Genomic DNA, 230,686 nt, shown 5'->3' with positions numbered 1-230,686 from the left:
TTCCGAACGTGCGGACGTAGCTTTTACAGCTTCCCGGCTCGGCTTGGGTTGGGAGGAGACCGGACGGAAGCTGCGCTATGCTTTTTTTGAAAAAATTCGTATGGAAACAGGGTTGCCGTTTGTGGCAACGGCGCATCACCTCAATGATTTGGCGGAAGACGTGCTGCTACGGTTGTGCCGTGGAACAGGCTGGCCCGGCCTGGGCGGCATGACGGCCCATGACGCGCAACGCCGATTGGTTCGGCCGCTATTGTCGATCCCTAGATCCGATCTAATCCATTTTCTTCAGACACTTCACATTCCCTGGCGGGAAGATGATTCCAACACGGACGTACGGTTTGCAAGAAATCGCATACGCCACTCCTTGTTGCCCTTGATCTTGGAAGAAAATCCAAATTTTCTGAAAGGAATCAACCGCATTTGGCGGCAAGCCGGGGTGGACCGTGCCTATTGGGAGCAGCGTCTTGGAAATTTCCCTGGTAGTAAGGATGAGCCATTCTTTTTGTCCCGGGACCGATTGGCGAACCTACACCAAGCCGAACGACTCCGACTCTATAAATCAGCCTTGGATAAGCTCGGTCCCGGACAGGTGTTGACGGACACTTTACTTCGGTTGGACGCGGCGTTTCTCTCCGGCAAACCTGCCACATTGCAATTTCCCGGACGGAAAGTCGGTCGGAGCGATTCCAAAGGAATTCATTTTGGACCGGATCCCCGGTGGAATCCATCATAGGGAATCCAAATCGGGCAGATTCTGCTTCGGGGTTTACCTTGCCTTTTCATCTTTCTGGTCAGGAAAAAGTTCATACCACCGCTTACGTCCGGCGAGAAACGCTGGCAAAAACATGACCAACAGGACAGCCATGCTCCAGAGGAAAGAACTGCCCTGCCCCTCATGCAGATCATAGCGGTAAGTGAAAAATGTGGCCGCAATGACCACACTTCCCAAGCAGATACTCAGCGGTTTCCAGAGCGGTGTGTTTTTGTTTCGCCATGGAGCGAGATACCAGGCCAGACCAACTCCAGCACCAAACCAAGCCGTGGCAACGATTCCACCTGTAACGTCTCCGGCCTCCAGCAGCGCCCAGGCCACGATGGGCAACCAGATGGCAACTCCCACAAGTCCTAGTAACCAGGCAGCGCGGCCACATCGTTCCAAATTCATTCCACTCATTAACGCACCTCTGCAAAACTACGTATCAGAGATATGGATAAATGAAAACACGCAACCCCGCGACAGGGCGGGCATTGACAGCCTTTCTATCAAGGGATATGGATGCTTGTTACGTTTTGCACAATCGATTTTTCTAGGAGGAAGAGCGTGAACATTCTGATTTTCGGCCCCAACGGTAGCGGTAAAGGTACGCAGGGTTCCCTGGTCAAAGAAAAATACGACCTGGATCACATTGAATCCGGTGCCATTTTCCGCAAGCACATTGGCGGCGGCACGGAACTGGGCCTCAAGGCCAAGGAATACATCGATAAGGGTGAGTTGGTCCCGGATGACATCACCATCCCCATGGTGCTGGACGTGCTCAAAAACGCAAGCCCTAATGGGTGGCTGTTGGACGGGTTCCCCCGCTCCATCGCGCAGGCGGAGAAGCTCTGGGATGCTTTGCAGAAGGATGGCGTCAAGCTCGACTACGTGATCGAGATCCTGTTGCCGCGCCAGGTGGCTGCCGCCCGCATCATGGGCCGCCGCCTCTGCGCCAACGATCCCAACCATCCCAATAACGTCGGTATCCCGGCCATCGCTCCTAAGGACGGAAAGTGCCGTGTTTGCGGTGGCGAGCTTTCTGAGCGCGCCGATGACGTGGACGAAGAGGCCATTAACAAGCGCCACGACATCTACTACAACGATGAAACCGGCACCCTGGCCGCTGCCTACTTCTACAAGAACAAGGCCGCCGATGCCGGCTTCACGTACATTGAACTGGACGGCGAAGGAACGATTGACGAAATCAAGCAGACCCTGTTGGGCCAGCTCTCTTAGTCTCCGGCTTCGTTTCAAAAAAAGACAGCCCGTGGGAGTTCGCTCTCACGGGCTGTTTGCATCATGGGTTCCATTTTGACACGGTTTCCATAAGCAGGCTATACAATGCCAGCATGGAATAAAGTGAGGCTGCAGCATGTCACAAATCGAGGCACAAGGCATACCCAAAGCCCAGACCGGGCTATCGCGCCGAATCAACTACATTCGCGGTCTCGCAGTGTTTGCCGTGGCGATTGGGCATTTTTCTTCGCGCTTTATGGAACATTCGATCCCGACGCATCCGGGCTATTTGATCGCTTTCTTTTTTATTGTCTCCGGTTACGGAATTTACCATTCCCTTAACAACCGTCTTGCAAACAATGGCATCGGCCACGGACTGATCAGCTTCTTTGGCAAACGAGCACTTCGGCTTTTTCCATTATATTGGCTTTGGCTCATATTGAATCTTTTGTTTGATCCAGGGGTAACCTTGCAGAATTTGCAGCTATCGCAAATTCTTTTGCTGCAATTTCATGACCCAGCTTACCACTGGTTTTTACCTGCGATTGTCATGTGTTATATTGCGGCACCAATCTTATTTTGGCTTTTGCAATTATTAGAGAAACATTTCCTATTCTTTTCAATTGGAAGTGTTATGGCTCTCAATATTGCATTTTCTTTCCTGGATGTTCCTAAGATTCGCTGTTGGATGTATCTTTTTGTCTATTGTGGGCATATCTTTCTTTTTGCTTTTGGCATGTACTACGCTAAAGTGTTGTACTATCGACAATGGCGCCGATCCACTCCGCTTTTTGTGATTTCCTGCTTCTGCTTTGCAGCACTTTGCATCATTGCCCGACTGACACAAGCGGCAGCTACAACTGTACCAAAACTGCAAACGTTGCCCCCGATTTGGGAAATCGCGATCCCGATAGGATTGTATGCCATGCTTTTCCTTGTTGCGGTGCTTTTCTTCCAGCATGATTGGAAACTTCCGCTTGCATCGATCTTCTGCTTTATGGGTAAAATCTCCTTGGCCATCTACATTTATGAAGGGATGTATACCACGGCGTTGAGTCGGGTTTCATTATTTTCAGGAACATCTGACATCAATATCCTTCCCTATCTTCTGCTTTTCCCGATTTTTGTCGTAGGATGCTTTGTGTTAGAACGCGCCGCAGCCCCTCGTGTCTTCTCTTCATTTTGGAACCGCTTGGTCCATCACTGATATATTATCTTTTTCCCAATACGATATAAAAAAGCCGCTCCACACCCGAAGGTGCAGAGCGGCTCTATTGTTACTCAGTAAACGGTTACGCGGCTGCTTCCTTTGGGGCATCCGCTGGCATAGTCGGTCCGAAGCCAAGCAGAACCGGGCTGGCCACGAAGACCGAGGAATAGGTTCCCACAAAAATGCCGACAAGCAGTGCCAGCGCAAAATCGTGGATAGCGCCTCCACCGAAAATGAACAACGCGGCCACAACCAACAACGTGGTACCAGATGTCAGAATGGTTCGTGACAAGGTCTGGTTCACGCTGATGTTGATGATGTCCTTGAGGTGTTCGTCGCTCTGGCCTTTGATGTTTTCACGGATACGGTCAAAGACGATGATGGTGTCGTTGAGAGAGTATCCAATAATGGTCAACAAAGCCGCGATGATGGTCAAATCGAACTCTTTGTCGAGCAAGGAGAAAACACCCACGGTGATCATGACGTCATGTAGAAGCGCGGCAACGGCTCCCAATGCGTAATTGAGCTTCAAGTACCAACAAAGACCAAGAGTAATGGCCAGGGCGCCGAAGATCAGGAAGGTGATGGACAGACCGAGGAACTGAAGCGCTGTAATACCGGCGAAGAGTCCCCCAGCCATGATCGCGGCGGCCATCCATCGTTGTTCAAAGCGTCCGGAAATATAGATCGCAATGAGCAAAACCGCATAAAACAGAGCTTCCAGAGCTTTTGTGCGCAGGTCGTCGGATACTTTCGGTCCCACCATCTCCGTGCGGCGAACTTCCACTTCGGCACCATTGAAGGCTGATGAGACATTCTCCATAACTTGGTTGCGCACCACTTCCGTATCCACATCGGATGCCGACGTGCGAATCAGGAATTCGTTTTTTTCATTCAGGATTTCCTGGACCACAAGGCCAGGCAATTCCACGGCCTTCATGGCGTCCTGCACGTCTCGCACATCCAGGTGCTCCTCGGCGTGTACTTTGGCCTGAATGATGATGCCCCCGGCAAAGTCGATGCCGTAGCGAGGGCCGCCCTTTCCAACCAGGGAGACGATGCCCACGGCGATAACCAGAGCGGAAATCAGGAACGCTATGCGGCGAAACCCGATAAAGTCGATCCTGGTGTTCGGTTTGATGATTTGCAGTCCCATATTGTGCCTCCCTTAAATGCTGATCTTGGCCTGGGAACCCTTGTTCCGCGTGTAGATGTCGAAAAAGACGCGGGAAACGAAGATGGCCGTGAACATGGAGGTGATGATACCGAGCGTCAGAGTCACGGCAAAACCGCGAATGGGACCGGTACCGAATTGATATAAGATGATGGCAGCGATAACCGTGGTCACGTTGGCGTCCAAAATGGTCAACGTAGCTCGCCCAAATCCTTCCTGAACAGCGGCCTTAGGTGTAAGTCCGCGACGCAACTCTTCACGTATGCGCTCGAAGATGATCACGTTGGCGTCCACAGCCATACCGATGGTCAGGATAATACCGGCAATGCCCGGCAAGGTCAGGGTGGCCCCGAAAGCGGCGAGTCCCGCCATGATCAAAACCAGGTTGAGCAACAACACCGTGTCCGCAAACACACCGGCCATTCCATAGTAGATGACCATGAATATGATCACCAGGGAGAGACCGATCACGGCAGCGTTGATGCCCTTATCAATGGACTCCTGTCCGAGAGACGGACCGATGGTGGACTCGGCAACCTTTTCAACGGGCGCGGGCAACGCGTCTTTAAGCACCGTGACCAAATCCTTGGCCTTTTGCACGGTAAAGTTGCCGCTGATGCTGGCCCTGCCGCCGCCGATGCGTTCATTGATTACCGGAGCTGAATAGACTTTTCCATCCAAGATAATGGCGAGACGCTTGTTCACGTTTGCCGCGGTAACTTGTTCAAAGATGGTGGCGCCGCGTCCGTCAAGCTCCAGCAAGACGTAGGGACGGTTGTTGCGATCAAAGTTCGGTGCGGCGTCAGCGATGTACTCGCCGGTAAGCACCGGGTTTTTCCGCAGTACGATGGGAGCGCCGGGATCGTCTTGAACAAAGGCGACTTCGTATTCGAGTGGGTTGTTTCGGGCCTGCTCCACGCTCACGCCTGAGGCCTCGATCTTAAACTCAAGCTGTCCCATCTGCGTGATGACGCTGATAGCCTGCTCCGCGTCTTCCATACCGGGCAACTGAATCTGAATCCGGTTGCCTTCCTGCTGGCGAATGTCCGGTTCAACAACTCCCCGACGGTCGATTCGGTTCCGAACGATGTCCACGGTTTGCCGCATGGTTTCCTGCTTGAAACGATCCAGGTAGTTTTGGGAAACACGCAGGGAGTAGCTCACCCCGCCTGAGGACAGGGGAGTGATGGTGGGGGTGAATACGGAGAAATTTTCCTCCAACAAGGCGTCGAAGGTGTCCTGATGTGAGGTGTCGTGCAGATTGACTTCGACGGAACGATCCTCAAGCACCTTGGGATTCAGGAATCCCACACCACGTTCTTCGGCGTAATCCTTAAGCTCTTGAGCCAATCTGCCCAGTTTGGTTTCTACGGCCTTATCCATATCTACTTCAAGGGTCAGAAAGATGCCGCCCTTGAGATCCAGGCCCAGGTTAATGGCGTCGTTGGGCAAAAATTTATCCATTGCGGAGCCTTTGACGCCGGGAAGCGAAGGCAAAGCAAGGTAGACGCCCAGAACAACGACCGCCACAGTCAGGACGATTTTCCAGCGCAGAATCGAATTCATTGAGAGTTTCCTTGGCGAGGGTTCTCACATGCGTAAAGACGCATAAAAGGCAAGTGCGACCGGAGGACGGTAAGCCCGACGCAGCCGCATGCTTGCCCTTTCGTCAATCGTGAAGGCCGCAGACGTATTACTTGGTGTCGGACGGTCCGGCGATGTATCCCCGATTGAGTTTGACTTCAACATTTTCGGAGAGTTCCACGGTCAGGACATCTTGATCGATGGCCTTGATGCGACCGTAAAAGCCGCCGCCGGTCATGACTTTGTCGCCAACTTTCAAAGCCGCGAGCATTTCTTTATGCTGCTTGGCTTTTTTCTGCTGCGGACGGATGAGCAGAAAATAGAAAATGGCGAACATGAGAATGAGCATAGGCAAAGGCCCGGCGAGCAGGCCCGCGATTCCGTCCGGGGCAGCGGCCTGGCCGCCCGGCTGGGCGCCCATGGCGTGAGCGATGGAAGTGAACATGATTCCTCCTGAAATCGGTGCGTCTTAGGTCGGCACATACATATTGCCGTAGGGACGATGCGAAAACGGACGGATCTTTGTAAAGGACTCGTCGAGAATGGCCTCGGGGTCCAAGTCCAGTTCCGTCGCATAGTCCCGCACAAGTTCCCGAATGGTTTCCAGGTCTTCGGCATTGACCGGCTGCGCACGCAATCCCGGCCCAAGCTGATGCTCCGGCACGGTGCCGCGTACGAAAATAACGCCGCCATGCATACCGGTTCCAAGACCTCGTCCCGTAATCGGCGCATCTGGCTTATCAGAAAACATCCCGAGAAGCAAAATAATTCCACCGGCCATATATTCCCCGAGGAAATCCCCGGCCTTGCCGCCAACAACAATAACGGGCCGTCTGTCGAGGTAGGACTTCATGTGAATTCCCACGCGGTAGCCAACATCGGTACGGATATAAATCTTACCGCCTCGCATGGCGTAGCCCACAACGTCGCCACCCATGCCGTCCACCACAATTTTACCGTCATCCATGGTGTTGCCGACACCATCCTGAACGTTGCCGTTCACCCTGATGACGGACCCACGGGTGAAAGCGGCTAGATCCTGCCCCGGGAGGCCGTTGATGACAAAATGGAACTCCCCTTCAAGCCCAGTGGCGATGTAGCGATGCCCATTGACGTTGTCGAGCTGGAACCTGGTGACGCCCTGGCGGATCAGTTCCCGAATCTGCTCGTTGAACTCCCGATAGTAGATGTCCGCGGCATCCAATACCGCGACGTCGTCCTTGATTACATTCATTTAGGCCTCCAAATCGACGATCACCGGCTCCCCGGCCTTGGGCATCCAGACTCTGTCCAGTTCAGGACTCACCTTTCGCACAGCAGACTCTTCGCTGGACATGAACACCTGGTCGCCTTTTTCCGCAACCAGCAGCGGACGCAATTTAATTCGGTCGTTGAGCCCCCATAACCCTTTACTGTTGCCAACCAGGATGGCGAATGGTCCGTTCAACATTCCGGATCCATAGGTCATGCGCAGTGCGGAATACACATCCTGCTCGGACTTGGGCATGCGTTCAATTTCATCCCAAAAGGGCGGAGCAAAAACCTTGCTTGCCATGCGTCGGGACAACCCGTGTTTGCGCACCAACAGATCCAGTTCATAGGCAACGACCTCGGTGTCGGTCATCATGGTGCAAAGATAGTCGTTTTCGCATAACCAACGCCGGTTGATGCCGTAGGAACTGATTTCCCCGTTGTGCACGATGGACCAGTCCAAAAGCGTGAAGGGATGCGCTCCGCCCCACCAGCCCGGCGTGTTCGTCGGGAATCGGTTGTGGGCGGTCCACAGGTAGGCGGAATATTCGTCTACACGGAAGAATTCCGCAATGTCTTCAGGGTAGCCAACGCCTTTGAAGGCTCCCATGTTTTTTCCGCTGGAAAAAATATAGGCACCTGCGACCGTGGTATTAATTTTCATCACCAGGGCAACCACGTAGTCCTCCTCGGGAAGCCCCCGGCAATCCTGGGGACAGTCGGCCCGTGGAGTGGCAAAAAATCGCCATACAGTGGGTGGATCAGTAATCACCGGTGTTTGGCGGGTCGGGATTGGTTCATCATGTTCGACGTCGAAATAGGCAAAAATTATTTCTCTCGCCTTATCAAGCGCTTGTTTGTGGTCGCACATGAGATGCAACGCGTATTCTTCCGCATGCTCCGGGTAAATGCCGTAAGCGGCGAACCCACCACCAAGACCGTTTCCCCGGTCATGCATGCAGGCCATGCCGTCGATGGGTACCTGTCCGGGGATCAAGCCACGCTTGGTGTCGATGACCCCGAAGACCCCGCAACCGGAAATATCCTTTTGAAAATCGTAATAGCGTTCTGGCGCTTTCATTGTTCCTCCTGATAAGCGGGGCTAATCCTTGTCGACCCAGTTGGGATTCCAGGTATCGTCAAAGAAACGGTCAGGCCACATGAGCACGTCGGGTTGCCCCTGTGCCAGCCCCTGCCGCATCTCCGGAGTAATGTTGATCTGGAATTTGATGAAGGACGTGTATAGCCCGGCCTGGTCGATATCCCCCACCAGCACGTACCCCACAAGTCGATTCTCATGGAACACAAGCTTACGGTAGGCTTGCTTGCGTTCGTCGAGCATGGCCTCGACTTCGTACCCTGTGTCATCGTCGGGGGGATTCACTGTGCCAACGGAAATCGTGGGCAACCCGTAAAAACTGATGGAGTTCATGGCCAATCCGCCGATATAGGGCGTTTCTTTCTCGGCCATATTTTTTCCCGCACAGTAGCCTTGATTGTAGGCATTGGTCCAAATCGGCACAACGCGGTTTTCGTCGTGAAGCAGATCCCGGGCCTGGGCCACGTCTCCGGCGGAAAAAACGTCCGCATCACTGGTCCGCATCAGATCGTCCACCACGATACCGCGATCCACGTTGAGTCCTGCAGCTTCAGCAAGCTCCGTATTAGGAACAACACCGATGGCAATCACCACAATTTCCGTAGGAATATACGTACCGTCGGTACATCTTACGCCGCAAACGCGCCCCGATGCATCACGATCGATCTGTTTTGCCGTGACTCCGCAATGGACGGACAAGCCGACTTCATCCAGGCGCCGCGCCGCAAGCCGGGCGGCATTGGCATCGAACGCCAACGAAAGAATACGTGGCGACAACTCCAGAATGGAAACCTCGACCCCTCTGTCAAACAAGGATTCCGCGGCCTTGAGTCCGATAAGTCCACCGCCGACAACGACGGCTTTTTGCACGTCCTTGGCCATGCCGATCAATGTCTGCGCATGGTCCAGATTGGTGAAGTTATAGACATCCGGTCCGTCACCACCGGGGATAGGCGGAGTGAACGGCTTGCCGCCCGTTGCAACGAGCAGACGATCATATTCAATGTTTTCCCCGGCATCGGTGCTAATCCGTTTTTTCTTTGCGTCAATGCCCGTTACAGTGGTGCCCAAGCGCAGTTGCACTTTATTTTTGCGGTAGAATTCTTCCGGTCGCAACGCCAGCTGTTCCCGATTAATTTTTCCGGCTAAGAGATAGGAGATCAGCGGCCGGCCGTAGGGGGCGGACTGTTCGCTCCCGACAGCAACAATCTCGGATTCTCGATCATGCTTACGGATTCCCTCGATGGCCCCAATGGTGGCCACGCCATTTCCAATGAGTACATATTTCATGTTGCCCTCTTGCGTGCGTTCGATGGATTCGGCGAATTAGTCGTCGCGGTCTTCGTATTTCAAAGCCTGGTTCGGACAGGCCTGCACACACGCCGGTCCCTCTTCCCTGCCGTGACACAAATCGCATTTCACGATTTTATTTTCCGCGGGGTGACGGCGAATAGCCCCATACGGGCAAGCCATAAGGCAAGACCAGCAACCCACGCATTTTTCACGGTCGTAAACGGTTTCGCCGGTTTCCGGATCCTTGTGCAACGCCCCGGAAATGCAAGCGGCAACGCAGGAGGGATCGTCGCAATGCCGGCAGCTGATCGCCACACACTCCGATCCCTTCTGGAATATTTTTTTGCACGGGGAAAGCCCGTCATCCGGACGTTCCTCAGTATACGCAATGATGAGATCGCCGGATTTGGAATGGGCCGTGATGCAGGCCAGCTCACACAGATGGCAGCCGATACAATATTCCCTGTTCGGGTAAACGCGCTTCATACTCGTGCCTACCTTCCGGCGTGCTTGACGCCGAGGATGTCCAGTTCCGTTTCACTCAGGCCGACCCCGCGAAGCTTGTCACGGTTTCCACGCAGGCTTTCGATGGAATTGAGTCCCATGCCGCCCAGCATCTCCTGAATTTCATGACTCCAGGCCTGTACCAGATTTACCAGCTTGCCGGAGGCTACATCGGGATTCTGGCGTTTGGAAAGTCGCGGGTCGTTGGTTGCGATGCCCCAAGGACACTTCCCTGTGTAACAACGACCGCATAATGTACACCCCACAGAAAGCAGGGTGGCTGTTCCGATGTATACAGCGTCGGCTCCAAGAGCGATGGCCTTGACCACGTCCGCAGAGCAACGGATACCACCAGCCGCCACCACGGAGGCTTTGTGTCGGATACCTTCGTCCCGTAGGCGTTGATCCACCGAGGCCAGTGCCAATTCAATGGGGATGCCTACATTATCTCGAATCATGGCGGGAGCGGCACCGGTGCCGCCTCGCATGCCATCCACGGTGATGATGTCGGCTCCGGCGCGGACAACTCCCGACGCAATGGCCGCGACATTGTGCACGGCTGCAATCTTCACGGAAACCGGAACCTTGTATTCGCTGGCCTCCTTGAGCGCAAAAATAAGCTGGAGCAAATCCTCAATGGAATAAATGTCGTGGTGTGGTGCCGGGCTGATCGCATCCGATCCAATGGGAATCATGCGCGTTTCAGAGACCTTATCGTTGATCTTTTCGCCCGGCAGATGGCCACCGATACCCGGTTTGGCTCCCTGGCCGATCTTGATTTCAATGCCGCATCCGGCGTTGAGATAATCCCGGTGAACACCAAAACGTCCCGAAGCAACCTGCACGATGGTGTGCTGACCATACTTGAAAAGAGAACGATGCAGTCCGCCTTCTCCGGTATTGTAGGCAGTCTTTAATTCCGTGGCGGCCCGAGCCATGGCCCGATGCAAATTGAAATTGATGGCGCCGAAGCTCATGGCCGCAAACATGATGGGGGTGTCCAGCTTGATCTGGGGAGCCAGCTTGGTTTTCAAAACCGGCTTGCCTTCGGCATCGTTGCCCAGTTCCACTTTGTCAGGCTTGGCACCAAGAAACGTACGCAGCTCCATTGGCTCGCGCAGCGGGTCGATGGAAGGGTTGGTCACCTGGCTGGCATCCAACAACAGCCGATCCCAGTAGACAGGGATATCCACGGGACTTCCCATGCCTGCCAGAAGCACGCCACCGGTGTCGGCCTGTTTGTAAATGTTTTGCAAAAACACTGGTCGCCAGTTGGCGTTGGGGCGAAATTCAGAACGGTTCCGGCGGATGGTCAAGGCCGCAGTGGGACAAAGCGCTTCGCAGCGATGGCAACCGATGCATTTGCTGTTGTCGTGCATGACCTTTTGCCGGTTTTCATCCCAATAATGCGCCTCGTAGGAACATTGCCGGACACAGACCTTGCAATTGATGCAACGATCCTTGTCCCTGTCGATGACGAATTCATGATAATTTTTGTTGATCGGCTGAAACAGCACTTTGAACACCTCGTTGGGGATGTTTGGAGGTTGCTGTGGGTGACGAATCACCTGCTGTATACCCCATTTTGATCAGGACGGCAAAAAAACCACAATTCTCCCCCCACGTCAACACTGTTTTTTTGACAAAAATGTGATCAAGACTGTTTGGAAGCTTTTTTTTTGACCTCATTTCTTTGGAATTGTAAAATGCCATTATCAATCAGGTGAGATCCCCTTGTGGAATCCCACCTGCCCCCCCAAAAAAAATGAGAGGTAATCGACTGAGATGAAGAAAGAAACAGCAAAGCTGGCATCAAAGGATGCCAAAGGCACGCACAGCGTTTGACGAGAATGACGTGCTCACGCCCACCGAATTAAGCCAAGGCTATGCGGATCAGGCAAAAGTGGATGGCTGGGCATTATTCTGACCGTAAAACCGAATCGCCCCGGATCCCTGGGTTGAATTTCACAACGATACAACCGCCAGCCGTCATCCATGCCCTGATTTTCGTACATTTCCGTGGTCTTTCGAAACGAAAACTCGCCGTCCTTGTCCAACAATCCATGATATGCCTCCACCCGCACATCCGCCGGGGAGACACCATTGAGTTGCACTTCGGCCCAAACCGTAATCGGCTCTCCAACATAAACGCGTTCCGTGGCCTCGGCCCGCACATTGCGTATGGCCAGACCGCCCCACTGCGTCATCAGATTCATGCGCCAGGAGGCCAACTCTTTTGCTGGTCCAAACGCGTCCCGCGCAAGGGCAACCCCGCTGTTATACGCAGGAGAATAGGCATGTTCGGCATAATCCTCGACCATTCGGTGCGCATTGAAAAACGGTCCCAGTTCCCCGATGCCTTTTTTCATTTTATGGATCCAGCTTCGCGGCAGATTCCCATGACCACGATCATAGAAATCCGGAACCACATCACTCTCCAACACCGTGTACAGTGTCTGGCTTTCAACGAAATCCTGATATGCGTGGTCCTCGTATTCCTCTCCCATGCCGATGGAGAAGCCCACCGAATTGTCGGGCTGAAAAGCCTCATCCCACCAGCCGTCCAATGTGGAAAGCTGGAGCACGCCATTGGCCATGGCCTTCATCCCGCTCGTGCCGCAGGCCTCCAAAGGGCGGCGCGGCGTGTTCAGCCAAACATCGCACCCCTGGACCATGTGCATGGCGATTTTCATGTCGTAATCTTCTAAAAACACCAGGGAGTATCTGGTTTCTTTCCGACGGCATAATTCAATGAGCTTTTGAATGAGTCGTTTTCCGTCGTTGTCGGCTGGGTGGGCCTTGCCCGCAAAAATAAACTGTACGGGACGTTGACGGTTTGACAGAAGCCGCAACAACCGCTCCTCGTCCAAAAGCAAAATGTTGGCTCTTTTATATGTAGCAAAACGCCGGGCAAACCCGATGGTCAGAGCACGAGGATCCAACACCTCATCAGCGGCCTGCAATTCCCTGGCTCTGGCTCCTTTTTCCAGAAGCTGCCGACGCAGACGTTTGCGAACGAAGTCCACCAAGCGCTCCCGCATTCGCTCGTGCGTGCGCCACAACTCAGCATCAGGAATGGTATCCGCATTGTTCCATACGCGTGTACAGTCCGGATCTTCTCGCCAATTGGAACCAAGATATCGGTCATAAACGAGGGCCATATCTGGGGCCACCCAGGTCGGCATATGCACACCGTTCGTTATGGCCCCGATGGGAACATCCTCCACTGGAAATTGAGGCCAGACTCGTTTCCACATCTTGCGGGAGACCTTGCCGTGCAGCCGGCTGACTCCGTTGTTGAACCGTGAAAGCCGCAACGCCAGCACCGTCATACAAAACGCTTCCTGGTCGTTGCGGGGATCCTCTCTCCCAAGTGCCAAAAACACTTTGAATGACAGTCCCATGTCCCGGGCGTACGGCTCAAAATAGCGGGCCATAAGCTCCGGTGGGAAGCGGTCGTTCCCTGCCGGAACCGGAGTATGTGTGGTGAATACGCTTGTGGAAGCGGCCATTTCCTGCGCGGCTTCAAAGCTGAGACCATGTTCCCGCATAAAAATACGAATCCGTTCGAGAGCTGCGAACGCGGAGTGTCCTTCGTTCATATGGACGACGGTCGGCGGCAGGCCAAGCCGATGCATAAGACGAACTCCGCCAACACCAAGCAACATCTCCTGACACAGGCGCATTTCAAGATCTCCGCCGTAGAGTCTGGAGGTTATGGCCCGAAGCTCCGGCGGATTCTCAGGGATATTGGCATCCAGCAGGTAAAGGGAGATACGCCCGACCCGACAAAGCCATGCCTGGGCGAGCAGACGTTGACCAGCCAGATCCACATCCACGGTGATTCGATTCCCTTTCTCGTCCTTTACCGGCTGAAGCGGCAACTCCTCAAAATCATAATCTGGATATCGCTCCTGTTGCCAGCCGTCCGGCGTCATATACTGCCGGAAATATCCTTCCCTATAGCAGAGACCCACCCCGTTCAGGGGCAGGTTCAGATCCGATGCGGACTTCAGATGGTCGCCCGCTAAAATGCCCAACCCGCCGGAATAGATGGGCAGGCATGTGGCAATACCATATTCCAGACTAAAATACGTCACGGCCGGACGCGCATCGTCCATGTCGGGCAAACTGGTGCTGTTGCCCGCCTTGCTGACGTAGTGGCGGAGAGAGGCCAACGCCTCCTGGAGACGCTGAAGAAAAAAGTCATCTTCGCTCAATTCCACCAATATCTTCTGGGGCAGACGGTGGAGGAAAATGACGGGATTTTCACGGCATTCTTCCCACAGGGAAGGATGCATGGTGGCGAAAAGAGATGATATTTCACTATTCCAGGCAAACCAGCAATTATACGCCAACTCCCAAAGGCCGAAAAGGGAGTCGGGAAGTCGGGGTACGGCACTAAATGTTTTCAACGGACGCATGGGACACTCCTTGCGTGATGGATTTTTCTTTTCTTATTCGTCTATCGACAGCGGAACGAAAGCGCAATACGCTTCGACAGGCAATCACGGTTTGACACCAGGACGCTTTCGGTTCATTTACAACCGTCAGTATCATGAAGGAGCATAAATGACCCAGGATTTCACGACCCCAATAGACGTCAAAATTCATTTTACCCACCCTGTCTGGCAGAAACAAGAACTCGCTTACGGAACAATCCATTCCGCCGGACTTGATCTGCGAGCCTGTTTCGACGAGTCCGAAAAACACCTTGCCCCGGGGGAACGCCTGGCCATCAGCACGGGAATCCGCATGGAAATTTCAGAACCGGGTTGGGCCGGATTTATTTTTTCCAGAAGCGGACTCGGCACTAAGCAGGGACTCACCGTAAGCCAGGGAGTCGGTGTTATTGATCCCGATTACCGTGGCGAAATCATCGTCTCCCTCCTGAACACCTCCGGGGAGCGACGAGTTGTGGCGCGCGGACAACGCATCGCTCAACTGGTGCTGCTGCCCGTGCGCCAAGCCCGCATCCTGCCCGTGGACGAACTTTCGGACACGGACCGTGGTGCGGGTGGATTCGGTCATACCGGTACCTTCTGAACAACACTTCGCACGGAGGATCATTCTATCATGTCGTCGACCTATCAGGAATGGGTGCAACGGGAACAAAACAGCATCATGCACACCTATGGCCGGTATCCCTTGGCCGTTGCCAAAAGCGCGGGATGCCGACTCTACGACCCCGAGGGGCGTGAATATATCGACCTGCTCGCTGGCATCGCTGTAAATGGACTGGGCCACTGCAATGCCCGTCTGCAGGAAGCCATGCTGAAACAGGCCGCCACACTGGGGCATATTTCGAACCTTTTTTATCAAGAGCCACAAATCCTGCTGGCTGAAGCACTGCTGGAAACCTGTCATGCGGACAAGGTCTTTTTTTGCAATTCCGGTGCAGAAGCCAATGAAGGCGCCATCAAGTTGGCGCGACGGTATATGCACCATATTCGCCATGCCGACGCCCATGAAATCATCACCCTGGAAGGCTCCTTTCATGGCCGTACCCTTGCGACCCTAACGGCCACGGGGCAGGAAGGAAAAATTAAGGACGGTTTCGGCCCACTGCCGGAAGGATTCCGGACCATTCCCTTCAACGACGCTCAGGCGCTTCGCGATGCCATCTCCCCGGCTACCGCCGCCGTCATGGTCGAAGTCGTTCAGGGAGAAGGCGGTGTCCGTCCTCTGGCTCCGGAATTTTTGGAAACACTCAAGACCCTGCGAGAACATCAGAACTTCCTGCTTATCGTGGATGAAGTGCAGACGGGATTGTGCCGTACGGGACGGTTTTGGGCGCATCAAAAATTCAATTTGCGGCCCGATATCTTCACAACGGCCAAAGCGTTGGCAAACGGCCTGCCCATGGGAGCGGTCCTGGCTTCCGACGAGGTCGCTCGTGGGTTCGAACCCGGCAGCCATGCCACCACGTTCGGTGGGGGACCGGTGGTTGCCGCCGTTGCAAATGAAGTCGTAAAAATTATGCGGGAAGAACGTCTGGACGAACGGGCCAGGGAAGTGGGAGAATTGGCAGTGCATCATCTCAGCGATGTGGCTGACCGACATCCCGATTCTATTGTATCCATTCGTGGACAGGGACTGATGATCGGTGTGGAGTTGGCCTTTCCCGGTCAGGAAGTATGGAAGGCTCTGCTCGACAGGGGATTCATTCTGAACCTGACACAGGGCAATGTCTTGCGCCTGCTTCCGCCCTTGATCATCGAAGAACAGGACTTGGCGCTTTTTGCCTCAGCGCTTGATGATGTTCTGAACGCTTTGTAGCCCACTATCTTCGGGACGGCACCGCAATACCACTTCCGGTGCCGTCCCGGACTGGGCTTTATCAGCCTGCATTGACCAAAAGCCACGGACCCGGCTATGGTGCGGACCAGTTAGAGAGAAGTCCGTGCCGAGCATTAAGTCCACACGAAACAACGAACCGTTTCCCTTGGACCGCCTCGCCTGTCAGGATGGCGTGGAACCCGTTTTTCCCCTATATGCATCAAACGGATCCTCATGCCTCGTATTCTGAAAGAAACACGCCTGGGTAGCGACCCTTCCTCAGGCTGCATACACAGGAAAACGCTCCACCATCTACACCAAGACCTGATCTGCTGTTCAGGTCGCAACTCCAATTGAAGATGACCATCATGCTCTACCAAGTACAATTTACGGTTCCCTCCCGCGAAGAGATTGATACCACCGAAGATGTGGCTGCTTTTCTGTCCGAACGGACCGGAGCAGGCTGGGAGGAGGAGGAGACCCCCGAAGGGGTCCGCTGTCGGGTATTTTTTGAAACGCCTGCCAAGGCCGATGCTGTAGCCGCACAAGCCCGGCAACGCTGGCCGGAATCCGAACCTACAGTAGAAGAACGCGTTCCAGAAAACTGGGCCATGGGGTGGATGGATTTTTTTGTTCCCGTTGCCTGCGGTGAACGCTTTGAAGTGTTGCCCCCCTGGCTTAAGGACAAGGCCTCGCCCGACATGACGCCCATCATCATTGAACCCAAAATGGCGTTCGGCACCGGGCATCATGCGACCACGTCCTTGTGCCTGGCTGCATTGTCGGATCTCTTTGGGTCCGATGCCCCCCAGCCCGGCAATTTTTTGGATTTGGGTACAGGGTCCGGCATTCTCTCCATTGGCCTGGCCATGCTGGGACGGAACGGGAAAGGACTGGACATAGATCCCGACGCGGTCGCCTGCGCCAGAGAAAACGTGGAAACCAACGGTATGGCCGAACATATCGAACTGGCCACCGGGAGTCTGGAGTTGTTGGAGGATGACGAACAATTCGAAGTTGTTGTCGCCAACATCCTTTCCGGCCCACTCATTGAGATGGCTCCACGGTTGCGCCGTACCGTGGCCCCCGGCGGAAGCCTAATTCTTTCCGGAATTCTGGAAGAACAGGGGCAGGCCGTTGTGGACGCTTATATGGCCTGCGGTCTCGGTGAACCGGAACGTCGGGTTCAGGGGGAATGGGTGGCTCTGATCTGGACGGAGGCTTAATCCGTGCGCCCGGGGCGGACCCTTGCAGACATGTATCAAACCATGCTGGACCGGCTCGGCCCCAGTGGCTGGTGGCCCGCACGAACACCTTTTGAAGTTGCCGTGGGGACCATCCTGGCACAAAATACCAACTGGTCCAACGCAGCAAAAGCCATTGGCAACCTTCGATCCGCCGACCTGCTGTCCCCGACCGAACTTTGCAAACTTTCCAAAGATCAACTGGAGATATTGATACGCCCTTCAGGGTACTATCGTATGAAAGCCGCCCGACTCATGGCTCTACTCGACTTTCTGGATACGCATTCTCAAGGGGAACCCGACGAACAACTGAGTGCTTTGCGAAAATACTCCTGGATGGATCTCCGCCCGTTGCTCCTCTCCATTAAAGGAGTGGGACCGGAAACCGCGGACTCGATTTTGTGTTACGCGCTGGAACACCCCGTGTTCGTCGTCGATGCCTACACGGCTCGCATCGCGCAACGGCATGGATTGATTCATGAGGAGGCCGACTATCATGAACTCCAGGCTCTTTTCATGGATTCCCTTCACCTAGACTTCAAGCTATGCAATGAATTTCATGCCCTTTTGGTCAGGGTAGGCAATGGCTGGTGCGCAAAAAAGGCACCTCACTGTTCAGGCTGCCCCCTGGAATCATTTTTGGAGTGAATAATGCGTTGCTGCCTGTTCCTTGTACCCTTTTGCCTTTTGCTGTGCATAGCCGTCCCGGTTTCGGCCCAGGATCTCCAAGAGGCTTTGGAACAGAACCGGGAACAGGCCGGAGAACGCCAGGAATCGCTCCAGGAACTGAAAAGCCAGGAGCATGCTCTAGGGCAGGATCTTCAACAGACAGAGCAGGAAATCAAAATGTTGGCTCAAGAGGTTGCCCAACGACAAGACGCTCTTGATTCCCTGCGGACCCGCGAAGAGGAACTGCGCGCGGAATATTTTCGTCTGCAGGCCCGGCGCAAGGCCATCGGGAAGGATTTAGTACGATTGGTACGCGGTATTTGGCCTGTCCATATGCGCAATCTGCGGAATCGTTTTTCCGGAATTACCTCCTGGGAAGAAGCGGATCGCCGTTTCCAATGGCTGGCTGCGGTCTATCGCCGTGTTTTGTCCGTATTTGCCCAAGCGGTTCAAGCAACCCGCGAGCGGGCTGAAAACCTTGCCCGGCAGCAGACGTTGAGCATCAAGGCCGAAGCTCGGCTGGCTGAAGTGAACCAAAGCAAGGACCAATTGCTCCGTAAACGACTGCAGCTCCGTTCCATTCTACAACGTGTACGCGGCAAACGGCACAACCTGGAAGAAGAGTTACGCTCCATCCTGGCCACCATCAAGGAACTGAACTATCGCCTCAAAAGCCAAAAAACCAAACGGTTTGCCGAGAATAAAGGTTTTCTGCCCTGGCCTGTGCATGGCGCCGTAACGGTTTCCTTCGAACCCGGCGCATCCCCGCCCCACCGAGGAATCGGCATACGCACCGACCCGGGAGAGGAAATCCGTTCCGTATTTTGGGGGAAAGTGGTACACAATGACGTATTGCGCGGCTTTGGCCGCGTAGTCATCGTATACCACGGCCACGACTATTACAGTCTCTATGCCTTTTTAGGCACGAGTATGGTTCAAGTGGGACAGGAAGTAGAAAAGGATGAGCCTTTGGGAACGGCAGGCGTTTATCCGGCCGTGCAAGGCTCCGGACTTTATTTCGAATTGCGTTTTGGTCAGAAACCCATTAACCCCGTTGTGTGGCTTTTTCCGGAGTAATCGAGTTTGGGTGTCCACCCCATACTCTCAAGCACCCCTTTCTTGGAGGATATTATGCGACTTGCCCTTTGGGTGTGTACCTTTCTGCTGATGTTCGGTCTGACCATTTCAAGCGGCCCTGCTGCCTCCAGCGCTGCGGAAACAAACCATCTGGACGCGCTCAAGCGTTTTAGTCAGGTATTGGACATCGTGGAAAGCTCCTATGTTGAAGACATCTCCCGCACACAGCTCATTGAAGACTCCATAAAAGGCATGCTTGAGCAGCTTGATCCGCACTCCGCATATCTGACTTCGGAAGAATTCAAGGAAATGCAAGAGAGCACCAGTGGACGTTTTTCTGGAATCGGCATTGAAATCAGCATGGACAATGGCCAACTCATCGTGGTTTCCCCCATTGAGGATACTCCCGCATACAAGGCGGGTCTGCTTGCCGGCGATTTTATTCTTGAAATCAATGGAGAATCCACGAAAGGCATGTCGCTCATGGATGCGGTGGACAGAATCCGAGGGAAAGAAGGAACCGACGTCAGCCTCACAGTGCTGCATCCCGAGGAAAACCGACCTGTGGAAGTGAATATCACGCGAGGCACCATCCCACTGATCAGCGTCAAAACCGAGGAACTTGACAGCGGCTATCTGTACATTCGTCTGACACGCTTTAATGAAACCACGACCGAAGACCTGCATTCCAAGATTGATGAATACCGGGCCGATCATGAAATCAAGGGCGTTGTTCTGGATCTGCGAAACAACCCCGGTGGATTGCTTGATCAAGCCATTCAGGTTTCCGACACTTTTCTGGACAAGGGCTTGCTGGTCTACATTCAGGGCCGTGAAGGCCGAGGCCGCCGGGACTACATGGCCAAAGCCCAGTCCTCCGACATCACGGCTCCCATGGTTGTGTTGATCAACGCCGGTTCCGCATCCGCTTCAGAAATTGTGGCTGGAGCGCTCCAGGATCACAACCGCGCGCTTCTGCTGGGCGATCGCAGTTTCGGCAAAGGCTCGGTGCAGCAGATTGTGCCGTTGCCCGACGGATCCGGTATTAAATTAACCATGGCACTCTATTATACGCCCAGCGGTCGTTCTATCCAGGCGGAGGGCATTATGCCGGACCTTCGCATTCCATTCGTGGTTCCCCCCAAGGAAGATAAGGACACGGAAATGTTCCGCCGCATGACTCTGCGGGAGAAAGATTTGTCCGGCCACCTGGAAAATGCCAACGGTTCCAGCGAGTCCAGTGACAAGGACTCCAAGGAAAGCAAGGGGGCTGAAATGTTGCGTAAGGACAACCAGCTCCGTTTGGCCTTGGAAATCGTGCGCAGCCTGCCCAGGATTTCTGAGATCAACTAATCGACCGCTGACAACCGCAACGGCTCGACGCATCGCTTCATGTCACACGATCCCGACAAGAAAATCCCCCTCCGTGGGGAGGATTCCAACCAGGACTCCTCCCCGCGGAGAATGCGGTGGAAGTCTCTGGCAACAGGACTATTGCGGCCTGCCCCACTTATTACCCTTGGGCTGGCTCTCATCTTTCTTTTGCTGCTGCAAAGTGTTTGGAACGAGTCGCCAGACGCCGCCGTTCATTCCGCAAGACAAGGAATCGTGCGTACTCCGGTGATCTCTCAGGGTACGGAGATTTACCAGCCAGGCAGCATGGAGCACTATGTTCAAATTGCAGATTCCGCGTTGCTGGAAGTTTTGCGGGTGGCTGGCGCGCCCACGTCGGATATAGAATTTGAGGATGTCCAGTTTTTGTGCTGCAATGGCGATCCCTATACCCGTCAGGTTTTGCACCTGCCAGAGGCCGTTTCCGCGACACAGCTCAAAACATCGCTTGAAGCTGTTTTGCCGAACGACACGTTTTCCGTTTCGCTCGAAAGCCACGGTGCGGTGGTGATACGTATAGCAGGCGTGGAGACACACCGTTTCGTCGGCGCCCCTCCACCGTATCAACCCACGGTGCGCGGACCAAAGGTTGTGATCGTCATTGATGATATGGGAGAAAACATGCGGATTGCACGTGCGCTTGCCGCATTACCAGCCCCTGTGACCTTTGCGGTCTGGCCCGCTTCGTCGCACGCTGCCGAGGTGCGTGCGTTGGCCCGGCAGCACGACCTCGACATCCTGGTGCATCTGCCTATGGAACCCATTGGATACCCCGGAGACAATCCTGGTAAAAACGCATTGTTCACTTCCATGACTCGAGAATCCCTCGACAAAACCATCCGTTGGAATCTGGATCAGGTTCCCGAGGCCGTTGGTGTCAATAATCATATGGGATCGCGTTTTACCTCAGACCTCTCCGGAATGCGCTGCCTCATGGAGCAACTTAAGTCCAGACGACTTTTTTTCCTCGACAGCCGCACCACTTCCCGGTCTGCAGGCTATCGCGCCGCTCAGGAAAAGAACCTGCCTTTTTATGGTCGGGACGTGTTTCTTGACAACTCACTTGCTATTCAGGACATTTTGCTTCAACTCAAAAAAACGGAACGTCTTGCCCAACGCCAAGGCGTTGCCATCGCTATCGGGCACCCCCATGACCAGACGGTTCGGGCGTTGCAAGATTGGTTGCAGCATCGGGATCCCGGCGTATCCGTCGTTCGGCTGACATCGTTGTCCCCACAATAACCCGTCGTCTTTTTGACTCAAAAATTTTCATACCGCTTTTGTGCCCATTGCCATTCTTGCGCGGCATGGTGTAGGCTGAATAGACCCACGCATGATCCGTCCAAAATCGGCGCGTTTTTTGCTTGTTTTATAGGCAATGCCCCAAAACACGCCCAGGCCAACCCGGGATATTGTCCAAACGCATTGAGGATTACGGGCTATGAGCAAAATTCTTGAACAAGATGAAGTTGATGCGCTGCTGCGCGGACTTTCCGGGGGGGACGTAGAGACCGAGACCGACCTGCCGGAAGATGATTCCGGCGTTGTGTCTTTTGACCTTGCCAACCAGGACCGCATCATTCGGGGCCGTATGCCGGTCCTGGAAATCGTCAACGACCGCTTTGCCCGTCTTGCCACCAATGCCCTGGCCAACACGATGCGCAAACGGGTTGACATCAACCCTATCTCCATCGATATGTCCAAATTCGGCGACTTCATGCGTTCGTTGCCGGTTCCCACTTCGATCTCTATTTTTAAAATGGATCCATTGCGCGGCAATGCCATTCTTGTGGTGGATTCTAGACTGGTCTTTGCGCTTGTGGAAAGTTTTTTTGGCGGCGCAGGCAGTCAGCCGAAGGTGGAAGGGCGCGATTTCACACCTATTGAGCAGGCCATTGTGGACCGCGTGGTAAAAATCGCGTTGACGAATATGGAAGACTCCTGGAAGCCGGTGCACGAAGTCCACGTGGAAATGGTCCGCACCGAGGTTAACCCACAATTTGCCGCCATTGTCCCCCCTTCGGATGTGGTCATTGTCGTGACGTTCGAAGTGGAACTGGAAAACGCCATCGGCTCCCTTATCGTCTGCCTTCCCTATGCCACGATGGAGCCAATCCGCTCTAAACTGCACGCCTCTTTTCAGTCGGAACGTTTGGAAGTGGACCACGTCTGGATCAACCGCTTTAAGGAACGTCTCATGGAGACGCCGGTAGAACTGGTTGTCCGACTTGGCCATACCACCATCACCGGCCGACAACTGCTGGACCTTACGCCTGGTGACATTCTCCTGTTGGACACGGACGAAGACAACCTGCTTGAAGCAGAGGTGGAAGGCGTCCGAAAATTCATGGGCTTACCCGGCAGGGTCAAGGGAAACAAAGCCTTTCAAGTGATGAAGGAAGAAGAAATCCGCTTCTGACCTTTCCTGTTCAACGAGCATTTCATACAGCAGGCCGGTTGAACACCGGCCTGTTTTGCATTATGTTTTTTGATCCACATCAAGCTAATTTCAACCAAAGGTATCCTCTATGAAACGTATTTTCCTGATTTCAGCGCTGCTTTGCCTTGCGCTTTGTGCAGGGTGCGGCAGCGATCAGCCCGCTGCGGACAAAGCTTCCGATACTGTCCCCCAACCCTCGGAGCAACAAACCGCTTCCTACAACATTTCCATTTCCCAAATCGTCGAGCATCCTTCGTTGGATGCCATGCGTCAGGGATTTAAAGACCGCTTCGCGGAAAAAGGCGTTCAGGCCACGTTCAGTGACCACATCGCTCAGGGCGACATGGCCATCAACGCCCAGATCGGCAAGCAAATCAAAGGCGAAGAGCCGGACTTGGTGCTGGCCATCACCACTCCTTCGGCTCAGGCTGTGGTACAGGCCGTGGACGATCGTCCGGTCGTCTTTACCGGCGTAACCGATCCTGTGAGCGCCCGAATCGTCAAAAGCCTGGAAGAACCCGGCGCAAATGTCACGGGCATGACCGACATGAGTCCCATGGACCAACACGTGGCCCTGATTCGGGAATTCCTTCCTGATCTTCATGAACTCGGCGTGATCTACAATGCCGGGGAAACCAACTCCGTGGTGCTGGTGGACGCGCTCAAACGAGAATGCGCTCCCTTCGGCATCACCGTTGTAGAGGCCACCATCGACAATTCCAGCGGCGTATATCAGGCAGCGAAGAGTTTGGTGGGGCGTTGTGAAGCCGTCTACATCCCTTTGGATAATACGGTGGTGTCCGCTCTGGAGTCGGCCATCAAAGTCTGTGAGGAAAACGATCTGCCGTTGTTCTCTGGGGATACCGACTCCGTGGCTCGCGGCACCGTCGCGGCTCTGGCCGTTGATTACTACAAAATGGGAATCCAAACGGCGGATATCGCCCTGCGTATCCTTGAAGAAGGGGCTGACCCTGCCACAACGCCGGTTGAAAGCATTCGCGACCTGCTTCTGCATGTGAATCCCGCTGCTGCCGAGGCTATGGGGATACGCATTCCCGCCGACCTGTTGGAACGAGCCGCCAAGGTCATTGAATAGGTTCACATTGCGATTCCTTTGGATTCGATGTATGGGCGCGGTGACTGCCGCGCCCATTTTCGTTCGTCGCGGCATCGCCCCCAAACAAACGGGAAAACTCACATGACATTATATGCTTTTACCGGAGCCGTGGAACAGGGCTTTGTCTACGGGATCATGGTGCTTGGAGTCTATCTGACCTTCCGGGTGCTGGATTTTCCGGACTTGACCGTAGACGGCAGTCTGCCGTTGGGCGCTTCTATTTCCGCAGTGGTGATTTCTTCCGGACATTCTCCTTGGCTTGCCTGTGTCCTGGCCGCAGGAGCCGGATTTCTGGCCGGAATGGTCACTGGAATTTTGAACACGAAGCTCAAAATCCTTCACCTGCTTGCCTCCATTCTTACCATGATAGCGCTCTACTCCATCAATATCCGCATCATGGGACGCCCAAACACGGCATTGCTCGGCCAGGAGACCGCAGTTGATCAGTTCGCCCGGTGGACCGGCATGGCATCCAACCTGTCCTCCCCGTTGCTGTTCGGTCTGATCGGCTGCATTATGGTGCTGCTTCTGATCTGGTTTCTTCGGACGGAAATCGGCATGGCCGTCCTTGCCACGGGCGACAACCCCCGTATGATCACGGCGCAAGGTGTGAATACGCACAACGTGATCATTTTCGGCGTAGGTCTATCCAACGCCCTGGTAGCCTTTTCCGGTGCCCTTGTAGCGCAAAGCCAGGGAGCGGCAGACGTCAACATGGGCGTAGGCACCATCGTGGCGGGACTTGCCTCGGTCATCATCGGGGAAACCGTGTTTGGTGACCGCACGATTGGCCGAGCGCTGTTCGCGGCATTGCTCGGCTCGGTACTGTATCGGGTTGCCATTGCCCTGGCCTTATCCATGGATCTGGGCATCTTTTCCGTCACCCCAAGCGACCTAAAACTCATCACCGCTCTGCTTGTTGTCCTGGCGCTGACGGCTCCCCGCATAAAACGCCGTCTCCTGCTGAAGGGGGCACGCTCATGATTCACGTCAAAGGCCTGAGTAAATTCTTCAACCGTGGAGAAATAAACGAAGTTCTTGCATTGCGAGAAGTCAGTCTGGACGTGCGGGAAGGAGATTTCATCACGGTAATCGGCTCCAACGGTGCGGGCAAGTCCACTTTTCTCAACGCATTGGCCGGTGTTTTTCCTGTGGAAGAAGGCAACATCGCCGTAGCCGATCAGAATGTGACGAACTGGCCGGAACACCGACGGGCCGCTTTTTTGGGCAGGGTTTTTCAGGATCCTCTGCTCGGCACCTGCCCACATGCCACGATTGAACAAAATCTGGCCCTTGCTGCCAAACGCGGCAAGTCCAGAGGCCTTCGCAAAGGCGTCCGTCGTGCGGACCGCGCTTTGTTCCGTGAAAAACTGGCCATGCTCGGATTAGGGTTGGAAGATCGGCTTACGGATGCCACTGGTCTTCTCTCTGGTGGACAACGGCAAGCACTGACCATGCTCATGGCCACTCTGGTACGCCCCAAAGTACTGCTTCTGGATGAGCATACCGCAGCGCTTGATCCCAAAACCGCTGTACAGATTATGGAATTGACCGATGAACTGATTCGCTCCGAGCGCCTCACGACCCTGATGGTCACTCACAACATGGCCCAAGCCATCGCCTACGGCAACCGGCTGGTCATGTTTCATCAAGGCCGCATCATCCTGGACATTGAAGGGGAAGAAAAGGCTGCGCTGCGCGTACCTGACCTTTTGGAACGATTTCATGAACTGGGCGCTGAGGGCTGCGTGACGGATCGCGCACTGCTCGGCTGACCCGGTTGCTTTTGAGGGGATACGTCAACTACACATTGAGGAGGAACTTATGAAGGAACTGACCTTTTCCATCGTCAAACCTGACGCCGTTGCTGCCGGGAACACCGGCAACATTTTGCAGATGATCCTGGATGCCGGGCTGAAGATCAAGGCCATGAAGATGATTCACATGACCAAGAAGCAGGCTGAAGGCTTTTATGCCGTCCACAAGGAACGTCCGTTCTTTGGTGAGTTGGTTGAGTTCATGACCTCTGGTCCCTGCGTGGTCAGCGTACTGGAGGGTGACGACGCCATCAGGCAGTATCGTGATCTCATGGGACCGACCAATTCGTCCGAAGCCCCCAAGGGAACCATTCGCGGCGAATACGGCACGGATATCCAAAACAATGCCTGCCACGGTTCCGACGGACCGGATACAGCGAAAACCGAGGTGGCCTACTTCTTCAACCGTTTGGAAATGGTGGGATAAATGACCACGAGCATCGGTTTCATCGGACTGGGAAACATGGGGGCCGCCATTGCGCGTGGACTACAAAATGTGGAAATCCATGGCACGGATCTCAATGCCGCCCATGTGGAAAATTTGGCCAATGAGTGCGGCCTGATTCCAGCGGAAAACGCCGAGGAGCTGGCCTCCCGCTGCGACTTCCTCGTTCTCGCCGTGAAGCCGCAGCATGCTCAATCCGTTTGTACGGCTCTTGCCCCGCTGTTGCGCAAGGAGCAATGCCTGGTTTCCATCTGTGCCGGATTGCCCATGCACAAATTGGCGGAGTGGACCGGCCACGCCTGCCCTGTGGTTCGCGTCATGCCCAATACTCCCGCCCTGGTGGGTGACGGTGTTTTTGCGGTTTGCCTTGAGGATGACAAACTCAAAACATCGCAAAAGGATGTCGTCCGCTCCCTCTTCGACAGTCTGGGTCAGGTGCACATTCTGCCGGAACAGAACTTCGATGCATTCACCGCTGTTATCGGTTCCGGCCCAGCCTATGTCTTCTACCTGATGGAAGCTTGTATTGAAGCGGCCGTGGAACTTGGATTAGCTCGCCCCATGGCCACACAAATGGTTGAGGGGCTGTTCACTGGATCGGCGCAACTGGCGGCCACCTCTGACCAGCACGTTTCCGTATTGCGTGAAATGGTGACCTCACCTGCTGGAACGACGGTGGAAGCTCTTATTCACATGGATCGCACTGCAATGCGGGCCAACATGATCGACGCAATACGCGCCTGCTACGAACGAAGCATCGAACTGGGGCAATAACCAGTTACAATGCTCCATGTCATTCAACGCCCCGTGACTTTTTTGGTCGCGGGGCGTTTTGCATCGCTTGTGAGCGCCCTTTCGTGCCATATTTCTCATTGAGATCATCCTTTTCCCGTTCATTATCATCTACTTTTTTTGAATAATACGATGCATAATTCCCCCCCGTATTCGACCACACCCGCCACTTGACTTTGATTTTCATTTTCAATAAACAGTCTCCAAAAACAAGGAGACTTCATGACCCCAAGCCATATCGTGTCGGCACTTCAAAAGCTTATCTCCATCAGCCAACCTACCTTTCTGTGGGGTGCTCCAGGTGTCGGGAAAAGCCAGATCGTCCAGCAAGTCGCCCAAAAACTGCACCTGGAATTGATCGACGTACGCGCTGTTTTACTCGATCCTGTGGACCTACGGGGACTGCCGCATATTGGGCAAGACGGGGATACGGTTTGGTGCCCCCCTTCCTTCCTCCCCCGTTCCGGCAAAGGAATTCTTTTTCTTGATGAGTTGAACGCAGCGCCACCACTTGTTCAAGCGGCCTGCTATCAACTCATTCTGGATCGAAAACTCGGAGAGTACGCCTTGCCTGACGGCTGGACCATTGTTGCCGCCGGCAATCGCGACTCTGACCGCTCTTCAACGCACAGAATGCCCTCAGCTCTGGCCAACAGATTGGTTCATCTTGATTTTGAGCCAAATCTTGAAGATTGGACAACCTGGGCCAGATCCAACGGGCTGGACTCCAGAATCATCTCTTTTTTGCAGCTCCGGCCAAAGCTGCTCCACGATTTCGACCCGCAAAAGAAAGAACGGGCCTTTCCTTCCCCCCGATCCTGGGAATTTTCCGCTCGCATCTTATCTGCAACGCCCGACCGCTCTGAAGCCGTGCAGATCATTGCCGGGACCGTAGGGAAAGGCGCAGCAACAGAACTTTCCGGGTATTTGCGGATTTGGGAAGAGCTTCCGAACGTTGATGAGATGCTGGCCAATCCAGAGCAGGCATCGATTCCGACGGATCCTGCCGTTGTTTGCGCGTTGTGCGAGTCACTGGCACGCAGGGCTTCTCGCGAAACCATGCCGGAATTGGCAACATTGGCCAAACGCATGCCCACGGAATTCGGTGTACTGCTTATGCGTGACGCCGCATTCACCGATCCTTCCATTGTTCAGACCGAAGCGTTTGAAGGGTGGGCTGTTTCCAACCACCAGGTGCTCATGTGACTCGGGACAACGTTGCCCGGGAAAAAATGGTCCGAGCAAGAAGCGGACTTGTTCTGGAAATGCCCTTTTTCGCGCATTTAGCCATGCGACTGGAGCTTTATCCAGACGCATCGTGCGCCTCGGCCTGGACCAACGGCTCCGTTTTGGCTTTTAATCCCAGCTACGTCGAGGCCATGCCCCTGGAAAAACTCAAGGGCTTGCTTTGCCACGAAGTACTGCATCTGGCCTGTCTCCACCATCTGCGGCGGGACAAACGCGACAAGGCGACGTGGAATCGGGCTTGTGATTATGCGATCAATCCAATCCTATTGGAATCCGGGGTAGAACTGCCAACGGGCTTTCTTGATGATCCATTGCATTACGGCAAAAGCGCGGAGGAAATATATTCGGCCATCCGTGAGATCGACCGGGAGCGCAACGACTATCAAAGCGCCAATCCGGCAACAGGCCATGGGGAGGAAGAGAGCGAAGACAACGGTTCCTCCACGCTCTCCGAACAAGGTGAGGACGATGCGCAGACCTCCTCCAACGAAATAGCCTCGGAATCTCCAGATCGACAGGGAAACAGCCCAGGAAATGAAGGCGAGGGGCAACAAGAGCCGAGCGATGTGTCAGGGAATTCCGACCCCGGTATGACCGGTGAGGTACGGGACGCTGAACAAAATCCTGAAGGATCCCTGGCGGACCCGGAAGCTCTGTATTCGGAGCAGGAGGAACAGTGGGCGGAAGCCCTCAGTCAAGCAGTTCGAAAGCAACGCGAGGCCGGAGAATTACCCGGCAGCCTGGAACGATTGCTTCAGGACCGGTTCGTGCCGACATTGTCCTGGAGAGAAATACTGCAACGCTTCCTGTCGCGGGCTGCACGCAATGATTTTTCCTGGATGCGCCCCAATCGACGCTACCTGCATACCGGTTTGATTCTCCCGGGCCTTCAAAGTGAGGAACTGGACGAAGTGGTTGTGGTGCTGGATGTCTCTGGAAGTGTGGACGAAGAATCGTTGCAACGCTTTTGGGCCGAAATTACGACTCTGCTGGATGATTACGATATGTCCGTAACCCTGCTGACGTCTGATGCCGCAGTACACCAAGTACTCGAAGTGAAACGGGAAGATCTGCCCTTGCAGATCGCCTCCGCAGGAGGTGGCGGCACGGATTATCGTCCTGCCTTCAACCACGTGGAGGAACGCGGACAGCTCCCGACCTGCTTAATCTATCTTACGGATCTCAACTGCAACAGATTTCCCGTGGAACCTGAATATCCGGTTCTTTGGGTAACCCCGAACCTGACTACAGACCAGCCGCCTTTCGGCGAGTTGATCCCCATGGAGAGCCGGTAATGCGGATTGAATGGAACATTCAAAAAAAACGAGGCAATGTACGTCCTGTCCTTACGTATTCCATCACGTTGGACAACTATGAAATTGACCTGTGCCTGCCCATGGTTCGGGTGGAATCAAGAATTCCGGTTCCGCCGGAATCCTTTATGTCCCATTGCTGGCCTGAAGCAAACGAACGAAACGATTGGGTTCCGAAATCATTTTATCTTTTGCAGACACCATCCCATAAGACAGGTTTTCTCAATGAACGCTTGGTGCTCCCCTGGCGCCGGGACAATGCCTATCCTGAAGTTGATGCCGGATTCCGCCTGCTACGACAGGCTTTTGAAGAAATGCTCCGACAATCCTCAGATAGTGCGCCCATGGATGAAAAAAAAGTGCTGGAAACCACAACGGTGGCGAAGCAACGAATCGCCGGTGCATTTATGGCGGAACGCATTCTTCAGGCCGTCAAAGCCTGATGCGCACCTCCCGACTGTTACAACATCAGACATAGGGATTGGCCCAAAACCGTTACCAGCAGGGCGGCACCCATGACGAGCCGATGCAGCGAAGCCAAAGCCGGAGCAGTCCAGGCACGGTCCGGTGGGCCAAGCAATGGTTTTTGCTTCATCACTCCAAAATACTGTGTCGCCCCTCCCATACTCCCTGCGCATAACCAGGCGGCTGCCGCCATGGGCCACCCCGCATTCGGACTTTCCATGCGAAGGGCTTCCACGGGCGCATTCTTCCACGCCTCCCGCCAGTTCAGACCAAGCACCGTCCCACATACCAACATGGCTCCGGCGGACACCCGAGCGGGTACCCAGGCCAAGACATCATCGGCTTTAGCCGCGAACCATCCCAATTTCTCATATCGCGGCGTCCGGTAGCCCCACATGGAGTCCAAGGTACTGATCGTTTTGTATAGCCAAAGCCCGGCAGGGCCAAAAATGCAAAGCCAAAAGAAAGGAGCCACAAATCCATCATTAAAGTTTTCACTCAGGGTTTCTGCCAAAGTACGACGGCATCCCTGTTCGCTCATGTCCGTAGTGTCCCTGCTGACCAACATGGCAAGAGCCGAACGGGCCGTGGTAAGATCGCCCCGATCAAGCAGACCGGCAACCCGCTTGGTTTCGTTAAGCAGGCACCCTAAAGCTAATCCGGCATAGGCCAGATAGACCGCTGCGAGAGTCCCCAAAACCGGCAACAGGGCAACAACACCGTAACCGGCGGAGACCAATAGCAACAAGGCAATGGCTGCCCCGGTGCCGAACCGGCGTCCGGGATTTCCGGCGCACAACAGCCGACCAAGGGCTTCCAGGCGTTCCGCCCCCCATCCAATCCAACGCACCGGATGCGGCCAATCTGGTGGATCGCCCAACAATATATCCAGCACAACGGCCGTTAGCGGCAGCCAATCATATAATTCCATGCGTTCTTCCTGCGTCGTTGTTACCCCAAAGGAAATGAAAACGGGGAGAAAGGCGGGCCGCCCTTCTCCCCGTAGAGTCTTCTATTGGGAACCGATCAATTGTCAAAATAGGATCGCAGCAAAGCCGACCGGACGGGATGCCGGAGTTTACGAAGCGCCTTGGCCTCGATCTGACGAATACGCTCCCTGGTCACATTGAAAAGCTTTCCCACTTCTTCAAGAGTGTGGTCACTCTTTTCTCCGATGCCAAAACGTTTGCGCAGCACCTGCTCCTCACGCGGCGTAAGGTCTGCAAGCACAGCGGCAATCTGCTCACTGAGCTTGGTGGAAACCACTTCCTCGGCAGGGGCCGTGGCCTTTTTGTCTTCAATGAAATCACCCAGGCTGGAGTCTTCCTCATCACCAATAGGTGTTTCCAAGGAAATGGGTTCCTTGGCGATCTTGAGCACTTTTTTGACTTTTTCCAGCGGATAATCCATGCGCTCCGCGATTTCTTCAGGAGAGGGATCACGTCCCAATTCCTGCACAAGATACCGGGACGTACGAATGAGCTTATTGATCGTTTCGATCATGTGAACCGGGATACGGATTGTACGGGCCTGATCCGCAATGGCGCGGGTGATGGCCTGGCGAATCCACCATGTGGCGTAGGTGGAAAACTTGTATCCACGCTGATACTCGAACTTATCTACGGCCTTCATCAACCCGATGTTGCCTTCCTGAATCAAATCAAGGAATTGTAGTCCACGGTTTGTATATTTCTTGGCAATGGAAACCACAAGGCGGAGGTTGGCGCGAATCAATTCCTGCTTGGCGCGACTCGCCGCCAGATTGCCCCGCTTGATACGCCAGAGCACCTCTTCCAGATCGTGGACGTTGTGACGGCATTTCTCCTGAAGCCGGATCAAAATTTCCAGCTTGCCTGCCAGCATTTCCTTGAAGGAAAAAAATTCTTCCACGGTCATGCCCAGGCTGTCAGCAGCGGCGACAGGATTCATTTCCCGATTGTCCACATCGCGGAAAATGGTTTCGATCTCATCCCGGGTCTTGCCCACGGAAAGCACATAGGCGGAAAGATCGCGCTGACAGTTATGCATCTGCCGTACATAGTCGCCCACGGTCTCGATGATCCTGTCGATGAGGGTTTTTTCAAGCTTGATATCCCGCAACCGACGAACAACTTCATCCTTGAAGTTGAGGATTTCCATCTGCACGCCGTACACGCGCCGTTCCAACTGAGCGCAGCTGTCCAGTTTTTCGTAAATCTTTCTCTTTTTTTTGTAGAGCTGCTGCACCTCGTCCAGCAGATAGATGACCCGCTGACGCTGATTCATTTCGTCTTCGGACGGATCATCCTCTTCAATGGTTTTGACCACATCCTTCAACTTAATGCGTTGCTCTTTAAGATCCTCGCCCACCTGGATAAGTTCCTCAACGGCAACAGGAACCTCTACAAGCGCATAAAGCACATCCAGCTCGCCATTTTCAATTTTTTTGGCGATGACCACCTCACCTTCGCGGTCGAGAAGATGCACGGCCCCCATCTCGCGAAGATACATGCGCACGGGATCCGTGCTGCGGGAGGAATAGTCGATGACATCTTCATCACCCTTGACCAGCTGGATGCCATCCTCTCCATCGTCGGAATCTTCGACCAGCTTTTTTGCTGCGGCCTCGTTTTCCACGATGACGATGTCCATATCATCGAAGATATTGATGACTTCTTCGATCTGTTCCGGGCTGTTCATGTCCGAGGGAAGAGCCTTGCCCACTTCCTCGAACGTCAAATACCCGTTCTTTTTACCCTTGGCGATGAGGGTTTTAATCTGCTGAATTTCTTTGATATTACTCATCATTCCTCCCCAGGGATGCGTTCAGAGCCTTGGTGCATTCGGCCACCGCCTGCTCATCGCCCTGTTCTTGCGCCAGCTTAAGGGCTTGGATCAATTCCCGCCGCTGACACTTGTCGCGCACGGTTTCAATGCGCCCACAAATATGTTTCCACTCCCCGGCCAGTTCCTCACCCGATAGGGCGCAGGACTGTTCCAGCTTCAACCGGCACTCGGCCCAAAACCGTTTTTCCTGGTCGTCCAGGTGGGGGAGGACATCCTGCCCATGGTGCTGCACCAACTTCGCCCAGAGCCCTTGGCCCCAGGAGGTCTTAAGGATGGTTCCAAAACCCTTTTGCGTTAGGTTTGGCACGTAGTCCGGATATTGAATGGGAAAACTCAGAAAATACCGATCGTCCTTGTCCTCCCGGCCCATGCTCGTCGTGGCCCGGGGTCTTGGTGTACGTCCGCGACGCGGAGAAAATCCGGCGCTGGAACGCAATTCAGCCTCGGCAAGTCCCAACCCCTGCGCTATGCGCGGGAGGTAGTAGGCCTTGAGCGAGGCGTCCTGGAGCTTTTGTAAAAAATCCTGTGCCCAGGTCATAATTTCCTTGGGCGAATGTTCGGTACGCAGTGTGTGCATGGCAAACCCGAGGCCGTCCTGGGCATCTGTCTGGCAAGCGTCAAATCCATCGGTGCCGTGTTGCTGCAACAAACTGTCCACATCCTCTCCCTCAGGAAGGAGCACCACCTTGACCTTGAGTCCCTGCAGCAAAATCATTTCCGCACTGCGAAGCGCGGCTTTTCTCCCCGGGGCGTCACCGTCAAAGACCAAATCCACCCTGTTGCAAAATCCAGCCAATCGGCGAACCTGCTCCGAAGTGAGCGCGGTTCCAAGCACGCCGCAAGAGTCCTTGTAACCGAACTGCTGCAGCGAAAGCACGTCCACATACCCTTCGGTGAGCAACGCCCGCCGGGAACGGGTCATATGTCTGCGAGCCTGATACAACCCGTAGAGATGTTCCCCTTTCTTATAGATCGGCGAATCACTGCTGTTGAGGTACTTTGGTTCTCCATCAGTAATTATTCTTCCGCCAAAAGCAATAACCTGACCGGATAAATTTTGGATGGGAAAAATCAGACGACCGCGGAAACGATCATATATAGACCCTTTCGCATTGGTTGACAAGAGACCGGATTCAACCCCCTGTTGTTGGGTAAACCCCTTGGACTGCAAAAATTGATCAAGATCATGCCAACCGTCAAGGCTGTATCCCAGGCCGAAATCCCGGGCCACCGCTCCGACCATGCCTCTCTTTTTCAAATAATCCCGCGCAACGCGACCGGCGGCCCGACCAAGGTTGTCCTGGTAATGTTTTGCGGCCCAGGTGTGCATATCGAGAAAAAGACGCTTGGCTTTACGGCGCTCATCCGCGTGGGGATCCGGCTTGGTATTCTGCAAATCAACCCCGGCCTCGGCAGCCAGTTGCTCCAAGGCCTCCCGAAATTCCAAGCCATTGATGCGCTGAAAAAAATCAATAACGTCCCCGGACGCCTGACATCCAAAGCAATAGAAAAAACCTTCCTGCTCATTGACGGACATGGAGGGCTTGGTTTCCTGGTGGAAAGGACATACCCCCATCCACCGACCTGAAACGGGTTTCAGGTCAACATAGCGCCGTACCACATCAGCGATGTTCAGCCGACTTTTGACAAGTTGTATGGCGTCCGACTGCATTCCCCTCTCCTCCGGGCTGTCTGCCCTATTTGAGGGTCACTTCGGTCATACCATCCCCGCCCCGATCCTCCGGAGCCAGGGAGAACTGTTCAACAGCAGGAAATTGTTTCAAAAACTGGTGCACCTCACGACGTAAAGCGCCTGTGCCGCGTCCATGAACGATTTCCAACGTTGTGGCGCCGCGCAACAAGGCTGCATCCAAAAAACGCTCCAATTCACTGATGGCTACATCCGCACGCATCCCCCGGAGATCAAGGGTCAATGTGGGACCGGCGGCGGGAGCGCTCGGCGTCACCACACGTGTTTTCTGCTCGCGGGTGGAGGCTGGTCCCAGATCGGAGCCGTTGACCCACATGGCCACCCCGTCCAAATCAACCTTGACACGTCGTTTTTTTTCATCTTTTTCCACGACGCGGCCACGCTTATCCCACGGGAGATAAAGCACTTGACCATCAACGTGAACATCATCCCAACCAAAGGGTACGGTTTGAGCTGGCGCATTCTTGGGTTCGTCGGGGGTAACACGTTCGCGTACTTCGGCCAACTTTTTCAAGGCTTGTTTCCGTCCTGCACGCCCCTCCTTCCACTCCCGAAGGACCGTTTGGGAAACGCAACGCACTTCTTCAAGCAACTGATTTTTTTTCTTATCGAAATCTTCTTCCAATCGATGACGACGGGACGCAACCCGTTGTTTTTGTTCCGCCAGTTCATCCAGTTCCTGTTGCCGTTTGACGGCCAAGGAATTGAGACGTCCCAATACGCTGCCGGTTTCCGATCCCTCCAGCAGCAGGTATTGCTCTGCTTTTTGTAAAATTTCCGCGGGGAAACCGTGCTCACGCGCCACGTCAAGAGCAATACTCGCCCCCACTTGATCGTACGCAAGCCGATACAACGGCTTTTTTGTTTTTGGATCAAAGAGGACGCTGGCGGCACGCACGCCTTCCGTGGCCAAGGCGTACGCTTTGAGAGCCGGAAAGTGGGTGGCGGCAAGGCTTACGCCGCCCCGTTCTGTCAGCTTGTCGATGACGGCCTGGGCCAGTGCAGCGCCTTGCGTGGGATCGGTACCAGCTCCAAATTCATCGAGAAGAAACAATGATTTTTGATCAACCTGTTCCCAGGCCCGGCTGAAATATTGAATCTGCGCGGTAAAAGTGCTCACATGCCCTTCAAGGCTCTGTTCATCCCCCATTATGACAAACACTCGCGGCAAATAGGCCAGTGTTCCTCCCGCAGCCACGGGAACAGGTAAACCGGCGTAGGCCATAAGCGCACAAAGCCCCACGGCCTTGAGCGTCACGGTTTTGCCGCCCGCATTGCCGCCGCTGATGACCAGCGTCCGGTCTCCAGGTCGCAAAGACACGTCTACCGCCTGCACGGAATGTCCAGCCAGCACCAGCAAAGGATGCCGGGCTTCGGGCAGATGCAGATTCGCGGATTCATCCACCTCCAATGGGCGAGCATCCAGCCGATGGCCCAAAGCCACCTTGGCAAGTATTACATCCAACTGCACAAGAAAAGTGTAACAATTCTCGACGCTTTGTCGTTCCTGACGGAACAACCCGGTAAGGTATTCCAGAACGCGCTGTTCCTCGACAGCCTCTTCCTTTTTGTATTCCTGGAGCTGATTGTTCAGCTCCACAAGAAACATGGGTTCAAAATAACATGTTTCACCCGTTTGGGAGTAATCATGTATGATGCCCTGAAACCGTCCCTTAAAATTCGCCTTCAGCGGCAGCACGTACCGATCTGAAGCCAATGTCATGAACTCGTCTTGCAAAAAATGCGAAAGATCGCGTCCTAATATAAAATCTTTGACTTTTTTGGTGCATCGCTGATGGATGCTACGAATTTCCGAACGAACAACCGACAGCTCGGGAGAGGCTTCGTCGCGGATCCGCCCTTCGGCATCAATGCAGCGCGTCACAGCGGAGACAAGCTTTACAGGCCAGGAGCCACTGCCAAGCGCCTCACGAAGTCTCAGATAACGCTCGTCGCCTTCGGAAAAGGCTCGCCACGCCTCGCGTGCCGTGCGCAGAACCTGACCCAACGCAGTAAAATCATCAATATCCAGACTTCGTTGTTTGCGTGCTTCAGCAAAGGCAAAAAGCCCATCCAGAGCAGGAAACCACGTCAAGCGGAACCCAGTTACCCCGACCCATTCACGGGCCAATGCAACAAGGTCGTTTTGATTACGAATTTCGGACAAAGAGTCATAGGGCGTAAGTTCCCGGCAAGCCTCGGCACCAGGCTCGGAAACGGCAAATCCGGCCAAGGCGTCGAGAATTTTGGGAAACTCCAGCAACTGTGCGGTTCTGGAATCCATAGGGTGCAGAAATTATTGTGCGAGGCGGGTACGAACCAAAGTGCTGGCGGCTTTTCCGTCAACCTGGCCCTTATGCCGGCCGAGCAAGGCCTGCATGACCCGACCCATGTCGGCCATGCCGGAAGCCCCTAACTCAGCGATCACCGTGTCAACGGCGCGTTCCAGCTCTGCCTCGTCGAGCTGGGACGGCATATACTCCTGAAGAATATCCATTTCCCGGCGCTCTTGATCGGCCAGGTCGGGGCGGTTCCCCTTGGTGTATTGTTCGATGGAGTCCTGTCGCTGCTTTACCTGCTTGGACAGGATGTCGAACACCTCGTCGTCGGTCGGCTCACGACGCAATTCAACAGCAGCATTCTTGATGGCCGCCTTGAGCATTCTCAAGACGGCCACCCGAACGTCATCCCTGGCCTTGAAGGCCGTGAGATAATCATTTTCTATTGTAGACAATAGTGTCATTTAGTTCGACTTCATTTTCCGCATCTTTTTAGCAAGACGCTTTTTGGCGGCAGCCTTCTTCTTCTTTCGCTGGACAGACGGCTTTTCGTAATGCTGCCGTTTCTTCAGCTCAGACAGAATGCCAGCCTTCTCCACCTGCTTTTTAAACCGGCGAAGCGCGACATCGTAGCTGTCGTTATCGTCAAGATACACTCCGGGCAAAGGAAATCACCTCCTCACGAGGGGGAATTAATTCAACAGACCGAAGTCTGTAGAACAAAATTTGATACCCCCACAAAACACAAAAAGCAAGAAAAATTTTACCAAACAGAAAGGACGGTCAGCCAAGCGGCCAACCGTCCCTTCAAATTTCTGGAGTGGGCTTAGTGGGATTCGCTGTTGCGGGCTTCCCACCAGGACTTGACGACAACATAGCCCATACCGATGCCGAGAATGGCGATGACGATGTACAAAACGCCAAAAAAGATGGCATGATCGGGCATCCACCAGGGGATATCCTGGGGAAGCGGACTGTGGACGGTTTCGCCGTGAAGCATATGCATCTCCCCCTGCTATTTGACCGCTTCCTTGAGCAGTTTGCCGGGACGGAACTTGACGACCTTGGTGGCGGGAATTTTGATTTCGTCACCGGTGCGAGGATTGCGACCGATACGCTCTTTGCGTTCCTCGACCATGAAGGTGCCGAAGCCGGTCAGCGTCAGCTTGCCTTCACTCACCAGAGTACCTTCAACGGTCTCCAAAAAAGCATTCAGCGCTCGTTCAGCGTTGGCTTTCGTAAGATTGGCCTTCTCTGCGATCTTGACTACCAACTCAGCCTTCGTCATCTGTCCTTCCTCCTCATAGATGGTTAATCGACCAACGATGGACATTATTCGACCGCCGTCGGCGGGATCGTCCTGCGGCAATGCCCGGACACTCCAAAATTCACTTAATGCAAACTCATTATTCTGTCCAGGGCACAACAGGCAAATTGCTCTACAAACATGGCGCCCTGGGCGTTTTCCTAGAAACGATTGAGAATCTAAAACAGATTTTTCAGGTTCAAGTCAATAGGAAAAGCCCTACGACTCCGCATTATTCATAACAATTCTGGCTGCCAAGCCCTGAAACTGGCGCGGAGTGAGTGCTTCCGGCCGAAGAGTAGGAGAAAGCCCCTCCTCTGCAAACCATTGTGAAAGCTCATCGTTCCAGCGTGTTCTTAAAATATTGCCCAACTGTTTGCGGCGTTTTTGAAAGCAAAGCCGCAGAACCTCGGAGAGCGCCACTGGATCGGCAGGCCGGCACTCCACTCCAAGGGGAGTAAAGCGTACCACGCCGGACATGACTTTGGGTTGCGGCCGGAACACAGTAGGGGGAACCCGGAACAGCAATTGCGTCTCCGCAAAACTTTGGACCCACGCCCCCAGCGCCCCATAAGCCTTTTCGCCAGCTTTGGCCGTAAGCCGTTGCGCCACTTCCAGTTGAACCATAAATATAGCCCGATCATAACTTTGCACTCGGCTGACGATGTCCCAGATCAAACGAGATCCTATATTATAGGGAAGATTGCCAACGATCTGCACACGACCGGTTAAATCTTCCCAGGGGAACTGCAAGGCGTCCATGCAACGGACACGGGCTTGGGGATAGCGATCCGAAAGAGCCTCCGCCAACGCCGCATCCTTTTCCAGCGCGATATATTTCCGAGGGGACGCCTGCAACAAAAAACGTGAAAGCGCCCCCTTCCCCGGCCCAATCTCCACAATGAGACTGTCGTCACCCACATCTAGGGCATCGACGATTCTCCGACAAATATTGTCGTCTATCAAAAAATTCTGTCCCAGACTTCGCTTGGCGCGATGTTCCATGCCGTTCCTCGCTCTCTCGGGCCAGCCGCCCTCGGCAGGGTGTACAGGACCGACCAGCTCTGCGCAAGGCCAAAGCCGCGTTGACACAACAAAGGGCAACCTTTACATATTCCGTCTGTGACGAGATTCAAGAAGGAGTACCCAATGGACCTGCGCGCCTGTATTCGCGACATTCCCGACTATCCCAAGGAAGGCATTGTCTTTTTTGACATTACCCCCCTCCTGCAAAAGCCGGAAGCCTTTCAATATACCGTTGACGCATTGGCGGAACGATTTGCTGACTGCGGTGCAAGCAAAATCGCTGCTGCCGAAGCTCGCGGTTTCTTGTTCGGCGCTCCCCTGGCCTATAAAATGGGCCTCGGCTTTGTCCCCGTCCGCAAGCCAGGAAAATTGCCCTACAAAACACGGCAGGTGAGTTATGACCTGGAATACGGGCAAGACACCCTTTGCATGCATGAAGATGCTGTAAACGACGGAGACAAGGTGCTTGTAATCGACGACTTGCTGGCCACGGGCGGTACGGTCGGCGGCATGCTCAATTTGATCACCCAAGGAGGCGGCGAGGTGGTGGGCATCGGTTTTGTCGTGGAACTCGGTTTCCTCGACGGACCGTCCAAGCTCAATGGTCTGCCCCATGAATATTTACTCAAGTTGTAGGAGTTGGCCATGCGGACCATTGGCATCATTGGTGGAAGCGGACTTGATGATCCGGATATTCTGGAAAACGCTCAGGACATGGTGGTGCAGACGCCTTTTGGCCCCCCTGCCTCGCCACTCAAAACGGGAACCATCGCCGGACGAAAGGTGGCTCTCGTGGCCCGGCATGGCCGCCAACACACGGACTCTCCGACAAAAGTCAACAACCGTGCTAACCTGTGGGCGTTGCGCGATTTCGGGTGTGATGCAATTTTAGCCACAACGGCCGTTGGTTCGCTGCGTGAAGATATCGAACGTGGTGATTTGGTCGTGCTGGATCAATTCATTGACTTTACTCGGTTGCGCGCGTTGACGTTCTTTGAAGAATTTGAACCGCATGCTCCATCCCACACCCCCATGGCCGAACCGTTTGACGCAGCCTTGCGGGAAACGCTTTGCTTCGCATGCAGCGCCGCAAACATCCAGCACCACACCACGGGAACCGTAGTCACCATCGAAGGACCACGCTTTTCCACAAGAGCGGAATCCAACATGTTCCGAGCCTGGGGGGCGGACGTAATCAACATGAGCACGGCCCCTGAATGTATCCTTGCCAACGAGTTGGGCATTCCTTATGCGGCTGTAGCCATGAGCACAGATTACGACTGCTGGAAAACCGATGAGGCCGCCGTAACCTGGGAAGAAGTGCTGCGAACGTTTCAGGAGAACGTGACCAAGGTTACCAAAGTACTGCTGGAATCGGTTCGCGCTTTGTAGCGGACAAAGACGATCCGGCATCGAAAAAACGGTCTCCGCCTCTTGACAAAGCGGGGCTGGGGCGCATATTAATGCCGCCTCTTTATTTTTTGATTCAACGTCGACCAGCGGTCGACACCAAAGACCGATACTACGATTTTAAGGAGCGCTACCGTGGCGAGCAACGCAAAGTCCAACGGCAAGAAGAACAAGAAAATTCAGAAGGGTTCCCTGGCCGAAGCTGTTATGACCGATGCCGGTCTCCAGTACAAAGGCATGATTATGGAGCCTGTTGTGGAGAAATGTGAAGGCTGCGAACGTATCGTCGAGGCTGAAGGCGGCAAGTACTGCCCCTCTTATGCCCAGCCTTCCAAAAAATGGGCCGCCGGTGTCTGCAACTTTGCCACCCATGTCCGCGCTTCCGTGGATAATGAAGGCAAGGTCAAGATTAACCCGCTGAAGGCTTCCAAGCGTGCCGCCCGCGGTCGCTAGGAGCAGTGCCGAGTCGTTTTGCGGGAGCCTCAGGCTCCCGCTTTTTTTTTGCCCTTGCACTGTCTTTTCTCTACAATGCCATCGGTAAAAGAGCGGGACAGCCGCTAGTTTAACGATGGCAAACGCAACCAAATACATTTTTCCAATGGAGACGAAACCTCATGCTTAATCGGATCCTTGAATACATTGATACGCTGACGCCCGAACTTTTGGAGCTGCAACGAAATCTCGTTGCCATACCAGCCATGAGTCCCAAGAATGGTGGCGACGGCGAAAAAGACAAGGCCGATTGGCTCAAGCAACGGTTAGCCGCCATGGGCATCACAGATGTCCGCGACCTCAACGCTCCGGCAGATGACGTCTCCTGCGGCTACCGCCCGAACGTTGCCGCCATCCTCCCGGGGAAAGACACTTCCCGCACTTTCTGGATTATTTCCCATATCGACATCGTACCTCCTGGGGATCCCAGCCTGTGGGAGTCTGACCCGTATACGCTGGTTCAGGATGGGGATCTCATTATGGGCCGAGGCGTGGAGGACAATCAACAGGGCATGGTCAGTTCTTTACTGCTTGCCAAATCGTTTAAAGATCTGGACGTGATCCCGCCCATCAATCTCGGATTGCTTTTAGTCGCAGACGAAGAAACAGGCAGCGCTTTTGGTTTGGACTATGTTTTGCGCGAACATGGCGACATTTTCGGTCCCAATGATCTTATCCTGGTTCCGGACTCCGGTTCCTCGGATGGAGCGGCCGTAGAAGTGGCGGAAAAGGGACAATTTTGGATCAAGGCGGAAGTGCTGGGCAAGCAATGCCATGCTTCCAGCCCGGACCAGGGCATCAACTCGTTGGTAGGTGCCGCGGACTTGATTCTACGCTCCCGCTCACTTTACGACCGCTTCAATGCCACCGACAAGCTCTTTGAACCTTCGCATTCCACGTTCGAAGCGACCAAAAAAGACGCTAACGTGGAAAACATCAACACCTTGCCCGGCCGTGATGTTTTCTATTTCGATTGCCGGGTATTGCCTCAATACGACATTCAGGAAGTATTCGACGCCCTGCGTGAACTGGCCGACGAGGTGGAAAAGGCTCAAGGCGTCACGATCCATCTTACCGAGATACAAAAAGAGCAGGCAGCAACACCGACTCCCGTGGACAGCCCCATTGTACGGAGAATAATGGCCGGAGTGAAAAGCATCTACCAGGTTTCTCCCTACCCTGTGGGGATCGGTGGTGGAACCGTTGCTGCTTTTTTACGGCGTGCCGGTCATTCGGCAGTGGTTTGGTCCCGATTGGAGCACAACGCCCACCAGCCCAACGAGACCAGTTCCATTTCCAGCACTCTGGGCGACGCCAAAGTTATGGCGGTTGCCCTGTTGAGCGATGAAGCGTCATGACCATCAAACCGGGATTTCCTGACGTCTTCGACCTGATCGTGGTCGGGGCCGGACACGCTGGATGCGAAGCGGCCATGGCCGCTTCGCGTCTGGGGTTCACCACGCTGCTGCTGACCATCAATGTGGACCATATCGGCCAACTGTCCTGTAATCCCGCCATCGGTGGTTTGGCCAAAGGTCATATGGTTCGTGAAATCGATGCCTTGGGTGGTGTAATGGGACGCTGGGCAGATCAGGCCGGCATCCAATTTCGCACGCTGAACACTCGCAAAGGACCGGCGGTGCAGGCCACTCGCGCCCAGATCGACCGCACCGCCTACATGCGTGTTGTGCAGCGAGATGTCTTTCGTCAGCGCAATCTCTGGATACGCCAGGACACGGTCCATTCGCTTTTGGTGGAAAATGGATGTGTTGCGGGCGTCCGATCTTCTCTTGGAGAACATCTCCGCGCGCAAAAAGTTCTTCTGACAACCGGCACATTCCTGCAGGGCAAAATCCACATCGGTTTGGAAAATTTCTCAGGGGGACGGCTCGGGGAGGCCGCGTCCAACACGTTGAGCGATTCGCTTCGCTCTGTCGGGTTGGAATTGGGACGCTTGAAGACGGGAACCACGCCCCGCCTGCTGAAAGACAGTGTAGACTTTTCCCGCATGGAAGTTCAGCCCGGGGACATGCCGCCCCCCCTGTTCAGTTTTCAATCCACAGCGGCTCGCCTTCCCCAGGTTCCCTGCCACCTGACATGGACCAACGAGGCCACTCACGAGGCGATTCGCTCCGGGTTCGACCGTTCCCCCATGTTTACGGGAGTCATTACCGGTACGGGAGCACGATACTGTCCCTCCATTGAAGACAAGGTCGCCCGTTTTCCAGAAAAAAGAAGACATCAAATATTTGTAGAGCCGGAGGGGCTTGACAGTCCGGAAGTCTACCCCAACGGCATCCCGACCAGCCTGCCTTTGGATGTACAGTTGCGCATGATTCATTCGGTCGAAGGCTTGGAGAATGCGCAGATCGTCCGCCCAGGATATGCTATTGAATACGATTACGTCCCACCGACACAGTTGCACCCTACGTTGGAAACAAAGACACTTCCGGGCTTGTATTTGGCAGGTCAAATCAACGGCACCTCGGGATATGAGGAAGCTGCGGCACAAGGACTCTGGGCCGCTCTCAACGCCTGTTGTTCCCTGTCCGGTCGCCCCTCGTTCCTTCTACGACGGGATCAGGCCTACATGGCCGTGCTGGTTGACGACCTTGTGACCAAAGGAACCCAAGAACCATACCGAATGTTCACGTCCCGGGCCGAACACCGGCTGTTGCTCAGGGAAGGCAACGCTGATCTTCGACTCACCGGGGTAGGCCATGATCTGGGATTGGTGACCGAGAATCGCTGGAACGCATTCCAGCAAAAACACCAACAACTGGAAACCTTGCTGACAGCTTTGCGGGAAACACGTGTGCGCCCCAATGCGGAAACCAGAGAACATATCGTTTCGCTGGGAGGCACAGCCCCAGGGAAGGCAGTTCCCCTGGCGGCCCTGCTTCGGCAGCCTGAACTTCGCATCCATGATCTGGGATACTTTTTGGCTGACCTGGGGCAGTACCCGGACGACGTCCTGGCTGAAGCGGAAATCCAAACCAGGTACGAAGGATATATCGCCCGACAGGAAGAACTGGTTCTTCACTCTCGGGAGCTGGAATCCGTTGAACTTCCGTTGGATATGGACTATTTAACAATTTCTGGACTCACGCGGGAGGCGGTTGAAAAATTATCTGCGATCCAGCCGCGTACGCTTGGTCAGGCGGGTCGTATTTCCGGCATTACCCCTGCGGCCTTATCCTGCATAGAAATTCATCTGAAAAAGCTGAATCTGTTGTAAAAAAATTGCAACCAGCAGTATTGACGGTTGACAGCAATCTTTTGCCACCTTACTGATTTGTCATATACTCAGACCCTGTGTGCATCCACTCCCAGGGATTCATAAGGAGGACTCCGCTTGGACGAAGGATCGGACAGTCGATTCTGGTCGAAAATGCGTAGTTTATTCAGAAGCAACGGCCACGACTTGGAAGAACAAATTCTCGACGCGCAGGATGGCGGCTCGCTGAAACGCGAAGACGCTTCCATGCTTCTGAATGTCTTGGACCTCAACGATACCACGGCTTCCGACATCATGGTGCCGCGAACCGATATCATCTGTGCGGATGCGGACTGTTCTCTTCGGCACATTGCGAAGTCTATCGTGGATAGCGGACATTCCCGCATTCCCATCTATGAGGAAACCCGGGACAGGATGCTTGGTGTGATTCATGCCAAGGATCTGCTCAGCTCCCTACTTCAGCACGACAAAGAGGACACGCCGGTTCGCAACTTGCTTCGCGACCTGTTGTTCGTGCCGGAAATGACCAACGTAAAATACCTCCTTGCCACCATGCGTTCCCGGCGGACGCACATGGCCATCGTAGTGGATGAATATGGCGGCACGGCCGGTCTTGTTACCCTGGAAGATGTTCTTGAAGAAATCGTCGGCGACATTGAAGACGAGTATGATGTGTTGCGCCCGGACGATATTCAGGTAATGGAAAACGACATTCTGCTGGTATCCGGTCGAAGCACGCTGGAGGAACTTAATGAACGATTCCAGCTTGACGTCACCTCCGAACAGGTTGACACTTTGGGTGGTTATCTCAGTGAAATTGCAGGTCGAATCCCTACACCAGGCGATTTTTTCACACTTGGTGAGCGTCGCTACACGGTAAAAGACGCCGACGCCAAACAGATCAAGACCATTCTTGTCGAGCCGTTGGCCCCGCAGGAAGAAGAACAACAAGGATAATCGTGCCGCTTCTTTGTCTTCTCGCCGTTGTGGGCGCTCTGCTGGGATACCCCAATCCCTGGTTCCACTTTCCTCCGGCAATTTTGTTATTTCCACTTTCCCTCGGGCTGATCGCCTTTCGGGCAGGAAGTCCGATTCGGGCTTTTGGTTGGACATATCTGACAGGCGTGCTGGCACATTGCGCTTGTCTTTACTGGGTAGCCGGTCCCGTGGCCGAATACGGCGGACTCCCTTGGTGGCTGGCCCTGCCCTGCCCCATCGGCGTTTCCCTGGTTATGGGATTATATAACGGTGTGTTCGGCTGGGCCATGCATCGCGGAGCCAGACGGCTTTCGCCGATATTTCTTTGTTTGTTCGGGGGGAGCCTCTGGGCCGCCCTGGAACAAACCGGAGCCTGGTTCCTCAGCGGGTTTCCGTGGGTCACGCTTTCCACGGCTTTTGCGGACTGGCCCCTGCTGATTCAACCGGCCGCCCTGATCGGTGCATATGGACTTTCCGGCCTGTTTGCCGCCACTGGGCTGGCTCTGGCTCTTTGGAATACAGCTCGCTCCCCCAGGATTCTGTTGCTTTTTGTTGCAATCTTTGTCGTGGGGTTCGGAGCGTACCGTATGGCCGGATTCACCCAATCCGGCACAGGCAAAACCATCGCCTTGATCCAGGGCAACATTGATCAAGGCCATAAGTGGCAAGCTCCCTACCAGATAAGCACCGTTAAAAAATATCTCGACCTGAGCCAAAAGGCGTTGCTCGAAAGCTCCTCCTCTGAGGGGACCACAAAATCCGCGGATCTGGTGGTCTGGCCGGAAACCGCCATGCCGTTCTACTTTCAAGATGCAGGGGTATACGGGTCACAAGTTGTCGAATTTGTGAATCATAAAAACGTTCCATTGCTTCTTGGCAGCCCGGCCTACCGATCCAATACCGATGGATCCTATACTTTTTTCAACCGGGCTTTTCTACTGACGCCCAACGCTTCCACCATGCAATGGTACGATAAAGTCCATTTGGTCCCCTTTGGAGAATATGTCCCTCTTAAGGACTGGCTCCCATTCGACAAGCTGACCCAAGAAGCCGGAGACTATCAACCGGGTACACGGCTGGCCCCCCTGAAGACTGACGGAATGCATCTGGGCGTTTTGATCTGTTATGAAGCCATCTTCCCCGGCCTAGCGCAAGACCGCGTTTCCCATGGCGCTGACATACTGATAAACATCAGTAACGACGCATGGTTTGGAAGATCTTCCGCCCCTTGGCAGCATCTTGCCCAGACTCAAATGCGCGCCGTGGAACAGGGCCGTTGGATCGCACGTGGGACAAACACCGGCATCACAGCCTTTATTGATCCTCTGGGACGAATTCCTGCTCGTACTTCACTCTTTTCGGATCAAATCTTGACCTGGACGGTCAAACCTGTTCAGGTGACAACAATGTACCATAAGATCTATGCTTGGCTGTATTGGGGCATCTATGCGTTTTCCGGACTCCTGTTGGTCTGGATCGCCCTCAGCCCGGCCATCCGCCGTTCTTAACCTTCAACCCAATGAAACCAATCCATCATGCACCAATTTTCCGAACTCAAAAGCAAGGCTCTTGACCTCCTGAAGCAATTTAATTCCCTTTGGGGGCGTCTTTGACTATTCTGACCTTAGGGACCGCCTGGCGGCCATAGAACAACAGCTTTCCGCACCGGATGCCTGGGACCAACCCGAGAAACTCACCCCGGTGCTTCGTGAAAAAAGCCAGCTTGAACATCGCATCGCCATCTATGACAAGCTTTTTGCCGATAAAGAAGACGTGGAAGTTTGGTTGGAACTCGCCGGCGAAGACGAAGACTCCCTGGACGATTTGTTCCGTAGCCTGACAACCTTCGAAAAAAATCTGGAGTCCACGGAAATGGCTACGTTGCTATCCGGGGAGCAGGACGGCAGCAACGCCATTCTGGAGATTCATCCAGGTGCCGGGGGAGTCGAATCTCAGGATTGGGCAGAGATGTTGGTCCGCATGTACTCCCGATGGGCTGAGGATCGCGGTTTTTCACTCAAGCTGCTGGATATGCAGCATGCGGATGAAGCTGGCATTAAAAGCGCGACACTTCAGATCGAGGGACCGTATGCCTACGGGTATCTTCACGGCGAAGCGGGCATCCACCGCCTGATCCGCATTTCGCCCTTTGACGCCTCCGGCAGACGACACACGTCCTTTGCGTCCGTGGATGTTTATCCCGACGTAGACGAGGATATCGAGATTGAAGTTCGCGAGGAAGATCTCCGGGTGGACGTCTATCGCGCCAGCGGTCCCGGGGGCCAGCATGTGAACAAGACCAACTCGGCGGTACGCATCACGCACCTGCCCACAAATATCGTGGTGCAATGTCAGAATGAAAAATCTCAACTGCGCAACCGGCAGACAGCCATGAAGCTGCTCAAGGCCCGGCTGTACGAACGGGAAATGAAAATCCGGGAAGAATCGCAACGCGTGGACTATGCAAGCAAGGAGGCCATCAACTTCGGGAGCCAAATCCGTACCTATACCTTGCAGCCCTATCGATTGGTCAAAGACCACCGCAGCAACACCGAAGACGGCAACGTCGATGCCGTGCTGGATGGTGCCCTGGATCGTCTCATGCGGAGCTATCTGCTGTATGCCCATGCCGGAAAACAAAAAGCATCCTGAACCATTGTCTTCAGAGCGTCCGAATGTGACCGAAACAGCCCTGGAACAAGAGCTGATCAGCGAACTTTCGCGCTTACGGGACGAGATTTGTGCCCTCTCACATGTACCGTGTGAACGCATGGACCCAAGAACCAACCTCGGAGTCTTCCGTCTGTTCAACGGCATCAGTCTCCAGCAATGGCGATCCGTTGCTCAACGACTGGAAGCCCGAGGATGGCTTTCCCTGCCCATGGATCGTGACGTTTATCCTCACTTGACCATTCTTCAGGAAAGTCTGGAGGAACTTACATACCAGACCGAACACGATCCTCTCACCGGGATTGCCAACCGACGTGCTTTTGACCGTGTACTCGATCTGGAATTGGAACGGGCGCAACGGGCAGAATCGACCATCAGCCTGGCGGTGCTTGATCTTGATGATTTCAAACAGATCAACGACAGACACGGTCATGCCGCCGGGGATGCCGTGCTTGTTCATTTGGCACGCATTCTGGCCAACAACAAACGCCGCTATGACCTAGCGGCACGCATCGGCGGGGAAGAGTTCGCCCTTCTTCTTCCCGGGATTGGGCAGGTCAAAAGCGCCCGTGTCGTGGACCGCATTCGGGAGAACCTGGCAGCCCACCCATTCCAATCCAAAGATGGGGACTCCTTCCGTGTAACCTGTTCGGCCGGTGTCGCCAGTTTTCGTGGAACAACCGAAATCAGCCCCACGGATTTTTATTCTCTGGCAGACAAGGCACTGTATCAGGCAAAATCCCTTGGAAAAAATCGAACCGATCTGGCTCCCATGCCCGATGTCGAGCGGGCCGCTCGGCCGTCGCTAGTTCGCGCTAGCGAAAAACGTTTTCTCTTCACCGGCAAACCATAGGACAATGGCGTATGATCAATCCAAACAAAACATTGAGCCTAGCCATCATGAGCGGCAAAGGCGGAGTCGGCAAGACCAGTATTTCGCTGAATCTCGGATACGCATTATACCAAGCGGGCCTGAAAACGTTGCTCATGGACTGCGATCTGGGCTTGGCCAACCTTGACGTACTGCTGGGCTTGGCGCCTGAAAAAAATCTTCAGGATCTACTCAAGCAGGACACAAAGACCGCCGATGTCGCTGTTGCCGTGGAACAAAACGGTCTGGACGTTCTCCCCGCAGCCAGCGGTGTACCGGAATTGGTGGACATGGACGAGGACATGCAAAACGTGCTGCTGGAAAAAATTGTGCAGCTTGCCGGGAAATACCATGCTTTGATTCTCGACCTGGGTGCGGGCATCAGCCGCACAGTAATGACATTTGCGGCCATGTCCCAGTTGCGGGTCATCGTTGTGACTCCGGAGCCTACCTCGCTTACAGACGGTTACGCCGTCATCAAGGTGCTGGCCACGGAACACAAGGTTAAAGACTTCCTGGTGCTCGTGAACAGAGTGGAATCCAAAAGCGAAGGTGACAAAACCTTCAACCGCCTGGCAGAGGCCTGCCGGGCATTCTTGAATATTGAAATTCAAAAATTAGGCCACATTCGGGAAGATCGCCAGGTCGGCGAAGCCGTTCGACGGCAAAAGGCACTGTTGGCCTTGTCTCCTTCTTCCCCTTCAGCACAGGACATTGTCACGCTCAGCAACCGTCTGAAACGATATCGATCCGATAATGCAGACGCCATTTCGCGCCGCCCCGTATTAAGACAATTTTCCACGCTGAACTCCGACTTTTGACTTGACGAAAGTGCCTGTTTTTAGACATACATAACAAAGTAGGTTTTTTTGTGCATCGGGCAGCCATGTCTTGCCCGTAACCGGCAAACCATTTGGAGCGCCCCCCATGAACAAAAGCGAACTTATTAAGGCCCTGGCCGAGCAAAAAAAGCTCCACGTGGACGAATCCACCAAAATCGTCAGCGCATTCGTTGATTCCATCAAGGAAGCCCTGGTGCGAGGCGATCGGGTGGAAATCCGCGGATTCGGCAGCTTCAAAATCAAGGACTATGAAGGGTACGTGGGCCGCAATCCCAAGACCGGCGATGTCGTCCACGTTCAGCCCAAAAAGTTGCCCTTTTTCAGGCCGGGTAAGGAACTCAAGGAATTTATCAACAGCTAATTATGCGCGTACGATTCTTCTGGTTGCTGGTTGCGTTGCTGTTCGCAGCCAGCAATTCTTCTTTCGCCGCTGACAACAGCCGACTCACGCTGCTCTACACCGCGAACACCTACGGGGCGGTTCGTCCCTGTCCTACGTGAGGAGGACGCACTGTTGGTGGTGTGGCCCGGCGGGCCACCTTTTTTTCCCGTGTGCGAGAGTCCCTGCCCTCGAAACAACCGTTCCTTGTTCTTGGCGGCGGCTATGAATTCGGTCGCCAGGCTCTCGGCAGCAAGGATTATGAAACGCTTAAAAACTTGCAGGAATCCTATGCCCTTCTCGGTTACGATCTGGGGTTGCTTACAGGATTTGAACTCAAGGAATTTGGCGACAACGGTCTTGAACCTCCCACAGCCTGGCGGCACCCCGGAAGCGTAAGTGTTGTGCCGCTTACCGCCAATGGCGTCAACGTGGCGGTGTTGCTGCTGCCCGAGCTTCCTTCGGGAACACAGACCCCACCAGAACGGCTTGTACGGCAAATCGAGACCGTTCTCTCCAAAGAGCGTGAACAAGCTGACATAATAGTGGCTCTCTCTCCATGGGGGCTTTGGGTGGAACGTGCGTACCTGGAATCCGGCGCAGACACCCCGGACCTGTTGCTCGGGAGCGGACCTGGCGTGGAAGTACCTGGAGTAATTGTTGCTCAGGGGAAAACCTTCTGGCTTCGTCCATATGCAAAAGGAAAAACCGTAGCCCGAATTGATATCCTGCAACTCCCTTCGGGAGAAGAGGATTTCACGTGGACGGAAAACGGTAATATTCGCTTTGAAACGCCCGCATTGACTGACAGTTATATTGAGGATACCAATATTCTTTCCGTGCTCATGGGAGCCGGAGCCGAATAATCGGCTGTGCGAACGGCGGATCGATGAAGCGCTGCAATACATTAAAATTATTGACGCTTCCAAGAGGGACGAGCACCTTGTAACCTGTTCGTTCCCGACCAATCAAAATCTTTTCCGACTGCCACGCACCCCGAAGACTCAAAGGAGGACTTCATGAATTTCAACGGCGCGTTCACCGCTTTGGTTACGCCTTTCAGAGACGGAGCCATTGACGAAGACGCCTACCGGAACCTCATCGAATGGCAAATCGAACAAGGCATTGACGGCGTTGTCCCTTGCGGAACAACCGGAGAAGCCGCAACCATGACTCACGAAGAACAGGGCCGGGTCATCCGCATTTGTGTGGAACAGGTCAAAGGCCGTATTCCCGTGATTGCCGGTGCCGGTTCCAACAACACCAAAGAAGCCATCCAGCTGACCCAGCTCGCCAAAGATGCAGGTGCGGACGCAACGCTGCAGATTACGCCCTATTACAATAAACCGACCCCCGGCGGTATCGTTGCTCATTTCAAAGCCATTGCTGCGGAATGCTCCATTCCCATGGTGCTTTATAATGTGCCAGGGCGCACGGGCCTGAACTGCCTGCCTGCCACGGTTGCAGCAGTCGCCAAGGAAGTACCTGAGGTGAAGGCCGTCAAAGAAGCCACAGGCAATCTCCGCCAGGGAGCGGAAGTCCGGGAACTGTGCGGTCCTGATTTCGCCTTGCTTTCCGGCGACGACTTTACGGTACTCCCTTTGCTTTCCGTGGGGGGCAATGGTGTCATCTCGGTCGTTTCCAATATTGCGCCAAAGCTTATGAGCGATATGTGCCGGGCATACCGTGAACAGGATACGGCCAAGGCTCTTGAGCTGAGCCTCAAACTGGCCCCCTTGAACCGAGCCATGTTCCTGGAAACCAACCCGATCCCGGTCAAAACGTCGCTCACCTACATGGGAGTTACGGAACGGACGGAATTTCGGTTACCCCTGGTTCCCCTGTTGGCGGAAAACCGTGAACCCTTGCAACGCGTCTTGAAGGATGCCGGTTTGATGTCCTAAGCGGCCACAGGGGTCTTTACCAGACATCACAAAAAAACCGCCTTAACCGGCGTTTTTTTTGTGCGCTTGCACAAATGGTAAGAATATTCGGATAGTTACTGAAATGCCCCAAAAAAAATTACGCGATTTCTTCAGATTCGCACCCGTCAAACGAGTCACGCAGTTGTTGCAGCACAACCCACAGCTCATCCTCTTGGCGTAAAAAGGCGTCAACCACATCTGGGTCAAAATGGCGACCACGCTCGCTAACGATGATGTCGTGGCATTTTTCTCGAGAAAAAGACGGCTTATAGCAACGTTCACTGCCCAGCGCATCGAATACATCAGCCAGGCTTACAATCCGTGCGGAAAGAGGAATCTCCTCCCCTTTCAGCTGATGCGGATAGCCGGTTCCATCCCATTTTTCATGATGGTGCATCACGATGTCTTTGGCCACACGCAATTGCTCTGAACCTGTCTCCTGGTAAATGTCCTCCAGAAGCTGGCCCCCGACCTCCGTGTGCTTTTTCATGATTCTGAATTCGAGCTTCGTGTACTTGCCCGGCTTATTCAGCACACTGTCAGGAATGGCAACTTTGCCAATATCATGCAGAACAGACATGGATTCGATAGTTCCGATCCTGGCGGAGGTGAGAACATCGAAACCATTGTGCGCCAGATCCTCACACAAGAGACGCGTACAAATTTTGACGCGACGCAGGTGGTTCCCGGTTTCCTCACTTCGGCAGTCCGCAAGCTGCGCCAAAGCAAAAATCAATTTATCCTGGCTTTGTAAACGAAAGATTCGTTCTGCCGCCCCAAGCCGTACCTTTAATTCCTCAAGGTTGACAGGCTTGATGATAAAGTCATCCGCGCCGACCTCCAAGGCCTTCACGAGATTTTCCTTGTCGGCAAGGGCAGTCAAAACAATTATGTAGGTATAATTCAGCTCATATTTCCGAATGGACCGGATCACGTCAAAGCCATCCATCACCGGCATTTCCAGATCGGTAATAACCAGTTTAGGCGAATGACGCTCAAACTGCTCCAATCCTTCTTTACCGTTGGAAGCTTCAAGGATGTCGAAATCCCACCCCTTGAGTTGGCGAACCAAGGTCTTTCGCTGAAAGCGCGAATCCTCAACAACGAGGACCGTATTGGCTTTTTCCAGATCCCAGTTAACCAATTGCCACCTGCTGACCTTCTCAAGTTTTGATTAGTCCGACCCGATTGACAACACGGCGTATTTTGAAGCCTTTACTACAATCTGTCAAAACAAAATCTTGGGTTTTGTTTGGTGTCTTATCGCTACTCGTCCGCTGAAACAACAAAAAGGCGTCCCGACCGCAAAAAGCGATCGGGACGCCGACAGTGCAGGATTCGTCGGGAATTAACCTTCGAACGCCTTAATAAAGTTCGGGGCGACCTGCTTTTTACGGCTCATCACGCCTTCCAGCCACACGGAGGAACCATCGGGCTTCACGCCGAAGGCCTTTTCGACCACGGAGATGTCATCGGAAGCGATGAGCATCTCGGAGCCTTCCTTCATGATATCCGTAAGCAGCAGGAACACGGAATGACGACCGTCAGCCTTGACCTTTTCGATCTCGGCCTGCAAGCCTTCCTTGTGCGCGTCGAGCATGGAAAGATCCACGACTTCCAGCTGGCCGATGCCGACCTTGTTGCCGGACATGTCGAAATCCTTGTAGTCACGGAAAACCAGCTCGTTGGCGGAAGCGCCGTCAACAGCGGACTTGACCTTGAACATCTCCATACCCAGAGCCTGAACATCGTCCACACCGGCAATCTTGGCCAGGGCTTCCACGGCCTTCTTGTCCTGTTCCGTGCAGGTCACGGACTTGAACATAACCGTGTCAGACAAAATGGCACACAGCAGGATACCGGCGATATTGGAGGGAATCTCAATGCCGTAGAAATCGTACATGGACTTCAGCACGGTGCCGGTGCAACCCACAGGCCAGACCCACATCTCAAGAGGATTGGGAGTGGTCACATCGCCGAGCTTGTGGTGGTCAACAACGGCCAGCAGTTCGCCCTTGTCCAGGTTGTCCATGGTCTGAGAAATGTCGGTGTGGTCAACCAGGATCACTTTCTGATCGGTGGCATCGCTCACAATCTCCGGAGCCTTGAAGCCAAACTTTTCCAGAACAAAGACGCTCTCAGGAGCGATCTCGCCCTGCGTCACGGCCTTGGCTTCCATGCCACGCTTGGAATACAAGTCAGCAGCGGCAATAGCGGAAGCAACGGTATCGGTGTCCGGGTTTTTGTGCCCACAAACGAGAATAGCCATAATAATAATCCTCCTATGAGTGGTTCAATTCCATCCAAAAACTTAGGTTGTCCCAAATATCACAAAGTCACCCGTCTGCCAAGTCACAGAGATTGAGAGAATATTGCAAGAGCAACGACGGCAGTGCCGGTAAAGAACAAGGCATAAGCCCGCTGCACCCGCAACGCAAGCAGTCCCCCAAGACTCGCTGCGAGCCAGAGTTGTGGCCAGCTGAGGTGGATTCCAGGAGGAATTGACCTCGCAACATGCAGACATTGTTCAAAAACAGGGTTTACCAACAAGAGAGTTCCAAGAAAAAAGATCCATGACACCAGAAAGGAGCGCAGCATGGTGTGATAGATGAGTCGTTCCGGAAAAGGTGTGTTCGAAGGGCCACCAGCCCAGGCCTGGGCTTTTTCATGGCATCGACCTTGTGCCGAGCGTAACAAGGTCTCGACTTTTTTTCCCAGCCAGGCCATGGGAATGCCTGCCGCCAAAGCCAACACCACCTGTTCCGGCTGGTTCAACCCATGCCATGTGCTGAGTGATAATGCCGTAAACACGGCAGCCCCCACGTGTGGCGGAAGGTATGTTCCGGCAGGGATCATATCCAACCAAGCCAGCTCAAAAAAGATGGCAACGGAAAGGCTGACCGCGTATTCCCCGCTACAGACCGCCCAGAACAAGCCAATGCAAAGAGGACGCTCAAGCAGGCCTATACTGAAGGAAAAACGAAAGAGAGAAAAGAGCGCAAAAAAAAACCGATGAACGCAAACCAGACAGGCGCCGACAGTGTCATGATCAGAACCTCACCTGTACGGGATCATTGGGGACACAACGAAAATCAAGTTTGACTTCTCTGTCAGCAAAAAAGCGCAGACATTCCTCCTCACTGTCGTTCACAGCGACACTGGGAGAAAGTTGCCGTTTTCCAGGAGCATAGTGAATATTGCCGATATTGATGGATTGAAATCTGAATCCGATTTCATAGGCACGGCGTGCGTCCTCACAATTGGAAAAAAGCACAAGGGCCGCGCCCTGGGCAGATGACCATAGCGCAATTTCCTGCAAATGCAGCAGGTCATTAATCGACACAAAAGAGGTCGACATGGACTGGGGAATGGCAAGAGACATAATTTCCTGTGTCAAAGGGTCGTCCGAAACGTCATCGTTTGCGACAATAATCCCCTTTGCCCCGACATAAGGAAGCCACGTTTCCACGACTTGGCCGTGAACCAGTCGGTTATCCACTCGAACCCAGTTCACGCTCCGCCTCCCTGGCGGGAACCAGAACGTCGTGAAAGCATTTCACCCGCAACCACGATGCCCTGCCGTCCAGCGCTTTTCACCTGCCCGGCCATCTCCTTCAGCGGCAAATTGCGGACCTGAAACGCCTTGACCACCATCGGCAGGTTCACCCCCGTTATCACCTCAAGCTGATATGATTTCAATAGTGAAAGACTCAGCGTTGTCGGGGTGCCGCCAAATAAATCCGTGAGCACGAGCACACCGTCACGCGTCGCGCCACATTGTTCAACGGCTTCACGAATAGCATCGACCACAGAATCCACCGCCGATCCAGGAGGTACGCCAATGGCCCGCACATTATCCTGGGATCCGGAAACGATTTCGGCGGCCTCCAGCAGTCCGGTTCCAAAAGTGCCGTGCGTGACCAAGACCACGCCCACCTGACGAGACATCTTCGAATCTGACATGATTACCCTAACTCACAATGCCGATGTTCCATCGTTACTGCGTAGCCACTGTCCTTCAGCACTTTGTAGAGCAGCTCTCCTGTGGCCACGGAACGGTGGCGACCGCCCGTGCAACCGAGCGCTACAGTAACCCTATAGCGCCCTTCAGTGGCATAGAGCGGCAAAAGATAACAAAAAAAATCTACAAACCGCTTTTGAAATGCTCTTCCAACCTCACTCTCTAAAACGTAGTGCGAAACCTGTGTATCCTTACCTGAAAGGTTCCGCAACGCAGGATCAAAATAAGGATTCGGCAAAAAGCGAAGGTCAAAGACTAAATCCGCATCAATGGGAACCCCATATTTGAATCCAAAAGTCAACAGATGGACCCGCATACAGGAACTGGGAGCCTCAAGATCGGTCCACTTTTCCTGTATGATCCTCCGCAAGTCATGAATGGAGTACCCCGTGGTATCCACAACCAGATCAGCACTCTCGCGAATCGGAGCCATGAGCTGGCGTTCCGTATCTAAAGCCTGCTCCAGCCCAAGGGCATTGGTTTCCAAAGGATGCAGTCTTCTGGTGGTGGCGTAGCGGGTCAACAGCGTATCTTGTCGTGTTTCCAAAAACACCACCTGGGGTTTCATACCCATGTCCGCAAGCTGCGCGGTTGCGCTGTCCCACTCTTCGACAAAGTCCAGCTGCCGAAGATCCATGCCCAAGGCAAGACCTCGATGAGCCTTGTCCATTCCCTGAAACAGTTCCACCATACGCGGCAGCATGGAAGCGGGAAGACCGTCCACACAAAAAAAGTGTAAATCCTCAAAAACGTTGAGAGCCGTACTCTTTCCTGCACCGGAAAGCCCCGTAACAACGATCAGAGGGAAAGATCCACTTTTTTTCACGCCAACCCCTTGCTCAAGTGGCCTGAAGCAGTTGCCAAAGGCCATCCTTGCCGTCCGCAGCCATAAGGTTGGCTCGGAAAGTCTGGTCCTTGAGCAGCCGTGATATGTGGGCGAGGATACGAAGATGCAATCCGGCCACCTGTTCCGGGGCCATTACAAGAAAAACGATATGGCAGGGGGCGTGGTCCAGGGATTCAAATTCGACCCCCTGGGGACTCCTGGCCACGGCCACCACTATTCGATCCAGGGCTTCAAGCTTGCCGTGAGGTATAGCGATACCATCCCCAATGCCTGTGGAACCGAGGCTCTCCCGGTCCATAAGAACCTGGACGGCTTGTTCAGTATCCAACTCCGGCATGGTGCTGGAGATGCACTCTACAATTTCACGGAGCACCTCCGCCTTTGAGGCGGAGGTCAGCTCCGGTATAATCAGTTGTTTGTTAAGATATTCGCCGAGTCTCATTGTTAGTTACCAGGATCAATCAATCCGTAATCGCCGCCTTTGCGACGGTAAATGACGTTAATTCCCTCGGTTTCAGCATTGCGAAACACGAGGAACTCGAACTTGAGCGAATCGAGCTGCATCGCCGCTTCCTCAACGGACATGGGCTTTGGCTCATAATTATCCGTACCGGTGATGGTCGGAGCGGCGCCGCCATCGGCCAAAGTAAAGTACTCGGTTCGCACATCCCGCGCTGCCTTGCGGCGCTTATCCTTCATCTTCTCGCGCACTTTACGCAGCTGGGCCTCCAGCTTGTCAACCACGCAATCAATGGTGGCATACATATCCGGAGACTGCTCAAAAGCCGAGATATGGATGCTGTCCGCGTTCAAGACCACATCAGCCTGCTGGCGGGTTTTTTCCACGGCCAAGTTGACCTGAAGATCGGACTCGTCCGAATCTTGAATGAACTTGGAAACCTTGTCGAACCGCTTGGCAGCATACTCCTTGAGGTGGGGAGAGGGGTCGAAATTCTTAAAGTTGAAACTGATGTTCATGCACAATCCTCCTTGGAGTAGAGGTTGAGTGGGCAATGTTATAAAATCTGCTTGCGCTTCGAAGACGAGGGGATATCCATAGCCGAACGGTATTTCGCAACGGTACGCCGCGCAATATTTACGTCCAGTTCAGCTTTGAGCATCTCGCCGATCGTTTCGTCGCTCAGCGGTTTCTTCGGATTTTCACCACTGATGAGTTGCTTAATCAGCGCCTTGACCGATTCCGAACCAACCTGAGTGCCGTCTCCCAGATCCAGAGCGCTGTTAAAGAAAAACTTCAGTTCAAATATCCCATGCGGTGTGGAGACATACTTGCTCGTCGTAATCCGGCTGACCGTGGATTCATGCATATTAATGTCTTCCGCCACGTCTTTAAGGATCAGCGGTTTGAGCTTGGCCACGCCCTGTTCGAAAAAATCACGCTGAAAACGGACAATACTCTCCATCACCTTATACAATGTTCGCTGCCGTTGATATAAACTTTTGAGCAGCCAGGCCGCGGATCGCATTTTGTCCTGAAAATATTCCTTATCCTTGCCGGTACAATTCCCAATATCGTCCATGTAGAACGAGTTGAGCGTCAAGCGGGGCAGTCCATCCTCATTCAGCACGATAACAAAATCATCACCATATTTATACACGAAGACATCCGGGCTGACATAATGCGGCTCCGTGCTGGAAAAACTCGCCCCGGGCATTGGATCTAGTTTTTGAATAACTTCAATATATTTCTTCAGTTTATCAAGACTGATCTTAAACTTTCTGGCTAACGGCTTATAGCGACGCTTCTCCAAATCTTCCAAATGCTGATCAACCAAGTCCAACAGGATGGGATCCGTATAATCAAAAAACTCAAGCTGGACCTTCAGGCACTCACGCGGTGATCTGGCCGCCACGCCCACCGGGTCCAGCCGCTGAATCCGCTGGATAACGCTTTCCACGGTTTCGGGATCAGACTCCACAAGCGCTAGCAAGTCCTGAACATCTGCCTGCAAATATCCCCGATCATCCAGATTCCCCAGAACGACATCACCAACGGCCAACTCTTCGTCGGTAAAGTTGGAAAGCCGCATCTGCCAATTTAGATGACCATGCAGGGAGGGTTTTGAGGCAAGCCGTGCTTCAAACGACAACCCCTCTTCGGGGATCTCTGCTTCACGGACCTGGGACTGCTTGGATGAGCTGGAGAACTCACCAATGTAATTTTCCCAATCAGCGTCACGCATCAACTCCGCCTGGGCATCCCCCTCCTCGCTCTCCTTGGATTGCGTATCTTCTGGTTGCGGGTCGTCGGCTTCCTTTTCATCAAGAAACGGATTTTCCAACAATTCCTGCTGTACGGATTCAAGCAATTCCAGGCGGGAAAGTTGCAGCAACTTGATGGCCTGCTGCAGTTGCGGCGTCATGACAAGTTGCTGACTGAGCTTGAGTTGTTGTCGTAATTCCAGTCCCATACTACCCATCGCCACGGCGCGCCGCATGAAACTCAAAAGAATCAACACGGGGCCGTCGGTTAGAAATGATATCCTTGCCTCTACTATCTCACAGATTAGCTACTCGCGCAAGGAATACATCTTAACATACTGAAAAAATAGAAATACGTCGCTTTGAGAGAGCGACATGAAAGAACTGTACCAACCTTCATGCAGGCTGTAAATCCACAACGACCAAAAAGCCGGACGAAAAAAGGAGGTAATGCGGAGATCAGGGAGGTAAAAGTATCAAAGGCAAAAATTTTCGCCGAGGTACACCTTTCGGGCCTTGGAGTCCTGAACAATCTCGTCAGGGGTGCCTTCCAGAATAATCGTCCCCTCGTACACCAAATATGCCCTATCGCAAATATTCAAAGTTTCTCGCACATTATGATCTGAAATTAAAATCCCGATCCCCATCTTCTTTAAAATCGAAATGATCTCCTGAATATCAATGACCGCAATGGGGTCAATCCCAGCAAACGGCTCATCGAGAAGAATAAACTTCGGATTCATAATCAGAGCACGAGCGATTTCCAGGCGGCGACGCTCCCCACCGGACAGAAACATGGCTTTTTGATGCGCCAGCTTGGTTATGTTGAACATGCGAAGCAGTTCGGCGGCCCGCTTGCGGCGCTGGGCCCGCTTCAGGGAGGTCTGCTCCAAAATGATCATAAGGTTTTCCAACACAGTGAGCTTACGAAAAACCGAACTCTCCTGCGGAAGATAGGACAGCCCCATGCGAGCTCGTTCATGCAAAGGAAGTCTGGTGATTGCACGAGAACCGAGGGAAACGGACCCGGAGTTGGGTTTGATGATGCCGGCAAGCATATAAAAAGTGGTTGTTTTACCCGCTCCGTTGGGACCAAGCAAGCCCACGACTTCTTTACGGGTCAAAGCCACATCCACCCCGTGAACCACTTCACGCTTGCCGTACCGTTTGGAAAGCCCGGTGGCCGAAAGCTGGTCGGGCATCTCTACGGTGCCTCCATGCCTTCCGGGGCAAACAAAATCGCCTCCACACGCTTGCCGCTGCCGCCCACGACTTCACTCCGCTTCTCGCGGACGTAGAATTTGATCACCTTTCCCGTAACCTTGTTCTTCCCTTCAGTAATCACCGGATTTCCCTGCATCAGCAACAAAGCTTCCTTGACGTGGTACGTCACGGTATCACTCTTCCCTTCAATCTCATCCTTGCGCATCGTTACGCCGCCAGATGCCACAATTCGATCGATCTCTTCACCTGGTTCGCCCTGCTTGCTGAAATGGGCGGTCAATCGTTCCGACCAAAGTTTCATCCCCTCGTGAACAGCCTCCACATTTCCGGAAAACGTTACCGTGCGCTCCGCATCATTGTATGTCAGCCTATCCGCCGTAATTCGAACCGGCTCCTTTCCTGCCGGACCAGCGTCCGGAACATCCTCAGGCCGTTCCTGGACCTCGGCCACCACTTTGGGACTTCGGAAGGGCTCATCCGCCACCTGGGCAGAGCCAGCATCTACGGCAGTAACGGCAGTCGATGGAGCAGTGTCGCCATGTTCAGATTCCATCAATGGAGCGGGTTCCGCTGCGACACGGTGCAAATATTTGGCTTTGGCAAAACCGAGGGCCAGAGAAAGATCGCGATGGACCGCCTCCTCAGGGAACACTGCATACCACCCGTTTTCCAGAAAATCGACTTTCACGCGCTCTCCTTTTTTCAAGGTCAGCACATGCTCAGATCGATGATCCCTCTTCTGGCGGACATTAAGATTTTGCGAAGCCGAACGGATTTCCCCCCATGATGAATCCGAAGTGGTCTGCGCCAGAGCATCAGTCCCAGCCAAGCAACACATCAGCCCCAGCAAGACGAAACACAATGCATGGCGACAAAACCCTTTTCGCATTACAACTCCACCATTTTTGACAACAAAAGTTCACAACCTTGCCCCAAACCGTCTTCCCCGCCGCTATGGTGCGCCTTTCTCCAAATCACGAAGCGTAAACACGGCCTCAACACCACCAGCGGCGACAAGGAGTCTGGTCTTGGTGTCGATCTCAATGGCCGAGGCACTTATGGTCACGTCACCGTGACGGATGACGACCCGCCCTTTGAGGTAAACCTTGTCCATGGCACCAATATAGTCGAATTCATCAGCCTTGATAGCAAAAAGACCGTAACGGCCCGAAACATTATCCCAAAGCCTGAAATTGTCCGCACGCTGGTCAACCTGCCCCATATCTGCACGAACATAGACCTCGTCTCGTTCCTCGCCAACATAGGCCGAAAGTTGCGGTGCGAGAATACGAACCGTGTTGTCTCCCTGGTCATACTCGGCACCCTTGGCCTTGAGCTTCCAGTCGATACGACCATCCACTCCCTGAACCAGCTCGATATCCTCGGCAAAAATATCGGCACCCAGGGCGTCCAGATCAGCGCTCTCCACCCGCTCCGGTGTCACTTCCTCATCCAGCGGCGCTTCCTTGATCTGCTGCAACGGCTCTTCCCCACCGGGGAAAAACGTGGTCCCGATTAGTATACCAAGCCCAAGGACCAACATCCACGCCAGCAGGATCCGAAACTTCATTCACCGCTCCATTTCTGCCATAGCGAATCCAATTCACCCCGGCAATCCAGCAAAAATTCGATCGCCTCGCGAACGGCGCCATGCCCCCCAGAGCTGGACGCTATCCAGGCGGCCAACTCACGGACCACATTTCTGGCATTGGGTACGGCCATGGGAATTCCGACACGGCGCAAGACGCCTGCATCGACCCAATCGTCGCCTAAATAAGCAGCTTGATTCCAATCAAGACCAAGGCGATCCAAAATTCCCTGCATCAGAGGAATCTTATCCAGATGGCCCGCGTGATATTCAACGATGCCGAGTTCCCGAATCCGAGACTCAACCGCGCCATGATTCAACCCTGTAATCACGGCCACGTCCAAACCGACTTGTTGGGCCAACTTGATGCCCAGACCATCCTGAACATCAAAACGCTTGGTTACCCGCCCTTGGGCGTCGTAATACAGCCCGCCATCCGTAAGCACCCCGTCCACATCAAGGACCAGAAGACGGACAGCGGCAGCACGAGCGCGAAGATCAGTCATGCGTCAGACTCCAGAGAGAACGAAGCGTTGCGAGCAATTCACGGGTTTGTCCCAAAGGCCAACTGTTTGGACCATCGCACAGAGCCGAATCCGGATCCGGATGCACCTCCAGGAACACACCATCGGCACCAGCCGCTACAGCGGCACGGGCCAGAACAGGAACATATTGACGTTGTCCTCCGGAACAACCGCCCTGGCCGCCGGGCAATTGAACGGAGTGCGTAGCGTCCATCACAACGGGAACGCCAAGGTTCTGCATCTCCGGAATGGAACGCATGTCCACCACGAGATTATTATAGCCAAAACTGGCACCACGTTCCGTGAGCCAGACATCGGTATTGCCGGAGTCCCGAAGCTTGTCCAGAGCGTGCCGCATATCCCACGGAGCCAAGAACTGGCCCTTCTTCACATTGATAATCCGGTTTGTTTTGGCCGCGGCCACCAGCAAATCCGTCTGACGGCATAAAAAAGCCGGAATTTGCAGCACGTCCGCCACTTCAGCCACACGTTCCGCCTGTTCTGGAAGGTGGATGTCCGTGACAACAGGCAGTCCAGTGGCGTCCTTGATTTCCGCCAGCCAATCCAAGCCGCGCCGCAGCCCTGGCCCGCGGAAGCTGGTCAGGGACGTGCGGTTGGCTTTGTCAAAGGAGCTTTTGAATATCAGTGGGATATCCAGCTCTTCGGCGATTCTGGCGAGTTCGCGAGCCGTTGCCAGGGCCAATTCACGGCTTTCCAGGGCGCATGGCCCCGTCATGACGAAAAACTGGCCCCGGCAACGTTCAAACAAGGCATTCGCCATGTATCAGCCCTTATTGTTTTTAGCCGCTGCAATGAATCCTTGGAACAGGGGATGCGGACTCATGGGCCGTGAATTGAACTCCGGATGGAACTGACACCCCAGGAACCACGGATGATCGGGTAATTCCACCATCTCCACCAGGGAATCGTCCGGAGCCATCCCCGAAAACACCATACCTTTTTCGCGCATCAATTCCAAATACTTGTTGTTGAACTCGAAACGGTGGCGGTGCCGTTCCTCGACGCGGGCCTGTCCGTACGCGTTGTACGCCGTGGTATCCTTCGCCACCTTGCAGGGGTAGGCTCCCAAACGCATAGTTCCGCCCTTGTCGGACTCCACGCAGCGCGTTTCTTTTTTCTTGGTGCGGAAGTCGAACCACTCGGTCATGAGATAGATGATGAGATCTTCGGCCTTGCTGTCGAACTCTTCGGAAGTCGCCTCTTCCAATCCGCAGACATTGCGTGCGAATTCAATCACGGCACACTGCATTCCCAGACAGATACCAAAGAAGGGTACTTTGTTCTCCCTTGCATAGCGGATGGCCGCGATTTTGCCAGGCACACCGCGGGATCCGAAGCCTCCGGGAACCAGGATACCGTCGAGATTTTTCAGTTTGCGTTCAACATTTTTCGGGGAAATTTCCTCGGAATTGACATACACGAGATCCACGGCCACGTCATTGGCCACACCGCCATGCACCAACGCCTCATGAAGGCTTTTATACGCCTCCTTCAATTCCACATACTTGCCGACGATGCCGATCGTCACACGGCTTTTCGGGTGCTCCATCTTGTAGTTCAATTCACGCCAAGCCTGCAGATCGGCATTTTTGGCGGGCAAACGAAGCAAAATAGCGATTTTCTGGTCAACACCCTGTTCATAAAATTTGAGGGGGACTTCGTAGATATTTTTGACATCCACGGCAGTGAACACTGCGTCGCAATCCACATCGCAGAACAAGGCGATCTTCTTTTTCAAATGTTCGTCAAGTTCCACCTCGGACCGACAAAGGATAATGTCGGGCTGAATGCCAATTCCCCGAAGCTCCTTGACGCTGTGCTGGGTAGGTTTGGTCTTCAACTCGCCTGCGGCGCGCATATACGGGACCAGGGTCAAATGAATGTAGAGGACGTTTTCCTTGCCCAAGTCATTTTTGAGTTGCCGGATAGCCTCCAGAAACGGCTGCCCCTCAATATCGCCCACGGTTCCGCCGATTTCAATCAGAGCCACATCCTCGCCGGACGGAAAACCCAGGACCGCTTCCTTAATAGCGTCGGTAACATGGGGAATAACCTGGACAGTCCCTCCAAGGTAATCGCCTCGGCGTTCCTTGTTGATGACCTCATTATAAATGGAGCCGGAGGTGTAGTTGTTGCGCTGGCTCAGGGGACGCCCCAAGTACCGCTCGTAGTGGCCCAAGTCCAAGTCGGTTTCAGCTCCATCATTGGTGACGTATACTTCGCCGTGCTGAAAAGGATTCATCGTGCCGGGGTCGACGTTGATGTATGGGTCAAGCTTTTGGATAGTGGCCTTGAGTCCCCGGGCCTGCAGCAAGGCGCCGATCGAAGCCGCCGCAAGGCCTTTGCCAAGCGAGGAGAGAACGCCACCGGTAATAAAAATAAATTTCGTTTTCATGGATAAAATCGCCCCTTTCAAGATGATTGCTTTTTGGTCACCGCTCAACAGCGGCTGTTGACGGGGTGCCGGACCACACGTATGTTCCCCCCGAAACAACACTGATCGAATTGCCCTTTTCGGGCACGTCAATACGGTTACGGGAGGAGAAAGGGCATGGCCCCTGTCAACGCACTGGTTCTTACAGGATACGGCACCAATTGTGAACAGGAATCCGCCCACGCCGTGAGGCTGGCTGGCGCGGATTCCGCCGATATCGTTTATTTTTCAGACCTTGCCAGCGGAAAAGTCCAAATGCAGGATTATAACTTCCTGCTGTGTCCCGGCGGTTTTCTCGACGGTGACGACCTGGGGGCGGCACAAGCCGCAGCCCTTCGCTGGCGGCATGCCACCACACCGGACGGACGCCCCCTTTTGGACCAATTCAAGGAATTCTTCAAGTCCGGAGCTGTGATTCTCGGAATTTGCAACGGTTTCCAGCTGTTGGTTAAATTGGGACTGCTCCCGGCCCTGGGCGGCCAGTATTTTGATCGGCAGGTATCTCTTTCTCATAACGATTCCGCACGGTATGAAGACCGGTGGGTTCACCTGCGGGTCAACCCCAAAAGTCCCTGTGTTTTCACGCAGGGATTGGACAAACTGTTCGTCCCGGTCAGACATGGTGAGGGGAAAATCATCCCCAGGGATGAACACCTGCTGCGTGATCTTGCGGAGCACCAGCTCATCGCGTTGCAATATGCTGACCCGCAAACCGGGGAGCCTACTCAGGAATACCCGCACAATCCCAACGGCTCTCCCCTCGGTATTGCCGGCTTGACCGACCCGTCGGGCCGAGTGCTCGGCCTCATGCCGCACCCGGAAGCCTATAACCATCCCACCAACCACCCGACCTGGACCCGCGGACATGACGAGGAGCTAGGATTGAGGCTTTTGGAACGGGGAGTTCTTTACTTACGGGAGCGCTAATCCATGGCGCGACCGGATCCTTGTGTGCCGGACCAGTCCTCGCTGCCCTTGACGTGGGTCGAAATGATGGACTTGGCTCTTCACCAGGCTTTTCTTGCCGGGGCTTCCGGAGAAGCCCCGGTAGGTGCGGTTTTATTGGATCCGTCCACCGGAACCATGCTGGCCCAGGCCCACAACGCCCCCATTGCCCGCAATGATCCCACGGCCCATGCGGAAATCCTCTGCCTTCGCAATGCAGCAAAACGCATGGGCAACTACCGTGTTCCAGGAACAATTATGGCTGTTACCTTGGAACCATGTACCATGTGCGTTGGCGCGTTGGTGCATGCACGGGTTGCCGGAGTGGTAGTAGGCACTCCCGATCCACGAACCGGTGCCTTGTTCACCAACCTTGACGGCGCACGCCTCCCCTGGGGAAATCATAAAATGTGGGTCGTGCGCGACATCCTTTCTTCCCATTGTTCCAATATACTACGCGAGTTCTTCCGTTCGCGCCGCTGAGACACACGCCCTCCCCCATTGCCTCTCCTTCTTATTTTTCCTTGACAACGGGATATCAATCGCGCATCAGACCTGTTCCTACCATTGTGGACCAAAAGAGGAGGACAACGAATGAAACTTGCCGTACCGACCCGAGAAGGCGTCGTGGATGAACATTTTGGACATTGTGATCACTACACGATCTACGAAATCGAAGGTGATTCCCTGGGCCAAGCGAGCCGTTTGGATTCTCCCCAAGGATGCGGCTGTAAGTCCAACATAGCCAGCGTACTTGCCGACATGGGTGTAACCGTAATGCTGGCCGGCAATATCGGCCAAGGTGCGGTAAACGTGCTTTCGCAAAACGGCATCCAGGTTATCCGCGGCTGCCGTGGCCCCGTTTTTGAACTTGCATCGGCATACCTTGCCGGAAAGGTTGAGGATCAGCCGATCTTGTGCGATCATCACAATTGCGGCAACCACTGAGCTGACATTTCACCGAGTCCCCCCTCTTCCTTGTTCCTCATCAATCTCGGAATCACCGCGAAAAATGGTTGCACCTTACGAAATGAATGATTATACATCCTGTTTCGTTGGTGACATAATCACCAACTCAATGCGGAGAGGTAGCGAAGTCCGGCCGTAACGCGCTCGACTCGAAATCGAGTTACGGGTTAATAGCCCGTACGTGGGTTCGAATCCCACCCTCTCCGCCAAGCATTTAAAAACATTGGACATTCTTCCAAAAAGCGCTCGTCAGAGCCGTGGGTACACAAAACGGGTACACACAAGGAGGATTGTCCAATGTCTTTTTCTGCCCCATCCTACCTCACCAGCCATCGAAATGGCCTCTATTTTCGACTTCGAATTCCAAGCGATTTGCGCCCGGTCATGGGCATGCAAGAATTCAAGAAGTCGCTCAAAACCAGATACTTGAGAGAAGCGCGGCCTAAGGTTATAAGACTGGTCACTACCTCGCATGCGATATTTGATGAATTTCGTAAAAGGAGGGATGATGTCATGTCTGGTAGATTGAGTCGTGAAACCATACGCCGCATCGCTCAGCAATGGCTCGATGAGGCGCTCGAAGAAGAACGTGAATACCGCCTCTCCCGTTCATGGGAGTTAGACGAGCTGGACAAGCGCAATGAACAGCTCACAATCCTTGCCACAGACGCCCAAGAAGCTCTTGAATGTAGCAACCTCAAGAAGGTTGAAGGTAGAGCCTCAGCGCTACTGGATCGTGAAGAAATAGATATTGAAAAGGACTCCAAAGAATACCGTGAATTCTGCGCTGCCCTGCTTGAAGTCGAAGCAAGATTTCTGAATGCAGCTCGTAAAACAGGCTTTGTAGGAATCCTCCAAGGGCAAGAGCAGTCTCAAATCATGCAACCGACTGCTCCAACGCCTCCACCATCCCCAACAATCCTCGAAGCAATCGACAAGTACATCGAATTCAAGACGGAAGGTCCCAATCCGTGGGGTGCTGCAAGTCGCAAGGATATACCGCCACAATTGAAGCAATTCGCTGAGCTGGTCAAAATGGGTAATGCCCAATTGACCATGAGTGAATTGTCACGCGACCACATGAAAGGCTACTGGAAAAAGATCCAGAAACTGCCTGGAGCAAGGATTAAACGGTACAAGGATAAAACTCTGCATGAATTGCTACGGATGAGTATCCCAGAAAAGGATCTTTACAAGCCGAAGTCTCTCGAAACACGCTTCACTGCCATACGCTCATTCCTTAACTGGTGTGAGCTTGAAGGATTCATCGACAAGGCCAAACCTCTGAACAAGGTTCTCGAAGTCCCTGGAGGCAAGGCTGCAGCAAAATCCCAACGCAGGGCTTTCAACGAAGATGAGCTGAAACGACTTTTCAGCCCCGACACATACAAACGCCGTAATCTCCGAAAGGACTGGCAGTACTGGCTTCCTCTTCTCGGCCTTTTTACTGGCGCTCGTTTAGAAGAGCTCTGCCAGCTCTCAATGGCTGATATTCGTGAGGAGTCCGGTGTCTGGATCTTGGACATAAACGATCAAGGCAGGGATAAGCACGTAAAGACGGAAGCAGGTAAACGCCTGGTTCCGATCCATCCATATCTTGCCCATGATCTTGGATTCTTGGCTTTTGTCGACTCGAAACGAAGAAGAACAACCAAACGTCTTTTCAACGATCTACCGCCAGACGTGAAAGGCAAGTATTCCCATGCGGCGTCAAAATGGTTCACTCGATTCAGGCGCAAGCAGAATGTTGGAGCTCAGGAAGGCGTAAGCGATGTCACCTTCCACTCTTTCCGGCATACCTTCATTACCAGGGCAAAGCTACTTGATCTGGCAAGGTACAAAGTCAAAGAGGTCGTCGGGCATGAGCAAGGCGAGTTTGACGATGTAACGGCAGGATATGAAGGGAACTACCCCGTTGATACGCTACTGAATGAAGTCGTCGCCAAGATCGATTTCCATGAAATGCTCGATCTAGAGCATCTGCATAATCCATGTTGGATAGATTAACGCATCCATTCTTGGCATCAATTTCGTTTATTGCTTAAAGATTTTGCAACTGTAACTCGTTCAAAATACAACCACGAATGGATATGATAACATGCTTTAAAAAAAGAATATTTTTGTGATACTATACTCCAAATCAGGAGAGTATCATGACAAAAAAACTTCCACTAGGAATCAGAAAATGGGGCAAAGGCTACCAATATAGAATAATGGTCAATGGGAAGCGGGTTAATTGCACATGTGCGACCTTGGAAGATGCGATTTCTTCAAGGGAATTCACACGCGAAATACTCCAAAAAAATGAAGTTGATGATCGAAAAGAATGTTCTAAAAATCAACACGCTAAAATCCTAATGGATCCCCAATTTATAAGACTGGTCGAGCGTGAACAAAAAAATCTAACACGACTTGATGAGGGGGCACTCCCCAAAGGCATACGAATAAAAAACGGAAAATTCCAAGCAAACATTAATATCGATCAACATCGCCACTGGGCGACGTTTGCTGACCTAATAGATGCAATCAAATGGCGCTTTAAGGTCATCTGCGATTCATTCGGCCAGCCAGAGTTAGATTTGAACCTTTCGCATATTAAAAATAAGAAACACACCAGAATATCGGGTAAGATTAAGAAAACAACAAAATGGACGCTTCAAGAAGCCTACGAGTATACACTCAAATATCATTGGTCGGGCAATCGAAGTCTCGGCCATGTTATTCGCAATTCGCAATACGCATTGGATTTCTTTGGTAGAGAAACAGAGCTCTCAGACATTACAGAGCCTCATATTGAAGAGTTCAAGTTTCACCTCAAGGAGCGTTTCAACAATGCTCCTTCGACAGTCAATCGCAAGCTGGCTACACTTTCAAAAATATTGAACACCTCATTATCTATCGGGAAAATCCAAAGAAAACCTGCAATTAGAAAATTCAGGGAGCGACCCAATAGAGTTCGATTTCTATCTCCAGAAGAGGAGCAGTCCTTCATCCAGGCTTTTGAGATAATGAAACGCTCAGACCATAAAGACGCTTTTTGCATCCTGCTAGACACAGGGATGCGCCCTTCTGAATTATGGAATCTTGAAGTCAGAGATGTTGATTTATCCAATAAAATTGTAACGATTTGGTTGAACAAGACAGATCACCCAAGATCGATACCCATGACCATGAGAGTCAAGTCCATCTTTCACAAACGGATAAAGGAGATAACAGGACTTTCAGGCTACCAACCAGCTTGTAGGGAGCTACTTTTCCCCTACACCGACAACACTTGGTTCCACCAAACTTGGAATAAAGCGAAAAAGCTTATTGGCCTTGAAAACGAAAAAGAACTTATTCCATACACGCTTCGTCACACATGTTGTTCTCGATTAATACAAAGCAAAACATCTTTGGTTCACGTAAAAGAATGGATGGGGCACAAATGTATCGCAACAACTCTCAGGTATGCTCACCTTGGTCCGGACGACTTGCATGAACTTGCAAGAACCTTAGAATCTTATCACAACTACAGCCAAACTGTGGTGGTGACGACAAAAGCCAATAGCCCCATAGACACACCTAACAATATAACTAAAATTTATTGATCTTGACGACACTATAAATTTTAAGCAATCGATATAGGGGACAATTACCACTTTCGTACCTATTCCAAAAAACAGGTTATCTTATTGACCTTAATCTCTAATATTTATAAGTTCCTTGTGTTTTAATACACTGAAGACAACCCTTTTTTCTGCCATCTGAACACAAGGGAACAATAAATATGTCCAATCCGTTTTTTGAGCACCCTATTCTCAACTCTCCCTACGACTATCCGAACAAACACTGGGAGCTGGACGAGAGCGGTCAGCCCACGCAGCAGGTCAAGCCTTGCAGGCGACCGGCTGAATTCGTTACCCCTATCCCCAAGCCCAAAAAACGGAAGAAATCCAAGCAACAACAGGCAGAACTTCTCCTTGATGAAGGCAAGGGGCTGTCTACCACTGACCAGAAGTACGACATCACCTCGGTCATCAACGAGGTCCGACGGCACGTAGACTCCTGGAGGGCATTGCCAAGCGTCAACCAATGGCAGGTCACTCCGGAGACGGCTCGACTCCTCCAGCACTGGCGACATCACAACTTCAGCGGCATCCGCCCCTTCTTCTGCCAAGTAGAGGCCGTGGAGACCGCCATATGGCTCACCGAGGTGGCACCGCACACCCCCGATGGGAAAAAGATACTCAAGCATCTCACCAACGCCAATAAGGACGCCAACCCGGAACTCATGCGGCTCGCCTTGAAGTTGGCGACCGGAGCAGGAAAGACGACGGTCATGGCCATGATCATCGCGTGGCAGACTATCAACGCCGTCCGCCACCCTGGCAGCAAGAAATTCACGAGGGGCTTTCTCATCGTGGCCCCCGGTATCACCATCAAGGACCGACTCCGCGTCCTCCAGCCCAGCGATCCTGACAGCTACTACCAGAGCAGGGAGTTGATCCCCTCTGATATGATGGGAGAGTTGGAACGGGCCAAGATCGTCATCACCAACTACCATGCCTTCAAGCTTCGTGAGAGGCTCGATATCTCCAAGGGCGGACGATCTCTTCTGCAGGGTCGTGGAGACCCTCTGAATACCCTCGAGACTGAAGGCCAAATGATCCAGCGGGTTATGCCCAGCCTCATGGGGCTCAAGAACATCATGGCCATCAACGATGAGGCGCATCACTGCTACCGCGAAAAGCCCGAGGAGGAGTCCGAGGAGGACATCACCAAGGAAGACAAGCAGGAAGCAGCACAGAACAAGGAGGCGGCCCGCCTGTGGATTTCCGGTCTCGAGGCGGTGAAGCGCAAACTCGGAATCACCAGGGTCATCGACCTTTCTGCAACACCTTTTTTCCTCAAGGGTTCTGGGTATGCCGAAGGCACCCTCTTCCCCTGGACCATGAGCGACTTTTCTCTCATGGATGCCATCGAGTGTGGCATCGTGAAGCTTCCGCGAGTCCCGGTGTCCGACGACATTCCTGGAAACGAAATGCCGATGTTCCGGAACCTATGGGAACACATCCGAAAGGACATGCCCAAAAAGGGCAGAGGCAAGGCAAAAGGTCTTGACCCACTCAGCATCCCGACCAAGCTGAAAACCGCACTCGAGTCCCTCTATGGCCACTACGAGAAGACCTACAACCTCTGGCAGGAAGAAGGGATCGATGTTCCTCCCTGCTTCATAGTGGTCTGCAACAACACAGCGACTTCGAAGCTCGTCTACGACTATATCTCGGGCTTTTTCAGAGAAAACGATGACGGCTCCACGGAACTTGAAAATGGTCGCCTCGCACTGTTCCGTAACTTCGATGAACACGGCAACCCTATCGCAAGACCTCGTACCCTGCTGATCGACAGCGAGCAGCTTGAGTCTGGCGATGCCCTTGATAACAACTTTAGAAAGATGGCGGCTGACGAGATCGAGCGTTATCGCCGAGAAATCATCGAGCGGACAGGAGATCGCCAGCAGGCCGAAAATCTCACCGACGCCGATCTCCTCCGTGAGGTCATGAACACGGTCGGCAAGGCCGGTCGGCTTGGTGAGTCCATTCGTTGCGTGGTCTCAGTGTCCATGCTGACCGAGGGATGGGATGCGAACACAGTCACTCACGTCTTGGGTGTCCGAGCCTTCGGCACCCAGCTCCTCTGCGAACAGGTCATCGGTCGAGCCCTTCGCCGTCAGTCCTACGATGTCAACGAGGAAGGTCTCTTCAACGTCGAGTACGCCGATGTTCTGGGCATTCCCTTCGACTTCACAGCCAAGCCAGTTCCCACGAGCCCGATCAAGCCTCGCATCACCGTCCACGTCAAGGCCATGCGGCCCGAGCGGGATCATCTCGAGATCGAGTTCCCCCGTGTGGCCGGTTACCGAGTGGAACTGCCGGACGAACGTCTGACCGCCGAGTTCAACGATGACTCAGTGCTTGAGCTGACACCCGAGACTGTCGGGCCAACTAGCACTCAAAATCAAGGCATTATCGGCGAAGGCGTGGACCTAAATCTCGTCCACACCGGAGACCTCAGGCGCTCCACGCTCCTGTTCCACCTGACGCAGCGGTTGCTCTACACCAAGTGGCGTGACCCGAATGAGGAGCCGAAGCTGCACCTCTTTGGGCAGCTCAAACGCATCACCAAACAGTGGCTGGATAGCTGCCTAAACTGCAGGAGCGGCACCTACCCAGCACAGCTCATGTATCAGGAACTGGCTGATCTAGCTTGCGAACGGATCACGGCGGGCATCACTCGTGCCCACCAGGACAAACGGGACATCAAGGCCGTTCTCGACCCCTACAACCCTACGGGTTCGACACGCCATGTGAGCTTCAACACTTCGAAAATGCTCCGATGGGAGACCTCTTCCGAGCTTTGCCATGTGAACTGGGCGATCCTCGACAGCGACTGGGAAGGCGAGTTTTGCCGTGTGCTGGAGGGGCACCCCAAGGTCAAGGCATACGTCAAGAACCATAACCTCGGTTTCGAAGTCCCCTACCGCTATGGCTCCGAGACCAAGCGCTATATCCCAGACTTCATCGTCAAGGTCGATGACGGACACCAAGACCTGCTCAACCTCGTGGTGGAGATCAAAGGCTACCGGCCTGAGAACGCCAAGGACAAGAAAGCTACCATGGAAACCCTCTGGGTGCCGGGCGTGAACAACCTGGGCAGCTATGGCCGCTGGGACTTCGCCGAACTGCGAGAGGTCTACAAGCTCGAGTCCGACTTCGATGAGAAGATCAAATCCGAATTCAACACCATGATTGAACAAGCCCTTCAGAGCGACGAAGGAGAAGCATAAATGGCCAAGAAGAAAGCCCCCAAATCTGTTGAGACCATCACGCACGGCGAGGCCAGCCGCAAGAATATCCCCACGGCAGAATACCAGTCCATCATGACGGACACGGACAAGGCTCCGGTTCGGGTTGAGTATGAACGCCGGAACCGAGACCTTGATCCTCAGCTCGTCTGGCGAGGCAAGGACGAGCAGGACTGGTCCGACCTCGTGGTCAACGCTCCTCCGCTCTACATCCAGGAGAAGGTCCACCCCAAGGTGCTGATCGACGACCTTCGTCGACAGTCTGAGGAGTCAACCACGGATCAGTATGAAAACAGCATGTTCGAGTTCCTCGAACGATTCAACGGCCTGCCCAGCGAAGAAGCCAAGACCGAGTTCTACCAGCATGATGCCAACTGGTCGAACCGAATGATCTTGGGGGACTCGCTGCAGGTTATGGCGAGTCTTGCCGAACGAGAGGGTCTTAGGGGGAAAGTCCAGTGTATCTACTTTGATCCACCGTATGGCATTAAATTTAATAGTAATTTCCAGTGGTCAACTACTAGTAGAGATGTAAAAGATGGAAAATTTGACCACATCACTCGTGAACCTGAGCAAGTGAAAGCCTTCCGTGATACTTGGAGAGACGGAATACATAGTTATCTCACATATCTTCGTGACAGACTAACTGTTGCAAGAGAACTCCTATCTGTGTCTGGATCAGTGTTTATTCAAATCGGAGATGAAAACGTTCATCGAGTACGGGCGTTAGCTGAAGAAGTATTCGGTGATGACAACTTTGTATCACAAATAAATGTTGTCAAAACATCTGGGCTTTCTGCTGCTGACAGGATGAATTCATCCGTTGACTATATTCTTTGGTTTGCAAAAGACAAAAGCAGGATCAAATACAGACAACTACTGATTGAAAAAGACATAAGCTCAAAATCCGGGGCAATGTATCGATATATCAGGGACGAGTTTGGGATGCCTAAAAGAATCTCTGGTTCTGAACAACCTGACCCGCAACTTGCCTATCGCCTCGACAATATTACAAAACCAGGTCCGGGCAGTAAGTACACAATCCTTTTTCAAGGAAATAAGTACACCCCTGGTGCTCGATGGTGGGGGACTACTGAACTCGGGATGAGTCGTGTCATAAAAGCCAACCGTCTAGCATCTAGTGGGAAGACTGTTTCTTTCTTCAGGTCTTGGCAGGATTATGTTGTTCAACCCTTAAACAATCTATGGGCGGACACAGCAACCGGCGGCTTTTTGGAACAAAAAATATATGTGGTCCAAACAACAGAAAAAATAGTCCAACGCTGCATCCTCAGTGCCTCTGATCCTGGTGACCTCGTCCTTGATCCAACCTGTGGTTCAGGAACATCGGCCTATGTCGCTGAACAGTGGGGCCGTCGCTGGATCACCATCGACACCTCTCGTGTTGCCCTTGCCCTTGCCCGTTCCCGGATCATGGGTGCTCGCTACCCCTACTACCTCCTCTCGGACAGCAAGGAAGGCCAGATCAAAGAGTCAGAGTTAAGCAGGACTCCTCCCTCTTCAACCCCAACCTATGAGGACATCCGGCACGGGTTTGTCTACGAACGGGTGCCTCACATCACTCTGAAGGCCATCGCCAATAACGTCGAGATCGACGTCATCTGGGATGAATTCCAGAAGCGCCTCGAACCTCTCCGCGAAGAACTGAACAAAGCCCTTGGTGAATCTTGGGAAGAATGGGAGATTCCGCGAGAGCCCGATGACTCCTGGTCACAATATTCAAAAGAAACTCACCGAAAATGGTGGGGACTTCGCATAGCCAGACAGAAGGAAATCGACGCCTCCATCGCTGCCAAGGCCGATTTCGAGTATCTCTACGACAAGCCCTACGAGGACAACAAGAAAGTCCGCGTGGCTGGCCCCTTCACCGTAGAAAGCCTCTCCCCGCACCGGGTTCTGGGCGTGGACGAGAATGACGAGCTGATCAAACCCAAGATCAATCCTGTCGTTGACGGACTTGGAGAACAGGACTTCAACCAGATGATCCTGGAGACCTTGAAGACCTCCGGCGTCCAGCAGGCGCACAAGGAGGACAAGATCAACTTCACCTCCCTGGTGCCCTGGCCTGGAGCACTGGTCAGCGCCGAAGGGAAGTTCTTTGAGGGCGGAGACGACAAGGGTACTGAGCGTAGAGCAGCTATCTTCATCGGTCCTGAATTCGGCACGGTATCCCGTCCAGACCTCGTCGAGGCCGCTCGTGAGGCCGCGGACGCCGGGTTCGATGTCCTCATCGCCTGCGCCTTCAACTTCGACGCCCACTCGACCGAATTCAACAAGCTTGGACGCATCCCAGTGCTCAAAGCCCGCATGAACGCGGACCTGCACATGGCGGACGACCTAAAAAACACCGGCAAGGGCAACCTCTTCGTTATTTTCGGCGAACCCGACATCGACATTCTGGATGCCGACGACGACCAGATCATGGTCAAGGTCAAAGGCGTGGACGTGTTCCACCCCAACACCGGAGAAGTCCGAAGCGATGGCCCTGACGGCATCGCCTGCTGGTTCATCGACACAGACTACAACGAGGAGAGCTTCTTCGTTCGCCATGCCTACTTCCTGGGTGCGAACGATCCCTACAAGGCCCTCAAAACGACCCTCAAGGCCGAGATCGACGAGGAGGCCTGGGAGACCCTGAACAGCGACACCTCCCGCCCCTTCGACAAGCCCCAAAATGGTCGCATCGCGGTCAAGGTCATCAACCACCTCGGCGACGAGGTCATGAAAGTGTTTCGGGTGTAGCCGATGGAATTAACCAAGATTGAAGTAAATGATTTCAAGTGCGTAAGCCATGTTGAGCTTGACCTTGCTCCCGTCAACATTCTCGTCGGGACCAATGCTTGCGGCAAGTCCTCGATAGTTCAGGCTGTCCATCTTGCGACTTGTGCGATGCGCCAAGCACAACGTGTTGACGAGAATAACACTTCAACTGTCGGCATCGAGGAATTGGATTACCTGCCTACAGATAATTACAAGACCCTTGGGCACAATTCCCTTTGGGGAAACAAGGCAGGAACACCTTCCTCCAGAGTTTCTTTTTCTTTTAAAGATGACGCTGGCGATACACATCAAGCACGTTGCACAATACGGTCAGCACGTAACGCGGGCTTGTCGGTAAAAGGCTCCGTTCCCATGGAGCTGACGCTTAAACTTAGAAAGAAAAAAAGCTTCTTTTCCGCATACATACCCGGCATATCTGGCATTCCAAACAAAGAGGAGAAACGCTCTAAAAAAGTGGTCTTGAAAGCTTGCTCCTTCGGCGATGCTAACGTCATACTCCGAAACGTCCTCCTCCTGCTTAAAGAGAAATCACAAGACAATATTCGACAGATAGAAACCTGGATAGAAAACATTATCGGCCCTGTCTCAATTGATGTTCGCCATGATGAGGAAAAAGACCTTTTCATTTCATGCGATGTAATAGTCAACGGCGACACTCGGCCAATAGAACTGCTTGGAACTGGGTATATTCAACTTATACAAATTTTCTCGTACGTCCTTCTTTTTTCTCCAGGTGTTCTTCTTGTGGACGAACCTGATATTCATCTCCATCCAACCATTCAAGAGCGAACGGTTCAGGTTCTTGGTGAAGTTGCAGAGCAGCAGAATATCAAGATCATCTTGACAACACATTCTCCATTTATCGTTCGAGGAGCCCCACTTAACGCGAAAGTTATTTGGATCAACGGAGGAAGAGTCGAGTCTGAAAACCGCTCTGCGGTTGAACTGGCACTTGGTTGGGGAGCGTTTGGGAAAAAGATTATCATCGCTTCAGAGGACAAGGAACTGAAATGGCTTCGAAAAGTCATAGCCCAGTGGCCTGAGATTGAGAGGGCGGTTACTCTACTACCTGGGCGAGGTTATCAAAACGTTCCAAATCCAGATGAAGCCGCAGAACTGTCGGCTTCGCTTGGAAACAAATTCAAAATACTCATCCACAGAGACAGGGACTCCTTAACGGATGACGAGGTAGCATCGATTCAACGAAGTTACCATGACAAAGGTGCTACCTGTTGGTTCACCGATCTTTCCGATTTGGAAGCCTACTTTTGTTCTCCTGAAATAATCCAAGAAATCGTTGGATGTTCCCTCCCAGAAGCCGAGCAGCACATTGATACAATCCTGGTGAGACAAGCTCAACCAATTCAAGAACAATTTCAGAGTCAAAGACGGGCTCACAATAAGGAACTTTACGCGGAGGGAGGGAGTCCGGAGAATGCAGCAGTTTGGGCTGGGTTCCAAGGTAGAGCACTTAATGGAGCCAAAGGAAAATTCGTTTTTAAGCAACTAGTCAACTCGGTCGGAAATGGTTTTTCAGAAGCAAGGGTCATCCCGACAGGTTTCCGTACGACAGTTGCTCAAAGCCTGAAAGATACTCTTGAAGAACTACTGAGGGCGTAGATGGAATTCAGAATCTCAGACACCTTCACGGACAGCCTCTCGCGACTGACCGGCGACGAGCAAAAGGCCGTGAAGACCACGGCGTTCGACCTCCAGCTCGACCCGGCCTCACCCGGCATGAGCTTTCACAAGCTTACCCGCGCTAAGGACAAGAACTTCTGGTCCATACGGGTAAGCAGCGACATCAGGCTCATCGTCCACAAAACCAAGTCCAGCCTGCTTCTCTGCTACGTGGATCACCATGATGCCGCCTACCGCTGGGCCGAAACGAGGAAACTCGAACGACATCCGAAGACCGGCGCGGCTCAGTTCGTCGAGATCAGGGAAACAGTGGTCGAAGTCCCGACCATGGTGCATGTGGTCGAGGAAATCTCCCTGGCAGAAAAACCTCCCTTTTTCGCTTCGATCTCAGAAGAAGACCTTCTCGGCTACGGTGTGCCGGAAGAATGGCTTGAAGACGTCCTCAAAGCCACTGAGGACACGATTCTGGACCTTGCAGAGCATCTCCCAGGGGAAGCTGCAGAAGCACTCCTCGTACTGGCCACAGGAGGCACTCCGAAGGTCGCTCCTGTAATCACCGAGGACGAAGACCCCTTCGAGCATCCCGACGCACTGCGCCGTTTCCGTGTCATGTCCAACGTCGAGGAACTCAAACGTGCTCTGGACTACCCTTGGGAAAAATGGACCGTCTTCCTGCACCCCTCACAGCGTGAGGTCGTCGAGAGGGATTACAACGGCCCTGCCAGGGTCTCAGGCTCGGCAGGCACCGGCAAAACCATCGTTGCTCTTCACCGTGCCGTCCATCTGGCCAGGAAAGACCCAGATTCCCGAGTGCTTCTCACCACCTTCTCGGATGTGCTGGCCAAGGCCTTGCAGATCAAACTGAAGAGGCTTGTCAGTAACGAGCCAAAGATCGGTGAACGGCTTGAGGTACACTCGATCAATACCCTGGGACTCAGGCTTCACGAGCGCCTGCTCTCTCCTCCGAAAATCGCACCTGACGAGATCATTTCACAGTTCATCCGCGAAGCCTCTGCAGACTTGGACGGACCCCGTTTTCACCAACGTTTTCTGATGTCGGAGTGGACCGATGTGGTGGATGCATGGCAGCTCCGGACATGGGAGGATTACCGGGATGTCCTTCGTCTGGGACGAAAGACCCGCCTCCCTGAGAAGCAACGCAGCCAACTCTGGGAGGTTTTCAGCCAGGTCCGGGAAAGGCTTTCTCAGGAAGGTCTGATGACCCTTGCGGACCTGTTCTCTGCGCTGGCGGAAAAGGTTTCGACCCTTGCCCATCCTATTTACGACTACGCCATCGTTGACGAGGCGCAGGATGTCAGCATTCCTCAACTTCGCTTCCTGGCAGCCCTCGCGGCCAACAGGCAAAACGGGTTGTTCTTTGCCGGTGACCTTGGGCAGCGGATATTCCAGACGCCCTTCTCGTGGACTTCGCTCGGAGTTGAAATCCGTGGGCGCTGTCAGACTCTTCGCGTCAACTACAGGACTTCGCATCAGATTCGCACCCAGGCAGATCGCCTTCTGGGACCGACCGTTGCTGATGTTGATGGCAACGTGGATGACCGGCGTGGTACGACTTCGGTGTTCAATGGCCCGGCCCCTGTCATCAAGTCCTTCGACAGCGAAGCGGATGAGGTCGAGGCCGTCTCAGCTTGGCTCCAAGAGCGATATGACGAGGGTATCGTGCCGAACGAGATCGGTGTCTTCGTCCGCTCCGACGAACAGCTCTCACGTGCCGAGGCGGCCATCAGCCAGACGGGAATACCCTACCGAGTGCTTGACGAGCGGCTTGACGTGTCTCCTGAGCATGCTTCTCTCTGCACCATGCATCTGGCCAAGGGGCTGGAGTTCAGGGTTGTCGTTGTCATGGCCTGCGATGATGAGGTCATTCCCCTGCAAGAGCGGATCGAGTCCATATCCGACAACGCCGATCTTGAAGAGGTGTACAACACGGAAAGACACCTGCTGTACGTTGCTTGCACAAGGGCTCGAGACCACTTACTCGTCACGAGCACTGATCCATGCTCGGAGTTTCTGGATGATCTGCTGGATGCTCTGCCAGTAAGGTAGGAAAACATGACATCGATTCCAAAATCAGAAATAGAACGTATTAAAATAATTGGAGCAAATGAGTCTTGCTCCAACGAAGAGCTTTCTCATTTCTTGCCTAACTATCCACTTCTTAAGGGAAACGAGACTCTTTTTAGGATTAGTCTGGCTAACGCCAAAAAATACATAGACCGTGACGTAGCCTTGCTTGTCAAAGGTCTACATTTCATCGAAGAAGAATACAAAAAGGCAAGCTCTAACGATTTTGGCTTTGGTTCACCAAGTCCTACCTACAAAATCATCAAGGCACTGCAGTCAAAAGACCCTGAGCTTGCCCATGAACTAGAAGGATGGGTCGCCAGTGCTGGTGGCAACTATTACATTTCATGATCAAACTGACTAAATTTCCGGACAAAGCCGCGTGCGCGTGTGCGCCCGTGTAGAACCCTAAAAAATGTAGAAAATGGTGTGACGAGTAGTCGAAAAACCCAACACCATAAACAAGATGATCCGACAAGGATCAACCCGCTTTTCATGACTTGATATACATGTCGATTTCGTCATCCTCATCATTCTCAGCTTCCCAAAGCTCGACCTGGTAATCTAGTGGAGATTTGAAATCGATTTCTTCAACCTCATATTTTTCTTAAGGTTTTAGCTCTGGGATCAACTGTCTAAGACCGTACTCTTTAGCCCATGAAAGAGTATCCTCCCATCTTGACTTCTTCTCAATATCAGAAGACCCCGCCCAGCCACCAAATATCAAAGCCTTCGGAGGCGGAGGTACATCTAGTTACTATCTTTTGATCTCTCTTTGGATTCATTTGCTGATTTCGGTCCAAACCATCGGGTTCGGGCTCACCAATTCTCTCTTGATACTTGACCATTTCGAACACAATAAAATTACATATTATTGATTCCGAGCTCAATCGCACGCAGATAAACCATGCGCATGGAATGACTTGAAACATGCTGAGGTTCATAAAAAAGCTCGCCCAATTGCCGTGGTAATACATGCCCTAGGCTCGTTTTGTTATGTGTGGAAGCGCTTCACTGTGTACGAAGAAATCGCAAGTGTTTTGGTTAGAAGCCAGAGAGAGAAGCATAATACCAGCTTGTTCGATTTTGGTATTCTCATAAAGATATTATCTTCACGAATTCCACGGTGATCCTGTGGCGTGACCTGGAGGCACAACCATACGTGCTTCCGAAGTATCCTGCCCTGAATCCCTACGAGGTTGACGTGTGGCAAGCCGCCCACGTTCACGACGAGTTTCAGATGATCTCTCGGGAGCATCTGGCTCACGAGGTTGGCGACATCGCAGTTAATGCGATCCGTCAGGCTGGCGAGTCGTTCAACTTTCGGTGTCCTCTGGACGGCGAGTACAAGATCGGAGCGAACTGGGCAGAAACCCACTGATAACAGCGAGTTGCAATTAAGTTGCACTACGTAAGCATACGAGAGGGACAGGTCATTAGGTTGGCCTGTCCTTTTCTCGTTTCTGAAAACATTTGAAACTCAAAGGAGAAAAGAAATGAGTAACAACAAATTTGACAAAATGACCCCGGCACAGTTCACCAATGAACTCTTTGGAATCATCCGTGTTCTTAAAGGTGACGATGGTGAAATCTGGTTCATCGCCAAGGACGTTGCAACAGCGTTGGGTTATAGCAATCCGCCCAAGGCCGTCGGCGATCACTGCCGACGGGCAGAGAAGATGACTATAACGAAACGTGATGGTCAAAGAGGTGGGGCGCAGTTCCTCACCATTATTCCCGAAGCAGACGTTTACCGTCTCATCATTCGCTCTAAGCTGCCGACTGCCGAGCAGTTCGAGGAGTGGGTGTTCGAGGAAGTCCTCCCTTCGATCCGCAAGCATGGAGCCTACATGACTCCCGAGGTCATCGAACAGGTTCTCTTGAATCCTGACACGGTGATCCATCTGGCGAAGAACCTCAAGCTGGAGCAGGAACGAAACCGCGCTCTGGAGTCCGAGAACAAATACCTTACTCCCAAGGCCATCTTCAACGATCTCCAGACTGACAACGGGAAGCGTTACCTCTTCAACGACGCCTACAAGGGCTTCGAGGTTTCCTCCACTGATCTGCGTATGACGCTGCTCAAACGTGGTGTCTTCCGCAAGGACATCTTCCCGAACCCTTCCATGAAGGACGGCGTACAGACTCGCTATGTCCCTCGTGAGCAGTTCATAGAAGAAGGTTACTTCATGTGGCGTACATTCAAGAAAGGTGGCGTGAACCGTGCGGCATACTACATCACTCCGAAGGGTATGTGGCTGATCTGCCAGCTGCTTCTCTCCGAAGGATTGATCGAAGAAGAACCTGCATGGCTCGTCGAGGAGGCAGCGTAATGCTGGACCGAGTAGTCATCATCGACGGTGACATCCTCGCCTACCAGATCGCTGCCCGAGAAGAGAAAGCAACCCACTGGGGCGACGGCTTCTGGACCCTTCACGTCGAGCAAGGGCCAGCCGAAGTCGCCCTGGAGGAGCGCGTCCTCAATCTCCAGGATGCTGTCGAAGCAGACAAGGTAATCATCGCCCTGTCCGACGACGACCATAACTTCCGCAAGGACATCTACCCGAACTACAAGTCCAACCGCAAAGGTAAGCGGAAGCCCATGATCCTGCCTGTCTTGAAGGAGTTCCTGGTGGAAACCTTCGATACCTTCCGGCGTCCGACGCTGGAGGGTGACGACGTGCAGGGAATCCTGGCGACATCCAAGGTGATCGTGAAGGCGAAGGAGCGGATCATCGCTTCGCTGGATAAGGATATGAAGAATTAATTAATAAGCAAAAAAACAGCAGGATGAGATTAAGGCCCACTTAATAAGCAGTAGGACATCATATCGTTTATGTGGTCACTTCTTTGAAGCAAGACTCTAGTCAGACCGCTTTTTCAATTTTTAAATATTTCATCCTTTTAAAATTACCCCCCACTTAGAAGATAAGATAGGCTCCAGATTTAAGTTGCACTACGTAGCCAATGACGAGGGGTTAGGAAAATAACCATGTCAGGTCATTCGTTAGATTTCATTTTATTCACAAAAGAAGATTCAATAAAATTCATTTAAATCAGCATGTTCAGATTGGGGCCCACTACGAAGTAGAGAACGCATTTCATCCTGATGCCCTGCAAAGACAACCTCTGTTGGCTGCGAATCAATCTACACTTTTTCCGAAAAAGAAATAATTTCAGATCATTGGAATTAACCCTCACCTAAAAGAGAAGAACACTTCCGGTGACACCTGAGCTCGACTGTCTGCACACCAGTCAGATCCATGCTCAGTTCACATACATTCCTTTTGGTCAGGCGGGATAGCCATAGCGCGTCCCGCCTTTTCCTATGCACGGCCAAATTCGGCCACAAACAAACGGAGGACTCACATGCGAGTTCATACAAAAACCTCTTTCAGGTTCGGCAAGTGGCTGAAAGCCTGCTCAAACGGGCTTTCCATGAAGAAACGATCCAAGACACTACAAAGATGGCTTCAGCAGTTTAGGACCCTTTGTAGCGACTTTCATGAAGAAACCAAGATAACACTCCACGACTGGAAGCAGGATCTTGGACAGAAAGGCAGGAAAGCGCTTCGGGTCTCCTGGGCATTCCTCATCCCCAAACGTACAGCTTGGAGGGCAGCATGAATAGCAAGCTGAGAGCCCCTTCACTGGACACGTTGTTGAAGACAGAGTTCCCGCCACGAGAGCACTTGCTCAAACCGTGGCTTCGAGACGGAGAAAGCGCCATGATCTACGCCCCTCCTGGTGTCGGCAAGTCCATGCTGACACTGACGTTGGCTTTGGTCATCGCTGGAGGTGGTGAGTTCATGGGCTGGAAAGCCATCAAGCCACGCCGGGTATTATTCGTAGACGGAGAAATGCACATTCAGGACATCATCGAGCGAGCCAAGATCCTTCTGCCAGGATTAAATCTCGATGAGGAACTGACTGGCCAAAACATCACCGTTCTTGCCCGGCAGTATCAAAGACCAGACGCTGACTTCCCAGACCTTGCGTTGGAGGAAGGACGTGAGTTGATGCTTGATCTTGCAACGATGGATGAAAAGACAAACCCATATCACATTGGGAACTATGACCTTGTGATCCTCGACAACCTATCGACCTTGGCATCAATCAAGGATGAGAACGACGCAGGAGACTTCAACGAGGTTCTTCAGTTCCTGATGAAGCTCAAGCAGGCAAAGGTGGCTTGTATACTCGTCCATCATTCGAACAAGAACGCAAACAACTACCGTGGATCTTCGAAGCTTGCCACGACCTTCGAGGTTATCCTCGGGCTCAAGGCGGTTGAGTCGATCCAATCGAATGGGACGTCTTTCAGACTGTGCTGGGACAAATTCCGGTGTCCGAGAGACGAAACAATTCAAGAACGGGAAGTGTGGCTGGAACCCAACGAAGACTTGGGCGCTCTTTGGAACTCACGACAGTCAAAGGACGACCAGATCCAGACCATCATCAATATGCTCAAGACATTAGAGTATCCGACTCAGGATGCACTCTGTGAAGCATTACCGTTCGAATGCAGCAAGTCGAAGATGTCCAAGCTGAAGAGCCAAGCCATTGCCAATGGCTTCATCAGCAAGAAAGAATGGAGTGAATTGCTGTCTATGGCTGCAGAGAGTCAGAAGCAGGTAGACGAGGAGGAAGACTATTAGTTGCGACTCAGCGAGTAAGAGTAACTCGCTGACCGCACCTATCTTCCCCACCTTCATTCAGTTTCCAGTTTCTTTACCCTTATAGACCGGAAACTGGAAACTACTCATTCCTTGTCCCTTACCCATCCCATCAACGCCTGGTTGGCTAGGCACAAACTACAAGGAGGTCGCATGTCGACACCCTCATGGCTGCGTCTTGCTCAATGCAAATCTGCAAGGCGCACTTGCGACGTCCCCGGCTGTTTCAGAACTGTACAGAAGTGGGGACGCTATTGTGATGCACACGATGACCGTTGTCAGCGTACGGGCGATCCCAGAGGCCACACAGTGACCAAAGGTGAACTCGCTCCATATCTGTCCTCGGTTTACCGTTTCCTTGATGAGAACGGAGACCACCCGGCAATTATGGGAGCGTATGACGTACTGGATCGTCTGCTCCAATCTGCTAAGCCTCGACGTGTCTGGTCTGGCAGCAAGTCACCCTGGGAACGCACGAACAACTGGCTAGTTCACCTTCGGGAAAGCCATGTCGAGCCGAAGGACATGATGGCAACCCTTGTCGCCATGTTCCTTTACCAGGAGCTGTCTCCAGAGGCATTCAGGAGCGACAAGCACTTCAGGCATCAAATGGTGGTCAGGCTGTTACGTCTAGCACCAATACGACGAGATCCATTCACACACCGCAGAAAGGATCGCATCACGGTAGGCGTTCGGGATTTTCTTTCCGAGCGCCTCTGTCATTCTAAGCTCGGCGCACTGGCGCTGAGGATCGCTAAACATATCGCGCAGGATGAAAACCAGAAGAACGACTTTCTGCGCTGCGATATCGACGGATACCACGTCCCGTTTAACCACAACTAAAAACACAAGGAGATATTCCATGATTAAGCTGTTCGAATCCACCTCTGAAAATCACGAAGTAAACACCTACGAAGAGTTGATTGCTGCATTCGACGCTACCACGGCAAGCATTGAAGAAGATTATGAGTCCTTCCCCAAAAGGGCTAAAACAATCACAGGGATCGACTCTAATCGAGCAGATGATCACCTGAAAGCACCTGGTAATGCAGGAGTATATGCAAGGGAATTCATAGCAGCCTATCTGAGAGGAGTCGCTAAAAAGATCATTGTCAGAGACTGTATCCAATACACTCTGGACAATGTTTTTGATGGCATCAGTAAACCAATTGAATTTGAGACTCATGTTGAAGCTGCGAGAGTTCTTGTCGCCTTGTCGTTTATCAACGACTACGGTTCGATGTTGTATGAAGCAGCATTTCTTGGATTCATTGAGCATGCACCTAGAGACGTCATGGAGAATGTGTCGAAGGGATTCATAAGGTTCTCTGAAGCCTGCAAAGCTCAGGCGTCACAAGACGAAATAGAGTATCCGCTTGATGATGCTCTTATGGAAATGGGTATGGACCCAGCCAGTCTAGTCGAAATGCTTCTCAAGATCCAAGTCGAAACGGAGTTGAAAGCTGCTGTCTAACATTTAATAACATCAGAGGGGCGAGGGCCGTTGCGTCCTCCCCCCTCGTTTTCTATCCCCAGCATATTTTGCCACAAAAATCTGAGCGCCTTTACGATATATCAATATACGCGTTTCCCCCCATACCCCGCCTTCGCTTCTATACGTTCCCGAGACATCTCAACCAGCTGCTTTTCCCGATGATCCCTCTTATCAATCTTTACTTCTAGCCACTTGACAAGCTGCATTATTTTTCGTTTATCAAATTGCCAAACGAACGTTATGCAGATTGAAAAGGAGTAAGTCGTGGAAGGCAAGTTCGTATCGTACCTGCGTGTCAGCACAGAAAGACAAGGGAGAAGTGGTCTTGGCATTGAAGCCCAGCGTAAGGCTGTTGAAGACTATTTGAATGGTGGTCAATGGGAACTTCTTGAAGAGTACGTCGAAGTTGAAAGCGGAAAGAATGATGACCGTCCTGAACTGAAGCAAGCCCTTGAGCATTGTGATTTGACTGGAGCTACACTCCTCATCGCAAAGCTCGACCGCCTGTCTCGTGACGCATACTTTTTGCTCGGTCTTCAACGTTCTGGCGTCCGCTTTGTATGTGCCGATATGCCTGAAGCCAACGAGCTTACAGTAGGTATTATGGCTTTAATGGCACAGGAAGAGCGCAAGCGGATCTCTGAGCGAACAAAGGCTGCTCTGGCTGCTGCAAAAGCCCGAGGTGTTAAGCTAGGTAATCCGAAGGGAGCTGAACACCTCCGAGGTATTGGAAATGATCCTGCTGTCAAAAAGATCAAGGCCAATGCTAATCATCGTGCGGAACGGCTTCGTGGTCAGATTACCAAGCTTCTCAAACAAGGAATCACCAGTGCCAATGGGATTGCGACTGAGCTGAATCGAAACAGCATCAGAACACCTCGTGGAGGCCAATGGTATGCGGCTAGTGTGCAACGATTGATGAAGCGTTTGGAGTTAACTTAAACAGCATTTCCGCTTTTTTTCACGCGTCTATCCAAGGACGACCCGTGCTTGACTGAAGCATTCCTGTAGAGATATCAGGCGATTAATATTAAACACCACTAAAAATGGGCGCAGAAAAAACTGTAAAAGGAATATTATGTACGGATTTAAGGAGTTGCTAGAGGCAAAAGCTACAAAAGCTGGATTTATTTTTTGTACTTTAGTTGTCGTGGCCAGCTGTATAATATTGTTTACCGCTCTTGGCCAAGGCAGAGAAATAAACATCGGCCCAGTAACTTTTGGTAAAATCGTTGCAACTAAAAAGGAAATGACCGCAGAAGATGAGTTGATCCAAGAAGTCAAGAGCACAAGACTCTACTTCGAGAAACAAAGAGATATTCTTCAAAATGAGCTCATTCAGTCCAGAAAGGATAAAGTGCATGGTCCACAAGGTTTTTCAGAACAAGTAGAATTAAGTGTCAACATTACTAACTACAAAAATGAAATCGAAAAAATTGAGACCGAATATTTTGAAAAATTATCAAAATTCATTGAACAGCTAAAAAGAATGAGTAGCCCCCAATAACACCATTCTGCAAATTGGATAAATTTCTCATAACATTGTCTACTTGACCAAGTCATCACAGACCGGGTACACAAACTGAGAGTATATGCTCACGAATTAAACGAAGAATGTCATATATAATCAGGCGTTTAAGCGAGTAGTAAAAACATACTCCCACCCTCTCCGCCATATTTCAAAGGGTTACGACACATGACGTAACCCTTTTTTGATGTCCTCGAACAAGCACAATATGCAATTTCATATGCGATCCTTTCGAAAAAGGAGTCCTATTCGGCGTAACTTTCCGGCAACGCCACAACCCGCTGCCCCACTCCTCGGACTTGATGGTGCATACCGCTCCACGGTAGCTTGATAGACAGAGCGGGCGACTGTTAATCACTAGGTTCGCGGTTCAAGTCCGTGCTGGGGAGCCAATGAAATCAAAGGCTGACAGGGTTATCTAACCATATCAGCCTTTTTTCTGGATATATCTTCGATACTGTGCAACCATCGTTGTACACAGAAAAAAAATATTCGGAGATAGTGAGTGCCATCGAAACGTTGCAACATTCGATTTACTGTTCTGGCTTTAGGGTGCTATTTCGCTGTAGTACTCCTCCTTTTTCTTACGGAGTCATCTTCTGATTCGGCAAATATCAATTCTTTTTCAGATGCCCTCTGGTATTCTGTCGTTACTCTCACAACCGTGGGGTATGGTGACTATTACCCGGTAACGCCCTTGGGACGCATTGCCGGGTTATTTCTTATCCTTGGCAGCCTTGGAGTGCTGAGCTTATTGATCGGCACATTGACAGAAAACATTATCACTCTGCGGGAGAGTCGACGTATGGGGTATGGCGGTACGAAATTTTCCCAACATGTCATCATTGTAGGATGGGACCGATTTGCCGAAAAAGTTACGGCCCAACTCGTCACCGCACACAACAAAGTGTGCATCATCACTGAGCACAAAGAAAACGTCGAGCTGATTTATGAACAGTTCCCCAAAGAGTGGGTCTTTGTTCTCTTTGCCGATCTACACAATCAAGAGGTTCTGGACAAAGTAAATATTGCCGGGGCAAAAGTCTTATTCCCAAATCTCAAGGATGATGCACGCAACCTGGTCTACGTAATCAACCTGCGAAAAAAACATCCAACACTCCAAATCGTTATGACGTTGGACAATTACGACCTGCAGCAAACTTTTGAAAATGCTGGCGTCAATTATACCATTTCCAAAAGCGACGTTTCGTCCAAAATGTTGGCGAGCTATATCTTTGAACCTGATGTTGCCAGATTCAATGAGGATCTACTTGCGTCCGCTTCTGGACAGGATGATTTCGACGTCCAGCAATATCGCATTTTGCCGAAATGTTGTTTTGCCGGTAAATCGTTTGGGGATGTTTTCCAGTCGCTTCGCGACGAATGCAACGCCATAGCGATCGGACTCAGCAAGAAACAGGAAGGTGGGCGGGTTCTTCACAAATTGCCAAGTAACGGTATGCTTGTAGAGCCGGATGACTTTGTCGTACTCATCACCTCAGGTAAGGTGGTAACAGATCTGGAGCGGCTTTTCGGCACTTCGGAAGGAGTTTTCTGAACTCGTCGTTTTTGGGAACGCCGGAACGACCACGGCATATGAAGAAAGGGACCGCCTGCTACGACGGTCCCTTTCTTCGTGTCGTATCGAATCAGAATTTATTTCTTCATATTCACATATTGCAGAGGAAGCTCAAAATCTGCATCCTGCAAGACACGAATAACCGCTTGTAGGTCATCGATTTTCTTTCCTGCGACACGAACCTGGTCGTCCTGGATGGACGCTTGGACCTTCAACTTCTTGTCCTTGATGATCTTGACGATTCTTTTCGCGGTATCTTTATCAATCCCTTCCATCAAACGGACCGACTCTTTGAGTTGGCCTTTGGAAGTGGCTTCCGGCTCCTGAAAAATCAAAGCCCGATGATCCACCTTGCGCCGGGTAAAATGGGCAATCAGTAAATCATGCAACGCTTTGACCTTCATCTCATCGCCGGTGACAAGCTCAATACGCTTATCCTTTTTGTTTAGGGACAATTCCGTGGGAACATTACGGAAATCAAACCGCGTGCGCAGTTCTTTTTTCACGTTGTTCACGGCGTTGTCCACTTCCTGCAGATCAATCTGACTAACAATATCAAATGAGGGCATTATCTCGTCCTCTCAGCCCCGACGTATAGGGGCTACAGTTCAATGGCAGGGCCGTGGAATTCAATGGACAACACTTCATAATGAATCTTACCCCGCGGAGCATCCACCACGGCCTCGTCACCGATTTCCTTGCCCAGCAGCGCACGGCCCACTGGCGACAGGATGGAAATACTGCCTTTGCAGTAGGCGGTTTCATCGGGACCAAGCAGCAGGTAACGCTTCACATCGCCGGTATCCACATCTTCGATCTCCACAGTGGCACCGAAGGACACGCGCTCTCCACCCAGTGTATTCATATCAATGATATTGAACCGGGGGATTCTCGACTCAATGTACGTAATCTTTGCTTCGAGCATCCCCTGGCGTTCTCGGGCCGCATCATATCCCGCATTCTCGCTCAAATCACCCTCTTCACGGGCCTCTTTGATCGCCTGAATAACTGCCGGGCGTTCTTTTTTGAGATTCGCCAACTCGCGCTTGACCATTTCATAGCCTTCAACAGAAATAGGAATGCTTTCCATTGTCTTGTCGTTCCTCGATTTTATCGTGATTTCGCCCTGGTCCGCGAAGGAGTCTTCGCTTTCTGACACTGGACCCAGAGCCGCATCGGATGAACATTCTGCGTAGAACATAGTCCGATTGTGGTCAAGACTCTGCCACAGGCGTTTCCCCCTGGAATGCCGGGGGAATATCCAATGCATCTAGAAAAAAGTCTTGATCAATGGTGAGTTACAGCTTCTCGGCACTGTTGTATATAGGGCTGGGCCTGTGGGAAGGCGCGCAGCTTTTCTAAATGCGACAACGCCGCCTTAAACCGTCCGACATTCATGAGCGCAATTCCAAGACAAAGGCGCAAATTCGGCTCATTGGGAAACTGTCTTAGCCCCTCCTCTAACTCGGAGACGGCTTCGGAGTGATGTCCATGACGGTGAAGCAACATCCCTAGTCCAAGACTGGCCTTGGGATCAGCCCCATACTGCAATGCCCGACGAAACAGGCGTTCCGCGAGGTGGTCCCTGGTACCCTGCGGGTAGTTCTCCGCGTAGTCACCTTGATCAAACGTCATCCCAAGCCTGGAAAAAAAATCGGCAAATGCAGGATATAGACGAGGTTCCTCAGCCACTTCCAACTGTTCAACATACTCCGGCAAGGCTTCATGCTGCGCACGCTTCAGACGAGTACCCCAGTCATGAACCTGTTTGAATTCCAGGGCAGGATCCAGATCAAACCAGAGCAAATCCTCTTCGTCCATGTTCCACACGTCATCCGTAACGCCAAATTCCCGGCAGGCACGATCATACAATTCCGTTCCCGGTAAGACAGTGAGCACATGGAATAACGCCACCAGTGGCCGAATGGAATGCAAAAACCTCCGACTCTGCTCAATCGTTGCTTCACACTCTCCTGGATTGCCATAAATGATATAGGCTCGGGCCACCATTCCGTAGCGAGTGGTGAGATCAAACGCCCGCCGGATCTGCTTATCCGTGGTGTTTTTCCGCAACGTCTTTCGAATTTCCGGCGACCCGCTCTCCACCCCGTAACTGATCTGAACGCACCCAGCCGCACGCATGGCTGCCAGCGTTTCTTCATCCACTCTATCAACCCTGGATATTGCCTGCCATTGTACTTTCAAACCCCGTTCCTGTAATAAACGGCAAAATTCCAGCACCATTTCCCGGCGGAGCGTAAATGTATCATCGGAGACGTAAAAAAATCGTATCCCCCTTGACGATAAGCGCTCTATCTGGCGCACCAGATAGGCAGGGGAATGAAAGCGGACCCTTCCCTCCCAAAAACGAGGCGACCCGCAAAAAATACACTTTCCCGGACAGCCTCGCGAGAGAATCACATGCTTAAAAGTAAAATATTTTGCCGGATCCGGCAGGGAGTCTAAATCACTCACAAAAGGTGCACAGGGATTATCGCAAACCTGTTTGCCGTCCCGCCAAGACAAATTCGGGACGTGAGCCAACGAGGTTCCGTCTTTGATCGCCTGTAACAATGCAGGAAATGCAAGTTCTCCTTCGCCACGCAACACACAGTCCACAACCTGAAACCGGTCCAGGAAAAAATGCGCCAAAAATGTTGCGCCTATTCCGCCAAACACCACGGTAGTTTTCGGATTGACCTTTTTGGCCATCCGGGCCGCCTGCACCGCCCCCCAACGATTGGCCGTAAACACGGTTACCCCCAGGATGTCGGGGGCAATTTCACGTAGTTCTTTTTCCATTACCTCGGGTTTGTCGCGCAGGCCGTGCCAGTTGGCCACGGTCACGTCATGGCCCGCTTCCACCAGGGTTGCTGCCACATAGTACACCCCGATGGGGATTGCCACGACATTTTCATCCTCAGCGCGGTCCTGCTGAAAATAGGGATAGGCAAGAAGGATCTTCATGACCAGGGAGCATGGCACAAATCTCCAACTAGGCCAAGCAGCTACGATGGGGGAAAAATGGCACAGCGCATGGACTGCCGCAGAGTGAGAAAGGCACCAGGTCCAAAATCAACACGGCAGGATAAGTATAAACCACCACAAGAAAGGAGTTACCGAATAGTTACAGTCGGGAAAGCAACATTCTGACAAACCGTTCGGGATCTATCTGCCCTCGGGCAGCATCTTCCACCAGCGGACAGGGAACCACATCAAGCCCCATACGGCGCATCGATCCGGCACCAACACCATTGGGATAGTTTTTTTCTGAAGAATCGATCAATACCGTGTCCACAAGTTGCGTTACCCGCACCTGTCGACCGGCGTCCCTCCGCAAAATCGCTACCAACCGTTCCACCTGCTGAACAACATCAAGCCCCAGGCTTTCGGAATCCGGCAAGGTATTCGGAACGAATACTTTGGGACAGGGGTTCCGGGCCAAAGCCTTGCCTACGCCGGAAACCAACAAATTGGCGGCGAGGCTGGAGTGAAAACTCCCGAAAGAATAGCAAACCAAATCGGCCTGTTCGATACAACGAAGAGCTTCGTCGCATGCCGAGGCTTCGGACACCGGGCCGAGAGTGGGACCATTCACCAACCAAAGGTCCGTGATCGGCTGTTTCAAGGGAGGGGTTTCTTTTCCCGTAATGCGGTGTTGTCCAACCACACAGGTTCCATCCGCAAGACGGACCGCAAGATGACGGCATTGTTCCGTCACAGGAAGAACTATACCGCGCACACGGAGCCAGTGGGAGTATGTCGCAAGGACACGATTCAGCCGTCGACCATTTGATAAATAAGCACCGGCCAAGGCCAGATTCCCTATGCTGGCTCCACGCAGGTCAAACCACTGCGGCATGCGATCGGCAACAACGGTCAGATGCGAGCGCACATTTTGCCGAATTGCTTCCGGCACCGGCTGCAACAAGGGGTGCCGGCCCTGAAGCATTGACTGAAAAACCTCGCGCAGCAGTTCCAACGGGACATCCCGCTCCAATCGATATTCAAGCAGCGGTAGTAACGCGGAAACCGCCGGACATGTCGTATCAGCCAGGGCCAACAGCCGATTTCGCAGATCTCCCACTGCGGGCATGGCAAACGCCTTACGTAACTCCGCGGAACTTCCGCCGGAATCGAAAGGAGTGATCACATGCATGGAGCGATGCGTATGGCGCGTCAGTTCGGAACAAGCATCGTGTAACGCACTGCCTCCACTAAAAAAAAGCACTTTTGCCCCCCCGGCGGGAGCGTTCGGATAATGTCCAGATGCCTCATTATACCACGCCATTCGCTCTACATCACTCCACTTTTTCCGTTGCCCCAGGAACCCCTTCATGCACGGGGAAGGCCTGGGAAGAGGCAACACCATGATTCGCCCTCTCCCCTTATCCGTGTCAGCTCCAAGGAGCAAGCCGTGATTGGAGCAAGGAACCCCGATTGCAAAGAGGACTAGCCTTACAACATACAATAACAGGGAATAGTGCTGGTCAGGACGTATATTGCACCGGTTTCACCCCGTCACGCAAAACACGCCAGGCTCCTTCTGCCATGACGCGCATTTCGTCCGTTTCCAATGCTGAGACGGGAGCAAGGAACTCCAGTCGGTCGCGCAACGATGCCACAAGCCGGGAAGATCGCGAAAGACCACCCGTAAGCACCACCCCGTCCAACCGCGAGTCAGGTCCAGCAAGCAAGGCCGGGGCAAGGGACGAAACATGTTTGGCAATATTGTAGGAGAGCGCATCAAAAACCAAGGCAGCTTTTTCGTCACCGGTATCACATGCTTCAAGCACTTCGCGCAAATCATTGGTCCCCATATGCGCCCAGAGCCCGCCCTTGGTCAGAGCCAATTCCTGCAATTCACGAACACTGTGCTTCTGCTGCAATACAAGTCCAAGAGCCGTTATCAACGGCAAGCTGCCCACCCTTTCCGGGCTGAACGGTCCCTCGCCGTCCAAGGCGTTGATTACATCCACAACCCGGCCCCGATCATGCGCGCCAATGGAGATTCCTCCGCCCATATGCGCCACGATGAAACGGCTTCGCTCATATTCCAAGCCCATTTCACGCGCCACGGCACGGGCCGCCCCCCTTTGGCTCAATGCGTGAAAAACGCTTCGCCGCTGCACCCAGGGTAGTCCCGTCACCCGGGCAACGGAACGCATCTCATCCGTTACAACAGGATCGACCACCAAGGCTGGCACGTTGTCCCGCAGGGAATACTCCCTGGCGAGAAGTGCGCCTAAATTGCTGGCATGCTCCCCAAAACGGGCCGAACGCAAATCCGCAATCATGGCATCGTTAACGGAGTAAATGCCGCCCGACATGGGGCGCAACAATCCGCCACGTCCCACAACAGCACTCAGTCGAGGCACCCGGCCACCATGTGCCGCCTTATGCAAGGCAGTACGAACGGTATCACGCCGCAACGGCAATTGATCCAAAACGTGCTCATACTTTGCCAGAGTCTCTTTATCGTGCCGAACCTCCAAAGACAAAACAGATTCTTCCTCTTCAAACAGGGAGACCTTCGTCGAAGTGGATCCAGGGTTTACGGTCAGGACACGAAGCGTCATACGTCTTCCCCCTGCGCATGCAAAGAATAACGAGCCAAAAGCGCAGCCAAGGCAATGGAATAAAACTTGGAAACCCCCGAGTCACTTCGTGACGGAACGACCACGGGGACGGCGCTGCCCACGACCACACTGGCCAGCGGCGTACGCAGAAGCGACCCCAAGGCCTTATACAAAATGTTTCCGCTCTCGATATCCGGCGCGCAAAGGATATCGGCCCGGCCTGCCACTGGATGATCAATGCCCTTGGTCATTGCGGATTGCCGGGAAATAGCCAAATCCAATGCCAATGGTCCATAAACCAAACAATCGCCGAATTGCCCCTGCACAGCCATTTTACTGATTACATCCGCGTCCAACGTCGCTGGCATTGCCGGGTAGTTCACCTTTTCCGTTGCTGCAAGCATGGCTGCCTTTGGTTTCTCAATCCCCAGCACCCGTGCCACCCCCAACGCATTGCGCAAAATGTCCGCCTTGCGTTGCAAATTAGGCCGGATATTCACTCCTGCATCCGTGAGCAACATAAGTCGGCGTTCTTCAGGGGCGGCAAACACCGTAACATGGCTCAAGATGCCCTGCTTCGGCGGCACACCGGTTTCCTTGTTCAAAATAGCTTTGAGCACCACTGCCGTACCCACCAGCCCCTTCATGAGGATGGCCACTTCCCCCTCGCGATACAACGTCACGGCCCGCTGAACAGCAGCTTCAGGGTTCGGTTCGTGCTCGGCCCAAAGTGGTCCTATGTCCACCCCCAGCTCACTGGCCAGACCGGTGGTTCGCTGCATATCGCCGATGAGTACCGGCTCGGCCACGCCCTTGGCATAGGCATTCAACGCTCCCTCAAGCACGAAGGCATCGGCGCAAGGCGCCACAGCCACCCGCGGCATCCCACCCCGGTTCAATTCGCCCTTTACCAACTCGTCCAAGGAACGAATGGTCATACTTATTCGTCCCCGCGCTTCAAGGCGATGGTGCCGGTACGGCACATGCTCAAAATCCCATAGGGTTTCAACATCTTGATCAGCCCATCCACCCGCGCTTCATCCCCGGTCAATTCTACGGTAACGCTTCGCTGCCCCATGCCCACCACGTCTGCCCGAAACACCTCAAAAATTTGCATAATTTGAGCCGTGTCCTCTGGTGTCAATGCCACCTTGATAAGGGCCAGCTCGCGATCCACAAATTCTTTCCTGGACAGATCATCCACCTGAATGACGACATCCAATGCTTGCATTCGTTCTGTAATCCGGCTGATTCGTTCCGGGTTTGCCTCAATACGAATAACCATCCGCGAAATATCAGGATTTTCTGTTTCCCCGCAGGCAATGGAGTTGATATTTAACTTTGCTTCACCAAAATGGCGTGCCATATGGGCGAGGACGCCAGGCTCGTTGCGCACAAGGGCGGAAAGGGTATGCTTCATAATTCCCTCCAATTCTTTACATTTTCAAACTAATTTACCCGAGGGTCGAAAAAGGCACAAGAGGTTCCAATGCCATCTGAAACCGGAAAAATGCATTTCGTTTCAGACAATCGGCAAAGTCTCTTTGCAGGAATTGACCGAAAGCGAGCAACCCGGCTATTATCAAACGAGGAGGGATAACGATGCTCGGAAAACTATGGAAAAAACTATCCACTCCGCCATCAAGCCAAGTGGGTAAACGCAATCTTGAACGCGCATGGCGGGCCCAGATTCGCGGAGACATGGACAAGGCAAGAGAATATAACAACGCGGCAGCGCAAGCGTTTCTCTCCATGCTGGATCACGACAAAACAAACGGCAAACGAACCTTCCCTGCGCGTCTTGCCGCTGCGGGAATTACGCTGCTGAGAACGGGCAATGCCCAAGATGCGGCGCCACTGCTTCGCGAAGCAATTCAACGGCAAAATGTTCTTTTTGCGGCGTACCCTTGGGCGGGCTTAGCCTTTGCGCACCAGGGGGAACAAAAAACGGCACTGGAATATTGGAACAATTTCTCAGCAATTCAGGCCAAACAGCCTGTGTTAGGAAAAATTGTTCAAGCACAATGTATTGAATTGCAGTCAGACGAAATCTCGTTGGCGGAGGCCGCCACCGCCATCGAACAGGGAATCCTGCAGCAGGATCTTGCAGACCATCGTGAAGGAAAACAATTTTGGCTGCTTGATAAATTATAATCCCGGGAGCAGGACACCCCCGGGATTTTTAAATCAGTCGAACAGTTTGTCCACTTCGTCGTAGACGTATTTCATATACATCATTTTGGGCGAACCGCCCATGGCCACTGAGAGCAGGGCCGCATCAATGATCTCATCGCGCGTGGCTCCATGCGAAGCCGCATTCTGCACGTGCAGTGAAATACACATATCGCACTGCGACAGAATAGAGCAGGCAATGAGAATCAGGCTCTGCGTTTTGCTGTCAATGGTGCTGTCCTTTTTAATTGTAGCGGTAAAATCGCGGTATCCTTTAAAGACATCGCGACGATGCCGATTCATCAGTCGAAACAGCTCGGTGGCCTTTTCAGCAGGTTCCTGCATTATCCCATCCCTCATTCGTTAGGTGTGCCGAAATCCCTTTGGACGACCGGAATTTCGCTCCAAATGTCAGCGCTGAAAGCGAGTTCCATACAAAACGGCCTCGCGAGTCCAGAACTGACGTATTCCTTTTCCATCAAAAAGCGCCTCACCGTATGACAAATCCTTAAGATCCATTCCGGGAAGATACACATCCACACGCATCAAGGTTCCCTGTCGCCATTGCTCCTTCCAAAGTGTTCGACAAAAGTCGCTCAGGGATTCACTGCCGGGAACCACGGTCACATCGAGGAAAACTTTCAACACATCGAGGGGATATCTCCCCTGACGGCTCTCCATCCGCTCCATGACCTTAAAATGAAATCCATGTCGCGTTTCATCGGCCACCGGCATCGGGCCTTTGTGCGGCTCCGATGTTTCAGGCGGTTCCACGACCATACTTTGCGATTCCGGCGCCTGTGGAGGTTGCTGGGCCTCGGGGGTGGAGCTGGACTCACGCAATTCTGCAGGTGGTTCACTGCTCACAGTTCCCCGCACCTGGTTCATGGGCGCGGCTTCCATGTCATTATGCTGCGGCGCAGGGACAGATTCACGTTCCCGGTCCAACTCCGGCAGGGCATCCAGATCGTTTTCCAGCAATGGCGAATAAATAAACCCCAGTGCGTGGGCTTCATCCCGTTGCGATTCTCCTAAGGCAAAAGCGGCGTACCACCCTTTGCGAAGCAGATCCACCCGCACGGCCTGTCCCGGTTCCAGCGTATCCACCAGCTCGGACGCCGCGGTCCGCTTTTTTCGCACATTCACTCTTCTGGAAACCTTCACAAGCCGTCCCCAATGTGCGGGGGATGCCGAGGAAGGATCCGTCACGGCCTGTTCGGACGGTGCGGACGGTTCATGCCCCTCCTGGTCAGCTTCCGCTGAAACGGAAGAGGATTGGACTGCCACCTCCGAAGCGCCTTTCCCGGCATCGGGCTTGCCTGCGGAAAGTGCCCGTTCAATTTGTTCCGGATCCGCAGGAAAAAGGAATTTGCTCTTGGAGTAGCCGATGGCCCGGTCCAACGACCGCACTTTTTCTTCGGCCTCAAACACGGCCACCCAGCCATTTTTTTCAAAATCCACCTTAACCAGATCGCCTGGTTGAAGCGTCCGCACATGCGCGGTCCGAGGACCACGCCCTTTTCGAATGTTAAGCATTCCCCGTGGGGTGCGATATTCACCCCAGTCACCCACGGGGACCAAATAACTCGCCTTGACGTAGCCTATGGCCTTGGAGATGTCTCGCTCCTTCACGTCCGGCTCAAATACGGCCACCCAACCGTTTTTTTCAAAATCGACCCGGATTCGACGGCCCGGCATGAACGTAGTGATTCGCTTGCTGGATGGTCCCCGTCCCGCTCGCAGGTTAAGGGGACTTTTGGGTGTCATGAGGCGCCCCCAGCCCTCGGCTGCGGCCGATGCGGGGACGCCTCCCAGCCAGACCATCGTGACGAGTAAAAAAATAATAATCCGTTGCAGCATGGTAAGCATCAATACCGTTGGTTGAGGTCTTGAATGACAAGATCAGTGAGGTCAGCGGAATCTTCAATATAACCCACAATATCCGGATCGGTCAGAACCAGGGAAAACCCTTGCTGTTGCGCAATGTGCCGCAAGCTTGCATCGGCGCGCTTCATGATGAATTGAATCAAGCGGGCCTCCTCATACTGAATGTCTTCATTGCTCTTTTGGATCAACCGATCATGCTGTTCATACAATATCTGAAGTTTGCTCTCCAAAGTGCGTTGCTCCGAGTCAGAAAGCGTCGCATCCGCAAGCCGGGCTTTGAGTTCATTGATATTCTTGGCACTGTCACGAATCTGGCGATCCTTCTCCTGCCCCAGCTTGGCAAGATCCTGTTGCGCGGTCCTACCGATGTCGGACTCGTCGATCAACCGCTGAGGATTGACAAAGCCCACCTTTTGTTGCGCCAGAACATCTCCGGGCCAAGCAACCCCTGAAAGCAACAAAGCCAGCACAAGGACACTGCCCCCAAAAGGCAACCATCGCTTCAAGCCTCGGCCTACCCTCATCATAACGAATCGTACTCCTGCGCTCATAGGGTCGGGATCAAAATATCTGTCGTAACGGTCACAAATACTAGCTGTCTTTACCGCGACTGTCGAGGCACACGCCCCGAACAAAAAATCACAGCATATTGACGGGATCTAAATCCAGACGCATCCGAATATTGGCAGGATCCGGATTCCAGGAGGAAAAGGCCGCAAACACACTTCGAATGTCGGGCCACTGTCCGGCCTTGAGGAGGCAATTGTATCGACGGCGTCCACGCAGCATGGCCAAGGGTGCCGGGGCCGGTCCCAATGCTTTGACTCCGCATCGACGGGCTGCGCCCTGCAACGCATCGCCAGCCTTCATGAGCAGTTTCGGATCTTCGGGCAGTTCTTCGCCTTCGGCATCGCAAGCCGGTATACTCATCCGAATCAATCCCAAACGAACAAAAGGTGGGTAGCTGAAACGTTCCCGTTGTTCGATTTCCCGTTGGTAAAACGTGGAATAATCCGCGCCAAGAACATGCTGCCAAAACGGGTGTCCCGGATTGCGCGTCTGCACCAAGACGCGACCCGGCAAGGTGCTTCGCCCGGCACGTCCCGCCACTTGCAATAACAATTGATACGTTCGTTCGGCAGAACGATAATCCGGTAAATTCAGGCCCAAATCACCATCAACTACCACGACCAGCGTGACGTTGGGAAAATGGTGTCCCTTGGACAACATCTGCGTCCCTACGAGCACCTGGGCCTCTTCCCGCGAAAAAGCGCTCAAAATTTCTTCCATGCGCTCTTGTCGACGTGTGGTATCCCGGTCCATGCGCAAAATCCCCACCCCCTCAGGCAAGGCTTTGGCAAGGCTTTCTTCTAAGCGCTCGGTCCCTTCGCCCATGGGCAGGAACTTCCCGCCCCCACATTTCATGCAAAGCATGGGATAGGGGTACGCCGTGCCGCAATAATGACAAACCAGCCGTTCTCGGCTTTTGTGGAACGTCATGGCTACCTGGCAATGCGGACACCGAATAACTTCTTCACAATCCAAACAATACATCAAGGGCGCATAGCCACGCCGGTTGAGCATGACGATGGCCTGTCCGCCGTTTGAAACTGTTTCCCGCAAAGCTTCAACGGTCTCCGGTGCCAACGGATTATCCGCATTCTTCATCCCCGCGATGCTGACCAGGCGAATATCCGGCGGCGTACCGCCGCCAACGCGGTGTGTCATGGGAATTAAGGGCAGATGTCCCTGACTGGCTGCATAATATGACTTTACATCGGGAGTAGCCGAGCCAAGAACCAATAAACCATGGGCCTGCTTGGCCCGAAACCAGGCGATTTCCTTGGCTTGGTACGCGAGGCGCTCTTCCTGCTTGAAACTTTCGTCATGTTCTTCATCAACGACGATCAAACCTGGCTCACGAATTGGCAAAAACAAAGCGGAACGGGTTCCAACCACCAGGGTTGGTTCTCCCGATGCCACGGATAAAAATGCATCACGCCGGGATCCCGGGGACTGATAGCCATGGTAAAGTAAGCAACGTTTTCCTGGAAAACGCTGCTGCACTGCCCGAAACAGACCGCACGCGAGAGCCACTTCCGGAGCGAGTAAAAGAACGGAACGTCCCGAGGCTAAGCATTGTTCCGCCAGTGAGAGGTACACATGGGTCTTGCCGCTGCCGGTTACGCCATGGAGCAAAGCGGTTTCCGCACAATCGGAGCGCAATGCCTTGGAAAGCCGCTCCAAGGCTTGGTTTTGTTCCGGAGAGTTCACCGGGGCATCTGCAGCCGGTACACAGGCCTGATCAACGAGATCATCACCGACCTCCTGTCGCCCAGTACAAACAAGTCCCAACGTTGTAAGTCGGCGCAAGGCCGGACCGACTTTCGATCCAAGTTCTTTGTTTAAACGTTGACGAGTGGTCTGTCCATTTTCCAGCAAGTACTCCAACAAAGCGAGCTGTTGCACCGCATTCGGACGAACTGGCCATGGCGGATCCGCCATCAACCGTACGACCGTTTCTTCAGCCTCTCGAGCGGGATTCAGATGCAACCGCATGGAACCATTTTCCCACAGCGCCAGCAACCGACGCACTTCCGAATCGGTCATACGTGCGACAGCCTGCGGGCGAAGACGCGAGGGAAACTCGGCTCCATCAATGGCGAAAACAAAATCCGACGAGCGCAATCCTGCTGGAAGCAGTTGGTGCAAAATGGCTCCGGCATCGCTCATCTGGCGGCAAGCCAATTCGCGAACCAGTTCCAAATATGGGGCATCCAGAATCGGAGCCTTATCCAGCACCCAAAGGATCGGCTTTGTGGTAAACCCAGGTTGCTCCTCTTCTTTTCCCACGGCCACGCCCACACGCAGGGAGCGGCGGACCGAAACCAGTACGCGGCACCCGGGTTGCAACGCAGGAAACCACTCCGGCAACTCATATGTGAGTTCCGAATACGGTGGGGTAGGGAGCAATATCCGCCAGTATTGTCGCATAGAATTGCGGTGCCCCTTTTCAGAGGCACCGCCGGTTTTTGCTATCTTTATTTGGTAGGAGGCAGCAATTCCCGCAGGCGGGCAGAGATATCTTCATGCAGGGCTTCATCCTGCAATGCGAAATAGATATTCGCCGTCAGGTATTCAACCCAATCCCCGGCATCAAATCGCCGTCCCTTGAGTTTCACAGCAATGAGCTTGCCGTTGTCGGCCAACCCCTGCAAGGCATCGGTCAGTTGAATTTCACCACCGACGCCGGCGGATTGATGCTCAAGAATATCAAAGATTTCCGGCAACAGGACATATCGGCCAATGATCGCAAGCCGGGACGGAGCTTCTTCAAGGCTCGGCTTTTCCACAAGGTTTGAAACCCGGAACATGCCAGGAGCGAACTCTTCCCCCTGAATGATTCCATACTTGTGAACCCGATCGTCAGGGACTTCGATCACGCCGACCACAGCGGCTTTTTCCGTCTCAGCCGCTTCGATGAGTTGACGGATGCCCGCTCCCTTGCCAAAAACCATGTCATCGCCCAACATGACGGCAAAAGGCTCATTGCGGCAAACCTCACGCGCACAAAGCACGGCGTGTCCAAGACCCAATTGCTCCTTCTGGCGCACGGCAATAACGTTGACCATGTCCGCCACGGCGCGAACCTCTTCAAGCAACTGCGTCTTGCCGCTCCGTTCAAGCAAGTTCTCCAGCAAAAAGCTGCGATCAAAATGATCTTCGATAATCTTTTTATTCTGATTGGTAACAAACACAACGTCTTCGAGTCCGGCTTCCATGCCTTCCTCGACAATGTACTGTACCACGGGTTTACGGTAGACAGGCAGCATCTCTTTGGGGATGCTCTTCGTGGCCGGCAGAGAGCGTGTTCCCCACCCCGCGACCGGTATAACGACCTTTTTGATCTGCATCGCTTCTCCTCTTCCTGGACTTCGCACGATGGTCAATTAGCATTGCTCAAAAAAAGAAGGAAAGACAAAAAATCATAAAATTGCAAGAACATTAGCGCAAATGCTCCTGCAGCACACAGCAAAGACGCTCGGTCAAGGCTTCCACCTTGCTCTCTTCATCCCCTTCGACCATGACACGAGCCAGTGATTCGGTGCCGGAGTAACGAAGCAACACACGCCCCCGGCCGCACAATTCCCCTTCCGCCTCCCGGACAGCCTTGTCCACTGCCGGAACGGAATCAAATGGAATTTTGCGCTCCACACAAACATTTTTCAACATCTGGGGCAACGGTTGCAACAAATTCGCCAGCTCGGACAAAGGGCGGTCCTTTTCCTGCATGATGCGAAGCAGCTGCAAACCCGCCAGGAGGCCATCGCCAGTTGTGCTGTGGTTCAGAAAAATCAAATGTCCGGACTGCTCTCCCCCCAGCACTGCGCCTTCCCGCCGCATAGCCTCCACCACGTGCCGATCGCCCACGGGCGTACGGAGCAACCGTCCGCCGCGTTCCTGCATAAAAATTTCCAGTGCCATATTGCTCATGACCGTGGCAACGAGCGTATTTCCCGGCAATGCGTCCCGGTCCAACAAATTTTGTGCGCAAAGGGCCATGATCTGATCTCCATCAAGAACACTCCCCTTTTCATCCACAACAATAAGACGGTCCGCGTCGCCATCCAATGCCAGACCGATATCAGCACCTTGCTCAACCACGGTTTGAGCGATCAGCTCCGGATGCAACGAACCGCAGCATTCATTGATATTCAGTCCATTCGGTTTGCAGGCAAGGGGGACAACCTCGGCGCCAAGCTCGCGCAAAACCATAGGAGCCACCCCGTAGGCCGCTCCATTGGCGCAGTCCAGCACGATTTTCATGCCATCCAAAGTCCGATCCTGAGGAAACGTATTCTTTAAGAACACGACATAACGACCATTAGCGTCAACAATGCGCTTCGCCCGACCAATATCTTCCCCGGCCGGAAAATCCCAATTGGAATCGCCGGAAAGCACCATATCCGTGATTTCCTGTTCAGCTTGGTCCGGTAACTTGAATCCGTCCCGGTTGAAAAATTTGATCCCGTTGTCGCTGAAAGGATTGTGGGAAGCGGAGATAACAACGCCTAAATCTGCACGCATATTCCGCGTCAAAAAGGAAATCGCAGGAGTCGGAAGCGGCCCGACAAGAAGAACATCCATCCCCGTGGCACAAAAACCAGACGTCAAGGCGGTTTCAAAAACATATCCGGAAAGCCGCGTATCCTTGCCGATAAGCACTTTATGCCGTTTGCTGCCGTTACGGAAATATTGGCCTGCCGCCAAACCAAGGCGTAAAGCGACTTCCGGAGTCATGGGGAATATATTGACCCGACCTCGAAGGCCGTCTGTTCCAAAAAGCTTTTGATTCATCGAGGATGCAACTCCAAAACAATGTTATTCGACACGGCGGACAACAGCGGAAAGTGTTTCCGGTTTCTTGCCTACCAACCGACATCCCTGGGGAAGACTGACCCAATATTCCAATTCGTGGTTCCCGGGCTTCATGCCCGGCTCAATTTTGGGGTATGCGGCGATCTCACGACGGAACTGATCGTTGCGGAAAAGGGCCACCGGACCTTCGATTTCCAGAGTCACAAGATTATCCGCCACCTCAACGGTCAACCCCCTGGGAGGCTCCGCCTCAATACTTCGAATCTTGACGACAATCCGCTGGGTTTTCGGCCCAAGCTCCAGACTCACACGCACCAGCCCCGGCTGCGCCTTGACGGAGTCCGGCAGAAGAATCGGCAAGTCCTCGGTCCAGGTTCGAGCGGTATCGTCCTCGAAAACCGTATCCATGCGCACTTCAGCCACGTCCAACTTGCGAAGCTCGCTGGCCGGGCCATGTAACTGCACAAATTCCGGATCAGAGCGAAGGTCGTCCACCTGCATGTCCCGGTGCAGCTTGGGGGCGCCGGTCCACTCAATATGGACAGGAACGGTTTTGACGGCCTCACGGTCCACTGTCAAGATCAGCCTGTCCGGTTTGATCTGGACCACCTCATACGCCCGGGAAAGCGGAACCTTGCGGGCATCCAAATCAATCAAATTCTCTCCGACCTTCAAGCTGCTCACATCCAAAGGATAGGCAAGTTTCTTGAAATCCAGCGTGCTGATCATCCCCTTGGGACCGCGGACCCGAACCTCAATGCGTTTAACCATGCCTTTTTGAATGACCAGTCCTTCAGGACTGTTGGTCATTTCTACGGGCAAAGGCAGCCAGGTTTCCACTTTTTCACGCCCGGTCACCAAGTACCAGGTGGCAACGGCAAGCAAAAAAGCCACAAGCATGGTTTGCCAACGAATTGCCATGATCAACGCTCCAAAACATTCTTGAGTACGCGGCGCAGACGCAGTTCATCCAGGCTGGTGGTCAGACGGCCGTTCATGGCGATGGACACATCTCCGGTCTCCTCAGAAACAACCACGGAAACGGCATCGCCTTCCTCGCTGATTCCCAACGCAGCCCGGTGGCGCGTGCCAAAAACCGTCTGCCCACGAAACTTGGAAGACAGCGGTAAAATACACGCAGCTGCCGCCACTCGACCGTTCCGGATGACCACGGCGCCGTCATGCAGGGGAGTATCGGTTTTAAAGATACTCATGAGCAATTCTTTGGAAATGCGGGCATCCACTTCAATGCCGCGCTCCATAATATCCCCGAGGGGAACGCCGCGCTCCATGACGATAAGGGCACCACAACGCCGACGGGCCATAGCCATGACAGCAAGCACGATTTCATTAAGGCTTTGCTCTTCCACCGGGGTTCTTCGCCAAAACCGGCCAACCCCGATCTGCGCCAAGGCCTTCCGAATATCGTTCCTAAACAAAATAATGATGACCAGAAAAAAAGAACCAAGAAAATTCGTCAGCAGCCAGTTCAGAGTAAAAAGCCCCAACTCGTCCGAGACCCAGTACACCACCAGCAGCAACATAAGCCCATAGATCACTGCCACGGCACGAGTGCCGCGGACAAGAAGAATGAGCTGATAATAGACAATCGTAATAATGGCGATGTCTATTATGTCACGCCAAGCGATTTGTAGTCCAAGCAGTTCAACCATTCACATTACATCATGGCCGTAGCCAGGGTTAGGGCGTTTCGTGCCAATGCCACTTCATGTACGCGATGCACCGCTACTCCCCGAGTGGCAAGAAGTGCCGTAGCCACACGAGTGGCCTCTCCCCTTTCCCGCACGGAGAGACCCAGCAGATCCCCGAACATGGATTTGTTGGACAGTCCGACATAGACGGGGAATCCCAGTTCGCAAAACCGTTGCATCTGACGAAGCAACGTCAAATTATGTTCCAATGTTTTGCCGAATCCGATCCCCGGGTCAAGAACAATGCGTGATTCATCAAGTCCAGCCTGTTGAAGCGCCTTGAGGCGTCCCTCAAAAAAGGACAAAAGTTCAGAGACGATATCCTGATATTGCGGCCTTTTCTGCATATCTCTCGGCAACCCTGACGAATGCATGAGCACATACCCGGGTTGATACTCCGCCAAGACATCGACTAACGCAGGATCAAATCGACAAGCTGACACATCATTGATGATATCGGCTCCCGCCTTCAAAACCTGCCGGGCCACTTCCGCCTTGTTGGTATCCACGGAGATGACAGGGCCGGACGAATCGGAATCAGCGCCACTTTTCAAGGCGCGCACCACAGGGAGCACGCGTTGCAATTCGGCTTCGGCCTCCACCAATTCAGCGCCGGGCCGAGTGCTCTCCCCGCCGATATCCAAAATATCGGCCCCTTGGGCAGCGAGTGACTGCGCATGACGAACAGCCACGGCGGGATCATCCCACTCCCCTCCGTCATAGAAAGAATCCGGCGTCACATTGACAATCCCGGCAACAAAAAAAGGGGCGGGTCCGAGAACCCTGCCCCTTGCGATTGTCCATTGATGCTGCATATAAACACAGGCTCCCGGATTATTGAATCTTTGGGCCGTCGTCTGAGCCACCACGACCACCCTCATCATCCTCTTCAAGGAGGAATTCTCCTTCATCGGAATCCGGGGAGTCCTCTGTTTCCCCAGGTGAGGCCGATGCATCGGCTTCTTCCACAGGCGTATACCCGGGACCACTACCAGAAGATTCCGAGGAACCGTGTCCGGAGCCGCCATTTTCGCTAACCGGCGGCTGCGGGGGAAGCTCTTCGCCCTTCATCAACAGATCGATGTCAGAACCACTGATGGTCTCGCGGTCGAGCAAAGCCATGGCAATTTTTTCCAACGACTCGGAATTCTCCTTGATCAAAGAACGCGCCTGTTCATGAGCTTCGTCGATGATACGGCGAACTTCTTCATCGATAGTGCGGGCGGTCTCCTCACCGTAATTCCGATTATGCACCAACTCTTTGCCAAGGAACACGGATTCCTGGTTATCACCAAAGGACAACGGTCCGAGCTTTTCGCTCATGCCCCACTGGCAAACCATACTGTGCGCCATTTTCGTGGCACGTTCAATATCGTTGGAAGCGCCGGTGGTTTTCTGATCCAGAGCCACTTCCTCGGCCACACGGCCACCAAGCAGCATGGCCAGTTGGTTGCGCAAATAATCCAGAGAATAATTATGCCGATCATCCACGGGTAATTGCTGGGTAACGCCCAAGGCCATACCACGAGGAATGATGGAAACTTTGTGAACGGGATCGGTTCCCGGCAACAATTTCGCGACCAAAGCGTGTCCCGCCTCATGATAGGCAGTGGTTTTCTTCTCATTCTCGCTGAGAATCACGCTACGACGCTCCTTGCCCATCAACACCTTGTCCTTGGCTTCTTCGAAGTCCCGATTCAGCACGTGTTCTTGGTTCATTTTAGCGGCATACAACGCCGCCTCATTGACCAGGTTCTCAAGATCCGCGCCGGAAAATCCCGGAGTACCTCTGGCAATGGAGGCCAAGTCAACATCCGGAGACAGCGGGGTGCGGCGGGTGTGCACTCGCAAAATACGTTCACGGCCGCGAACATCAGGAGTCGGGACAACCACTTGCCGGTCGAACCGACCGGGACGCAACAACGCAGGATCCAGGACATCGGGCCGGTTGGTGGCAGCCACCAGGATAACGCCCTCGTTGGACTCGAAACCATCCATCTCCACCAGGAGCTGGTTCAGAGTTTGTTCCCGTTCATCATGTCCACCGCCGAGACCAGCTCCACGTTGCCGACCCACTGCATCAATCTCATCAATAAAGATAAGACAAGGAGCATTCTTTTTGCCCTGGCTAAAAAGGTCACGCACCCGGGAGGCACCAACACCGACGAACATCTCAACGAAGTCAGATCCTGAAATGGAGAAGAACGGGACACCGGCTTCTCCGGCTACAGCACGGGCCATCAAAGTCTTACCCGTGCCGGGAGGGCCGACCAAAAGCACGCCTTTGGGGATGCGTCCGCCGAGTCGGGTGAACTTCCGCGGTTCACGCAGAAAATCGACAACTTCGGACAATTCCTCTTTGGCTTCATCCACGCCGGCCACATCCTCAAACGTGACCTTCGTCATTTCTTCATTGATGAGGCGGGCCTTGGAACGCCCAAAAGACATGGCCCCACGACCACCTGAGCCGCCGCCCTGCATCTGGCGCATGAAGAAAATCCACACACCGATAAGCAGCAACATGGGGAACCAGGAAACCAAGACGGTCATATACCATGGAGCTTCTTCAGGAGGCTCTGCCATGATCCTAACCCCGCTGTCCACAAGAGTTGGGACGAGGTCCGGGTCGTCAGGCGAATAGGTGCTGAACTTCTCCCCCTGGCCGGACACACCGCTGATCTGCTGTCCCTGGATCAGGACGGAGTCAACGCTTCCAGACTCAACACGAGCGAGAAATTCACTGTAGGGGATACGAGTCTCCTGGACCTGTGACTGGTTCAGGAGATTGAAAAGAACAACCATCATTATTGAGATGGTCGCCCAAATAAGCAGATTCTTGCCGAAATTATTCAAGCTTGTTCCTCCGGATCGGTACTGTGGCGTTCGACGATTTTCAATCCGTCGACTGGATTCGGTTGGTCCAATCCAATGTAACCCTCTTGCTGAAAAAGACAAGAGGGGAAGACAAACTTCGTCTTCTTGCCCCTGGGGACGAAAGCTGCTATTTATCCTTTGCGGTTGGGAAGCGTTTCGTCACCGGTGTGGCGCTTGGTCTTCAAAACCAATGTTGGGCAGTGATGTCCAGGGCAGGTTCGACTCCTGTACGCTTCCGCCAAGTTCCTCAGGCTTCCAGCCCATATTGCAACAGCAGACGTTGCGCCTTATCCGAAAGCACATACCCGTCTCCGTGCCGGACATTCTTCCCTTTGAGCTTGATATGGTACACATACCCCATATCATAAAGCATATACAAAACAGTGTTATTGTAGTCCCGCAGCATGTCTTTGGGAGCTACGCCACAAAACCGCGTGACTTTGGACAAATGGTAGATATCACGGAGCAGATCAATGTGCTCCTTATCCAGCTGGTCCAAAGTGACTTCATCGTCGTTACGGACTTTTTCCCAGGCACGGTCGGCGAAATCAATGCCGAGTGAATTCAATTCCTTGCGTGCATTCTTTGCCAATCGATACCCGCGAGGATTAGATCCGCAGGAAGTCAGGATCGTTCCCTCTTCCAAAAGGCCGCACTCTTTCAGATGGTCCAACATCTTTGAGTCATAGGCCAGAGCCTCACGTTCGGGCAGCATGCCGTGATACCGCTTCACATTGGAATACGCCTGGACATGCTTCAGGAGTTGAATATGTTCTCTGGTAAGAATCATAGTTACCCAAGGTGCTGCGCAAGCCAATCGTCAAAAACCCGCAACTGCTCCCGAACCGAATCGGGTCCGGTGCCTCCAGGCGATACACGGCGCTGCACCGAGGCTCGGTAAGAAAGTACTGCATAGACATCTTCATCGACGCCCGCCCCAGCTTCTCGCATCTGCTCCACGCTAAGCTCCGCAAGACCACAACCAAGGGACTCGGCCAAAGCGACACAAGCACCGGAAGCATGGTGCGCCTGCCGAAAAGGCATTCCGCGCCCCACGAGATAATCAGCTAATTCCGTAGCGTTAAGGAATCCGGCTTCCAATGCCCGCTCCATAGCCTGAGGCACAAATTCGACCTGATCGAGCATATCGGCCATGATTCCGACGGATGCACCAACCGTGCGATCCACATCAAAAAACGGTTCTTTGTCTTCCTGAAGATCCCGATTGTAGGTCATGGGCAGCCCCTTGAGCAGCGTCAGCATCCCCATGAGGGAACCGTAAACGCGCCCAGTCTTGCCCCGCATGAGCTCACAAATGTCGGGATTTTTCTTCTGAGGCATAATAGACGATCCAGTGGAATAGGCATCGGGAAGACGAATATACCCGAACTGCGGATTGGCCCAAAGAATCAGCTCTTCGCAAAGTCTGCTCAAATGGGCCATGATCAGGCTACCCGCTCCGATCGCCTCCACGGCAAAATCACGATCCGAAACCGCATCCATACTGTTCTCAAAGGCGCGGTCAAAACCAAGGTCCATGGCGGCAGACGCCGGATCAAGGGGATACGTGGTACCCGACAGGGCCGCGGCCCCCAAGGGAGATACGCGAACCCGTTTGAGGCAATCCGCCACGCGTTCGTGGTCACGCCGAAACATGCAGGCGTAGGCCAGCAGATGCTGGGCCAGGCTCACCGCCTGAGCGGGCTGCAAATGTGTGCATCCCGGCAACAGTGTGTCTTGATGTTCCTTTGCCCGGTGCACCAGCACGTTCACCAGCCCGGCCAGCAGCTCGCTCCACTCTTTCAGGCTTCGATTCACATGCAGCCGGAAATCCACGCCGATCTGGTCGTTCCGGCTCCGCCCCGTGTGCAGCTTGCCGCCCACAGGCCCGACGATCTCCGTCAGACGAGCCTCAATGTTCATATGAACATCTTCAAGCTCGACCTTCCATTGAAAATCTCCGGCATCGATTTCGGCACGCACCTGTTCCAGTCCACGGCATAAGGTCTCGGCCTCATCTCCTGAGATCACCCCCTGGCGGGCGAGCATACGCGCATGGGCTTGAGAACCGGCAATATCTTCTCGGTAGAGGCGCCAATCATACGACACAGATTCCGTATAGGCTTCCACAGAAGCACTGGTACCTTCCTTGAATCGGCCGCCCCAAAGTTTTTTATCCGCCATAATGGTTCCCGCTTAGTCGTCGGAATCCCGACCGCCCCATTTGTTCTGACGCATGCGTCCCTTGAGCCGCAGCCCCACCAGTTTGATGAAGCCGTCGGCGTCGGCCTGATCGTAGACCGCGTCTTCCTCAAACGTGGCCAATTCTGGATTATACATGGAATACGGCGACTTGCGTCCAAGAGGAATAACATTACCCTTGAACAGCTTCAATCGCACGGTTCCGGTAACGCGCTCCTGCGTCTTATCGATCATGGCCTGCAACGATTCCCGCTCGGGCGAGAACCAGTAGCCGTAATAAATCATCTCCGCATATTTCGGAATGAGGCCGTCACGCAGATGCATAACCTCACGGTCCATGGTCAGCCCTTCCAGGTCACGATGTGCCGCGTGTAGAATGGTTCCACCCGGGGTCTCATAGACACCGCGGGACTTCATCCCCACAAAACGGTTTTCCACCATGTCCACACGCCCGATGCCGTGCTTACCGCCCAATTCGTTGAGCTTTTGCAGCAAAGCCGCCGGTGAATGTTTAACCGAGTTGATGGCGACCGGATCACCGGATTCGAAATCAATGGTAATAACCTCAGGCTCATCCGGAGTTTTTTCCACGGGCTGGACCAAACGGTAGCAATCCGGACCTGGCTCATTCCACGGATCCTCCAATTCGCCACCCTCAAAACTGACGTGCAGAAGGTTCGCATCAATGGACCAGGGCTTTTTTCTGCTGACCGGGATGGGGATACCATTCTCCTCGGCAAAAGCCATTAAATCCGAGCGCGATTTAAGATCCCACTCGCGCCAAGGGGCAATCGTCTTGAGACGGGGATCCAGTCCCATAGCCGCCAACTCGAAACGAACCTGGTCGTTCCCTTTGCCGGTGGCGCCGTGCGCCAGTGCCTGGGCATCCTCCATGTTGGCGATTTCAACCATGCGCTTGGCGATAAGCGGCCGGGCAATGGAGGTACCCAACAGATACCGTCCTTCATAGATGGCATTGGCGCGGAATGCGGGGAAAATATAGTCCCGAACAAACTCTTCGCGAAGATCTTCCACGAACGCTTTGGTGGCCCCGGTTTCCAGAGCCTTTCCTTCAATGCCGTCCAGTTCTTCTCCCTGACCCAGGTCAGCCGTGAGAGTCACCACTTCGCAATCGTAGTGCTTCTTGATCCATTTCAAAATAACCGACGTATCCAGACCGCCGGAATAGGCCAAAACGACCTTCTTGATGCTGCTCATTGTTGGTACCTTAAAAATTATTGTTTTGTGGATGCAACAAACTGCTGTGCGGGTTGGTGCTCTGCCCCGTGCTGGGAGTAACGAAAGCGCTCGTCAAGGCTATCCACGGCCACAATCGTTGGCCCGCTGCACGCTGACCGTCACCATGCCACATCGTCTGCTTTTCCTTTTTCAGCCGGGTGCCTATTCGGCAAACACCCATTCCATAATGGCCTTTTGCATATGCAAACGATTCTCAGCCTGGTCAAAGACCACGGAGGCCGCCCCTTCAAAAACCTCCTCACTCACCTCTTCACCGCGATGTGCAGGCAGGCAATGCAGGAACTTGCAATCAGGCTGGGCCAGGGCCATCAATTTCGCGTCAACAAGATACCCGGCAAACGCAGCTTCGCGCTGCTTCTGCTCCGCTTCCTGCCCCATGGACGCCCAGACATCCGTATTGATGTAATGCGCTCCTGTGGCGGCTTGTTGCGGATCATCCGTCAACTCGATCTTCGCGCCCTCGGATCTGGCCTTTTCCAAAATTTCCGGATCAGGCCGATATCCTGCCGGACACGCCAGGATCAAGGAAAACGGAAAACGTGCGGCCGCATTGATAAAGGAATGCGCCATGTTGTTCCCATCGCCGATCCAGGCCACACGAACGTCCTCAAGCTTCGGGGTTCGTTCGTACATGGTGAGCATGTCGCTCATGACCTGACAGGGATGGTATTTATCCGTCAGCGCGTTAATCACAGGAATGGTTCCGTACTCCACCAGTGTTTCGAGCACGTCCTGCCCGAAGGTACGCACCACAAGACCATCCGCATACCGGGACAGCACCCGCGCCGTATCCTTGAGCGGCTCACTGCGACCCAACTGGGATTCGGCAGGAGTCATCAGAAGACTCTGTCCACCCAACTGGCGGATGCCCACCTCAAAAGAAACACGGGTTCGCGTGGAAGCTTTTTCAAAAATCAGGACCACGTTTTTCCCGTTCAGCACGCTTCCTCGGTGCCGCTCCGCCTTCATGCGGTCGGCGCGTAGGAGAATCCGGGCGGCATCTTCTTTGGAAAAATCCAGGATGGACAAAACGTGTTTCATGTAATGACTCCAATTCCTCTGTGTGGATCATAGAAAAGGGATGAATGATGCATGACACGGACACGAAAGTAAAGCGCGAATGAAGCGCGGAAAGCACGTTTCATCCGGGTTTCGCGAGGGGTATTTCACTCTGCAAATTCGTAAATCGGAACGCGCCGCAGGAAAACATGAACCACTGGCTGCTCAGGCCAACGAATCCAAGGTCGATTCCGTCAAAAAATCCATTTCCGGACCATGATCAAAACCCGCCAAATGCAATACGGAGTGGGTCAGCAAACGGATTAAATGTTCTTTTGGCTCCTGCCCATAAAGGCGCACCTCACGCACCAATGTGTCAACCGAAAGGACCATCTCTCCCAAATACGAATCGTCCTCTTCCGCCGCAACGGGCAGTATGGTCTCGCCATCGTCTTCATCAGCCATGGCGGGAAAACTCAATATATTGGTCGGCCCAAAACAGCCAAGAAAGGCTTGGTTCAATCGCCCGATCTCCGCATCGCCAACAACCCGCAACGTCAGATCCGCACCATCCAGCGACAACTCCGACAATATGGCCTGAAGAAGCGGCAACAGTTCACTCCGGCTCATGGGGAACCGTGGGTCCGGCCGAGCCTCCATTACGATGCGCATCAGTTCCCGGCTCCGGCGTCATGAGAAACGCTTCCGTCATGATTGCGTCCACCATTGCCATTCTGGGTCTCGTGGCGGTCATAGGCTTGTACGATACGTCCCACCAGCGGATGCCGAATCACGTCCGCCTCTTGAAAACGAACCGTGGCAATTCCCGGCACCGTATCAAGAACCCGCACGGCCTGAACCAGTCCGGAAATTTGTCGACTGGGCAGGTCGATCTGGGTCACGTCCCCGGTGACCACGGCCCGGGAACCGAATCCCAACCGGGTCAAAAACATTTTCATTTGTTCAGGCGTGGTGTTCTGGGCCTCATCAAGGATCACAAAGGCATCGTTGAGGGTCCGCCCGCGCATGAAAGCCAAGGGAGCCACCTCGATGATTCCGGTCCCCATAAGCTCCTGCACCCGCTCAAACTCCATCATATCATGCAAGGCATCATACAGTGGACGAAGATAGGGATTGACCTTTTCCACCAAATCACCGGGCAAAAAACCCAGCTTCTCCCCGGCTTCAACGGCGGGCCGCGTCAAAATGATCCGCTTGACCGTGCGTTTGGTCAGGGCCGCAGCAGCCATGGCAACCGCCATGTACGTTTTGCCCGTTCCGGCCGGGCCGATGCCGAAGACAAGGTCATTGGACCGAATAGCCTGCAAATATTCCCGCTGGGTCAATGTCTTGGGGGCTATGGTCTTACGTGGGGAAACCGCATAGACCGTGTCCTCAAAGACTTCTCGCACTTGGGCCGAAGGATCCTTGAGCAAAATCCGACAGGCACAGTCCACATCCTGAGGATGGATCCGTTGCCCGGCCTGCAGCATGCCATACAACTGGCGCAGCACGTTGGCCGCGAGATCCACATCCGAAGGATTGTCTCCTCGCAACACCACATGGCTGCCGCGTGTATCGATCTGCACACCCGCCTTTTCCGCCAGCAGGTCCAGATGCGCGTTCCGGGGTCCGAAAAGCCGCGCCGCCAATTCGCTATCGTCAAATTCCAATGTTTGCGTGGCCATCATGCCGTCCCATTGCCGCGTTGCACGAGCTTCCAACGACACACACGCCGTTCCAGAAGATTCGCAAGTTCATATAATGCCGCGCCCAAAGCGCTCATGCCGATTATCCCGGTAAACATCTCCGGATAATTCATACGCCCCCAAGCGTCCATGATCAGATAGCCGAGACCGGACGACGTGGCAAAGGACTCTACAAAAAACAGAACGGCCACGCTCGTTCCCGTGCCAAGCCGCAACGCCGTAAATCCATGGGGTAATCCCGCGGGAATCAATACGTCCAGAGCCACATGACGACGAGTTCCTCCCAAAAGCCGGACGCTGTCAAGGTATTTGCGATTGACCAGACGCACCCCGTCACGGGTCGTCACCAGAATCTGGTACCAGAGGATCAGACTGATCATGGCGATCTTGGCGATGTCGCCCAGGCCGAGCAAAAGCAAAAACACCGGGAGCAGTACGATCTTGGGGATGGGATATGTCAAAAAAACGAACGGAGCCAGCACACCGTCTACTTTGGAAGATCCCCCCATGAGCACCCCAAGGGGAAACCCGAAGGCAAAGGCCAAGGCCATGGCGGCCACGGCACGATACGCCGAAGATTGAAAATGACCCCAAAACGCCGTTGTTCCCAGGGCGGCCACAAATGCAGTCAGTGCCTCCTCCGGATGGGGCAGCAGGGCATTTCCAAGCCCCAAGGCAGCAAGCTTCCACACAAGGGCCAACACCGCCACCACCAGCACATAGGCAGCCCAGGAACGAAAATATTGCAACATCACCAAAGCCGCTCCACGCAACGCCGCAATTCACGCAACAGCACAAAATACCCGTCGCTGTCGCGATGACCCGGCGTGCCGAAACCAGGGTTGTCAAAGCAAGCGGCTATCCGCGCCGGGCATCCGGCCAACACGACGATGCGTCCCCCTAAAAAAATCGCCTCCTCAAGACTATGCGTCACGAGGAGATAAGGAGTCCGATTCCGATTCCACGTCTCCAAAAGCGTAGCCTGAAGCCGCTCCCGAGTGAGTGCATCCAGGGAAGAAAACGGTTCATCCATCAAAAGGACAGAGGGGGAAGAAACAAAAGCTCGGGCGATGGCCACCCGCTGCTGTTCCCCACCGCTGAGGGCACCGGGAAAATCATTATCCCTTCCGACAATCCCGACTTGGCGGAGTTGCGCCCGCGCCATATCGCAACGGACGGCGCGGGATGTGCCGCGAATCTTCAACCCCAATGTCACATTTTGCAGTACGGTACGCCAGGGGAGCAAACCATAATCCTGAAGAATGATGGAGATTTCCTGGGTAGGACGAACTACGGGTTCTCCGCGCAGCAGCACGGACCCCCGGGCAGGATGCAGAAGTCCGCTCAGCGCATACAGCAACGTTGATTTACCGCAACCGGACGGTCCGACCACTGCCAGGGTACGGCCGGAGGACAGGGCCAAATCCACATCCGCCAACACGGGATGCCCGGGCCGGTGTTCCAGGGACAACGCCCGTGCTTCAAGTACCGGACGATCCTCTCGGGGGAGCGCGTTTCCCACTACGGCATCGTCCGCCGACAGACAGCAATCATTGCCCATTGCCGCGATTACCCGTTATCCTGTTCAACGGAAGCTACCACTTCAGTATATGGAATAGGGGCCGAAAGCATGTCTTTCCCACGCATCCAGGTCTGGACGTCCATGACTTCATCCGCAGACGGCAATGCCGGTTCCGGGTAGGTATAAATGGGAAAATCCGAAACAAGCGGTTTGGGTATCCGGCACGTTTCCGCCATGAGCGAACGGTACTTCTCAGGCTGTTCCCGCAAATGCCGCAAAGCCGCCTCGTAGGCGGTCATGAATGAACGCAACACCCGGGCATTCCCGGCAGCAAAGCGTTGATGCAGGCACAGCACGGTCAGCGGCAAATCCAACTGCTCCGTGGTCATGGCCGTGGAGCCGCCTTTGAGCCGTGCCAATGAAAGCAGCGGCTCAGGGAGCAACGCGGCGTCGAGCTGACCGGACAGCAACATTTGGAAGCGGATGGGGATTTTTTTCACCTCCACCCTATCCCAATGGTCCGGAGCCAACCCCCGGTCTTCAGCGATCTTGTCCAGTAAATATTCCATAATCGTGGAACGAGAATACCCCACTTTGGCACCCGGCAAATCATGCTCCGCCGTCTCCAGGCCTGGAGCCGTAGCCAGACCAAACATGGGCTGCCCGGGAGTGGTCCGGTAGGAAACCGTAACCACGGGAAAAGGACGCCCTTGGTCCAGAAGCAGCAATGCCGCAATCAAGTCGCCGAAATACCCGTCCAAACGACCAGCCTGCACCGCCACATCCCGCTCCATGGCACTGGCAAAGGGAACCAGCTCCACATCCAACCCCTGTTCATCAAACAGCCCTTCCTGCTCCGCCACCTGCAACGGCAGCGTATCCAGGACATTGAGGACGCCGAACCGAATCGTCTCTCCGGCCCATACGGCACCATTCCACCAGAGACACATCAGAAAGGCGAGCGTCAGCCAGACGACGTTTCGCTTCATTTCCTTTTTCCCCTCGAACAAAAGTATTTCCGTGTCTTAAATGGATATGGCGCAAGCATCAACCCCGGCGAACCAGCTATTGAGCCTCTGTTGCAGCCGTAAGCTTGGTCACATTGCTTTTGGTGAAAAAACCGTCGAAATCCCCGTAACGGAGGATGTACTCATTGACCAACAGCGTATGCTCCATGGGTTTGGTGAAGGTCTGATGCAAGCCTTCGGAGGGACCACCGACCAACTCCACAAGAAATTCGACCCCTTGCTCCTGCAACCCTTGAAACGTTTGTTCGATGTTCTGCGTGTGAAACGCCAAGTGATGCACTCTTGTATTGTAATTATGGATATATTTTTCCGTTGGACCAGAATCTTCCATCCCTGCAAAGGGTTTGATGCCGGACGTAAAAACCATGGAAAAATCTTCTGCAGAAAGACGAGCAACATTGGTAATAGAATTGAGGGACTCCACATAGACGGCGAAATCGAATTGGTAGTTGGTCCATTCCATAAACTCAATAATGGCGCGATCCCGCTCCTCAGCACGCACCCTGGTCGCTGCGTGGTCAAGCTCTCGAACATTGGAGAGATGAGGATAATCCGGCTTTTCCAAGCGCCAGTTCAACGGCACACTGCCCGGCCAGGCCCACTGTCCTTCCTCTTGCAACCATTGCACAAAGCCGATGGAATTCCCCGTATACCGCGACGGCGGAGTTTGAATAAACAAAAAGTTCTGCGTACGGATCGGCTCCGCAGTGAGAAAACAACGCCCCTGTTCTCTTTGTAACGCCACAAAACGTTCCAGGTCCGGACATTTGAAAATAAATGTTTCCAAGCGGGTTTGCGGCAGATGCTGCGACTTCGGCCCTGGATTGAACGGAGCAAATGGCGTGCATTCGCCAGACCTGCACGTAAACAGAAAATCAGCTGATCCCTCCTGCCGTAACTGGCATCCACGACCGGATTCACTTCGCCACGCCTGCTCAAACATATAGCCTGTGACGGACAAAAACTCCTGGGCAGCATCACGCAAAGATTCCGGCTCCACGTTGACCACCACGGCTTCCAGCCCGCCCACCATTCCTTCCAGTCCAGCCGCCTTCCTCGTCTGAAGCGTCTGGTCCACCTGTTCCCGCAACGCGGTATCACTATTTTCAAACGGCAGGGACATGAACACCTCCCTTTTCTCTTTTTATTTGGATGAAGGCCTGTTTGCTCTTCGCCCCTCATAACAAATTCCACAAATTTCTGCAGTGGAAGCCAGCCATGAAAAAACCCGGGAAGGTCTTCGGCCTTCCCGGGACGATCTTCACCTAACCCGAGATCACAGGCCGAGACGTTTCGACGTAAGCAGCTTTCGCCCGGTCGCGCCCACAATATCGGCAACCAAGTCCTTCTCGGCAAACCCGCATTCCTGGATCGTGCGGACCAATGCAGCGACCCGCTTTTCTTCCTCAAGATAGGCGTACACCACATCGCGCATGGAGCGGACCCGGGTCAATCGGTTGATCCAGCCCAACCCCTCAGCATACAGAATTCGGGAAGCCATAAACGCCGCCAGCAAAGCAAACTGATGTCGTCGGGGAACGTTTTGGATGATTCTGTCCGCATAGCGTTCCACCAAGATGGGAGGACAATAGGCCAGCAAGAGGTCGCACAGCGGCTTGTCGTCCGGCAAAGAGGACACGTCCTTGGAAAGCATGGTCACGATAGAGTCCCCCAAGGAATTGATGGCCCGGGACACTTCGTAGGAAAGCTCCGTCAAGGTCATGGTGCCAGAAGCGTAACGGTACTCCCGGAGCAAAAGCCGGGCTTCGTCCCTGGCTCTTTGCCGCAGAATTTCCAAAAGCTCCTCGGCATATTGATCCTTCATCTCTAAAAATTCCTCATCCGAAAGAATCAGCCCGGCCAAGATTTCATAGGAGGAACAAATCACACCTGTTTTGTTGGCCGAAGGACCAGGTACACAAAGAACCCCTTTGCTTTCCAACCGGGCACGGGCATCCGGGGCGATGAACAAGTTCGCCCCCTCCACCACGGCCCGAGCCGTTGGCGTACCATCCTTGCGCATAAATCGTTGCCAATTTTTGATATTCATAGTGTCCGGACGGCCGCCGGCTGGAATAAAGATGTCCGCCTCCACGATATTGTGGAGGTCATCTCGTTTGCGCACCCCATCCGGCGTATCCGTGGAAACGACAAAGGCTCCTTTCCCTGTCAGCTTGGAAGCATCAAAGTGGCTGGTTCGCAAATCAGCCTCAATCAAACGAAGCAGTTCCTCATAGTTCAATCCATCCGGATCATGTACGGCACCATGGCCGTCCGACATGGCCACAACACGGGCCTTGTCCCCGAACTCTCGGTGCAGAATCTTAACCACATTGGAGGCCACGTCACCAGCGGGTCCACCCGTAAGCTTCACAGTAAAAGGATCCCGATGCGGATCAATGTCCAGGGATCGCAACACCTCCTCGGCAAAAACGATGACTCCTTCGCTGGTCACGCCGTATCGCTTATGGTTGATGCCGGTACGGGGCTTGGAACTCATAAACGCATTGGGCCACCGATATCCGCGTTTCGCCGCCCGGGCCGTAATCCACTCAATATGCCGGGGTGTAATGTTCTCGTCCGGACCGAGATAAATTATTTCCTCATGTTGGAGATAATCCACTATCTGCGGAGCCAGTCGGCCTTTCTCGTCGGTGACGATGATGTCCAGGAGGGAATCCACCATGCTCTTTACGGCAAGATCGATCTCTCCTGTAGGCCCGAGCAGGATCACGGCCTTTGAGCCGCCTTCGGGGATATCCTTATTTTTGTATTGCTGCGCCCGGGCCAATTGATTGGCCTCGTCGAAAAGCCGGTTCGATTCGATTTCAAACTGTTCCTGGGTACGGGTCCGAACTACGCGCACCCCACCGCGGGACATGTCCCGATAGCGCACATGGAATCCAAAACAACTCGGCCCGTGGAAGCAATAAAAGGCATAGGGCCGTTCCTCATCCGGCAAGGGAGGAAGCACCCGTGGATCCATGCGGAAGCTCAATCCGAACCGATTGGGCATATAGTAGTTGCAGCGGAGCACATGGCGGAAAAAACGAAAGATATAGCCCAAGATCTTGCGGGCGATGTCATCATTCACATCCCGCAAAAGCGCATGAACCATATCCCGACGTTTCTGCTCCAACTCCTCCCGTGGCTCGCGAATCTCCGGGTCGAAACGCGCCTCGAAATATGAGGCCATGTGATCCAGAAGTTCCCGATGCTTCAGCGCGGTCCGTACGATTTTGGCCGACGTGTAGGCGTAAATATTTTTCCGGATCAAAAACTGATGCGCAAACTCACAGGCTGCCTGCAGGAGCATCACCCGGCCTATCTCCCAGCCGTCCTCTTCCGCCAACAGCTCCAGGCTATGGAAAGTAAACCATTTTACAGCCATAAGCTGCCGCTTCAAACGTTGAAAAGCGGGACTGCTCTCCTCCAAACCTCCCTGGGAGCGATCCAGATAAAACGACATGACCGCCATACGACCGGACTCGCCGCGTTCGAATTCGTCCCCGTAAGCCCGGAGCACTTCATACCCTTCCCGCTGGAACACCTTCAATGCCTGCAGAAGCACGCCCCGGGCGGGCGGGTTTTCCATGGCCAGCATGATGCGATCGAATCCCTGGGCATCATCGGAATCCAAAACAACATGTACCCGCTCCGTGGACTCCACACAGCGGCACATTTCAAAATGGCGTACTGCTCGATTCGGTTCAAACTTATCGACATAATCCTGGGAAGCCGAAGCCAGGAATTCTTCAAAGGCCGCCTCGTCATCCAGTCGCATCCCTGCGGAACGCACTAGATCCAGAGCCTGACGGAACGGCGTGGTGCGTGTTTCACACAAAGCCTGCTTGCCCAGCAGAAACGTATCCAGGCGGAGGGAATCATCCATGCTCGTATACAGCCTGGCGGTCTGAATCCGCTCCTCCGCCAGCAACCCGACCGAATGAATCAGGGAAGCCATATCGCTCCCTGGCATGATGTGCGTCACCCTGGTGCCGCACGGACTTTTCAAAACCACGGCCTGCTGCTCTGTGAGCACCCCGGCCGAAAGCATGGCATGCAGATGCCAGAGTTGCTCCTCCTTGGTATGCGTTCGGAAATAATACTCGGGCATGTTTTGATGGAACCAGGGGACCAGGGAGTCGGCAGCCTCCCGCAAATCGCTTTTGAGCCGATCAAGAACCGCATCAACGCCGTTTTCTACATCCGATGCCATGGATTCCTCCCTGATTTTCGACATTCGTCGAAATAAAATCATTCAAAAAGGCATTCTTTATACACCAGACTCAGCAAATACCAAATCCGCGGCAACAATCAAACACCTTTTGCCTTTCGAAGAAAACGCCCCTTTACAGGGGACGGGACACCAAGGTAAAAGCCAAATGAGGGAAAACTCCGTATCGCGGGAAAGGGGAGGCTATGAGTCAAAAAGAAATCCTGCTTGAAACCGGCACGAATGAACTTGAAATTCTCGAGTTTTTCATCACCGAACCGGCACAAGGCGGGAAACCGCCTGTTACAAGTCACTTTGGCATTAACGTAGCCAAGGTGATGCAGGTTATCGAATCGCCGAACCTGGAACCGCCGGAATCCGCTCCCCATCCTTCGTTTTTGGGTAATATTCCTCTGCGGGACTTGATTCTTCCCGTACTCGACCTGGCGGTATGGCTTGACATCAATAGGTCTCCCGACGGGATGGACATCGTCATCGTGACGGAATTCAGCCAAACCGTTACCGGCTTCCTGGTTTCGGGCGTCACCGAAATCCACCGTGTGAATTGGGAAGAGGTCATCCCTCCGGGAACCTATCTCAACTCTCTGGGAACCGGGTCCATCATCGGCATGGTCAACATGGGGGATCGCTTCATCCAATTACTGGATTTGGAAACCATTCTTTCCGAAGTTAATCCCATCGACCACCACCGCCCCATGGATACAATGACGGAAAGCCGATACACGGCCCTGGTTGCCGACGATTCCGCAACCATCCGCCTCATGCTGAAAAACAGTCTCACGTCCGCAGGGTTCGACCCAATTATCACCGTCAACGGCAAGGAAGCATTGGCTACGCTCACCTCCATGGAAGAACAGGGAACCCCTATGCCGGATATCATCATTTCCGATATTGAAATGCCGCTCATGGATGGGTTCAGCCTTACCAAAGAGATAAAAACACATAAGATATTCCAAAAACTTCCCGTGATTCTATATTCTTCCATCATCACAAAGGAACTACGACACAAAGGTGAGTCCGTGGGAGCGGACGCCCAGGTCTCTAAACCGGAAATGGAACGCATCCCGGAAATCGCATCCAATCTCATTGAAGGAAGTGTCTCTTGACGACCATTGACGACGAAGTCCTTTCCACGTTTCTCAGTGAATCCGAAGACCGGCTCATGGACATTGAGTCAGGCATTCTCGCCATGGAAAACTATGGAGAAGAGACCGACCCGGAACTCATTCACAGTATTTTCCGAGATGCGCATTCCATCAAGGCCGGGGCAAACCTGCTGGGGCTGCGCAATATCGAGCGGCTTTCCCATGGCCTGGAAAACGTTCTGGACCGCATCCGAGGCGGAGGTCTGATTCCTGACAACCAAGTGGCGACCCTACTGCTCGAAGCCGTGGACAGCATTAACGAGTTGTTTGAAGATGTGGCATCCAGTGACGAGCAGGATGTGGAAGATTTGCACGGCGACCTCTGCGCCATGGCCCAAAACTGGACGGAGTAGATCGAACAAAAAAAGGCTCCAAATGTGGAGCCTTTTCCGAAAAAGTCACGCCGCAGGATTAATTCTCGCCAAGAAACTGATCAACTATCTGCATTTCTTTCATGGTCGTGAACTGAAAAACCTGCTCCTCCACCACTTTCAAAAAATCCTCATAGGAAACGGTTTCCAAGTCAATGGTGATGCCTCTGACGTCGAAGTAGGATTGCAAAAAAATCATAAGCCGATCCCGGTCCAAAACCTTGGCCAAGTCTTCCGCCTTCTCCAATCCCTGAAATGGCTTGTTCTGCGCCCCCACGTGAAACAGCTCCATGGCACGTTTGCCGTCCGTGATGACGCCAACCATGTTGAACGTTTTGAGTTGCGAAAGAAACTCCTCCGTCAGGCCCGGAATGGCCTGAAGGTCGGCCTTGGGGAAAAAACCGCAAAAGACTTGCAAGCCATCCTCACCTTCAAACATGGTATGGCGAAAAACCTTTAAATCCCTATCTTTGCGAGCTGCGTCAACACTTTCGTACACGTCGGCGGCAAACGCCATGGTTAGCGTTTTCAGAACGTTCTCATCCATCATCCTCTCCTCATTATGCCATGTGTCCCAACGCGGGGACGTGGTTTCGAACAAAAGGGCCGTCCCGAAACATTACAATGTGTCCCCAAAGATACACTTTTTTTAGAGGATGCCGTGCAATGGTCCACCTGGAGCTGCCAAGGCATCGACACGCCGGTCCACCTCGGGGTCGGTCTCCAGCGGCGGAGCATGGTAGGTTTTCAACCGGGCATCCATAATCAAGGGACCACGGCATCCCCAGTGCTTGCAATGGGTAAAAGCCCCTACCCCATACAGATCCGTAGCCGGGTCGGATCGAGTGAACGCGACCCAAAGGAAATTGTCCCAATCCGCTGCAGCGAACAACGCGTCATCGACAACAACCAGCAGAGGAAACCCTTCCAGCCCAGACTGAGATTCCATGGCCTCGGCCAATGCTTGCATGCGTGGATCATGCTGGTCTCTTTCCTGATCGTGCGATGGTCCCTGGACCACGAGAATTCCGGGAGCCATAACCTGTGGACGCCCCACAAAATCCGGCAGCCGCAACTCACCGGGAAGCTGCCGAGCCAATTTTCGTTTTGGAGTCCCCGCCACGGTCAGCAGCAGCTTGGAGCCTTGGTTCAGGCTGATGCCGGAATAATCCAGGGTATCGATGGTTGTTCGGGTGATAAAATGTAAATCACGGCTCAAGTCAACCCGTTCCAGGACATGACGGAAAAATTCCGGAATATCATGGGCCGACAAATCGGGATCGTCCTCTCGTGCTCCGAGAAGCACATACTTGGAAAGAGAAGTTTGGGTGTTGCCCAAAAGGGACAATCCATTGGTCAGCAGCTCCTGCGGCTTGCGTTCCTTTTCGTATGGAACATATCGTTCGCTCCCCACTGCCAACAACAAGGGATGCACCCCGGCCTGATCCACGGCATGCACCTCGTGCACACCGCTGAACACGGTGGGAACCAACGGTTCGGTGAGTTCATGAATGAAGGTGCCGAACACCGTGTCCTCCTGCGGTGGCCGCCCCACAGTGGTAAACGGCCAGACCGCATTCCTCCGGTGCCAGACTCGGCGCACCCGCAACACGGGAAATTCGTGGGTAAGACTGTAATAACCGAGATGATCGCCAAACGGACCTTCCGGTTTTTCCGCGCCGGGCAGGATTTCTCCACTAATACAGAAATCCGCTTCGGCCAACACAGGAAGCGCCCCGCGATCCGTGCCCGGCGGCGTTGCCATGCGCACACGACGTCCTCCCATGGCCCCGGCAAAAAACAATTCCGGCATCCCCTCGGGAAGCGGCATCACCGCAGCCAGGGTCATGGCCGGGGAACCTCCAACAAAAACATTCACGGGGAGCGCCTCTCCGCGTTCCAACGCCTTGGAATGATGAGCACCTATTCCACGATGGATTTGATAGTGCAGCCCAACTTCCGTATCCGGGGCATACTCGTTCCCCGTCAATTGGACACGATACATCCCTAAATTGGATCCACTAAAGCCACGCTGGTCGGGGTGCTCCGAATAGACTTGCGGCAGCGTAACATACGCTCCGCCATCATTGGGCCAGGAAACGAGATGCGGCAAATCCGAGATGGTTGTGGTCCGCTCAAAAACCGGACCGCCGGACACCTTTTTCGGAGGGACGCTCCATGCGGTTCGGGCAAGCCCCGGGAGTTGTCCGGGGGATCGAAAGACACGTCGCAAGCCCTGCATCGGATCCGCCTTAAGAGCCAGCATGTGTTCCACAGACCGCAGCGTGTCCCTGAATATCCAGCGTGTCCGTTCCAGTGTGCCGAACAGATTGCAGACCATGGGAAAGGCTGTCCCCTTGACCCGAGTGAACAGCACTGCGGGTCCACCGGCCTGGAACACCCGCCGTTGAATGGCGCCCGCTTCTAGAAATGGATCAATTTCGGAATGGATGCGCACCAAACGACCCGCTTGTTCCAGATCGGTAAGGCACTCTCCAAGATTACGATACCCCATGTCCTTCCTCCGAATCGAGCTGTCTCGCCATATCGTCCTCACTATCCAGGCCGTCGGTCCCATCCTCCGGGCGCCAGCCGGAACGCCACACCTTCAAAGGGACCACATATGGAGGCAACCCGTTATCACGAAACCAGGAATCCACCGCAAAAGCCCGGCCCGATGCACGCTCCAACAACACTGCCGTGTTGTGCGGATAAAAGATGAACGTCCCCCGTTTTGTGGGGGGAGCCACTTCATGGTGCCGCAGTAGCCCGTCCCGCTCAAGCATGAACAAATACACACTGGTATTGACGGATTCGGCCACACAATCCAACTGCCCGGCCCCGGCATGGTCATTTTTGGCCACATCCGCAGAAGTCCCAACCTGAACCCCTACAAACGACTCCAGCAACGCCACAGCCTGAGCGATACTTCGCCGCTCCGTTGACGGTGATTCCGCTGCGGGAGCCAGCAAGGAACGTACTTGACTCCATTGTTTCGCTGTCAAGGAGACACCAACGCTCCCCCGGCAACCAAAACGATCACAAACATCAAACCCCCGGGGAGTGGGGTGGGACACCATGCGGTACTTGCGTAACGTTTCGGGGACCGAGGCATCCCGAATGCTGCAGCCACAGACAACCAAACAAGGAGTCATCAAGCATAGCCAGACCATAAAATGCCGCATGCCGCCCCCTGAAACAGATGGATTCCGCACCCAACAGTGAACCGCCGGTTTGCAACGGCAATCACTCCAAGCCCTAGGGAACTACCCAATGCGGTTTCGTTTGTCGAGTTGCAGACTCGTTGACAGGAACACCACTATGGAACATAATATCATTTCCAAAGTTTAAAAAGGGTTCCGGTAAATGTCACACACAACATATCTGCTGTTGTTGCTTTTATTTCTGTTTACGGAAGTGGTCCTGCTCCTGATCCACCATCAAGCCCACACGGACCGAACCGTTCAAATGAAAAACTTCCTGGAAATGGAAAACGACAAGCTCAAGAAAAAAATCGAAGCCCTCCAACTGACCATTCAGGAATCCCGCAGAGAGCTTGAGGCCAAACGGCAGGAAGCGGGATCCGGTCCCTCTATATAATGATTATCTACATTATCCTTTTCATTCTTTCCCTTGCGGCCTTTTTTTACGTGCGCAGCTCCATTACCCAGGATCACCATCAGCGGCGACAGGGGTACAAGGAGGCTCATGCCACGCTCATAAATCAATACGAAGAGCTTTTGCGTGAGCAAAATGAAATCAACAGCGAGATCAAAACCCTTACCCAGCAAATCATCCGTTCGCAGCACGATGCGCCTCCGTTGAGACCAGGGCGTGTCTCCAAAAATGCGCCCAATTCGGAAGAAGCCCTCTCCGCCCACATGCTCACATCCGGCCTGATCACGCTGGAACAACATGAAAAAGCGACGCACACCATGCAAACCATGAAGCTGGACCTGCTCGGCACATGCCTAGCCCTTGGTTTCATAGATGAAGATACGGTCCTGGAACTCAAAAAAATGTTTCCACCGGAGCACTAGCAGACAGTCGGATCCAAGCCTCACGGACGGTTCTGCTCCAATGGCCGAATTGCCTTTTCGCCCCCCTCTCCTGAAAAACGAATCGCCCCACCCCCATAGCACCCCCTCCACCGAACATGCTGCTGAAAAACGCTCGACTGCTGTCTTGCTTCAATGACGTCAGATATTCGCGTACAGGAAGCAAACGTCGGCCTTGATATTTTTTCGCGCCTTACACTGGCTCATTTTTGAACAGCCTGTAATATCGTTTTTTTTCAAGGGCCAGCCAACCAATGACCGCAAGCAAACGCTTCCTTCAGCCGTCCAGTTGCCGTCAACGTACATACGGGCTTTCTCAATTCCTACGTATGTCCCGCCTCGCATCGCATTTTGCGGTGACCCCTTACTCGCTGTTTTTGTGTTTTCCCTAGCTCTGTACCCATGCTGTACCCCCACATTTTCCACCTGACTGTTCTGGTCACTTTTTTCTTGTTTCGCAAAATTCAGCGTTCCAAATCGTCAAACACACAAACCCCGCCAGCCATCACCAAGGAACGCGTAATTATTGCACAGCTTGCCCCAACCTCCTGAATCTGTTAGATGATCTTGTTGCAATTGCTAGAATGCCAATCGGGATAAAGGGGCGAATTTCATGATTTCTTTCAAAAATGTAGATAAATGGTACGGAGAGCATCACGTTCTCCAACATATTGATTTGCAGATCAAAAAGGGTGAAGTTGTTGTGGTCTGCGGTCCCTCCGGATCGGGTAAAAGTACCTTAATCCGCTGCATCAACCGACTTGAACCAATACAGAAAGGGCGCATCCTTGTTGACGGCATGGATGTGAACGATCCACGTACCAACCTGACCAGACTGCGGGCCGAAGTAGGGTTCGTATTCCAGCAGTTCAACCTCTACCCGCACATGACGGTTCTGGACAATATCATGCTGGCTCCCCGCATGGTGCGATTGATGCCGCGTGTCGAAGCTGAAGAGGCGGCCATGAAGCTCCTGGAAAAGGTGGATATTCCGGACAAAGCAGATGCCTACCCCTGTCAGCTCTCAGGCGGGCAGCAGCAACGTGTAGCCATTGCCCGTGGTCTGGCCATGCAACCGAAAATCATGCTTTTCGACGAACCGACTTCGGCGCTGGATCCGGAAATGATCAACGAGGTTTTGGACGTCATGAAACAACTGGCCCTGGAAGGAATGACCATGGTCTGCGTCACACACGAAATGGGGTTTGCTCGCGAAGTGGCCGACCGCGTCATCTTCATGGACGAGGGCATTCTCATTGAGGAAAACACCCCGGACGAGTTCTTTCACAACCCCCAAAGCGACCGGACCAAAGACTTTCTCGGCAAAATTCTTTCCCACTAATATGGATGTCGGACCGGTCGGCGACCGTCGCGGGCTGGTCTTCTTCGTTGCGCGGTTTTCAATCTCAACAATGAAAGGAGTGTGGAGTGATGAGAAAAACCAGAATCGTCGCCCTCGCCGCCCTGGTGGTCATGTTGGCCACCTCCCTGGCCTATGCCGGTCCTACTTACGACCGTGTCATGCAGGAAAAAGTCTGTCGTGTCGGCCTGATGGCCAACTCCAAGCCCGCTGGGTTCATCAATGAGAACGGCGACTGGATCGGCTTTGACGTGGACATCGCCACGGAACTTTGCCGCCGCCTTGGTGTGAAAATCGAAAAGGTCCAGGTCAACAACAAAACCCGAGTGACCATGGTCCAGACCGGTCAGATCGACATGTCTCTGGCCAACATGACCCACAAACGCGAGCGTGATAAGTCCATCGACTTCTCCATCACGTATTTCTTTGACGGCCAGAAATTCCTGGTCCGCAAGGGTACCGCCTCTTCCTGGCAGGATCTAGTCGGCAAAAAGATCGCTTCCATGCAGGGAACCACCTCCGAACTGAACGTTCGCGCTCTGCTGAAAAAGCTCGGTGATCCCGATGCCGACAATAATGTCATCTCCTACCAGAACGAAGCTGAGTGCTTCCAGGCGCTGAAGATGGGCCGTGTGGCTGCATGGTCTACGGACTCCACCCTGCTCATCGGCTACGCTGCCGAGGAACCCGGCAAGTTTGAGCTGATCGGCGACTTCTTCTCCAACGAGCCGTACGGCGTTGGCCTGCCCGAAGATGACTCCGCCTGGCGCGACGCCATCAACTTTGCGCTGCAGGATATGTGGCAGGACGGCACCTACAAAAAGATCTACGACAAGTGGTATGGCCCGGAATCCAAGTGGGCGTTCCCGCTCACCGATGAAATCGAGCTTTGGCCGTAAACGCACACAACAATCACGGGGGGCGCGGGGATATTTCCCGCCCCCCTTTTGACTCGTGAAACCATACCATTGTGGATGTTGAACATGGCCCACTTGCCTTTCTTATACCAGGAGACTTGGCTCCCCACACGTCGGCACACAGCAGCGGCAGCCAATGTTTTTCGGGTCTCCTCCGGTACGGCTTCAATCAATCCACTCAGCGCAACAGCAAGCGGACATCGTCATGATTAAATTTTGGCTTGAAAAGACCTGGGTACAATACCTGCTACTCTTCGGAATTGTCGGCTGTATTCTTTTTTATTGGATATACGCCTTTAAATCTCCGTACGAGTTCCAGTGGAGCGTGCTCTTTGAGCATAACACCACTTATGACAAACATTTCGGCCTGGAACTCCTGCATGGTCTGCTGACCACCATCACCATCTCCCTGATCAGCGCAGCCATTGCCCTGCTGCTGGGAGTCTTTTTCGGCCTGGCCAGACTTTCTGAATTCAAGCCTTTGTACTGGCTAGCTACGGCGTATGTGGAATTTTTCCGTAATACTCCTCTGCTGATCCAACTTTTCTTCTGGTACTACGCCTTTCCACAGCTTTTACCGGACGGCATTCGGGATTGGGTTTACTTCGATATCGACATGACCTGGTTCGGCATGAAAATCGCCTTTGAATTCTGGTGTGCCACGGTGGGACTGGCCGTGTACACCGGCTCCTATATGGCCGAGGTCATTCGTGCGGGTCTGCAGTCCATCCCCAAAGGCCTGTTGGAAGCGGCATATTCTTCTGGCTTAAGCTACATGCAGGTTTTGATGAAAATCATCCTGCCCATTGCCTTCCGCAACATTATCCCTCCCCTGGGCAGCGAATTTCTGAACAACCTGAAAAACTCCTCCCTGGCCATGGTTGTTGGCGTGGCGGAATTGACATGGACGTCCCAGGACGTGGAAGCCCTCACATTCAAGGGCTTTGAAGCAGCCTGTGCCGCTTCCGTGCTGTATTTGCTGACCTGCTTGTTTACATCCGGCGTGATGAACTCCATCAACCGTCGATTGCAGGTCTCCAACGGCACCCCTCGAAGCGGTCTGATGGACCGATGTCTTGATTGTTGCCTTGCCCCTGTTGAAAAGGGATATCGTAATGTTTCAAGGACACTGCGCAGAGCTGAGCGCAAAAGAAAGCTCAAACGCCGCGCCCGGGCAGAGGTGGGTGTGGTTCCACTTTGGCAGGTTTATCTGGAAAAAATATGGGTCATCTTTGTAGCAATTCTTAAAATTGCCTTTGTACTCATTCTGCTATTTCTTGTCGGCAAAACCCTTATCGCGCTGTGGGGCTACGATTGGAGCGGCATTAAGGAAAATCTCCATGTCCTGACCTTGTTCCGCTTCCCCGCTCCGGCTTCCGAAGCAATCTACTGGGGACTCGGCGGCCTGGTTCTGACCCTGATCATGTCCATCATTGTCCTGGCTGTGAGTTTCCCGATCGGTCTTCTTGTCGGGCTGGGTCGCTCCTCACGAAATCAGCTCTTTCGGATTCCATGCACGGCATACATTGAGCTGATCCGCGGCAACCCCCTGATCATGGTCATCTTCTGGTCCTACTTCTTCATCGGGGTAGTACGCGGCGGCAACTACCTTGACGCGATCACCTCGGCGACTATCGCCATGACCGTTTTCAACGCTGCCTACATCGCGGAAATCGTCCGTGCGGGCATCCAAAATCTGCCTTCCGGCCAATTTGAAGCTGCCTACTCTACAGGACTCGGCTACTGGCAAACCATGCGAAAAATCGTATTGCCGCAGTCCTTGAAACAAATGTTGCCAGCTATTGTGGGGCAGTCCGTGGCCATGATCAAAGACACCTCCCTGGCATATATCATCGGTGCCACGGAGTTGACCCTTGCAGGCCAGATCATCATCAACAGGCGTACCGACCTGATCTTTGAGATTTACACTGTGATCGCCCTGCTGTACTTCCTGATGTGCTACAGCCTGAGTCTCTGGGCCAGACGCCTTGAACATCGACTCAGTCCGGAACAGGTCCGTCTGGAAATGTAGTCTGATTCCACTATGAACAATCGAACGGGCCGCGCAAGCGGCCTTTCCTTTTCACTTGATTATATGAGGCTCACCAATGGCAAATCCCCCGGTCTCCTCCCCCCTGCAACGTCCACTGATCCTGGTGCACGGCGGTGCATACGACATCCCCGAAACGGCTCATCAGGCACACTTGTCAGGCTGCTCCAACGCCGCTCAAGCCGGGTATCAAATACTTGCCCAGGGCGGATCGGCGCTGGACGCCGTGGAAGCGGCTGTCCGCATCATGGAGGACGACCCGACATTTGATGCCGGACTTGGATCATTTCTCAACGCTGATGGTGAAGTTGAACTTGATTCCATCATTATGGACGGTGCCACGTTGAACTTCGGATCCGTTGCAGCTGTTCAACGAATCAAAAATCCTGTTTCCCTGGCTCGTTTGGTCATGGACAAAAGCGGCCACTGCATGCTGGCCGGAAACGGCGCTTTTCAGTTTGCCGACAAGATGGGTATTCGTCCTTGCCGAACACAGGATTTGCTGCATGGACGAGAAAGAGAGCGTTGGGAAAAAGCACGTTCAGGCGAGCAACAAAAGTATGACGAATTCGGCAACCCCTTGGAAATGCCTTCCGACACCGTAGGAGCTGTTGCTATTGACCAAAATGGCAAAATCGCCGGCGCCACGTCCACCGGGGGTACATTCAATAAGCTCCCCGGACGGGTGGGGGATTCTCCTCTAGTGGGATGTGGTTGCTATGCGGACAACTTGGCAGGGGCTGCCTCCTCCACCGGCCAGGGGGAAACCTTTATGAAAATTGTAGCCTGCAAAACAGCCTGTGACTTTATGAAATCCGGCATGACGGCCCAAGAAGCAGCCGATGCGACTATCGCCCAACTGGGGACGCGGACCAGCGGGAAAGGCGGCTTGATCCTGCTATCTCCTAACGGAGACGTCGGCGTTGCGCACAACTGCCGCAACATTGCCTATGCACTGCAAGCGGCTGACCAACCACTCCATGCTGGAATTGAAAACGCACGGTAGACCACTCTTCGACACCACATTCGCAACACCACGTAAAAAGGCCCGAAACATACTGATTGTTTCGGGCCTTTTTACATAAGGACACGTACCGGTTGTTACCCCCGGGAAACCAAGGGACGCTCCCCATTATTTCGACGGTTGAGGGACCGCATCACGGTTTCTCCATCCCGTTCCGGAACGGTAAAGGTGGAATGCTTCCCACTAATGCGAACATTCTGCACCTTAAACGGCCGGATGTGAGCTTGTTGACAAACAAAATCCACAAACTTCCTCGGGGTCATACCATGAGCGCGACCAACAGCGGCCCGGAAACGAACCCGTCCCCCACTATGACCGGGTTTGCGGATGCTGCGCACTTCCCGATAGGCTTTGGGGTCGAGTTGCTTTCCATAGAGACGTTGCAGGAGACCGGCAAGGATTTCTTCCGGATCACCTTCGGCCAATACTTCACGCGCCAAGTCGTGGTACGCCTGCGAAGCGGTATCAGCGTTCTCCAAGGCAAACTGTCGCAGAATGTTTTTCCGGCGAACCCGGATCACATCCTCAACAGTGGGAAGCGGCTTTTTTTCCAGACGCAGACCGGCACTTCGGGCGATATACATCAGCTTACGAAATTCGCTCGGCGCGATAAGGGATACCGCCACGCCTTCTTTGCCAGCGCGTCCGGTTCGGCCAGTACGATGAACGTACGTTTCCGCGCTTTGCGGCGGAGCAAAGTTTACCACGTGGGTCAAATCCGGCACGTCGATACCGCGGGCAGCTACATCCGTGGCAACCAAAATCGTGGCACGACGACGGCGGAATCGCTGAAGAATGTCCTCACGCCGGGGCTGTGACAGATCGCCGTGAATCGGCTCTGCGGGATACCCCCGCTCCGAAAGCCATTCCGCCAAACGATCACATTCCGCCTTGGTCCGGCAAAAGACCAACCCGTAAAAATCCGGTTCCGCGTCAATGACCCGACAAAGCGCTTCAAAACGATCCTGCGCCATGACTTCATGAAAAATCTGACGTGTCAACGGAACAGCATCCGCTTCATTCCGTACGTTGATCACCTTGTAGTCGGCCATGAACTCCGCGGCAATGCTGAGCACTTCCCGAGGCATAGTGGCGGAAAACAACAAGGTCCGTCGATCTTGCCCCGCATGGGAGAAGATTTCACGCACGTCATCCACAAAACCCATATTGCACATCTCGTCAGCTTCATCGAGAACCAAAAAGGAGACGTGATCAAGTCGCAACGTTCCACGGCGAAGATGGTCCAAAACTCGCCCAGGAGTTCCGACGACAACATCGGCTCCACGACGCAATGCATTGAGCTGTGGCGCCATGGCCTGGCCACCATAGATAGGAACCACGGAAAGCCGCCGCTGACCTTTCAAGGAATGAATTTCGTCAGCCACCTGAATTGCAAGCTCACGTGTGGGAGCCAAAACCAACGCCTGGACGTGGCCAGCTTTTTCAGGAATACACTCGACGATGGGGAGGCCGAAGGCAGCGGTTTTGCCCGTGCCGGTCATGGCCTGGCCGACAATGTCTGTTTTACCGGATAAAAGAAGAGGAATAGTCTGGGCCTGAATCGGGGTTGGGGCTTGAAACCCCTTGGCTTCCAGGGCTTGGATTGTAGTCTCCGAAAGCCCCAGGGATTGAAAATCGTTCATTTGATCCTGCTGCAAAAGATTGAATCCGCCCTAGCGGGGACGGAAGGTAATGCGGCCCCGGGTCAAGTCATACGGCGACAACTCAACGGTGACCGTATCTCCGGGCATCACACGGATGCGAAACTTGCGCATTTTCCCGGAAATATGAGCCAGGACTTCGTGCCCGTTTTCAAGCTCCACACGAAACATGGCATTGGGCAGTGCCTCTTCGACAGTGCCTTGAACGGTGATTCCTTCCTCTTTGGACATGGAATACCCTCCCTGCTTATGTGATGATAAAGAGATGGGAAAGCCCGCCCCCGGTGAAAGGGACGGGCTGAAAGTGCCGAGTAACGGCGAATAGGCTGGAACTACCAGCGCGGACGCTCGGCGCGAGGCCGGGCTTCGTTGACCTTGATATTGCGGCCACCGAAATTGCTGCCGTCCAGGCCTTCGATAGCGGCGAGGGCACCCTGGTCGTCCATTTCGACAAAGCCGAAACCACGGGGGCGGCCGGTTTCACGGTCCTCAATCAACTTCACGGACAGAACTTCACCATAGTTGGCAAAGGCGGCACGCACTTCCTCTTCGGTGGAACTCCAGGGCAGGTTGCCCACATAGATGTTCTTGCTCATTCCTGAAAAAACTCCAAAACGTAATACAGTCTATGGTGCTTTCGCACCTAACAAACAAGGGACAGTGAACAAGATGCCACACTGCCCCTTGCTAACCGCGATTTATGCCGCCGGAGCATGTCGACCGTGTGCGACAGCGTCTTTCTGGACGCCTCCGACGTTCGCATGAGTGTCTTTACGGGATTCCATCCCCTTCGTCAAGAGAAAAAAAATCAAAAAAGACGGATCAATCAGCTAAGCAGATTTGTCACTCTATAAACCTTTCACACGATTATCCTGTATCCCCATCAGCGCAAGGTGCCAACCTACACAACCTACTGTTTTGTAGATCTATTTTGCGCAATACATTTCGACATTGCCTTGCACGTCGACTCCCACGCAGGCTTAGCAGAATACCAAAAATTACATATCTTGTTTGACTTGCCTCGTTTCGAACGCTATGGATTTGAAATTCTTTGATCTCTTTTGGAGAAAAAAATGAGGCCACCAAACTTAATTTATGCGTTGGACGATCGCCCTTCCCCCTCCATCGGGACACTGCTTGGCCTGCAGCATGTCAGTATCGTGGCAATTGCTTTTGTTTTTCCCGTACTTCTCGTTCGAGAAACAGGAGGAACAACCCTTGAAGCCTCATTCATGGTCAGTATGTCCATGCTCGCCGGAGCCGTAGGCGTAGTAGTTCAAGCACTAAAACGCGGTCCGTTGGGTTCTGGTTATTTGTGTCCACAAGTATGCGGCCCATCCTTTTTAACAGCCTCCCTTCTTGCGGCCCATGCAGGCGGTCTTCCGCTTGTTCTGGGTATGACGATGTTCGCCGGAGCATTCGAAGCGCTACTTTCACGTGTTCTGCACAAACTCCGCTTTCTGTTTCCGGCCGAAGTCACCGGCGTCATCGTCTCCATGGTCGGAATCACTGTTATTGCCGTGGCCGGGAAAAACTTCCTTGGCTTTGAACGCGGAGGAAACGCCATTGACCCATCAAGTCTGACCGTTGCCATGATTACCCTGTTGACCATGATTGGTCTGAATGTCTGGAGCAAGGGAAATCTCAAGCTCTTCTGTATCCTTGTCGGAATGCTCGTTGGATACGGTGCCGCCATGACTGTCGGGCTGCTGCCGGTGGACGAACTGACCCAAACCCTCAGCCAGCCCATAGTTTGGAATCCTTTTGCCCATCATCCTGGGTGGAGCTTTGATATCGCCCTAACCGGCCCGTTTGCCGTGGCCGTGCTCTGCTCAATGCTCAAAAGCGTTGGCGACTTGACGACGTGTCAACGCATCAACAAGACGAATTGGGTCAGGCCGGACATGGAAAACATCCGCAAAGGGGTTCTGGGGGATGCCACAGGTTGCTTTGCTGCCGGAGTTTTCGGAGGGATGGCGCAATCCACCTCCTCGGCCAACATCGGACTTTCCATTGCCACGAAGGCCACGAGTCGGACCCTTTCACTTTTCATCGGGGGCATACTGGCGCTTCTGGCGTTTTGCCCCAAACTCGCTGCCATTTTTGCCGTAATGCCTGCCCCTGTGGTCGGTGCCACGCTTTTTTTTGCTCTGAGCTTCATGATTGTAGCCGGAGTCCAGATCATGACCTCGCGCATGTTGGACGCACGAAAAACTTTTGTCATCGGTCTCAGCATTATTGCCGGTCTTCTCGTGGACGTGCTTCCAGAAGCATTTACAGCAGTTCCCCCAATACTGCAGCCTGTCTTTTCCTCTTCACTCTCGGCCTGCACCATCACTGCCGTACTTCTAAACCTCATCTTTCGAATCGGCATCAAACACTCCGTCCGAATCACCATATCGAAAAACGATCCCATCGGCGAAATTATTACCCAATTTATGGACAAACAGGGTGCCGCATGGGGCGCCCGCCCGGAAATCATTGCACGGGCAAGCACCGCCGTCATGGAATATCTTGAAGCACTCCGGGAAGCATACGACCCAAACCCGGCTACCGTGCAGGTCTCGTTCGATGAGTTACATCTCAAAATTCAAATTCTGCACCAGGGAACGCCACTTCCCATCCCTGAACAGCGCCCTACGCCGGAAACATTGCTGGAATCCGAAAAGGGCATGACGCTAATGGGGGCATGGATGTGCGCACGGTTGACAGACAACATCACCAGCACGACGTTCAATGGCCAGGCCGTCGTCAAAATGCATTGGGAGCACTAGGCTACCCACCAGCAAACAGATCCCTGCTCATCCAGCCCCTTTGGCAAAGGACATAAAGGGCAAGAAACAGTATGCCAAAGCTCTGTTGACCTCGGAGCGTAGGCACATAAATCCGTCGAGGAAGAGGGATATTCGTATAGGTGGAGTTTTGGGAAACTGACCGCAAACGGGATACTCACAAATGAAAAAGGAGCTGCCACTGAAACAGTGTACAACTCCTTGTCTTTCTAATGGTGGGCAATGCACGACTCGAACGTGCGGCCTCCAGCTCCGGAGGCTGGCGCTCTATCCACCTGAGCTAATTGCCCACAAAGAGAGATGGCTATACCGCATTGAGTCCCCTGTCAACTCTTTTTCTGCCACCAATGAAAAGCCCACAGTGAAACCCGCTAAAACGTTCCTTCCCCCAGTCGGTGAATCCCGGCACCATCCCTGACTGGGCATCTTGCCAGTCCAACGCCCCTAGGCTATCCTTTCTGAATGAAAAAACGTATTATCCTTGCCGTCAGCGGTGCCAGTGGCTCCCCGTACGCAGTCAGAATCGCTCAGGAACTCGGCAGGCATGAGCAACTTGAGCTTCATGTCATCGTTTCTGATGCCGCCCGACAAGTCATGCAACTGGAAACCGGAGGCTCACCAGAAAGCATCACCGACCAAGCCTTTGCCGTTCACAGCATCAGCCATATCGGCGCCCCGCCCGCCAGTGGGTCGTGGCGACATCACGGTATGATTGTCTGCCCCTGCAGCATGGCAACGTTGGGGAACATCGCCAACGGCACCGGAAATAATCTGATCCACCGGGCTGCGGACGTCACCCTGAAAGAACGGCGACCCCTTGTGCTGGTTCCCAGAGAAACACCGCTCAACGAAGTTCACTTGCAAAACATGCTTCGGGCGCACCGGGCGGGCGCCGTCATCATGCCAGCGTCACCCGGCTTCTACCATTCCCCGCAAAACCTGGAAGACGTCATACGTCAAATGGCGGGACGCGTTCTGGACCAACTTGATCTAACGCACGACCTTACCCGACGTTGGGGAGAGTCAACTTGATTCAAGGAGGAAACAACATGCAGATCACATGGAACGGCCATTCCAATTTTTGCTTTGAACATGAAGGGACCACCTTTCTTATTGACCCGTTCTTTGAAGGCAACCCCTGCGCGCCGCAAACCTGTGACCTGACTCAACCCATGGACGCCGTCTTGGTGACCCACGACCATGGGGACCATGTCGGCCAGGCTGTGGATATCTGTCGGGCAACCGGCGCACCGCTTGTAGCTGTTTTTGATACCGTCAACAGCCTGATAGACCAAGGCCTCCCCCCGGAGCAGGGAATCGGCATGAATATAGGTGGGACAGTGGAAATTGACGGCGTTCAAATCCACATGGTCCAGGCCATGCACTCCACGGCAACAGGCGTGGCAGCGGGCTACATCCTGACCTACCCGGACGGCTTCTGTCTCTACCATGCCGGAGACACGGGGTTGTTCGCCAGCATGCAGCTGTTCAGTGCCTTCCATGACATCGACGTGGCCCTGTTGCCCACTGGTGGGCATTTCACAATGGGACCGCGCCAGGCCGCCTTTGCCTGCAAAATGCTCGGATGCAAAAATGTGGTCCCTATGCACTGGGGAACGTTCCCGATCCTGGAACAGAGCACGGACAACTTCGCCTACCAACTCAAAGCCACAGCCCCAGACACCAAGTTGCTGGCCATGCAGCCCGGGGAAACAATCTCCCTCTAATCTGCCCCCAAAAACATGGTCACATCCTCTTACTGCTTCCGCAACGTCCGCAAGGCTGCGGCCAATTGATCCGCTTTTTTGGCACCGATGCCGGGTATTGCCCGGAGCTGCTCGGCATCGGCTCCCGCCATGGACTCTAACGTTCCAAAGTGCTCCCACAACAGTCGTGCCGTTTTCGGTCCAACCCCCGGCAACGATTGGACTTGGCTCTGCAATGTGACCCCTTTCCGGGCGATACGCTGCCGCCCCAATACATAACGATGGGATTCGTCGCGCACGCGCTGCAAAAACAGTAAAGCCGGTCCACCAGCTTTGAGGTTCAGGGGATTTTTCCTATCAGGCAAAAAAATGCGATCTTCCAATTCACCGGCTCGTCTTGACGGCCCTTTGGCAATCGCCGCCAAAGCTGGCGGAGCGTTCTCCTGATCCGACCAGTGCTCCCTCAAAACACGCTGAACCGCGGCAAGCTGCCCCTTGCCGCCATCAAGCAGAATCAAATCCGGCCACGGCGGGCCAGCATCCAAGCGTCGTTCCATCCATCCGGCCAAGGCCGCATAATCGTCGCCGCTCCCTTCCAGCTCAGGGAATGCATACACGCGGTATTCCGCCTTTACCGGCTGCCCATCCACAAAACAAACCTGACCGACGCGTACCCCTTTACCAGCAAAATGAGACGCATCCACTCCTTCGATACGCTCAATGCCGAAAGACAACCGCAACGCCCGCCGCAAAAGCTCTCCCACGTCAATCGACTCACGATCCAAATCCTCACGGGCGGCCACCTTACGTGCCAGATCCACCAACCCAGTTTCCTCTGGGCCGCGTGCCGGAGAGATGCTCACCCGCCCTTCACGACGCTCCGCAAGCAATTCCGAAAGGATGTCTGTCTCCATGGCCCATGGCAAAACGATCCGCCGCGGAATAAACCGATGAACATCATAGAACTGGCTTATAAACGAGCGTAGCGCCTCATCCCCTTCTTCTAGCGATAAGCCCGGCCAAAAAAAACGCTTTTCATCCAGCAGCCGCCCCTGCCGAACAAATATTTGTCCTAACCCCAGGCCTGCCCCTGTTTCGGCCAAGGCCAGGACATCCATGTCCGCCTCCCGCTGCAACACAACGGTTTGCCGTTCCACGGTCCGATGCACGGCACGGATTCGATCCCGAAGCTCGGCGGCTTGCTCGAACTGCAACGATTCCGCACAATCACGCATCTCTTGCTCCAAAGCAGTCAAAAGCTCACCGGTCCGTCCACGCAAAAACAACTCTACCCGCCGCACCACATCCGCATAGGCGGACTTGTCCACATTTTTCACGCAGGGTGCCCAGCATTGGCCGATGTCATAATAAAGACAGGGACGAACCCGATTGTTAAACACGTTGTCCGAGCACTTACGCAAAGGAAAAGCCTTGCCCAACAATTTCCAGGTCTGCCGGGCCGCGTGCGCCGAGGTAAAGGGACCAAAATAGACCGATCCATCACGAACCGTTCGACGCGTCATCAACAATCGGGGGAATGCACTTCGCTTTTCCAGACGAAAGAGTACGTACTGTTTATCATCGCGCAAAACGATATTATATCGTGGACGGTGCTTCTTGATCAAACTGGCTTCAAGCAAAAGCGCCTGCTTTTCCGTTCCGGCCAGTAGCGTGTCCACTCGGTACACCCGGGACACCAAAGCCTTGGTTTTCGGCGTCAGATGTACCCCGGATCGAAAATACGATGCCAGCCGTTTACGCAAGCTCACAGCCTTTCCAACATATAATATGTGTCCGCTTTGATCCTTCATGAGATACACACCGGGAGCGTCCGGATGTTCGGCTGGGACAAAGCGATATGGAGAAACGAATTCTATTTTGGGCATGCCTGAATCATTTCCGTTTTTTTTGTTTCTGACAAGTGCTGTTGAACTGCACTGAGTGTAAGTACAAAAACTTGCACGGTAAAAAAACTTAAACCTATGTCAAAAAAATGGTCAAAAACCCTTGCCAAGGGAATCTGAGGTCTGTATAAGGGCGCTGAAGGATAGGGTTGTTTCAGCGTACCTGCAAAAGAAGGAAGGAAAGTATTATGAAACGTATCGTGGTTCTGGCGACTCTGCTCGCCATGGTCATCGGCACCGCCTCCATGGCGTCCGCCGCTGACATCACCGCCACTGGTTCTTGGAAAATCTTCGCCGCTTGGTCCGACAACCTGGACTACGACGACGACACCGACGCTGCTGCTGAGAGCGATTTCGACGTTTGGCAGCGCATGCGTACGCAGTTCAACTTCACCGCCAGCGAGAACCTCACCGGTGCTCTGCAGCTCGAAATCGGCACCAGCGCCTGGGGTGAGCCCGGAGCCGGCGCCGACCTGGGCGGCGACGATGTGGCCATCGAAGTGAAGAGCGCCTACGTGAATTGGGTCTGGCCCAACACGGACGTGTCCCTGACCGCTGGTCTGATGCCTCTGGCTCTGCCCACCGGCCGCTTCGGCAACCCCGTGATGGATGACGACGTTGCCGCCTTTGTGGCCAACGCCCCCATCACCGAGAACGTCGGCATCCTGGCTGGTTGGGCCCGTGCCGCCAGCAACCTGGACGACGACGGCACCATTGCCGGCGCTAACACCACCCAGAACGCTTACCTGGACGTGGTCTTTGCCGTGCTGCCCGTCACCTTTGACGGTATCGGCGTGACCCCGTACTTCGCCTACGCCTACTCCAACGAGGACTTCGGCGCTCAGGTGCTGAATCCCGCTAACGCTGGTCTCTTCAACGAAGCTGACATGGGTCAGCTGGCCGGCACCCTGTCCAACATGGCTCCGACCAACGACGTCAACTTCGGCACTGAATCTTTGGATGCGTGGTGGGGCGGTTTCGCTTTCAACATGACCATGTTTGATCCGTTCACCGTGGACGCCAGCTTCGTGTACGGCTCCGCCGACGCCGGTGCCGATTTTGATCGCTCCGGTTGGCAGGCTGACGTGGCCGTGGCCTACAACGGCTTCGACGTTGTGACCCCGGAACTGTTCTTCGCCTACACCTCCGGTGAAGACGATGATCGTGGTGACTCCGAGCGTCTGCCCACCATCGCTGGTGACTACGCTCAGGGCGACTACTTCTTCAACTCTGGCGGACTGGTCATCGACGGTCCCCAGGACATGGCCGCTCAGCTCGGCTACTGGGCCTTGGGCCTGAACCTGAAGGACATCTCCTTCCTGGACGGCCTGACCCACCGTGTCGGCATCATGTACGCTGCCGGTACCAACGATGAAAACCTCGTTGCTCACGCTGCCGCCAACGCCAACTTCAATGGCATCGCTGCTTACGGCAACACCCTGACCGACGAAGATTCCATCTGGGAATTCTCCTTGGTCAACGAATACCAGATCTACGACGAGCTGACCGCGACTCTGGGTCTGGCCTACATCGCTGCTGACTACGACGAAGACGTCTGGCGCGGCAACGGCCTGACCGCCGGTGCTGACGACGAAGACGGCGCTCGTATGTCCATCGGCATCGAGTACAAGTTCTAAGCAAGCCTTAGGGCTTCTCGCTGAAACGACCCGCTGGGCCGGAACCGATAGGTTCCGGCCCTTTTGATTGCAGCCAACCACGTAGCCAACCGTATTGCCTCGCTTTCAGCTTTTTTCCGCAGCCTTCCCATGGTGCTGATACATTCGCTAAATGCCCGAACTCCACCTCTCGACTTTTTTCGCGTGGTTCGGTAAATATAGCGCTTCAGGCAATCTTCATTTCATCCATTCTCTGCAAGGAATATCCTCATGCCCTGCCCCATTTTTTCCTATGACGGGGAGAACGACTGGTTTTCCCTGAAGCAACGTCTTTCCGGTCGAAAAAATCCGGATTCCGTGGTTCAGGACCGGGTCCGCGCCATCCTCGACAATGTACAAAGCAACCAGGATCAAGCCCTGGTCGAATACACCCAGAAATTCGATTGTCCGGACTTTTGCGCGGAGCAACTCCGTGTGCCGCAATCCGCCATCGAAGCCGCCCCTTCTGAAATTCCGCCGGAAGACCTTCGTATTCTGAAGGAATCCATCGCCAACGTGCAGGCCTTTCATGAACGACAACGGGAAAACTCCTGGTGGACCACTCAGGAGGACGGAACCGTACTAGGACAAATGGTTCTTCCCGTAGGTCGTGTCGGCCTTTATGTCCCCGGCGGACAGGGAGGGTCCACTCCGCTCATTTCCAGCATCATTATGAATGCCGTACCTGCCCGTGTGGCTGGAGTGGATCAGATCATCATGACGTCGCCCCCGCGCAAGGACGGCACCCTGAACCCGTACCTCCTGGCCACGGCCGCTCTTCTTGAGATCAAGGATGTCTTTGCTGTGGGTAGTGCCTGGGCCATCGGCGCACTTGCCTTTGGCACACCCTCCATCCCCGCCTGCGATTTCATCGCCGGCCCGGGGAATATCTATGTTGCCACTGCAAAAGCCCTCCTCGTTGGAGAAGTGGGCATTGACATGGTTGCTGGTCCGAGTGAAATAGCGATCATTGCGGACGATTCCGCGAACCCGGCCTGGATTGCAGCGGACCTGCTCTCGCAAGCCGAACACGACCCTTTGGCCGCAGCGCTCCTCGTTACCACGGATAAACAACTGCCGAACCGGGTTACACAGAAGCTTGAAAGGCAGACAGCAAGTTTGCCCAGAGGAGAAATCGCGGCCAAATCTCTCGCGGAGTGGGGCGGCATTATCGTTACGCCGGATATGGATACAGCCGTGAAGCTGACTAACCGCATAGCGCCGGAACACCTGGAACTCTGCGTATCCGATCCATGGCCGCTACTGGGCAAAATACGCAACGCCGGTGCCGTATTCATGGGCCACCACTGCCCGGAACCCGTGGGCGATTACTTTGCCGGGCCGAATCACGTACTCCCGACTCTGGGGACCGCCCGGTTTTCTTCTGCCCTGTCCGTTCAGAATTTTTACAAAAAAACCAGTGTAATCGCAGCGTCGAAACAATATGTGAGGGAGCATGGTTCCAAAATTGCCCGCTTTGCGCGGTTGGAAGCTTTGGAAGCCCATGCACGTTCCGTGGAAATTCGAAATAACGACGATGAAGAGGTGAACGATGCAACCCGTCATTGAAACCAACATCAAAAACTATCCGCTGCTTTCACGCGGAAAAGTTCGTGATATCTATGAAATTTCGCAGGACAGTCTGCTCCTGGTCACCACGGACCGCGTATCCGCCTATGATGTGATCATGCCGGAACCGGTTCCCATGAAGGGCTGGATCCTGAATCAGATCACTCTGTTCTGGATGCGACGATTCACGGACCTGATCCCCAACCATGTCATCAGCGCGGACGTCGCCGACTACCCCGAGGAACTTCAGGCTCATGCAGACGACCTTGCAGGGCGAAGCGTTTTGGCCAAACGCGCCAAACCACTGCCCATCGAATGCATTGTCCGCGGCTATATCACCGGTTCCGGCTGGAAAGATTATCAAGCCACGGGTACGCTTTGCGGTCACGCCCTGCCAGAGGACATGCAGGAATCCGAGATGTTCCCGGAACCTCTCTTCACTCCTTCCACCAAGGCAGATCTGGGTGACCACGATGAGAACATCAGCGTGGCAAAGGCCACGGACCTGATCGGAAAAGAGTTGATGCAACAAGTCCAGAGCGTCAGCCTGGATATCTACAGCCGGGCCAGGGACTATGCTCGTGAGCGCGGCATCATCATCGCGGATACCAAATTTGAATTCGGACTTACGGACGATGGCCTGATCCTTATTGATGAAGTGCTGACCCCGGACTCCTCTCGTTTCTGGCCCATGGACGGCTACCGCCCCGGACAGGGACAGCCCAGTTTCGACAAGCAATACCTGCGCGACTGGCTGACGGAAATCGGCTTTAATAAACAACCGCCGGCGCCGCACATCCCGGATAACGTGCTCCAGCGTACCTTTGAAAAATATGCTGAAGCATATGAACGGCTTACCGGTCAAACCGTCGGAGCCTAGATGAAAGATATTCTTATTCTCCTCGGCGTGTTCGCCGTGGTCATGGTTTTCAACCGGTTTATTCTTCCCCGGCTGGGCATTCCCACTTGAGCAGCTCCGAACAAGTGCGGCTGGACGCCGCCGAAAGATGACACGGAAACGAACGAAAACACCGATGACACAGACCGGTCGAACACCACTTCCAAGGATGAAAAGCCCTGACAGGAGTATGTCCCGGACTTGACACCTGGAAATCCAGGGTCTATACGACCCGTTCTGCCTTGTTCTCCCCGCTTTTTGGGGAGGACCAACGACCGTAAGGAGGACAAACATGCAGAACTACGAAACCTTGTTGCTGCTCTCTCCCGAGCTTGAGGAAGAGCGTCGCAACGAGATCTTCACCAACCTCTCTGAAACCATCGAGGGTGGTGAAGGCAAAATCGTGGAAATGGACGAGTGGGGCATGCGTACCCTCGCCTATCCCGTCAACAAGCAGACCCGCGGTTTTTACATGCGCATGGTCTACGAGGCTCCGGGCGCGTTGGTGACCGAGCTGGAACGCAAGATTCGCATTGCTGACGGCATTTTCAAGTTCATCACCGTGAAACTGGACAACCCGGCTGCGAGCCAGGAGGGATAGATAGCATGGCCTTCAGAAAAAGATTCACTCCCCGGAAGAAGTTCTGCCGCTTCTGCGCGGACAAAAATCTTCCTCTCGATTACAAGCGCCCCGACATCCTCCGGGATTTCATCACGGATCGCGGTAAGATCATTCCTCGCCGCATCACCGGCACCTGCGCCAAGCATCAGCGCAGCCTGACCACTGAAATCAAGCGCGCTCGCCAGATGGCTCTGCTGTTCTACACCACCGTACACAGCACCGACGTCAAGAAAAAGAGCGTCTAGGAGGGGCCGACAATGAAACTCATTCTTAGGGCCGACGTGGACAACCTCGGCCGCCTTGGAGACATCGTCAATGTCAAGCCCGGCTACGGCCGGAACTACCTGCTGCCCCAGGGGCTGGCCATGCCCGCCACCGAAGGCAACCAAAAGCAATTCGACCTGGAGCTGAACAAACTCAAGGCTCAGGCGGACGCGCTGCGTACCGACGCCGAACTGATGGCTGAAAAAATCGCCTCCGCCCCCGTGGAAATCCGCGTGCGCGTCGGTGAGGGTGACAAGCTCTACGGCTCCGTCACCACCGCCATGATCGCGGATGCTCTCCTTGAGCAGGGCATTGATGTGGACAAGCGTAAAATCCTGCTTGACGATCCCATCCGCTCCCTGGGAGAGTACACCCTGGAAGTCAAACTGCACCCGGACGTTCGCGGCGAACTCAACGTCGCTGTGTTGCGCCATGGCGCGGCGATAGTGGAAGAATCCGTAACGGACGAGGTCGAACAGCCCGTCGAGGAGGCCACGCAGGACGTGGTCGAGGATAGCGATGCCGGAGCGGACGAATCAGCCCCAGAAGAGGCCTAACAGCAAGAAATCGCGCACACAAAACGGTGAAGCCCTGGATAGGGCTTCCGCCGATTTATTGCGCAATGTCCCCCCTCAGAACCTGGAAGCCGAACAGGCGGTTCTGGGGGGGGTTTTTCAGACGAATTCCCTGTTCCACTCCCTGGTCGATGTGGTCAGCCCCGAGGATTTCTACTCCCCGGTTCACCAGACCATCTTTCAGACTTTCATCGATCTTTACAACAAAAACACCCCTATTGACCTCATTACGGTCTCGGACTGGCTGCGCACCAAAGGCGTTTTGGATGAACTTGGCGGCCCGGTCTACCTCGCGGAGTTGGCGGATTCCCCCGTCAGTTCGGCCAACGCATCACGGCATGCTCACATTGTGCGTGACAAGGCTATTCTCCGCGACCTGATCCAAACAGCCAGCGACATTATTTCCAATTGTTACGACGCCCAAGATGTGGACGCCCTGCTTGACGAAGCGGAAAAATCCATTTTTGAAATCGCGGATGCCAAGACCACGGGCACCATCGCTAACAGCCGCGACCTGGTAAATTCGGTTTTTGACGAACTCACCAAACGATTTGAAAACAAATCCGCGGTTACGGGTATCAAAACCGGCTACCAAAAATATGACGATATGACCGCTGGATTGCAGAAGTCGGACCTCATCATCGTGGCGGGCCGTCCATCCATGGGAAAAACAGCTTTTGCCCTTAACCTGGGCCTGCGTGCGGCTTTGAACGAAGCAATTACAACTGCCGTCTTTTCCCTGGAAATGAGCAAGGAACAGCTCATGACTCGACTGCTGGCATGTCAGGGCAGGGTCAATCTGGGCAACCTGCGCACTGGCTACCTGCAGGATGAGGATTGGCTCAAGCTTCACAATGCGGCCAACGACCTGTCCAGCTCACCGCTGTTCATCGACGACACACCGGCTCTCTCTACACTGGAACTACGCGCGCGCTGCCGTCGCCTCAAGGCCGAACATAATCTGGGCCTCGTGGTTGTCGACTATCTCCAGCTCATGCGTTCCAGCCGGAAAATCGACTCCCGTGAACAAGAAATTTCCGATATTTCACGCAGCCTTAAGGCATTGGCCAAAGAGCTGAACATTCCCGTCATTGCCTTATCCCAGCTGAACCGCAAAGTAGAAGAGCGCAAGCCGCCACGCCCCATGCTCTCAGACCTTCGCGAGTCCGGGGCAATCGAGCAGGACGCGGACGTTATTCTCTTCCTGTATCGTGACGATTTTTATAACCAAAACGAAGACAATCCTAAAAAGAACATGGCAGAGGTCATCATCGGCAAGCAACGCAACGGTCCCATTGGGGATGTGGATCTCTACTTCCACAAACAATGGACCCGATTTGAAGACCTCACCACAACGCCCTACCCTTCGGAAAACGGGCCGACCGCCTAACTCGCTCAACACTGGAGGCGACATGTACTTCAACCCCGTGGAAACGCTCCCGCGCAAGGAACTGGAAACACTGCAGACGGAACGACTCAAAAAGACCATATCCATGGCTTTGCAATCTCCGTATTATTCCAGAACCCTCGGAGAAGCGGGCGTTACCCCGGAGAGCATTCGAAGCGTGGCCGATGTTAAACGGCTCCCCTTCACCACCAAAGATGATTTGCGAAACGAGTATCCCTACGGCATGCTCTGCAAGCCAATTGAGGAGTTTGTCCGTTTGCACGCCTCGTCAGGCACCACGGGCAATCCTACCGCCGTGTTCTACACACAACATGATCTGGATGAATGGGCGTCACTCATGGCCCGGAGTATGTACTCCTGCGGTATCCGCAAAGGCGACGTATTGCAAAACATGGCCGGGTACGGTTTGTTTACCGGCGGCCTCGGCATTCACTACGGATCGGAGCGGCTCGGTTGCCTCACTGTTCCCGCAGGCGCAGGCAATTCCAAACGCCAAGTCAAGCTCATCCGCGACTTCAACGTGACCGTAGCCCATATCATCCCTTCGTATGCCATGTATTTTTCAGAGTTTCTGCATCATGAAGGCATAGATCCCGAGAGTCTTCCTTTACGTATCGCCCTGATCGGTGCAGAGCCGCACACCGAGGAAATCCGTCAGCGCATTGAAAGCATGCTGCACCTCAAGGCCTACAACTCCTACGGCCTTTCTGAGATGAACGGTCCGGGAGTTGCTTTTGAATGTACGGAACAAAATGGGATGCATGTCTGGGAGGATGCCTTTCTTGTGGAGATCATCAACCCGGAAACAGGCGAACATGTCGCGGATGGCGAAATCGGCGAAGTGGTCATGACCAACCTGACACGGCAAGGCATGCCGCTCCTTCGCTACCGCACCCGCGACTTGAGCCGCTTCATTCCCGGTGAGTGTGCCTGTGGTCGAACTCACCGCCGTCTGGACCGTATTCAGGGACGCGCCGACGACATGCTGATCATCAAGGGCGTGAACATCTACCCCATGCAAATCGAACAAACACTCATGTCCATGCCGGAAGTCGGGCAAAACTATCTTATTGAACTCTTCCGTGAAGGCGTTATGGATCAAATCCGCGTCAAAGTGGAAATTCGTGAAGAATTCTTTGTTGAGGATATGCGCAAGCTTCAAGGCCTGCAAAAACGCATCGCGACCCGCCTCCGGGATGAAATTCTGGTTACTCCGCGCGTGGAACTGGTGCAATCCGAGTCCATTCCCAAGACCCAAGGCAAAGCCAAACGGGTTGTGGATCTTCGCGACGACTAACGGGTAGAGAACCAAAGGCACGCCGCCATGGATCATATTTGGGCTTTCCTGTTCCTGCTTCTTCTTTTTGCGGCCCAGAGCTTGAATATCTTCAGCCTTCCTGGAAACTGGCTGGTGGTAATCTTTGCCTCTGCCTGGGTTCTAGTGAGACCGGAGCATGGTCTCACGTGGCTTTTTGTCGGGGTTCTGGCTGCCTTGGCCTTTGCCGGTGAAGCGGTGGAATGGCTGGCGCAGTCGTGGGGAGCCAAAAAATACGGAGCTTCGGGACGGGGTAATTTTGGTGGTTTTATCGGTGCCATCGTAGGGGCAATCCTAGGGGCGCCTTTTTTATTTGGCGTGGGCGCGCTTCTCGGCGCGCTTCTGGGAGCCTATGCCGGTTGCTTCGTATTTGAAATCAGCCATGGCCGCCCTGCATCCGAAGCGTCACGGGCCTCTATGGGTGCTTTTTTTGGAAAATCCCTCGGCATGACCATTAAACTTTCGTTGGGCCTGACCATGTTCGCGCTTTGCGCACCGCGCGTCTGGCCTTAATTGAAGAGATACAAAGGAATCATCATGTCCACCACAATCGACGCCAACTCTTTCCCCGTTTATCGGGGCCGCATGGAATACGTCTGTCTGGGTTGCGGCAAACGTTTCCCCATTGACGAACTGCTCTATACCTGCCCGGAATGCGGCGGGGTTTTTCTTTTGGAAAATCTTGACTTCGAACAGCTGAAAAAAACCTCCGGCGCTGAGTGGCGTGCTTTGTTCGACGCACGCGCAGGCACGAAGAACACGGCTTTGCGCGGTATCTTCCGTTTTTACGAACTGATCGCCCCGGTGCTTGAAGAAGAAGACATTTTGTACCTTGGCGAAGGCAACACTCCCATTGTGAAGTCTCCCGCCAATCTCCAGCAGACTACCGGAGTGACCGCGGCATTCAAAAACGACGGGCAGAACCCCTCGGCCTCCTTCAAGGATCGGGGCATGGCCTGTGCTTTCAGCTACCTGCAACATCTCATCCGCAAAAACCATTGGGACCAGGTTCTCACGGTTTGCGCGTCCACCGGCGATACTTCTGCTGCTGCCGCCCTGTATGCTTCCGCCATCGGCGGTCCGGTCCAAAGCGTTGTCATCCTCCCGCAGGGCAAGGTCACACCCCAGCAGCTCGCCCAACCCTTGGGAAGCGGCGCCACGGTGCTGGAGGTACCCGGTGTCTTTGACGACTGCATGAAAGTGGTGGAACACCTCGCCGACAACTACCGGGTGGCGCTGCTCAACTCCAAAAACGCCTGGCGTATCCTGGGACAAGAGTCCTACGCCTTTGAAATTGCGCAGTGGTTTGATTGGGATGTGGCCGACAAGTGCATTTTTGTCCCCATTGGCAACGCAGGCAATGTCACGGCCATCATGGCAGGTTTTCTGAAGCTGCATCAACTGGAAATCATCTCAGATTTACCGAGAATCTTCGGGGTTCAGTCCCATCACGCCGATCCAGTATTCCGTTACTATGCGGTTGAAGATCCAACCGAGCGCCTGTTTGAGCCGGTCCAGGTGACACCTTCCGTGGCCCAGGCCGCCATGATCGGCAACCCGGTCTCATTTCCACGTGTTCGCCATTTTGCAGAACGTTTTGAAGCCATTGGCGGCCCTGGTGCCTTCCAGGTTGTGCAGGTCACGGAGCAACAGATCATGGAAGGCATGATTCTGGCTAACCGCAACGGTCACATCGCCTGTACCCAGGGCGGCGAGTGTTTGGCCGGTGCCACCAGGGCCGGAAAATTGGGGCTTATTTCTCCGTCGGAACTCGCTGTCCTCGACTCCACCGCGCATCAGCTTAAATTCGTCGACTTCCAAAATATGTACTTCCAAGACAGGTTCCCCCCGGAATTTGAAGTCACACCGAACCCAGAAATGGCCAACCTTCCGACTCCGGTCATTGACGCATCGGAACGCGACCGCCTTCCCCCGGAAGAGTATGCCGTGGCCGCCGCAACGAATATTGTAAACCGCCTGGGCCTGGAAAAAAAATAGAGGCAGGCATGGCGAAACGCATTCGGGCGGATCAGCTTTTGTTTCAGCAGGGACTGGCCGAGAGCCGTGAAAAGGCAAAACGCCTGATCATGGCCGGTCAAGCCCTGCTGGTGACCAAGGGTACGCCTGTTCTTGTGGACAAACCCGGTCAACAACTGCGCGAAGACGATCTTCTGGAACTGAAGGAGGCGGAACGTTTCGTAAGTCGTGGAGGGTACAAACTACTCACAGCCATTGAGCACTTCAATCTGGATTTCGAGGGTTTAACTTGCCTCGATGCCGGAGCTTCCACAGGAGGCTTTACGGACTGCCTGCTCCAGCACGGGGCGCAGAAAGTCTACGCCGTGGATGTGGGAACCGCGCAACTCCATGAAAAACTACGCAATGACCCTCGCGTGATCAGCATGGAAAACACCAATCTGCGCACGGCCCCAGCGGATTTGCTGCCGGAAACCGTAGACGCGGTGGTCATGGACGTATCGTTTATCTCATTGACGCGAATTCTTCCTGCCTGCATGCACTATCTGTCGCCCGCCGGATTTCTGGTCGTGCTCATCAAACCACAATTTGAATTGGGACCGGAAAAAAACCACAAAGGTGTTGTGCGGAACGAAGCAGACCGGCTGCAAGCGGTCACTCTGGTTCGTGAATTTGCACAACAGGAACTCGGGCTTACCGTTACGGATGTCGTTCCCTCGTCCATCAAAGGCCCGAAAGGCAACCAGGAATACCTAGCGCTCTTGCAAAATTCCCCCAAAAGATAGCTGCAGACCACTTCCAGGGGACGCACTCACCCCGCACAATAATCCGTATCCAGGGCATGCATACGATCCAGCATTTCCTGGGTTTCGCTCATATACTCACGCAATTCCGAGGTCAGCGGCGCTTGATCTGGCGCAAAACGTAGGTTCACAGTTCTTGTTCTGCTATACCCGGCCAACGAAACAATCTGCCCCCGGAACGGAATCGGCTCGGTATTTGGCGGCCGAAAGGTTCCGCGAAGCCACAAATCAATGCGTAGATTCCCAGGAGGTTCAACGTTTTTATCGTCAAAAAAAAATCGGCACCCCCCAGGGCTGAGGTCCAGCAATAAACCGGAATATTCTTGAGAAAAGGCCTGGATCAACGCGGGAAAATTGCAGGTATATCGTTTTTCATTCCGCAGTTCATGGAAATCCAACCGGTTTGGGTAGGTCACAAAAAGTAAAGAATACGGGGTGGCGATATAATTTTTGACCACGGAACGAAACGAAACCAACTTTCCGTGGCGAAGATACCGAAACGTCAAGGAAGCCCCTTCGGGAACCCGGCTGCGAATACCCGGAACAAGCGGCACCCGCAACAACACGTATTCATCCTTCACGTAGCCAACCATATGGCATTTAATCCGGTCCAGTGCCCCACTCGACTCCATGAGCACGCTTCCACCAATACTGATATCCATGAACCAAACATCCAGCTTGTAATAGATTTCGCGTTGCACACATCAAAAAGAAACCGGACAAACCGGCTTCTATCGGCTTCAAATGAACCGTCAGAATCAAGAGGCTACTGCAGAACCGTCCTTGGCTGCGGCATCAAAAAAACGCCCAATCATGCGTAAATGGCTCTGTTCCTCCTTGGCCAAACGGAAAAAAACAGATGCCTGCTCGCCTGTTTCAGCATGTTGGGCGCAGCGGGAATAAAAATCCAAGGCCTGTGCCTCAATGGACATGGCCAGTTCACAACCACCCGAGACACTGTTCAAAATCCTCTGCTCATCATGAAGAAACCACTGCGGCGCAACCCCGCCTTCCCCAATGGAATGCATCGTCCTGGCTGCAAAGGAGGCACGGTCCAGAGCAGGTTCCACACTTCGCCGGTACAGGGCATAAATTGCATTCATATGTTTGTCTTCAAACCCGGCAAGTTCATGAAAAAGCTTCCGCACAGCCTCCTGCGAGGATTGATCCGCCAGGCGGGAATAAAAATCCGCCAGACAAAATTCCATATTATAGGCAGCGGAGAAAACATCCGCCAAATCACCCAAGGACGACAGAAGATCCAGCCCCAACTGCCAGGCACCTTCCGCAGTTTCTCCTTGCCAAGCCATGATGCCGCCCTGTAAATTTGAAACGTCAGAAAAGCCATGGCCCTCAAGATATTGTGCTGCGGAATGACTTCTTGCCCCGGAACGGCAGTACACGATCAGAGGACGATCCGGATCCAACTCCCGGATTTTGTCCGCCAGTTGCGGCAAAGGAATAAGCCGGGCACCAGGAACATGCATCTCGGAGTATTCCCATTCCTGACGAACATCCAGGACTTCGAAATCACCAGGGTGTCCTTTGGCAAGCAAGGTGCGAGCCGTATCCGGATCCAAATGTTTCACGAGTTGGCTCCCCCACTGCATTGCCAAGCGTTATGGGTCAGTGTATCATCACTATACATTATAACCTGAAAAGATAAAAAAAGGCTATGCGAAAATCAAATATCTGGCGCTACTTTTTTGGAGAAGCCTTCGGGCTTCTTCTTCTTTCGGTTCTTCTTGCTGTAGCGGCCAACCATCTTCGGTCCAACAGTCTCCCCTTATTTTCCGTTCCCGTGGATCCCTCCACAGCCGAGCATGACGGTTCCAAAGATGTTGCCACGGTCACCCCGGTTCAAGCCATGGAAATGGCTCTGGAAGGCGGCGTAATCTTCGTTGATGTGCGCTCCGCGTTGGAATATTCGGATGGACATGTGAGCGGCGCACTCAGTATTCCTTATACGGAAGCCAAAGATCGATCCGAAGCGTTGCGCATCATCGCATATTGCAGTGGTCCGGAATGCGGAATGGCGGAAAATTTCGCTGCATTAGCAGCCAAGGATGGAATCCGGGTCCAGGTCATGCCCCAAGGAATCAGCGGATGGTTTGCCAGCGGCGGTCTGTTGGAGGCAGGACAATGAAACGTACGATCTCCCCCTTGCAAACACTTCTTGGAATCATCTTTCTCTTAGCCAGCTTCGACAAGCTGCAACACCCTGAAGCTTTTGCTCAAATCGTTCAAAACTATCAGATATTACCGGATGTTTTGGTCAATGGGGCAGCCCTGGTGCTCCCCATGCTGGAATTTCTTTGCGGCCTCGCCCTGACGTTCAATATCATGCCGCGGGGAGCCGCCTTCACGGTCACTCTCCTGATGACCATCTTCCTCAGCGCCCTGGCATTCAACTATGTTCGAGGGCTGGATGTGGCCTGTGGCTGTTTCACCACGGATCCTTCCGCCCAGGCCGACACTCTTTGGTCCCTGGCCCGCGATTCGCTCATTTGGCTGTTATCATTCACCGTTTTTATCAAACTGGTGCTAAAGCAACGAAAGTCCCGCTGACACGGCAAGAAACATCAGCCCAAGCACCCAATGCGAACAGACAAACGGCAGATTGCTTTCCCAGGCATCGGAATGATCCAGCCCCCGGGCCGCCACCCCCAATGATTGCTGCCAAGGGATCATGGCCAACCCACGCAGCGATGCCGACACCAGCAGTGGTATCCGCCGTCGCCATGGCAAATTGGGACATCGAAGCTGTACCGTCCGTCGCACGTCATCAACGCGTTGCCAGGTCAGCGGCAAAAAATGAATCATCAGGGAAAAGGCCAAAGCGGTCTTCCACGCAGCTTCCCGGCCAAGAACCGGTCGGAACAAACTGCACAGCCCCCGGCCCAATTGCCGGGCAGAAGTTACCAAAGTAAGGGCAACGCCCAACAGCAACAAACAAGAAACGCGTGTCCCCACCAACACCGCCTGAAGCAATGCAACCTGCGGAGCGGTCCCCCACGCCAAATCCAATGCCCCTTTGGCCACAGTCCAAAAAATGACAAACGCCAGGTATGTCCTAATCAGCCTCTTACCGCCCTGCCATGCGTTCAGATGCGCGAGGACAATGACAAGCAAAAAAAAGCAATAACTCCCCAAACCAATCCAGGATGATCGCCACACAAGGACACCGAGTCCAACGGCACAAAGGATTTTCACCCTCGGATCCAACTCGCAAAGGGTGAATCCGGCCTTTGTTTTTCGTCCACTCATTGCTTGCCGTCCCAAGGGACGATTCCAAGCCCCGCCTGCCATGCCGCGGGAGGCCGGACCCCAAAACGCCGAACATGGTCCAGCACGTGTTCCGGTTTCCCGTGCAACGCAAGCCCTCCCTGCGATAACACGCTGAGCGTGTCGGCAAGATCAATAACCGGTTCCAGGTCATGCACCGCCAACACCTGCGTCATCCCTTTGCGCTTGTTGTCGCGCACAATCCGACGCAACTCCAAAATCGCAGGGTAGTCCAGCCCACTGAACGGCTCATCCAGGAGAAGCACTTGCGGCGCATCCAGAAGCGCCGTAACCAAACACAATTTACGCTTCATACCACCAGACAGGGTATGTACGGGACGCTCCCAACAGGACTCCAGGTCAAAACTCCGCAAAAACAGTCGAGCCTCTTCCTCGGCTTGGGGACGTGTCTCTCGCCCGAGCATCGCATCCTCCCCCACGGTCGCTCCCAGCAGTTGCAAATCCGCATCCTGCAAGACCAGACGGGACACATCGCGGATATCCTCCCCGCTCGCTTGCCCAACAAACGCGCAGCCAGAGGAAGGCTGAACAAGCCCAGCCAACAAAGACAGCAACGTGGACTTCCCGCTGCCGTTCGTTCCGGCCAGCAGATGCACTCCGCCCTCCTGCAGCGTCAGATCGACCTCATGTACCGCCTGGGTGGAGTCCTGGTACGTATAGCTTACGCCGTTAAGACGGATCATCGTATTCTTCTCCAGAATGTTCTGTGGGGATTAGAAGCTAGTGACCCGCCACACGTTGGTCAAGCACAGAAAAAAGGCGGCCCTTGAAAAGGACCGCCCGACAACCGATTCGAATCAAACGTTAGAATTTGTACCCAATGGATACGCCGCCCAGCCATGTCGTACAGTTACGAATTTCCGTATCCTGAACAACGGCGTTGTTAATGTCGCGATCCTTGGCCCAGAGATACATCAGGGAGACGTCCGTAGTCCAATCACCCCAATCATAGCCGATACCGCTGCTCACGATGTGGCGGTCGTTGGAAGGCAGCATGTAATCCGCGTATTCCGGATTTTGAGGGCTTTGGTCAAAGACATATCCCATACGAAGCGTCAGCTGATCATCCACGAGGTACTCCATACCCAGCTGGATGCGGCTTGCATCGCGATAATGCTTCTTGGAGGTGATTTCGTTTCCCGTGATTTCAGGAATAGCAGTCACCGTCTTGTCGCTAAATTCGTAATACATGGCCGACAGGGAACTCCACTCCGTCCAGATGTAATCGAACTCAACGGTCAAATTGTCCATGGGTTTCACGGCCACGCCCATGGTCACGGAAGCCGGGAAACGGGCACTCATGGTGATGTCGTCATCACCGGCCGCATTGGTGAAATGACCGTCGCCGGTTCCTTCAAATTCATACCAATCACGGTAGGTCAGACCAAAAGAAAGCCAATCGTTAGGGACATAGTGCATTCCGGCGTTCCAGGTCCAAGCGTCCCCTTCAGGATACATGATCCACTCGTTGCCGTACGTGGGACCAGGTGCGATGACCGTGTGACGAAGGTTCTTCCGCAAATCCATCTTGCCATATACGTACTCCACGCCCACGGCCAAAGAAAGCTCATCCGACAGCTTGGCCGCCAGACTCGGATTCACGGAGAAGGTCTCCACGCTCGCCTTGTAAATATTGGCTGCTCCCTGCCAGTCATGGTCATAGTTCGTTCCAAGACCAAAGCGGGTGAACTCGCCGACGCCGAACCAAAGCCAATCATTGATCTGGAAAGTGGCATAGGCGTGCGGGGGGGCGTAGACCTTGCCCTTGGTGGTGACGTGCTCCCCACCCTTGATGTTGACGTCCGCGCTGGGAGCAATGAGCGTAACGCCCGTCATGGCCTGAATCCCTTCAAGACGGGTCATGCTCGCAGGGTTGTAGGCCACGGCAGACGCGTCAGGATCCTGGGTGGCCACCAAAGCCCCCCCCATGGCGTTACCGCGGTTACTCCATTCATACAGCCCGAAACCTGCCGCCTGGACCTGCGGCGTCAAGGCTATAGAAGTGAGCGCCCACATTCCAAGGGCAATAAAAATCCATACAGCTTCCTTCTTCATCTCCACACTCACACAAAGCCCTGCAATTTTCCAACGACAGGGGTTGTTGAACCACGCTCTCAGCGGGGGTTCTCTCCGCAAAACACTTTTGTAACAGAGGGCTTCCGCCTCATACCCATAAAAATTGCAAAAGTAAACATAAACAATCCCCGCAATTAGCCGATGAGATCAACAACGGAAGATAATTTTCCATCAAGACCATGCGTCGTGCACAGCCGGCACGCACCAACACTTTATTTGCAGGCAGGAGGAAGCGTGACCACTCTCGCGAAAATTCGGCAACGATGCTTTTTTGGATTGATGCTTACCGGAGGATGCGCCGGAGCTGTTGAGCAACACTGGGCGCATCAGGGAATGGGCTTCAACTTCTTCAGCGGTCTGATTCTGGTTGGGACAACGGGATTTCTTGGCAGTTTTTTAGGCTTTTTTATGAAAAACACCCTGCGAGTGATCCGCGGCCGAAGCGCCTACATGGGCCAGAGCAACGACGGCGTAATCATCGGCGCCTTGGTGGGAGCGGTGTTGGGCATCATTCTTCAGGCCATTGCCGGTGATGACCTGCACACCGCTGTAGGCGCATGCCTGGGGGCGGGCTTTGGCGGATTCATCGGAGCCTTTCCGGATGAGATGGTGCCGGACATGCTCCGACTGCTGTATAAGTCTGAACCGGAATCCCAATTTCTTGAGCCATTGGCTCCCGAATCCATGGAACCATAACCTGCGAATTCAGCAGCCGGAACCACACACGAAGGGCGCCCACCACAACCGGTGGACGCCCTTTGCATATGCGGATAAACCGCCGTGCTATGCAGTAATGCTACTGCATCTCAACCCACAGCACGGCACCGAGTTCCACATCCTTTCCTTCGATTTTGTAATCAGCATCGGTCAACGCCGCAAAACCCCACCAGCCCTTCCACGGGCAGGCAAACGTAAAGACGCCGTTTCCGTCGGCCAGAACTTCCTGCGTGATCATGCGACCCGTAGGAGCCTCACGGGAACCGTCCTGGTTATAGTATTCCACCTCAACACGCACGTACGGCGCAGGCTCACCATCCACCAGAACAACGCCCTGGAAGACATTGCCCGCATAGTTGCCGAACGGCCGCGTAAGCGGAACGATCTCGGTCTTGATGCCCAGAGGCTGGTTCCATTCCTCACCGCCTTCAAAGGCATCCACCACGGTCTTTGTGTAATGGATGATATAGTTGTCTTCCGCCGGTTCCGGATAGGCTTTCGGCTCCATAACAAAGGTATACATTCCCGGGCGCTTTACGGCATATTCCGCAGTCCAGGCCTTGTGGTCCATCACGGTTGCAGGCTTGAGCGTCTCAAGCAGACTGGTGGCCTTTCCTTCAAAATAGACGTCAAACTTCTCGGGCTTCACCAAATCCATTCCATGCCCCTCGAATGGATGAGAAAACGAAAGGGTCAGGCCAAGGCTTTTGTCTTCCTGGGTCACTTGGTCACGTTCCGGGATAACCATGCCGAAATGTGCCAACGCATTGGAAGCAAGCAACAAAAGCACCATCCCAACCATCATGCTGATTCGAAAAAATTTCATACTCCCTCCTGAATGTTGTTGCATGGCACACTACACCCAGCAGTAACACGAGTCAATCACGCTTTCATTATGAGTACGAAAGAAGGCATTCCTGCATTGCCCCGGAGCCTCGTTTCCTGGTACAAGCCGCCATGCGCATCGGCTGGTTTCTCCTTGTCGCTCTCCTTCTCGGAAACATTGTCCTGGCGAACACTGCCCACATATGGCGGTTCGACTCGGTTGTGGTCCATCACTCCGCCACCCGGGAGGGAGACTACGCCCTGATCCGACACCTGCACAAACAGCGCGGATGGAACGACGCAGCCTACCAACTGGTCATGTCCAACGGCACCAGATCGCTGCCGCCGGGCGCGCTGGAGGCCAGCGGGCGATACCGGCACCTGCTCCCCGGTCCCGCCACCAGCAACCAGCCAGCCAACCTGGGAGGACTTCACCTCTGCATCATCGGTAACTACCAAAACGATCCTCTGCCCGAGCATATGCAAATCGCCCTTGGACACGTTCTGCGGGAGCTTTGCCAAAAATTTCACATTTCGCAAGAACGGGTTTTATTTCACCGCGATGTCAATGCAACCCTGTGCCCCGGGCAGTATATTCAGAAAGAGGATGTCCTCCGCTGGATGAACCAAAAAGCCGATCAATGCCCACCGGACCTTGCCAAGCAGCATAAGCAGATTCTTGAGACTGCTGGATTATCTCTGGAAAGTTATCCAGGCCTTCTGGTGGCTCTTCATGGCGGATCAGTGTTGGCCGGACTTCTCATTTTTGCACTGGCACGAAAAATCAGGACCCGTAAAAAGCACTCTAATCGTCACACCAGCGACATCCCACGTCGCTCGGATCAGCGGAAACGGTACGACAACGCCACTCCCGGCGTACGCTATCCGCGACAACGCTGAAACATAAAACCAAAAAGGCGCGTTGTTCAGATAAACTGAAAAACGCGCCTTTGAGAGAAGCCAGGCACCCGGAGACAACCACTACCGCTGCTCCCTTTCGGGCCTGACGGGGTTCACGGCGTCACCGCCGCCCGGCTTCACTCTGATCATGTAAAGAACGCCCAGCCAGTGCCGGGACGAAGTATTTACGTGGAAAGGGAACCAACGTCAAGAAAAACCCCAAAGGTATCATCGAGATTCTCCCGCACTTATTATGTACTCGGCGCATGCAACAGATCCAACAAATTCTTCATCAGCATCCCCACGGACCGCGGCGAGAAACGCTGCATCTCCTTGCGAGCCGCCCTGGGCAACCCCGCAGGAATCCGCCCCCGGGAAACCTTGCGCAGCAAGTAGGCCAAGTGCCCTTCGTCAATGTTGCCCCACCGCATGTCCGGGGTAAACAATGGGACAGCACGAAGCATGGCATCGGATACCGAAGTCTCATGATAGCGTACCGGAAAGCTGTTTTCATCATTCATAAAAAACATATTCCCGGAAAAGCCGGTAGCGATCACGGGATTACCCGCTGCCATGGCCTCCGACAGTGGAAGCCCCCATGCCTCGGCATGATGCGCGCTTATGTACACATCGCCGACTTCATGCAGCGCCTGCATTTCCCCTTTGGAAAGGTGTTCTGAAACGTCAACGACATTTGGTAGTGAACCAACATCCCAAGGCTCTCGGTATTGCTTGACAATCAACCGAACATTGGGATCCCGCCCAAGCGTTGACGTGAAAACATGCAACAGGGTTGAAAAATTTTTTCGAGGGTTTATCGAGTCAACAATCGTATAAAAATAACGAACATCAGGTCGATATCCGATCCGCTCCCTCATGAAGGCTACGTCGTCATCACTTGGGGCATGCGGCGGCACCACGTGCGGCACAACGTCCACATTCACAAACCCGGCGTCTTGGAAGGCTTGGGCCGAAAAGGGCGTACATGTCCAAACACGGTCAAATCCCAAAAGATTCCGGCGATACTGTTCAGGAAGGACAACAGCCTCCCACACGCAGTAGGCCACAAGCCTTTTTATCCCCGCATATCGTGTGCTCCAGGACGGATATACAGACGGTTCGTCATGTACAATGATCACGTCAGCGGCCTGAGGAGAATCCACAAGCTCCACGCCGGCTTTGCGTAGAGCCGAGACAGCATTGGTCCCGGCCACACAATGGCTCACATATTGACTAAGATGGTAGTAAACCCGGACACTCATCTGCAGCCTCCGTTCCCGTCAAACCATTGTGCGCTTCACACAAAACCAAATGCAAACATCGCCTTGCCAAAGGAAACCAGCTGTGCCAAATCCCTGGCTGTTGACTATCGCTTTTGCAAGGAGTCCTCATGTCCACCTTTCTGAATCGTTGCAGTGTGACCCTGGCTACACTCGGCCCGGTGGGGCGCATCCCAATGGCTCCGGGTACTTGGGGTTCGGCCGCAGCACTGTTGCTTGCTCCCTTTCTTTTCGTCCCGCTTCCTATGGGAGGCCGCCTGGCACTCCTGCTCCCCGTATTGGTCATCGGCGTATGGGCTTCCGGCAGGGCGGAACAAGTGCTGAAGGCCACAGACCCAGGGTGCATTGTTATTGACGAACTTCTCGGTCAATGGGTCGCCCTGCTGCCCGTCACTGTTCCCACGCTCGTTCATTATCCCCGCCTTTGGGAATACGCCTTGGCCTTTGGCTTGTTCCGATTGTTCGACATTCTCAAGCCGTTTCCCATCCGCCGGGTGGAACGGCTGTTTCCCGGTGGGTTCGGTGTCATGCTCGATGATCTTATGGCGGGCTTGTATGCTGCAGCAGCCCTTACGCTATTGCCCAAACTGGCAAACGCAATCGGCCTGCCTTTGCCATAACATCTGCTGCTTCAACATCTTCCAAGACATCAAAAACAAAATGCCGCGCCCATATGTTGAAGGCGCGGCATTTTGTTTGAATACTACAGACAGTTCCTATTGGAACACACGGAATTGATCCCGACGATTCTTTGCCCAAGCTTGTTCGCTTCGACCGGAATCCAATGGATTCTCCTCACCGAAACTAACGATGGAAAGACGGTCCGGAGCCACACCCAGAATCACGAGATAATCATAGGCGGCTCTGGCACGCCGCTCCCCCAGAGCCAGGTTATACTCCACGGTACCACGCTCATCGCAATACCCCTCAATAACCATGGTCAAATCCCGATAGGACTTCAAAATTTCCGCCTTAGACTGCAAAATATCGCGGCTTTCCGGGGTAAGCTCGTTGGAATCGAAGGCAAAGAAAATCATGGTAGTCAGATCCTGCACCGCCTTGGCTTTACGCTGGGCGCGAAGCTCCTCCTCGGTCGGTCCCTGCTGAGCAGGCTGCTCTCCCCAGTCCACCGGTTCTTCCACCACTTCGACCTTCGTGGCACCGGGAGGCATGGTTTCAGCACGCTTTTTACCGCATCCCACAAGCAAAGCCGCGGTAACGCTCAACACCAACATCATGACCATCAGACGTTTCCTGCTCATATCCTCTCCTTCACGTTTCCGCCCTGCCGCGGATTGCTTTGCTGCAAACGTACCGGAAACTCTTTTTCCAAAGACACAAGAAGTTGTACCTTCTCCACAACAAAAATCAAGCCCCGCAAGCTGATTCGGGTTCTTCTAGTACTGTATACGAGAGGTATCCCAAGCCGGGGCCGTGGCCTCCCCGGACCCGGTAGGAACCAATTTGGGCTGATCGGCATGCCGAGTCGTTAAATAAATCTGATACGTCCCGCTCCGACTGGAAGAAAAGGCAATAAAATATCCATCCGGACCAAAAGCCGGCTCCTCATCGTTTCCGGGACCGAATGTTATCTGACGCTCCTGGCCAGTCATCAGATCGTGCACGAAAATCCTATGCCGCCCCTCCACCTGACGGGAAAATGCCACATAGCGGCCGTCCGGACTCATGCAGGGACTGGTGTTGTACTTTCCGTCATGCGTAACACGACGTACCTGCCCCGTAAGCATCTCCTTAAGAAAAATATGAGGATTGCCACGACGGTCGGACACAAAGGCCATACGGATACCTTTCTGATCAAAACTCGGAGACACATCAATGGAATGGCTGGCCGCAAGTGTTTCCTGCACCTGAAAGGCCCGGTTCAAGCGATAAATGTCAGGTCGCCCTTTGATGGAAAGGGTCACAGCCATATCCCCGTTCGGCAAAAAGTCAGGACCAATAACCGTATAGCCCGGGAAGGATCGCATCCTGGTCTTGCCGGTCGCCCGGTCCACAATGCCCAAACTATGGGACTTTTCCCCCACATGGGTAAAAACGATGCGATCACCGTTATTGTCCCAGGCAGGACTTAAGTTGATCCCCCCCAGCTTGGTCAGCTGCCGCCGCTCCCGACCTTGCGGGCTGACGACAAAAATTTCACGCCCTTCGGAAACCTTTCCCACATAGGCAAGGTCGGAATTGAAAAAGCCGTTCCGCCCCGTGAGTGCCTTCATAAATGCCGCACAAAACGCATCCGCGGCCAACGGCGTCTTTGGTCGGTCCAATTCGGGATAGGCCTTCCCCACCAAACGGCGACCATTCAGCGTATCGTACACACGGGCCTGAAGATTATTGTCCTCCCAGCCCATGGTGACCACAAGGTCCACCTTGGCCAACCGCAACGGCTTGAGATCAATCTCTTCAATTCGAACTCCCGTGGACGGATCTCCCCCCAACAGGCTGTCAACCGCCACCATCTGCACAAACGGCAGAAAATTCAAATTTTGCTGAACCGCTTCTTCGAAAACAGCAGCCAGATCGGGAGGGGTTCCTCCGTCAAGACCACGAGGCGACAAGACCACCAAATTGAGCTGCCCCTGTCCTGGACCGAAAATATCGACGCTCACACCGGGCGACTGGGCCGAAGCTGAAGCCACAGGCATCATCCCGGCCAGAATCCAAACGCCCAAGGCCAACACGCAAATCATTCCCTTGCCAATGCCGTTACGTCGCTTCATGCTCTGTGGACCTACCGTTCCATTGGGTTGAAATTGATGACGATGACCCGCAAATCATCGCGCTGAGGAGCAGGAACCTTTTCCGTATCCGCCACGGCACGCAACACCGAATCGTCATAGCTTTCCATTCCCGAAGGACGAACAAGCCGATATGAGGCAATGGTTCCGTCCGGGGCAATGGTCACTTCCACCGAAGCGAGCAAACGCTCATCCGCTCCGTACGCGGGATACGACCAGTTCTTCTTAATTGCCTGCGCCACCAGGTCAAGATATACCTCAGCAAGCCCGGACCCGCCACCGTCCGTTCCCGCTCCGCCCACATCATAAATGTCGCCCACATCCTGAGACAACGCCGCCAACTCATCGGCAAGAGCCTGCTGCTCCCGTTGCTTGCGTGCTTTTTCCGCCTTGGCCCGTTTTTGTGCCGGAGTCAACTCCGGTTTGGGCTTGGGTTTCGGCTTTGGCTCAGGTTTCGGCTCCGGTTTTGGCTCAGGTTTGGGTTCGGGCTTCGGCTCAGGCTTGGGTTCAGGCTTTGGTTCGGGTTTGGGTTCCTTTGGTTTTTCCGTGGCAGCAGGTGTTTCTGGAATCGGTTCGGGTTCCACCACTTCCGGCTCAGACTCGATCGCGACCGGTTCCGACTCAGCAACTTCCTGCTCCGGTGGTGTAGGTTCCGGTTCCACACTTTCAGGCTCCGGAACCTCACTGACCGGCTCTTCAGCCTGGGGTTCGGGTTCATCCGGCTTGGAGACCACGGAAGGTGCCGCCGCAGGCTCCGGAGAGGCCAAAGCCGTTAAATTGACCCGATACGAAGGACGCAGTCTATTGCGCGGCACACTGGACCATTGCGGTCCCCAAAGGATGAGGGCTGCAATACCAAAATGCAGAATCAAGGAAAACGCAATGCCGATTGTACGCATGATATGCCTGAAGCTCGGTGCGAAACCGGTCAGGGAGTCGCCTTACCGTCACGCGACGGCTTGGGCTCTTCCGCCACCACGCCCAGGGATTCGATTCCCGCGGCCTTGGCCTCGCCCATTACCCGCACCACGAGTCCATAGGAAACGGCCTGGTCTGCCCGAAGAAACAGTTCTTTTTTTTGCTCGGTAACATGTTTGGCGAGCATGGATTCCAGCTGATCCAATTCCACAGGGTATTCGTCCAAAAAAATCGAGCCGTCCACATCAATGCTCAGCACCATGTGTTCCTGGTCCTGAGGCAGGTTCTTTACGGCCTTGGTCTGCGGCAACTCCACGTCCACTCCCTGGGTCAGCATGGGGGCTGTGACCATAAAAATGATCAACAGCACCAGCATAACGTCCACAAAAGGAGTGACGTTGATTTCCGCCAGCAGGCCGTCATTGTCGCCGCCGGAGAGCACGCCCATGCTACTCCTCCATGCCGTTGCGGCGCGATTTGGAATTGGCCCAGGAGACTTCTCGCTCCACGCGGTTGAGGAACGCCCCGGCGAAATTGATCATCTCGCCCTGCACTTCCTGCAGGACGCTGCGAAAATAGTTGTAGGCAATGGTTGCGGGGATGGCCACACCAAGCCCGATGGCCGTGGCGACAAGCGCCTCGGAAATCCCCGGTGCCACGGTAGTCAGGGCTGCGGACTCCTGCCTGCCTATTTCGTGGAACGCATCCATAATTCCCCATACCGTGCCGAATAAGCCGATAAACGGAGCGGCATTGGCGCACGTTGCCAAAAAGGGAAGTTGGCGGGAGAGTCGCTTCAGCTCGGCAGTAATGCCCTGCCGCAACATACGACGGAGAGTATCCTTAACCAAAGCACGTTTGCGGTCGCGCTCAATCTCGGCTCGTTCCAGACTACGAAACTCCCGCACGGCCTTAGTACTCAACAAAGTCAAAGGCGATCCAGGGGAGTGGCCCAATTCCTGTAACCCGGACCCCAGGTCACCGGCCTTGAGAAACGCCTCATACCCTTCGCTGACCATTTTTCTGGCCCGGTTCACGGTGAACAGCTTGGTGAAAATAATGGTCCAGCTCCACAGCGACATCAGCAGTAAAAAGCCCAGGACGCATTTGACCACAACGGTCGCGCCCATGAGCATGGTCAAAATTCCAGTTTCAGGCATCAGTTCGGTCATGCTCGTTCCCCTCGATTCTTTCCGGCCGCTCTTGGACAAGCCGAAAAACCGCCCCGCATGAACGGGAGCGTCGTGTCTCGTCAGCGTTGCAGAAGTCGTTGGACGATTTCCCTGGAATTGGCCTCGGCCCGATCGAATTCATCGGCTGTCAATCCGGCTCCAAGTGCCACGGCCCGGCGCATTTCTCGGGAAACGAGATCACGCGGGGCATGCGCGTCATTGTCGATGACCAGTCGAGCCCCGTGCTTGCGCGCCAGGGTCGCCACGTGTCCATTGGTGTAGCTGTGTCCCCCACGGGTGGTAATTTCCAGCGCCACCCCTTTTTCCACGGCCAGCGCCACCTCCTCGTCGGTGATCAATCCGGGATGCGCCAAAATATCCACCCCGGCTTCGATGGCAGCGAGGTTGGTCCCCCGAGCCACAGGCTCCACAACGGTTTCACCATGGACAACCACAAGCTGGGCACCCAGTTCTCTCGCCTTGTTCGTGTACTCTGCGATCAACCCCGGAGGCATGTGCGTCAATTCCACGCCAGCGAAAACGGTAATGTCCCAAAAGTGTCCCAATGCGGTCATGCGGGGGACATGGGACAAAATGAACTCCATGTTGGCTGCGTCCGCATGGTCGGTAATGGCCAATGCTTCGTATCCGACATGCCGCGCCCGCCGGATAAGCTCCGCGGGAATCAACTCGCCGTCGCTAAACGTGGAATGTGTGTGCAGATCAATCATGTTGCCTTACATCTTGTATTTAAAATCGTCTTCCGAAATATTTTCCAATTCCTCGGTCCACTGCTGCGCCTCTTCGGTCTCGAACACGGCATACCGGCTCTCTCCGGACTGAATGCCCGCTTGTTCCAAGACCTCCTCGGCCACAAACACCGGCGCCTCGACACGAACGGCAAGGGCTATGGCATCCGAAGGTCGGCAATCGACCCGGCGCTCCCGCTCCCCCAGGACCAGCTCGGCATAAAACGTGCCCTCCTCCATACGAACAATCTCAACGGATTCAACGCCGACACCCAACTCCGTAAGCACGTTCAGTAAAAGATCATGCGTCATGGGCCGGGGGAAATCCACATTATTGAGGGCAAGGGAAATGGACATGGCCTCCATGGCCCCTATCCAAATAGGCAGAACCTTTTCCTCCGCCACATCCTTGAGGATCAGGATGGGCGCTTTGTTCTGCTCATCCATGGCCAAGCCGAAAACCTGCATTTCTACCATGGCTCTCCCAGATATTCCCCTCTCAGGGAATGCTTTTTGGCCTCCACTACGCGAACAGGAAGCATTTTCCCAGCCAGCGACTTCTCGTTCCAGTCAGTGGAAAGCGGAACATTGACAACACGCCCAGCCGGATCGCGTCCCCGCCAGTGCATTCCGTCACCGGATTGCACCTTGCTCGGGCCATCCAAAAGTACATCGCATCGCGTACCAACCCGGCTTTCCAATGCTTCAGAGGTAATCACATTTTGTAATTCCTGCAAGCGAGCCAGACGATCGGACGCTACTTCCGGCGTCACCTTGGGCGTCATGTTCACCGCTGCCACACCGGGCCGGTCCGAATATTTAAACGAAAAACTGCTTTCAAACCGGACCTCGCGCATGATCTCCAGCGTGGCCAGAAAATCCTCCTCGGTCTCCCCGGGAAACCCGACAATCAGGTCGGTTCCCAGGGCAATATCCGGCCGAGCTTGACGCAGCGACTCCACAATCCCGAGGTATCGTTCCGTGTCATACTTCCGCCCCATTCTCCGCAGCACCGCATCCGATCCGGACTGCAAGGGCAAATGCAGATGAGGACAAAGGTTGGACAGTTCACCGAAGGCGCGAACCACCTCCGGAGCAATGTCCTTAGGATGCGAAGTAGTGAAACGTAACCGCTCCAGCCCGGGAAGGGCAGCCACTTTATGCAACAATTCAGCAAAATTCATACCTGCGCCGCCGGGATCCTGCCCGTAACTGTTCACGTTTTGCCCAAGCAGGGTTATTTCACGGACACCACGCTCCAGCTGCCGCCGGCACTCCGCAAGCACAGCATCAGGATGCCGCGACTTCTGCCGACCACGTGTGTAGGGCACAATACAATACGCGCAAAAATTGTCGCATCCCTGCATAATGTTCACAAAACACTGCGCCGGACCAGGGCCATCCTGATAGGAGGAAGCCGGACCATCCCAGGCGGCTTCACGCTCCGGATATTTTTTGAGAAAATCAAGCAGTGCCAATTGTGTTCCAGGTTCTTGAGCAAGTCGTTCCAAGGCGTTAGGCGCTTCGGCAATACCATCCGAACCGAACACCAGACGAACAAAGGGATATTTTCGCAGCAACTCCGTCCCGAGCTGCTGCGCTACGCACCCCCCCACAGCCGCAAAGGACCGGGGCCGATTGCGAAACGCAGTTCCCAATCTGCCCAGCGCACTGTGCACTTTTTGTTCCGGCTTTTCCCGAACGCTGCATGTATTCAGCACAACAAGATCAGCCTCTTGTTCGGACGCGGGAGTCCAACCACGAGCCAACAATGCCCGGGACAACCAGTCCGAATCGTGAACATTCATCTGGCAACCAAACGTAACGATATGAAACCGCATGCATTCCTCGTATTCATCAAGACGAAGAACCGTACAAACACCCCGAAGGAACCACAGGCGCCCCAGGCGAACGGCTCTCCGCCCAACTCTTCTTTGCGTACCTAATTAGACTGAAATTGAAACGCCTTTGCCCAAGGCCCGCAGCCAGGGCAACAAAAAAAGGAGGATACGCTCCACGGTCTTGCCGGGTTCATCCACAGTATTGTCGAGCACACACTCGGCTTTCGGGTCTTCCTCAAAGGGGACATCCACCCCCACGACATCGCCAAGGCCCGGCTTATCTGTTCCTGTATCCCGCCGCTCCAGGGCTTTGGCATACAATCCTGCCATAACCGCGCCCTGAGGCCGCTCTGCTTCCCGCGCCATGGCGGTTTCAAGGGGTACACGAAGATGGATTTCAGCAAAACACGGTATCTCACGCCGGGCAACAGTCCGCCAACGCAGTCGATGGGCCGTGGCATCCATAATAACCCCCACCCCGGTACGAACCCATGCCGCCCCGTCCCGGGCAAACAGTCGGTAGGCGTTTTCGCGCTCCTCGGACGTATATTGGGGATCAGGGACATATTTTTTCCGCTGCTCATCCATACGAAGAATCCGTACATCCATGCCATGCTTTCGCAATGTTGCGGCCAGCATATCCGCCACGGTACTCTTCCCGCTTCCCGGCAGGCCTGTAATCCACACGGCCCAACCGCCGTCAGCAGTACCGGAAGATGAAGAAACAACGCCCCCAGGCATGACCGTCACTCCATGTAGCGGTTGATGTGCTCCCAATCGAACCGCTCTTCCTCAAGGATATTCTCCATGAAGCGAAACAATCCCTTGCGGACCTGGAGTGGATGATCCGGATACCACTCCGGGGACGCAACGACCAAAGCCCGGAACACAAAAAACGGGGCGATCACCTCTAAGGCCTGTTCGTCGCCGCTCACCTCCAGATACGTGGAGAACCATGTTTGGTAAAGCCGCTCAAAGTCCCCCTGCAAACAGGGGCGGTCATACAGGCCCATCAGCAGATAGTTGATGGCCATGCTCGCCAGATCGCCAGCAGGTTCACCCCACTCACCGCGGCTGCGATCCAAGATGGAAAAATCGCCCTTGCCGTCAACCAATACGTTCCAAGGGTGCAAGTCCCCATGCACGGCAGAAAGGCGATGGGCATACCGCTTTAACTTCCAGCGCCACTCCAGCACCTTATGCTCCAGCGCTTCGAACCTGGCTTCCGGATATTCTGCATAAGGATGGGGGTACGCCTCGTCCACAAGCCCCATAATGCACTCGCTGGCACCCACTAACTCACGAACACGTCGAAAATACAGATGTACGTCGGCGTGCTTTTGCGCATGAACGTCAGCCAGCCAACGAGCCAATCCACGCGTCAATTCCTGGTCCTGCTCCTGCAAGCCTTCAGACCGGATACGCTGCAAATCGTGAAAGTAGTCATAGCCCTGAAGTTTTTCATTCAGAATAAAAAATTCCTGGGGACCGTGTACCGGACACAAGTTGCCCTCTGCGTCAACATAACCAAGGCCCATTGGACGGACATGACGCGGCATACGCGCAGACGTTTCAAACTGAAACATTAAAACCGCGGCACGGTCCCAATAAAACTGGTGACCATATTTATCCCCGCGCATCACGGAAAGGACGCCTTCGTGCGGGCGACCATTTACTTCATACCGCAACAACACGGGCTTGCCGTACCCGAAACGCTTCATTCCCTGTTTGTCGAGGGAAGCCAGATCCCCATAATCGTGTAATCTGGCATCCTTGCCGAACGCGGCCTGAAGGTAGGACTCCAGCCGGGCCGTGGTGAGTTCGATCATACGTTCCCCTTTCCGGCCCTGTGCTGACGGAAGGCAGGCCGCGCCCCGACAATCCGGGGCACGACAGCTTTCCAGGCCGCTACATCGGGCCGAACGTGGCTTCGTAGCGGCTTGTAAACTCCTCCAATGTGAACGAATGTTCCTGGGTTCCATTGCGCTCCACACAATACGCAGAACAAACAGCACCCAATTTGCAGGCCTCTGGCAGGTCGCGCCCCAAGGAAAGGCCGTACAGCATTCCAGCACGATACGCGTCACCGGCTCCGGTCGGGTCGGCCACAGGGGTTGCCGGGCAAATGGGAATTTCCACGGCCTCCCCACTTCGTAACACACTGGAACCATGTTCACCCAACGTTGTGACGATGGCTCCCACCTTTTCCAACAACTGGGCTTTGTCCATATTCGTTGCCTTCATGACCATTTCCAACTCGTAGTCGTTGGTCGTGAGAATGGCGGCTCCGGTCAGGGCATCTTCCAACTGTTCCCCGCTCAACGCAGTAATTTGCTGCCCAGGGTCAAAGATGTACGGAATTCCAGCAGCACGGTACTTGCGTGGCAACTCGATCATGTCCTCCACATTCCCAGGGGAAACAATGGCCAGACTGTCTTTCGGATCAATCGCAGACACGTCATATTCGCAGGGATTGCGCATTGCCGCGGGATTGAATGCCGTGATCTGATTATCGGACTGGTCCGTGGTGATAAAGGCGCTGGCCGTAAAATCGTTGTCAATGACCCGGACGCCGTCCATGGGCAACTCCAACTCGGCCATACGGCGTTCATAGCGGTCAAAATCCTTGCCCACGCAGGATAGCACTGTGGGCTTTTCACCCAACAAAGCCAGGTTGTACGCAATGTTTCCGGCGGTACCGCCAAAACGCTCTTCCATACCATCCACCAGGAAACAAACATTCAAGATATGGATCTTGTCGGATAGAATATGGTCCTGAAAACGCCCCGGGAACGGCATAATCCGATCGATGGCCAAGGAACCGGAAATATAAATAGACACGAATCCTCCTCTTTAGAAAAAAACAATTAGGAATCCCCATAAGTCTCCAGGGGAACCGTAGTGTTAGGCCACCATCGTCTTCGCGTCAACGCACAACCCTTCGGCCCGCCTGCGTTCCATATTTTGCGTTGCGCACAACGTCAGCAAACTCAGGATGTCTGCTCGGTGATCCAGCGCAAGAACGGTGGGTGACCGCTTTCAATACGCAAAGACACCACACACGGACAATCATAGGAATGTCGTTCCACCACGGCCTCGGTAAGGCGCTCCACCAGTTCGGCTCTGGTCTTGGCTAAAAGGACGACCTCCTGATCCTTCTCCACGTTGCCCCGCCAGGAATACATTGAACGCATCCCGGGTAAAATATTCACACAAGCCGCAAGACGCTCCTCCACCAACACCGCTCCGATGCGCTCGGCTTCCTCTTCACTCCCCATCGTGCAATAGACCAAACGGCATGCATCCACTCGCCATCCCTCCATCATCGCGTTGAGCAGCGCCCGAGCAATTCCTCGCCGGGTTGCGACAGATACCGGGCTACTTCGGCTGGGCCGAACGGGGAAATATCGGCTGCATGTTTATTCACCATACGTTTCACCGTCCGCATCCACGCTCCATACGATTTACGATCCAGCTTTCGACATATCTTTTCCCAATCATGACAGTCCATGCAGCTTCGCTCCAGAACGGCCGGCGTTACGGCCGGTTCGGAGGCGTGAACGGACAGCCCGCCACAGATAAAACACAAATACAGCACGGCCAGTATCCAGCCCCAGCGCCGCTTTCGTACACACACTTTTTTCCCGCCTGTATGACGTTCCATCCCGCTCCTTTGAAGCTACGAAGTTTTGAGTATAGTGTAGCATGTTCCTCCAGGGATGCAATGCGACTCCACGCCCGCCTCTTGAGAACCGTCCCGGACAATGCTACGGACCGGCTACGCCCCGGCAGTGTGTCTGCCTTGCCGAACAAGGAGTTTCCGCATGATCAAGAAAAAGCGAGCCAACGAAATATTCCGCAGACTGGCCCGGCGATATCCGGATCCGGAACCGGCTCTGGACTGGAGCCACGCATGGGAATTGCTTGTGGCAACGGTACTGGCGGCTCAATGCACGGACGAACGGGTCAACAAAGTGACCCCGGCATTGTTTAAACGCTGGCCCACCATTGCGGATATGGCTACGGCCGATATCCACGAAGTGGAGGAAATGGTCCGTTCAACGGGTTTTTTCCGCAACAAGGCCAAAAACATCGTAGCCTCGGCTTCCTTGATCATAAACGAATTCGGTGGCCGCGTCCCCGAAACCATGGCCGAGTTGATCCGGCTTCCAGGCGTGGCGCGCAAAACCGCCAACATCGTCCTGTCCAACGCCTTCCACATTCATGAAGGCATTGCCGTGGACACGCACGTCAAACGCCTGTCCTTTCGGCTCGGCCTGACGAAACACACGGACCCGGTTCGGATTGAAAAGGATCTCATGCCGCTCTTCGAACGGAAGAACTGGGGCGATATCAACCATTTCCTCGTCTACTACGGGCGGGAGGTCTGCAACGCGCAGCGCCCCCGCTGTACGGAATGCGAACTTGCGGACATTTGTCCGAAAAAGGGAGTCGAATAACATGCCCGTTCCCGGCCGATTTACCATCCATGCACGCGACGGCAAGGCCAGGCGCGCCACTCTGCATACTGCGCATGGCGAAATCCAGACCCCGGTATTCATGCCCGTGGGAACCCAAGGCTCCGTCAAAGCCGTTGGACCGGATGACCTGCTCCAGGCTGGTTCGCAGATCATCCTCGGCAACACCTACCACCTCTACCTCCGTCCAGGAGATGAGCTTGTGGCACGCCGCGGCGGACTACACCGCTTCATGTCCTGGGACAAGCCCATTCTGACGGACTCGGGTGGTTTTCAGGTCTTCAGCCTGTCCACCATCCGTAAAATCAGTGAAAAGGGGGTGGAATTCCGGTCCTATCTTGATGGCTCCAAGCACTTTTTCTCTCCGGAAAAAGCCATTTCCATCCAACAAAATCTCGGCTCGGACATCATGATGGTACTTGACGAGTGCGTGGGCTACGGAGCGGACCGGGAATACACGGCCCGTTCCCTGGAGCGAACCACCCGCTGGGCGCGCCGCTGCAGGGAGGTTCACACTCCCGGGGCCGACGGCCAACTCATGTTCGGCATCATTCAGGGAGGCTTTCACGAAGACCTGCGCGAAGAAAGCTTGGGACAGTTGCTGGAAATTCCTTTCGAAGGGTACGCCATCGGCGGCTTATCCGTAGGAGAATCCACGGAAGATATGTACCGAATTCTGAACCACATCGGCCCGCGCATGCCCGAGGAAAAACCCCGTTACCTCATGGGGGTGGGCACGCCCATGGACATTCTTGAAGGCATCGAATCAGGGGTGGACATGTTCGACTGTGTTCTGCCCACACGCAACGCCCGCAACGGTACCTTGTTCACATCCCAAGGCAAGGTGAACATCAAACGCGCAGAATTCCGCGAGGACGACGGTCCCCTGGATCCGAACTGCCAATGCTACACCTGCCGTAATTTTTCGCGCGCGTATCTCCGTCATTTATACACAGCGCGAGAAATTCTGTCATACCGACTCAATTCCCTGCACAACATCGCCTTCTTTCTGGAATTGGCCCGTCAGGCAAGAGAAGCCATCGAAGGCGGACGTTTCGCGGAACTCAAGGCGCACTATCAAGGGATTTACGGCACGGATGGCCGTAACCAGCGCAAAGGCGGCGCCCACCACAAGCCCAAACGCCGTTTCGGATAAGAGTCCCAGTAGGCTGACAATCTCAACGCCCGGTCGCTCCTCCATGAGACACCGGGCGTTGGTTTCTGCATCAGGCCGCAGAAGTCGGCTCCAACTCCAATCCTGGGCATTGCTGGGAATCTCCGTCAAGCTGTTCTGCGTACGCTTCCAGGCTCAAATTCGCGGCATCCTGATGCGCTGCGGCATCCAGGGAAGTAAACACCTCATCCACGAATCCGAAACTACGCCCGGGTTCCTCATCCCCCTGTGACGCACTGACAGCTTTCTGGATATCGGTCACCAGGATTCTTGAAGGCTGCATAGCAGGATAAAAACGCAGGTCATCTCCCTCTTCCGAGGGAGCGGCCAAACCGGACGCCGCCAGTTGGCCGAACAGTTCAACCACCATTTCCCGCGGGATCATCAATCGATCGGACAACTCGTCCACCGTAGGCAACAGACACCCCGTACGAAAGGGGCGCACCACCAGCAACATCATCACCAACGCCAACTTTTGACGCTGCTCCAGACTGGCCCGTCGAATGAACTGCTGTTTGGTGAAGCTCCGCAGATTCTGCACAGCCATGCACATTTCAGCACCGAACAAGACGATAATCCAGCTGATATACATCCAAATCAGAAACAAGGGCAGTTGCGCAAAACTGCCGTAAATGGCGTTATAATTGTTGAACCCCATTTGCCAGCGAATGTACGCGCCTTGCGAAAGTTGCCAGAACAAAGCCGCAACCGCGCCCCCAAGCGCCGCGCTTCGAAGCCTGACCTTGGTGTTGGGGATGAAGGAATATGCGAACGTAAACGCCAGCCAGATCAGCACAAGGGGCGCAAGCTTGAGGAACAACGACTCCAGCCAACCAAGACCTGAAACCTCCATGACCTTCTGCACAAAATCACTTTTCTGCACCGTGACCGTCGTGCTGGTGGCGACCAGGAAAATAACAGGCATGATCAGAATCACGGAAAAAAAGTCCGTAAACTTCCGCCAGGGTGATCGGCCTCGTTTCACATTCCAAATCGTATTAAAGGCTTGTTCCACTGTGGAAACCATGGAAAAGACGGTGATCAGCAGGAAGGCCACGCCCATCCAGCCAAGTGTCCGAACATTGGTATTGTCAATATAACCGATTATGGAAGTCACCACCTGCTCGTTTCCGGAAGCAAGCTGACTGAGTAAATCATGTATGAATTCGGAATTTTGTAAACCAAATCCCTTGGCAATGGAAAAGGCCACCGCCAAAAGCGGCACGATGGAGAGCGTTGTGGTGAACGTCAAGGCGCCGGAACGGATCAAACATTGATCTCCCAAAAAACCACGAACCACGAGATACAGCCAACGAGAGACCGCTGACAGCCGAGTGGGTTCACGATCCGGATCATCAGTCCAGATATCGATGGTAAACCAACGAAACAGCTGGCCGACATATTTTCCGATTCCAGAATCTCCCATTGTCTCCCTCCCTTTGCCGCGTACGACCTGCAGAATCAGAAAAACAAATCCCGCAAATATTGAAACGGCTTCAGCGGAATGCCGATAAGGTCACGCACCGTATTGGTGATAAGCTCCCCACCAGGAACTTCGACCGCAGGGTCATCCAAACAACCCACCACATGCAACGGCACCGTCGGTCCGGCGCTGTAGTTGGCCACCAGATCCAGATCAATGGTGTTGGTGTTGATATTGAAGTTCCCGGCTCCGCTCAGTTCCATGAACGTGGCGTCCATGCTGAAGTCCTCATTATAGAAACCGCCGTCCTCAATGCGGAACAGCGCCCCGGCTCCGGTAAAGCCGTTCCGGCCATCCAAAATGCTCTTGTCGCCCTCTTCCAACTTGGCGTTACCGGGCTTACCGGAAAATTTGTACGATCCATCCAAAACCGTGAAGCCGCCCCGGCCATCCAAATTGGCGATAATGTCGTCATCGGTGCGCCCCATGCTCTGCACATCAAGGAAAAGTACTCCCGTACCCATGACATATTCCTTGCCGCCAATGTCCGCCATAAACGGACCTGCCCGAAAATCATCGGCCCGCAGATTCAAGGACATGACGATGAATGCCTTGGCGGCTCGGGCAGTGAATCCACCTTCCAACTCCCCGCCATAAAATGTGCCGTCCAGGGCGGAGGTGGTCAGTTGCCCGTCGCGAGCCAAAACATCGGCACGGAGATCCGTAAAGTGCAGCTTGTAAAGCAATAGATCCTTGACCCGCAGAGTCCCCTCGGCCCGCAAGTCCCGCAAGGTTTCCAACGGCAGGAGAATGGGCCGAAGCTGCGTGGGGTCTACACATTCATGCGGATCCCGACGCTTTTTCTTTTTGGGACGATATTGGTCGATATCAACGCTACCAGCGGACAAATCAAACGTAATGCGCCCGGTATCCAAATCCTCAACCCGAACCACCCCACGCGCCTCGGCCCCGTCCATCCCAATCTCGCAATGATGGAACACGGCCTTCAGAGGGGTCAGGGAATATTGAGAAGCTATCCGCAAATGAGAATAGGCGTTTTCTCCACGCGGCTTGCCAGGCTTCAAGCTCATCCAATGCAACAAGCCCATAGGATTGTCGGTTTCGTATGACACAAGGCCGGTGAGGGTGTAGTCTTTTTCAAAAACCCGGTGCCCTTCAAGCGTGGCCAATACTTCCCCATCAAAACAGCTCATACGAATGTCGCGCAGGTGCAGTCGCTGGGTATCCACACGCAGCGCCCCACTGACACTAAAATCCATGGCAGGGGCATATTCAGGTAAAAGACTGCCTTCATACCGCCCTTTGACCTGCATGCCGTCCAGCCGGACATCCTCATACCTTCGGGTTACGCTGAACCGACCGTCCAGGGAAAGCCAGGATGAAAAGTCCTTGCCCGCGCCTTTTCCGCCACCGGAGAGGGTGAAGGCGTAGCGTTTTTCTCCACTTCGCTCTCCCAAGGGGGAAAACGCCACCTGCGCCTCGACGTTGCCTACATTCCAGCGACGCGTTTCTTTACCGCTTCCAGAGGTCAGGCGCACATCCCGCAGCTTGTATGCCAGTTCTCCTTCGATGCCCAACAAAACATCGTCCACGACATCCGGGCCTTGAAAATGCATGGGAGGCACGGTGGCGACAAGCCGCATTTCTCCCCTGCCCTGCGGGCGGGGCAACGCACTCCCCACCAACGGCAAATCCCCCAACGCCATCCCCTTCAAGGCCATGTCCATATCCAGGCCCAAGGCGTACCCGCCGTCTTCCTGGTTGGCTGCAATACTTGCCTGAAAAACGCCTTTGGCCGTTCCATCCAACACATCTGCGGAAAGCAATTCAAGACGAACCTTGCCGTCGGCGCATAGCCCTGCCCAACGAGAATCCTTCAATTCTTCTCCGCCAAGCGTCACGGAATCAAGCGTCAGGTCTGCCTCGGCTTTGGCCCCCTGGAAAAAGGACGGGAAAAAATCATCCAGGTAAAACGGCTCGTCAACAATGAACAAACGATAGTACCGGTCAAAATCCAAAGCATCGGCATGCAGTTGAAAGGAATACTCCGGATCAGCGAAATCCTGGACCGACAGCGCGCCAGCCAGCCGAGTGTCATCACAAACAACCGCGAGATCAGCAACACGCACTCCATCCATATCCGCGTCAAACCGCAACGCGAACTGGGCGGCCCGAAAGATACCATTGTCCTTATCTGGAATAGTTTCCGGGAAAATATCGTTCACCACTTCTCTGGGAGAAAATTGTCCGCTTCGCACCGTCCCCCGGATCGAAGGCGAGGAAAACATTTCGCGACATTCCACGCTTCCGTCCAGCAAGAGATGCGGCAATTTGAGGTGAAACCCGTCAAACCGACAGGTTCCTTTCGTTGTGTCCAACGCCAGCTTCGAGGTGAAATGCACTTCGTCACCTTGCACAGGCAATTCCGCGCCCCGGAGGATCAAATTCAACCGAGATTCCACGAGCCGCAACGCCTTGGCCTCAAAGTCCATTTCCATATTGCCGCTGACGTCCAATCGCGCTTCAACAGCCACCCCCGTATGCTGCAGCACTCCTCCCAGCGAAAACGGCAACGGTTGTCCCGTGGTGTATTCTCCGGTCTGAAACGAGGCGTCCGATACGATCCACGTCTTCCCCGTGGCTTCGTCAACATAGCGGAAACCCGCATTATGCATTTGGATGCCGCGCACCCGAACGGAACGGACCCGAAAGGACGGATCATGCACTGGCCGGGCCTCGCCGTGAGGGACAAGTATTTCCACCAACTCATCAACATTGGTGGTTCCGTCCTTTGCCCTGCGGACCATCACATCAATATGATTCAGGAAGATGGTATCGAATTCCAATTTCTGCGAAAAAAGCGGCACCAGCGCCACCTTGGCGGAGACTTCCGAAGCCCGCAGCAACGGCTCCCCATTCGGTTCGGCACGAATGCTCAGTGGGCCGGTTTCCAGACCAAGCCAGGGGTACACACTGACCCCAAGTTCCCCTTCAAACGTAACTTCATAGCCATACGTTTCGGAAACGAGCAACGCCAACCGTTCACGAAACCGTTCTGTCCCCAGATACCAATCCAGGGCCAGAAGTCCCGCAGCCAGCAATAGTGCGCTCAGGAGAGCGGTAATAAGGGTGATAAGCGTAATTTTTCGCAGCATGCACACTCGCAAGCAGCAACGCGCGGTTGCGTCACCGCTGATGGAAAAACGCGGAAGTCTTTTCCGGCAACCCTGCCAAACGGGCCACCACAGGGCATTTTACTTTAAAAGCAAAGAACACGTCCAAGCCGGATCCGGCAAGCGCCTCATAGTTTCCCTGCCCCTTGGCAATCACCACATCGGCGCTGTGCAGCATCGAATGGAATTCCGGCAAACAACGCTCCAACACCGCCCCCGGCGTATCCACGCCTGAAGATACCACGCGGCACAAATCTGTCATCCCCACGGCCTCCGCATCCTCCAACGTGGCGTCATTTAAAATAGACTGCCCTCGTACTGCATACGTCACCCGGGCGCCTGCGACAAGAAGTTCCTTGACGAGCAACCGGTCCAGACCGATTTCACCGGCATTATCGCCAACGATGAGCACTTGACTCTCAGGCTTAAGACGTTCACGAAAAGCGGCCAACGTATCTTGATCAAATGCGCCGCCAAGCTGTTGAAGCTCCGATTCCCAATCAAACTCCACTCCCACCCCACAATCCATATAGTTGCCAACAATGGATATTTCGAGAGCGGTTTTCAATGGATCGGTGCTCTGCCGAACAATGGACGCCAGTTCGGGCAAGAGTTCCAGGACACGGGCATTGGCTTGTTTTTTCTCCTCAACAAACGGGTCATCCTGGCCGGTAAGCTCACGAAGCATGGCATACAACTTCCCTGCCAGGGCCGGCGGAGATTGATGCAAATCAAACAAGGGAACCATCTCAGCCAGTCGGCTCAAAGCCTGGGTCTGAATCTTCACATCATCCGGACAAACCCTTCGAGCTGCGACAAGGGCTTGGCGGAAAAAGCAAGGTATACAATCCAATTCCGTTCGCATACAAATCTCCTGCTCATCTATGATCGTTCCATTCCATCTTAACAAGCTCATCTCAGACGCATTTTGCGTCCTAACCAGATCAAAATCAAGGCGCTTTTTTTGTCCATGCGACAGATAGCTGCTTGTAACACACCGTAAAGAAGAAGAAAATCTTCTGGCACAGGCATTGCTTCCACATCCTAAAAAACAACCATCCCGTGTCCCGTACACGGCCATTTCGGGAGGTCCATGAACATCGCCATAGCAAGCGGCAAGGGAGGCACCGGGAAAACAACGGTGGCGGTCAACCTTGCCAAACATCTCAGTAAAAAAGGCGTCCCGGTCTCATTTGTAGACTGTGACGTGGAAGAGCCGAATGCGCACTTCTTCCTTTCCACGGAATTGAGCGAGAAAAAAACAGAATTCGTTCCTGTTCCCGTCATTGATGAAGAAGTCTGCCTCGGAGAAACGTGTAAAAAATGCGTTGAACTATGCCGATTTAAAGCACTCATCTGCATGGCAGGCCACATGATGGCCTTCCCGGAGCTGTGCCACAGTTGCGGCTTATGCGAGTTGGCCTGCCCGGTCAATGCCATCAGCGAAGGCACCCGGGAAATCGGTGTCAGCAGCATCGGTCGTTCCGAGGGCATTACCTATTATCAAGGATTGTTGCGCATCGGGGAAGCCATGGCTCCGCCGCTGATCAAGGCAATCAAGCAACGCGCCGGTGAAACCGGCCTTACCCTGCTTGACTGCCCCCCGGGAGCATCCTGTCCGGTGGTCTGCTCCCTGCAAGGCGTTGATTACGCCGTGCTGGTGGCCGAACCCACGCCCTTTGGTCTGCATGACCTGGATATTGCAGTGCAGCTTTTGCGTGAGCTTGACGTTCCCTTCGGAGTGGTACTGAACCGTGCTGGAATGGGCGATGACCGAGTTGAACGCTACCTTGAGAAACAAGACATCCCGCTTCTGGCCTCTCTCCCTCACGAACGGGACGCCGCAAAAGCCTACTCGCAAGGGCAGTTGCTCATTGATGCCGTTCCCGGATTTGCAGAACATTTTGATACGATTGTCGCGGCCATTGAGCGCCGCACAGGAAAGGAGTTGGCATGAAACAGCTGGTCGTCATAAGCGGCAAAGGCGGCACGGGCAAAACCAGCGTTACCGCGGCCCTGGCCGGGCTTGGGCCGGACAAGGTTCTTGCAGACTGCGATGTGGATGCAGCGGATCTTCATCTGGTGCTTCATCCGACGATTGAAGAAACAACCCCCTTCGTCAGCGGAGAGCAGCCGGAACTAGACCCCGCAATTTGCACGTCCTGCGGCCTTTGCAGGGAGCATTGCCGGTTTGATGCCATAAACGAAGACTTTCAAATCATGCCCGAACATTGCGAAGGATGCGGGGTTTGCGCGTACGTTTGCCCAGTGCAGGCTGTGACGATGCATCCACGAACCTGTGGTGAACAGTACCGTTCAAGCACGCGTTTCGGTCCCATGATCCATGCCGCTCTCGGCATTGGCGAGGAGAACTCCGGCAAACTGGTTACCTCGGTACGACAGCAGGCCAAGGAGGTAGCCGAAGAACAAAACATCAATCTGGTCTTGGTCGACGGATCCCCGGGAGTCGGCTGCCCCGTCATCGCCTCACTCACCGATGCGGATCTGGCCGTCATGGTCGCTGAACCTACAATTTCCGCCGTACATGACCTCAAACGTGTTCACCAGTTAACACAACACTTCAAGATGCCGTCAACGTTGATCATCAACAAAAGCGGCATCAACCCCGAACTGGAAGAAGAACTTCGGCAGTACTGTGCTTCGCATGCCATTCCGGTTCTCGGGGCATTGCCCTATGACGACAACGTCACGAAAGCGCAAATTAACGGGCAGACCATTTATGAATACGACCCGGACGGACTGGGGCGTTCCATCAGTTCCATATGGAACAGCCTGGAATCACTTCTCAACGATTAAAACGACCTGGAGGTGACGACGCATGGAGAAGGTACTGATTGTCGGCTGTCAACAGACGATGAACGAAATCTGTGTAGGCTGTTCCCGCTGTATGGTTGCGTTCAACCGTCGTGAGGGTGAATTTGCCGCTTACGGTCCCGATGCGCAGTTGATTGGTTTATTGAGTTGCGGAGGCTGCCCCGGGCAAGCCATTGTAATGCGTCTTGCGCAAATGAAACTCTGGAATGCGCCCATGCAGGAAATGCCGACCCATCTCCATGTGGCACCGTGCCTGGACCTGCACTGCCCTCATGCGGAGATCATCAAACAAAAAATCGTTAAAACAGCCGGCATTCCGGTTATTCTTGGGGCACACCCCTATTTGCCCAAGGACATCTTCGCCGTCTAAAAGACGAGGTATGCCATGCCGCTTCGTGAATATCACTGCCCACACTGTGGAAATGACTATGTGGAACTTATTAACCATGGAGACCGGGCTCCGGACTGCCCGCATTGCGGTGAAGGCGATGGGATCCCATTGGTCTCCGTCCCCGGGGCTGTCGGGACATCCAAACACCGTACGCCGGATACAAACGGCCATGGCTGTTGCGGTTCCCGGCCGAACGAAAGCGGCTGCATTCCCGGCTCATGCTGTGGCCGGAACATCCGATAAAAAAGGCCGCTTCCAGACAAACTGGAAGCGGCCCACTTTCTTTAATGAAACTTTTCCAACCAACCTAAGAAGATTCGGGAAAACACATCCCCACGATGCTAATTCCCAACCGGTCAGCTTCAGCAACGGTTTCATCTCGATCAAAAAGTAAACTTCGGTTCGCTTCGATCCCAAGGCACGTGGCCTTGCCCTCCGCCATCACCTGCACGGTTTCAATACCGGCACTCGGCAAATCCACACGCTCTTCCTGCCCCGGCTTGAAAACCTTAACAACGACACACTCGTCACCACCCAACTGGCAGCCGCGACGTATGGCCTCGTCCGTTCCCTCCAACGCCTCTACGGCAGAAACAATGCCTTCCCGCAGAACAAGACATTGACCGATATCCAACCTGCCAAGCTCCTTGCCAATACTCCATCCAAGACGCAGATCGTTCATCTCACGTTCGGACGGGGCACGCTTGGTAAGAACCCCTTCAGGGGTTAACAATTGCGGAACATGTTGGTGGGGCGGCACTACCCGCATCCCCTCCTGCTCCAACTCATGGGTCAGCGCACCAAGCAGATTGGAATCACCTTTGTTTTTGTTCTTAAAGATGACTTTGAGCGCCCGCATGTCAAAATGCCGGACATCCATAATACGCGGCTTATCGATGGTTCCGGCCATAACCACATCTTCGACGCCATGCCGTTTAAAAAACGCCAGCAGTTTGGAGAGTTTCCCGAGCTTCAAGACCTCGTAGGCATCCGCATACGAAAGCACGTCAAGATTCGAATGTCCCTCAAAACAGGCCACAACCAAAGTGTGCCCTGCCTGCTTCACGCCCTGGGCCACAAGTACCGGAAATTGACGCCCTCCGGCGATAAGCCCGATAACAGGTAGCGATTCAGACATGGGATCAGTCGCCGTTCTTATGGAAATCCGGTGCTACGCCGCATTTGGTGCCGCGCATGAATCCGACGAGATTGGCCACTTCAGCCACATCTGGATAGTCGTTCAACGCTTGCTCAAGAGCCTTTTCCCGAGGCAGGCCGGATCGGAATATTATTTTGTAGGCTTTTTTCAATGCACGGCAAACCGTTGTGTCAAACCCATGCCGCCGCAGTCCGATGAGGTTCGGTCCCATCAGGCGGCCACGTACACCGTGAGCGAGCATGTACGGCGGAATATCGAGATTGTATCCACTCGAACCGCCGAGAAACGCATACTCACCGATTCGAAGAAACTGCTGAACCGCTGCCATACCGCTTACCACCGCATGATTGCCGATTTCGACATGACCGGCCAAATTGACCGCATTGGCCATGATGACATGATCACCCAAAATGCAGTCATGCGCGACATGTGCATACGCCATGAGCAGACAATGAGATCCAAGCACGGTTCTGCCGTTGCCCTGCACAGTACCACGGTTGACCGTCACACATTCGCGGAGCGTGTTGGAATCGCCGATCTCAACCCATGTTTCCTCATTTTTATAGGCAAGATGCTGCGGTTCACCACCAATGCACACGTACGAATGAACGTGGTTGTCAACGCCAAGCCGGACGTAGGACTTAAGATGAACGAAGGATTCAATCACGCAACCATCGCCGATGACAACATTATCTTCGATAACGCTGCATGGTCCTACGACGACGTTATCCCCAATCGTCGCCTTATCGGAAACAATAGCACTTGGATGGATGGAGGTGGACACTAAATACTCTCCTTATCGACCAAAGCAGCGGAAAGCTCGGCTTCGCACGCAAGTTCGCCGTCAACTTCGGCCACGCCCTTCATCCGCCAAAGCGACATTTTCCGGACGATATTGGACATACGCAACATCAGCTTGTCGCCAGGGACCACGGGTCGACGGAACTTGGCTTTGCTGATGCCCGTAAACATGAAGACTTTACCCTCAATCTCGATATCCGGATCCTGCATAACATACAGACCTCCGGTTTGAGCCAGGGCTTCAACCATAAGGACACCGGGCATCACCGGCAATCCGGGAAAATGGCCTTGAAAAAAAGGCTCATTGTTGGTGACGTTTTTATATGCCTGAATATGGGATCCCGCCTCAAAGGAAACAACCCTGTCCACGAGAAGGAAAGGATACCTGTGCGGAATAAGCTTCATGATCCCTCTGATATCCATAAACATTTCTTGATTAGCCATTGTTTTCCCCGTTCTCGGTAGTCCGCAACTGCTCGATCTCCCGTTCCAGGCGACGCACACGCTTCAACAAATCAGGAAGCCGAGGCAGCGAGGCTCCCACACGTAGATAGGTTCCAATCTCCATCATGGGAGTATACGTCACCTTACTACCTGCGGATAAATCATTATTCACCCCTGACTGCGCACCGATCATGCACCCGTCACCAATGGTGATATTGTCCTTGATACCGGCTTGTCCCCCGATGACCACACCATCGCCGATGCGGGTACTTCCGCCGATTCCGCTGCCCGCCACGACCAAACAATGCTCACCGATTCGCACGTTGTGACCGATCTGGACAAGGCTATCCACCTTGGTTCCACTTCCCACCTGAGTCAGATCAAGCGCTGCGCGGTCAATGGAGGAATTCGCCCCCACTTCCACATCATCGCCCAGGTCTACACGGCCGATCTGCGGAATCTTCATGTGTCCCACAGGGGTTTGCGCAAAGCCGAACCCATCGCCGCCCAAAACAGCTCCCGGCTGCAAAATACAACGGTCCCCCAAAGTGGTATCCGCCATAAGCACCGCATTGGGATATAACAAACACCCCTCGCCAACGGAGCTTCGTTCCCCAACATAACAACCAGGAAAAACGACGGAATCAGCTCCAACCACAGCTTTTGAGCCAACAAACGCGAACGGATACACCGTAGCATCTTCATGGACAGAAGCCGTTTCATGGATGAAAGCGAGAGGGCTGTGTCCGGCAAAGTCACCTTGAGACTTGGCAAAAAGCGACACAACACGAGCCAGATCCATATATACATTGTTGCTGAGTAAAGCGCTCTCAACCAGCGGGGCATGCTCGGAACTGAGCAAAACAGCTCCGGCGTTCGTGCTTTCCAGTGCCTTTACATACTTGGGATTGACGAGAAAGGAGAGCTCCGACTCAGCGGCGCTCTCCAAAGTGTTGACCCCAAGAATCTCCCGATCAGGACCGATATGTTCCAGTCCCAACCGTGTTGCGATCTCGGAAAGAAGCATATTTTAGTGGCCTTGAGCCTTCCAGGCCTTGTTAACCTCTTCGATCAGAGGCTCCGTAATATCGAGTTCCTTGTCCAGATAGAGCAAGCCGCTTTGCTGGAATTCAAACACCAGATCATACCCGTGTTCCTCAATGTACTTCTGGGCAGTCTGCTGCATCAGCTCCAACACAGGAGCGGACATGGTCTTATCTTCAGCAATGGCTTTTTGCTGGAGGTCGCGGCGAAGATCTTCCAGATCACGGAACTTCCGCTTCAGCTCCAGTTCTTTTTCACGCTTGGTGTCCAAGGAATAAGCGGCACTCTTGTTTTTAAATTCTTCGGAAAGGCGTTTCAGCTCTTCCTCAAGCTGCTGGCGTTCCTTAACCATGGGGTCCAGCTTCTTCTTCAGCTCTTCAGCAATGTACTTGCCCGGCTCCGAAGTTTTCTTCAGACGTTCCATATGGATAACAGCAACCTTCAAGTCTGCGGCAAAGGCAGGCGCCTGCAGAACAATGGCGAAGATCATTGCGAGAAACAGTACTTTTTTCATTCGTATCTCCTTTGGCCATTACTTTTCAGCTGATTTCAACGGCACACAACCGTCCCTTCCCCACTGCAACAGCGACGCACAACGAGGATATTCCACACACAATAATGAGTTAGAAAGACTGTCCCATCCGGAATTCAAGCCGGTTGCTGGCGCTGTCCTTCAGGTCGTCGAGACCGTAGCCCCAATAGACCTCCAAGGGTCCCATGGGCGAATTCCAGCGCCCACCAAGCCCCACACTCTTATAGAGTCCAAATGAGGGAGCGTCACCTTCAGCACTGTCGAGGTCATCGTCAAAGAGCATCTGGTCATCATCCCACACTCCACCGACATCGAAGAACATGATGCCGAGAATACCGTATTCTTTGCTCAAGGGGCACATCAATTCAATGTTGGAATAAAGCGCCTTGTCACCACCGACGGCTTCATCATCCTCATCACGCGGCGAGATTTTGCGGCTTGCGTACCCTCGCACGGACCCAATGCCGCCGAGACGGAATTTCTGTGCCATAGGCAGGTCATCGCCGCTAAAGTTTTCATGCATGTAGGCGACATTTCCATGCGCACGCAAGGACAAATTCCAAAACAGCGGCTCATAATGATCGATGTCATAGAGATACTTGATGAAGTTGTCATCACCGCCAAGAAAGTCACCCGCATAGGTAACGCTGAGGCTTTGCGCCGTCCCTTCAGAGACGAAGAAGGAATTCTTCTTGAGATGTGACCGTGCCAACAAAGCCGTCACGGCACTCAACAGATGCTCACCTTCCTCATCCTTAATCGTGTCGGAAGCCGTCTCCTCTACGTCATAGATATGGTAGAAGCTGGCCGTGTAGGAGAATTTGGAGCTTGTATGGTCTCCAAGGGGGTACAACAAGGCAGCGCTGAAGCTCAGGTCACGCATGTCGTATTCATCATAAGCGTCCACGGACCGGTTGACGCCGAGCGAATAGCCCCATTTTTGATCATCGTAATGGGGATCAACAAACGTCAGCCCAAATTCATTGGAATCGCCGCCATAGCTACCATACAGGTTGAGATGGTACCCCTTGCCGAACAGGTTGTTTTCCTGAATTGAGCCAGCAACGAAGAAGCCGCCGCTGGACGAGAAGCCGAAGCCGCCGCCGATCTGGCCTGTCGGTCCCTCTTTAACGCGAACCTTGAGATCCATCTCGTCCGGATCTCCAGTAGGAATGGGTTCGACATCCACCCCCTCAAAATATCCAAGGCCTTCCAACGCAGCCACAGAATTTTCCAGCGCTTCGGCGCTGAACGTGTCGCCGTCGGAAAGACGCATCTCACGTAAAATCACATTATCGCGTGTCTCGGAATTGCCCTCAAGCAACACACGGCGAATATGGACTTTTTGATGTTTAGCAAGCGTGTATACAACATCCAGGGTGTCTTCTGACGACTTGGCGAACTGAACGCCGACATCAGCATAGGCATATCCCTTATTGCTGTACAGGGCCGTGAGAGCTTCAACATCCTCTCTGACAGTGGATGCGTTCATGAATTGCTCTTCCGCCCGGACCTCGTCCAGGGCAATGGCCTCATCCAACTCTTCAGGAGAGGCGATCAAATCGCCTTTGTACTGGATGTTGCCGATTTTCAATCGTGTGCCTTCCTTAATGCGGAAAGTCACCCGAATACCGTCGTCCAGAAAGTCCACTTCAGGTCGTCCGACTTGGACATCCATAAACCCGCGGTTGGCATAGTAGGCTTTGATAGCGGAAGAATCACGCTCCAGAAGCTCTTCATTGAGCACATCGGAGGAGCTGAACCACGTAAGGATGCCACTCTCGGAAAGAGCCAGCTCATCTTTCAAATCGTCCGGATCCACCTGCTCAGCACCATCCAGAACAATTTCCTCAATGTAAAGCTTTGGCCCCTCTTCCACCACAAAATTAAGGCGGGCCTGTCCTGTCTCGCCCCCCTCCACTTCGTACGAAACCTTGGTTTTATAATACCCTTCCGTGCGGTACATGGCCCGGATGGTATTCATATCGTCACGTAAAACCCGCAGGTTCAACACGGCACCTTTTTTCGTCGCCACGGCCTCAAGCAGGTCATCTTCGTCCAGCTCATCGGCACCAACCACGCTCAAGGCTTGAATCCTTGGCTTTTCGACCACGCGGAACAATACCTTCTTGCCTCCGGTAACATCGGAAACAATCACGTCTACGTCATCAAAGTAACCAAGTTCATAAATATTTTTTAACTCACCATCAATGAGAGACGGCTCGTAGGTGTCGCCCTTATTGATACGCAGGCGCATGAGAACCACTTCAGGATCAAGCACTTTGGTGCCTTCTACGTCGATCACCGCAATGGGTTGCTGGTTAAGCATCACCTTGCGGGACTGAGCCACTACGTCATCGACCAAGGGCAAAAGATTGATGATGCCTTCCGTCTCAGCGTAGATGGGAGTGGCCTTTTCCTTGTCAAAGGCATCCACCAGACGGGACTCCATACTCAGCGTTTCCCCCAACTGGGAAAAGGATCCGTACAGAGCATAGCCGGCCCCGGTCATCAATGCGATCTCTCGGGCTTTGGCCAAGTCCAAGACATCCACGCCCAGTTCATCGACGATGCGCCGCACTTCGTCAGGAGCAACCACGTCAAATCCGGCTTCATTGAGTCGGTCCGACAAAAGATCGGGGAGGCTGTCCTCAAGATACACAAGGTCGTCGCCTGCGTTCACCTCAAACGGAAGCACCGCCACCTTGGGCGCGGCACTCGTCTGGGCCCATGCGGACCCACCGTTCAACATCAAAAAAAATACCGTCGCAAGCAGGGCGAGGCAGCGTCTACGATTGGGCATACAATTCTCCTGCGCGAAGCTCCAGCCGACGTGACATGCTGTCGGCCAAATCCGCATTGTGCGTCACCACCACCAGAGTCATTCCCAGTTCTGCATTCAACGCGGCCAGCACTTCCGCGATGGTTCGACCATTTCGTTCGTCCAGATTTCCAGTTGGTTCGTCCGCCAGGACAACGCGCGGGCGAAGCAATATCGCCCTTGCAATGGCGGCACGCTGACGTTCGCCGCCCGAGAGGGTCGTCACTTTAAAATCTTTTCGTTTCCCCAAGCCGACCATCCCCACAGCCTCATCAGCCATTTCCATGGCCTTTTGACGGGAGTGTCCACCTATAATTGCGGGCATGGCGACGTTTTCCAATGTATTGAACTCCGGAAGGAGATAGTGAAACTGAAAGATAAAACCGATTTCCTTGTTCCGCAATACAGCCTTGAATCCCTGGGACAGGCTGTTCAAGTCACGCCCTGCAAAGCGTATATCACCTTTTGTAGCTGAATCCAAGGTTCCGAGAATATGCAATAAGGTGCTCTTCCCCGACCCGGAGGCTCCGAGCACGGCCACGGACTCCCCCTCTGCCACGCTCAGATTCACCCCACGCAGTATCTCGATCTTCTCTGTGGGTCCCTGAAACGTCTTCCCCACATTGGTCAGTTGGTATAACTCCTTGTTACTCATAACGCAAGGCATCCGCCGGGCGAAGCTGTGCCGCCCTCCAGGCTGGGTAAATGGTCGCCAGAAAGCACAGCAAAAAAGCTGCTACACCGATACAGGTTAGGTCAAAGGCCTCAAGCCGGACAGGGAGGTAATCCACGGGATACACATTCTGTGGCAACTCGATAAATTGATACTTCTTCAACAACAGTGCAACGGGTATCCCGATGCTATACCCAATCAATGTACCGACGGCACCTATCAACGTGCCCTGGAGCATAAATATCTTTCGGATGCTACGGATCTGTGCCCCCATGGACATGAGTATGGCAATGTCCTTGGTCTTTTGCATAACAAGCATGACCAGTGTTGTGACAATGGAAAAAGACCCGACCAGAACGATCATTGCGAGAATGATGAACATGGCGGTCTTTTCCAGTTTTAGCGCGGCAAAAAGGTTGGCATTCATGTCCTGCCAGGTCTCGACGTCAAGCGGGGCGTCCCCAAGAACGGCACGAATCTGCCCGGCCACATCTCCAGCGCGGTACACATCCTCGACCTTGATTTCCAGGCCGGAAATGATGCCCTCAGGGTATCCCAACAATTCCTGCGTGGCTGGGATGGTTGAATAAGCAACGGACGTATCGTATTCATACAGTCCTGTGCGGAAAACCCCCACGACACGAAAGGGGAGCATTTTTGGAGAATACCCGGCGGCTGTTTGCATTCCGCTGGGCGAAAGAAGATATACCGTAGCCCCATTCCACAGACCAAAGCGATCTGCCAACTGCGACCCCACGACCAACCCCGGGATGTCGTCTTGCGTATGCAGCGCGGCAAGGTTGCCATAGACCATGTCCCGCTCCAGACTGAGCACATCTCCGGCTGTATCGGGATCAATGCCGCGCAGAGCCAGTCCTTTGACCCCTCCACCGGGCGCGGAAAGCATAACCTCGGAATAGAGGAAGGGGGTCACTCCGCGTACTTCGGGAACCTCGCCGAGTCGCTGTTGCAGCAAATCTTGGTCGCGAACTCCGCCAAGCCCGCCCCCCACGACGATATCGGCATTGACACCGAGTATCTTGGATTGAAGATCCTTGCTGAATCCGTTCATCACGCCGAGAACGACGATCAAGGCGGCCACCCCGAGAGCAACCCCGCAAACGGCAAACAGAGAAATTACCGAGATAAAGGACTGGCGACGCAGGGCGAAGAGATATCGGACCGCGACAAAGGACTCGAGACTCATGCCCCTCCTGTGGCCGCCTCAGGCCGGAGCAGCGGGAAAAGGATCACCTCACGGATGGAAGCACTGTCCGTAAGCAGCATCACCAGGCGGTCGATTCCGACTCCCTGCCCCGCTGCCGGAGGCATGCCGTACTCAAGCGCCCGGACATAATCCTCGTCCATAAAATGCGCCTCTTCGTCACCGGCATCCTTTTCCCGGACCTGTTCCTCAAACCGCTCTCGTTGATCCAGAGGATCGTTAAGTTCGGAAAAGGCATTCGCCATTTCCCGTCCGGTCATGAACAGTTCGAAGCGATCCGTAAGATCCGGATTCTGCTCGTTACGCCGTGACAGAGGAGAGATATCCGTAGGATAATGATAGATGAAATGCGGTTGAACAAGATTGGGTTCAACCAGAATATCGAACAGCTTGGCCTGTAGTTTTCCCAGCTTTTCCCCTTCTACGACCTTCTCGCCCTTCTGCTTGACGAGCGCCCTACACTGCTCATAGTCGGTATAGACTTCAGGGGCAACTCCCCCGATCTTCTCCAACGAGTCATGGAAGGTCATGCGGACCCATTTGCCGGGAGTTAAGTCAACGGTCTGCCCTTGGTACTCAATGACGCTGGAGCCGCATACCTCGCGGGCGACCTTGGCGAACATATCCTCCGTCAGATCCATGAGGTCTTCAAACGTGGCGTATGCCCAGTAGAATTCCATCATGGTGAACTCAGGATTATGCTGCGTGGAAATGCCTTCGTTGCGGAAGTTTCTGTTGATCTCGTACACCTGCTCAAAGCCGCCGACCACCAGGCGCTTGAGGTACAGCTCAGGGGCAATGCGCATGTACAACTTCATGTCCATGGCATTATGATGCGTCTCAAAGGGCTTGGCAGTGGCTCCACCAGGAATGGGCTGCATCATGGGCGTTTCGACTTCCATGAACCCCCTGGAGTCCATGTAGTTTCGCAGCGAACGGACAATCTGTGTCCGCTTTTGAAAAATTTCCCGGGTTCGCTTTGTCACGATCAGATCCACGTACCGCTGCCGATACCGGATTTCCACGTCCTTCAGTCCGTGATACTTTTCAGGCAATGGACGCAAGGATTTGCTCATGAGCTGGAAGTAATCCGCAGCAATGGTCAGCTCACCGGTTTTGGTGCGAAAAAGTGCTCCTCGAACCCCCACCACGTCGCCGACTTCGGACTTTTTGAAGAGTCCGTAGACATCGCTTCCCAGGTCGTCCCGGGCAGCGTAGACCTGAATACGGCTGGTTCGGTCCTGGATCTGAAAGAAAGTCACCTTCCCGAAGGAGCGCCACGCCATGATGCGCCCGGCCACCGAGAACGTCTTATCCAGGGTTTCGAGCTGTTCGGCCTCCGCGTCGGCAAAATCATCCCAGATATCCTGGATGTAGGTGTCGCGGGAGAAATCATTCGGGTAAAGGCTGACTCCGCTTTCCAGCAGAGCGCAGGCTTTTTCCACCCGAGTCTTGATGACCGAATTGTATTCGTCCCGATTGCGCAACGCCTCCAGCATAGGCATGAAGCGTTCCGCCTGTTCGGGGGCTGCCTGCAACTTGATTTTCTTGTTCTTCTTATTATTTGCCAAGGTAATATCCCGTGTGAATTCAAGTCTCTTAAGCCCATGGGCACAAGAAGGAAATGACTATTCCAATTCCCTGCAAGCGTCAAGCAGCGCGGACAGACAAAGGGCTAATCAAAAAAAATTAAAAAAAACAGAAAAAGCGCTTGACCAATGCGCCTGGGTTGGATAGACACTCACCTCGCGACGACGCAATTCGCATTCCCCAGTAGCTCAATCGGCAGAGCGGGTGACTGTTAATCACTAGGTTCGCGGTTCAAGTCCGTGCTGGGGAGCCAGAAACATCAAAGGCTGACAAGGATTAATTCCTTGTCAGCCTTTTTTTTATAAAACCGTTGCAATTCAAGTAGTTCAAGGCTTTCCCCCTTCGCAAATTCGTTTCATCCTCGCACTCGTCCATACGATACCTTACCAAGCGTTCATACGGGCTCCTGTTCTTCATCCAACGGAAGCCCTACTCTTTCGAAGACACCGGTCCCGCAATCTTCTCTGCAAAAAAACAGGCACCCGATCTTTCGGATGCCTGTTGCATGTTCAAAGTACGAAGCGACAAACCGCCCGTGATTTGAAGATCAGCTCACCTTACTTCCACCAGGAACCTCGCCGGAGGCTGTAAGCAACTCCATCCCGTTCTCGGTCTTTACGGCCAGGATCATTCCCTGTGAGAGCTGTTTCCGAAGCTTTCGAGGCTTCAGATTGGCAACCATCACAACCTGACGACCCTGCAATTCTTCCGGCTTAAAGAACTCCGCAAGCCCGGCAACAACCTGCCGAGGACCGTCGGATTCACCGAGATCCACACGCACCAGCAAAAGCCTGTCCGCATCAGGATGCTTTTCCACTTCCACGACGGTCCCAACCCGCAAATCGAGCTTTTGGAAGTCCTCAAACGCAATAAATTCTTCAGAGACCGCTTCAGTCTTTGGGGACTTCGACGTTTTCTTCTGCTTTTTGGTTCCCTCGCCCTCGCCCGGAACATCGTTTTTGGGCAAGTCGACCCGAGGGAAAAGATTGGAGGACTCGGCCACGGCAATGCCGGTATCCAGCAAGCCCCACACGTCCATTTCTTTCGAGATATCAACCTTTTGCGGGTCAAAATCAACGCCAAGCTGCTGTAGCATGTTCACCGCAGCCTCAGGCATGACAGGCCAGACATGCACGGCGATTTTACGCATATTTTCCAGCATCACGTACATGACCGTAGCCAGCCGCTTGAGCTTTTTTTCCTTGTACAACGCCCACGGCTGCACAGTGTCAATGTACTTATTCAAGCCGCGTACCAGCTCCCAGAGACCTTCCAGCGCACGGGCAAAACGCATCTCCGCAAATTCCGCCTGAAACGTCTCCATGGCCTTTTGACCCAACTTTTTGATCTCCGCATCCTCTATCTCCTCAGCATCGTCAGGAGCGGGGATCACTCCATCGAAATACTTATGGGTCATTGAGAGGGTGCGGTTGAACAGGTTGCCAAGATCATTGGCCAAATCCGCGTTGAGACGCCCAACAAGTGCCTCCTCGGAAAAGCTGGCATCCTGGCCGAAACTCATTTCCCGGAGCAGAAAATAGCGGAAAGCGTTCAGACCGTATGTCTTAATCATGTCCAAGGGTTCTACGACATTTCCCAGGGACTTAGACATCTTGGTGTCCTTAATCAGCCAGTAGCCATGAACATTCAGATGCTGATACGGCTCAATGCCCGCAGACTTGAGCATGGTGGGCCAGAACACAGCATGCGGCTTGAGAATATCCTTGGCAATCAAATGATTGACTGCCGGCCAGTAACGTTTGACGCCGTCACCTTCAGGCCAGCCAAGCGCGGAAATATAGTTGATCAGTGCATCAAACCAGACATAGCACACGTAGTCTTTGTCAAAGGGCAGTTCGATTCCCCACTCCAAACGACTCTTGGGCCGTGAAATGCACAGATCCTCCAAAGCGCCCGACTCCAGCAGGCTGACCACTTCCTTGCGGTAGCGTTCCGGCCGCACGAAGTCGGGATGCTTCTTGATATGATCCAGAAGCCAGCCCTGGTATTGAGACATTTTGAAGAAATAGTTTTTTTCAGCGATGTATTCCGGCTTGGTTTCGTGCTGGGGACATTTGCCGTCCACCAACTCTTTTTCCGTGTAGAACCGTTCGCACCCAAAGCAGTAGTGGCCGCCATACTCGCCAAAATAAATATCGCCCTTGTCATACACGCGCTGAAGCACGTCCTGGACCACTTTAATATGCTCCGGATCAGTGGTGCGGATAAACTTGTCGTTTTCCACCTTCAGATTCGGCCACATGTTCTGGAACAGGGCGCTGATCTTGTCCACATACTCCTTGGGCGTTTCGCCATTGGCCTCGGCCGCTTTGACAATCTTATCACCGTGCTCATCGGTCCCGGTCAGAAAAAACGTATCGCGCCCCATCAGCTTATGGAAGCGGGTAACGGCATCCGCAATGATGGCGGTATATGCGTGACCCAGATGCGGTTTTGCATTCACATAAAAAATGGGCGTGGTAATGTAAAAACTATCCACTGGAATCTCCTTGGCGTATTTCCTTGTCGCTTGAAACAATACACCGTGCTTGTATAGGGAAAAGGCGGACGTTCCGGCGTGGCGCCACACTGCGCGCCAAGCCCTCACTCACCTGTACTGTTTGATTTTTTATTTGGGCGTGTCTTTTTTCTGCGGCGACGTGGCTTGCGACCGGAGCGTCCTTTTTTGGTTTCTCCGGCGGCCCCATTTTTTTCCGGTCGCTCCTGCGACACCGGCTTGGCGGGCCTCCCCGCCCCCTCGCTGCTCTGAGCATCGTCTGCCCCGCCCTTGCCTCCGCGCACCTCGGTCTCGGGCTTGTTGCCGCGGGAATCCGTCCCCTTCCGGCCCTGACCGGAACGAGGCGCCCTGGATCTGGTTCGTCCACCACCACGGGAATTCTGCCGTCCTCGGCCGTTCCGCTTGGCCGCTTCCTGCTGCGCCAATGTTTCTTCACTGGGAGGCTTGTTCACGATCTCGTGCCATTCGTCAAGTTCCAACTCCCGTTCGGATCCATCCTCAAGCAATACCGTCAGAGTCTTCTTAAAAAAGTTGGAACGAATGACCCGGACCAATCCTAACGAGGTGGAAAACCGCTTGCCGGTCTTCGGGCATTCTCGGTGAAAGCTTTCGTAGGCATCCTGCTCAAAGCTAAGGCAGCACAACAGCCGTCCGCAAATGCCTGAAATTTTGGTTGGATTCAAAAAAAGATTTTGCTCTTTGGCCATCTTGATGGTCACTGGAACAAATTTCCGCATAAAGCGGCGACAACAGCACATCTGGCCACAATTTCCCAGCGCACCGAGCATCTGGGTTTCATGCCGCACACCGATCTGCCGCAATTCAATCCTGGTCCGATACTCCCGCACCAAGTCTTTAATCAGTTCACGAAAATCAATGCGTCCCGGTGCCGTAAAATAAAAAATCATCTTGCTGCGATCGAAAAAGACCTCAACATCGACCAGCTTCATTTCAAGGCTGCGTTTCTGCACACATTTTCTGCAAAACCGAAAAGCCGAGCGCGCCAATTCCGCATTATCGGCTTGAACCTTCTGATCCTCTTCGTTGGCCAACCGATAAATAGGAGTGTATCGGTCTTCGGTTTCTTCCTGAGACGGCTCCTTGGTGACGACTTTCCCCAGCCCCATGCCCTGTTCCGTGCGCACGATGACGTCCTGGCCCTTGTCCACGACAAAGGCTCCCGAGGAAAAATAGTACACCTGACCATAGTCAGTAAATTTAACACCAAGTATATGACTCATTGTGTTCTCTACAAAAGGAAAAAGCCCGTATCGGGCGTTGGGGGAAAAAGGCGTGGGAAAGCGATGCGGACGGCGTTTTCCGCGGGCCGGATTGCCCGACCCTGCCCGGAAATGAAGAATGAAACCGAAAAAGAAATCAGCTTTCCACCTCATCCAAGAGCTTCAGACTGCGCAGCTCCGCAAGCAGCTTGTCCTGCTCAACAGGCTTGACGAGGTAGGAGGTTGCACCGCCAAGGAAAAACGCGTCATGCGTTTCCTTCTTATCATCCAGCATCGTTATGACGATGACCTTGGTCTCCTGCGTCGGGTGCGTACCGTACTCCGTCTCCAATGCCCGAATTTCCCGAAGTGCTTGTTGTCCGTCCATTTCCGGCATGACCAAATCAAGACAGACCAAATCATACGGGGTTTGATTCTCCAATGATTGCTTGAAGGCGTAGACCGCTTCTTCGCCATTCACGGCGATATCACAGTAGGCAACGGTACGCAGCATATCGTGCAGCATGCTTCTGGAATAGAAGTCGTCGTCAACGATCAAGGCCCGCATTGGTCCCCCTCTTACTCTGGTTGCGTCTGGCCGGTCCTTCGCGGCCAGCAGGAAAATCTCATGTTTATTCCCAAAAAGCAAGCTCGGACAATCGCTCAAAGCCTGGTGGTCCAGGTCTGGGAAACCCCAAAACACTTCATGTCGGATCCACGTTCCACCAAGAGCGCCCGACACCGTGCGACAATATCGTCCACATCAGCATCCACGCGATCCTGGTTATGATGGAAGAGTCCCAGCGTCCCGACGTCGGCTGCCAAGGCCAGCTCTACGACCTGGTCGAATGAGGAATGTCCCCACCCTTTTCGTTGTGGATATTCCTCTGGAAGGTACTCGGCATCATGCAAAAGCAGGTCGGCCCCGGCGCAAAACGCAACATACTCCGAAAAGTCCCGTCCGCCACGATGGACATGCCCCAACTCATTATCCGTTAAAAAGACAAAGGACGTATCCCCTTCGCTAAAGCGAAAACCAACCCCCATATTGGGATGGCTGAGCGGTATGCACTCCACGCGCATGCCGTCCAGCATCATGGCATCCCGGCAAAATTCGCCGTAGCGGATATCGGCGCGAAGTTCATCAAAAGGAACGGGGAAATAGGGAGCGCTCATGGTACGAGCCAGCAACGTCTGCATATTTCCCTGGGTTGTGGGGCAACCGTAAAGGTCTATGACGCTGTCACGAAGGTACAGCGGTTTGAAGAAAGGAAAGCCCAGGATATGGTCCCAATGGGCATGTGTGAATAAAAAAGTATACTCCCGCCGCTCCTCGCGAATAAGCGAATTGGAAAGCGGCCGCACCCCAGACCCTGCATCCACAATAACGACGGAGTCACTGTTCCCGGTTCGTATTTCAAGACAGGCCGTATCCCCGCCATACTTGATATATTCGGGTCCGGAAACGGGAATGGATCCCCGAGCCCCCCAACAACGTATATACACTTCCCCTCCCGAGCGGCAGCCTGATCCGCTCCGGCAAACCATTGACAAAAACCGTACGTTCCAGCCTCCGGCAGGTTTTCATGACATACCTTCCCCATCCGCGCAAGCACTGATATCGGATAAGCTGTCAAAAAACGTATACATCACGGCAACTCTATTCGAACCATTCTTGTATCTACCGGCATGTTGCGGGACGGACGTCCAACCGTCAAGTTCGGATGTGCGTCCGGCCGGGACCACGACACCCGCAACAGCCCGTAAGTGGCGGTATCCGCCACGAGGGTCCGCTGCATGGCAGGGAGAACCAGCAACTCCGGGGCAGGAAGCGGAGTACGCCCATACCGGCCACAGGAACAAAGCCCCAGCTTCGGGGACACTCGTTCATAAAACTCCGGAACGACACCCGTTGCGCTCCCATGGTGCGGCAACACTAAGACAGGACAGGAATAGTCACGTTCCATCGCCACCATTTGCCGCAGGCTCCATTCTTCAGCATCTCCGGGCAGCAACGCCAGATTACGCCCCTGCCATCGCAAAAGCAGCACCACGGATTCATCGTTGGTGCTCGGTGGTTCCTCTCCCTTTGGAGGCATAAGGGTGAACAATTCGACCTCGGGAGCCAAAACGATCCTCATGCCGGTTCGAACCACCTGCGGCACAATTCCGGCTTGTTTCAGCAAGGCCTGCATTTCGTCACCCCAATGCCCGCCGGGCCAATGCCCCGTGTGAAAAAACTTTTTGACTTGAAAAAACTCCAAGAGATGCACCAGTCCCTTGTAATGGTCCATATGCGGATGCGTCAGGACAATAGTTCCGATCCTCGGAGGTCTCCCCAGTGTGAGATATGGGGCCACCACGTCACGCCCGACCTCCAGGGTTCTGCTCCGCAGACCACCCCCATCCACCAGCGCCCGGCCGCCTCCGGGGAGTCGGATGAGCAACGCCTGCCCCTGGCCAACATCCAAGACTTCCAGCCGCACTTCGGGGGAGGCATCCTCCCAGCCCACCCACCAATGCGGTCCCCAAAGCAAAAGCAACCCCAAAAGCAGCACCGGCCAGCGAAGGAAACGGGAGTCTCTGCTAAACAGGATAAAACAAATCAAAACGACAGCCGCGCCCAGCATCTCGGGCCAAAGAGGTCGCAAAAGACGCCACATGGGCAGCATACCAGCCGCTCCAACCGCTTCGACAACTCCAAGCATCCATTCCAAAAGCATAGCAGCCGAGGTCAATAAAACCCCGGCCACTGGTGAGGCCCAAGAAACCACCCCTAGCATCATTCCGGCCATGCCCAACGGCATGACGACAAGCCCCAGCAGGGGCAACCAAAAAAGATTCATCAATAAATTCGGCGTAATCATGCCAAAAAGATGCGCGGTAACCGGGAGCAGGGCTACGCTTGCACACAAACTTACGCCCAACAATCCCACAGCCCAAGCCGCAATGCGGCGATATCCGTCACCTCGTGGCAAGACGGAATGTACAAAGGGATACAACAAAGCGATGCCCGACACCGCAACGACTGACAGTTGAAAACGAATATCGAACAATGCCAGCGGGGAAATCAGGAGAATACACAATACGGCCAGAAAAAGACCATCCAGGAGAATGCGCCCACGCCCACACACAAGAAGCCCGCCCCAAAACGCGAACATAAGCGACGCCCTCACCAGGGAAGGGGTAGCCTGCCCCAGCCAGACATACCCCGCAACCAAAGGAGCGGCAAGCAACACAGCCAGTTTGGGACGGGGAATCCACAAATAGATACGGGGAAACAACGCCCCTATCCCCCAGGCTAAAATCAGGCCCAACGATGCAACAAACCCAAGATGCAACCCGGACAATGCCAACGTGTGCGACAATCCGGCTTGTCGCATCAGGTTGATGGTGGATGGAGCTAGTTCAAACCGATCCCCCATCAGCAGGGCGAGCAACATGGCCCGCCCCTGCCCTTCCGGGGTGATGGAAAGCAGGTTCCGGCGCAACGTGTCACGAAAATCCCCCAGGACAGAGTCCGGCAGGGCATCGAAGGACACATGTTTCATGCCGCTGCAATAGGCGCTGAACTCCACGCCTTGAGCACGCCAATACCAACCGTAGTCCCACGCGCCGGGGTTGCCGAACCCTGATACCCGATTCAATGAAGTTTGAAATGTCACGAATTGGCCTGGACGAGGGCGAAAAGGCGCATGGTGCCAATACCAGACCACACCGCCATCCAGCCGTTGGGAGGAGGCACCCGGCACCTGCACAAACGCTGCATCCTCAAGCACGACTTGCCACCGTTTCCCTGGGCGCCCGGTAACGGAACGTATCTTTCCAGAAAGCTGCACCTTCTCGGAGGGCAACTCCAACGACTGATCCGTGGAATTTGGAGACTGATTCCCGGCATACCAATAGCCACCGGCAAAACACAGCAGTACAACCGCCCAAAAAAAGACAGGCCGCCATGATCGTGCATATACGACGATCATGACGGCCAAACTCACAACCCCGGCCAGGGGCCAACGAATTGTGGCAATACCGCAGGCAAATCCAAGAATCAGAATTTGCCTGCGCATGATGGCGGGACAAAACGTCTTGCGACAATCCTCCCGAGGATTCAACGGATCACGGGTATTTCCCGACACGTCCCGCCCTCCGTCAAGCGATGAATCATTCCTGCTCGCGCCAGACCCGAGCCCCCACTGCGGTCAATTTTTCTTCCAGCTGCTCATAACCGCGATCCAGGTGATAAATACGCAAAACATCGGTTCGCCCCTCCGCGGCCAGCCCCGCCACAACAAGAGACGCACTGGCCCGCAAATCCGAGGCCATCACCGGGGCACCCACCAGAGAGGAGACACCCCGCACCATGGCGGAACGTCCTTTGAGACGGATATCCGCCCCCAAGCGCACCAATTCCAGCACATGCATGAAACGGTTCTCAAAAATCTTTTCCTCAATCACGCCGCCCCCTTCGGCTAGGCACATACAAGCCATGATCTGCGCCTGCATATCCGTAGGAAAACCGGGATACGGCTGGGTGGTTACATCAACGCCCTGTAAGGCATCGTGGCGGCGGACCATCAGCCCCCCGTCCTGCTCCTCCAGGTTCACGTTCATGGCCCGAAACTTGGACAAAACCGCGTCCAGTTCCCGGCAAGGACAATCCTCCAGGAAGACGTCCCCGCCGCAAATGGCCGCAGCGGCAAGATAGGTTCCCGCCTCAATGCGATCGGGCATGACCCGATACTCCGCCCCTCGCAGGGACGTGACGCCTTGAATGCGAATGACGGATGTGCCGTGTCCGCTGATGCGCGCGCCCATGGCATTGAGGAACTCCGCCAAATCCTGCACCTCCGGCTCCCGGGCCGCGTTTTCAAGAATCGTTTCCCCCTCGGCTACGCTGGCCGCCATGAGCAGGTTTTCCGTACCGCCCACCGTGGGGAAATCAAAGGTAATATGCGCCCCCCGCAACCGATCGCACCGACCGTGAATATACCCGGAAGACAGTTCGAACTCCGCCCCCATCTGCTCCAACGCCTTGAGATGCAGATCCACAGGGCGCGCACCGATGGCGCACCCGCCGGGAAGAGAAACACGGGCCTCCCCCTTGAGCGCGAGCAACGGTCCCATGCAGAGCACCGAAGCCCGCATGGTCTTGACCAGATCATAGGGAGCCTCGGTCTTGAGGTCGCGCACCAACACCCGGACATCGTTTCCGGAAAAGTCGGTTTCGCAACCAAGGATATTGAGAAGACGCAAAGATGTATGAATATCCCGCAGACGGGGGACATTGCCGAGATGCACCTCGCCCTCGGGCAAAAGACAAGCCATGAGAATGGGCAAAGCCGCATTTTTGGAGCCGCTTACGCGAATCGTTCCCTGAAGCGGTTTCCCGCCCTCGATCACCAATTTTTCCATGCAACCTTCCGTTTCATGTTGACGTCCTCACGGACGATTTTGACTTTTGAAGCATTTTAGACTTGACCAAGCCGCCCAGCTTCGTTAATGACACATTCCTCACGTGGCGAAACGTGGACAGCGGGTTTCTTTTGGCCCAGTCCTGCGCCGGTGTCAATCGGGCCAGCGTGATGCTTTAAAAATGTGGTGGCTGTGGCGCAGTTGGTTAGCGCGTTAGGTTGTGGCCCTGAAGGCCGAGGGTTCAAATCCCTCCAGCCACCCCACTGAATTCAAAAAGGACGAAGTCGTTGACTTCGTCCTTTTTTCTGTAAACGCATTCGGCTTCCCTAAAATCAATCCACCGACGACGAGACCTTGTACGGGGAGATCGGTTCTTCCCATGGGATCTCCTGCACCGTCAACGCCTGCCAAAGCGGTTCCGCCTCAGCATTCCAGTGTTGCCAGCGCCGCACAATACTCTCGGGCGTAGCCTCCGTTGTACCGTAGTAACCGGCATTGGCTTCTGCAACGGGGCGCACGAATCCCCCATCAAACGAAATACCAGCATACATGCCGAGCATCTCCGAGTACAACAACACCGGACGTTGCGTAGCGAGTTTGGAGACTCCGGTCCGATCCACGGAACTAAAGACCACCACATCCGTATCCATGGCCAGATCAAATCCCTGGTCCAATCCGCTAAGCATATAGTCCCGATCAAAAAATAAATAAACCAAGGCACCGGAAGAAATCCCAGCCTGCATACCGAATCCGCCCCGCCCCATCTCATAAAAGGCCGGAGAACTCCACTGACCGAAAGCGTCCCGCCCAAGCAAGACGCCGCTGCCCCCGGCCAGCGAGCCTAAAAAGGCCATCCGAAAATACTCTGGAAAAATCAGTACACCCTCGGCACGTGCAAGCGCTTCTTCAAAGCCGGGATAACGGGAAGTTTCGCGCAAATCCGTCACGGCACGCGCTGCGTCTTCAACCAGGCGTTGTTGCGGGGACGCAGGGCTGTTTCGGCTGGACCCATGCGACCCCGTAGCTGCACAGGCGGCCAGCAGGACACAACTCAAGACAACAGCCGGGACAATGCCCCCGCGTATCGCACGAACGATAAATCCTGACAAAAAACCTCTACGACTCATATCGAAACGATAGCCCAGCCCTTTACCCGACGCAAGAGGACATATTCCCAATCGCCGTTGTTCACATACCGGACGCCGCCATCGCCAAGTCCGCATCCTGGTCCGGCAGAGGCACATTGTTCAAAGCTTCATGCAGATGCGTCACAGGGCGAGGCGCAAACCAGCCCTTCAGCAAAATATTTTCCGGCGAAGCGGGCGTATCAAGTGTGGCTGGCGCCACAGGATCCGTTCCGTAATACGCTTCATTGGGCGTGGCCCGGGCGGAAATCCACCCTGTAAGAAAGGATCCCTCCAACGGCTCTCCAGGAGAATCCACAAACAACAGCACGGAGAGATCCTCCGCAAGATTGAAGTCTTCGGCAGTCCCATTTCCATGCGACACGACCATGCCGATATCCTCGGGAAGCCTGTACCCGGAACTCAATCCGTCAAGCAACAATTCCCGATCAAAGAACACGTAGATCAGCATGCCCGCCTGCATGACATGCTGGGGACCGTCCCCGTCATTATTGATATTGTAAAACGCCGGCTGACTCCATTTCCCTTGTTCATCGCGGACGACCAGCACGCCGTCACGCCCTTCCACGCGGGAAAGCCAGTGCTGCTTTTTATAACTTGGAAAAATGAGCACGCCCTGTGCCCAATCCAACGCATAATCGAACGTTCGGGGCCGACTGGCCACACGCATTTCACGAACCGCTTTGGCCGAACCATCCACCAACTGCTGCTCATAGGACAGCTGAGGGATGACTTCGCCCTTATGCATAGCGCAGGCGCCAAGCAACAGCAGGCAAAGCGCCGCAATAAAGATTCGGATTTGTTTACTATTCATATATCCTCCCATAATACCGTGGAGATGCAGCGCGGCAAAACCCGCCATGCCTGAAGCTCGACAGGCTCAATGCAAACATTGTTCCGAAATATTGAGCAAGGAATTCTGGCGGCTACTACCGCCTGAAGCTCATTTTCCGGCGGAAGCCCCCCGCAACCGGCGAACATCGCCCACACGAACCGTCACCTTTTCCCGGTCCAGATACTCAAGCACGGGAATGGCATACTTACGGGACAACCCGGTCAGCGTCTTGAAATCCGGGGCCGACATTTCATCGTTCTCCCGCAGAAAGGTCCGCACAGATTCCTGAATCTCTTGTAACGCCGGAGCGTGATAAAACATTTCTTCCTTGACGCGAATCAGCTGTCCTTCCTCCTGCAATCGACGGAATGTGTCGCCAGCCTGCTTTGCGTTCACCTGACACTTGGCAAGCACGTCCTTAAAATTCGGTGGAGTGCTTCCGCCCTCGGAGTACGCCTTGAGCACGGTTTCCCGCAAAACGGTCTGGTCCGCGGCCAGGGAAGCTTCATGATTTGGGAGTCGCACCATATCTTCATACACATCCAACCGCCCCCGCTTAAGCAAACGCTCCACAATAAAATGGACAACACGTTGCGGCAGACGGTTGCCCCATGCCGCAGGCAACTCCCCTCGTCCCACACCGTGCCGATCCGGGTGACGCTTATGGTAAGCACCGAGGAAATCTTCCAAAACCCTGGCCAATTCCTCAAACCCTGCTGCGGACAGATAGCGGCGCTCCTCCCGGTCCACCAACAGCGCGTCTTCTTTGGATAAAACTTCTTGCAGGGCCGCTTCCAACGGCTTGCGACTCATGCCCGTCAAAACTGGCAACTGGCTCATATAACATCCCTCAATCCCAGCCAATTCCAGACGCAAACGGACGCGTTCCCGGCTCTGGGCTGCTGCCGTTTTCCGTAACACGTCCACCTGTGGAGAGCGTCGTTTGATCTTACCGGCCAGCGGGTTGATCAATGTCCCGCCTCCAACGGTTCGCAGCGGAGAAAAAGAGCGCACCACAACCCGGTCCCCGGACACCCCAACCATGGAATGGGGAAACCGCACTTGGCAAACGGCACTTTCTCCTGGAAGCAATTCATCCCGATCCAAAAAATACAGCCGTGCCAGGATTTCCCGTCCACCGTGATGGAAATGAATTTCCTTGCGGTGCTTTAAGGGACGAGGTGATGAAGGCAAGCACGTCAACTCCACATCCCAGGTTGTGGCGGGAAACAACGATCCTGGTCGAGCAAGCACTTCGCCCCGGGAAACATCCGACACATCCACCCCACTAAGGTTTACGGCGGTACGTCGCCCGGCAAGCGCTTCCTCAACCTGCTGCCCGTGCGACTGCAACCCGCGGACCTTGACCGGACGCTCCCCGGGATACAGCAACAGTTCTTCCCCGAGCCGAACCGATCCTGCCAGCATGGTTCCCGTTACCACGGTTCCAAATCCTTTCATGGTAAACACACGATCCACAGGAAGACGAAACAGATCCGTTGCGCTTCGTTCGGGCAACGAGCGTGCCAATTCCGCAATGGCCGTACGCAGTGCGTCCACGCCGTTGCCGGTACGCCCGGAAACAGGGATAACAGGCGCCCCCTGCAAAAACGTCCCCTCCATGGCCGCACTGACTTCTTCAGCAGCCATTTCCAGCCAGTCCGCTTCCACCATGTCCGACTTGGTCAAGGCCACCAGTCCCTGATCAATGCCGAGCAGAGAACATATTTCCAGGTGTTCCCTGGTCTGTGGCATGAGGCCTTCGTCAGCGGCAACAGTGAGCAACACGAAGTCGATGCCTGCCGCACCGGCCACCATATTCTTCACAAATCGCTCATGCCCAGGTACGTCCACCACGCCGATCCTCTCCACTCCCTCCAGGTCCAGGTGGGCAAACCCCAACTCAATGGTGATACCCCGTTCCTTTTCCTCGTGCAGTCGGTCGCAGTCGATACCCGTCAGCGCCTTTACCAGCGTAGTTTTGCCATGGTCGATGTGTCCTGCCGTACCCATGATCAGCGGCATGTGGCCTCCTGGAAAGTGATGTACCGGATTCCGTCATGTTATCCTGGAACGATAGAAAAAAAACGCCATCCCCACAAGGTGACGCATCCACAGAACCAACGGAACCGGTCAAAAAAAGGTTGAAAGGCAGCCATGCCACCTTCCAACCTCGATCAATCCGTCTTGTTTCTCATGCTAACTGGCAAGGAATGCAGCGTACGCCTTGGTCGTGGAATAAATGTCCACCTTGCTGGTGATTTCAAACGGACTGTGCATGGAGAGTACCGGCGGTCCCATGTCGATGATATCCATACCATATACGGCCAAGAACTTGGCCACGGTTCCGCCGCCGCCAGCATCCACCTTGCCGAGTTCCCCCATCTGCCAAGGTATCCCGGCGTCGTCCAGCACAGACCGCAGGCGGCCGATAAACTCCGGATGCGCGTCATTGGCTCCAACCTTGCCGCGATGTCCCGTAAACTTACTAAAGCACGGGCCATACCCGAGGAATGCCGCATTCAACTTTTCGTACACATCGGGAAAGTTCGGATCGGTTCCAGCATGCACATCCGCGGATATGGCTTGCCCCGCCTGGAAGATTTTGGAAAGCCGAGTCTCCGGTTCCCACGCATCGCGCAATTCTTCCATGCAGTATTCGAAAAACAAGGACTTTGCACCCGTGGCCCCTTCGGAGCCGATCTCCTCTTTGTCCCAAAACAACACAATCTGCGTGTACTCCGGCTCTTCCGGCTGGGAGAAAAACGCCTCCAGTGCAGAATAGACACAAGCCCGGTCGTCCTGCGCGTAACTTCCGAGCAAGGCGCGGTCCAGCCCCACATATCGCGCCGGACCGGCAGGCACGATCTGCAACTCCGCACTCATCAGATCCGCCTCCACAATGCCGTAACGATCATACAGCAACTGAAGCAAAGCTGGCTTCACCCCTAATTCGTCGGAGTCCTCGCCGGTTTCTGGCTCATGGGCCAGGACCACGTTGAGTTTTTCCGCTTCAAACGCGTCCGAAACCTTTTTTTCCACCTGTTTGTAGGCGAGATGCGGCAGAAGGTCGGTGATGGTCAACACAGGATCGTCTTCATCTTCGCCAACACAGATATTGACCAGGGTTCCATCCTTTTTGACCACCACGCCGTGCAGAGCCAGAGGAATGGTCAACCACTGGTACTTTCGAATCCCACCATAATAATGTGTTTTGGCCAACGTCAGCCCCATATCGTCATACAGCGGCCGTTGTTTCAAATCGATACGCGGGGCATCGGCGTGAGCACCAACCAACCGAAACCCTTCTGATAACGGCCTTCGGCCCCTGCGAGCCATAAAGACCGTCTTGCCACGACTAAATCGAAAGCATCGTTCAGCGGAAAAATCTTCGGAAAATCCCGCCAATTCCAATTGCTCACGAACAAAATGCATGACCTCACGCTCGGTCTTGCATTGCGAAAGAAAGCGTAGGTACCGTTCCGCCAGCGCGTCCATGGCCTGATGATGCTCAGGGGAGGCAAAATGTCGCCAACCGTTCACGGGCTTGTATTCCAACTCCAATGCGCCCAATTGAAACTCCTTTATTCTTTCATTGCTCAAATTATTTCTTGATCCAGTGAGCCGCGGCTATTGTTCCACCGAGGCCAGTGCATTCCGCAACGCCGAAGCCACCAGCGGGAATTCCTCCGCGACCAATGTTCTTGAGTCCAGGCAAAACAGGCCGTGTTCCACCCGACCGACCAGAGGCGGCGTGACCTGCAAAAGGGCATCGCGCAACGCCTCCACGCCGCACTCCAATGGTGCCACTTCAACAAGGACCGTCGGCAGTCCTCGTTCGGGATGGGCGCCGCCGCCCACAAGGGATTCGGCCCGCCGTGTGGACACTTCGCCCCGCCCTTTCAGCTCCGTGCGCAACAACCGGGCCAGCCGCCCGGCCCGGGACTTGAGCGTTTCAAATGGTGTGGCAATCATCCGCAACGTCGGAACTTCATTCGTTGCACGTTCCGGATCCAACGACAGGCGCAATGTTGCTTCCAAGGCAGCCAGCGTCATCTTGTCAATTCGCATGGCCCGATTCATGGGGTTACGCTTAATGCGTTCCACATACTCCGTCCTGCCCACGATAATCCCTGCCTGCGGCCCGCCGAGCACCTTGTCTCCCGAGAAGGTTACCACGTCGGCACCATCGCGAATCACTTCACTCACCAGAGGTTCTTCCTCCAGGCCAGGCAAACGCACCAGGGCACCGCTTCCCAAATCCTCAATCACAGGCAGGCCATATTCGTCACCCAGCTTGCGCAGCTCCTGCAGGCTTACCTGCTTGGTAAACCCAACGATTCGGAAATTGGAAGTATGCACCCGGAGCAACGCCCCGGTTTGCTCGGTAATGGCCTGTTCATAGTCGAAAAGATGCGTACGGTTGGTGGCCCCAACCTCCCGGAGCACAGCGCCACTTTTGGCCATCACATCGGGGATTCGAAACGAACCGCCGATTTCGACGAGCTGCCCCCGCGAAATAATCACTTCACGGCCGGAAACCAACGTTTCCAACGCCAACAACACAGCAGCCGCATTGTTATTCACCACCAGGGCGGCCTCTGCACCGGTCAACCGACACAGCAAGCTCTCCACATGACTGTATCGACTGCCGCGCCGTCCGGACTCCAGATCGAATTCAAGATTGGAATAGTGGCAACATGCCTGGTTCACGGCCCGCACGGCAGCATCTGCCAAAAGAGACCGCCCCAGATTGGTGTGCACCACAACGCCGGTGGCGTTGAGCACCCGGCGGAACCGGGGGACCACTCCGGCAAGGACAAAGGCCAGCAGCGCGGGAAACAAAACATCTTCCGCCAGTTGGGCCGTAGACTGAATTCGGCCGGAAGCAATCTCGCGCCGCCGTAATGAAAAAAAGGTATTGACCAGATCCTTGAGCATTGGACGTGGAACCGTGCAGAGTTCCGGCTCCCGGCACAACCACTCCAAAGCACGGTCCACCGAAGGCAGACAGCGATACAGATGCGACAAACAAGCCTCCTGAAGTCGAATATCCCGTGAGGAACCGATCCAAATCCGATTACGCCATGGTGCGGGTCAAATGTTCTGGATATAATTTATAAAACTCGGCCAACAAATACAAGGATCCGCAAATGAGTACTGGTCCGACACCGGATGCTGCCTCCTGAAAAGCCTGTTCCGGCGTGCCGCAAGCCTCGGCATTGGTCCCGAGAGCTTCCGCCAACTCCTGCCCAGGCAACATGCGCTCATACCAAGGCAGGCTGGGACACAAAATCCGGCCCGCACAAATATCATGCAGCAAAGGAACCATACGCTCCAAATCCTTATCGCGCATACAGGACACCACCATGGACTCGGGACAAACACCTTCCTTATCCACGGCATCAGCCAAGGCGCGCAAGGCGGGTTCATTATGTGCGCCGTCCAGCATCCAGGTCACTCCGTCCTCACGTACATATTGCAACCGCCCAGGGATAAAGGCCTCTTGCATGGCGCGCTCCTCGCGGTCGACACGCCTCGGCACCCCAAGCTCGTCGGCCAAGGTGCTCCATGCGGCCAGGGCAAGACCGGCGTTTGCCTGCTGATGCGCTCCCCGCATGCCCACTTCCCGGGCATATGGGCGGGCAACGGTCAACTCTGTTCCAACACTTCGGGCACGCGCCTGAAGAACCTCTTCGACCTCGGCTTGTTGCTCCGCTGTAAAAGCGGGCGTTCCCGGGCGAATGACGTGCGCCTTGTCCCTGGCGATATACGCCAACGTGGAACCAAGCACCTGCATATGATCCAGACCTATGTGGGTCAGCACGGAGACGTTGGCATCAAAAGCACGCACGGCATCATATTTTCCGCCCAGCCCGGCTTCCATCACGGCAAGCTGCACTCCGCAACGCCGAAAGATACTGACAGCCAGACAGGTCAGAAATTCAAAATACGTCAAGTCCTCAGCCCCAGCGAACGCGTGCACCTCATTGGCCGCCTCAACCCAGGCTTCCGGATCCAACGCCAGGCCATCCACCAAAACGCGTTCCCGCACATTGAGAAAATGCGGCGAAGTATAAAGCCCCGTGCGGACTCCGTGCTCACGGGAGAGCCGTTCCAAAAAGGCAGCAGTCGATCCCTTGCCGTTGGTTCCGGCGACATGGGCGATCAAAAATCCCGGAGGTCCAAAACTCCGTGCAAACGCCTCCACACGGGCCAGGGTTAGATCCATATGGAAAAGCCCCTGTTCATCAAGATATTGCGCTATTTCATCAAAATTTGAAAACCGCATATTCTCCTCCCTGGATATCGCTCCCTTCTTAGGCTCCCGATTTCATGAAGTCCAGCCTGGCAGCGTCCGATTGCCCAGCCAACGCCATACCATACTTCCTCCACCTCCCGCACCCATGCCCGAACCAGCAATCAAATCTTGCCTTACCGCCGAGCATGCCGTAGTAAAAAAAGTTGTAAACATCTGCTTCTTGGGGGTACAGCTTCACCATGGAAAATCTGAACGTCACCATCGCATTGCCCCCGAAACTCGCCTACGCCCTCAGCGAACTGGCTGAATCCCAAAACATTACCTTCTCCACCCTGGTGCGTACGGTGCTGGAACAGCATCTTCGTCAGGAAGAAGAGGTGGAGATAAAGAAACAAGCCGCTCAGGAACAAAACGACCAGGAAAAACGAAAATACGCCCGCAAACAAGTTGCGGTTCCCACGGCCATACGTTTCAAAACAGGTGGAAGCATCGATGAAGGACAAATTGAGATGGTCAACATCTCTTTGGGAGGCGCCTTGCTTTCCCTGCCGGCAAGCCACCCCCTGCTGAAGGAAATGGTCAATCATCCGGAGACATTCGACTTAGTGATCACACTTCCGGAGGAGAAAAATCCGGTTTCCTTTACCAGTAAAGCAAGCCGGGTCAAGAAAAACCGGGACAAAGTGCAAATTGGGGTTTCGTTCGACGAATACAGCTATTATGACTTCATCAAACTCTACAATTTCTTAGGGTAGTGATTGATATCGACGCTGTCCAATCACAAGGTGTCGCTTTTTTCTTGACCGAATGCCAGCCATCCGTATAGGAAAATCATCCCAGCCGGGCCAGTAGCTCAGGTGGATAGAGCAACGGCCTTCTAAGCCGTCGGTCGAGGGTTCGAGTCCTTCCTGGCCCGCCACATCAATCCGGTTTTACGTCCCTTCCGTTTTGCAGTCTTCTGTTGCCGAATCAACCGGCTTCACGGTCCCTGTTGCTCCGTTCGCTCTGCTGAAGGCAAAAGCTATGGAACGTCCACCAGCCGTTTTGCCACAGCGTCCTCAGCCAGTTTCTCCGCAATGCGGCAGGAACGCATGGCCGCTTCATCCGTAGGCAACGGCTTGCGACTGCAGCCCCAATTTCCCTGTACGCATGGACCTCCGCGGGATGGACATCCCTCCACCTTTTCGGGACGGTAGGAGCAGCCGCTGCCCATGATCGAATACCGACCACACAGGCAACGCAATAAATCCGTACGCCCCATATGCTGCAACAGCGCGACAGCATTGCTGCTACGCATGCCCGTAAAACGTTCCTCCACGCGCTTTCGATACTTGTCCTGCATCAGTTCTCGTGGTTGTTCCAAAAGATTGCATTCATCCAACGCTTTGACAAAAAGACGCCGGTACGCTTCTTCTCCCCCGGAAAGAAGCCGACAAGTCAACCGTCCCGACTCCCAGTCAAGCTGATCCGACGGACATTGCCCCTTGCCGCTTTTGGCACGCCACGTCTCAAGATTCGCTCTGATCTTTCCTCGCAGCTTGGCATACTCCTCAAACATAATCTTTTCATAATGGCAGGCATCCCGAAAGGTGTTGAACTGATACCCCGCTCCATACAGCCCCTTCGGCCAAAGTCTGTCACGCAGACCATTTTTACAACTGGGATCAAGCGACAGGTAATCATCACGCATGGTCGCATACCTGTCGGCGCGTTCGGCCCCCTTCTGCTCCATGGCGTACCACTTCTTGAACTTTGCCTCGATAAACTTCTCCGCTTCAGCGTTGGTGATGGGAATTTCATTGCCATCCTTGTCACGCCCCATCCCCAACGACCGCATCAGGCTGCGTGTTCGCATCATGGTCGGCCCGTCGTGCATTGTTCGCATGTCGTACATCGCCCGCGCCCCGGCGCCGCCCCCGCCGATTTCCTCGCGATACGCCGCATACAGCGTCTGCACGTTGTCATCCACGACCCAATCCCGCGTGGCCTTGATGCCCTCCCAGGCCAATGCCGCAGCAGATTTGGCAATTGCCAATTGCGGGACAAAGGCTATGACGGCACTGGACGTAACCGTGAACAACGCTTCCTTGTAACTGCCACCGACAGCCTGCCCCGCTCCGGTCCCCGGGTTATAGTCCAACCCTTTGGCGAGAATTTCCGCATACGTGATCTGGCGCTTGAGCGCATGGGACAATTGAGCAAGAACAGCCTTTCGTTGCGCCTTGCTCATCTTCTTAAGTGAAGCGGCAAGCATCCCACGTGAAAACTTGCTGAAATTTCGAAAATCGGCTTCCGTCTTACAAGAGTCCAACATCACCTTGAGCGTCATTTGCGTCATGGCCAACGCCATTTTGCTTGGGTCACCGGCCTGGTACCCTTCATACCCGGCCTTCCCGTAATCCCAGGCAGCCCCGGCCAAATCAAGATTCTTGCGTACCGTTTCCATAAATCCTTCAGGAAACTTGCTTTTACCCACCATATCCCAAAACAAGTTCTTCATTGCCCCGCCGATATCCGAGGTCTTGCCAAGGGTTGCCTCGATCCGACGCTGTTTACTGATAAATTCATCAATGGATGTACCGCATCCCTCGTCGGCCACGGCCTCGGAAATGAAAAAGTTCGGAACGTCCTGCAATACTTCTTGTATCCCAGCTCCAATTCCGGCTTCTCCCTGTTGTACCCGATCGTCTTCCTCGGCCCCCCCCACAGGATCAACAGCGGGTACGTCGACAAACGGCAACAACGCCTCCCCTCGAAGGTCGAATTCGTCCAACACTTTTTCCAGTTCGGCCTGAATTACACTTGGGTCCGGAGGCGGTGGAAGAATGCGGACCTGCGATAGCCCCATGCTCGTGGCCTTATTCGGCGGAGAAGCGTTGCCCGTAACAGTCAGATACACTTGCGTCCCCGGAACGGCCCATCCCGTGGGAACCTCCATGACAGCCCCATTAGCGCTCTGCAACGTCAACAGTCCGGAAGCAACATACAGCGTAAACGTGCCGGGCTTCCAACCACCGGTGTTCGTTTTGCTGTCCTGCGGTTGTTCCAGGTCGGTCATGAACCCCATAATACCGCCGCCGGTGGCCCACCAAAAAACAACGGTCCCGACATCCGGGAGATCAAGGGGACCATTGGACGCCACAATCCGCAAACCCGAGGTAATCTCCGGGTCAAATGTAAAATCAATGCCCGTCTCCTGCCCCTCCGGCGGGACCAGCAGGACATGACGACGTGAAGTGATGCCGATTCTGGCTTGCTCGTGTCCTTCCGGGACATTCAACAACAAAGCCCCGTCTTCGAGGGAAACAAAAGAAGCGAATTGGCCGGTCCGCTCTTCCACGGGTAGCCAGGTTTTTCCTGGTTCCCCGGAAAAAAGAGGAATGCCGCCCTCTTCCCCCCAAACAGCACCCGCAGTGGTGGGGAAGAGCATTCCGATGAAAATTCCCAGGACGAAGACAACACGTTTCCAACCGAACAGACCCGCGTGGCGCATAACGTTCCCCCGACCAGACAAAAAATGAATACCGCCCCCTTGCATCGCCATGCTGCAAGGAAGATAAAAAAGCACTTATTTATACTTCCTTCAGCATTTCAAAACGTACGTCAAGCAAAACAACGCGTTCGTGCCTTGACCGCAACATTGTTAGTTGATGCATCCACACATAAAAAATGCTACAATGCTGAGCGTACCAAAACATATTCGGTCGCAAAAAAAGATCCGTACATTACACAAGGAGCCTGTTTCATGAATCGCCATCTGCTGGTTGCGGTCAGCGACAATCCTAGAGCCATCCACGGAGTGCGCTTTGTGTCATCATTCTTCAGTACGGAAACGGACCTGAAACTCACACTGTTCGCGGCATTCCCTACCGGTCCCAAAGTCTGGCTTGAGGAACAGTCCTACGAAACCATGAATGAGGCGGCGGCCACCAGCGGCAAATATGAGCAACAATTTCGACGCGCCCTGAACACGGCCAGAACAATGCTCACATCGGGAGGTTTCGACGCGGCGAACATTGATCAAAAATGTGTCCCCCAGTCTGGAACCCGTGTGGAGGACATCATCAAGGAAGGAGAACGGGGACTCTATGACGCGGTCGTACTGGGGAAACGGGGGCTGGCCAAGCTGGAACAGCTTATGGAACAAAGCGTCAGCGAAGAGATGGTTAAACGCCGGTCAAACGTACCCACCTGGATATGCCGTACCCCGGATGAAGATAACAGCAATGTGCTGCTCTGCCTGGATGGATCGGAGTCGTCCTACAGGATGGCCGACCACGTAGGGTTCATCCTCGGGCTGGAGCCACGACACCACGTCACCCTTTTGCACGTCCGCAACAACACCTCCGCACAGGAGACGTCGGCAATCTTTAATCAAGCCCGCCAAATCATGAACGACAACGCCATTGGCGCGGAACGGATCCATGAACAGATTCTTGACGGAGGCCGTCCAGCCGCCGCAATTCTGGACATGGCTCACCGCGAACGCTTTGCGGCCATCGGCGTAGGTCGCACGGGCACCGGCAAGGGGCTGCTCGGCCGCCTCTTCATCGGTTCGGTGAGCAAGGAACTGCTTAAGGGTTTAAGTTCTTCGGCGCTCTGGGTATGCGGATAGTCCGCCCCAAAACACTCGCAGAGGGGTCATGATTTCAATGTATTAGTCTCATGCCCCCTGCTTGCCCACCCCAAAAAAAAACGGCAACTCCGGAAATCAATTCCGTACTGCTGCCGCATTTTCCATGCTCGGCCAGCGTCTGAAACTACTGACGGCCGCATGGTATTTATGTCGGTTTGCCGTTACTCCCGTGAAATCGCTTCACTGGGACAACTGTCGATGGCTTCCTCCACGCAATCCAATTGGGATTCCGGCTCTTTGACCACAGCTTTTTCCGACGAGTCGTCCATCTCAAAAACTTCGGGGCAAAGCTCTACACAGGTTTCACAACCAATGCATTCATTTTCATCGATCACGATGGCCATGCGTTCCTCCTTGGCTTGCGACACGCTCTAACGTGTCGCCGATGAGACCAGTCACGGGGAACATACCCCACCCGGAGAAAAATTCAAACCCCTATTTTACCAAAACGAAGACCGTATACAAAAGGCTGCTGCTTCAGGCGCCATCCCGAAACAATGTATGCGACATCACAATAATCCGATTTTTCAATGACGGCTCTTCCGTAAAGTGATATCCGAAATGACATGAAAAAAACATTTCACGCCACACTCTCTATAGGAATACTTGCGGTCTTTTTGGGTACGTTTGCAGGCTCCTGCGACCACACGGTTCTCCAGGGGGAGATTCACTCGCCTGATGCGGAACTCCGCGTGGGAGAACAGGTTTTGCTGGAACTGCATGTTCCGGAAGAGCAAAAAGACATCCATAACGAATACTGGCTGGTCACCCCACAAGACGCGGGCAGCTTTCTTCCGGAGGGCGGTTCCGGCCGTTGCGCCTTGTTTATGGCGCTCAAGCCTGGGACATGCACTGTCAAGGTCCGCGGCTTTTTCCGTCAGACCAACCCCCAGCCCATCACATCCATGGAACTAACGATTCACCCCTGACCTCTCCCGCCTCGCCCAACGCAAGGCGCACCTCAGGAGAGACGAATGGCCTCCTTCACTGCGCCCGAAGCCTTGACCTTGGACAAGGCACCGTACAGCTGGTCCAGACTACGGACCTCAACCGTCATTTCCAACACGGAATTGCCATCCACACTGGATTCAAACGTTCCGGAATCAATATTGATATCATCGTCAAAAAAAATTTTGGTGATACGAGCCAACATTCCCTTCTCATTGGCGCAGCGTATTCGCACCTTGGCCGGATACGGATGGTCTTCCTGTCCTTCCCAGGTGACAGTAAGCAGGCGCTCCGGCTCAAAGTTTTTCAAATGCGGACAATCACTGCGGTGGACCGTTACCCCGCGTCCCCGAGTAATATATCCGGTGATCGGTTCGCCGGGCAGAGGATTACAACACGAGGCAAACCTGACCAACACATTGTCCACGCCGCTGATGTTAATGCCTTCGCTTTTGGCTTTGGGCTTGGCTTTTTGTGCAGGAGTCTCAGCCTCGGGCAATTCCTTGGCCTCGGGTTTTCCCTCCATTAACGCATAAAGACGCTTCAAGGCCTTATTGGGCGTGATCCGTGCATACCCAATCTGCGACAGCAACTCGTCCGTGGAAGGGATGGAAAGGGCTTCGGCCAGCTTAGCAAACCACCCTTCCTTCATGGCTTTAGCCACGTTGATCCCGTGTTTGCGCCCTTCTTTTTCCAGCAGTTCCTTAGCCAGGGCAATGCTCCTGGCCCGTTCTTCAGTCCGGATGTAGTGCTTGACCCGCGTCCGGGCCTTGGCGGTTTTTACGAACTTCAACCAGTCCCGGCTGGGTACGCGCTTCTTGTCGGTAAGGACTTCCACCTGGTCACCGTTGCTCAACGCCGTGGAAAGCGGAACCAACTTCCCGTTTACCTTGGCTCCGGAACAGTGGTCCCCGACCTCGGTATGAATGGCATAGGCAAAGTCCACAGGCGTGGCTCCCTCGGGCAACTCTTTGATGTCGCCCGCCGGGGTAAAGACATACACCTCGTCCTGAAACAAATCGAAACGCAGGGAAGCCATGAATTCCCGAGGATCGGAAAGCTCCCGTTGCCAGTCCATGATCTGACGCAGCCAGGTGAATCGATCCGCATCCCGCTCGGCAGGACCACGCTTGCGCTGCCCCTTGCCAGCCTCTTTGTATTGCCAATGCGCGGCCACACCGTATTCCGCAACACGGTGCATGTCCTCCGTACGTATCTGGATTTCAATGCGTTCACCGTCCGGTCCCACCACGGTCGTGTGCAGGGACTGGTACATGTTGGCCTTTGGAGTCGAGATATAATCCTTGAATCGCCCAGGAACCGGCTTCCAGATGGAGTGGACCAAACCGAGCACCGCATAGCAATCCTTGATGGAATCCACCACCACGCGAAAGGCGATAAGGTCATACACTTCATCAAGGGTCAGATTCTGTTGCACCATCTTGTTGTAGGTGGATGTGAGGTGCTTGGTTCGGCCGAACACGCGGCCGTGAATCTTATTTTTTCGAAGCATTTCCGAGACAAGATCAATAACCTTCTCGATATATTCCTGGCCAGCGGTATGGTGCTTGCGCACTTCCTCGTTGAGCTGCTCAAACACGTCCGGATGCATATACTGGAGACAGAGATCCTCCAGTTCAATCTTCAGACGGTGCAGGCCCAGCCGGTTGGCTAGCGGTGCGTATATTTCCTTGGTCTCCTGGGCGATCAGCAACTGCTTCATGGGCTTCATATATTGAAGCGTCCGCATGTTGTGCAATCTGTCCGCCAATTTGACCATGAGAACACGGATATCTTCGGCCATGGCCAAAATCATCTTGCGGATATTTTCGCCCTGAGCCATGGCCCTAGACTCAAATTCCATCTGCGAGATCTTGGTCACTCCATTGACGATGTCCGCGACTTCCTCGCCGAACAGTTCATCAATCTCGTCAACCGTGGTTTCTGTATCCTCCACAGTGTCATGCAGCAGCCCAGCGGCCACGGAAGCTTCGTCCATCTGCATCTCGGCCAGGACATTGGCCACGGATAGCGGATGGGAAATGTAGGGTTCGCCGGAACGCCGCACCACCCCCTCGTGAGCCTGAGCGGAAAAGACATAGGCACGCTGGATCAGGGAAAGATCCGGCTTTTCAATATACGTTGCAACCTTATCGGTTATCTCGGTAATTCGTATCATGGTCTCACTTATTCTACCCGACGGCGGAAACAAAACAAAAGGATTTTCCGTCGTCCGTTACGGAATCAAATGTGGGGAATTCCCCTGAAGCTCTTCGGGTATCCACCAGCGGTCGGCATTATATCCGATACCTGCCGGAGCGGGGTCGATACCGTGCACTCGGGCCGCCACTATGGGCAGGGCCATGGGAACATATAAAAAGCAGTACGGCTGATCCCTGTGAAGAATCTCCTGAACCCGGTCATACAATCGGCGGCGCTCGGTGCGGTCCAACGTAGCGCGGGCACGCTCCACCAATTGGTCCAGCTCAGCGTTACGATAATGAACAAAATTCAAGCCGCCTTCGCGAGCACTGTCGGAATGCCAAACAGAATACGGATCCGGCTCGGCAGGCGTTGTCCAGGCCAAAATCAGGGCGTCAAAGCGTCCCTTTTTCACAAACTCGTTCAAAAAAGTCGCCCATTCCACGGCTCTGATTTCCACGTCAATGCCGATGGCGGCCAGCCGGTATTGAATGATGGTCGCGGCACGCAGACGTTGAGAGTTCCCCTGGTTGGTCAACAAGGTGAACCGAAACGGCCGTCCCTCCTTGTCTAATATGCCATCCCCGTCGTGATCCTCCCATCCGGCTTCTGCGAGCAGGGTACGGGCCACATCCTGATCATAACCATACGGTTCCAAATCATCCTTATAGGCCCAGGTTCCGGGCTGAAAAGGACCGTGCGCGGGTTCCCCCAACCCAAGCAGCACCCCTTTGACGATTTCCTCTTTGTCAACGGCATGTGCCAAGGCTCGACGCACGCGCACGTCGGAAAAGATAGGGTGCTCCAGGTTATACGCCATGTAGGTATAACCGGCGGACAAATATTTATATTTATTGAAACGCGCTTCCCAGTCTCTGCCCCGGGTTTGGAACATATAATCCATAGGCGTTAATCCCATGGAATCCAGATTCCCGGCCTTGAGTTCCAAAAACTGCGTGGCCTGATCAGGGATGATCCGGTACACAATGGTATCGATATACGGACGGCCCAAAAAATAATCGGGGTTGGCCTCCAATATGATTCGCCTTCCCGGCACCCACTCCTTCAACTGATAGGGTCCGGCACCCAACGGTTCCCGACTATAGCGCGTATCTAAAAGATCTTCCCCTTCCAAGGCATGACGGGGCAAAATGGCATGCGCCCAGGTAACCAGCGCCCGTGCAAAAGGTTCGTCATACCGAACTTCAAACGAATATGGTCCGGTTACGGTGAATTCCTTCACGCGTTCATAGTCCCCGGAATACGGCGTGGGCGTATCGGGATCCACCATAAGATGGTAGGTGAACGCCACATCGTCGGCAGTCAGCGGTTCGCCATCAAACCAATGAATATCCTTTCGAAGCTTGAAGCGCAACAGGCGCCCCCCCTGCAACACTTCATAGGATTCGGCCGCCCACGGCACAAGCTCCAGGTTACGATCATACCGCAACGGAGCAACGAAAATGCGGCCGGTGATATTGCTGGATGCGGTGTCAGAAGCAATCATGGGGATGAGGTTGCTTGCATCTCCAAGCATGGCCTCCACAAGGCGACCTCCGGTAACAGGAACCAAATCCGTTGTCTCCGCCCTCTGCGGCGACACCGAGGTATCCCCGTAGCAGACAGAAGTCATTGTGGACAGATAGCACCCTCCTAAAAGGATACCGAACACCCATACCCACCCCATTCGTGGGGTAAAATTTCGTAGAATACGCATCTTTTCCTTGCCAATACCCATAGAATCCATCATATACTACCGGATGCGGTTGAAGCCGGGCTTGGAGTATGAACCAAACGGTTTGAAAAAGCCACAGGTGAGCTTGCCCGTGTCTGCGTAATCGGCTATTGGTGACCACTGCCTCCCACCCTTTGCGGCGGAGGCGTTGATGCAAACCAACCGCGCGCTCGTCTACAGCGCCTCAGAATGTCAGGAGTATGCGCTTCTCATGTCCGGTGATGAAGCATTAGTCAAAGAAATTCTTCAAAGTTTTGTCCACAACACCATCCCCGAATATATCCTGGAAGGATCCCAGGAAATCGTGGATACCGGTGGTGTGGTCAAACTTGATGTCCATCGGCGCGACCAATATTGGGAGGCCGAGGGCCAGGTGCATGGCGAAGATCTCCAGAACTACAAGCCGCAACTCGGCATCAACCTGAATGACAACTCGGCCAATGCCTTTTGCAACTGCCCGGATTCCTTTGCCGGATATTGTCGGCACATCGGCGCTATCGCCCTGAAGCTGATCCGCTCCTTCGACGCTGATTCCGAAGAGGATTTGCCTCGCCCCAAAGCGGACTGGCATCAATGCTTCCGGGCTTTCTTCGCCACGGAACTGGAGCCGGAAGCAGGTAAGCACTACCTCATCTTCCGTCTCTACCCGGAACCGGGCCGCCTGCAGGTGGCCTTTTTCCGTGCCCGACAAAACAAATCCGGCATCTCCCAGGTACAACACCCGGTGGACCTGGAACAGATCGTCAACAACCCGAACTGGTGCGAGGTCTCTCCATCCCTCCCCCACGTGGCGGAGATGATCGGCCACTATCTCGATTATCGGGGTCACAGGGTGGAACTACCCGCCGGACTGCACTCCTGGTTCTTTCGTGCCATTAAAAATGAGTACTACCTCTATTTACGGGAGACGGATCAACCCGTTCGCATCGAAAGCAAAACCATGCAGCTGAAGTTGGCTCCCCAACTCTCCGAGTCGGGACTTTCCTTTGATATTCGTCTGGCCAGAGAAGGCAAACTCCCTTTTTCCATCACGGATGAGGAAGAGGTGTTCTTCTACGGTCGGTTACCCCTTTGGCTGTTCCGCAAAAACGCCTTTTACCCCGTCCAGACCGGACTTGACCCGGAACTGGTGCAGGAAATGGTTGAACAGTCCCCGGTCATTCCGCATTCCGATATTTCCGAATTTCTGGACCGCGTCTGGACGCAGATCCCGGTTTCCGACCTCTACGGACACGAGGACTTCCTTGAACGCATGGGACCAATCTTTGCCAGTGCGGAGTACAACCCCAAACTTTTCCTGGACGAGGAAGGCAGTCTGCTGACCCTTAAGATCCACAACATCTACGATACCGAAGACGGCGAAGTGGCTCTGCCCGGTCCCAACCCGGATCTTCAAACCGGCTCCTACCACATGCACGGCAAATCCTATCTCATCCGCCGTGCCCAGGGCGAAGAGGCCCAACTCATGGCCGAACTCACGGACATGGGATTCCAGGCACGAAACAATCATACCTGGTTCATGGAGCAGGAAGAGGCCATCAAATTCCTTTTGGACCACTATCCTTCCCTGGTGGAGGCCTATCGCGTCTACGGCGAAAAAAATCTTTCCCGCTACAAAGTACGGCTCTCCAAACCGGAACTCACCGCAGAGATCGAAACCGACGAGGAAAACAACTGGTTCAATCTGGATCTGACCGTGGAATACGGAGATCAGAAAGTTCCCATCGATGTCATTTGGAAGGCCTGGGTGGAAGGAAAACGCTACGTCCAACTCAAGGACGGCTCCTACACCAGCCTGCCGGAACCATGGCTCCGCAAGCTTGGGCATCGGCTCAAGGTGCTGGGATACGATCCGGAAAAACCTATCAAAAAACAATTCCAGCAATTCGAAGCCCCGGTGCTGGAAAAATTGCTGGAAGACCTTCCCCGTGTGCGTACGGACGAACAGTTCGTTAAGCTTCGGGAAAAAATAAACAATTTCGAAGAAATCAAAATGCTCCCGCAACCGGAAGGGCTTACCGCCACGCTGCGGCCTTACCAGGTGCAAGGGCTTTCCTACCTTAACTTCCTCCGTGATTACGGTTTCGGCGGCATCCTGGCCGATGAAATGGGACTGGGGAAAACCATCCAAACGCTGTCCTTCATTCAACACCTGGTGAATGTGGGCTGCGACAACCCCACCCTGATTATCGTTCCCACTTCTGTGCTGCCAAACTGGGAACGGGAGGCGCAAAAATTCGTTCCCGGCCTGACACGACTGACCATTTACGGTGCCAAGCGTGACGATCTCTTCGGCAAAATCAAGGATTCGCATTTAATCATCACGACATACGCGTTATTGCGCCGTGATTTGGAAGAATTGCTCAAATACAAGTACGCCTCCGTAATCCTTGACGAAGCGCAAAACATCAAGAATCCAAATACAATAACAGCCCGAAGCGTTCGTAAGCTCGAGTCGGACATGAAACTCTGCCTCTCAGGTACACCCATTGAGAACAATCTGTTCGAATTGTGGAGCCTGTTTGAATTCCTCATGCCCGGCTTCCTGGGGTCGCAGCATTCCTTCCAGCGTGGTATTGTCAAACCCATCAAGGATGGACACGAAGAGACCCTTGAATACCTGCGAACACGCGTCAAGCCATTCATCTTGCGCCGCACCAAAAGCGAAGTGGCCAAGGATCTTCCGCCGAAAATCGAAACGACCCATTACTGCGATCTGGTGGATGAACAGCGGGAACTCTATAATGCTTTGGCCATGAAGTTGAAAGATCAGGTGCTGCGCGATGTGGACGAAAAAGGGCTGGCCAAAAGCCAGATGTCCATTCTGGACGCTCTGCTCAAGCTTCGCCAGATTTGCTGCCATCCGCGTCTGCTCAAACTGGACATGCCCGGCCTGACCACAAACCTGCCTTCCGGCAAGTTCGACGCCTTCAAGGATTTGGTCACTGACATCATCGAAGGCGGACACAAGGTGCTGGTCTTCTCCCAGTTCGTCCAAATGCTCCACGTCATCCGTTCCTGGCTACAAATTCAGGAAATCCCGTTCGCGTATCTGGACGGCGCCAGCAAAGACCGTTTTGATCAGGTGGACCGCTTCAACGATAATCCGGACATCCCTATTTTCCTCATTTCGCTGAAAGCGGGCGGCACCGGACTGAACCTTACTTCCGCTGACTACGTCATCCATTACGACCCATGGTGGAACCCTGCCGTGGAAAATCAGGCCACCGACAGAACACACCGCATTGGACAGAAACGCCAGGTCTTCGCCTATAAGATGATCTGTCAGAACACGGTTGAAGAAAAAATTCTCAAATTGCAGGAACAGAAAAAGGACGTTGCCGAAGCCATCATTCCCGGTCATTCCGCCCTCAAGTCTCTGACGCGGGACGACCTGGAAATGCTTTTTGAAATATAAACAGTACGCTGGCATTGGCCCAGTCAAGGAGAGCCGCTTGGACCGACTGTTTACCTTGGTAACGTTTATCTTCGATCCTCTCCATGAGTTCTGGGAGCGGGAATCCACGCAAAAATTCGTGGCCGCCCTGCTTGTGGTCTTCTTTCTTCTTTCATTGGGCGTCATCGAACTGAATCGACAGGACTTGGCCCCACAATGGCTGCACTGGTTCCCGCATACCAGCCACTTTGAAGCCGTGAACCTTGCCTTTGGTTTTGTGTTGCTGATGGAAATCATCGGACTGATTTTCACCCTACCGTGCTCCATCTCACTTGCCGTTGCCAAACAATTTGAAATATTAGCGCTTATTCTGCTTCGGGGTACATTCAAGCAGCTCTCCTACTTTCCCGAGCCTATTCAGGTCGTCGGCAATGAAGAGCTGGTATTTCGCATTGCAGCCGATGGTGCCGGAGCTTTGCTCATCTTTGCCCTTTTAGGCGTTCTGCGTATGCTTCCAAAGCCATACGAGGGCAGCAAAAAAGGCGCGTCCATCTTTCGATTCGTTGCCGCCAAAAAACTTGTTGCTCTGGGACTCCTGGTCTTTTTCTTTGGCTTGTGCTTTGAGCACGCCCTGCACCACTTCCAGCATGCCCCTACACCGGATTTTTTCCCAGCATTTTATACTGTTCTGGTCTTCTCGGACATTCTGCTGGTCTTGATCGCTCAACGCTATGCCCCCTCTTTCCGGGCAGTGTTCCGCAACTCCGGCTTTGCGTTGGCCACGCTTTTCATCCGCCTGGCACTCACGGCACCAGTGTATTATAACGCAATTCTGGGCGTTTCCGCCGCAATTTACGCCCTGTTGCTCACGCTGGTGTACAACGTTTTCTACCACCGCAGCCGTCACTGACCTCCTTTTTCCCCGCTTGACTTGCGTGAAAAACGCCGTTAATTGTCTCGTCAACAATTGACCAGTCAACAATCAACACACTCCTTTCTTATGCCAAAACTTGATTCCCAACGCGCCCAGTCCTTGGGCTACCGCATTGCCAGACTCTTTCGCGCTGCAGCAAAAAATGGCGACCGGCTCTTTGCCAGGCACCCTGTAAAGCATTCGCAAATCCCCCTCTTTATGGAAGTCATTCACCAGCCGGGACGCAGTCAAATGCAGCTTGCGCAAGTTCTGCACCTCGACAAAGCCGCAGTTGCCCGAAAACTGTTCGCCTTGGAAAAGGCTGATTTTATTTCCAGGCGTTATGATCCGCAGTGCCGCCGTGACAAGCTCGTATACCCCACGGAGCAGGCAGATAAACTGCTGCCGCAAACCCTTGATCTGCTGGAAACCTTCAACGAATTGCTGTTTCAGGGCTTTTCCCCTGAGGAACGACAGAACGCACTCCAAGTCGTGGATCGTCTGATCGTCAATCTGGAACGTGCCCTTGACGAGGAAGAGTCATGACGGAGCAGGAACGAAAACGCATTGTTCTCTTTGCGATAACATCCACACAATTTGCAGTGCCGTTCATGCTTTCCGCCGTTGCCGTGGCTCTGCCCTCCATTGGAGAACACTTCAATTCCGGAGCGGTGCTGCTCAGTTTGGTGGAGTCCGTGTATATCGCCACCACCGCCATGTTCTTACTGCCGTTTGGCCGCTACGCGGACATTACCGGCCACATTCCGCTCTTTCTCCGGGGCATGGGGCTATTCTGCCTCATGACGCTGCTGTTGGGCTTCGCACCCAGCATGTCAATCTTTGTGATCCTTCGAGTGTTGCAAGGCTTGGGGGGAGCCATGATGATGTCCACGGGACTGGCCATCCTCATGAACGCCCACCCACGAGAGGAGCGCGGTCGCGCTCTGGGGTTCGGCACAGCCGGTGTCTACCTCGGCATTTCCGCCGGCCCATATTTGGGAGGCCTACTCACTACGGCCCTCGGCTGGCGGTGGGTTTTCTTTTCCGGACTTCTGCCCCTGTTGCTTTCTTTGGTGCTGGTCCTTCGCCTGAAACGGCTTGACCACCAGGCTACTTCCGATCCTTTCGACCGCGTCGGCGCTCTGCTGTCCGCCCTTGGGATCGGGCTGTTGGTGGCAGGAAGTGCAGGCTCCGCCCACATCCTGGGCAAACTGGCCTTGCTGGCCGGAATTCTGTCGCTTATCAGCTTCGTCCTTTGGGAAAAGCGCTCTTCCTCACCGCTGCTGGATCTCAATCTGATCCGGCATAACCGCCCGTTTGCGTTGGGCTGCTTGGTACAATTCATCAACTATGCAGCCTCGTTCAGCTTCACCTTTCTGATGAGCCTCTACTTGCAATGTGGCCGTGGCATCAGTGCCTATGAAGCAGGGTCCATCCTCGTGGTGCAGCCCTTGGTGCAGGCCGCGCTGTCACCATACAGCGGAAAACTTGCAGACAGGCACCCGCCGCACCTCATCGCCACGTTCGGCATGGTTGTGGTGACCATCGCGCTCGGCATTGCCGCCACGTTCGATGCGCAAACGTCCAGCCTCACCTTCCATGCCATGCTCATCCTGCTCGGCATCGGCATCGCGTTTTTTTCCAGTCCCAATGCCGCCGTTATCATGGGCAGCGTCAACAGTAGGGAACTGGGAGTCGCATCAGCCATGACTTCCGGCATGCGCACCTCAGGCATGACAACAAGTATGATCCTGGTGTCCCTACTTCTGGCACACACATTGGGAGATCACGCGGTCAGCCAAGAGAACTTTGATCAATACCTCAACGTCATGCGCATTTTATTAACGGGCTTCACCGTGCTGAGTGCCTTTGGCGTCCTGTTGTCGTTGAAGGGGGCGCTGAACCGCAAACCCGTGTAACCAGCTCTCCTTCCTAAAGGAAAACTAAAAAACCGCATTGATTGTAAGGCGGTATGCAGCCTATACTTCCGAAAACTCCGAAGGATTCCATGTAATCACAGCCCATCGAACCGGCGCTCGACCCGGCAGGAAGACCCCGCCCTCCACCGGCCGGAGTTGGTCCGCCAACCATCTGCGTAAACGCACTTCCTCATCCTCTTGAAGATCGCGCACCATCCACCGCAACTCCCGGACGGCCGTCTCCAAGTCGGCGAAAATCTGTTGCGGCTGGGTAATCGTAAAATCCACACGGGCAAATATGCCCAGTTCCCGTAACAGGTTGAGGACGATCATGTAGTCCGGTCCCTGATGAAATTCTCGGCCCACGGCGCGTATAATTCTCGGGTCATGCGGTCCATTACCAGCCAGTGTCCCCAAAACCACCAGCTCGCGAGCATAGGAATGCGCCTTGCGAACAAGTTTTTCCAGGTCGTCGGTCATCAAGGACCGGGAACCGAGCACCACGTCGTGGACGCCGATTCCCTGCTCCTCCCAATCGTCTTCCCAGCCTGCCGGGCAGATGCGTATGTTCTCGATTCCTTCGTCCGAGCACCGCTGTTGCAACAGCCTGCGCATTTCCGATGAGGGGTCCGCCGCTGTCACGGAGGCGACAAGCGAGGCAAGAGGCACAGCAAGGGTTCCTGAAGCGCAGCCCATGTCAAGAACCGTCCAATGCGACTGAGGGTTCATCATTCGCACAACCTGCCCAGCATATTTTTCCGACGAGGTGGCCCGCTGGAATTCCTTGGCCCGTCGATCCCACGCTTGAACATTTCCCCGCATTTTTTTCCGATGTTGCTGCCCCGCTCTCCACATGGCATTCCAATCCGCAACCATACGCCCCCTCCATCTCCTGTTGGCTGTATCACATTTTTAAATATTGTATTACGCTATACCTCGTTCTTTTTGGGGTCAATCGTTGACTCTTTGTCCATAAAAAAAGGCGGCTGTACGCCGCCTCCAGTCAAGATCAAATTTTGTGGGGTTTAAAAGGGTACGTCATCCATTCCACTCGCCTCGGAGGGGAAGGCCGGTCCCAGATCCTCTTCTTCGCGAGGAGCGTTGTTCTGGTTCGGAGGCTGCTGGTATCCACCCTGCTGTCCCTGCTGCCCGCCACGCTGCTGCCCCTGGCCCTGCTGCGGTCCCCGGTATTGTCCGGCATCCTGACGGCTATCAAGTCCTTGGACATTATTCGCCACGATCTCAGTTGTATACCGATCCTGACCGTTTTGATCCTGCCATTTACGTGTTTGCAGCTTACCCTCCACCAGAACAAGTCGCCCTTTGGAAAGGTAATTGCCGCAAAACTCCGCAGTCTGGCGCCATGCCACAATCCGATGCCATTCCGTACGTTCGACCTTCTGGCCGCTGTTACGGTCACGATAGCCTTCGTCAGTGGCCAGGCTGAAATTCGCCACGGCCTGCCCGGCCTGTGTGTAGGAAAGCTTGGGATCCTGGCCCAATCGTCCGACCAGGATAACTTTATTCATACTGCCGGCCATCTATTTTCTCCTTGGAGTTTGGGGTCACTTTCTGTGGGCGGTTTACATTTTTTTCGCTGAATTTTCCAGCTCACTGAGCACGTCTTCCAGCTTATAGCTTAGCCGGTCGGCATCTGCAGGTTTCCAGTCGGCCAACGCGGACTCCAGTTGCAGCACCAGGGCGTCCAGCCGCTCAGGTTCACTCCCCAACGCCTGCAGTCCCTTCTCGGGAAGAATCCCCAAGCGGTGCTTCTCTGCCAATGTACGGGCCAACTCCAGGACTCCATGGGTCACACCGGGAGTTGTTCCCTGCTCCCAGGCCAATCCCCACAATGTCGGCCATTGCGTTTTTACTTTAGCCTCATCGTACGTGGAAGCAGAAACACGAACCTGCAAGAATTCACCCATCAGCCTTGCTCCTCCCATTCTCCTTGAACTCGGGCAACAACATCTTCAATCATGGTCAACTGATCTTCGGGACAAATTCCAAGAAGCGGCTCCCCGGCGTCGACGTTATCGCCACGATGAAAATACACCGCGTAGATCAACCCCTCCGGGCCGGAATAGGACAACGGCGTTTCCCGTTTCATCCGAGAAACAATGAACATCTCCATACCATCCGAGACCTTGACCGAACGCTTTCCAGAAACCTTCAGCTTTTGGTCCACCTCGGGTACGAAGTAATACTTGGCCCGTTCCGGTGCTTTGAACAGGAAGAGAGCCTTTTGCAGTATCAAATCAATCACTTCACTTCGGGACAAATAATGACGAATCGTCATCAGTTTGGTGCCGGCTTCCACGAACTTCCCTTCAAGTTCGTGACGAAGCTCCGTCACCTCGCCGCTTTCCGGGGAGTGAAGGGGTTTGGTATTGTGTTCCCGGGTAAGCTGCAGCAGCAGCGTACCGGGCTTTTCATCCCAGGTACCGCTGGCCGAACGGACCTTGTCGCCCACCTTGAGTTCGGCAAAGCCGACCGTTCCCGTATGCGGAGCCACCACATCAATGGTTTTGTATGGAGACGCCTTGATCTCGTCGAGCAATTCCTTAATATTCAGCAATGGTACAACTTCCTTGTTCGCAAAATGGTTATGCTTCGCTCCTTGAACAGTATGACAGCACAGGATAGCGGGTACAACGGCATGAAAACGCGAGCGTTCCAACGTCCTAAAAACGAAGCAGCAATACCCGAACCAGAACGGCCCTTCAGCAATCAGGAGTGATCACTTGCATTCATTTGATCCAGAATTCATAAAAGTTCCCCCCCATGGGGTCAAGCCCCTGGACCGATGACTCCATCGGACATTACAGCGGGAAAAGCTCCGCATGATGATGGATTGAAACCGGGGAACATTTGGCGCAGGGCTTTCAGGCGGAGCCTATTCCTCAGCACGTGATTTTCGCAATTTGATGAGCCGTTTCTGTACTTCAAGTACCAACTTGTCCAATTTGAGTGCTTGCTGACGCTTCAACTCATCAAAAGTCAGACCCGTAATTCCGTCATCCAGGGTACGGACAACCGTGGCAAAAACCTTACCCAGAAACAGCTTTTTGTTCAGATAAAACGAAACCTCGCAGCTTTCACCGGAAGCAAGCCCCTTGGATGGATCCTGCACCGCAAACCCCGAGGCGCTGATATCCTTGACATCAAACGTCTGTCCGGAATCATGAAACTTGACCACCAGCCCTGGTACGCGGGTTCGAAAGGCCTGTCGGGCGCGATCTTCACATTCTCCGAACGATATATCGAAATCCATACGGCGACTCCCAATTACTGCTGATTAATTTGTGGTCACCCGTTTTTCAAGGATGAATTCCACCCGACGATTTTTGGCCCGATTTGCCGCGGAAGTGTTGGGGACGATGGGATTCAAGGAGGCCAGCCCCGTAGCGGTGAGCCGCCCCGGTTCAATTCCTTGATCAAGCAAAAAGCGCAATACGTTCACGGCCCGTAATGCGGAAACCTCCCAGTTGTCCTGATAGACCCGCCCGGTTGGCTGTGTATCGTCTGTGTACCCTCGGATATTGATGACCTGGTCAGGATGCTGGATAAAAAAATCCTTCATGGTCATCATTATTTTTTCTCCAAGCGGAGAAAGCGCCACCTGCCCCGGGGAGAAAAAGACATCTCCGGGTGCCCGCAGGGTGATAAGACCGTTTTCAAAAGTCGCCGACACAACCCCTTCAATGCCCTTCTCCGTTTGCAACGCCTTCACTTCGGAGAAGACCTTCCGCTGTGATTCCACAATCTGGCGCTGCAACATCACCTGATCCAGCAAAACTCCCGCTTCCTCCTGCGTGATGCGGCTGGTGGCAATTTGCTCCATTTGCCCGGAGAGAGCCTGTGTCACGGAGCTAAATGTCTCGGAAAATTTTTCGTTGTCCAACGTAGACATAGAGTAGAGCAGGATGAAGAAAACGAGGAGAAGCATGGAAAGATCCGCAAAGGTCGTGAGCCATTCCCGCCCTTCCTCTTCGTCCTCATAATTTGCGCTTAGGAGCGCCTCATCGGAAGTGGCAAAACTTTTCTGCGCGCACACGTCAGTTCCCTCGCTCCTTGGGTGCCAGGAATGAGGACAACTTCTCGTAGACCAACATGGGGTTGTTGTTTTCCAGGATGGAGCGCGCCCCTTCAAAAATAATTTCCAAATTCAGCTGCTCCTGGAGAGTCCTCGCTTTGAGCTTGGCCTGCATGGGAATAAAAATCATGGTGGCAAGCATGGAACCGTAAAACGTCGTCAAGATGGCCACAGCCATGGACGGCCCGATAGCCGTAGGGTCGTCCAGCCGGGAAAGCATCTGAATCAACCCGATCAGGGTTCCCATCATACCGAAGGATGGAGCCAGGCCGGCCAGACGTTTGAACACGTCCTGCGCCACTTGATGACGACGTCGCATTGCATTGATCTCAATGCGCAACGTGTCGTGGATCAATTGGGGGTCCGCGTTGTCGGCAATAAGCTGACAGGATTTCTTGAGGACCATGTTCTCGGTTTGCACGTTCTCCAATGCCATCAGGCCTTCCCTGCGACTGATCTCGGCCACCTTGACCATGATGTTGATCACGTCCCGGGCCTTGACCTTGCGTGCGCCAAAAACCTTGATGCCCGCATAAAAGGACTGCACGATTTCTTCAAGAGGGAAAGCCACCGTAATGGAGGCCAGTGTTCCGCCGATCACAATCATCATACCGGGAAGGTTGATGAACACGTCCACGGCTCCACCCAGGAAGATCGCGCCTACAACGAGCGAAAGTCCGAC

The 230,686-nt window shown here is 53.9% G+C and carries 214 protein-coding genes, 7 tRNA genes and 1 other RNA gene (2 of these 222 only partly in view); 96 read left to right on the top strand and 126 right to left on the bottom strand.

Going from position 1 to position 230,686, the window contains the following annotated elements:
• Positions 1-733 carry the 3' portion of a tRNA lysidine(34) synthetase TilS gene (gene tilS / locus B5D49_RS05920; protein ID WP_078716741.1) on the top strand. Its footprint begins 293 nt before the window's first position, so the window shows 733 of its 1,026 coding nt (coding positions 294-1,026); the start codon falls outside the window, past its left edge; its stop codon occupies positions 731-733.
• A gap of 33 nt (positions 734-766) precedes the next feature.
• Here the strand turns inward: tilS and B5D49_RS05915 are convergent, their stop codons facing one another.
• Positions 767-1,174, bottom strand: coding sequence for a hypothetical protein (locus B5D49_RS05915; RefSeq protein ID WP_144019199.1), 408 nt, complete (start codon positions 1,172-1,174; stop codon positions 767-769).
• 147 nt (positions 1,175-1,321) lie between these two features.
• Here B5D49_RS05915 and B5D49_RS05910 point away from each other — a divergent pair, with 147 nt between their 5' ends.
• Positions 1,322-1,993: an adenylate kinase gene (locus B5D49_RS05910; protein ID WP_078716739.1), complete on the top strand. Its 672-nt coding sequence runs from the start codon at positions 1,322-1,324 to the stop codon at positions 1,991-1,993.
• A gap of 136 nt (positions 1,994-2,129) precedes the next feature.
• Positions 2,130-3,200: an acyltransferase family protein gene (locus tag B5D49_RS05905; RefSeq protein WP_078716738.1), complete on the top strand. Its 1,071-nt coding sequence runs from the start codon at positions 2,130-2,132 to the stop codon at positions 3,198-3,200.
• A gap of 85 nt (positions 3,201-3,285) precedes the next feature.
• Here B5D49_RS05905 and secF read toward each other — a convergent pair whose 3' ends face one another.
• From secF to glgP, 9 genes are all read right to left on the bottom strand, one after another.
• A complete protein-coding gene (gene secF, locus B5D49_RS05900; protein WP_078716737.1) occupies positions 3,286-4,359 on the bottom strand; it encodes a protein translocase subunit SecF in 1,074 nt (357 codons plus the stop codon).
• Positions 4,360-4,371: 12 nt separating this feature from the next.
• Positions 4,372-5,943, bottom strand: coding sequence for a protein translocase subunit SecD (secD, locus tag B5D49_RS05895; protein WP_078716736.1), 1,572 nt, complete (start codon positions 5,941-5,943; stop codon positions 4,372-4,374).
• Positions 5,944-6,070: 127 nt separating this feature from the next.
• Entirely contained in the window at positions 6,071-6,409 is a 339-nt protein-coding gene (gene yajC / locus B5D49_RS05890; RefSeq protein WP_078716735.1) for a preprotein translocase subunit YajC, read from the bottom strand.
• Between the two features lie 21 nt (positions 6,410-6,430).
• Complete coding sequence (locus B5D49_RS05885; protein ID WP_078716734.1) at positions 6,431-7,195, bottom strand: GltB/FmdC/FwdC-like GXGXG domain-containing protein; 765 nt, start codon at positions 7,193-7,195, stop codon at positions 6,431-6,433.
• A complete protein-coding gene (locus tag B5D49_RS05880; protein ID WP_078716733.1) occupies positions 7,196-8,293 on the bottom strand; it encodes a class II glutamine amidotransferase in 1,098 nt (365 codons plus the stop codon). It lies immediately after the preceding gene.
• A 21-nt stretch (positions 8,294-8,314) separates the two neighbouring features.
• Positions 8,315-9,601, bottom strand: coding sequence for an NAD(P)/FAD-dependent oxidoreductase (locus B5D49_RS05875; RefSeq protein ID WP_078716732.1), 1,287 nt, complete (start codon positions 9,599-9,601; stop codon positions 8,315-8,317).
• Between the two features lie 36 nt (positions 9,602-9,637).
• Positions 9,638-10,090, bottom strand: a complete 453-nt coding sequence (locus tag B5D49_RS05870; RefSeq protein ID WP_078716731.1) for a 4Fe-4S dicluster domain-containing protein — start codon at positions 10,088-10,090, stop codon at positions 9,638-9,640.
• Positions 10,091-10,098: 8 nt separating this feature from the next.
• Complete coding sequence (locus tag B5D49_RS05865) at positions 10,099-11,625, bottom strand: glutamate synthase-related protein (RefSeq protein ID WP_078716823.1); 1,527 nt, start codon at positions 11,623-11,625, stop codon at positions 10,099-10,101.
• A 342-nt stretch (positions 11,626-11,967) separates the two neighbouring features.
• The gene (gene glgP, locus B5D49_RS05860) at positions 11,968-14,532 is read right to left on the bottom strand and encodes an alpha-glucan family phosphorylase (protein ID WP_078716730.1); all 2,565 of its coding nucleotides are present in this window, start codon (positions 14,530-14,532) and stop codon (positions 11,968-11,970) included.
• Between the two features lie 148 nt (positions 14,533-14,680).
• Here glgP and dut point away from each other — a divergent pair, with 148 nt between their 5' ends.
• From dut to proC, 13 genes are all read left to right on the top strand, one after another.
• Positions 14,681-15,154 (top strand): dUTP diphosphatase, encoded by a 474-nt coding sequence (gene dut, locus B5D49_RS05855; protein WP_078716729.1) that lies wholly within the window; start codon positions 14,681-14,683, stop codon positions 15,152-15,154.
• A gap of 30 nt (positions 15,155-15,184) precedes the next feature.
• Positions 15,185-16,387, top strand: coding sequence for an aspartate aminotransferase family protein (locus tag B5D49_RS05850; RefSeq protein ID WP_078716728.1), 1,203 nt, complete (start codon positions 15,185-15,187; stop codon positions 16,385-16,387).
• A gap of 368 nt (positions 16,388-16,755) precedes the next feature.
• Positions 16,756-17,613, top strand: a complete 858-nt coding sequence (locus B5D49_RS05845; protein ID WP_234990633.1) for a 50S ribosomal protein L11 methyltransferase — start codon at positions 16,756-16,758, stop codon at positions 17,611-17,613.
• 30 nt (positions 17,614-17,643) lie between these two features.
• A complete protein-coding gene (locus B5D49_RS05840) occupies positions 17,644-18,279 on the top strand; it encodes an endonuclease III domain-containing protein (protein ID WP_078716822.1) in 636 nt (211 codons plus the stop codon).
• Between the two features lie 3 nt (positions 18,280-18,282).
• Positions 18,283-19,377: a murein hydrolase activator EnvC family protein gene (locus B5D49_RS05835; RefSeq protein WP_078716726.1), complete on the top strand. Its 1,095-nt coding sequence runs from the start codon at positions 18,283-18,285 to the stop codon at positions 19,375-19,377.
• A gap of 54 nt (positions 19,378-19,431) precedes the next feature.
• Positions 19,432-20,730, top strand: coding sequence for a S41 family peptidase (locus tag B5D49_RS05830; RefSeq protein WP_078716725.1), 1,299 nt, complete (start codon positions 19,432-19,434; stop codon positions 20,728-20,730).
• A 255-nt stretch (positions 20,731-20,985) separates the two neighbouring features.
• Positions 20,986-22,011 carry a divergent polysaccharide deacetylase family protein gene (locus B5D49_RS05825; protein WP_159447147.1) on the top strand — a complete coding sequence of 342 codons (1,026 nt, stop codon included), beginning with the start codon at positions 20,986-20,988 and terminating at the stop codon, positions 22,009-22,011.
• A gap of 199 nt (positions 22,012-22,210) precedes the next feature.
• On the top strand, positions 22,211-23,188 hold the full coding sequence (fliM, locus tag B5D49_RS05820; protein ID WP_078716723.1) for a flagellar motor switch protein FliM: 978 nt from the start codon (positions 22,211-22,213) through the stop codon (positions 23,186-23,188).
• A 109-nt stretch (positions 23,189-23,297) separates the two neighbouring features.
• Positions 23,298-24,305, top strand: coding sequence for an ABC transporter substrate-binding protein (locus B5D49_RS05815; RefSeq protein WP_078716722.1), 1,008 nt, complete (start codon positions 23,298-23,300; stop codon positions 24,303-24,305).
• Between the two features lie 102 nt (positions 24,306-24,407).
• Positions 24,408-25,310, top strand: a complete 903-nt coding sequence (locus tag B5D49_RS05810) for an ABC transporter permease (RefSeq protein WP_078716721.1) — start codon at positions 24,408-24,410, stop codon at positions 25,308-25,310.
• Positions 25,307-26,101: an ABC transporter ATP-binding protein gene (locus B5D49_RS05805; protein ID WP_078716720.1), complete on the top strand. Its 795-nt coding sequence runs from the start codon at positions 25,307-25,309 to the stop codon at positions 26,099-26,101. The genes B5D49_RS05810 and B5D49_RS05805 overlap by 4 nt, the downstream gene beginning before the upstream one ends.
• Positions 26,102-26,150: 49 nt before the next feature.
• The gene (gene ndk, locus B5D49_RS05800) at positions 26,151-26,570 is read left to right on the top strand and encodes a nucleoside-diphosphate kinase (protein WP_078716719.1); all 420 of its coding nucleotides are present in this window, start codon (positions 26,151-26,153) and stop codon (positions 26,568-26,570) included.
• Entirely contained in the window at positions 26,571-27,362 is a 792-nt protein-coding gene (proC, locus tag B5D49_RS05795; RefSeq protein WP_078716718.1) for a pyrroline-5-carboxylate reductase, read from the top strand.
• Between the two features lie 19 nt (positions 27,363-27,381).
• Here proC and B5D49_RS14725 read toward each other — a convergent pair whose 3' ends face one another.
• Positions 27,382-27,567 carry a hypothetical protein gene (locus B5D49_RS14725; protein WP_144019195.1) on the bottom strand — a complete coding sequence of 62 codons (186 nt, stop codon included), beginning with the start codon at positions 27,565-27,567 and terminating at the stop codon, positions 27,382-27,384.
• Between the two features lie 35 nt (positions 27,568-27,602).
• On the opposite strand from B5D49_RS14725, the gene B5D49_RS05790 reads away from it, so the two are divergent.
• The 3 genes from B5D49_RS05790 to B5D49_RS05780 are packed head-to-tail and all read left to right on the top strand — an operon-like array spanning position 27,603 to position 30,384.
• Complete coding sequence (locus tag B5D49_RS05790) at positions 27,603-28,586, top strand: AAA family ATPase (RefSeq protein ID WP_078716717.1); 984 nt, start codon at positions 27,603-27,605, stop codon at positions 28,584-28,586.
• Positions 28,583-29,923, top strand: coding sequence for a vWA domain-containing protein (locus B5D49_RS05785; protein WP_078716716.1), 1,341 nt, complete (start codon positions 28,583-28,585; stop codon positions 29,921-29,923). The genes B5D49_RS05790 and B5D49_RS05785 overlap by 4 nt, the downstream gene beginning before the upstream one ends.
• A complete protein-coding gene (locus B5D49_RS05780) occupies positions 29,923-30,384 on the top strand; it encodes a hypothetical protein (protein ID WP_078716715.1) in 462 nt (153 codons plus the stop codon). Before B5D49_RS05785 ends, B5D49_RS05780 begins: the two co-directional genes overlap by 1 nt.
• A 17-nt stretch (positions 30,385-30,401) precedes the next feature.
• Here B5D49_RS05780 and cbiB read toward each other — a convergent pair whose 3' ends face one another.
• The 9 genes from cbiB to rsmA all read right to left on the bottom strand — a co-directional run bounded on the left by cbiB (position 30,402) and on the right by rsmA (position 39,533).
• Positions 30,402-31,337, bottom strand: a complete 936-nt coding sequence (gene cbiB, locus B5D49_RS05775; protein ID WP_078716714.1) for an adenosylcobinamide-phosphate synthase CbiB — start codon at positions 31,335-31,337, stop codon at positions 30,402-30,404.
• A gap of 95 nt (positions 31,338-31,432) precedes the next feature.
• Positions 31,433-33,190: an RNA polymerase sigma factor RpoD gene (gene rpoD / locus B5D49_RS05770; RefSeq protein WP_078716713.1), complete on the bottom strand. Its 1,758-nt coding sequence runs from the start codon at positions 33,188-33,190 to the stop codon at positions 31,433-31,435.
• Positions 33,183-34,904, bottom strand: coding sequence for a DNA primase (dnaG, locus tag B5D49_RS05765; protein WP_078716712.1), 1,722 nt, complete (start codon positions 34,902-34,904; stop codon positions 33,183-33,185). The genes rpoD and dnaG overlap by 8 nt, the downstream gene beginning before the upstream one ends.
• Positions 34,905-34,929: 25 nt before the next feature.
• The gene (locus B5D49_RS05760) at positions 34,930-37,227 is read right to left on the bottom strand and encodes an endonuclease MutS2 (RefSeq protein WP_078716711.1); all 2,298 of its coding nucleotides are present in this window, start codon (positions 37,225-37,227) and stop codon (positions 34,930-34,932) included.
• A gap of 12 nt (positions 37,228-37,239) precedes the next feature.
• Positions 37,240-37,686: a GatB/YqeY domain-containing protein gene (locus tag B5D49_RS05755; protein ID WP_078716710.1), complete on the bottom strand. Its 447-nt coding sequence runs from the start codon at positions 37,684-37,686 to the stop codon at positions 37,240-37,242.
• Positions 37,687-37,887, bottom strand: coding sequence for a 30S ribosomal protein S21 (gene rpsU, locus B5D49_RS05750; protein ID WP_078716709.1), 201 nt, complete (start codon positions 37,885-37,887; stop codon positions 37,687-37,689).
• Positions 37,888-38,048: 161 nt separating this feature from the next.
• Positions 38,049-38,222: a hypothetical protein gene (locus B5D49_RS14940; RefSeq protein WP_200806770.1), complete on the bottom strand. Its 174-nt coding sequence runs from the start codon at positions 38,220-38,222 to the stop codon at positions 38,049-38,051.
• 15 nt (positions 38,223-38,237) lie between these two features.
• A complete protein-coding gene (locus B5D49_RS05740) occupies positions 38,238-38,510 on the bottom strand; it encodes an HU family DNA-binding protein (protein ID WP_078716821.1) in 273 nt (90 codons plus the stop codon).
• Positions 38,511-38,747: 237 nt separating this feature from the next.
• Positions 38,748-39,533: a 16S rRNA (adenine(1518)-N(6)/adenine(1519)-N(6))-dimethyltransferase RsmA gene (rsmA, locus tag B5D49_RS05735; RefSeq protein ID WP_078716707.1), complete on the bottom strand. Its 786-nt coding sequence runs from the start codon at positions 39,531-39,533 to the stop codon at positions 38,748-38,750.
• Positions 39,534-39,677: 144 nt separating this feature from the next.
• Between rsmA and B5D49_RS05730 the strand changes: the two genes are divergently transcribed.
• The 13 genes from B5D49_RS05730 to dapA all read left to right on the top strand — a co-directional run bounded on the left by B5D49_RS05730 (position 39,678) and on the right by dapA (position 52,338).
• Positions 39,678-40,190 (top strand): adenine phosphoribosyltransferase, encoded by a 513-nt coding sequence (locus tag B5D49_RS05730; protein WP_078716706.1) that lies wholly within the window; start codon positions 39,678-39,680, stop codon positions 40,188-40,190.
• 9 nt (positions 40,191-40,199) lie between these two features.
• On the top strand, positions 40,200-40,946 hold the full coding sequence (gene mtnP, locus B5D49_RS05725; protein WP_078716705.1) for an S-methyl-5'-thioadenosine phosphorylase: 747 nt from the start codon (positions 40,200-40,202) through the stop codon (positions 40,944-40,946).
• Positions 40,947-41,099: 153 nt separating this feature from the next.
• Positions 41,100-41,417: a PxxKW family cysteine-rich protein gene (locus B5D49_RS05720; protein WP_407670523.1), complete on the top strand. Its 318-nt coding sequence runs from the start codon at positions 41,100-41,102 to the stop codon at positions 41,415-41,417.
• Between the two features lie 161 nt (positions 41,418-41,578).
• A complete protein-coding gene (locus tag B5D49_RS05715; RefSeq protein ID WP_078716704.1) occupies positions 41,579-42,814 on the top strand; it encodes a M20 family metallo-hydrolase in 1,236 nt (411 codons plus the stop codon).
• Positions 42,811-44,694 (top strand): tRNA uridine-5-carboxymethylaminomethyl(34) synthesis enzyme MnmG, encoded by a 1,884-nt coding sequence (gene mnmG / locus B5D49_RS05710; protein WP_078716703.1) that lies wholly within the window; start codon positions 42,811-42,813, stop codon positions 44,692-44,694. Before B5D49_RS05715 ends, mnmG begins: the two co-directional genes overlap by 4 nt.
• 117 nt (positions 44,695-44,811) lie before the next feature.
• A complete protein-coding gene (locus B5D49_RS05705; protein ID WP_078716702.1) occupies positions 44,812-45,651 on the top strand; it encodes a hemolysin family protein in 840 nt (279 codons plus the stop codon).
• Between the two features lie 2 nt (positions 45,652-45,653).
• On the top strand, positions 45,654-47,180 hold the full coding sequence (gene lnt / locus B5D49_RS05700) for an apolipoprotein N-acyltransferase (RefSeq protein ID WP_159447146.1): 1,527 nt from the start codon (positions 45,654-45,656) through the stop codon (positions 47,178-47,180).
• 27 nt (positions 47,181-47,207) lie between these two features.
• Positions 47,208-48,324, top strand: a protein-coding gene (gene prfB / locus B5D49_RS05695) for a peptide chain release factor 2 (protein ID WP_144019192.1) whose coding sequence is annotated in 2 segments (ribosomal slippage) — positions 47,208-47,282 and positions 47,284-48,324 — 1,116 coding nt in all. Because the reading frame shifts where the segments join, the coding sequence is not laid out codon by codon here.
• Positions 48,293-49,195, top strand: coding sequence for a GGDEF domain-containing protein (locus tag B5D49_RS05690; protein WP_159447145.1), 903 nt, complete (start codon positions 48,293-48,295; stop codon positions 49,193-49,195). Before prfB ends, B5D49_RS05690 begins: the two co-directional genes overlap by 32 nt.
• Positions 49,196-49,206: 11 nt before the next feature.
• The gene (locus B5D49_RS05685) at positions 49,207-50,034 is read left to right on the top strand and encodes a MinD/ParA family protein (RefSeq protein WP_078716698.1); all 828 of its coding nucleotides are present in this window, start codon (positions 49,207-49,209) and stop codon (positions 50,032-50,034) included.
• Between the two features lie 106 nt (positions 50,035-50,140).
• Complete coding sequence (locus tag B5D49_RS05680) at positions 50,141-50,416, top strand: HU family DNA-binding protein (RefSeq protein ID WP_078716697.1); 276 nt, start codon at positions 50,141-50,143, stop codon at positions 50,414-50,416.
• A gap of 2 nt (positions 50,417-50,418) precedes the next feature.
• The gene (locus tag B5D49_RS05675; RefSeq protein ID WP_420705262.1) at positions 50,419-51,300 is read left to right on the top strand and encodes a UshA-like (seleno)protein family 2; all 882 of its coding nucleotides are present in this window, start codon (positions 50,419-50,421) and stop codon (positions 51,298-51,300) included.
• A gap of 153 nt (positions 51,301-51,453) precedes the next feature.
• Entirely contained in the window at positions 51,454-52,338 is an 885-nt protein-coding gene (dapA, locus tag B5D49_RS05670; RefSeq protein WP_078716695.1) for a 4-hydroxy-tetrahydrodipicolinate synthase, read from the top strand.
• Between the two features lie 118 nt (positions 52,339-52,456).
• Here the strand turns inward: dapA and B5D49_RS05665 are convergent, their stop codons facing one another.
• From B5D49_RS05665 to B5D49_RS05595, 15 genes are all read right to left on the bottom strand, one after another.
• Positions 52,457-53,503 carry an HD-GYP domain-containing protein gene (locus B5D49_RS05665; protein ID WP_078716694.1) on the bottom strand — a complete coding sequence of 349 codons (1,047 nt, stop codon included), beginning with the start codon at positions 53,501-53,503 and terminating at the stop codon, positions 52,457-52,459.
• Between the two features lie 204 nt (positions 53,504-53,707).
• Positions 53,708-54,628 carry a manganese-dependent inorganic pyrophosphatase gene (locus tag B5D49_RS05660; protein ID WP_078716693.1) on the bottom strand — a complete coding sequence of 307 codons (921 nt, stop codon included), beginning with the start codon at positions 54,626-54,628 and terminating at the stop codon, positions 53,708-53,710.
• An 83-nt stretch (positions 54,629-54,711) separates the two neighbouring features.
• Positions 54,712-55,386 (bottom strand): PTS sugar transporter subunit IIC, encoded by a 675-nt coding sequence (locus B5D49_RS05655; protein ID WP_078716692.1) that lies wholly within the window; start codon positions 55,384-55,386, stop codon positions 54,712-54,714.
• A gap of 22 nt (positions 55,387-55,408) precedes the next feature.
• Positions 55,409-55,873, bottom strand: coding sequence for a PTS sugar transporter subunit IIB (locus B5D49_RS05650; protein WP_078716691.1), 465 nt, complete (start codon positions 55,871-55,873; stop codon positions 55,409-55,411).
• Entirely contained in the window at positions 55,870-56,322 is a 453-nt protein-coding gene (locus B5D49_RS05645; RefSeq protein ID WP_078716690.1) for a PTS sugar transporter subunit IIA, read from the bottom strand. The genes B5D49_RS05650 and B5D49_RS05645 overlap by 4 nt, the downstream gene beginning before the upstream one ends.
• Positions 56,323-56,324: 2 nt before the next feature.
• Entirely contained in the window at positions 56,325-57,206 is an 882-nt protein-coding gene (rapZ, locus tag B5D49_RS05640; protein WP_234990632.1) for an RNase adapter RapZ, read from the bottom strand.
• A gap of 13 nt (positions 57,207-57,219) precedes the next feature.
• Complete coding sequence (locus tag B5D49_RS05635; RefSeq protein ID WP_078716688.1) at positions 57,220-57,669, bottom strand: PTS sugar transporter subunit IIA; 450 nt, start codon at positions 57,667-57,669, stop codon at positions 57,220-57,222.
• A 2-nt stretch (positions 57,670-57,671) separates the two neighbouring features.
• Positions 57,672-58,205, bottom strand: coding sequence for a ribosome hibernation-promoting factor, HPF/YfiA family (gene hpf / locus B5D49_RS05630; RefSeq protein WP_078716687.1), 534 nt, complete (start codon positions 58,203-58,205; stop codon positions 57,672-57,674).
• Between the two features lie 38 nt (positions 58,206-58,243).
• Positions 58,244-59,659 (bottom strand): RNA polymerase factor sigma-54, encoded by a 1,416-nt coding sequence (rpoN, locus tag B5D49_RS05625; protein ID WP_078716819.1) that lies wholly within the window; start codon positions 59,657-59,659, stop codon positions 58,244-58,246.
• Between the two features lie 267 nt (positions 59,660-59,926).
• Positions 59,927-60,652 carry an LPS export ABC transporter ATP-binding protein gene (gene lptB / locus B5D49_RS05620; protein WP_078716686.1) on the bottom strand — a complete coding sequence of 242 codons (726 nt, stop codon included), beginning with the start codon at positions 60,650-60,652 and terminating at the stop codon, positions 59,927-59,929.
• A gap of 2 nt (positions 60,653-60,654) precedes the next feature.
• Entirely contained in the window at positions 60,655-61,563 is a 909-nt protein-coding gene (lptA, locus tag B5D49_RS05615) for a lipopolysaccharide transport periplasmic protein LptA (RefSeq protein ID WP_078716685.1), read from the bottom strand.
• Positions 61,564-61,626: 63 nt separating this feature from the next.
• The gene (gene lptC, locus B5D49_RS05610; protein WP_078716684.1) at positions 61,627-62,244 is read right to left on the bottom strand and encodes an LPS export ABC transporter periplasmic protein LptC; all 618 of its coding nucleotides are present in this window, start codon (positions 62,242-62,244) and stop codon (positions 61,627-61,629) included.
• Positions 62,241-62,768 (bottom strand): KdsC family phosphatase, encoded by a 528-nt coding sequence (locus B5D49_RS05605; protein WP_078716683.1) that lies wholly within the window; start codon positions 62,766-62,768, stop codon positions 62,241-62,243. Before B5D49_RS05605 ends, lptC begins: the two co-directional genes overlap by 4 nt.
• Positions 62,761-63,567 (bottom strand): 3-deoxy-8-phosphooctulonate synthase, encoded by an 807-nt coding sequence (kdsA, locus tag B5D49_RS05600; RefSeq protein ID WP_078716682.1) that lies wholly within the window; start codon positions 63,565-63,567, stop codon positions 62,761-62,763. Before kdsA ends, B5D49_RS05605 begins: the two co-directional genes overlap by 8 nt.
• 3 nt (positions 63,568-63,570) lie before the next feature.
• On the bottom strand, positions 63,571-65,202 hold the full coding sequence (locus B5D49_RS05595; RefSeq protein WP_078716681.1) for a CTP synthase: 1,632 nt from the start codon (positions 65,200-65,202) through the stop codon (positions 63,571-63,573).
• Between the two features lie 156 nt (positions 65,203-65,358).
• Here B5D49_RS05595 and B5D49_RS05590 point away from each other — a divergent pair, with 156 nt between their 5' ends.
• The 20 genes from B5D49_RS05590 to B5D49_RS05480 all read left to right on the top strand — a co-directional run bounded on the left by B5D49_RS05590 (position 65,359) and on the right by B5D49_RS05480 (position 89,787).
• Positions 65,359-66,168, top strand: coding sequence for a phosphoribosylformylglycinamidine synthase subunit PurQ (locus tag B5D49_RS05590; protein WP_078716680.1), 810 nt, complete (start codon positions 65,359-65,361; stop codon positions 66,166-66,168).
• 3 nt (positions 66,169-66,171) lie between these two features.
• Positions 66,172-66,669 (top strand): nucleoside deaminase, encoded by a 498-nt coding sequence (locus B5D49_RS05585; protein ID WP_234990631.1) that lies wholly within the window; start codon positions 66,172-66,174, stop codon positions 66,667-66,669.
• Positions 66,670-66,780: 111 nt separating this feature from the next.
• Positions 66,781-67,134 carry a NifB/NifX family molybdenum-iron cluster-binding protein gene (locus B5D49_RS05580; RefSeq protein WP_078716679.1) on the top strand — a complete coding sequence of 118 codons (354 nt, stop codon included), beginning with the start codon at positions 66,781-66,783 and terminating at the stop codon, positions 67,132-67,134.
• A gap of 134 nt (positions 67,135-67,268) precedes the next feature.
• Positions 67,269-67,364: transfer RNA gene (locus tag B5D49_RS05575), tRNA-Ser, on the top strand.
• A gap of 88 nt (positions 67,365-67,452) precedes the next feature.
• A complete protein-coding gene (locus B5D49_RS05570) occupies positions 67,453-69,162 on the top strand; it encodes a site-specific integrase (RefSeq protein WP_078716678.1) in 1,710 nt (569 codons plus the stop codon).
• Between the two features lie 146 nt (positions 69,163-69,308).
• Complete coding sequence (locus tag B5D49_RS05565) at positions 69,309-70,745, top strand: tyrosine-type recombinase/integrase (protein ID WP_078716677.1); 1,437 nt, start codon at positions 69,309-69,311, stop codon at positions 70,743-70,745.
• A 179-nt stretch (positions 70,746-70,924) separates the two neighbouring features.
• Positions 70,925-73,984: a BPTD_3080 family restriction endonuclease gene (locus B5D49_RS05560; protein WP_078716676.1), complete on the top strand. Its 3,060-nt coding sequence runs from the start codon at positions 70,925-70,927 to the stop codon at positions 73,982-73,984.
• Positions 73,985-76,765: a site-specific DNA-methyltransferase gene (locus B5D49_RS05555; RefSeq protein ID WP_078716675.1), complete on the top strand. Its 2,781-nt coding sequence runs from the start codon at positions 73,985-73,987 to the stop codon at positions 76,763-76,765.
• 3 nt (positions 76,766-76,768) lie between these two features.
• Complete coding sequence (locus tag B5D49_RS05550; RefSeq protein ID WP_078716674.1) at positions 76,769-78,424, top strand: ATP-dependent nuclease; 1,656 nt, start codon at positions 76,769-76,771, stop codon at positions 78,422-78,424.
• A complete protein-coding gene (locus B5D49_RS05545; RefSeq protein WP_078716673.1) occupies positions 78,425-80,512 on the top strand; it encodes a 3'-5' exonuclease in 2,088 nt (695 codons plus the stop codon).
• Positions 80,513-80,518: 6 nt separating this feature from the next.
• Complete coding sequence (locus B5D49_RS05540; protein ID WP_078716672.1) at positions 80,519-80,881, top strand: hypothetical protein; 363 nt, start codon at positions 80,519-80,521, stop codon at positions 80,879-80,881.
• 1,145 nt (positions 80,882-82,026) lie between these two features.
• Positions 82,027-82,863 carry a BRO family protein gene (locus B5D49_RS05525; protein ID WP_078716670.1) on the top strand — a complete coding sequence of 279 codons (837 nt, stop codon included), beginning with the start codon at positions 82,027-82,029 and terminating at the stop codon, positions 82,861-82,863.
• Complete coding sequence (locus B5D49_RS05520; protein ID WP_159447144.1) at positions 82,863-83,297, top strand: hypothetical protein; 435 nt, start codon at positions 82,863-82,865, stop codon at positions 83,295-83,297. Before B5D49_RS05525 ends, B5D49_RS05520 begins: the two co-directional genes overlap by 1 nt.
• Positions 83,298-84,153: 856 nt before the next feature.
• Positions 84,154-85,188, top strand: coding sequence for an AAA family ATPase (locus tag B5D49_RS05510; protein ID WP_078716667.1), 1,035 nt, complete (start codon positions 84,154-84,156; stop codon positions 85,186-85,188).
• A gap of 327 nt (positions 85,189-85,515) precedes the next feature.
• The gene (locus tag B5D49_RS05505; protein ID WP_144019189.1) at positions 85,516-86,049 is read left to right on the top strand and encodes a hypothetical protein; all 534 of its coding nucleotides are present in this window, start codon (positions 85,516-85,518) and stop codon (positions 86,047-86,049) included.
• Positions 86,050-86,068: 19 nt separating this feature from the next.
• Positions 86,069-86,680, top strand: coding sequence for a hypothetical protein (locus tag B5D49_RS05500; protein ID WP_078716665.1), 612 nt, complete (start codon positions 86,069-86,071; stop codon positions 86,678-86,680).
• Between the two features lie 285 nt (positions 86,681-86,965).
• Complete coding sequence (locus tag B5D49_RS05495) at positions 86,966-87,643, top strand: recombinase family protein (protein ID WP_078716664.1); 678 nt, start codon at positions 86,966-86,968, stop codon at positions 87,641-87,643.
• A 136-nt stretch (positions 87,644-87,779) separates the two neighbouring features.
• Positions 87,780-88,208, top strand: coding sequence for a hypothetical protein (locus B5D49_RS05490; RefSeq protein ID WP_078716663.1), 429 nt, complete (start codon positions 87,780-87,782; stop codon positions 88,206-88,208).
• Positions 88,209-88,545: 337 nt separating this feature from the next.
• Positions 88,546-88,621 (top strand) — tRNA-Asn (locus B5D49_RS05485).
• A gap of 113 nt (positions 88,622-88,734) precedes the next feature.
• A complete protein-coding gene (locus B5D49_RS05480; protein WP_234990630.1) occupies positions 88,735-89,787 on the top strand; it encodes a potassium channel family protein in 1,053 nt (350 codons plus the stop codon).
• A gap of 98 nt (positions 89,788-89,885) precedes the next feature.
• On the opposite strand, the gene B5D49_RS05475 is transcribed toward B5D49_RS05480, so the two are convergent.
• The 7 genes from B5D49_RS05475 to ilvN all read right to left on the bottom strand — a co-directional run bounded on the left by B5D49_RS05475 (position 89,886) and on the right by ilvN (position 96,807).
• Entirely contained in the window at positions 89,886-90,377 is a 492-nt protein-coding gene (locus tag B5D49_RS05475; protein ID WP_078716662.1) for a YajQ family cyclic di-GMP-binding protein, read from the bottom strand.
• A 32-nt stretch (positions 90,378-90,409) separates the two neighbouring features.
• A complete protein-coding gene (gene greA, locus B5D49_RS05470) occupies positions 90,410-90,898 on the bottom strand; it encodes a transcription elongation factor GreA (protein ID WP_078716661.1) in 489 nt (162 codons plus the stop codon).
• A gap of 197 nt (positions 90,899-91,095) precedes the next feature.
• The gene (locus B5D49_RS05465; RefSeq protein WP_078716660.1) at positions 91,096-92,775 is read right to left on the bottom strand and encodes a B12-binding domain-containing radical SAM protein; all 1,680 of its coding nucleotides are present in this window, start codon (positions 92,773-92,775) and stop codon (positions 91,096-91,098) included.
• A gap of 160 nt (positions 92,776-92,935) precedes the next feature.
• A complete protein-coding gene (locus B5D49_RS05460; RefSeq protein WP_234990629.1) occupies positions 92,936-94,099 on the bottom strand; it encodes a GAK system CofD-like protein in 1,164 nt (387 codons plus the stop codon).
• Between the two features lie 199 nt (positions 94,100-94,298).
• Positions 94,299-95,387: a butyrate kinase gene (buk, locus tag B5D49_RS05455; RefSeq protein WP_078716658.1), complete on the bottom strand. Its 1,089-nt coding sequence runs from the start codon at positions 95,385-95,387 to the stop codon at positions 94,299-94,301.
• Entirely contained in the window at positions 95,384-96,325 is a 942-nt protein-coding gene (locus B5D49_RS05450; RefSeq protein WP_078716657.1) for a phosphate acyltransferase, read from the bottom strand. Before B5D49_RS05450 ends, buk begins: the two co-directional genes overlap by 4 nt.
• Before the next feature lie 2 nt (positions 96,326-96,327).
• Positions 96,328-96,807: an acetolactate synthase small subunit gene (ilvN, locus tag B5D49_RS05445; protein ID WP_078716656.1), complete on the bottom strand. Its 480-nt coding sequence runs from the start codon at positions 96,805-96,807 to the stop codon at positions 96,328-96,330.
• Between the two features lie 182 nt (positions 96,808-96,989).
• Between ilvN and B5D49_RS05440 the strand changes: the two genes are divergently transcribed.
• Positions 96,990-97,541, top strand: coding sequence for a hypothetical protein (locus B5D49_RS05440; RefSeq protein WP_144019186.1), 552 nt, complete (start codon positions 96,990-96,992; stop codon positions 97,539-97,541).
• Positions 97,542-97,574: 33 nt separating this feature from the next.
• On the opposite strand, the gene B5D49_RS05435 is transcribed toward B5D49_RS05440, so the two are convergent.
• The 10 genes from B5D49_RS05435 to ftsH form a co-directional block, all read right to left on the bottom strand.
• Positions 97,575-97,904 (bottom strand): carboxymuconolactone decarboxylase family protein, encoded by a 330-nt coding sequence (locus B5D49_RS05435; protein ID WP_078716654.1) that lies wholly within the window; start codon positions 97,902-97,904, stop codon positions 97,575-97,577.
• Between the two features lie 66 nt (positions 97,905-97,970).
• Positions 97,971-99,419, bottom strand: coding sequence for an SH3 domain-containing protein (locus B5D49_RS05430; protein ID WP_159447142.1), 1,449 nt, complete (start codon positions 99,417-99,419; stop codon positions 97,971-97,973).
• An 8-nt stretch (positions 99,420-99,427) separates the two neighbouring features.
• Positions 99,428-99,916: an OmpH/Skp family outer membrane protein gene (locus B5D49_RS05425; protein WP_159447141.1), complete on the bottom strand. Its 489-nt coding sequence runs from the start codon at positions 99,914-99,916 to the stop codon at positions 99,428-99,430.
• Between the two features lie 169 nt (positions 99,917-100,085).
• Entirely contained in the window at positions 100,086-102,440 is a 2,355-nt protein-coding gene (gene priA, locus B5D49_RS05420) for a replication restart helicase PriA (RefSeq protein ID WP_078716652.1), read from the bottom strand.
• Positions 102,441-102,487: 47 nt separating this feature from the next.
• On the bottom strand, positions 102,488-103,360 hold the full coding sequence (gene galU, locus B5D49_RS05415) for a UTP--glucose-1-phosphate uridylyltransferase GalU (RefSeq protein ID WP_078716651.1): 873 nt from the start codon (positions 103,358-103,360) through the stop codon (positions 102,488-102,490).
• A 91-nt stretch (positions 103,361-103,451) separates the two neighbouring features.
• Positions 103,452-104,804, bottom strand: a complete 1,353-nt coding sequence (gene glmM, locus B5D49_RS05410; RefSeq protein ID WP_078716650.1) for a phosphoglucosamine mutase — start codon at positions 104,802-104,804, stop codon at positions 103,452-103,454.
• 24 nt (positions 104,805-104,828) lie between these two features.
• A complete protein-coding gene (locus B5D49_RS05405) occupies positions 104,829-105,746 on the bottom strand; it encodes a CdaR family protein (RefSeq protein WP_078716649.1) in 918 nt (305 codons plus the stop codon).
• Between the two features lie 2 nt (positions 105,747-105,748).
• A complete protein-coding gene (cdaA, locus tag B5D49_RS05400) occupies positions 105,749-106,498 on the bottom strand; it encodes a diadenylate cyclase CdaA (RefSeq protein ID WP_078716648.1) in 750 nt (249 codons plus the stop codon).
• 5 nt (positions 106,499-106,503) lie between these two features.
• A complete protein-coding gene (gene folP / locus B5D49_RS05395; RefSeq protein ID WP_078716647.1) occupies positions 106,504-107,352 on the bottom strand; it encodes a dihydropteroate synthase in 849 nt (282 codons plus the stop codon).
• Positions 107,353-107,371: 19 nt separating this feature from the next.
• Positions 107,372-109,390, bottom strand: a complete 2,019-nt coding sequence (gene ftsH / locus B5D49_RS05390; protein WP_078716646.1) for an ATP-dependent zinc metalloprotease FtsH — start codon at positions 109,388-109,390, stop codon at positions 107,372-107,374.
• Between the two features lie 168 nt (positions 109,391-109,558).
• On the opposite strand from ftsH, the gene B5D49_RS05385 reads away from it, so the two are divergent.
• Positions 109,559-109,652, top strand: a tRNA-Sec gene (locus B5D49_RS05385).
• Between the two features lie 6 nt (positions 109,653-109,658).
• On the opposite strand, the gene B5D49_RS05380 is transcribed toward B5D49_RS05385, so the two are convergent.
• From B5D49_RS05380 to B5D49_RS05330, 11 genes are all read right to left on the bottom strand, one after another.
• Positions 109,659-110,201, bottom strand: coding sequence for a hypothetical protein (locus tag B5D49_RS05380; RefSeq protein ID WP_078716645.1), 543 nt, complete (start codon positions 110,199-110,201; stop codon positions 109,659-109,661).
• 2 nt (positions 110,202-110,203) lie between these two features.
• Complete coding sequence (argH, locus tag B5D49_RS05375) at positions 110,204-111,595, bottom strand: argininosuccinate lyase (protein ID WP_078716644.1); 1,392 nt, start codon at positions 111,593-111,595, stop codon at positions 110,204-110,206.
• A 12-nt stretch (positions 111,596-111,607) separates the two neighbouring features.
• Positions 111,608-112,831 carry an argininosuccinate synthase gene (locus B5D49_RS05370; protein WP_078716643.1) on the bottom strand — a complete coding sequence of 408 codons (1,224 nt, stop codon included), beginning with the start codon at positions 112,829-112,831 and terminating at the stop codon, positions 111,608-111,610.
• Positions 112,832-113,014: 183 nt separating this feature from the next.
• Positions 113,015-113,914, bottom strand: coding sequence for an ornithine carbamoyltransferase (gene argF, locus B5D49_RS05365; protein ID WP_078716642.1), 900 nt, complete (start codon positions 113,912-113,914; stop codon positions 113,015-113,017).
• A 183-nt stretch (positions 113,915-114,097) separates the two neighbouring features.
• Positions 114,098-114,544 (bottom strand): rRNA maturation RNase YbeY, encoded by a 447-nt coding sequence (gene ybeY / locus B5D49_RS05360; RefSeq protein WP_078716641.1) that lies wholly within the window; start codon positions 114,542-114,544, stop codon positions 114,098-114,100.
• Complete coding sequence (locus B5D49_RS05355) at positions 114,544-115,563, bottom strand: PhoH family protein (protein WP_078716640.1); 1,020 nt, start codon at positions 115,561-115,563, stop codon at positions 114,544-114,546. Before B5D49_RS05355 ends, ybeY begins: the two co-directional genes overlap by 1 nt.
• Complete coding sequence (locus B5D49_RS05350) at positions 115,560-116,333, bottom strand: ABC transporter permease (protein ID WP_078716639.1); 774 nt, start codon at positions 116,331-116,333, stop codon at positions 115,560-115,562. The genes B5D49_RS05355 and B5D49_RS05350 overlap by 4 nt, the downstream gene beginning before the upstream one ends.
• On the bottom strand, positions 116,333-117,103 hold the full coding sequence (locus tag B5D49_RS05345; protein ID WP_234990628.1) for an ABC transporter ATP-binding protein: 771 nt from the start codon (positions 117,101-117,103) through the stop codon (positions 116,333-116,335). The genes B5D49_RS05350 and B5D49_RS05345 overlap by 1 nt, the downstream gene beginning before the upstream one ends.
• 47 nt (positions 117,104-117,150) lie before the next feature.
• Positions 117,151-118,092: an ABC transporter substrate-binding protein gene (locus tag B5D49_RS05340; RefSeq protein ID WP_078716815.1), complete on the bottom strand. Its 942-nt coding sequence runs from the start codon at positions 118,090-118,092 to the stop codon at positions 117,151-117,153.
• Positions 118,093-118,168: 76 nt separating this feature from the next.
• A complete protein-coding gene (locus tag B5D49_RS05335; protein WP_234990627.1) occupies positions 118,169-119,209 on the bottom strand; it encodes a VOC family protein in 1,041 nt (346 codons plus the stop codon).
• Between the two features lie 198 nt (positions 119,210-119,407).
• A complete protein-coding gene (locus tag B5D49_RS05330; RefSeq protein ID WP_078716636.1) occupies positions 119,408-122,350 on the bottom strand; it encodes an NAD-glutamate dehydrogenase domain-containing protein in 2,943 nt (980 codons plus the stop codon).
• A 203-nt stretch (positions 122,351-122,553) separates the two neighbouring features.
• Here B5D49_RS05330 and B5D49_RS05325 point away from each other — a divergent pair, with 203 nt between their 5' ends.
• On the top strand, positions 122,554-123,474 hold the full coding sequence (locus B5D49_RS05325) for a chemotaxis protein (protein ID WP_078716635.1): 921 nt from the start codon (positions 122,554-122,556) through the stop codon (positions 123,472-123,474).
• Complete coding sequence (locus B5D49_RS05320; protein WP_234990626.1) at positions 123,471-123,866, top strand: Hpt domain-containing protein; 396 nt, start codon at positions 123,471-123,473, stop codon at positions 123,864-123,866. Before B5D49_RS05325 ends, B5D49_RS05320 begins: the two co-directional genes overlap by 4 nt.
• A 58-nt stretch (positions 123,867-123,924) precedes the next feature.
• On the opposite strand, the gene B5D49_RS05315 is transcribed toward B5D49_RS05320, so the two are convergent.
• The 3 genes from B5D49_RS05315 to B5D49_RS05305 form a co-directional block, all read right to left on the bottom strand.
• Positions 123,925-124,431, bottom strand: a complete 507-nt coding sequence (locus B5D49_RS05315) for a hypothetical protein (protein WP_078716634.1) — start codon at positions 124,429-124,431, stop codon at positions 123,925-123,927.
• Between the two features lie 102 nt (positions 124,432-124,533).
• Positions 124,534-126,399: a UbiD family decarboxylase gene (locus tag B5D49_RS05310; RefSeq protein WP_078716633.1), complete on the bottom strand. Its 1,866-nt coding sequence runs from the start codon at positions 126,397-126,399 to the stop codon at positions 124,534-124,536.
• Complete coding sequence (locus tag B5D49_RS05305; RefSeq protein WP_144019181.1) at positions 126,386-126,889, bottom strand: hypothetical protein; 504 nt, start codon at positions 126,887-126,889, stop codon at positions 126,386-126,388. The genes B5D49_RS05310 and B5D49_RS05305 overlap by 14 nt, the downstream gene beginning before the upstream one ends.
• Positions 126,890-127,250: 361 nt before the next feature.
• Between B5D49_RS05305 and B5D49_RS05300 the strand changes: the two genes are divergently transcribed.
• The 6 genes from B5D49_RS05300 (at position 127,251) to B5D49_RS05275 (ending at position 133,275) form a co-directional block, all read left to right on the top strand.
• The gene (locus tag B5D49_RS05300) at positions 127,251-127,484 is read left to right on the top strand and encodes a hypothetical protein (protein WP_078716631.1); all 234 of its coding nucleotides are present in this window, start codon (positions 127,251-127,253) and stop codon (positions 127,482-127,484) included.
• Positions 127,484-127,924 (top strand): hypothetical protein, encoded by a 441-nt coding sequence (locus B5D49_RS05295; RefSeq protein ID WP_078716630.1) that lies wholly within the window; start codon positions 127,484-127,486, stop codon positions 127,922-127,924. Before B5D49_RS05300 ends, B5D49_RS05295 begins: the two co-directional genes overlap by 1 nt.
• Positions 127,925-128,555: 631 nt before the next feature.
• On the top strand, positions 128,556-129,284 hold the full coding sequence (locus B5D49_RS05290; protein ID WP_078716629.1) for an amino acid ABC transporter ATP-binding protein: 729 nt from the start codon (positions 128,556-128,558) through the stop codon (positions 129,282-129,284).
• Positions 129,285-129,373: 89 nt separating this feature from the next.
• Positions 129,374-130,201, top strand: coding sequence for a transporter substrate-binding domain-containing protein (locus tag B5D49_RS05285; RefSeq protein ID WP_078716628.1), 828 nt, complete (start codon positions 129,374-129,376; stop codon positions 130,199-130,201).
• 223 nt (positions 130,202-130,424) lie between these two features.
• Positions 130,425-132,251: an amino acid ABC transporter permease gene (locus tag B5D49_RS05280; protein WP_078716627.1), complete on the top strand. Its 1,827-nt coding sequence runs from the start codon at positions 130,425-130,427 to the stop codon at positions 132,249-132,251.
• A 76-nt stretch (positions 132,252-132,327) separates the two neighbouring features.
• On the top strand, positions 132,328-133,275 hold the full coding sequence (locus tag B5D49_RS05275; protein ID WP_078716626.1) for an isoaspartyl peptidase/L-asparaginase: 948 nt from the start codon (positions 132,328-132,330) through the stop codon (positions 133,273-133,275).
• A 95-nt stretch (positions 133,276-133,370) separates the two neighbouring features.
• On the opposite strand, the gene B5D49_RS05270 is transcribed toward B5D49_RS05275, so the two are convergent.
• The 3 genes from B5D49_RS05270 to B5D49_RS05260 all read right to left on the bottom strand — a co-directional run bounded on the left by B5D49_RS05270 (position 133,371) and on the right by B5D49_RS05260 (position 135,550).
• Entirely contained in the window at positions 133,371-134,936 is a 1,566-nt protein-coding gene (locus tag B5D49_RS05270; protein ID WP_078716625.1) for a DEAD/DEAH box helicase, read from the bottom strand.
• 30 nt (positions 134,937-134,966) lie between these two features.
• Positions 134,967-135,185, bottom strand: a complete 219-nt coding sequence (gene infA, locus B5D49_RS05265) for a translation initiation factor IF-1 (protein WP_022661614.1) — start codon at positions 135,183-135,185, stop codon at positions 134,967-134,969.
• Positions 135,186-135,286: 101 nt separating this feature from the next.
• A complete protein-coding gene (locus B5D49_RS05260; protein ID WP_078716624.1) occupies positions 135,287-135,550 on the bottom strand; it encodes an RNA recognition motif domain-containing protein in 264 nt (87 codons plus the stop codon).
• 477 nt (positions 135,551-136,027) lie between these two features.
• Between B5D49_RS05260 and B5D49_RS05255 the strand changes: the two genes are divergently transcribed.
• On the top strand, positions 136,028-137,728 hold the full coding sequence (locus B5D49_RS05255) for a uracil-xanthine permease family protein (RefSeq protein WP_078716623.1): 1,701 nt from the start codon (positions 136,028-136,030) through the stop codon (positions 137,726-137,728).
• A 231-nt stretch (positions 137,729-137,959) separates the two neighbouring features.
• On the opposite strand, the gene B5D49_RS05250 is transcribed toward B5D49_RS05255, so the two are convergent.
• A tRNA-Arg gene (locus B5D49_RS05250) sits at positions 137,960-138,036 on the bottom strand.
• Positions 138,037-138,208: 172 nt separating this feature from the next.
• On the opposite strand from B5D49_RS05250, the gene B5D49_RS05245 reads away from it, so the two are divergent.
• Together B5D49_RS05245 and B5D49_RS05240 are read left to right on the top strand one after the other, a co-directional pair.
• Positions 138,209-138,778 carry a UbiX family flavin prenyltransferase gene (locus B5D49_RS05245; protein WP_078716622.1) on the top strand — a complete coding sequence of 190 codons (570 nt, stop codon included), beginning with the start codon at positions 138,209-138,211 and terminating at the stop codon, positions 138,776-138,778.
• Positions 138,779-138,795: 17 nt separating this feature from the next.
• Positions 138,796-139,473 (top strand): metal-dependent hydrolase, encoded by a 678-nt coding sequence (locus B5D49_RS05240; protein WP_078716621.1) that lies wholly within the window; start codon positions 138,796-138,798, stop codon positions 139,471-139,473.
• A gap of 29 nt (positions 139,474-139,502) precedes the next feature.
• Here the strand turns inward: B5D49_RS05240 and uvrC are convergent, their stop codons facing one another.
• Complete coding sequence (gene uvrC, locus B5D49_RS05235) at positions 139,503-141,338, bottom strand: excinuclease ABC subunit UvrC (protein WP_078716620.1); 1,836 nt, start codon at positions 141,336-141,338, stop codon at positions 139,503-139,505.
• A 206-nt stretch (positions 141,339-141,544) separates the two neighbouring features.
• On the opposite strand from uvrC, the gene B5D49_RS05230 reads away from it, so the two are divergent.
• The 11 genes from B5D49_RS05230 to B5D49_RS05180 all read left to right on the top strand — a co-directional run bounded on the left by B5D49_RS05230 (position 141,545) and on the right by B5D49_RS05180 (position 152,424).
• A complete protein-coding gene (locus B5D49_RS05230; RefSeq protein ID WP_078716619.1) occupies positions 141,545-142,993 on the top strand; it encodes an outer membrane homotrimeric porin in 1,449 nt (482 codons plus the stop codon).
• Positions 142,994-143,242: 249 nt separating this feature from the next.
• Complete coding sequence (gene hisD, locus B5D49_RS05225) at positions 143,243-144,580, top strand: histidinol dehydrogenase (protein ID WP_078716618.1); 1,338 nt, start codon at positions 143,243-143,245, stop codon at positions 144,578-144,580.
• The gene (locus tag B5D49_RS05220) at positions 144,564-145,460 is read left to right on the top strand and encodes a phosphoribosylaminoimidazolesuccinocarboxamide synthase (protein ID WP_078716617.1); all 897 of its coding nucleotides are present in this window, start codon (positions 144,564-144,566) and stop codon (positions 145,458-145,460) included. Before hisD ends, B5D49_RS05220 begins: the two co-directional genes overlap by 17 nt.
• A 310-nt stretch (positions 145,461-145,770) precedes the next feature.
• Positions 145,771-146,079, top strand: a complete 309-nt coding sequence (rpsF, locus tag B5D49_RS05215) for a 30S ribosomal protein S6 (RefSeq protein WP_078716616.1) — start codon at positions 145,771-145,773, stop codon at positions 146,077-146,079.
• Between the two features lie 5 nt (positions 146,080-146,084).
• The gene (gene rpsR / locus B5D49_RS05210; protein ID WP_078716615.1) at positions 146,085-146,345 is read left to right on the top strand and encodes a 30S ribosomal protein S18; all 261 of its coding nucleotides are present in this window, start codon (positions 146,085-146,087) and stop codon (positions 146,343-146,345) included.
• A gap of 12 nt (positions 146,346-146,357) precedes the next feature.
• Positions 146,358-146,921 carry a 50S ribosomal protein L9 gene (gene rplI, locus B5D49_RS05205; RefSeq protein WP_078716614.1) on the top strand — a complete coding sequence of 188 codons (564 nt, stop codon included), beginning with the start codon at positions 146,358-146,360 and terminating at the stop codon, positions 146,919-146,921.
• A complete protein-coding gene (gene dnaB, locus B5D49_RS05200; RefSeq protein ID WP_078716613.1) occupies positions 146,884-148,329 on the top strand; it encodes a replicative DNA helicase in 1,446 nt (481 codons plus the stop codon). The genes rplI and dnaB overlap by 38 nt, the downstream gene beginning before the upstream one ends.
• 22 nt (positions 148,330-148,351) lie before the next feature.
• The gene (locus B5D49_RS05195) at positions 148,352-149,644 is read left to right on the top strand and encodes a phenylacetate--CoA ligase family protein (protein ID WP_078716612.1); all 1,293 of its coding nucleotides are present in this window, start codon (positions 148,352-148,354) and stop codon (positions 149,642-149,644) included.
• Positions 149,645-149,671: 27 nt separating this feature from the next.
• Positions 149,672-150,175 carry a DUF456 domain-containing protein gene (locus tag B5D49_RS05190; RefSeq protein WP_078716611.1) on the top strand — a complete coding sequence of 168 codons (504 nt, stop codon included), beginning with the start codon at positions 149,672-149,674 and terminating at the stop codon, positions 150,173-150,175.
• A 24-nt stretch (positions 150,176-150,199) separates the two neighbouring features.
• Entirely contained in the window at positions 150,200-151,660 is a 1,461-nt protein-coding gene (gene thrC, locus B5D49_RS05185) for a threonine synthase (protein WP_200806769.1), read from the top strand.
• A gap of 8 nt (positions 151,661-151,668) precedes the next feature.
• Entirely contained in the window at positions 151,669-152,424 is a 756-nt protein-coding gene (locus B5D49_RS05180) for a TlyA family RNA methyltransferase (RefSeq protein ID WP_078716610.1), read from the top strand.
• Positions 152,425-152,450: 26 nt separating this feature from the next.
• Here B5D49_RS05180 and B5D49_RS05175 read toward each other — a convergent pair whose 3' ends face one another.
• Positions 152,451-153,104 carry a flagellar brake domain-containing protein gene (locus tag B5D49_RS05175; protein WP_144019178.1) on the bottom strand — a complete coding sequence of 218 codons (654 nt, stop codon included), beginning with the start codon at positions 153,102-153,104 and terminating at the stop codon, positions 152,451-152,453.
• Between the two features lie 96 nt (positions 153,105-153,200).
• Complete coding sequence (locus B5D49_RS05170; RefSeq protein WP_159447140.1) at positions 153,201-154,031, bottom strand: rhodanese-like domain-containing protein; 831 nt, start codon at positions 154,029-154,031, stop codon at positions 153,201-153,203.
• An 86-nt stretch (positions 154,032-154,117) separates the two neighbouring features.
• On the opposite strand from B5D49_RS05170, the gene B5D49_RS05165 reads away from it, so the two are divergent.
• Both B5D49_RS05165 and B5D49_RS05160 read left to right on the top strand, forming a co-directional pair.
• Positions 154,118-154,588 (top strand): rhodanese-like domain-containing protein, encoded by a 471-nt coding sequence (locus B5D49_RS05165; RefSeq protein ID WP_078716607.1) that lies wholly within the window; start codon positions 154,118-154,120, stop codon positions 154,586-154,588.
• On the top strand, positions 154,585-155,010 hold the full coding sequence (locus tag B5D49_RS05160) for a MauE/DoxX family redox-associated membrane protein (protein WP_159447139.1): 426 nt from the start codon (positions 154,585-154,587) through the stop codon (positions 155,008-155,010). The genes B5D49_RS05165 and B5D49_RS05160 overlap by 4 nt, the downstream gene beginning before the upstream one ends.
• Here B5D49_RS05160 and B5D49_RS05155 read toward each other — a convergent pair.
• The 3 genes from B5D49_RS05155 to B5D49_RS05145 form a co-directional block, all read right to left on the bottom strand.
• Complete coding sequence (locus B5D49_RS05155) at positions 154,987-155,463, bottom strand: hypothetical protein (RefSeq protein WP_327083005.1); 477 nt, start codon at positions 155,461-155,463, stop codon at positions 154,987-154,989. The genes B5D49_RS05160 and B5D49_RS05155 overlap by 24 nt on opposite strands.
• A 242-nt stretch (positions 155,464-155,705) precedes the next feature.
• Entirely contained in the window at positions 155,706-156,431 is a 726-nt protein-coding gene (locus B5D49_RS05150; RefSeq protein ID WP_078716604.1) for an energy-coupling factor ABC transporter ATP-binding protein, read from the bottom strand.
• Positions 156,432-156,552: 121 nt separating this feature from the next.
• Positions 156,553-157,803, bottom strand: coding sequence for an OmpP1/FadL family transporter (locus tag B5D49_RS05145; RefSeq protein WP_078716603.1), 1,251 nt, complete (start codon positions 157,801-157,803; stop codon positions 156,553-156,555).
• A 255-nt stretch (positions 157,804-158,058) separates the two neighbouring features.
• On the opposite strand from B5D49_RS05145, the gene B5D49_RS05140 reads away from it, so the two are divergent.
• Entirely contained in the window at positions 158,059-158,520 is a 462-nt protein-coding gene (locus tag B5D49_RS05140; protein ID WP_078716602.1) for a glycine zipper domain-containing protein, read from the top strand.
• Between the two features lie 100 nt (positions 158,521-158,620).
• On the opposite strand, the gene B5D49_RS05135 is transcribed toward B5D49_RS05140, so the two are convergent.
• On the bottom strand, positions 158,621-159,367 hold the full coding sequence (locus B5D49_RS05135; protein WP_078716601.1) for a DUF4198 domain-containing protein: 747 nt from the start codon (positions 159,365-159,367) through the stop codon (positions 158,621-158,623).
• Between the two features lie 131 nt (positions 159,368-159,498).
• Between B5D49_RS05135 and B5D49_RS05130 the strand changes: the two genes are divergently transcribed.
• Positions 159,499-160,266: a peptidoglycan recognition protein family protein gene (locus B5D49_RS05130; RefSeq protein ID WP_078716600.1), complete on the top strand. Its 768-nt coding sequence runs from the start codon at positions 159,499-159,501 to the stop codon at positions 160,264-160,266.
• 46 nt (positions 160,267-160,312) lie between these two features.
• On the opposite strand, the gene ffs is transcribed toward B5D49_RS05130, so the two are convergent.
• Positions 160,313-160,410: signal recognition particle sRNA small type (gene ffs, locus B5D49_RS05125), an RNA gene on the bottom strand.
• Positions 160,411-160,517: 107 nt separating this feature from the next.
• On the bottom strand, positions 160,518-161,528 hold the full coding sequence (locus tag B5D49_RS05120) for a glycosyltransferase (RefSeq protein ID WP_078716599.1): 1,011 nt from the start codon (positions 161,526-161,528) through the stop codon (positions 160,518-160,520).
• A 128-nt stretch (positions 161,529-161,656) separates the two neighbouring features.
• On the opposite strand from B5D49_RS05120, the gene B5D49_RS05115 reads away from it, so the two are divergent.
• On the top strand, positions 161,657-162,166 hold the full coding sequence (locus B5D49_RS05115) for a phosphatidylglycerophosphatase A family protein (protein ID WP_078716598.1): 510 nt from the start codon (positions 161,657-161,659) through the stop codon (positions 162,164-162,166).
• A gap of 96 nt (positions 162,167-162,262) precedes the next feature.
• Here B5D49_RS05115 and pal read toward each other — a convergent pair whose 3' ends face one another.
• From pal to cutA, 12 genes are all read right to left on the bottom strand, one after another.
• Entirely contained in the window at positions 162,263-162,808 is a 546-nt protein-coding gene (gene pal, locus B5D49_RS05110; protein ID WP_078716597.1) for a peptidoglycan-associated lipoprotein Pal, read from the bottom strand.
• Positions 162,809-162,943: 135 nt separating this feature from the next.
• Positions 162,944-164,284, bottom strand: a complete 1,341-nt coding sequence (locus tag B5D49_RS05105) for a protein tolB (RefSeq protein WP_234990625.1) — start codon at positions 164,282-164,284, stop codon at positions 162,944-162,946.
• An 11-nt stretch (positions 164,285-164,295) separates the two neighbouring features.
• Positions 164,296-165,201, bottom strand: a complete 906-nt coding sequence (locus B5D49_RS14840; protein WP_078716596.1) for an energy transducer TonB — start codon at positions 165,199-165,201, stop codon at positions 164,296-164,298.
• A gap of 29 nt (positions 165,202-165,230) precedes the next feature.
• Positions 165,231-165,668: a protein TolR gene (tolR, locus tag B5D49_RS05095; RefSeq protein ID WP_078716595.1), complete on the bottom strand. Its 438-nt coding sequence runs from the start codon at positions 165,666-165,668 to the stop codon at positions 165,231-165,233.
• 1 nt (position 165,669) lies between these two features.
• On the bottom strand, positions 165,670-166,392 hold the full coding sequence (locus tag B5D49_RS05090; protein WP_078716594.1) for a MotA/TolQ/ExbB proton channel family protein: 723 nt from the start codon (positions 166,390-166,392) through the stop codon (positions 165,670-165,672).
• Between the two features lie 80 nt (positions 166,393-166,472).
• A complete protein-coding gene (locus tag B5D49_RS05085) occupies positions 166,473-167,123 on the bottom strand; it encodes a histidinol phosphate phosphatase domain-containing protein (protein ID WP_078716593.1) in 651 nt (216 codons plus the stop codon).
• Between the two features lie 6 nt (positions 167,124-167,129).
• Positions 167,130-167,618, bottom strand: a complete 489-nt coding sequence (locus B5D49_RS05080; protein WP_078716592.1) for a bifunctional nuclease family protein — start codon at positions 167,616-167,618, stop codon at positions 167,130-167,132.
• Complete coding sequence (gene miaB / locus B5D49_RS05075; RefSeq protein WP_078716591.1) at positions 167,612-168,982, bottom strand: tRNA (N6-isopentenyl adenosine(37)-C2)-methylthiotransferase MiaB; 1,371 nt, start codon at positions 168,980-168,982, stop codon at positions 167,612-167,614. Before miaB ends, B5D49_RS05080 begins: the two co-directional genes overlap by 7 nt.
• Positions 168,983-169,087: 105 nt before the next feature.
• On the bottom strand, positions 169,088-169,723 hold the full coding sequence (locus tag B5D49_RS05070; RefSeq protein WP_078716590.1) for an adenylyl-sulfate kinase: 636 nt from the start codon (positions 169,721-169,723) through the stop codon (positions 169,088-169,090).
• A 5-nt stretch (positions 169,724-169,728) separates the two neighbouring features.
• Positions 169,729-170,811: a phosphotransferase family protein gene (locus B5D49_RS05065; protein WP_078716589.1), complete on the bottom strand. Its 1,083-nt coding sequence runs from the start codon at positions 170,809-170,811 to the stop codon at positions 169,729-169,731.
• A gap of 79 nt (positions 170,812-170,890) precedes the next feature.
• The gene (locus tag B5D49_RS05060) at positions 170,891-171,823 is read right to left on the bottom strand and encodes a carbohydrate kinase family protein (protein ID WP_078716588.1); all 933 of its coding nucleotides are present in this window, start codon (positions 171,821-171,823) and stop codon (positions 170,891-170,893) included.
• Positions 171,824-171,972: 149 nt separating this feature from the next.
• Complete coding sequence (gene cutA, locus B5D49_RS05055) at positions 171,973-172,290, bottom strand: divalent-cation tolerance protein CutA (protein ID WP_268802026.1); 318 nt, start codon at positions 172,288-172,290, stop codon at positions 171,973-171,975.
• Positions 172,291-172,806: 516 nt separating this feature from the next.
• Between cutA and nth the strand changes: the two genes are divergently transcribed.
• Together nth and tgt are read left to right on the top strand one after the other, a co-directional pair.
• A complete protein-coding gene (gene nth / locus B5D49_RS05045; RefSeq protein WP_078716586.1) occupies positions 172,807-173,442 on the top strand; it encodes an endonuclease III in 636 nt (211 codons plus the stop codon).
• A 1-nt stretch (position 173,443) separates the two neighbouring features.
• Complete coding sequence (gene tgt / locus B5D49_RS05040; protein ID WP_078716585.1) at positions 173,444-174,616, top strand: tRNA guanosine(34) transglycosylase Tgt; 1,173 nt, start codon at positions 173,444-173,446, stop codon at positions 174,614-174,616.
• A 70-nt stretch (positions 174,617-174,686) separates the two neighbouring features.
• On the opposite strand, the gene B5D49_RS05035 is transcribed toward tgt, so the two are convergent.
• From B5D49_RS05035 to B5D49_RS05025, 3 genes are read right to left on the bottom strand one after another with little or no spacing between them, the layout of a single operon-like run.
• Positions 174,687-176,060 (bottom strand): YihY/virulence factor BrkB family protein, encoded by a 1,374-nt coding sequence (locus tag B5D49_RS05035; RefSeq protein ID WP_078716584.1) that lies wholly within the window; start codon positions 176,058-176,060, stop codon positions 174,687-174,689.
• 35 nt (positions 176,061-176,095) lie between these two features.
• Positions 176,096-179,233, bottom strand: coding sequence for an AsmA family protein (locus tag B5D49_RS05030; RefSeq protein WP_078716583.1), 3,138 nt, complete (start codon positions 179,231-179,233; stop codon positions 176,096-176,098).
• 31 nt (positions 179,234-179,264) lie between these two features.
• Positions 179,265-180,332 carry a damage-control phosphatase ARMT1 family protein gene (locus B5D49_RS05025; protein ID WP_234990624.1) on the bottom strand — a complete coding sequence of 356 codons (1,068 nt, stop codon included), beginning with the start codon at positions 180,330-180,332 and terminating at the stop codon, positions 179,265-179,267.
• 12 nt (positions 180,333-180,344) lie between these two features.
• Between B5D49_RS05025 and B5D49_RS05020 the strand changes: the two genes are divergently transcribed.
• From B5D49_RS05020 to B5D49_RS05010, 3 genes are read left to right on the top strand one after another with little or no spacing between them, the layout of a single operon-like run.
• Positions 180,345-181,208: a nucleotide-binding protein gene (locus B5D49_RS05020; RefSeq protein WP_078716581.1), complete on the top strand. Its 864-nt coding sequence runs from the start codon at positions 180,345-180,347 to the stop codon at positions 181,206-181,208.
• Positions 181,205-182,068, top strand: coding sequence for an ATP-binding protein (locus tag B5D49_RS05015; RefSeq protein WP_078716580.1), 864 nt, complete (start codon positions 181,205-181,207; stop codon positions 182,066-182,068). Before B5D49_RS05020 ends, B5D49_RS05015 begins: the two co-directional genes overlap by 4 nt.
• Positions 182,069-182,090: 22 nt before the next feature.
• Entirely contained in the window at positions 182,091-182,456 is a 366-nt protein-coding gene (locus tag B5D49_RS05010; RefSeq protein WP_078716579.1) for a CGGC domain-containing protein, read from the top strand.
• 328 nt (positions 182,457-182,784) lie between these two features.
• Here the strand turns inward: B5D49_RS05010 and B5D49_RS05000 are convergent, their stop codons facing one another.
• The 9 genes from B5D49_RS05000 to lysS all read right to left on the bottom strand — a co-directional run bounded on the left by B5D49_RS05000 (position 182,785) and on the right by lysS (position 192,681).
• On the bottom strand, positions 182,785-183,615 hold the full coding sequence (locus B5D49_RS05000; protein WP_078716577.1) for an LpxI family protein: 831 nt from the start codon (positions 183,613-183,615) through the stop codon (positions 182,785-182,787).
• 4 nt (positions 183,616-183,619) lie between these two features.
• On the bottom strand, positions 183,620-184,420 hold the full coding sequence (gene lpxA, locus B5D49_RS04995; protein WP_078716576.1) for an acyl-ACP--UDP-N-acetylglucosamine O-acyltransferase: 801 nt from the start codon (positions 184,418-184,420) through the stop codon (positions 183,620-183,622).
• Positions 184,420-184,881, bottom strand: coding sequence for a 3-hydroxyacyl-ACP dehydratase FabZ (gene fabZ, locus B5D49_RS04990; RefSeq protein ID WP_078716575.1), 462 nt, complete (start codon positions 184,879-184,881; stop codon positions 184,420-184,422). Before fabZ ends, lpxA begins: the two co-directional genes overlap by 1 nt.
• Positions 184,874-185,908 carry a UDP-3-O-(3-hydroxymyristoyl)glucosamine N-acyltransferase gene (lpxD, locus tag B5D49_RS04985; protein ID WP_078716574.1) on the bottom strand — a complete coding sequence of 345 codons (1,035 nt, stop codon included), beginning with the start codon at positions 185,906-185,908 and terminating at the stop codon, positions 184,874-184,876. Before lpxD ends, fabZ begins: the two co-directional genes overlap by 8 nt.
• A 3-nt stretch (positions 185,909-185,911) precedes the next feature.
• Positions 185,912-186,439: an OmpH/Skp family outer membrane protein gene (locus B5D49_RS04980; RefSeq protein WP_078716573.1), complete on the bottom strand. Its 528-nt coding sequence runs from the start codon at positions 186,437-186,439 to the stop codon at positions 185,912-185,914.
• A gap of 109 nt (positions 186,440-186,548) precedes the next feature.
• On the bottom strand, positions 186,549-189,260 hold the full coding sequence (gene bamA, locus B5D49_RS04975) for an outer membrane protein assembly factor BamA (RefSeq protein WP_159447138.1): 2,712 nt from the start codon (positions 189,258-189,260) through the stop codon (positions 186,549-186,551).
• Positions 189,247-189,933 (bottom strand): ABC transporter ATP-binding protein, encoded by a 687-nt coding sequence (locus B5D49_RS04970; RefSeq protein ID WP_078716571.1) that lies wholly within the window; start codon positions 189,931-189,933, stop codon positions 189,247-189,249. Before B5D49_RS04970 ends, bamA begins: the two co-directional genes overlap by 14 nt.
• Positions 189,926-191,158 (bottom strand): ABC transporter permease, encoded by a 1,233-nt coding sequence (locus tag B5D49_RS04965; RefSeq protein WP_078716570.1) that lies wholly within the window; start codon positions 191,156-191,158, stop codon positions 189,926-189,928. The genes B5D49_RS04970 and B5D49_RS04965 overlap by 8 nt, the downstream gene beginning before the upstream one ends.
• Positions 191,155-192,681: a lysine--tRNA ligase gene (gene lysS / locus B5D49_RS04960; protein WP_407670525.1), complete on the bottom strand. Its 1,527-nt coding sequence runs from the start codon at positions 192,679-192,681 to the stop codon at positions 191,155-191,157. Before lysS ends, B5D49_RS04965 begins: the two co-directional genes overlap by 4 nt.
• A 262-nt stretch (positions 192,682-192,943) precedes the next feature.
• On the opposite strand from lysS, the gene B5D49_RS04955 reads away from it, so the two are divergent.
• A tRNA-Asn gene (locus B5D49_RS04955) sits at positions 192,944-193,019 on the top strand.
• Positions 193,020-193,313: 294 nt separating this feature from the next.
• Here the strand turns inward: B5D49_RS04955 and metG are convergent.
• The 6 genes from metG to murA all read right to left on the bottom strand — a co-directional run bounded on the left by metG (position 193,314) and on the right by murA (position 201,916).
• Positions 193,314-195,266: a methionine--tRNA ligase gene (gene metG, locus B5D49_RS04950; protein ID WP_234990623.1), complete on the bottom strand. Its 1,953-nt coding sequence runs from the start codon at positions 195,264-195,266 to the stop codon at positions 193,314-193,316.
• A 104-nt stretch (positions 195,267-195,370) separates the two neighbouring features.
• Positions 195,371-196,525, bottom strand: a complete 1,155-nt coding sequence (locus B5D49_RS04945) for a PSP1 domain-containing protein (RefSeq protein ID WP_078716808.1) — start codon at positions 196,523-196,525, stop codon at positions 195,371-195,373.
• Positions 196,526-196,661: 136 nt separating this feature from the next.
• The gene (locus B5D49_RS04940) at positions 196,662-197,072 is read right to left on the bottom strand and encodes a response regulator (RefSeq protein WP_078716569.1); all 411 of its coding nucleotides are present in this window, start codon (positions 197,070-197,072) and stop codon (positions 196,662-196,664) included.
• 95 nt (positions 197,073-197,167) lie between these two features.
• Positions 197,168-198,052, bottom strand: coding sequence for an MBL fold metallo-hydrolase (locus B5D49_RS04935; RefSeq protein ID WP_234990622.1), 885 nt, complete (start codon positions 198,050-198,052; stop codon positions 197,168-197,170).
• A gap of 101 nt (positions 198,053-198,153) precedes the next feature.
• Positions 198,154-200,571, bottom strand: coding sequence for a DNA internalization-related competence protein ComEC/Rec2 (locus tag B5D49_RS04930; RefSeq protein WP_268802028.1), 2,418 nt, complete (start codon positions 200,569-200,571; stop codon positions 198,154-198,156).
• Positions 200,572-200,665: 94 nt separating this feature from the next.
• Positions 200,666-201,916: a UDP-N-acetylglucosamine 1-carboxyvinyltransferase gene (murA, locus tag B5D49_RS04925; RefSeq protein ID WP_078716566.1), complete on the bottom strand. Its 1,251-nt coding sequence runs from the start codon at positions 201,914-201,916 to the stop codon at positions 200,666-200,668.
• Between the two features lie 186 nt (positions 201,917-202,102).
• Between murA and B5D49_RS04920 the strand changes: the two genes are divergently transcribed.
• Positions 202,103-202,179 (top strand) — tRNA-His (locus B5D49_RS04920).
• 69 nt (positions 202,180-202,248) lie between these two features.
• Here B5D49_RS04920 and B5D49_RS04915 read toward each other — a convergent pair.
• The 6 genes from B5D49_RS04915 to B5D49_RS04890 all read right to left on the bottom strand — a co-directional run bounded on the left by B5D49_RS04915 (position 202,249) and on the right by B5D49_RS04890 (position 210,188).
• Positions 202,249-202,863, bottom strand: a complete 615-nt coding sequence (locus tag B5D49_RS04915) for a lipid-binding SYLF domain-containing protein (RefSeq protein WP_159447136.1) — start codon at positions 202,861-202,863, stop codon at positions 202,249-202,251.
• A 241-nt stretch (positions 202,864-203,104) separates the two neighbouring features.
• Positions 203,105-203,875 carry a lipid-binding SYLF domain-containing protein gene (locus B5D49_RS04910; RefSeq protein ID WP_144019171.1) on the bottom strand — a complete coding sequence of 257 codons (771 nt, stop codon included), beginning with the start codon at positions 203,873-203,875 and terminating at the stop codon, positions 203,105-203,107.
• 129 nt (positions 203,876-204,004) lie between these two features.
• The gene (selB, locus tag B5D49_RS04905; protein ID WP_078716563.1) at positions 204,005-205,921 is read right to left on the bottom strand and encodes a selenocysteine-specific translation elongation factor; all 1,917 of its coding nucleotides are present in this window, start codon (positions 205,919-205,921) and stop codon (positions 204,005-204,007) included.
• Positions 205,922-206,095: 174 nt separating this feature from the next.
• Entirely contained in the window at positions 206,096-207,469 is a 1,374-nt protein-coding gene (locus B5D49_RS04900; protein WP_144019169.1) for an aminopeptidase, read from the bottom strand.
• Between the two features lie 57 nt (positions 207,470-207,526).
• Positions 207,527-208,927, bottom strand: coding sequence for an L-seryl-tRNA(Sec) selenium transferase (gene selA / locus B5D49_RS04895; RefSeq protein ID WP_078716561.1), 1,401 nt, complete (start codon positions 208,925-208,927; stop codon positions 207,527-207,529).
• Positions 208,928-208,976: 49 nt separating this feature from the next.
• On the bottom strand, positions 208,977-210,188 hold the full coding sequence (locus tag B5D49_RS04890) for a bifunctional folylpolyglutamate synthase/dihydrofolate synthase (protein ID WP_078716560.1): 1,212 nt from the start codon (positions 210,186-210,188) through the stop codon (positions 208,977-208,979).
• Between the two features lie 209 nt (positions 210,189-210,397).
• Between B5D49_RS04890 and B5D49_RS04880 the strand changes: the two genes are divergently transcribed.
• Together B5D49_RS04880 and B5D49_RS04875 are read left to right on the top strand one after the other, a co-directional pair.
• Positions 210,398-210,913 (top strand): PilZ domain-containing protein, encoded by a 516-nt coding sequence (locus B5D49_RS04880; RefSeq protein WP_078716558.1) that lies wholly within the window; start codon positions 210,398-210,400, stop codon positions 210,911-210,913.
• 87 nt (positions 210,914-211,000) lie between these two features.
• Positions 211,001-211,077, top strand: a tRNA-Arg gene (locus tag B5D49_RS04875).
• 102 nt (positions 211,078-211,179) lie between these two features.
• Here B5D49_RS04875 and B5D49_RS04870 read toward each other — a convergent pair.
• The gene (locus tag B5D49_RS04870; RefSeq protein ID WP_078716557.1) at positions 211,180-213,651 is read right to left on the bottom strand and encodes a hypothetical protein; all 2,472 of its coding nucleotides are present in this window, start codon (positions 213,649-213,651) and stop codon (positions 211,180-211,182) included.
• A 252-nt stretch (positions 213,652-213,903) separates the two neighbouring features.
• On the opposite strand from B5D49_RS04870, the gene B5D49_RS04865 reads away from it, so the two are divergent.
• Positions 213,904-214,773 (top strand): universal stress protein, encoded by an 870-nt coding sequence (locus tag B5D49_RS04865; protein ID WP_159447135.1) that lies wholly within the window; start codon positions 213,904-213,906, stop codon positions 214,771-214,773.
• Positions 214,774-214,955: 182 nt separating this feature from the next.
• On the opposite strand, the gene B5D49_RS04860 is transcribed toward B5D49_RS04865, so the two are convergent.
• On the bottom strand, positions 214,956-215,138 hold the full coding sequence (locus tag B5D49_RS04860) for a ferredoxin (RefSeq protein ID WP_078716555.1): 183 nt from the start codon (positions 215,136-215,138) through the stop codon (positions 214,956-214,958).
• Positions 215,139-215,360: 222 nt separating this feature from the next.
• Here B5D49_RS04860 and B5D49_RS04855 point away from each other — a divergent pair, with 222 nt between their 5' ends.
• A complete protein-coding gene (locus B5D49_RS04855; RefSeq protein ID WP_144019167.1) occupies positions 215,361-215,723 on the top strand; it encodes a hypothetical protein in 363 nt (120 codons plus the stop codon).
• A gap of 32 nt (positions 215,724-215,755) precedes the next feature.
• Here the strand turns inward: B5D49_RS04855 and B5D49_RS04850 are convergent, their stop codons facing one another.
• Together B5D49_RS04850 and B5D49_RS04845 are read right to left on the bottom strand one after the other, a co-directional pair.
• Entirely contained in the window at positions 215,756-217,921 is a 2,166-nt protein-coding gene (locus B5D49_RS04850) for a RelA/SpoT family protein (protein ID WP_078716553.1), read from the bottom strand.
• Positions 217,922-217,978: 57 nt separating this feature from the next.
• Positions 217,979-219,631, bottom strand: coding sequence for a peptide-binding protein (locus B5D49_RS04845; protein ID WP_078716552.1), 1,653 nt, complete (start codon positions 219,629-219,631; stop codon positions 217,979-217,981).
• Between the two features lie 259 nt (positions 219,632-219,890).
• Between B5D49_RS04845 and B5D49_RS04840 the strand changes: the two genes are divergently transcribed.
• The 4 genes from B5D49_RS04840 to B5D49_RS04825 all read left to right on the top strand — a co-directional run bounded on the left by B5D49_RS04840 (position 219,891) and on the right by B5D49_RS04825 (position 225,908).
• Positions 219,891-223,097, top strand: coding sequence for a DEAD/DEAH box helicase (locus tag B5D49_RS04840; RefSeq protein WP_078716807.1), 3,207 nt, complete (start codon positions 219,891-219,893; stop codon positions 223,095-223,097).
• A gap of 37 nt (positions 223,098-223,134) precedes the next feature.
• Positions 223,135-223,986 carry a hypothetical protein gene (locus B5D49_RS04835; RefSeq protein WP_078716551.1) on the top strand — a complete coding sequence of 284 codons (852 nt, stop codon included), beginning with the start codon at positions 223,135-223,137 and terminating at the stop codon, positions 223,984-223,986.
• 90 nt (positions 223,987-224,076) lie between these two features.
• Complete coding sequence (locus B5D49_RS14835) at positions 224,077-224,535, top strand: MarR family winged helix-turn-helix transcriptional regulator (RefSeq protein ID WP_078716550.1); 459 nt, start codon at positions 224,077-224,079, stop codon at positions 224,533-224,535.
• Positions 224,532-225,908 carry an MFS transporter gene (locus B5D49_RS04825; protein ID WP_078716549.1) on the top strand — a complete coding sequence of 459 codons (1,377 nt, stop codon included), beginning with the start codon at positions 224,532-224,534 and terminating at the stop codon, positions 225,906-225,908. Before B5D49_RS14835 ends, B5D49_RS04825 begins: the two co-directional genes overlap by 4 nt.
• A 60-nt stretch (positions 225,909-225,968) precedes the next feature.
• Here the strand turns inward: B5D49_RS04825 and B5D49_RS04820 are convergent, their stop codons facing one another.
• From B5D49_RS04820 to B5D49_RS04790, 7 genes are all read right to left on the bottom strand, one after another.
• Positions 225,969-226,640, bottom strand: a complete 672-nt coding sequence (locus B5D49_RS04820; RefSeq protein WP_159447133.1) for a class I SAM-dependent methyltransferase — start codon at positions 226,638-226,640, stop codon at positions 225,969-225,971.
• Between the two features lie 293 nt (positions 226,641-226,933).
• Positions 226,934-227,449, bottom strand: coding sequence for a single-stranded DNA-binding protein (locus tag B5D49_RS04815; RefSeq protein WP_078716547.1), 516 nt, complete (start codon positions 227,447-227,449; stop codon positions 226,934-226,936).
• 42 nt (positions 227,450-227,491) lie between these two features.
• Positions 227,492-227,836 (bottom strand): hypothetical protein, encoded by a 345-nt coding sequence (locus tag B5D49_RS04810; RefSeq protein ID WP_078716546.1) that lies wholly within the window; start codon positions 227,834-227,836, stop codon positions 227,492-227,494.
• The gene (locus B5D49_RS04805; RefSeq protein WP_078716545.1) at positions 227,836-228,486 is read right to left on the bottom strand and encodes a biotin attachment protein; all 651 of its coding nucleotides are present in this window, start codon (positions 228,484-228,486) and stop codon (positions 227,836-227,838) included. Before B5D49_RS04805 ends, B5D49_RS04810 begins: the two co-directional genes overlap by 1 nt.
• 318 nt (positions 228,487-228,804) lie before the next feature.
• A complete protein-coding gene (locus B5D49_RS04800; RefSeq protein ID WP_078716544.1) occupies positions 228,805-229,182 on the bottom strand; it encodes a PilZ domain-containing protein in 378 nt (125 codons plus the stop codon).
• A 24-nt stretch (positions 229,183-229,206) separates the two neighbouring features.
• A complete protein-coding gene (locus tag B5D49_RS04795) occupies positions 229,207-229,965 on the bottom strand; it encodes an OmpA/MotB family protein (protein ID WP_234990621.1) in 759 nt (252 codons plus the stop codon).
• Between the two features lies 1 nt (position 229,966).
• A protein-coding gene (locus tag B5D49_RS04790; RefSeq protein WP_078716543.1) for a motility protein A crosses the window boundary here: on the bottom strand, positions 229,967-230,686 show its 3' portion. The gene runs 30 nt beyond the window's last position; the window shows 720 of its 750 coding nt (coding positions 31-750); its start codon lies off the right edge, out of view — the gene reads right to left on this strand; it ends in the stop codon at positions 229,967-229,969.

It is taken from the genome of Paucidesulfovibrio gracilis DSM 16080, assembly GCF_900167125.1.
In the GTDB taxonomy this organism is placed as follows: Bacteria; Desulfobacterota; Desulfovibrionia; order Desulfovibrionales; family Desulfovibrionaceae; genus Paucidesulfovibrio; species Paucidesulfovibrio gracilis.
This window is presented reverse-complemented; position numbering and strand designations above follow the sequence as displayed.

Excerpts from the sequence above, each read along its gene's own strand:
- tolR (WP_078716595.1), bottom strand. The coding sequence starts at position 165,668 with ATGGGCGTGCTCTCCGGCGGCGACAATGACGGCCTGCTGGCGGAAATC.
- B5D49_RS05080 (WP_078716592.1), bottom strand. The coding sequence starts at position 167,618 with ATGGTAGAAATGCAGGTTTTCGGCTTGGCCATGGATGAGCAGAACAAA.
- secF (WP_078716737.1), bottom strand. The coding sequence starts at position 4,359 with ATGGGACTGCAAATCATCAAACCGAACACCAGGATCGACTTTATCGGG.
- B5D49_RS05500 (WP_078716665.1), top strand. The coding sequence starts at position 86,069 with ATGATTAAGCTGTTCGAATCCACCTCTGAAAATCACGAAGTAAACACC.
- buk (WP_078716658.1), bottom strand. The coding sequence starts at position 95,387 with ATGACGCTTCGTGTCCTGACCGTAAACCCTGGATCCACTTCGACGAAG.
- tgt (WP_078716585.1), top strand. The coding sequence starts at position 173,444 with ATGCCCGTTCCCGGCCGATTTACCATCCATGCACGCGACGGCAAGGCC.
- proC (WP_078716718.1), top strand. The coding sequence starts at position 26,571 with ATGACCACGAGCATCGGTTTCATCGGACTGGGAAACATGGGGGCCGCC.
- B5D49_RS05830 (WP_078716725.1), top strand. The coding sequence starts at position 19,432 with ATGCGACTTGCCCTTTGGGTGTGTACCTTTCTGCTGATGTTCGGTCTG.
- dut (WP_078716729.1), top strand. The coding sequence starts at position 14,681 with ATGACCCAGGATTTCACGACCCCAATAGACGTCAAAATTCATTTTACC.
- B5D49_RS05135 (WP_078716601.1), bottom strand. The coding sequence starts at position 159,367 with ATGAAATTTTTTCGAATCAGCATGATGGTTGGGATGGTGCTTTTGTTG.
- B5D49_RS04890 (WP_078716560.1), bottom strand. The coding sequence starts at position 210,188 with ATGCGGTTTTCAAATTTTGATGAAATAGCGCAATATCTTGATGAACAG.
- dnaG (WP_078716712.1), bottom strand. The coding sequence starts at position 34,904 with ATGCAGTCGGACGCCATACAACTTGTCAAAAGTCGGCTGAACATCGCT.
- greA (WP_078716661.1), bottom strand. The coding sequence starts at position 90,898 with ATGGAAAGCATTCCTATTTCTGTTGAAGGCTATGAAATGGTCAAGCGC.
- B5D49_RS05595 (WP_078716681.1), bottom strand. The coding sequence starts at position 65,202 with ATGAAAACGAAATTTATTTTTATTACCGGTGGCGTTCTCTCCTCGCTT.
- B5D49_RS05300 (WP_078716631.1), top strand. The coding sequence starts at position 127,251 with ATGTCACACACAACATATCTGCTGTTGTTGCTTTTATTTCTGTTTACG.
- B5D49_RS05810 (WP_078716721.1), top strand. The coding sequence starts at position 24,408 with ATGACATTATATGCTTTTACCGGAGCCGTGGAACAGGGCTTTGTCTAC.
- B5D49_RS05115 (WP_078716598.1), top strand. The coding sequence starts at position 161,657 with ATGTCCACCTTTCTGAATCGTTGCAGTGTGACCCTGGCTACACTCGGC.
- B5D49_RS05270 (WP_078716625.1), bottom strand. The coding sequence starts at position 134,936 with ATGAACGATTTTCAATCCCTGGGGCTTTCGGAGACTACAATCCAAGCC.
- B5D49_RS05465 (WP_078716660.1), bottom strand. The coding sequence starts at position 92,775 with ATGAAGATCCTTCTTGCCTATCCCTATTTTCAGCAGGACCGCGCTGAG.
- B5D49_RS05015 (WP_078716580.1), top strand. The coding sequence starts at position 181,205 with ATGAAACAGCTGGTCGTCATAAGCGGCAAAGGCGGCACGGGCAAAACC.
- B5D49_RS05715 (WP_078716704.1), top strand. The coding sequence starts at position 41,579 with ATGCTTAATCGGATCCTTGAATACATTGATACGCTGACGCCCGAACTT.
- B5D49_RS05760 (WP_078716711.1), bottom strand. The coding sequence starts at position 37,227 with ATGGATTCCAGAACCGCACAGTTGCTGGAGTTTCCCAAAATTCTCGAC.
- ybeY (WP_078716641.1), bottom strand. The coding sequence starts at position 114,544 with ATGCGCATCGTAATGGAGGCTCGGCCGGACCCACGGTTCCCCATGAGC.
- B5D49_RS05350 (WP_078716639.1), bottom strand. The coding sequence starts at position 116,333 with ATGTTGCAATATTTTCGTTCCTGGGCTGCCTATGTGCTGGTGGTGGCG.
- B5D49_RS05070 (WP_078716590.1), bottom strand. The coding sequence starts at position 169,723 with ATGCCTGGGGGCGTTGTTTCTTCATCTTCCGGTACTGCTGACGGCGGT.
- B5D49_RS05450 (WP_078716657.1), bottom strand. The coding sequence starts at position 96,325 with ATGACCATTCGTTCCTTGGACGAGTTGGTAAAGGGCGAATTGAACCGG.
- B5D49_RS05875 (WP_078716732.1), bottom strand. The coding sequence starts at position 9,601 with ATGAAATATGTACTCATTGGAAATGGCGTGGCCACCATTGGGGCCATC.
- B5D49_RS04845 (WP_078716552.1), bottom strand. The coding sequence starts at position 219,631 with ATGGGGTGGGTATGGGTGTTCGGTATCCTTTTAGGAGGGTGCTATCTG.
- B5D49_RS05490 (WP_078716663.1), top strand. The coding sequence starts at position 87,780 with ATGTACGGATTTAAGGAGTTGCTAGAGGCAAAAGCTACAAAAGCTGGA.
- rplI (WP_078716614.1), top strand. The coding sequence starts at position 146,358 with ATGAAACTCATTCTTAGGGCCGACGTGGACAACCTCGGCCGCCTTGGA.
- B5D49_RS05245 (WP_078716622.1), top strand. The coding sequence starts at position 138,209 with ATGAAAAAACGTATTATCCTTGCCGTCAGCGGTGCCAGTGGCTCCCCG.
- B5D49_RS05580 (WP_078716679.1), top strand. The coding sequence starts at position 66,781 with ATGAAACTTGCCGTACCGACCCGAGAAGGCGTCGTGGATGAACATTTT.
- B5D49_RS05840 (WP_078716822.1), top strand. The coding sequence starts at position 17,644 with ATGTATCAAACCATGCTGGACCGGCTCGGCCCCAGTGGCTGGTGGCCC.
- B5D49_RS05285 (WP_078716628.1), top strand. The coding sequence starts at position 129,374 with ATGAGAAAAACCAGAATCGTCGCCCTCGCCGCCCTGGTGGTCATGTTG.
- B5D49_RS05525 (WP_078716670.1), top strand. The coding sequence starts at position 82,027 with ATGAGTAACAACAAATTTGACAAAATGACCCCGGCACAGTTCACCAAT.
- B5D49_RS04880 (WP_078716558.1), top strand. The coding sequence starts at position 210,398 with ATGGAAAATCTGAACGTCACCATCGCATTGCCCCCGAAACTCGCCTAC.
- mtnP (WP_078716705.1), top strand. The coding sequence starts at position 40,200 with ATGCGGACCATTGGCATCATTGGTGGAAGCGGACTTGATGATCCGGAT.
- B5D49_RS05740 (WP_078716821.1), bottom strand. The coding sequence starts at position 38,510 with ATGACGAAGGCTGAGTTGGTAGTCAAGATCGCAGAGAAGGCCAATCTT.
- B5D49_RS14840 (WP_078716596.1), bottom strand. The coding sequence starts at position 165,201 with ATGCGTACAATCGGCATTGCGTTTTCCTTGATTCTGCATTTTGGTATT.
- B5D49_RS05545 (WP_078716673.1), top strand. The coding sequence starts at position 78,425 with ATGGAATTCAGAATCTCAGACACCTTCACGGACAGCCTCTCGCGACTG.
- priA (WP_078716652.1), bottom strand. The coding sequence starts at position 102,440 with ATGCGACAATACTGGCGGATATTGCTCCCTACCCCACCGTATTCGGAA.
- B5D49_RS05085 (WP_078716593.1), bottom strand. The coding sequence starts at position 167,123 with ATGATTGATCTGCACACACATTCCACGTTTAGCGACGGCGAGTTGATT.
- B5D49_RS05870 (WP_078716731.1), bottom strand. The coding sequence starts at position 10,090 with ATGAAGCGCGTTTACCCGAACAGGGAATATTGTATCGGCTGCCATCTG.
- B5D49_RS05195 (WP_078716612.1), top strand. The coding sequence starts at position 148,352 with ATGTACTTCAACCCCGTGGAAACGCTCCCGCGCAAGGAACTGGAAACA.
- B5D49_RS04980 (WP_078716573.1), bottom strand. The coding sequence starts at position 186,439 with ATGAAAAAAGTACTGTTTCTCGCAATGATCTTCGCCATTGTTCTGCAG.
- B5D49_RS04825 (WP_078716549.1), top strand. The coding sequence starts at position 224,532 with ATGACGGAGCAGGAACGAAAACGCATTGTTCTCTTTGCGATAACATCC.
- hisD (WP_078716618.1), top strand. The coding sequence starts at position 143,243 with ATGCCCTGCCCCATTTTTTCCTATGACGGGGAGAACGACTGGTTTTCC.
- B5D49_RS04840 (WP_078716807.1), top strand. The coding sequence starts at position 219,891 with ATGTCCGGTGATGAAGCATTAGTCAAAGAAATTCTTCAAAGTTTTGTC.
- B5D49_RS05220 (WP_078716617.1), top strand. The coding sequence starts at position 144,564 with ATGCAACCCGTCATTGAAACCAACATCAAAAACTATCCGCTGCTTTCA.
- B5D49_RS05460 (WP_234990629.1), bottom strand. The coding sequence starts at position 94,099 with ATGGCGTGGTATAATGAGGCATCTGGACATTATCCGAACGCTCCCGCC.
- uvrC (WP_078716620.1), bottom strand. The coding sequence starts at position 141,338 with ATGCCCAAAATAGAATTCGTTTCTCCATATCGCTTTGTCCCAGCCGAA.
- rpsF (WP_078716616.1), top strand. The coding sequence starts at position 145,771 with ATGCAGAACTACGAAACCTTGTTGCTGCTCTCTCCCGAGCTTGAGGAA.
- B5D49_RS05790 (WP_078716717.1), top strand. The coding sequence starts at position 27,603 with ATGACCCCAAGCCATATCGTGTCGGCACTTCAAAAGCTTATCTCCATC.
- B5D49_RS05330 (WP_078716636.1), bottom strand. The coding sequence starts at position 122,350 with ATGGCATCGGATGTAGAAAACGGCGTTGATGCGGTTCTTGATCGGCTC.
- kdsA (WP_078716682.1), bottom strand. The coding sequence starts at position 63,567 with ATGGCGAATGCCTTGTTTGAACGTTGCCGGGGCCAGTTTTTCGTCATG.
- lptC (WP_078716684.1), bottom strand. The coding sequence starts at position 62,244 with ATGAAGTTTCGGATCCTGCTGGCGTGGATGTTGGTCCTTGGGCTTGGT.
- glgP (WP_078716730.1), bottom strand. The coding sequence starts at position 14,532 with ATGCGTCCGTTGAAAACATTTAGTGCCGTACCCCGACTTCCCGACTCC.
- B5D49_RS04810 (WP_078716546.1), bottom strand. The coding sequence starts at position 227,836 with ATGGGTGAATTCTTGCAGGTTCGTGTTTCTGCTTCCACGTACGATGAG.
- B5D49_RS05255 (WP_078716623.1), top strand. The coding sequence starts at position 136,028 with ATGAGGCCACCAAACTTAATTTATGCGTTGGACGATCGCCCTTCCCCC.
- B5D49_RS04945 (WP_078716808.1), bottom strand. The coding sequence starts at position 196,525 with ATGAGTCATATACTTGGTGTTAAATTTACTGACTATGGTCAGGTGTAC.
- B5D49_RS05230 (WP_078716619.1), top strand. The coding sequence starts at position 141,545 with ATGAAACGTATCGTGGTTCTGGCGACTCTGCTCGCCATGGTCATCGGC.
- B5D49_RS05430 (WP_159447142.1), bottom strand. The coding sequence starts at position 99,419 with ATGCTGCAACGGATTATTATTTTTTTACTCGTCACGATGGTCTGGCTG.
- B5D49_RS05165 (WP_078716607.1), top strand. The coding sequence starts at position 154,118 with ATGCGAAAATCAAATATCTGGCGCTACTTTTTTGGAGAAGCCTTCGGG.
- B5D49_RS05030 (WP_078716583.1), bottom strand. The coding sequence starts at position 179,233 with ATGCTGCGAAAAATTACGCTTATCACCCTTATTACCGCTCTCCTGAGC.
- B5D49_RS05105 (WP_234990625.1), bottom strand. The coding sequence starts at position 164,284 with ATGAAGCGACGTAACGGCATTGGCAAGGGAATGATTTGCGTGTTGGCC.
- B5D49_RS05635 (WP_078716688.1), bottom strand. The coding sequence starts at position 57,669 with ATGAGACTCGGCGAATATCTTAACAAACAACTGATTATACCGGAGCTG.
- fliM (WP_078716723.1), top strand. The coding sequence starts at position 22,211 with ATGAGCAAAATTCTTGAACAAGATGAAGTTGATGCGCTGCTGCGCGGA.
- B5D49_RS05880 (WP_078716733.1), bottom strand. The coding sequence starts at position 8,293 with ATGAAAGCGCCAGAACGCTATTACGATTTTCAAAAGGATATTTCCGGT.
- B5D49_RS05035 (WP_078716584.1), bottom strand. The coding sequence starts at position 176,060 with ATGGGAGATTCTGGAATCGGAAAATATGTCGGCCAGCTGTTTCGTTGG.
- lptA (WP_078716685.1), bottom strand. The coding sequence starts at position 61,563 with ATGCGAAAAGGGTTTTGTCGCCATGCATTGTGTTTCGTCTTGCTGGGG.
- rsmA (WP_078716707.1), bottom strand. The coding sequence starts at position 39,533 with ATGGAACATCGCGCCAAGCGAAGTCTGGGACAGAATTTTTTGATAGAC.
- B5D49_RS05260 (WP_078716624.1), bottom strand. The coding sequence starts at position 135,550 with ATGAGCAAGAACATCTATGTGGGCAACCTGCCCTGGAGTTCCACCGAA.
- B5D49_RS04935 (WP_234990622.1), bottom strand. The coding sequence starts at position 198,052 with ATGGTTTGCCGGAGCGGATCAGGCTGCCGCTCGGGAGGGGAAGTGTAT.
- B5D49_RS05605 (WP_078716683.1), bottom strand. The coding sequence starts at position 62,768 with ATGACTGATCTTCGCGCTCGTGCTGCCGCTGTCCGTCTTCTGGTCCTT.
- cbiB (WP_078716714.1), bottom strand. The coding sequence starts at position 31,337 with ATGGAATTATATGATTGGCTGCCGCTAACGGCCGTTGTGCTGGATATA.
- B5D49_RS05435 (WP_078716654.1), bottom strand. The coding sequence starts at position 97,904 with ATGCAGGAACCTGCTGAAAAGGCCACCGAGCTGTTTCGACTGATGAAT.
- B5D49_RS05370 (WP_078716643.1), bottom strand. The coding sequence starts at position 112,831 with ATGAGCAGCATCAAGAAGGTCGTTTTGGCCTATTCCGGCGGTCTGGAT.
- murA (WP_078716566.1), bottom strand. The coding sequence starts at position 201,916 with ATGGAAAAATTGGTGATCGAGGGCGGGAAACCGCTTCAGGGAACGATT.
- B5D49_RS05815 (WP_078716722.1), top strand. The coding sequence starts at position 23,298 with ATGAAACGTATTTTCCTGATTTCAGCGCTGCTTTGCCTTGCGCTTTGT.
- rpsR (WP_078716615.1), top strand. The coding sequence starts at position 146,085 with ATGGCCTTCAGAAAAAGATTCACTCCCCGGAAGAAGTTCTGCCGCTTC.
- B5D49_RS05290 (WP_078716629.1), top strand. The coding sequence starts at position 128,556 with ATGATTTCTTTCAAAAATGTAGATAAATGGTACGGAGAGCATCACGTT.
- B5D49_RS05275 (WP_078716626.1), top strand. The coding sequence starts at position 132,328 with ATGGCAAATCCCCCGGTCTCCTCCCCCCTGCAACGTCCACTGATCCTG.
- mnmG (WP_078716703.1), top strand. The coding sequence starts at position 42,811 with ATGACCATCAAACCGGGATTTCCTGACGTCTTCGACCTGATCGTGGTC.
- B5D49_RS05280 (WP_078716627.1), top strand. The coding sequence starts at position 130,425 with ATGATTAAATTTTGGCTTGAAAAGACCTGGGTACAATACCTGCTACTC.
- B5D49_RS05885 (WP_078716734.1), bottom strand. The coding sequence starts at position 7,195 with ATGAATGTAATCAAGGACGACGTCGCGGTATTGGATGCCGCGGACATC.
- bamA (WP_159447138.1), bottom strand. The coding sequence starts at position 189,260 with ATGCCCAATCGTAGACGCTGCCTCGCCCTGCTTGCGACGGTATTTTTT.
- B5D49_RS05315 (WP_078716634.1), bottom strand. The coding sequence starts at position 124,431 with ATGGATGAGAACGTTCTGAAAACGCTAACCATGGCGTTTGCCGCCGAC.
- B5D49_RS05560 (WP_078716676.1), top strand. The coding sequence starts at position 70,925 with ATGTCCAATCCGTTTTTTGAGCACCCTATTCTCAACTCTCCCTACGAC.
- glmM (WP_078716650.1), bottom strand. The coding sequence starts at position 104,804 with ATGAATCAAAAGCTTTTTGGAACAGACGGCCTTCGAGGTCGGGTCAAT.
- lpxD (WP_078716574.1), bottom strand. The coding sequence starts at position 185,908 with ATGCTTCTTTCCGAGATCGCAACACGGTTGGGACTGGAACATATCGGT.
- B5D49_RS05690 (WP_159447145.1), top strand. The coding sequence starts at position 48,293 with ATGCCCATGCCGGAAAACAAAAAGCATCCTGAACCATTGTCTTCAGAG.
- B5D49_RS05150 (WP_078716604.1), bottom strand. The coding sequence starts at position 156,431 with ATGATCCGTCTTAACGGCGTAAGCTATACGTACCAGGACTCCACCCAG.
- B5D49_RS04855 (WP_144019167.1), top strand. The coding sequence starts at position 215,361 with ATGAAAAAAACATTTCACGCCACACTCTCTATAGGAATACTTGCGGTC.
- B5D49_RS05565 (WP_078716677.1), top strand. The coding sequence starts at position 69,309 with ATGACAAAAAAACTTCCACTAGGAATCAGAAAATGGGGCAAAGGCTAC.
- B5D49_RS05680 (WP_078716697.1), top strand. The coding sequence starts at position 50,141 with ATGAACAAAAGCGAACTTATTAAGGCCCTGGCCGAGCAAAAAAAGCTC.
- B5D49_RS05160 (WP_159447139.1), top strand. The coding sequence starts at position 154,585 with ATGAAACGTACGATCTCCCCCTTGCAAACACTTCTTGGAATCATCTTT.
- B5D49_RS05730 (WP_078716706.1), top strand. The coding sequence starts at position 39,678 with ATGGACCTGCGCGCCTGTATTCGCGACATTCCCGACTATCCCAAGGAA.
- B5D49_RS05845 (WP_234990633.1), top strand. The coding sequence starts at position 16,756 with ATGCTCTACCAAGTACAATTTACGGTTCCCTCCCGCGAAGAGATTGAT.
- B5D49_RS05010 (WP_078716579.1), top strand. The coding sequence starts at position 182,091 with ATGGAGAAGGTACTGATTGTCGGCTGTCAACAGACGATGAACGAAATC.
- B5D49_RS04940 (WP_078716569.1), bottom strand. The coding sequence starts at position 197,072 with ATGCGGGCCTTGATCGTTGACGACGACTTCTATTCCAGAAGCATGCTG.
- B5D49_RS05190 (WP_078716611.1), top strand. The coding sequence starts at position 149,672 with ATGGATCATATTTGGGCTTTCCTGTTCCTGCTTCTTCTTTTTGCGGCC.
- B5D49_RS04930 (WP_268802028.1), bottom strand. The coding sequence starts at position 200,571 with ATGCGCAGGCAAATTCTGATTCTTGGATTTGCCTGCGGTATTGCCACA.
- B5D49_RS05355 (WP_078716640.1), bottom strand. The coding sequence starts at position 115,563 with ATGATGGCCACGCAAACATTGGAATTTGACGATAGCGAATTGGCGGCG.
- B5D49_RS05475 (WP_078716662.1), bottom strand. The coding sequence starts at position 90,377 with ATGCCCTCATTTGATATTGTTAGTCAGATTGATCTGCAGGAAGTGGAC.
- B5D49_RS04800 (WP_078716544.1), bottom strand. The coding sequence starts at position 229,182 with ATGGATTTCGATATATCGTTCGGAGAATGTGAAGATCGCGCCCGACAG.
- B5D49_RS04815 (WP_078716547.1), bottom strand. The coding sequence starts at position 227,449 with ATGGCCGGCAGTATGAATAAAGTTATCCTGGTCGGACGATTGGGCCAG.
- B5D49_RS05905 (WP_078716738.1), top strand. The coding sequence starts at position 2,130 with ATGTCACAAATCGAGGCACAAGGCATACCCAAAGCCCAGACCGGGCTA.
- B5D49_RS05295 (WP_078716630.1), top strand. The coding sequence starts at position 127,484 with ATGATTATCTACATTATCCTTTTCATTCTTTCCCTTGCGGCCTTTTTT.
- folP (WP_078716647.1), bottom strand. The coding sequence starts at position 107,352 with ATGCAGCATCAATGGACAATCGCAAGGGGCAGGGTTCTCGGACCCGCC.
- selB (WP_078716563.1), bottom strand. The coding sequence starts at position 205,921 with ATGCCGCTGATCATGGGTACGGCAGGACACATCGACCATGGCAAAACT.
- B5D49_RS05805 (WP_078716720.1), top strand. The coding sequence starts at position 25,307 with ATGATTCACGTCAAAGGCCTGAGTAAATTCTTCAACCGTGGAGAAATA.
- B5D49_RS14725 (WP_144019195.1), bottom strand. The coding sequence starts at position 27,567 with ATGAAAATCAAAGTCAAGTGGCGGGTGTGGTCGAATACGGGGGGGAAT.
- B5D49_RS04850 (WP_078716553.1), bottom strand. The coding sequence starts at position 217,921 with ATGATACGAATTACCGAGATAACCGATAAGGTTGCAACGTATATTGAA.
- B5D49_RS04965 (WP_078716570.1), bottom strand. The coding sequence starts at position 191,158 with ATGAGTCTCGAGTCCTTTGTCGCGGTCCGATATCTCTTCGCCCTGCGT.
- B5D49_RS05310 (WP_078716633.1), bottom strand. The coding sequence starts at position 126,399 with ATGGGGTATCGTAATCTTGGAGAGTGCCTTACCGATCTGGAACAAGCG.
- B5D49_RS05590 (WP_078716680.1), top strand. The coding sequence starts at position 65,359 with ATGGCCCCTGTCAACGCACTGGTTCTTACAGGATACGGCACCAATTGT.
- B5D49_RS05555 (WP_078716675.1), top strand. The coding sequence starts at position 73,985 with ATGGCCAAGAAGAAAGCCCCCAAATCTGTTGAGACCATCACGCACGGC.
- B5D49_RS05510 (WP_078716667.1), top strand. The coding sequence starts at position 84,154 with ATGAATAGCAAGCTGAGAGCCCCTTCACTGGACACGTTGTTGAAGACA.
- B5D49_RS04870 (WP_078716557.1), bottom strand. The coding sequence starts at position 213,651 with ATGCGCCACGCGGGTCTGTTCGGTTGGAAACGTGTTGTCTTCGTCCTG.
- B5D49_RS05065 (WP_078716589.1), bottom strand. The coding sequence starts at position 170,811 with ATGATCGAACTCACCACGGCCCGGCTGGAGTCCTACCTTCAGGCCGCG.
- B5D49_RS05175 (WP_144019178.1), bottom strand. The coding sequence starts at position 153,104 with ATGGATATCAGTATTGGTGGAAGCGTGCTCATGGAGTCGAGTGGGGCA.
- B5D49_RS05000 (WP_078716577.1), bottom strand. The coding sequence starts at position 183,615 with ATGTCTGAATCGCTACCTGTTATCGGGCTTATCGCCGGAGGGCGTCAA.
- B5D49_RS14940 (WP_200806770.1), bottom strand. The coding sequence starts at position 38,222 with ATGCTTCACGGCGAAACCGTCCACAGTCCGCTTCCCCAGGATATCCCC.
- B5D49_RS05685 (WP_078716698.1), top strand. The coding sequence starts at position 49,207 with ATGATCAATCCAAACAAAACATTGAGCCTAGCCATCATGAGCGGCAAA.
- dapA (WP_078716695.1), top strand. The coding sequence starts at position 51,454 with ATGAATTTCAACGGCGCGTTCACCGCTTTGGTTACGCCTTTCAGAGAC.
- ilvN (WP_078716656.1), bottom strand. The coding sequence starts at position 96,807 with ATGAAGCATACCCTTTCCGCCCTTGTGCGCAACGAGCCTGGCGTCCTC.
- B5D49_RS04865 (WP_159447135.1), top strand. The coding sequence starts at position 213,904 with ATGAATCGCCATCTGCTGGTTGCGGTCAGCGACAATCCTAGAGCCATC.
- B5D49_RS04910 (WP_144019171.1), bottom strand. The coding sequence starts at position 203,875 with ATGAATAGTAAACAAATCCGAATCTTTATTGCGGCGCTTTGCCTGCTG.
- B5D49_RS14835 (WP_078716550.1), top strand. The coding sequence starts at position 224,077 with ATGCCAAAACTTGATTCCCAACGCGCCCAGTCCTTGGGCTACCGCATT.
- galU (WP_078716651.1), bottom strand. The coding sequence starts at position 103,360 with ATGCAGATCAAAAAGGTCGTTATACCGGTCGCGGGGTGGGGAACACGC.
- lptB (WP_078716686.1), bottom strand. The coding sequence starts at position 60,652 with ATGCCCGACCAGCTTTCGGCCACCGGGCTTTCCAAACGGTACGGCAAG.
- B5D49_RS04970 (WP_078716571.1), bottom strand. The coding sequence starts at position 189,933 with ATGAGTAACAAGGAGTTATACCAACTGACCAATGTGGGGAAGACGTTT.
- B5D49_RS05025 (WP_234990624.1), bottom strand. The coding sequence starts at position 180,332 with ATGGCCGTGTACGGGACACGGGATGGTTGTTTTTTAGGATGTGGAAGC.
- argH (WP_078716644.1), bottom strand. The coding sequence starts at position 111,595 with ATGGCGGATAAAAAACTTTGGGGCGGCCGATTCAAGGAAGGTACCAGT.
- B5D49_RS05780 (WP_078716715.1), top strand. The coding sequence starts at position 29,923 with ATGCGGATTGAATGGAACATTCAAAAAAAACGAGGCAATGTACGTCCT.
- nth (WP_078716586.1), top strand. The coding sequence starts at position 172,807 with ATGATCAAGAAAAAGCGAGCCAACGAAATATTCCGCAGACTGGCCCGG.
- rpoN (WP_078716819.1), bottom strand. The coding sequence starts at position 59,659 with ATGGGACTGGAATTACGACAACAACTCAAGCTCAGTCAGCAACTTGTC.
- thrC (WP_200806769.1), top strand. The coding sequence starts at position 150,200 with ATGTCCACCACAATCGACGCCAACTCTTTCCCCGTTTATCGGGGCCGC.
- B5D49_RS04860 (WP_078716555.1), bottom strand. The coding sequence starts at position 215,138 with ATGGCCATCGTGATCGATGAAAATGAATGCATTGGTTGTGAAACCTGT.
- B5D49_RS05550 (WP_078716674.1), top strand. The coding sequence starts at position 76,769 with ATGGAATTAACCAAGATTGAAGTAAATGATTTCAAGTGCGTAAGCCAT.
- B5D49_RS05915 (WP_144019199.1), bottom strand. The coding sequence starts at position 1,174 with ATGAGTGGAATGAATTTGGAACGATGTGGCCGCGCTGCCTGGTTACTA.
- B5D49_RS05145 (WP_078716603.1), bottom strand. The coding sequence starts at position 157,803 with ATGAAGAAGGAAGCTGTATGGATTTTTATTGCCCTTGGAATGTGGGCG.
- ndk (WP_078716719.1), top strand. The coding sequence starts at position 26,151 with ATGAAGGAACTGACCTTTTCCATCGTCAAACCTGACGCCGTTGCTGCC.
- dnaB (WP_078716613.1), top strand. The coding sequence starts at position 146,884 with ATGCCGGAGCGGACGAATCAGCCCCAGAAGAGGCCTAACAGCAAGAAA.
- B5D49_RS05325 (WP_078716635.1), top strand. The coding sequence starts at position 122,554 with ATGAGTCAAAAAGAAATCCTGCTTGAAACCGGCACGAATGAACTTGAA.
- rpoD (WP_078716713.1), bottom strand. The coding sequence starts at position 33,190 with ATGAGTAATATCAAAGAAATTCAGCAGATTAAAACCCTCATCGCCAAG.
- B5D49_RS05120 (WP_078716599.1), bottom strand. The coding sequence starts at position 161,528 with ATGAGTGTCCGGGTTTACTACCATCTTAGTCAATATGTGAGCCATTGT.
- B5D49_RS05660 (WP_078716693.1), bottom strand. The coding sequence starts at position 54,628 with ATGGCTATTCTCGTTTGTGGGCACAAAAACCCGGACACCGATACCGTT.
- secD (WP_078716736.1), bottom strand. The coding sequence starts at position 5,943 with ATGAATTCGATTCTGCGCTGGAAAATCGTCCTGACTGTGGCGGTCGTT.
- B5D49_RS05585 (WP_234990631.1), top strand. The coding sequence starts at position 66,172 with ATGGCGCGACCGGATCCTTGTGTGCCGGACCAGTCCTCGCTGCCCTTG.
- B5D49_RS05440 (WP_144019186.1), top strand. The coding sequence starts at position 96,990 with ATGCTCGGAAAACTATGGAAAAAACTATCCACTCCGCCATCAAGCCAA.
- B5D49_RS05180 (WP_078716610.1), top strand. The coding sequence starts at position 151,669 with ATGGCGAAACGCATTCGGGCGGATCAGCTTTTGTTTCAGCAGGGACTG.
- cdaA (WP_078716648.1), bottom strand. The coding sequence starts at position 106,498 with ATGGTTGAACTGCTTGGACTACAAATCGCTTGGCGTGACATAATAGAC.
- hpf (WP_078716687.1), bottom strand. The coding sequence starts at position 58,205 with ATGAACATCAGTTTCAACTTTAAGAATTTCGACCCCTCTCCCCACCTC.
- B5D49_RS05130 (WP_078716600.1), top strand. The coding sequence starts at position 159,499 with ATGCGCATCGGCTGGTTTCTCCTTGTCGCTCTCCTTCTCGGAAACATT.
- B5D49_RS05755 (WP_078716710.1), bottom strand. The coding sequence starts at position 37,686 with ATGACACTATTGTCTACAATAGAAAATGATTATCTCACGGCCTTCAAG.
- B5D49_RS05645 (WP_078716690.1), bottom strand. The coding sequence starts at position 56,322 with ATGTCAGATTCGAAGATGTCTCGTCAGGTGGGCGTGGTCTTGGTCACG.
- B5D49_RS05520 (WP_159447144.1), top strand. The coding sequence starts at position 82,863 with ATGCTGGACCGAGTAGTCATCATCGACGGTGACATCCTCGCCTACCAG.
- argF (WP_078716642.1), bottom strand. The coding sequence starts at position 113,914 with ATGAAACACGTTTTGTCCATCCTGGATTTTTCCAAAGAAGATGCCGCC.
- miaB (WP_078716591.1), bottom strand. The coding sequence starts at position 168,982 with ATGCGGTTTCATATCGTTACGTTTGGTTGCCAGATGAATGTTCACGAT.
- B5D49_RS05540 (WP_078716672.1), top strand. The coding sequence starts at position 80,519 with ATGACATCGATTCCAAAATCAGAAATAGAACGTATTAAAATAATTGGA.
- B5D49_RS04820 (WP_159447133.1), bottom strand. The coding sequence starts at position 226,640 with ATGATGAACCCTCAGTCGCATTGGACGGTTCTTGACATGGGCTGCGCT.
- B5D49_RS05850 (WP_078716728.1), top strand. The coding sequence starts at position 15,185 with ATGTCGTCGACCTATCAGGAATGGGTGCAACGGGAACAAAACAGCATC.
- B5D49_RS05835 (WP_078716726.1), top strand. The coding sequence starts at position 18,283 with ATGCGTTGCTGCCTGTTCCTTGTACCCTTTTGCCTTTTGCTGTGCATA.
- fabZ (WP_078716575.1), bottom strand. The coding sequence starts at position 184,881 with ATGGCTAATCAAGAAATGTTTATGGATATCAGAGGGATCATGAAGCTT.
- B5D49_RS05380 (WP_078716645.1), bottom strand. The coding sequence starts at position 110,201 with ATGATTCTTACCAGAGAACATATTCAACTCCTGAAGCATGTCCAGGCG.
- lysS (WP_407670525.1), bottom strand. The coding sequence starts at position 192,681 with ATGCCTATGCTGGAGGCGTTGCGCAATCGGGACGAATACAATTCGGTC.
- B5D49_RS05020 (WP_078716581.1), top strand. The coding sequence starts at position 180,345 with ATGAACATCGCCATAGCAAGCGGCAAGGGAGGCACCGGGAAAACAACG.
- B5D49_RS05340 (WP_078716815.1), bottom strand. The coding sequence starts at position 118,092 with ATGAAGCGAAACGTCGTCTGGCTGACGCTCGCCTTTCTGATGTGTCTC.
- B5D49_RS05405 (WP_078716649.1), bottom strand. The coding sequence starts at position 105,746 with ATGGCAATTCGTTGGCAAACCATGCTTGTGGCTTTTTTGCTTGCCGTT.
- B5D49_RS05240 (WP_078716621.1), top strand. The coding sequence starts at position 138,796 with ATGCAGATCACATGGAACGGCCATTCCAATTTTTGCTTTGAACATGAA.
- B5D49_RS05090 (WP_078716594.1), bottom strand. The coding sequence starts at position 166,392 with ATGACCGAACTGATGCCTGAAACTGGAATTTTGACCATGCTCATGGGC.
- B5D49_RS05570 (WP_078716678.1), top strand. The coding sequence starts at position 67,453 with ATGTCTTTTTCTGCCCCATCCTACCTCACCAGCCATCGAAATGGCCTC.
- infA (WP_022661614.1), bottom strand. The coding sequence starts at position 135,185 with ATGTCCAAAGAGGAAGGAATCACCGTTCAAGGCACTGTCGAAGAGGCA.
- pal (WP_078716597.1), bottom strand. The coding sequence starts at position 162,808 with ATGAGCAGGAAACGTCTGATGGTCATGATGTTGGTGTTGAGCGTTACC.